We start from the raw sequence: 230,686 nt of genomic DNA, 5'->3' as shown, positions 1-230,686 counted from the left end.
TCGCCGTTGGAGAAAATCGGATACAGCTCCAGATAGTAAGCATCGTAATCATCTGCGATGTTTTCTAAGGCCTGATTCATGGCTCGAATCCGTTCGTTGGGTAGTTCGAGTAACAGATGACGGCTTTCCCAGGTGGCGGTTTCTGCGCCATGGGGCAATATGGACTGAACGACCACTTGGGTATCAGGATGATTGGTGGCCAGATAGTCCATGATGTCGCGATAGTTGTTCAGGACATCTTGATCGCTTTGGCCCCAGATCAGATCATTAATACCAATCATCAAAAAGATGGTGTCGACATTGGCAACATCAAGCAGGTGTAGACGTGACAGTAGGGTGTAGGTTTTTTCGCCGGAAATCCCCTGATTCATCCATATCCGACGCCCAGGCAACAATTCTGCTGGAAACCACAAACTCAGCGAGTCACCTAGCAAAATAGTCAGGTGATCTGGGTTTTTATCAGCCATGGTCTCAATTTCTTGCCCCAACAGGCTGACCCACTGTTGGTAACTCAGACGCCGTCGATTCGGTTGAGTCTCTAGTGCTGCTGGTTCAATGGCAGATGTCGGATCAGTGGCATAGGCGGCATTCGCCTGCGGCAGGACTGTTGGGTCACCGCCGCCAGATTTGTCCTGCCAAATGACTAGCAGCGCAATAAATAATACCCCGTTCATCATCAGTGAGAGGGCGGCCCAATAAGGGATTGTCAACGGAGATTTCAGAAACCGATTTGCCACAACAGTATTCGAGCCAACGTATAAGGCGTTGGACAGATTCTAATCGGATCTGCCATGGATGGACAGCCTTTGGGAATAGATTTTTTCTGATAAATTCGTGGGATCGTCGCCAGGGCAGTAGACCTAAGTTTCAGAGATCCGTTGCACTTCGTAAAGGACTAGTAAATGGCCATCAAAGTCACAAACGGCCTGTTCTGTAAATTTGAGGTCGGGAGGGGTGTTAAAGGAACTCGCTTTAATGGGTGTTAAACCCAAGGACTGGATCTGGGGCAAGGCGGCAGCCAAGGAGGGAATGCGAATGACGGTAGCGCCACGGTGAGGCACAGGAGCTGGTGGCAAACAGCTGCCTTTAACCTCCGTGAGTGCCAAGGCGCGGGGCTCTTCCTCTGTGCTCAGGGCTGCGAACCGCAGCTGTGCGGTTGCTGGCAGCTGAAATGCTGAGTATAGATAGGAATCAGCATCCGCCTTGCCTACATAGTCGAGTTGGAAGCCCAAACAGTCACGATATAGTCTGAGGGACTGTTCCAAATCTGCCACTAATAGGCATGGGCGCTTGAGATGCAATCTTGATGGCACAGTCTTCTCCGCATTCACCATGGCCTAAACATTAAATCTAAAGAGCATGACATCCCCTTCTTGCACCACGTAGTCCTTACCTTCACTGCGCAATAGGCCTTTCTCTTTGGCAGCGTTCATAGAGCCGTGTTCTACCAGGTCCTTGTAAGCAATCGTTTCAGCCCGAATAAAGCCCCGTTCGAAATCGCTGTGGATAACACCTGCTGCTTGAGGGGCAGACATGCCTGCGTTGATCGTCCAAGCACGGGACTCTTGGGGGCCAGTGGTGAAATATGTGCGTAACCCGAGCAAATCGTAGGTGGCTCGAATGAGGGATTTGAGTCCCCCTTCTTCCACTCCAAGTGCTTCTAGAAAGTCGATGCGTTCATCTTCTGGCAGCTCTAGGAGCTCTGCTTCGACTTGAGCGGAGATGGTGACTACCTGTGCATTTTCTTTTGCTGCCAGGGTTTTAATTTGCTCAACCCAGTCATTGCCCTCGGCAAGTTCATCTTCTGATACGTTCGCCCCATAGATAATGGGTTTGCGGGTTAAAAAACCTAAGGACTTAATGAGTAGTTCTTCGTCGTCTTCTAGCTCCACAAGGCGTGCTGATTTCCCTTCGGCTAGCACAGGCTGAATTTTTTCAAGCACAGCCAGTTCCGCTTGGGCTTCTGGATCTCTCCGTGCTTGTTTACGAACGCGCTCCATGCGGCGTTCAATTTGCTCTAGGTCAGCCAGGGCCAGTTCCAAGTTAATAATTTCGGCATCGCGCAGCGGGTCAATTGAGCCATCAACGTGAATAATGTCGTCATTTTCAAAACAACGCACTACATGGACAATGGCGTCTACTTCACGGATGTTAGCCAAAAACTGGTTGCCGAGGCCTTCACCTTTACTTGCGCCTTTGACAAGGCCAGCAATGTCTACAAATTCTATGCGTGCTGGAATCGTGTTTTCTGATTTGGAAATTTCGGTCAAGACAGCTAAACGAGCATCGGGCACTGCCACCACGCCAACATTGGGTTCAATGGTGCAGAACGGGAAGTTCGCTGCTTGGGCTTTTGCGTTTTCAACTAGTGCGTTGAAAAGGGTTGATTTACCTACATTGGGGAGCCCGACGATTCCAGCTCTAAGCATGGTCTCTAATTTTTATGAAGAAATTTCCATAGTCCAGCATAGGTCAAAGCGATAACCTTGGGGTTTGGGAAACTGTAATTCACGGGTGCTCTGAGTTAATCACTGTGGTTTTTGGTGTTAGAAACTCAAGATTTTAGCCAGATGTGGTCTATGCTTTGGCTAATGGGTATCTAGCACGTTAAGTCAAGATATTCCTAGTAAGTGTCTTGATGCTTGGCCTTCATTTTGTTTCTCCTGTTGTGAGCATGGAGATAGTTATAAGCCTCTGTTCTAATGATGGGACGGACGCTGTAAAATGCCAAAAATGCTGCGAAACTGGTGTAAATCAATGGTTTTTAGATTTGATCTTCAGGGACGTCAGGGTAGAGTGAAATCATTTTCAGCACTCGTGCTTTCAACATGTTTATTGCTCGGTCTCACCAGCTGTAACCGCGTGGGTGAGCGCACTAAAGATGTCATCAATGCGATTTCGATGCAAAACTTGTCCAATGGTCAGACGCTATTGAAAAACGAAGAGAGTGATGTGCAGCTAACGCTTCCTGCGGGATGGGTTGATGTCCAGACGTTGCGCCCTGATGCTGACTTATATGTTGCCCACGAAGATCGGACGATGTATGTCATGGTCTTGGCCGATCCTAAAAAGTCTGAATTGGATGGGTTTCCCTTGGGTAATCATGCCCTCCAGTATCTAAGTTTTTTTGATAGAGGGTTGAGCCAGAAACAGCCTGATAAAGCGACAAATGTTACCTCGCTGAATGGCCTTAATGCTGTGCAGTATGAAATCCAAGGGAATGTGGACAATCAAGCTGTGACGTACTTACACACAACAGTTGAGGGGGAAAACAGCTATTTTCAGGTGGTTGGTTGGACAACTGCGCAAGCGTACTCTGAAGCCAAGGGTGAATTGCTGACTGTAATTGAAAGTTTTCGAGGTAGTTAGTGGTGTTCTTCCTATAGCTGCTGTGGGAGATAGTGTCCGTTCTGTGGCGTAATGGTAATAGTGTAGGCATTAAAACCAGGATGTTATGGGCAGTTTTGTGATTAGACAGTTGAGAGCAGTTGTCAATCATTCTTTAATAAAGCGTTGGGTGGTGTTTGGTATTGCGATCGCAACTTTCCTCATCCCCACCTTGTGCAATCCTGGTCACGCTTGGGCGAGCCTCACTGACGATAGATATGACGGCAATATTTTTGCCCTCTATGCGGGAAATGGAGCCATTGTGCCCCCCCGTGTCAACTTGGCGCAGTCCCTCAAGCAAGAAAAGCCAACGCTGCTGTTTTTCTATGTCGATGACAGCAGCGACTGCAAAGAATATTCGTTTGTCATTTCACAGCTACAGGCTCCCTATGGCAGGGTCGCTAATTTTGTACCTGTGATGGCTGATGCTGTGCCGTTAAAAGATTCATTTTCGCCTAATGAGTCAGGGTATTACTTCAAAGGTTCAGTTCCTCAAACTCTGGTGCTAGATGGTAGTGGTAAAGTGCGCTTTGACCAGACTGGTGCCGTTACCTATGAAGAGGTCGATGATGTTTTTAGGGAGGTGTTTGATCTGATGCCTCGTGAAGAATCTAAAGAGCTACGCCGCCGTGTTGTCAATGAATTAAACGTGGAGCTTGTGCCAGGGGATTAGGCATTCGTCCCTAACTATGCCCCTAACTATGGGGTTTAGCGGAGAGTGCCCATGACCCACAAGCATAGGGGGCATGTACCTAAATCAGTTCTGGACTTGGTTGTATGTGCATCACTGATCGAGAACACTACGAATCAGGCTGCCTTATGTCGTACCTGCGAAGTGTTAGGGGTGAACCGGCTGATTCTGCCTGCCCCTGATGTTTCCTGGGAGTTTCGTAAAATTTCGGCATCTGCACAGCGTTGGCAACCATTAGAGTATTGTCCACCAGAACAGCTGGACCAATGGTTAGCTCAGCAGAATGGCTATGTCCGTGTTGCTCTGACGGTAGGCGGTTCAGTCCAAACGTTGACAGACTACATGTTTCCGGCAAAAACCTTGTTAATATTGGGCCGTGAATTAACGGGTATTCCAGCTGATATTGCTGCTATGTGTGATGTGACTCTAACCATCCCCCAATATGGACGAGTGGAATCATTAAATGTACAGACGGCGGGTGCGATCGCAATCTACGAATACAATCGTCAATGGCGATCATCCAATTAATCCAAGGGAATGTCAGCCGTTTCTGAGGCCTCCTCAACCACCTGATCTAGATCAATGGCAGTATCTTCGAGTTCAAGATTAGGCTCCTTGGTTGCCTCTACCGGACTATCGGGCTCTAGTGGATTAGGCCGTATGCGTCGGATTGGTAAATTGGCCATCAATGCCGTTACCCGCTGGTCTGACTCTAGAGAGAATTCCAGACCATCAAAATCGATCTCTACATAACGCGAAACGACCTCTAAGATTTCTTTGCGCAGCTTTTCTAAGTTTTGGGGTGAGATGTCAGATCTGTCATGGGCCAAAACAAGCCGAAGGCGCTGTTTAGCCGTGTCACGGCTAACCGGTTCAGGGGTTCCAAAGAGTCTTTCTAGGAATTCACTAATCATGATCGTTTCCGATGAGGCGGATGGCAAAATCAACGGTCGCTGTCCATCAACCGTTTGAATAAAAAACTAGTTAAATAACTGACGTAATTTTTTTAAAAAGCTATCCTTTGGCACACTCAGATCCATGAGTGGGACTTTTTCTCCTTGTAGACGACGAGCAATGTTGGAAACAGCAGTACCTGCTTGAGAAAGATCCTTACTTAGGATGAGGGGTTCCCCATTATTAGTTGAGACTACCACCTGCTCATCATCGGGAATGACCCCTAGCAGTGGCACTGCCAAAATATCTTGCACATCCTTCACCGACATCATTTGCTCAGCTTCCACCATGGACGGCTTTAGTCGATTGATAATCAGTCGCATTGCCTTAACGTCATTGGCTTCTAAAAGACCAATTACCCGGTCAGCATCACGGACGGCAGAGATTTCAGGCGTGGTGACAATAATGGCTTCGCGGGCTGCTGCGATCGCATTGCGAAAACCCATCTCAATTCCAGCGGGGCTATCGATTAATACAAAGTTGTAGGCCTTGGTCAGGGCTCTGACCAGTTTTTTCATCTGCTCTGGGGTAATGGATTCCTTAGAGCGATTCTGAGCAGCAGGTAGCAGGGCTAAATTCGGCTGACGTTTATCTTTGACCAGTGCCTGATCGAGGCGGCATTCACCAGCCAGTACGTCTAGGGCTGTATAAACGATGCGATTTTCTAGGCCCAGCAGTAGATCTAGGTTACGTAACCCAAAGTCAGCATCAATTACTACGACGCGTTTACCTGACTTGGCTAGGGCCATTCCCAGGTTGGCCGTGCAGGTGGTTTTCCCAACGCCTCCCTTACCGGAGGTAATGACAATAATGCGGTTCATAGCCATGAATTAAATGGGCGATTGAGGACGGTGTGCGCGAAGGGTAGGGCTCAAGTAGGGCAATAATCGCACGTTGTGGCAAATTTTATGGGAAATTCTCCAGGGAATTTTTGTGGATCGCCCTATGCAAGTGCTTGAGTCTGTGCTGGAACCCTCTTTTCAAGGGACATTGAGGTGAATCTGGGCAAATTCGGATGCGATCGCAATCCGAATTTCTTCATTGCTAATATAAGCAACTTCTGGCTGATATAAGGCCGGTGGTTTTTCCGGTGCCCGAGCCACCTTATCGGCAATGCGTAGCTGTGTTGGTTGCATGTGCAATGCCATAATTCGGCAATCTGAATTACCATCTGAACCGGCATGGGCTATACCCCGCAGACGACCCCAAACAAAAATATCGCCTGCGGCGATCAAGGATCCCCCCGGATTCACATCACCTAAAACGACAATGGAACCTGGATGTCGAATTTCAGTTCCAGAGCGCACGGTCAACTGTATGTAGAGAGGCGTTTCCAGCGCTTTCCCTGGATCCCGGGAATCAGTCAGATGTTCTAAGGTTTGCTGATCTACGGAATAGCCTGCTGTGGCCGCCGCAACCGCCGTCTGTCGCCGCTGCGTATAAATACGCTTCATCCTTAGCTGAGCCGTTTGCAATAGCTCATCAAGTTCTTGCAGCTGACGATTATCGAGCAGTCGATCACGGGCAATTAGATGCACCGTTGTATTGGGTTGAAAGAAACGATTTTCAGAGTTAAGACGGCGAGAAAGCTGTTGACATAACTCGTCCCACTCCACCGGGGTGAACTTTTTCTCCGCTGCGGGAGACAGCATCAGTAGTAGTCGCCCTTGCTCGCTCTTAAAGGTAACCTGCTGTTTAGAGACGCTTTCTGACTGGTCTACCTCTAGGTCTAAAGACGATACGTCGACCAAGGCGTCACCCTCGTCATTATTTTCCTCTTCAAATACATAGAGTTCTACATTTTGCGTTCTCTTTAACCGTGCAGACAGCGCGGAGCGGCTAGTTTGATCAGCCTCATGATCAGCCGTGACTGACGTTGCAGGGTCTAGCTGCGATGTCTGCTCAGACATATTCGACTGCTCAGATGTATCAGTATTAGTAGGCTCGTCTGGCTGGAGAGGACTATCGAAAACCTCTTGATTGGTTATATTTTTGCCTGCGCCGTTATCCATATTCGAGTTGGCTAAGAGTGCTTCTAGGACGCCTTTAACTACAGATAAAAAATCGACCACTCAGTGGTCACCGAAGAGCATAAACCACTATAGAGCCCAAACCTCTTTCTAATCAGCGCATGTTTGGATTGCCCTCAGGGTTTTCGATATTGATTGTCACATTGCTATTGAATGGGTCATAAGGTTGAACTCGACACATATTATGTTTGATTCGTTCTCATCTATTCCTTTTCAGGTGTATTTAAGAGTGAAGCTTGCCTGGAATGGGGCAAATATAGGGCGTTACTTCTTGGAAAATTAGGATATCTAGATATTTGTTGTTTATTCAGTACATCTTAAGTCGTCTGAATTTTTGGGTGACGACAAGATTATTGGTGGTTTACTACTAATGTTTCTGTAACTGACGGTTACATCCTGTGGCTTTTCGGTGGGCACGGCTTTTATCAAAATGAGGTTTTTAGATATGTTTAAGCCCCGCTCTACCTTGACCCTGGCTGCTACGGTTGCGTTGCTAGCAGTGATTGCCCCTGGTCACCTTGCTTCTCGTGCCAATGTCTTGGCCGCCCCTATAGAGCTGTTTGTGATTTACAATTCACCGCTGACCTGCCATGCCTTGGACTGCCATTCACGCCAAGATTCATACTTTACTTAAGACAACGTCCCTGCTTCCTAAAGACACAGCCATTTTAATGGGAGTGTCTGGAGGGCAGGATTCTTTGTGTTTGGCGAAGCTATTGTTAGACCTACAGCCAAAATGGAATTGGCAGCTGGCAGTCGTGCACTGTGATCATGGCTGGCGATCTGACTCTGCTGATAACGCTGCCCATGTGGCAAAACTTGTTCGGCAGTGGCAACTCCCTTATTTTGTGGCGACAGCCCCAGAACTACCGAAAACAGAAGCTGCTGCCCGCAGTTGGCGCTACGGCATATTTGCAGAGTTGGCTAGCACCCATAGCTATTGCCATGTGGTTACAGGACATACGGCAACTGATCGAGCTGAAACTGTGCTTTATAACCTGTTGCGGGGCAGTGGTGCTGATGGGGTGCAGGCATTGAGCTGGCAGCGGCCTCTCAGTATTACCCACCAGGATGTTTATGTAACTCGACCGTTACTACAGCTGACTCGTCAAGAGACGGGGCTGTTCTGTCGAGAACTGGCGCTACCTGTCTGGCAAGATGCTTCTAACGAGAACCTGCACTATCGTCGCAATCGCATTCGTCAAGAGCTGATGCCTTATTTGCGATCGCACTTTAATCCCAATGTCGAAACCACCCTGGCCCAAACCGCCGAAATTTTTACTGCTGAGGTGACTTATCTAGAAGCGCAATCTCAGCAACTCTACAGCGAGGTGATTAATCGGATGGACCAGAATGGCTGGCGTATGCGTCGATTACTATTGCGAGCTGCCCCTTTAGCACTACAGCGTCGAGTCGTTCGTCGGTTGTTGCAAAGGGTGTTGCCTCAGCAGCCAACCTTTGACCATATTGAAAAACTCGTAGCCTTAGCCGATGCCCCTAACCGCACCCAGACCGATCCGTTTCCAGGTGGGTTAATTGCTCGGGTTGAGCACGACTGGATCACGTTGCAATAGTGCCACCACCGGGTACCCATGAACGGTTGGATCTACCTAGCAAGTGTCGAGCAATCCACCTAAGCTATAGAGAGAAACTTCTTGGCACACTATGCGTTGGTTAATTGCAGTTGTCCTGGGGCTATGTCTCAGCTTCACTCCTCTATCGTTATTACCAGCGTTGGCAGGGCCGGTAGGGGGCTCCCAGGCTGATATTAATGGTTTACGCCATCAGGCTTTTGATTTGACCCGTCAAGGTAAATTTGACCTAGCGGAAGTGGTATGGACGCAACTGGTTGAAGCATTACCTGATGAACCTGCTGTGTGGAGCAACCGTGGCAATGTGCGAGTCAGTCAAAACAAACTTCAGGATGCAATTCACGATTACGACCAGGCCATTGCCTTAGACCCATTGCAACCGGATCCGTATCTCAACCGAGGCGCGGCCTATGAAGCTGTGGGGAATTGGCAAGCAGCCATTGATGACTATAATCGGCTCCTCAAGCTCTCCCCTGACGATCCAGCGGCTTACAACAATCGTGGTAATGCTAAAGGCGCTCAGGGGGATTGGAAAGCTGCGCTTAAAGACTACGAAAAGTCGATTACGATTCAACCGAGTTTTTCGTTAGGGTATGCCAACTACGGAATTGCACTGTTTGAAGTAGGTGAACGGGCCAAGTCAGTGCAAGTACTCAAAAGCCTTGCGCGTAAATATCCCAACTATGCAGATGTGCGTGCTGCCTTGACAGCTGCATTGTGGGAAACGGGGAACTGGGGAGAAGCTGAGAGTCAGTGGGCCGCTGCAAGAGGCCTTGATCGTCGCTATGCCGATTTAAAGTGGGTCAAAAAAGTACGACGTTGGCCCCCCTCCTTAGTGGCTGGTCTCGACCATTTTTTAAAACTCTAACGATCTGTAATCGTTAGAGTGTGACACTTTTTTTGAAACAGGTTGCGTTGCCAAGCATGGGCATGCAGCAACATTCGGGCAAAAAATATTTTGGATGCAGTGTGTCCGGCTAAATTTACGATTCTTAATAACTGTAATTAACTTCTTTTTTTGTCTGTTGTATCAATGGTTTTTAGTGTGTAGGTTTAGCAATCTGTAGCGGCTATCACGATTGATTTCAGTCTTTCTACGATAGAAGTTCTTTGAATAGGGCTTGATACTTATAGATGAGTTGTGTTGTAAAGTGCAGCTAGCAAGGGTAGCTGTTGAGTCAGAAAGAGCAGTCCGAAAACTGGCGATTTCCTTCTGTAGCTAGCTTTTAGCAGTTGGTTTGTGTGTTGTATTTTGACAATTTCATCATTATCCTGATGTATCTACGCCTGTAGACTATGCGCTTTTGCATGTTCTCGAAAAACCTACGCATGTGCGGTTGAGAAATGCATTTGGGGGCTGGATGGCTATGTTACCTGGTGTTTTAACCCAATGACGACATTGCACGTCTTCTGGATGAAGTGCTCACCAAAGCGAGTGGCACATTAAGCCTAGTAAGCATTGACGGGTGTTGTCACTGATTGCACTTCCTTTATTCCTGGGCATCCTATGTACCACAGGTCTTTCAGTAAAAAATCATCTCAGCTACAGACACTGCTACCTGTGAAGTCTTCAGTGTGTGATGAGCCGGGATGGTGTTCATTTTGGCATACAGTTTCTGCCTCTATTGGGCAATTTCATCAATCCCTCGAACCTTCCTCAAGGATGGCTTGCTTCTCTGATCCTGAAGATGCTGTAGATCATGCTCAGCAGCTTCAACGGCAGATACAACAACAGATTGACTTACGGGAAACCATTCGGCGGATCCGACAAGTTTTATCAATCAATGATATCTATAAAACTGTTGTACAGTCGCTGATGGACTTTTTTCAGGCAGACAGCATATTTCTTCTTGAAAATGCTCCAGGCTGTTGGCAGTCTGTAGAGTCATCACTCTGTTCAACGAGTAATGCCCATCAAACGAATGCTTTGAATGATTATCTCGGGTTAGAGAGTGTGATTGCAAAGCTAGAGCAGCCGTTTCCCATCATGGTTAATGACCAATCTGTTCTCCAGTTGCCAGTACATCAGCAGTGGCTTAGTCAATTCCCTGGGTCTTGGCTATTAGGGCCAATACACTTGCCTCATAAGCGGCAGACACAAACACTGGATAAACCTTGGGGCATAGTTGCGATTGGTCGCAAAGATCAGGCGAATATTTGGACGAAGGATGAGTTAGAACACGCAAAAGTCCTAGTGGATGAGATTGCGATCGCACTGCATCACAGCCTTTCGTACGAACAGCTAAGGCGAGAAAACCAAGATTTACAATCCCTGGCATTAACCGATAGCCTTACAGGGCTGGCTAATCGGCGACGATTTGATCGCTATTTTGATGCCGAATGGCAGCGGCTAGCACGGGATCAAAAGCCGCTCACCCTGATTTTGTGTGATATTGACTATTTCAAGCGGTACAACGATTACTATGGCCACCCGACGGGAGATATTTGCTTAGCTAAAGTTAGTGATATTCTGACTCGTTGTATCCGTCGCCCTGCAGATTTGGTGGCTCGTTATGGGGGGGAAGAATTTGCCGTGATTTTGCCCAACACTGACACGGGTGGTGGCCATAGCGTTGCCCTTGCCATAAAGGGTCTGCTTGCTAAAGCAGCGATTCCCCACGCAACGTCTGGCATTGCTGAGGACGTGACGTTAACTATGGGAATTGCCACCGTTATCCCTGGACGTCACCTCGCGTCCCAAGACCTGCTCCAAGCTGCTGATTTAGCGCTCTATCATGCTAAGCAACAGGGTCGCGATCGCATCTACGTCCATGCCCATTACTGCATGCATGAAGATGATTATCCTATCAGCAATAATAAATTAGAGCCCATTACCCATGATTTAAGCTCACCAGATAGATAGCTGCGGTATGTGCGTTATTGATAATTGATAATGCGTGCAAAATTCTGAGGGTCTAGACTTGCTCCACCCACTAAGGCACCATCAATGTCAGGTTGGGCCATAATTTCATCCACATTTCCTGGTTTGACCGAGCCACCATACTGGATGGGCACGTCTTTATTTGCCAGTTGGGAGCGAATGAGCCAGCACACACGGTTAGCCTCCTCTGAGGCACAGGTATCTCCAGTTCCAATGGCCCAAATTGGCTCATAGGCAATAATCAATTTGCTTTGATCAACCCCCATCAACCCCTTTTCGATTTGGTTAACCACGTGGGTTTCTGTGTCACCTGCGTCGCGTTGCTGTTTGGTTTCACCAACACAGAGAATGGGGGTAAGTCCAGCAGCTTGAGCCGCTTTCAACCGTAAATTAACCGTTTCATCGGTGTCCCCAAAATACTCACGGCGCTCACTATGACCAACAACGACATAGCGCACACCGATTTCCGTCAGCATTTCCCCAGAAATTTCTCCGGTATAGGCACCAGAAGATTCCCAGTGGATATTCTGAGCCCCTATCATCACCCGTGAACCATGGAGTGTTTTCGAAAGTGTGGTCAGGGCCGTGAAAGGAGCACATAGAATAACTTCTCGCTCCTCAGGGGTGGCCTCTAGCTGAGGCAAAAAACCATTCAAAAACGCCAGACTATCTGCCTGGGTTTTATGCATCTTCCAATTACCAGCGATAACAATTCTTCGCACGGGTGTTTAATTTTGCTCTCAATATTGCATCCAGCATCCTACCGAGAAACCTGAACCCAGTGCAAATCAGGTCAATAGATTGCAAAAAAGATAGGGGACATCATCGATAAAAACATATGAGGCCTGGCAGATGCTTGCCAGGCCTCACGTGCATCAACTATTAGTCCATACGATGTTAGTCCATACGAAAGGGGGTTATTCCGGTGCTAAGCCAGCTGTTTCACGCGCTTTTGCCGCTTCATCTGGATGGATATTAAGACGTGTGAGATTGACACGGCCACGGCCATCAATTTCCCGAATTTTGATTAGCACTTCCTCACCGACGGTTACCTCATCTTCGACCTTATTGACGCGGTAGTCTGCCAATTGGGAGATGTGGATCATGCCCTCCTTGCCAGGTCGATATTCGACGAACGCGCCGATGGGAATGATGCGAGTGACCTTACCCACATATACATCGCCAGCCGAAGGCTTGAAGGTGATGCCTTCGATAATGGCCTGAGCCCGCTCTGCAGCTGCTCCATCCACTGAGGACACGGTAATGGTGCCATCATCTGCAATATCAACCTTGGCTCCGGTTTCATCGGTAATGCTCTTGATTTGCTTACCGCCAGGGCCAATGACCATGCCGATCATTTCGGGGTTAATCTTGAAGCTTAGAAGTCTAGGCGCATAGGGTGATAGCTCAGTGCGTGGGGCATTGATCGCCTCCAGCATCTTGGAGAGGATATGTAATCTAGCAGGCTTAGCCTGGTTGATTGCATCTGCAATGGTCTCTACGGATAGACCCGTAATCTTCATATCCATCTGCAATGCTGTAATGCCACTGTCAGTACCGGCAACCTTAAAGTCCATATCGCCGAGAAAATCTTCGATACCCTGAATATCGGTCAAAATGCGGACTTCATCGCCTTCTTTAATTAGACCCATTGCAGCACCGCTTACCGGCTTTGATAGCGGCACCCCAGCATCCATTAAGGATAGGGTGGAACCACATACCGAGCCCATGGAGGTTGAGCCGTTGGAGGACAAAACCTCAGACACAACCCGAATCACATAGGGGAAGTCGCCCATGGATGGTAGGACAGGCAGCAATGCGCGTTCGGCTAGTGCTCCGTGACCAACTTCTCGACGTCCTGGTGAACGCATGGGGCGAGTTTCACCAACGGAGTAAGGAGGGAAGTTGTAATGGTGCAGATAGCGTTTCTCTTCATCGGGATGCAGGTCATCCGTCATCTGGGCATCCCCTGGAGTGCCCAGAGTAACTACAGACATGACCTGGGTAAGGCCCCGTTTGAATAGTCCTGTACCGTGAACCCGACTGGGTAACACCTTTGTGCGGCAGCTAATGGGTCTCACTTCATCGAGTTTACGACCATCGACCCTAACCCTCTCTTCAAGGATTTGAGCGCGCATCAACTTTTTGGTTAAGCCTTTATAGGCATTGCCAAACGCTTTGCCATCTTCTGTGACAGCTACTTTAATGGGATCCTCGTCATCCAGTTCATCCAGCTGTTCGCTGATGTGAGCTTTTAGTGCATCCAGTTTTTCATCCCTTTCTGGCTTGGCAAGCTCAAATTCTTTCAGGATATCTTTGATGCCATCGGTTGCTTTCTCTGACAGAAAGTTTGTCAGAGTTGAATCTGTTTCTGGGCTAGGCAGAGTCACTTGCTCAACACCTAACTCCGCCAAGATGTCTTTCTGAGCCTGGATGATGTCACGAACAACCTCATAACCGAAGTCAATCGCTTCAATAACATCTTGCTCAGGCAGCTGGTTGGCTCCAGCTTCAACCATGATCACACCGTCAGGTGAACCGGCAACGACCAAGTCCAAGTCGCCGTTTTCAATTTCCTTATAGGTAGGATTGATAATGAAATCATCACCAATTAGACCTACCCGTACCGCTGCCATAGGGCCATGGAACGGAATTTGGGCTAGTAGAGTTGCGATAGATGCGCCTGTGGCTGCCAGAACATCAGGTGGAACATCATGATCCATCGAGACAGTGGTGGCAACGATTTGAATGTCATTCCGTAGCCATGATGGGAATAGGGGCCGCATGGGCCGGTCGATAAGACGACTGGTCAGAGTTGCTCTTTCTGGTGGACGTCCTTCTCGACGTAAAAAGCCACCTGGGATCCGCCCTGCTGCGTAGAGGCGTTCTTCGTAGTCAACTAGCAAGGGTAAAAAATCGATGCCATCCCTTGGGCTAGCGGACTGGGTTGCGGTTACCAATACAGCAGTTTCTCCAGACTCAATCAGTACTGAACCGCCTGCTTGGGGGGCAAAAAGACCCACCTTAAGTCGAATATCCCGTCCATCAAAAGATATTGACTTGTCAATTTCTTGCATTTACAACTACGTCCTTCTTACTTCTTTCACATTTGTTCTCTGGCAATCCTAGCACTGATGTAGAACAGTTGTTTCCTCTTCAAAATTAAAGATATGGCTGCTGCCAGCACATACTTTTAAATAAGATTGAATTCGTTTGAATACTTGTTCCCTAAGAGGCCTCACCTTTATGGGAGACCCTTCTCTAAAAAATATTTCAAGCTATATGCCCAGTTGAAAATATGTGGTGAATAAGGACAAAGTTAAGGCCAAACTAATCAGAAATAGTTTGTTTTGCTCAAGTATTTTTCAAAAACGAACTCTAAACCTTTGGCACGGTTTTTGAAGTGATCATAAATTTTGTCTCGGAAGTTGAGAGGCTGCCTCATGCGTTTTTTCTAATCTTGTTTAGCATCACTGGGTGAAGCCTAGATTTGTTTCAGCTTTTGGTGTTGCCGAGGGCAGGATACTTTATAGTAAGCGCGATTAATGGAATTTATTGCATTATGACTGTATTGGTGACAGGGGTAGCTGGTTTTATTGGCTATTTTCTAGCGTAGCTGCTGTTAGCTGAGGGCGAAACTGTTTATGGCATTGATAACCTCTTACCACAGAGGATAATGTGGACCATCCGGTATCGCTTTATGCTGCAACTAAGAAGGCAAATGAGTTGATGGCTCATTCCTACAGTCATTTGTATAATCTGCCGACGACAGGGCTGCGCTTTTTTACGGTCTATGGTCCATGGGGACGGCCAGATATGGCTTATTTTAAGTTTGTAGATGCGATCGCAAACGACCGTCCCATTCAAGTTTACAACCACGGCAAAATGCAACGGGACTTCACCTACATTGATGATGTTGTCGAAGGTGTAGTACGGGTGCTACGGCACTTGCCTCAACCGATCACAGATGATGCCTTTAATACGGCTGCTCCCTACAAGCTCTACAACATCGGTAATCATAGCCCAGTAGAGCTAATGCGCTTTATCGAGATTATTGAGCAAGCGTTAGGAAAAACGGCTGTCAAGGAAATGATGTCCATGCAACCAGGCGATGTGCCAGTAACCTATGCGGATGTTGTTGATTTGACCGCGGATGTAGGGTTTGCTCCAAGCACTCCTTTAGAGGAGGGCATTGCGAAAATTGTTGCCTGGTACCAAGACTATTATGGACGTTAGCCCTAGCTAGGCCGACGGCGAATGGTGCGATAACCCAGCACGCTAGCAATCACCACTATTAATAGATAGGGACTATAGGCCACTAACCATAACCCTAGCTGCATAAGCCCTACCGTCAGGTCGCCGACTGACTGGGTGGCATCTCGCCATGTGGTACTAATCGTTTCGCCGAGGGGACGCCCAATGGGTTGTGGTGCAACAGCTGCTGCCAATGACAAATCAACTGTGGAGTAACGTACCTGGGTCTGTAAATTTTGCACACGGGCATCAATTTGCTCAATTTGCTCCCGTACACGACTTAGTTCGCGAGACACCTCTAACACATGGGAGATTTCACCGGAACGTTCCATGATTTTGAGCAAAGATTCCTCTGATTTTCGGAGATTACGTAGCCGAGCCTGAGCATCAATAATTTGTGTGGACACATCTTCAGCACTTAAGCCCTGCTGTTGAATAGTGCCAAGGTTACTCAATGCTTCTAAGAGAGGATCTAAATTCGCTTGGGGCACTCGAATACGTAAGTAGGCCGTGCGTTGACTTGCCTCTATTTGATTGTCTTGGAGGTCTAGAATATCGCCCTGGTGAGTGCGAATAATTTGTGAGGCGCTCTTTAAGCCATCATCGACCGAATCGACGATTAAGTTAAGCTGGGCGCGTTTAATCAGCTGAGGTTGGCCAGAGGTTACAGCGGCATCATTGGGGGGCTCGACAGGTCTGCTTGCATCGGCTTCCATTGCTTCTTGAGCTGTCAAGATGTTGGCTGATTCAGCAACTGCTGCTGTTTCGGCTGGAGCCTGGGCTTTGGAGCGAAACTCATCACCACTGATACTCATTTCAGTGGCCGCCCCACAGCTCACTAAGCTAGCGACTGCCACAAGGATTGCTAGGCCTGCTCTCATTGACTTTGCCATGGCTTTTCTTACGTCTCATACGAGTTGCTTGTCATCAGTATGAAAGGGAATTCTGGCTAAATTCGCCAGGTTACCAATTTTGCAACAACGCCACACCGCATATCTCTTTGGCTGTGAGCCTCACCTCAAATTTTCAGTACTGAAAATTTATGACTGCAAAAACCGTACTCCAGAGTACTTCGAAGATGGAACGATTGTAGCTAGTGCTGTAACTAGAAAAATAAAAGTCTGAACGTAAATTTGCCATACTAAAACTACTGATACATCAGCTGTTGTCCCAGCATGAGGCCAGGTCCCTATGACCGTCACCACCTACAAATGGACCATAGACCGCTACCACCAGGCCATCCAAGCTGGCGTATTCGACGACCAGCCCGTCGAACTACTACGCGGAGAAATCATCGTCATGCCACCGGAGGGTGAACCCCACGCTTATTACAACCGTGAAGCAGGCGATTACCTGCGCAGCCTGCTCGGCAGCCGGGCTAAAGTCAGCGAAGCCCATCCCATCACCCTCAGCGACGACTCAGAACCCATCCCCGATCTGGCCATCATCAAACCCCTGGGCACTGTCTATCTAAAGCATCACCCCTACCCCAGCGATATCCACTGGCTGATCGAATTTTCCAACGCTACCCTCACCAAGGACCTGACCACCAAAAAAAACACCTATGCTGTATCCGGGATTCAAGAATATTGGGTCGTCAATTTAACGGATAAACAGCTCCATGTCTTCAAAAATCTACAGAATGGGCAATATACCTCGGAAGATGTCCTGAAAACTGGCATCGTATCGCCTATGGCCTTTCAGAATATAAAAATCCAGGTGTCTCGTCTGATGACTCCATAGCTAACGATCCAACCAAAAATTAGGCCATACTCTGAAGTCAGGAGCAAGTTGAAATACAAAACCTATATTTGGAAGGGATTACAGGCTAATTAGTTTATTTTGACTAACTGCGTTTCGCCACTCACCCATCAAGCAAATCAGCCTTAATGCATACGTATTTATAAAGTCGCAAAGCCTGTATGAGCGGTGAAAGTAGTGTCAGTCCAAAAATTCTATCGTGGATTCATCAGTTGCCGATTTTGCAACCATCCGCTAGCATCCCAGTTTCTCTGAGTATTCATACAATAAGCCTCGGTTTCTCACAGAAACCGAGGCTCTAATGCGGATGAAAGGACTTGAACCTTCACGTCACGAAGACACTAGAACCTAAACCTAGCGCGTCTACCAATTCCGCCACATCCGCTTGCGAACTCCATACTATCAGAGAATTTGAACAAGTTAGTAGCTAGTTTTCTGGAATAGATATTTTCCCTCCATCAAATCATGACTCCTCAAAATAATCACACTAGTTTAGTGCGTGTCGGATTATCAAAAGAATTCGAACAAGTGATAGTCGGTTCTCTGGAATGGACAATGTTGTCCTAGCCGGACCATTATAGGGATGTGTACATGTGGTTAAGCCGCAGCACAATAGTGGCTTAGACTACTAAGTGACTACTATATATATGATTAATTGTGTAGACGACTGTTGTCGTTACACGCGCAGTGGGAGAAACCTAGCGGATGGGAAAGGTCGTCGGTATTGACCTCGGTACTACCAACTCAGTTGTCTCAGTCATCGAAGGTGGCAAACCGGTGGTCATCGCCAATACGGAGGGGATGCGTACGACCCCTTCGGTGGTTGCATTTAGCAAAGAGGGTGAGCGTTTGGTGGGGCAAATGGCCCGGCGTCAAACGGTACTCAATCCTCAGAACACCTTCTACAACGTTAAGCGCTATTTGGGGCGTAAGTATACAGAGTTAACCTCTGAGTCAAAACGTGTTCCCTACACCGTGCGTAAAGATGATGCTGGCAATGTTAAAATTCGCTGCCCGCGTCTAGATAAGGATTTTGCCCCTGAAGAAATATCATCCATGGTGCTGCGTAAGCTAGCTGAAGAGGCTAGCCGTTACATGGGGCAGCCGGTGACTGGCGCAGTTATTACGGTGCCTGCTTACTTTAATGATGCGCAACGTCAGGCTACCCGCGATGCAGGCCGCATTGCAGGTCTAGAGGTAAAACGGATCATCAATGAGCCCACAGCAGCAGCATTAGCCTACGGACTGGATCAGCAATTTAATCAGACTATTCTGGTCTTTGATCTGGGGGGTGGCACGTTTGATGTGTCCATCTTGGATGTTCGTAATAACGTCTTTGAGGTGAGAGCTACCAGCGGCGATACTCAGCTCGGTGGTGTCAACTTTGACAAGAAAATTGTTGACTGGTTAGCAGACGAGTTTTTAGAAACTGAAGGTGTTGACCTACGACGAGATCGCCAGGCATTGCAGCGTCTGACTGAAGCCGCTGAGAAGGCCAAAATTGAGCTATCGGGGCTGCCCACAGTTGAAATCAATTTGCCTTTCATTACGGCTACTGCTGATGGGCCAAAGCACATTGAGAAAAAGCTGTCGCGATCGCACTTCGAATCCCTGTGTGCTGATTTAGTGGGTCGCCTCCGTGCTCCTCTACAACAGGCGATGAATGATGCGCATCTGTCTCCCTCACAAATCGATGAAGTGGTTCTTGTGGGCGGTTCTAGCCGTATGCCCATGGTTCAGCAGCTAGTGCGCTCTATTTTGAGTAAAGAACCTAACCAAAATGTAAACCCTGACGAAGCCGTTGCCGTTGGTGCGGCTATTCAGGCCGGTATCCTCACCGAAGAAGTGAAGGACATCATGTTGCTGGATGTCACGCCGCTGTCTCTAGGGTTAGAGACTATTGGTGGTGTGATGAAAAAGGTGATTCCGCGTAACACTACGATCCCTGTCCGACGCTCCGATATTTTCTCCACGTCTGAAAATAATCAGACCGTTGTGGAAGTGCATGTGATCCAGGGTGAGCGGGAAATGGGGATAGATAATAAATCTCTGGGGCGGTTCAAGCTTATGGGAATCCCCCCAGCACCAAGGGGAATTCCACAGATTCAGGTGTCTTTTGATATTGATGCCAACGGTATTTTGCAGGTATCGGCCATGGATAAAACCACGGGCCGTGAGCAAAGTATTACCGTGCAAGAAGCGTCCAATCTTTCTGACGATGATGTGCAGCGCATGCTGCGGGAAGCGGAGGAATTTGCTGACGTTGACCGGGGCCAGCGAGAACGTATTGAGAAGCGCAATCGAGCTGAGACGCTAACGTTCCAAGCGGAGCGAGCGATGCGCAGTGTTTCCATTGATTTTGGATTACAGTTTGCTCGCGATCGCAAACGCCGCATTGATAACCTGATTCAAGACCTGCGTGATGCCCTCAAACGAGAGGATGAGCGCATGATAGACATGATTCAATCTGAGTTACAGGATGAACTGTACGAGTTGAATCGCGAGGCCTATCTGTACGATGCCGATAATGACGACGGCAATATCTTTAACCAGATTGGCGACACCATTAAAAAAGCCTTTGAGGATGACGACGATTACTATCGTCGTGACTATGACTGGAATGGTCAAGGCCAGTGGGATACCCCCAGCTGGACTGCTGGTCGTCGTGATAATCGCAGTGGTTGGGACGATTGGGATGATAGCTGGAATCAGCCAGCATCACGTCCAGGTAGCGCACGTCAATCCTATGATGCTGCCCCTCCTCGTAGTTACGATAATCGCAGTGGTTACGACAATCGGGATTACGATAACCAGGGGCGTCGGGCAGACAGTTACGATCAAGCATCCTACGGGCAAGGGGCTTATGATCAAGGAGCTTATGGTCAAGAATCCTATGGTCAAGATGCTTATGGGCCTGATGCGTATCGTCAAGAGCGCTTTAATCAAGACAGGTCTAACCAGGGGCGTTATGATCAGCGTCGTTATGACCAAAATACCCAGGGTGGCTATGGGGGCAATTCCTATGAGTCTCAGCCGCAAGATCGCTATGAGCAGCGTTCTTCTCAAGATCGATATGTTCAAGGCGGCTATGGCCAAGAGACCTATGGCCAAGAGGCTTATGGCCAAGGATATGACCAAGGAAGTCATGGTCAACGTAACCAAGACCGGTATGAGCGTAGTCCCGACCGTAATCGCGAGGAGAATTTTGATCGCAGCAATGCCTACAGAGATGTAAGGGATAACTACGACCAACAGGGCTATAACCAAGATCGCTACGGTCAGCGTGACGTGGGTGATGGTCAAGATGCTGGAGCCGCTCGCCGCTCGGCTTATGGCCAAGATAATAATGCAGAGCAAGATCGCTATAGACCAAGCTCCACGGATAGAAATTCGGTGAGACCGCAGACTGGTTCTGGTCGCTATGCGCCCTCTAATGCTGGATATCCATCTCAGCCAGCCGATGGCTATGCCAATGGAGGTAAATCTACAGCTAGCAGCTGGAATTCTAATGCGTCTTTGGATGAAGATCCTTGGGCTGATAAGGCTGGTGAACCAGCCAGTAAGCCCGCCAAAGGTTACTCTGATAATTCTGGTCGGCCCAGCAACAGCTCACAAAGCTATAACGAGGATGAATGGGGCGACCAGGACGAACTCTGGTAAGCCGGTCGGGACCTCACTATGCAAAATTTTCGAGACTACTATGAGATTCTCGGCATCGTTGAGAGTGCTGACTCATCAACGATCAAACAGGCCTATCGTCGTCTTGCACGCCAGTTTCATCCCGATCTAAACCCTGGAGATCAAGAGGCTGAAGAGCGTTTTAAATCCCTGGGTGAAGCCTATGAGATACTTTCCGATGCTGATCGGAAGGCTCAGTACGATGACTACCGACGGTATTGGCTACAGCAAAAGTCTGAGGCCGACTATCGGGATTTAGAAGACTTTAACCGGTTTGTTGATCAGCTGCTTAATCGCCAAGTGATTCCCAAATCGCCAGTTCAACCTAAGAAAAAACAAACGCAAGCAAAGACAACGGGTGATCCTCGACGGCGGGATGCAGAAGCATCTCTTCAGGTTCCCTTAGAACGAGCGTTTCAAGGAGGAGCTGAACGGGTACGCCTCGAAGATGGACGTGCCTTAGAAGTGGATATGCCACCTGGCATGCTCACGGGGCAACGTATTCGTCTACGGGGTCAGGGTATTAATGGTGGTGATCTTTATCTAAATATAGTTGTGGAGCCCCATCCCTTTTTAAGGGTGCAAGGACGAGATGTCGTCTGTCATTTACCGATTACACCCAGTGAAGCAGTTTTGGGTGGACAAATTACTGTGCCCACCCTTGATGGGCCTGTCCAAATGACCATTCCGGCAGGTATTCAATCGGGGCGAAAGCTACGGTTGGCTGGTAAGGGGTATGGTCGCATAACTGAAGAACGCGGCGATCAAATTGTGGAGATCGAAGTGGCAGTCCCCAAGCTTCTCAGTGACCAAGAAGCCGAGCTCTATGAAAAGCTACGAACAATTGAAGCGTTTAATCCTAGGGCTCACTTAACGTACTAAATTAAGCCCCAAAATAGGCAGGAGCCTGACCTGGAGTCCATTTGATATTGCACCCAACGCTGGGTATCTGGTCGTCAGATAAGCCCTGTCCGGCCAGGAGCGTATCAATTGCCTGGCGTAGGTCTTTGCCTGTGACTGGTTTGCCATTACTAGGGCGGCTATCATCTAGCTGTCCTCTATAGGCTAACTTCAGCGCGCCATCAAATAGGAAGAAATCGGGGGTGCAGGCAGCGGTATAGGACTTGGCTACGCCTTGAGTTTCGTCATAACAATAGGGAAAGTTGAACCCCTGGGTTGTCGCTTGAGTTTTCATATGCTCGGGAGCATCTTGGGGGTGCGTCTGAATGCTATTGGCACTAATGGCGATAATGCTTAAGCCTTGCTCGGCATAGTCATGCCCAATTTGGGCTAGTTCTTGTTCCACATGTTTGACAAATGGGCAATGGACGCAAATAAACATGACTAACAGCGCTTTGCTGCCTGAAAAATTCTCTAGGGTGACAGTGTCACCCGACACAACATCGATTAATGAAAATTCTGGAGCTTGGGTTCCCAATGCCAACATTGTGGACTCAACCATCACCATGGCAGATACCTCGAAGTACGTCCTTTATTGCTGATTCAATCAAGTTTGTGAGCGATTTAGTGGAGCTAATCGCCAGCTAAAACCCGGCTCATTAGCCACCAAATGCCATGGCTGACATAACAACCGCAGATAGCAGAAGACCAGGGCTTAATAGCAAAATTAGCGTTAACAGCTCATGCATTTCCATAGACTTAGATGTTTCCTTTCAAAAGACTGCGGATATTTAATCGGGTGTTGCTGACCTCGTGATGATTCCATCTGTCAAATTGAGGCTGTTGGCAAGCTATACAGATGGATTTATCGTCTCAATCAGCAACGGTTTAATGGTTTCTGACTGCACTTATCATGGCCGATAAATCTATGAGGCGTGGGGAATTTTTATCAAAAATATGGGTCGTATTTGACAAAGTACCGTATCCTTTTACTTTTAATTGTGTCTGTTGGCGTTCTGTGGGGTAGTTTTATGGCATTCAAGCACTGTTTGCATCAGTCGTTAGGAGGTAGCCTGATTGCTCTTGCTTTATCAATGGCACCAGCATTCGCAGAAAATCTACAGAATTGGTCGTTTGATACGAGTAGCAATGAACTAACATTTTCCTTGTCTGACGAGGTTTTTCCAGAGTTTTTTCTACTTTCAGAACCCCCACGCTTAGTCCTCGATATCCCCAACACAGACATTGGCGATATTGACCCAGAGCAGATTTATGATGGAGCTGTCAAAAATATTCGGGTAGCCCAGTACACCCCAGAGAATGTCAGGGTTGTCATTGAATTAGCTCCGGAAATAGTTCTATCCCCTGAGCAGGCTGACATTCAATTTGATGATAGTGATGATGGTCAACGACATTGGCGTTTTCGCCCGTTAATTGCTGAAAACAATACAGTTGCCCAGAGTACGTCCCTAACCCCAGCCCAGAACTCTGACGGTCATAATGTCAGTCTTACCGCAGCGAATCTACGCATTCCTCAAAGCTCGACAACCACAACAGCACTGCCCATTGATCCCTATGATTCTGAGGCTTCTAGCGGTGTAGTGAGTGTTCCACCCTTAGAAGAGAATGATGGGGTCAGTGTTCCACCTCTAGCAGACGTTAACGTTCTATCCATAGAAGATAATAATGCTTCTGACGATGCTGCTCCAGTGGCTGTCGTTGATGCAGAGGTGCCAGAATTGCCACCTATGAAGGTTCCAGAGCTTGAAGATACTAGTACAGAAGATGTCTTGACGCCAACAGTAGTTTTAGAAGCGGAATCACGGCAATCGACCCTACCAGATCTCGCTGCCAGTACGAGTGAGCAACCTGTCGCTGCCGCTGAGCCGATTAGTTCGGAGGTAACGCAGAACGCAGATGTGGCTGTCGCTGGTGATGAGACTGTAGCAGCGGAAGAGCCGACTCCTGCTGTTAAGATGCCAGGGGAGTCATCTGCCGCTGTGCCAGACGTCGAGATGCCTGCTCCTGCAAGGCCGGCGTCAACTGCACTGGCTCCGGTTGAATTATCGTCTTTATCTGAAGAAGACCAGACAGTTGCGGAAGATCGTGACCCACCTGATTTTCAGACTATTCAACAACCTGCCGCTGAGCGCACGATTGTGCAAACGGACTTACCTGTGCCGCTACAGTTTGGGCAACCCTTACCTGAAGGGATCTAGGCTAAAAGATCTGAAATGCATTGAAGTTTCGGGGAACAGCAGTGTGCTGCCCCCTATGGCTGTAATGCCCTAAATTCGAAATATTTACTCTCCATGGAGCCATGGGCTTTATGAGACTGAAATCTTTTTAGGATGGGATGATTTGATACCTGAGCGCTTTTTTGTCCTGTGGTTTGATTGCTGAGCTGCAATGGGCAATGTGAAGTGAATTTGTGTGCCCTGATCTTTGCCTTTAGATGTGGCCCAAATTTTGCCGCCCTGCGCTTCTACAATTTGACGGCAAATGGCAAGTCCCAAACCTGTTCCACCCACTGATCTGCGGAGTGCCCCTTCTTCTTGGTAAAAACGTTCGAAGACCGTTTCTAATCGCTCTGGCTCAATGCCTCGGCCACTGTCATTGACTGAGACTTCTACAAACGCATTGTCTTTGATGTGGGCTTGGATGGAGATATTTCCGTTGGCCGCCGTAAATTTACAAGCGTTGTCCAGTAGCTTGGTAAGTACCTCAACGATCCATTCACCGTCGCCCCGAATCAAAGGCAGGGACTCTGGTAAGTCAACCATAATTGTCGAGGAACTGGTCATTGTTCGTCGACTGCTTAAGGCAAGGGCAACACATTCGCTTAGAGCAAGGGACTCCAGGTTCCATTCAATACGACCACTTTCAAGGCGCGATAGGGTTAAGAAATCTTGGACGAGCCGTTGCATGCGTTCAGAGTCATCCATGGCAGTTTGCAACATCGCTTGCCGCATATCCATGGGCATGTCAGGCTCTGTAAAAATACTTTCTAGGCAGACTCGAATAGTCGATAGGGGGGTGCGTAGCTCGTGGCCAGTAATGGCAATGAGATTGCTGCGTGTTCGATCGAGGGCTTCTAGCTGTTGGTTGAGACTTTCTAGATTTGCATAGGCTTCAGCTTGAATTACAGCTACACTGAGTTGAGCAGCAACGGCTTCCACCAGACTGATATCGTTTTTGCTCCAGGGTTGTGGGGTATCGCTGCACTGGTGAAGCTCAATCATTCCTAGTAACCGCTCTTGGTAAATTAGAGGTACTAGTAAGCAGCTATGAATATCCCATTGGTTTAATAAACCATCAATGGCAGAGATATCGTCGATTTGATTCTTCTGTTGGCTACCAACTGGGGTTTGTGAGTAGGCCAGGGATTCCCGTTGTCGGTTGACAGTTTGGAACAGAGGATTTTCGATAAGAGGCCAGACTTCGCCTTTGAGAGAGGTGATATTTGGCTGCCGGAATTCATGTTGAATTTCAATACTGTCGTAACGGTCACTACGATAAATAATGCAGCGACAAGCAGAAATTTCTTGCCCGAGTTCGTGGGTTGCGATCGCAAACACCTCAGTTGGGTTCAATGACTGACGAATAGCCGCTGTAATTGAATTGATCAACCGCTCACGATTTTCTTGAGCGGCCATCGTTTTATAGGCTTTAAGTAGCTTGTACTGACTAGCCTGCACATACGTAACTAATCGCTGAGCAAAGGGATAGGACTCAGTAACCTCAGCGTTATAAGGTTTACCCCCAAGTAGGTCTGCTGGCAAAAAATCAGTCTGAGCTTGGGTGATTTTATCGGATAAATCTGGTCGATAGTGAGCAATACGCTTCAACAAAATATAAGCTGCCTGTTCACAGACACGCCGATCAAGCGTCCAAATACCTTCAAAACGACGGCTTTGATCAAACGCAGGTGCACCGTTTAAAACCCTAGGTTTTTGCGAACCATGATGCTCACGGCAAACCAAACAGGCCGTGTACTGTTGGCCCAAAACTACGAGGTGCCATTCATGCACCAGCGCATCTTCAGGATCAAAGGCAATGGTTTCATGCCTGACAGTGCCATCAGCATTGGCAAACTTGGTATTGGTGGCTGCTAACACATAAATTTGAGGCGTAATGTCAGCGAGTCGTAAGTAACGATGAGCTTCTTGACGATAAAAGCGTTCCTGCTGAAAGCTGGCAATCATCAAAGGACGATCGTCCCCCGCCAATACCTGATCTTCCATCGCATGGGAAAGGGCCGTCAGCGATGTTTTGAAATACATTTGTGGCCTTAGTGCCGGTAAGACCGCAAGCAGCTCGTCTAAAACTGAAGCCGGATTGCCCATTAACTGTAGGATTTAATTGATGTCGAGACTCTTCGCCCAACTGCCCCAACCTTATCAGTGCCTATCCAGGCTGCGGAGGAATTGTAACTAAGCTTAGAGGAGAGGTGTAAGGCGTCAGAAGAGCAGCTTGCCATCCTTCCAAGGATGGCAAGCTGCTAAGGGGCCACGGAAAAAGCTCTGTAAAGTTCGAAGGCTTTAATTCTCCGAAAAATAAAGGTGGGCGGTTTCCTGAATGAAACCACCCACCTCTAAAACGCTATTCCTTATAGGTTCTAAGTATTTATAAAGAACCGGAACGACTTAACAAGCTTAGGCAACACCGCCCATATCGCTAGTGTCCTTCAGGAAACCGCTGTAAGCTTCCATGCCGTGCTCGCCAATATCCAAGCCCTTCAGCTCTTCCTCAGCAGAGACACGTAGACCAAACGCAGACTTCAGGATGGTCCAAACAATGGCACTGAATACAACAGTAAACAGACCAATGGCAACGATACCGATCACCTGAGAGATGAGCTGATTGATGCTACCGCTGTAGAACAGGCCAGTTGTGGTATCAAACAAACCTACTGCGAGAGTCCCCCACATACCGCACACAAGGTGTACGGAAATAGCACCCACGGGGTCATCAATTTTGATGCTGTCAAAGAAGCTAACGGAGAAGACAACGATTACGCCTGCGATCAGACCAATGATAACTGCACCAAAGAAACTAGCACCAGCACAGCCAGCCGTGATACCAACCAAACCGGCCAAAATACCGTTGATAATCATGGATAGGTCAGGCTTGCCACTCATGATCCAAGCGGTTACAGTTGCGGCTACACCACCAGCAGCAGCAGCTAGGTTAGTGGTGACAGCAATGTAAGGAACAGCTCCGTCAGCTGCTAGCTGAGAACCAGGGTTGAAACCAAACCAACCGATCCAAAGAATAAGACAACCAAGAGTTGCAATACTCATGTTGTGACCGGGGATGGCATTGATTTGACCATCTTGATACTTGCCGAGCCGAGGACCCAGAATTGCTGCACCTACTAAAGCTGCCCAACCACCGACAGAGTGCACAACAGTAGAACCAGCAAAGTCGGAAAAACCGCCTGTGGGTAGAGCACCTAACCAGCCATTGCCAGACCAGACCCAGTGACCAGTGATGGGGTACGAAATGGCTGTCAGCAGAATGCTAAAGAGAATGAAGTCAATGAATTTGATCCGCTCTGCAACGGCACCAGACACGATAGTTGCTGCAGTACCTGCAAAAGCTGCCTGGAATAGGAAGAACACAGGGGCCGTTAAGTTACCTGCATAGGGCTCGTCTACAGACAAACCGGACAGGAAGAAATTACCCATGCCAAAAACAGGGTTGGCCTCGTTAAACATAAGACCGAAACCAATTGCCCAGAAAGACAATGTGGCAAGGGCAAACACGATCAAATTCTTGGAAAGAATATTGACAGCATTCTTCTGGCGACAGAAACCGGTTTCTAACATCCCGAAACCAGCGTTCATAAAGATCACCAGAATGGCTGCGATCAGCACCCAGATGTTATCCAAAACAAACTGAACATCGCCAGCAGCAATTGCATCTTCTTGAGCATGGGCTGCAGTACTCCACGTGGCAACGATTACTAATGCCAGGGGGATACAAACTAACCAAGCCCATGAAAAGCTTCTGCCAAAAAAGCGCTTAGCCATCTGATCAAATGGCGGCGCATAAGAATCCCAGACAGACGATTTACGCCGTCTCGCCTTGCGGCTCAAATTTAGACTAGACATCTCAACAGACGTTCCTACAACACAATCCAATCAACTAAAACTCACTCTCAAAGGATCCAGCCCTAGACAGTGATGTCTTTGTGTGAGGGGACCTTGACAGTTCAAGATACTCAATGACCGACAAGAGATTTAGGACCGTGATATGGCTCTGCCAAAAATTGGAGAAAATCTTAGTTAAGAATTTTCACCATCATGAATGGCAGATCTGCCACATTCTGCACCCTAAACACCTAGCCTTAAGCGTCTGGTTTCTCTTTGGTGCATTGTGCATATCTATTAGATAGATTCCACCAATTTCAGCCAAGTCATTCTGTATCAAGTAATACACTTGGTTTGTGTGACTGGAATATTCGGGGTTTGAGACCTCATTATTTTGGCTTATTTTCAAAAATTAATATTATTGACAGCCTAGAACCCTTGCTGCTATGTGTTCTCTTTTGTGTCCTTTGAAGGGAACATCGTTTTTAGGTAGGGATGGTGACCCAGTTCGTTGAGTCGAGTTTGTTTTTCCAGGACGCTATCTTCAAGGGATTTCCGATAAGCTTGGACGCGTTCGAGGAGCTTGCGATCGCATGTTGCCAATATTTGCACCGCTAACAGACCCGCATTTTTTGCATTGCCAATTGCTACCGTTGCCACTGGGATGCCACCGGGCATTTGGACGATGGAATAAAGTGAGTCTATGCCTTGCATGGCGCGGCTTTTTACAGGGACGCCAATCACAGGAAGTGGCGTCAGGGCGGCCACCATGCCGGGCAGATGAGCAGCTCCACCAGCCCCAGCAATAATGACTTTTAGGCCTCGTTCGACAGCGGTTTGAGCGTAACTCACCATGCGTTTTGGGGTGCGATGAGCCGATACAATGGCCACTTCGTGAGGAATACCAAAGTCTTCGCAAACGGTAATGGCTGCTTCCATAGTGGGCAGATCAGAGTCGCTGCCCATAATGATGCCAACAAGAGGAGAAGTCATGGGATGAAAGGTGAAACGTTATATCTGGCTGTGCCAGAGTTGCTGTTGTTAGCCTACCGGGTTCCTATGGGATGATTCGTACAAAGATTTGAATTGCAACTGCCCATGTCAATTTTGCTAAGTGCACGATTACCTCATCTGTCGGGACTCTATTGTCTTGAGGTAGTCGGCCATCAGCTGCGCTCTATGTTACCCATGGCTAAAGTGTCGGCTAATGCAGTACAGGCAATTGACCTCAACGGCGATTGGGTTTCCCTAGGGGGTGTGGATTTACAGATCAATGGCGTTTTAGGGTTGGCATTTCCTGATTTGACTGATCCTGTAGAACTGCAGAAAGCAGCTAGTTTTTTGTGGAGTCAGGGGATTGATGCGTTTACCCCCACTCTGGTGACAGCCCATCCAGATAAAATTCAACGCAGTCTCTCTGTAATTCAGGATTACCAGACTCAAGGTTTTAACAGGCAGCCACGGCATGCTGTGGTTTTGGGGGCACATCTAGAGGGTCCATTTTTGAATCCGGCTAAGCGAGGAGCGCATCCTCAGGACTATTTGCAGTCGCTTTCACTGGATCGCGTTCAAGGGTTATTGGGGGGCTGTATTGACGTAGTTAAGATCGTTACCCTGGCTCCAGAAATAGAAACCGATGCTGCGGTGATTCCCTGGTTGCGATCGCAAAACATCATTGTCAGTCTTGGCCACTCCCTGGCGACATCAACCCAAGCTCAGCAAGCCTTTGCCCAAGGAGCCTCAATGGTGACCCATGCATTCAATGCCATGCCAGGATTGCATCACCGTGCACCTGGGTTACTAGGGGCTGCGTTAACCCAGCCCAATGTGTATGCAGGTCTGATTGCCGATGGCCAGCATGTGTGTCCTACGATGCTCGACCTGTTGCTACGAGCCGGACGGGGTACATCTGAAGGTGTCAAGGGCGGTCTGTTTCTGGTGAGTGATGCATTGGCTCCCCTGGGTTTACCGGATGGTACCTATCCCTGGGATAGTCGTGAGATTGAGGTGGTAGACGGTACGGCTCGACTGCCGGACGGGACATTGTCAGGCACTACCCAGCCCTTACTGAAGGGGGTAACCAATTTGGTCCAATGGGGGTTATGTGATGTCAATGAAGCCATCGTCTTGGCTACCGAAAGACCACGCCAGGCTGTAGGGCTGCCAGGATTAGCTCCCAGACAAACTGCCAACTTACTCCGTTGGCACTACGATGGCACGACTCTCAGCTGGCAGAGAATTTTAGACGAATAAGGTATTGCCCATATTTTCACTACACTTCAGATTGCCAAAACGTAATAGGATCTGACGGTAGAGAAATCCTAATGATCACTTCTGGCCAATCCTATGACGAGTGCAACTGACGATAAAACCATCGTTCGTAATTATTTTAATGCCCAAGGTTTCGATCGTTGGAGCCGTATCTATGGAGACGGTCAGGTCAATAAAGTCCAGCGAGACATTCGAGAAGGGCATCAGCAAACTGTTGATCACGTTCTTTACTGGTTTAAGCAGGATGGTAATGCTCAGGGGCTGACGGTCTGTGATGCTGGCTGTGGTGTCGGTAGTCTCAGTATTCCTTTAGCGGAGATGGGGGCAGTGGTGTCCGCTAGTGATATCTCCGAGAAAATGGTAGAAGAAGCTAGTTTTCGTGCCAAGGAACTGTTGCCGCCAGAGTCTGTACCTACCTTTGATGCGCAGGATTTAGAAACCCTAGACGGTAGCTATCACACGGTTATTTGTTTGGATGTACTGATTCACTATCCTCAAGAAAAGGCTGGTGACATGATTGCCCATTTAAGTTCTTTGGCTGAAGACAGGCTGATCCTTAGCTTTGCTCCGAAAACCCCCTTTTATACTGTACTCAAGCGTATTGGCGAGTTTTTCCCAGGTCCAAGTAAAGCAACTCGTGCTTATCTCCACCGTGAGGCCGATATTCGTGCTGCTTTGAAGGCAAACGGCTGGCAGATTAAGCGTAAGGAATTTACAGCAACACAGTTTTACTTTTCTCGCTTGTTTGAAGCTGTGAAAGTCACAGACTAGAGGTTGCCTTCAGGGCTGATGCGTTAGCCGTCAAGGCTTGGTTCCTGTCACAGTGGCAGACGCTATTTTTGCAGGTGTTGATTGGGAAGCTGGTCGAGGGTGTTGGGCTGATGTAGACAAACGCAATTGCGTCCTGACTTTTTAGCGGTATATAAGCCCAGGTCAGCCATCTCCACTAGGGCACTCGGTGGAATTTCTAATGTTGGCACAAAGCTGGTTACACCTAAGCTCATGGTGACGTAGTCGGCTGTTTCAGAGGCGGTATGGGGCAAGTTGTAGGCTGCTAGCTTCGATAAAATGGCATGTGCGATCGCAGTCCCTTGTTCCGCTGAGGTATTGGGTAGCAGCACAACAAATTCTTCACCCCCATAGCGAGCATTTAACGCACCACTCGCTTTAACAGTGGTGCGGATGGCCTGAGCCACCTGTTTGAGGCATTCATCCCCCTGGGGGTGACCGTAGGTATCATTATATTTTTTGAAATGGTCTACGTCACCAACAATCAGGGCCAAGGGGTGTTGCGCTCTCAAGGCCCTAAACCACGCTTGTTGCAGACTCTCATCAAATGTGCGGCGATTGGCTAGCCCAGTTAATTTATCGTTGGTGGAAAGGACCTGTAATTGTGTGGTGCGATGTGCCCCTGAGAGCCCGGCGGCGATCCATAATCCCAAAAGCATAGGGACAACGGGTAGCCAGAGTCCTGTAAAGCTCAATGTTCCATAGCTGATACCAAACACGAGCAAGCTGATGCCTGGAATCAGCGTCAGTCGCTGCCATAGTTTGGTTGCTTGTTGAGTAAGATAGCTGCCATAGATAGAAATACCTATGATCAGCAGGCTTTCTAGCCACTGGGGCCATGCCTGAATGAGGGGACGATCGTCGAGGGTCGTACTGATAAGCTGGCTAGCAATTTCTCCATGTAGCTGTACACCAAATTGAATTGTGGGTTGTCCATTTGGCTGTTGACCTCCGGTGTAGAAAATATCAGCTTTACTAAATGCCATGCTGCCGATTAAGACGATGCGATCGCGCATCAAATCTGGTGGAATTTCGTTACGTAATACTTGTTTGAACGAAACAACATTAAATGGGGTTTTATGTCGACGAAAATTAAGGAGAAGCTGATATCCTTGCGCATCTGTTTCAGCGTATCCTCCTGTATGGGTCTCTATCGGAGGAAATTGAACATTCTTAAGCGTTAGTATCGAAGACTCTAAATCTGGCTCGATTTGATCAGGTTCACCAGCTAAATATTCAAGGGCTAGACGCAAACCAAGAGACTCAATAACATTGTGTCCACTGGCCGCAGGAAATAATATGCCGCGTCTAACGCGGCCATCGGCATCGACCACAACATCACTGGCGGCGATTTGATCGGCAATCTTCAAAATGGCGTTGCCAGGTATGGCATTGCCTTTCTGATTACCAATTACTTTTTCGATCCCGATAAGATTAGGGGTATGGGTAAATACTGTCGCTAAATTCTTGCTTCCAGGTTCGTTGGGTAAATGACGATAAAAATCTAGACCGATAATGCGAGGCTGTTGCATCTGAATTTGGTGGATTAGATCCACCATAGTCTGATCACTGACATGGTTAGTACCTAGGTAGTTATCCAAATCAGCATCAGTAAGACCAACGATGACGACCCGTGGATCAGTGGATTCAGGCACTCGCAGCGCCAACATTTTGTCAAAAGCACGTAGTTCTAGTATTTGTAAACTGCCCAGCGATCGCAAGCCTATGATGCTGCTGGCTGTGATCACGCTGGCCATGGCTCCAAAACCATATGCTTTCCTGACGCTATGCCAGAGCGTTCTTGCAACGTCTCCAATCTTGTCTGTTTTTACCAAGGGTTACCATCCGTGCATGATGTAATCGCCAGTACTTTAGCCACACGGTGGTTACCTAAATGAGATTAGAGATGTACCACCGCTGATAACGGTATTTCTGCTGGACTTTGCCCTTGTTCCAAAAGAGTCTGCACCATGGTTTCAGCATCTGTTACCCCCTGACTCCTAGCCGCAAGCAGCACAGCGATAGCGTCGTACCAAATACCTTGGTTTGCGTAAGTACTTGCTCGTTCCAGGCTAGATAGATTACTTACATCTAAGGATTCCCGGTTTATATGTTCAACGAAGCTGCGGGCAGAAATTTCAGCGTGGTGATCTCCTGGGCATGAGACAAAGACTGTCCAACGATATTTCTTATGAAGAGCTAATCTGTTGTCTTCAGGTAAAGTCACACTGACTGTGGCAGTTTTCTCTAGCTCAATCGTTTGACTATAAATGGGAGTCGCCAAAGCAGGATCCGACACATGCAATGTCATTGAGACTGGCATAGTGGTTGCTACATGCCATGCCAATGTAGGATTTGACTTAGTTGTCAGTAAGTTGGATCGATCTCCTGGAACCATCAGGGCTAAGCGAGTTGCGCCATCATCAATGCTACAACTAACGGCTTCTTGCCCTCTGCGTCCACCTGATAAGGTTGATTCGACGTTACCTCGATCTGTATCAGGAGTCCAGCGAATCCGTTCTCCAGCATAGCTAGGTGCTATCAAGCTTAACCCAAGGCAACTAGCTAGTATGGCCGATGATAGCCGATGACTTTTTTGCAGTACAGCTATTATTTGCTGCGAAGTGAATACGGTGAACTGGATCATGACAGGATGTACATGTCTTATCAGGATGAGCTAATGGGACATTTAGAAAATCCCTTAGTGATTTCAATGTATCCTTTTTGACTTAAAGAAGTGTAAAAAACACTTAAAAAGCCTTAGAGGATATGTTCAGAGTCAGTAAAGTTTTGAGGTGTAACGTACGTGTTTGTACTGAAGGATGTGTCTGTGTGTCAACACTAGTACCAGGGATTGCCTACCATCGTGAACCCTGCCCAGTAGAACGGATGCGAAAACTCTGTTGTGGGTAGCCTTAACTCAACGGGCAGGGTTATATCTCCCTGAGATGTGTATAGTATATTGTTATTGATATGGGCCGCCCCAGTAATCAAAGAGATTTGTGCTCTTTGTAGAGAATGGTGACGGAGCGTTGTATGGGGTAATTGGTGATAAAACTCTGTCATTAATGCCAGGGTCCCTATGTCCGAAACATTCCATAGACTCCCAATGGAGGTTTCAATACCTGCTGCTGCTGCTAGCCCGATAAAGCCTAGTTCTGCTTCAGGGCTGCTTAAAGCTGTCCCACAAGCACTCAGGATTAAGAGCTCTAAATCTGGCCAACTTAGCGTTTTCATTTGATGAAAGTTAAGTGGCGTATCCCAAAATTGAATGAATGACTGCTCTAAGTTGCCTGCATTGAATTCAGCATGGGTGGCTAAATGTAATAACTCTGGTTGTTGTGATGTTTTTAGCTTTAGAAAGTTGTCGAGTGTAAACGTTTCATTAAGAAGAATTTCTCTGGTTTGGAGGCTTTGGGCAACAACATCGAGTTCAAGGGGAACGGCTGGTAGAGTATCGAGAGCCTCGAATTGGTTCGCACCAGCAACGAGTGAGCGAGGAACAGAAATAGTGTTGTCAAACTGGTGCTGTATTAACCCCATGCTAGGAATGAGAGATACTCCATATTCTTCAATGATGAAGGTGTCCTCTTGCATCATTGCCGCTAGGGGAATGGTTCTCAGTCCTTGGTCCAGAGAATACATCACATGATCAATTTGCTTTGCCTCCAAGTCTTGTGTGAGCGGTGCTAATAACCAGTCATACATTTGGCGAGCTAAGGCTTTATAGCTAAGTGGGTCTTCAGGGTCTGAAACAGCCAGTCGAAATAGCTTTGCCTGTTGAGTTAGCTCAGCCCGTGACACATCGACCAATTGTTGGACGGGTTCTCCAGTAGCGGATACCAAAATTAACAGTAGTTGATCCTCTGGGCTGGCATTTTGCTGAGTCCGAGGTAATGTAAATCTGTCGAGACCGGCCTCAGTGTTAGAGGCTGGAGGCACAAAGACAGCATAAATAACTGCTGATTTACTTTTATAGTCGTGATTAGCTTGATTTAGGATGTTTTGTACTGACTGTAAGGTGACGGGTTGAGTTTGAGGCAATTGCCAATAATTTACATAGTCGTTACTCAAGGCATCTTCTAAGTGCTGAAAAGCTGATTCGTCAAAGTACTGTAAACGACCGTTTGTAGTTGTTGTATGGGTTGGCCTTATACGTGGGTTTAGGGGACGGCGGAACGGCTTTTCTGCTTGAATTAATGCTTCCCTATTGCTAAATCGAATTGATTGTACGGCGGGTGTATGAGGAGGCTGGAGCTGTTCTAAAACAGGGGAAGGCTGAGGCTTGCCTGAGATAGGTCGTGATGAATTTTGAGGTTGAGATCCATTTGTTTCAAGACCTTCAGTTTCTGTTAGTAGGGGAGAAACTGCATTAACAATATTGCTCTCGACAGCACCGATGTCGATGATACCACCGATAATTCTAGGGTTTCCGTGTTGATCGCCCATGGTGGCTGCTGAATTATGGCCAGTATTAGCGGCTGGGCTATCATTGTGCAACTGATGTGATGGGAGATTGCCCAAAGTGTTGTTAAGGGGTGTCAATCTTGGCTGTAGTGGAGTATTGATTGTGCCTACCAGATTACTAAAGATAAAACCTGTGCTGCCTTGATCGATGCCAATCAGGTTGTTTCCCAGATCGCTAAACTCTCCCTCTATGTCAGGATTAGTTGGGGCAAGGTTGTTGGCCACAATGGTGTTAATTAGCTCTGGAGTAGATAAAGTTGTGAGGTTTTCGGATATGCCACCTCCAGAGGTTGTGGCGATATTGGCTGCTACCGTGACGTTTGTGAGTGTTGTGGGGCCAACGGTACGGAGTCCGCCGCCCACGATAGCTTGATTACCGGAGATAGTGCTGTTGGTAATGGTTACCTGTGACAGGTTCGAAAATCCGAAGTCGCTAGCAATTTCAATGCCGCCTCCAAGGGTAGCTGCTTGGTTGCCAACAATGGCGCTGTTTGCGATCGCAATTTCAGTTTCACTATCAGTAGCCAGATTGAGAATGCCGCCACCACTCTTAGCCGATAGATTATTACTGATCAGTGTCGCATCAATCGTGATCTCTCCTCCAGCAGTATTTAAGATTCCGCCGCCGCCATCATAGGTGCCTATTCCTGTTGCCTGATTGTTGGCAACAGTGCTGTTCACTAAGGTGAGTTCACCTTGGTTATAAAGCCCGCCACCTCTTTCAGCCATATTATTCATGAAGTGGCTGGCCCTAATCTCTCCATCATCGTCTAAGAAGATGGCTCCACCAGCATCGCTAGCACGGTTTTCAGTAAAGTAGGCCGTGTCGATGCTCAATGCACCTTCACTAAAAATTGCGCCACCGTTGGTTCCTGCTCTGTTGTCAGAAAAATCTGTATTGGAGATGCTAACTATGCCATTGGGATCAACATCGATGGCCCCAGCATGTTCTCCAGCTTGGTTGTTATTAAAGGTGCTATCAACCACTGTAACTGAACCTTGAGCAATATCAATCGCTCCACCATCAGAGGCACTACGATTATTGTCGAAAATCGTGTTAGACAGGATAAGCGAGCCTCTATTTTGAATGGCTCCACCATCTTGTGAACTACTTGTGACCTCATTGTTGGTAAACGTTACATGACTAATTGCAACGTTGTTGCCAGATGTCCTGAGACCAGCACCATCTGACGTACTAGAGCCATCCTGTATGGTGAGATTATTAATATTGATATTGTCTCCATTGCTGGTGATATCAAAGACTCGTTGATCTCCAATCCCGTTATTGTCAACATCACCACTGATAAAAGTGCTGGCTTGACCTTGCCCGACAAGATTAAGGGAGTGGTTAAGGGTGATGGTGTGAGGCTCACGATAGGTGGTGGCCGCTAGATTTACCGTGCCACCGTAAGCGACAGCATCCACAGCATTTTGAATACTGCCGTTAGCGCCTACATTCACTGTATTGGCCGAACCCGATAGTTCTCCAATGCCCTTAAGAGTAATTTTCCCATTGAGATTTAAGGTGTTTGTATCAATAAATAAATCTCTGCTAGAACTGTTGCCACTAGCATTAATAGCTGCATCAAGAGTAATGGAATTACTGGCTTGTAAAGTGACATTAGTGCTATTTAATGAACTGACGATTGTAGACGCATTAATGGAGCTGTTAATGACATCGTTAGTGCCTGCCACAATGCCTCCAGTACCACCTGTTTCGATGACTGTGAGATCGATGGGGTCGATGAGCCATATGCCTGCGTCTCCGTAAGGAGCAGTGGTTGTGACATTGGCATTGTCTCCGATGGTGAGTTGATGCAGTCCAGAGGTTTCTACCAGACCGCCATGACCCGTTGCAGATTGAGCTGAAATGCTACCATCAAAGACTGTTGTGCCATCTGACCAAACAATTACTTGGCCCCCATGCCCCTGGGTGGCATCGGCAACTAGGCTAGTGGTTGCCGTAATTTCTGTTTGAGAGGCATGGGGTAAATTTCCTTGCCCTTGATAGTCTCCTCCAATACGAATCGAGCCTCCGCTGGTGTGACCAGAAGCATTCAAGGTACTCTCAAGTACCTGAATAGTGTTTCCTAAAAGATTGATTTCACCACCTGTGATGCCTTGGGTAGAGATGTTGCCAGCATTCTGGAGACTAAAGGGAGTTGGAATGTTGTTGGCAATATCACGATGTATGAGAGTAGCTGTACCATCATTGCCAATGACCAACTCATTGCTGTGGTTGAAGTCACCACCAGTGATCAAGGCTGGTAGAGTCTCTGAGATGTCAGGCTCGGTGGAGATCTCTAAGCTTAATAGGCCGCCCATTTGTGCCAGTCGAATGGACTGACCCGGTTCTGTAGCCAAGAGGGTGATTTCGCCATCAGGGGCACTTAACGTGCCAGTATTTGTTACTTGAGAGGCTAACAGTCTGAGGCTATGTCCCTCACGCACAGTGAGCTGGCCTTGGTTGATGATGGTACTTGGGTAACTAAAGCCAAAATGGCTGGGGGGAGTCACCAAGGTGCTGTAGTCCGGATCGCCCATGATCTCGAACCATTGATCGTCAGTACCAAGGTGGGTGGCGGTTGTAGCTGTGAATGAACCTCCAAGGTCAAGACGAGCATTGGGGCCAAAGAGCAGCCCAGCAGGGTTCACTAGGTACAGATCCGCATTACTACCGGTTACTTGCAGCAATCCATCAATATTGGAGGCAGTGCCACCGATGACTTGTCCGATGACTGTATGGGTGTTTGAGGTGGTCAGGAAGTTTGCCGTTTGGTGCTGGTCCAGGTTGAATTGCTCAAAGCTATGGAAGAGATTGCTTCCTGCTTGATTGCCACCACTAATATCAATAATGCCTGGTTCGGAAACAGTGGCTTGGGTTGCGTTGCTTGTGGGCACAATTGTTTGTGCTTGTAGTGGAAAGGGCGTTGAGATAATAATTCCACTGCCAACGACGGGGATTAGCGCAAAAGCGGCGGTTACTTTAGTCAAGACTTCCATAGATCAAGGTCAGCCTAAATCTCGGCGATTCAGGAGTCAAACGAGAGTTGTGACGATGATTGAGGGGTGTCATCGTCACCGATAAACCAAGAAAATTAATGTTCGGGCTTCAAAGAAATAGAGCGGTCTCTTTGGTCTCTTTTCAACTATAAGACTCGTAAGTCAGGTCTTACTTCCTACGTAAAACTAACCAAATTTGCATTAAGTTTTTCTGAAGGCAATCAATTGATGTCAATTTAATCAGCAACCTCTAAGACAGAACGACGGGCATTGTTTACTCTGGAGAGGTTCGTTTGTTGACCACACTATGACTGCTCGGCTGTGTATTGCGATCGCATCTATTTTAGGAGGCTTATCTGTAGCAGGCGGTGCCTTTGGGGCCCATGCACTCAAAGCCCAGCTGACAGAAAAATCCCTGGCGACATTTGAGATAGGCACACGCTACCAGATGTATCATTCCCTGGCGTTGCTGTTGGTGGGACTTCTGTGGTTACAATTTCCGAAGAATAGCTGGCTCAGCTACGCCAGTTGGGCATTCATCATCGGCATTGTGATTTTCTCAGGCAGTCTCTATGGCTTGAGTCTATCAGGCATCAAAGTTCTGGGTGCTGTGGCCCCCATTGGTGGTTTTGCCCTCATTATTGGTTGGGCATTTTTAGCCACAGCTGCATTCTCTCTGACAAACTAAAGAGCTAGGGGATGAGTTTTGCATTTTTAGCAATAGGTTTGATTGCCCTTACCGATAAGCTAAAGCTCAAGGCAAAAAATCTTGAACTCAGCTTTTTCTGTTCACTAGTACTATGTGTCGTTTACTTGCCTATTTAGGAAAGCCCATCCTCCTTGAAGAGCTCATCCTCAAACCTGAGCATTCCTTAATGGTTCAAAGCTATCAGCCAAAAGAGTTAGAAGTGGCCTTGCTCAACGCAGATGGGTTTGGTGTTGGCTGGCATCATCCCGATGACATTGCGGCTGAGCCCTTTATCTATCGCAATGTGCTACCCATTTGGAATGACGCTAACCTGCCTCACCTGTGTCGTTACATTCAGGCGCAGTCATTCGTTTCCAATATTCGCAGTGCCACACCAGGCTTGCCCCTCGACTTTAGTAACTGTCAGCCGTTTCGCCACGGCCAGCTCTTATTTGTTCACAACGGCTATATCGATAAATTTCGACAGACACTGTATCGCCCCATGCGTGATCTAATTGGCGATGTCGCTTATCAAAATATCTATGGTCTGACAGACTCTGAACATATTTTTGCCCTGATTACCCACCTGCTAGAGCTGGATCCCCAGTTGGCGTTATTGGGAGCTTTGGAACAGGCCATTGACATAATTCAATCCTTGGCCAATGAATACGACGTCCGAGTCTCGGGTGTGATCGTTCTGAGCGATGGTCAACAACTTGTTGCAGCTCGTTTTGATAATCAAGCCAAGGCCCCATCATTTTATCTATTGCGTCAGCCAGAGAGCATTATTCTGGCTTCCGAACCTTTATTTTCAGGTGATTGGGAACCCATTGCTCAGGCCCATAGTTTGACTGTTGCTGCTAACGATCTTCAACCCCAAATTCATGGTTTTTCTCTCGCTACCTGACACTGGATCTACTGATGCGTCAAAACTTCGCACCTACTTTCAAACCACTCTCCAAACCTGTCGCAATGGCACGTTAGCCCTAGTGGATGGCATTAGTCAGACTGTATTGCAACAGCAGGCACATCCTGACTTTAGCCCTGTGGGTTGGCACTTGGGACATATTGCATTTACTGAGTCTCTATGGATTTTGGAGCATTTAGCTGGGCAACCATGTCCGTTCCCCAGTTATCGAACGCTGTTTGCTGCCGATGGACTGCCTAAGTCTCAACGCCAGATGTTACCTAGTTTGGACGAGCTACTAATTTTCTTGGCAGATGTGCGACGGCGGACATTGGCGTATTTGAGCACTGCCCCTGTGGTCGAGCAGGCACGTCTATGGCATTGGCTGATTCAACACGAATGTCAGCACAGTGAAACCATGTCCCTGGTGATGGCTCTACATCAAAATCAGGGTCAGGTCACGCCTCTAAGAAATCCTGTTGCTGGGCCCATACATGAGACTCCTACAGGTATGGTCCATATCCCTGCTGGAGAGGTTTGTCTGGGCTTAGTAGCTGACCGTGATGGTCTGGATGGTGATGTGGCCATTGATAATGAGCGACCAGCCCATTGGGTGGATGTAGCAGCTTACTCCATTGACCGCACACCAGTCACCTGTGAACAGTATCAGCGTTTTATGGATGCTGGTGGATATCAGGAGCGGCAATGGTGGTGTGATACGGGCTGGTGTTGGTTACAGACGGCCCAGGTGAACCAGCCCCTGTATTGGCCTGCCCAAGATGTAACCGCATTTAGACACCATCCAGTCTCTGGTGTGAACTGGTATGAGGCAACTGCCTATGCCCGCTTTGTAGGTAAGCGCTTGCCGACTGAGGCAGAGTGGGCCTTGGCAGCGCAGGGATTAACGCCCAAGCTGCAAACATTGCTAACAACCGATCAAATTAATTGCAATCATCACTTGGGCTGCACCAGCCCTGTTGGGAGATCTGATCAAGCCGTTAGCGATTACGGTTGTTATGATCTTTTGGGGAATGTGTGGGAATGGACCCATAGTTGGTTTCGTCCCTATCCAGGATTTGAAGCCTATCCTTATCAAGGCTATTCAGCAGTTTACTTTGATGATGGCCATCGAGTGCTCCGAGGGGGCAGCTGGGCGACTCGTCCTTGGGGGCTACGGTCCAGCTTTCGCAACTGGTACGAGCCCTATGTGAGAGAGCTATTTATGGGCTTTCGCTGTGTGCGCTAGAGAAGTTTGCAATCTTCCCACGAAAAATACAGTCCCACGCTACACTGGCCCTGGTTATTACGGTTTTCTATGACTTTTTCCACAGCTGATTGCGATTCTCCGATGGAGAAGCATGGCCAACGCACCAATGCTAACTTGGCAGATCGCAACGTTATCGATCCAGCTCGCCTTCAGATCCAAACTCTGCTCAGTAATGAGCCTGAGGTCAGGGTAATGGATGGGCAGGATGTGATTGAAGGATTAACCCAAATACCAAAATCTTTGCCACCAAAATATTTTTATGATCACTTAGGATCAGAGCTATTTGAGAAAATTTGTACGCTCCCAGAGTACTATCCCACCCGCACTGAATCGGCTATTTTTTATCGCTATGCCCATGCCATTACTCAGCTGACTGGCCCTTGCGAGCTGGTGGAGCTGGGCAGCGGTAGTGCGACAAAAACACGCATTCTTTTAGATGCCTATCGGGCTGCTAATTTGCCGTTACGCTATATCCCTGTCGATGTCAGTGGCAGCATGTTGAAAGATAGTTCTGATCAACTACTATATGATTATCCTGAACTCAGGATTCACGGGATGATCGGTACCTACGAACCTGCCCTCAATGCTTTGCCAGCTGCCAACTTGGCTACCCGAATGGTGATGTTTATTGGTAGTACCCTGGGTAATTTGTCTCCTAATGACTGTGAACAATTCTTGCAGTTGGTAAGTGGGGCCCTGGAGCCAGGACAATTCTTTTTGCTGGGCTTAGATTTGCAAAAGGATATTGGCACTGTTGAGGCGGCTTATAACGATGCTCAAGGGATAACGGCCATGTTCAATCTCAATATGTTGCAGCATCTCAACCATCGCTATCGAGGAGATTTTTGCCTTGATAATTTCTATCATCAAGCGATGTATAACTCGCAAAAACATCAGATAGAGATGTATTTGGTGAGTAAGCAAGAGCAGACGGTGACGCTCCAAGATCTAGATTTGACGGTGAAATTTGCTGAGGGAGAGCGACTGTTAAGTGAGATTTCTCGCAAGTTTGATGTGGTTCAGATGGGTGCTCAGCTGGCTAATCATGGGTTAAAAGTATTGCAAACCTTTACCGATGAACGGCAGTGGTTTGGTTTGATTTTGGCTCAAAAGGGTTGAGGGGGAGATTTTATTGGGGGTAAGCATTGCTGCCCTCTAACAAAACATTTAAAACATTGCAAATTGTGCGATCGCAACCGATTTAATCTCTCAACGAGATAAAATACCTCGGTAGAAAATTGACACGATGTTTTGCAATCACTACTCTCCGTTGCTCGCAAGATTGACGCATTTACCTGTCAAATCGGCAAGTTCGCCTATTGGTTAGTGCTGGCCATGATTGGGGTTGGCACATGGAATGTCATTGGCCGCTATTTAGGTAATGTGGTCGGTCAAAATTTAAGCTCCAATGCTCTGATCGAAACTCAATGGTATCTATTTGATATTGTCTTTTTGCTTGGGGCTGCCTACACCCTACAAAAGGGGGGCCATGTGCGAGTGGATGTGTTTTATGATCGCTGGTCCCGTCGCCGCAAAGCGTTGGCTGATTTCATTGGGACGGTGTTCTTTCTTATTCCGTTTTCTGCACTGGTGATCTACTTCTCTTGGGGAGCCGTGCTGAAGTCTTGGGCAGTGTGGGAGAACTCTCCGGACCCTGGTGGGCTCTTACGGTTCCCAATCAAGACGATGATCTTGGTTAGCTTTGGGCTGTTGATACTACAGGGCATCTCAGAAGCCATTAAAAACTGGGCAATTTTTTCAGGATATCTACCCGCAGACGAGGCCCCAAAGACATTAGATGGGGAGACGGATGATGTTAGTTGATTGGTTGGGGCCACTGATGTTTGCTGGGGCCTTGGTGCTGCTGTCCTTAGGTTACCCTGTGGCGTTTTCCTTGGGTGGGGTGGCCATCTTGTTTGGTCTAATTGGGATTGCCTTTGGTGTATTTGATCCCATCTTTTTAACGGCGATGCCGCAGCGAATCTTCGGCATCATGAATAACTTCACCTTGTTGGCTATTCCCTATTTCATTTTTATGGGGGCAATGCTAGAAAAGTCAGGCATTGCGGAAAACCTGTTGGAAACCATGGGCAGCCTGTTTGGTCGACTGCGGGGTGGATTAGCGATCGCAGTTGTTGTGGTCGGTGCACTGTTAGCGGCAACGACGGGGGTAGTGGCAGCAACTGTGGTGACCATGGGGCTGATTTCCCTGCCGACAATGCTGCGCTATGGCTACAACAAAGATGTTGCCACTGGGGTGATTGCTGCATCAGGTACTCTGGGCCAGATTATTCCACCGAGTATTGTCCTGGTGGTATTGGCCGATCAGCTAGGCGTATCCGTGGGTGACCTATTTCTAGGGTCATTTATTCCTGGTTTGCTAATGGCTGGAGTCTTTGTAGTACACGTGGTCATCATGGCCTTCGTTCGACCAGATTTGCTACCGGCGCTGCCATCGGAGCTATTAAAGATTCGCGGTCAGGCCTTGTTCCTCAAAGTCTTGAAGGTGATGGTGCCGCCACTCGTGTTGATTTTGCTAGTGTTAGGCAGCATTTTCTTTGGCATTGCCACACCGACAGAAGCGGGTGCCCTGGGAGCTGTAGGCGCGATGGTATTAGCTGCCTTTAACCGACAGCTGACCATTAGGAGTTTGCAGGAAGTGTGTGACAGCACCCTGCGAACCACCACCATGGTGATTTTTATTCTCCTAGGCTCCACAGCATTTAGTCTGGTATTTCGCGGGTTGCGTGGGGATAGCTTTATTTTTGATGTGCTGACCAATTTGCCAGGGGGCGATGTTGGCTTTTTGATTGTCAGCATGCTGACAGTCTTTATCCTCGGATTCTTTATCGATTTCTTTGAAATTGCCTTTATTGTGATTCCCCTATTTGCGCCAGTGGCTCAGCAGTTGGGGATGGATCTGGTGTGGTACGGCGTCATCATTGGGGCCAATATGCAAACCTCCTTTTTGACACCACCGTTTGGATTTGCCTTGTTTTATTTACGGGGTGTGGCTCCCAAAGATGTTTCTACAGGTAATCTCTATCGAGGGGTTATTCCTTTCATTGCGCTGCAATTACTAGTCCTGGTCTCGATTATTGCCTTTCCAGGTTTGGTGAACTGGTTGCCGTCGATTAGTAGCTAGATCCTGTTGTCGGGGCGTTACATGTAATGCCTTGATGATAGTCAATGTTGTTAATGTTGAGAACATCTAAAACTATGCGTGTTGGTGACTGCACCCGCAGTATGACTAATAGATAGCCAGTATTGTGATTTAGTGGGTTCCCATGGGTAATTCGGTGGTTGGTCGGCGAGTTCTTTGGCTACAGGTGTTAGGGCTGGCAGCCGTTCAGGGGGCGATTTCCCTGACTTGGGTTATTTACAATCTCTATTTGGATGATTTGTTGCTGACTTTAGGATTTTCGGCCAGTTTAGCCACACTGCTGCTGGTGATTGAAAATGCCATGGGGGCGGTGATGGAGCCGCTGATGGGAACGTTTTCAGATCAGCGACAGCACTGGGTAGGGAGTCGTTTTCCTCAGATTGCTTTCGGTATGATTGTGTCTGCCCTTTGCTTTCTAGGCATTCCGTTAGTGGTATTGGTCGGTGGTATATCCTTGAAGGCCCTGTTGCCGATTGCTTTGGTGGCTTGGGCGTTAGCCATGACGATTTTCCGGAGTCCGGCGCTATCCCTTCTCGGACGCTATGCCTTTGATGTGGATTTACCCCAGGCTGCTAGTGTCTTGACCATGGTGGGTGGTGTCACGGGAGCCATGGCTCCTGTTGCCAGTGACTTTATTTTGGGTCTAGGGCCTTTGGTCGCATTTTCCATTGGTACGGCGGTTTTGCTTTTAGCCGCGTTAGTGCTACGGCAGGTTGACCCTAATCAAGTGATTTCCACCTCTCCATCATCTGCTGGGGCCAATGCCCAAATGCAATGGGCTAATTTACCTTGGATCTTTGGGACTGGGGCGTCGGTGGCTCTTGGCTTCAGGCTTTTACTGGGTAGTTTTCCCCAGGCAGTATCGAGAACTGGTTTTAGTCAGCCAAAATTGATCATGGTGGCCTTATTTGTCACGGTGGCCTTGAGCGCATTGCCCTGTGGGCAACTGGCGACGAAGGTGGGTAATCGTGTGGCGATGATATCGGGTTTGGGGGGTCTGATTGTGATGGCAGGTGTGGCGACGATTATGGGCACGGCAGGTGTGGCGGTTTTAGTTGCGATCGCGATCGGTATTTTCTTCAGTCTCGTCGCCAATGGCACCCTGCCCTATGCCCTCTCAATGGTGCCACCCACCAAAGCAGGCCTTGGCACAGGCCTTTACTTCAGCGGCGGCGCTTTAGCCATCAGTGTATTGCTCAGCATAGGTCCCTTGAATTTGACGATCTCATTAATAGTTGCAGCGATTAGTTTTGCAGCAGCAGCAGGCTGTGTTTTAGCCAAGCAACCCTAACGTTACCGTTAAGGATGCAGGCTTATTTAGGCGTCTTTATTGGCAAATCCTGCAAACCCTAGTTCATTCAGGCGATTCCAACCATAAACTGATGCGCGGAATTCTTTCCACTGATCGTAGATTTCCTTGAAGTCAGCATCCTCGCTAGCACTCTCTTCGTAGATTTCAAAGGCGGCTTGTTCAGCAGCAGCTAGGATTTCATCGCTGAATGGTTTCAGTTCTACATCTGCACCCAGCAAACTTTGAAGGGCCGCTCCATTGACGGCGTCATACTTGGCTAGGGTACTGGTGTTGGACTCGACACAGGCAGTTTTGATCACTTCTTGATAGACCGGTGGCAGAGATGTCCATGCCTCCATATTGATCATCATGTCAAAGGCCGGGCCGGGTTCCCACCAGCCGGGATAGTAGTAAAACTGAGCTGCTTTTTGCAGCCCTAGTTTTTCGTCATCGTAGGGACCCACCCACTCGGCTGCGTCAATGGCACCCCGTTCTAGGGCTAGGAAAATTTCGCTACCAGGCAGGTTCTGAACATTAACACCCAGCTTGGCCATCACCTTGCCACCAAGACCGGGAATCCGCATTTTCAGACCCTTCAGATCATTGGCAGTGTTGATTTCTTTATTGAACCAGCCCCCCATTTGAACACCGGTATTCCCAGCGGGGAAGTTGATGGTATTAAATTTCGCGTAGAGTTTTTGCATGGCTTCTAACCCACCGCCGTGGTACAGCCAAGCATTTTGCTGCTGAGCATTAAGACCAAAGGGAACGGTGGTGCCAAACGCTAGCGCTGGACTTTTACCCACATAGTAATAGGAGGCGCTGTGGCCACATTCCACGGTGCCATCCTGGACAGCATCTAAGACTTGCAATCCTGGAACGATCTCGCCCCCTGCATAGGGTTCGATGGTGAAGCGACCATCGGTCATGGCAGCGATGCGATCGCACACAATCTCAGCAGCCCCAAACAATGTATCCAGCGACTTTGGCCAGCTGGTGGCCATTTTCCATCTCACCGTCGGCAGGGCTTCCCCATCACCCGCAGCGGTTGGCGTGGTGGATTGAGCGCAGGCGGTTAATCCAGCAGTGCTCGCCGCGCCAGTCAAGCCATAACCAATTAACTGTCTACGTTTCATAGCGAAGTAAAGCCCTACAAGTGTGATACAAGCCAGCGGGTATAGACTGATACACGCAGCACAGAAATTATTAAATCACTCTGTCCAAAGAATTAAGCGGATTGGCAACAGTTGGTAATAAAGGGAATGGGGAATGGGGAGTGGGCTTTGCCCACCCCCAAATGCGATAATGCCTAAGCTGTCTTGGTTTTGCGAATGACGCTAAAGCGGGTTGTTTTATCGATTCTGACGGGGCTGGTGGCGCTGGTGGTGGTCTCGTCCCTATATGAAAGTTTTTCCCAGCCTCAGGTAACGGGGCAGCTACAGCTTTATCAGAGTGATTTACTCTTGCAGGCGTCTGAGTGGGACGAGTTAGAAAGTGCTGAGTTTAAGCAGCTGAGTAATGCGTTGCTGGGGGCTAAACCGCTGGAGACAGTGACCAAGCAATATCAGTCGGTGCGCAAGGAAGCCGTGGCGGGTGTGGAGCGATCGCAAAAGCAGCTGGCTACTCAAAACAATACTCTAGATCCTCAGCTCGCTAAGTACGAGGTGGCTATTCGTCAGCAGCAACAACTTATTGATGAAATTGACCTCAAGGTTGGGATTATTGCTACCCAGCAACAAAACATCAGCGCCGCTCGCCAGCGTTGGCAATCATTGTCTGAGGGCGATAGCTCAGTGGCAGATATGGCGAGTGTTTTGTTGGGATTATGGCAGACGCCACCGAGCATTACCCCAATGGCTGAAACCACCATTACAAATCAGCTGAACGGCTGGTTTCAATATCGGGTGCTGGAACAGCTCTATACCCTGGATGATCGGTCTGTAGACCTGACACAACTGCGATCGCAAGAACAAACAGCGGCTGAATCCAAGCTTGTTAAGCTCGCTGCCGTAGGCACGATGCCTGTCCTGGGCTGCATTGTCGGCATAGGGTTACTCATTTTCTTGGCCGTGCAGTGGGGGATCCGTCGCCGTGATTCACTGCTAGCTAAACCCCTTTCTCCTTGGGATGTGCCTTGGGATGGAGAAATTATTTGGCAGGTGCTAATTGTTGGTTTTTTCTTTGTTGGGCAGTTGCTGATTCCATTTTTATTGCAGTTGTCAGGACTGAGTTTTGCAACGGCGGGCAGTCGTGGCAGAGCCCTATATTCCATGATCTTTTATCTGCTGATGTCTGCGAGTGGTATTGCCGTGTTAGCCGGTTCCATTTGGACCTATCGACCGTTACCTACGGACTGGTTTCAAATCAAGGTATTGGGTCGCTGGCCTCTGTGGGGCGTTGGGGGCTATGTGGTGGCACTGCCCTTAATGATTGCAATCTCCGCCTTAAATCAGCAAATTTGGCGGGGGCAAGGGGGCAATAATCCTTTGCTGCAGACGGTATTGCAAGAAAGCGATGGCATTGCGCTCCTGCTGTTTTTCCTGACGGCAGCTGTCGCGGCTCCGCTATTTGAAGAGGTGCTCTTTCGAGGGTTTTTGTTGCCTTCTCTGACGCGCTATATGCCGGTCTGGGGAGCAATTTTGCTAAGTAGTTTTATCTTTGCTTCGGCCCATCTGAGTCTGTCAGAGGTGCTACCCCTGACAATGTTGGGGACCATTTTGGCTTGGGTATATTCGCGATCGCGAAACCTACTCGCCCCGATGCTCATCCACAGTCTTTGGAATAGTGCCACTCTAATCGGGCTATTTTTGCTAGGGGGGCAATAACTATCCGCACAACACCTCAGCGTGATGTTTGATGTGGTCTTCCATAAAGGTAGAAATAAAATAATAGCCGTGGTCGTAACCCGTTTGCATTCTTAGGGTCAATGGTTGTCCTACAGCCTCACAGGCAGCCTTAAATGCTTCAGGTTTTAGTTGTTGCTGTTCCAAAAATGGATCGGCTAGGCCTTGGTCAATGAGAATATGCCGGTCTGACTGAGCATGTTGTTTGACCAACTCACTAGCATCGTAGGCAGCCCAGCTAGTTTGATCAGCGCCTAAATATTTGCCCAATGCCTTTTGCCCCCAAGCACATTGCATAGGATTAGCAATCGGGGCCAATGCTGAGATTGACTGGTACTTTGCTGGATTACGCAGACCGCAAACCAAGGCCCCATGTCCGCCCATGGAATGGCCGAATATGCCCTGTTTATCACTGACTGAGAAGTGAGTTTGGATGAGGGCTGGTAACTCCTCTGTGATGTAGCTGTACATGCGATAGTTGCTAGCCCACGGTGCTTCAGTAGCATCTACATAAAAGCCAGCACCGCTACCAAAATCCCACCCCTCTTCATCGGGCACATCGTCGCCACGGGGGCTTGTGTCTGGTGCAACCAGCATTAAGCCATGTTGGGCGGCATAGCGCTGGGCTCCGGCTTTTGTGATGAAGTTTTGCTCAGTGCAGGTCAGACCTGCCAAATAATAGAGCACCGGCACCGTCTGGGTGATTGCCTGAGGGGGGATGTAAACGGCAAACGTCATGGTGCATTGACATTGCTCAGACGGGTGGCTGTAAATGTTTACGTTGCCCCCAAAGCAACCATGCTGACTCATTAATGTCAGGGTTCCAGTTTGTTCGTTTGCCATGAAAAATTCTCAGTTTCTTTTGGTATCGCTGTTGGTATTACTATCGCATTCAGAATTTTCTTTTCAGCCTGGGTTACGAAATTCTGCGTGCTACAGAACCCCTTGATAGGGGCAGGCATCCAAAAGGGAATGCCCCTATATGAGTGGCGTAATGTGTTTAATTGCTCAGGGGGTTCTCAGGAACTCCTTATTTTCGTTACACACTTCTCAGTAGTTTTTCAAAACGTCTTCAGCTGAAAATTATGCCCTACACCAAGAATTCTTGTCAGGGGGATTACTTCTCCGTGTCGGATGTCTCTGGTTGTGCAGGAAAAAGCATCTGTACGGAAAGTGATTGTATTTCCACTGAAGTTTTATCACTCTAGTTATGAATAAGTTTGCTCTGGGTTCCCACCGCGTAGCATTAGCTGCGGCAATGGCTTTGGGAACTGTGACAACGATGGCGACAGCCGCATCTGCCGCCACGCTCCGAGTAACTATCGAGAATCTTGCTCCGATCAACGGTGGATTTTTGACTCCGGCCTGGGTTGGTTTTCACGATGGTACATTTGATCTTTACGACCGTGGTGAATCTCTGGATGACTTCACTGGATTGGAGTCTTTAGTGGAAGACGGTGATACGTCTCAGCTAACGGATGCCTTTGCTGCTGATAATCCTGATGGTGTCCAAGCCACGTTGCTGAGCGATGGCCCACCGCCTTTAGAGCCTGGTGAGCTGACCAGTTTTACCTTGGATGTAGATCCAGCAACCAATCAGTATTTCAGCTACGCATCCATGGTGATTCCTAGTAATGATGCTTTCATTGCTAATGGCAATCCTCTGGCCCATGAAATCTTTGACGATGCTGGCAACTTCCTAGGGGCTGACTTTATTGTCTTAGGTAGTGAGGTGTTGGATGGCGGCACCGAGGTGAATGATGAATTGCCATTCAGTACTGCTTTCTTAGGACAACAGGCACCTGATACAGGTATTGATGAAAATGGTGTTGTGACTGAGCACCCTGGTCTGACAGTGGGCACGATTCTTGGCACAACAGACTCCAGTGCCCTCAATGGTCTACCGCTGAATTTCACGGGGGCTGATTTTACAGCTCCTGGTTATCAGGTGGCTCGTTTCCGTGTCGAACTAGTAGATAATCAGGTGGAGGATGTGCCTGAGCCTGGCATTATTTTGGGTCTAGTCGCTGCTGGTGGCTTGGTAGCCGCTAATCGTAAGCGTAAACAGACGGCCTAAAACAAGGCTATACAATACCTCGCACACAATACCTACGACAGATATTGAGCCAACTGGGGAGGGCGGATGCTCTCCCTTTCTTTTACTGATAATGCATCCGATGAGATTTGGTAGCCGTATACCTTACGGACTCCCTATCTTCAGGGCTGTGATGCAGGTAGGGGAGAACATGTCGTCTCCCTTATCTTTTCTAAATTTGCATCCAATCAGATTTGGTGGCCGTATATCTTTTGGAACCTGGCTAGTAAGACGGTGACTCAGGCGGTAGATGAGATAAATCAAGTTGTGCAATCTGTGATGGAGCATGAAACTGACGGCGCTCTAGTCGTCCGCATGTGGGAAGGAGATGTGTCTGCTTTGGGCAGTCTTTATGATCGCTATGGCAGTTTGGTGTACAGCATTGCGCTAAAGGGATTACGTCGAGTTTCAGAAGCAGAAGATTTGACCCAAGAAGTCTTTCTAAAGCTGATGCGTACTCGGTCTTATAACCCCCGTCGTGGTTCCCTGGCTAGCTATTTGACCACATTGACCCGCTCACGAGTGATTGATCGGCTGAGGGCTCAATCAACTCAGCAAAAATATTTAAGCCAATGGCATCAAAATCAGTTCAGTGTTGATTCGGCTACACCCATGAAGCACATTACTCAGCAGGAACGGCGTGCCCTAGTGCGAGAGGCGTTGACAACATTAAAGGCCCAGCAACGGGAAGTATTGGAACTGAGTTACTACGAGGGGCAGTCCCAACGGGATATTGCTGAACGGTTGGGGGTGCCTCTTGGTACGGTCAAAAGCTGGGCCCGACGAGGGTTGTTGCAGCTACGTAAACAACTAGATGTGTTAAGGGAGGATCTGTAATGGCTACACCCCTTTCACCCCAGGAAATTCAAGAACTGGCTGCTGGGTATGTACTGGGAGATTTGAGTTCGTCAGAGGCTGAATACTTTCAGGCTTTGTTAGCTGAAGTTCCAGAATTGCAGGCCGAAGTGAGGGCTTTGCAAGAGGCGTTAGCGATGATGCCCTATGGCTTGGATGAGGTGGAGCCAGAGGGGGGATTGCGATCTCAAATTCTCGCTGCTGCCCAAAGTGAACTCTCTCAGCCGCTACCTGTTCCTCAAAAAGTAAGACGATTTCCATCACGATTACCCTGGGCCATGAGTACCGTAGCGGCTGGTCTGGCCATTGTGTGTGGTCTGGCCACGCTGCGTCTCAGCGGTCAGGTTCGTCTACTACAGGCTCAATATCCTCAACCTGATCTGGTGACGACTGATCAAGCTGGTATGTACCAAACTTGGTCAGGATTGAGTAAACTCCTGCAAGACCATCAAAAGTCTTTGGCAAACCCCAATGGCCCAGTGGATTTTGTGGTGCATCAACCGAACGAGATTCCGGCTTTGTTGAAAGAGTTTCCAACCACGGTGGCGGCCTTACCCCTATTGCCTGCCAAACAGGGAATGTTACTGGGGGGCAGTAGCTGTCAACTAGGCGAAACCCAGGGGGTTCGTCTCACCTATCAGCTAGAGACAGAGAAAACGGTCTCTGCCTACCAGTTGGCTGTGACTGAGGAGGAAGAATTTCCTGAATTTCAGTCAGCCCACCTAACGTTGCAACAACCTGATGGTACCGGCATTGTGCTTTGGCGCGATGACGATTATCTCTATGCCCTGGTGGCAGAGTTACCAACAACGGAGTTGCAGAGTTTGGCCTATGCGATTGAAGGTACCTGACATTTGCAGGGATGGTTATAGAGGCATTCCATGGAACGCCTCTACAACGGTCAATCGGCCCATAGCACACAGTTTAGATCTATAGAGTTAGAAACATGCCACGTAAACGTAAACAACCAACTACCTGGATTCATCGTAATTCTCGCTATTTGATGGCTGGTGCATCTGCTGCTGGACTGCTATTGGCTATTGGCTGTATGGCAAAGGGCAGTAGCTCGCTGGCGGGTAGTGCCTATGTGCAATTGGGGGGGCTGTCGCTGCCATTGCTGGGTGCGATCGCATACTTCTTAATGGGCGCATTGGCCATTGGCCCTGTAGCTACCAAAAACAAGTCGCTAGAAAACCCCACCTGGTTGGGGTTATTTATTGGTAGCACTGCCATGACTATTTTCAGTGGCTATCTGCTGTACGTCATGTTTGCTGTATTGCAAGAGCCCTGTGTTCCTTGTATGTTGTCGGCGTTTCTCTCAGTGGGTTTGTGGGTGCTCACTCTCATTGGTAATCGTTGGGAGAGTTTGGGGCAGCTGTTGTTACCAGGGATCTCAGTGGCTTTGGTGGCTGCGATCGCAACCACAGGTCTATATGCCTATGCCCAAAATCCTGACAGTTTTATTGCCGGCAATCCCCCCCCAGCAGTCGAAACCAATTCCGGCACATCAGAAATTGAGTTAGCCAAGCATTTGACCGCGATTGGTGCTACAAAATATGGTGCTTGGTGGTGTCCCCACTGTCATGCTCAACAAACACTTTTTGGTAAGGATGCCTTTAAGTATGTGACCTATGTCGAGTGCGATGAAGAAGGCATAGATCCTCAGCCCAATGCATGTCGAGCTGCTGGCGTGCAGAGCTATCCCACATGGGAAATCAATGGCCAAACTTATGCGGGTGTTCAGTCACTGCAATCTTTAGCATCAGTTTCTGGCTACACTGGGCCGCAAGAGTTTATTAATCAGAATGCTCAGCATTGATAAACGGATATCACCAGTAGCCGTGATCTAAGCTGCAACTACCCTGACTTTCTCAGGTCTAATATGTATTTATTCAAAGGTGCTCATTCCCTTGGGGTGGGCACCTTTGTTCACAAATTCCTTTGTCACATCTATGCGTTGCCCTAAGTGCAAACATCGCTCAGTGCAAAAGCATGGAGCACAGTTTAAATTTGTCCAAAGCTATCAATGCAAAGACTGCCAGCATATTTTTTATCCATCGGTGCGTCACGCGATTAGATGGCTCATTGGCATTTTGCTGATTACAGGGCTATCACCCTGGTGGATTAATAGGGGATTGCGCCTGCTTGTGGCTCGGCCAGATACTGGTGAACCCGTAGATGCCATTGTTGTTGTTGGACGCGGAACCGATTATAACGATCGTCGTGCAGAGGCCGCTGTAGCACTGTGGAAGGAAGGCCGAGCTCCCCATATATTTATGAGCGGTGCCAATGATGCCCCTATTCTGGTTAACCTTGCTAAGGAAATGGGTGTACCGGATGCCAATGTGAGCGGTGAAGCCTGTGCTGCCACCACTTGGGAAAATGCGTTTTATACCAAGCGACATATGCCCTTTGATCGGGCGTCTAAGCCTAAAATTTTGCTGGTCACCGATGGTTTGCACATTGGTCGCACCACATTGCTCTATCGCAACTTCGGGTTTGATGTTGTTTCCCATCCTGTCAGTCTAGATTTTCCAAAATGGCGAAAGCATATCATCCGTGAGTTTTTGGCAATCATATACTACGTGAAAACCAAAAAACTGTTGCCTCCCAAACCAGCTGATTATCAACGAGCTGAGTCTGTCGCTGAGAAGAGAACTGTAGATTGGCAATGTCTTGATATGGAGAAAGCATTTATACCTAAAAACAGATGGTAGCTTTGGCTGCTGTTAATGCTAGTTACCAGACGGGCAAGGTTTAGAGGGTAGGGGAAGCTAATGGTTGACTCTTAAATCTCATCTGGATCAACGCCCATTTCCCGTAACCGCTCCGCCAATCGTTTAGCCTTTGCCTCTGCGACCTCAGCCCGTTGGCTTTCTGCCTCAGCCCGTTGGCTTTCAGTTTCTGCCCGCTGAGCAATTTCCGCATAACTCAAAAATCGTTGTCCATCTGGACGCAAAATCTGAAGTTCTTCACCCGAGGTATCAAATCGAATATTTAACCGGGGACTCACCCAATTCTCAATAGGCTCAATTACATCCAAAAAGCCCTCTAGCCGTACCCAGCCCTTGAAATCATCTTTGTCTGGATCATAGAGATAATATTCATCCACCCCAAACTGATGGTAGAACAACAATTTGCGGTTCATCTCAGCGGTTGTATTGCCAGGGGAGAGAATTTCAAACACTACATGGGGCGGCACATTATCTTCTTCCCATTGTTTATATGAACCGCGGTCTCCTTTTGGACGCCCAAAGACCACCATCACATCAGGTGCCACCCGTTTTTTATTATCGCCTTCCACCGCGTACCACAGCAGGTCTCCTGCAACAAAAACTTGCGGATCATTGGCAAAGAGCCAATCCAAATTCTGTTGAATGATGACAATCCATCGAAATTGCTTAGTATTATCCGCCATGGGTTGACCGTCACTATCGGGGTAGAGAACCTCTGGTCTAGATGATGGCTGAAGTTGAACCATGGCCATTATGGAATTAGGGCTTTATCCCTTAGCCTAGCATGTTCGCAAATGGGGCAAACTTAAGCCAGTAACCCAGCTCGGTCAAAAATGCTTTGAGCAGAAATCTTGAAAGCAGGCAACTGTGGTTCATTAATCACTGTGTTGCCACGATAGGTGATGGGCACTGCCTGGGGGTGAAATAGAGTTACGGTTTTAGCTCTAGGGTCTATGATCCATGGTTCTCAATCTCCTGTAAATACCGTCATCCATCAGCTTTATTGCCACCGATTTGCTGAACCGATTGAGTGGACAAAACTTCTCTTGGTTGAGTAACCTATGCAGATTCAGCTTGGTCAATCAATGAAAACTCTGATTAAACATTTGCCCTATCAATGATTTGGGGGTATCTCTATGTTCGCTTATGTAAGTTCTGTCTTGATCTGGTCGATAGCATTACGAAGTTCCTGAGCATGAGCCCAAACAAAACCACCATAGAGCATTCCTCCATTAGGATCTGCCAAAAAGACATGATCTCCACCAACTGCCCGATTAGTCCAAGTTCTAAGTTGACTTCCATCTTGTAACAAAAACCTTAAGGAGGAGTGTTTGAAGAGGCTTGTTCTGCAAGGCGTCATTCCTGGGACATCGTCCAATATGGCAATTGCTACTTCCACAGTTGAAGATCTATATGTTGAAGTGGTTTCATAGGCTGTCACATCTACAAAACCTTCTGTAGCTTTACCGAGTGCGTTAATGAGACTCAACATATCTCAACATATCAATTACACCTTAAATACCAGACGTGAACCTTGAACCTTTAGAAATCGTGGAATCTCATTGTCTACTCTCTGACAAAAGATAGATGTTCTGTCACTAGAGACAATTCTGTAGGGGTATCCCCGTGTGAGTGCCCTGCGGTATCGAATGCTATCAGTCAAGATGTCATATAAAACCCTATGCCAGGTTTCCCAGCATAGGGCCAAAACTTTGGTTATTGAAATCGTACAGTCAATTTATTTGACCTTAAGCAGTCACCAACTTAGGTTGTTCTGTTGCAGACTCCTGCAAGCGACCCAAAATCGCATTGGTATTTGCTTTCGCATCACCAAACAACATTTGGGTATTCTCCTTAAAGAACAGCGGATTTGCCACACCAGCATAGCCAGCCGACATGCCCCGCTTCATGACAACAACATTGCGTGCTTTCCATACTTCCAACACTGGCATCCCAGCAATTGGACTTTCAGGATCCTCCATGGCGCTAGGATTGACCGTATCGTTGGCACCAATAACCAACACCACATCAGTTTCAGAGAAATCTTCGTTGATTTCATCCATTTCCAACACAATGTCGTAGGGCACATTGGCTTCTGCCAATAACACATTCATATGGCCTGGCAAACGACCCGCTACAGGGTGAATACCAAAACGCACATTCACACCCCGCTGAGTCAAAAGCCGAGTAATATCAGACACCGCGTGCTGAGCCTGAGCCACTGCCATACCATAACCAGGCGTGATAATTACACTCTGTGCATCCGCTAGCAGGTCAATGGTTTCATTCACATCAGTCTCAGTGACTGTACCCTCAACGGCTTTACCGCTGCCTTTGCCAGATCCTTGGCCAAAACCACCCAAGATCACACTAAAGAAAGAGCGGTTCATCGCCTCACACATGACGTAGCTCAGGATGGCACCACTACTACCCACCAATGCACCCGTCACAATCAACAAATCATTGGAAAGCATAAAGCCCGCTGCCGCTGCTGCCCAGCCAGAGTAGCTGTTGAGCATGGAGATCACCACAGGCATGTCGGCACCACCGATGGCAGCCACTAAATGGATGCCTAGCAGGGAGGCAATCGCCACCATGCCCAACACATAGTTAAACCCATCAGTCCCCTCGGCAGCCATAAAGCCAACGCCGAGGATAACAGTGCCCACCAGCATGGCAACATTCAGCAAATGTCGAGCGGGCAACATCAATGGCTTGCTGCTAATAATGGTCCGTAGCTTGCCAAAGGCGACCACAGAACCCGTAAAGGTCAGCGCCCCAATAAAGATACCGATGTAGATTTCCAGTTTGTGGATAGTTTCCTCCGCCCCCACCAATGTGGGATCTGGTCCCAAATAACTGGCTAAACCAACCAGCACAGCAGCTAAACCCACAAAGCTATGGAGAATGGCAACCAGCTCCGGCATTTCAGTCATTTCCACACGGGAAGCCACTAAGCCACCAATGGCAACAGCGGGCAAAATCGCTGCCACTAAAAGACCGTAAGCTGTCAGTTGTGAACTCAGGGCAGTGGCTACCAGCGCAATCACCATGCCGATGATGCCATAGACGTTACCACGCTTTGCGGACTCTTGATTAGAGAGACCACCCAAGCTCAAAATGAAAAGAACAATAGCGACCAAATAGGCCACCGCAACAAGATTGTTAGACATGGCAGAGAAGTTGTAGAGAAATGTCTAAAGGGCAAAGACTTCAAGTCTCTCTCCCCGGCGAGAGAGATGTAGGGAGAGGGCTCTTACTTCCGAAACATTTTCAACATCCGCTGAGTCACTAAGAACCCACCCGCAATGTTGATCGTGCCGATAAAGATAGCAATGGCACCCAAAATCACTGTGGGTGACATTGGCTTACCCGAAATCTGCAACATGCCACCAATGATGATGATGCCGCTGATGGCATTGGTCACACTCATCAAGGGGGTATGCAGCGATGGGGAGACATTCCAAATCACCTGCCAGCCAACAAAACAGGCCAGGATAAATACGGTGAAGTGGGAAAGGAATGAAGAAGGCGCGCCAATACCAATACCGATAAGGGCGAGGGCTGCAAAGGCAACCCCAATCCATTGCCAAGGCAGAGAAAACTTGGGTGCAGCGGCTACTTCCTCTACTTCCGTCGATTCTTCCCCTTTTGCCTCAACCTTTGGAGGAGCTGGTTTCTCAGGTTTAGGCGCAGGCCAAGTAACCTGACCTTCATGGCTAACCAAGGCACCTCGAACTACCTCATCGTCAACGTTAACGGTGTAGCCGTCAGAACCACCCATGTCGTTGAGCAGGTGGTACAGATTCATGCCATACAGCTGGCTGGACTGTCCGGCCATACGGCTAGCTAAATCAGTCAAACCAACGATTGTCACACCCTGGTGACGATAAACTTCGCCAGCACGGCTGACTTCGCAGTTGCCTCCTTGTTCAGCAGCCATATCTACGATGACCGAGCCAGGCTTCATCAGTTCTACGGTGTCTTTAGTCACCAATAACGGTGCTTTTTTGCCAGGAATTAAGGCTGTGGTAACAATAATGTCTACTTCTTTCGCTTGCTCGGCAAACAGGGCCATCTCTGCTTCGATGAACTCTTTACTCATCACCTTGGCATAGCCGCCAGTGCCAGTACCATCTTCTGCAAAGTTCAGTTCTAAGAACTCGGCACCCATACTTTCCACTTGCTCTTTGACTACGGGACGGGTGTCAAAGGCACGAACAATAGCCCCCAGACTTTTTGCTGCACCAATGGCGGCAAGGCCTGCGACACCTGCGCCAATGACTAACACTTTGGCAGGGGGCACTTTCCCCGCCGCCGTAATCTGACCTGTAAAAAAGCGACCAAAATTATTGGCCGCTTCAATCACGGCACGGTATCCAGCCACATTTGCCATGGAACTCAGGGCATCCATTTTCTGAGCTCGGCTAATGCGAGGTACTGAATCCATCGCTAGGGCCGTTACTTGCTTGGCTGCTAGTTGATTGATTAAATCAGCATTCTGAGCAGGCCATAGAAAACTAATCAGGGTTTGACCATCATGGGCGAGTTCAGTTTCGTGACAGTTTAGTTCGTGGTTATGACTAGGAGGCTGCACTTTGAGAACAATATCAGCCTGTTGCCAGAGCTCAATGGCGTTGGCAATAACCTCGCATCCTGCCTCGCGATAGGCATGGTCAGAAAACTCGGCTCGTTCACCAGCACCCTGCTCTATCAATACGTCGAATCCAAGGGACTGGAGTTTTTTGACAGTTTTAGGAGTGGCTGCAATGCGGCACTCTCCTGGGGTAACTTCTTTGGGGATGCCAACGCGCTTTGGGCGTTCGAGATGGGATGCCTGTTGGTCAACAGCACCTTGATCGAGTGCGATGGTCATAGTGATCCTTATTGATTAACTAGCTGGGCTAACGACTGTTGTAAAAACACTATGGAATTGGGATCGCATTTAATTTCAATCCAACAGGAATAACTTTAGATTTAGTGGTTTTACTTAACTTAAAAATGGACAATTACTCTGACGCATGAAACGCCATTTCAATGCACAAGCTGAATGATTTTAAGACTCTTCTAAAAGAGGTTTAGAGGTCTTCTATCTAGTCGAACTGAAGCAGATAATATTGCCTGTTTCAATGCACTAAACACTTTGACAATAGTTGATGCACCCTTATCCAAGGCTCCAGAAATAATTATTAAGCCCTTGAGAAGCTCACTGTTAAGCCTCAAGGTGTAAATTGGCCTTGCTTTGATTGTGTCAACTTAAGTATTGAAAGGTGTGGAATTCGTCATGAAGATTTATCTTTTTTGACAGAAATCCAACATAAATAATCTTTGATGAAGTGTTTGCTAGTTGGTTGGCGTTCTAGTGGAGTCGAGAATGATGACTTTTTGCGACTTGAAAAAGATTGTGGGCAGCCAGTGATTTGTTCTATTTCTCGTTTATTTGTAGTGAACTACCCACGAATTTGAATTTAATTAGTATGCTAATCTTAAGAAAAATTGCGTTCCGTAAATTTACAGATCTTGATTGAAGTGGCAGCAGCTTTTCAAGCGTTCCCGCTGAATGGGGATGATGGCTAAGCATGCTTGCTGTAACATCTGCATCTGTTCTGGCTAACGGGACCAATCATGCAAACCGTCCCTTGTCTTGAAGCATTGGGCTCATCTGCATGATAGTTCTAGGTCAGTTCTGCTGTAATAATATGAGCTTGAGGAGTTGAAAAATGGCACTGAAACAGTTGATCCGCTTGGGCTTAGTCGGCTTAGCGATGTCGGCAGCCGCTGTAGTAGGGGTGAATGTGCCTACCTTGGCCCAGCAAGATATTTACGACTCCGATGGACTTAATATCATTGGTGGTGTTGAGTCACGCTATCGCCTTAACTATAGTCTGAATAATAATACTCGCCGTAATACTCGTGCTAGTTACCGGTTAGAGGTGAAGGGCGATAAAATTGATTCTGCTGTTTCTGCATTGGTTGTGACCGTCCCGGAGGCATTTTCTCGCCATAGAGGTCGTATTGATTTAGATAGAATTAAAGTCCGATATGGTCGCATTGATGACGTTGGTGAGGACATTGCGGTTGATGAGGTGCTCTGGGACGATCGTGTTTTCAGTGGAGCCAATGATTTGTCTGACGATCTAGACAAAATTGAGATTTACCTTGCTGAGGATATTCCTGCTAATACGTCTTTCGTGATCGATTTTGAAAAGGTTCGCAATCCTAACCGTGCATTGATGCAACGTGTCAATCTGCAGGTAATTCCTCGGGGTAATGATCTGGCCACCTATATTGGTACCTGGGAAATGTTGATCGCTTATCAAGACTAGATCGCTTTTCAGGGTTGGCTCTAACGTGTTACTATCAGGAACCGCGCTGGATGGCGCAAGTAGTATTTTGTTTGAGCAGACTTAGGAGCAATCGCCATGACTAAGCGCACCCTCGGCGGTACATCTCGCAAGCGTAAGCGCGTTTCTGGTTTTCGTACTCGCATGCGGACAACTAATGGCCGTCGAGTTATTCAGGCACGTCGTAAGAAAGGGCGTGCTCGTTTGGCCGTTTAGACTGGCTAGCTGAGTGCGATCGCATCTGTGGCGTTACCTAAGCAACATCGACTGCGAGCTTCGCGTTCTTTTTCTAAGGTTTATCGTCAAGGGCGTCGAGCTAGCGGTCATTGTCTAGCCATTAAAGCCCTTAAAAATCCTTTGCCCGTTGAAAGCTCATCAAGTGAGCTTTCAACGGGCATCTGTTTTGGAGTGTCCATTAGTCGAAAAGTACATAAGCGAGCCGTTGTACGTAACCGCATCAAACGACAAATTCATTCGGCTCTAAGGCTCCTGCTGCCCAGGGTCGAAGGAACTTGGTGGGTTGTGATCAATGTCAGATCTGCTGCAACAATCTGCCAATATTACGATTTTTTGCGAGAATTAGAGAATCTATTGGTAGAGCTAGAGGTGCTGCATGGCAATTAAAGAGGAAGTGTATTACGAGGGCGGCCCCCACATTGGTGATTTAATTTTGCACTGCGTGCTGGCGCTGACATTGGTCTTCATTCCCCTTACAGTTGGCTCCATTATTCGTGCTCTGTGGGTTCGCTATCGCATCACCAATCGTCGCATTTCGGTTACAGGGGGCTGGATGGGACGTAACCGAACTGATTTGATTTATTCAGAAGTAACTCGTGTGGCCGTTGTGCCTCGCGGTTTGGGACTTTGGGGTGATATGGCGGTGCAACTCAAGGATGGTAGTCGCTTAGAGTTGCGGTCTCTGCCTAATTTTCGCGATCTCTACGACAAAATCACTGAACATATTTCTGCTAAAGCTAGAAAAGCTAGTGGTTTGCCCACTTAGAGAAACTTCCTGGGTAACGTTTTAAGCTCATAACAGTTTTTCTCTGGTAAATCCATAAATAAAAACTACAGGCTCATAACTTTCTGCCCTGACCCCAAGTAGGGATAACCGTCAATTTATAGGTCAAACACCGTCTCAAATAGTTTTGTGTGGGTGAAATAACTAACCCTTTTTGCAGCGGATCGACCTAACGCCTGCAATATTCAGATACATTAGAGTTCGGTATGCAATTTGCTCGGTAAGCGCGCATGGATTTCGGTATTGGATTTCTAACGAACAATATAATGCTGCCAATCCTAGATTTTTTCTATGGGATTGTGCCCAGCTACGGTTTAGCCATTGTGGCTTTGACTCTTCTTATTCGCTTTGCGCTCTATCCGCTTAATGCCGGATCGATTCGCAATATGAGGCGCATGAAGATTACCCAGCCTCTTATGCAGAAAAAGGTCAAGGAAATCCAAGAGCGCTACAAAGACGATCCTGCCAAGCTCCAAGAGGAGATGGGCGGGGTTTACAAGGAATTTGGTAATCCATTGGCAGGCTGCTTTCCAGTGGTCTTGCAGATGCCTATTTTGTTTGCATTATTTGCAACACTTCGAGGATCACCGTTTGCTGATATTACCTATCCTGTAAATCTCCAAATCCTTCCTCAAGATTCGATCGAGCAAGTTCAGCCCCAAGCATTTTCCGCCAAGCAATCTAACCTTTATATTGCCGACGGTAAGCATTTCTCCATCGCTCCAGTTCTGCCCGGTGGTAACCGTATTGGTGTTGGCGATAGTGCCGTGATTCGTTTACAGACCCCTGAAGGTGAGTCTGTGAGTCAGTTAGCTGACAAGTATGCCGAAAATCCAGCTGTCTTTACTCCCATTTGGGAGGTCACTAAGGGGCAAGACCTGGTCAAGGTTGATGAAAATGGCCAAATTACGGCGCTAGCTCTGGGTGACGTCACTATTCAGGCAAAAGTCAAAGGGTTGGCTGCCAATAAAGGTTTCTTGTTTATCAAAGAGCTAGGGCGTATTGGTGCCCTCGGTGACGAAGGGGAAATCCACTGGGACATTCTCGGCATGATTTTGTTCTTTGGTGTAAGCCTTTATGTCAACCAGCTTTTGTCCGGTCAGTCTTCCAGTGATAATCCTCAGCAAGAGACTATTACTAAGCTGACACCTGTATTATTCTCGGGTATGTTCTTGTTCTTCCCCCTGCCCGCAGGTGTATTGCTCTACATGGTACTGGCGAATGTTTTCCAGACAGCTCAATCATTTATCCTGTCTAGAGAGCCCCTACCTGATAATATTCAGGCTTTAGTTGATGCCGAGGAAGTTAAGACAGCAAGTGCTGATCGTGGGCCACTAGCATTTGAGCCTGGAGCAAAGAAAGCGGCAGATAAGGGCAAGTCTAGTTCTGCTCGGTCTAAGTCAACTAGTAAAACATCTGCCAAGAACAATAAGTCCACCAACAAGGCCACATCTTCCCGCTCTAAAGGGAATAAGAAATCTGGTGGTAGTTCTAAAAAAAAGGTCTCTAACCGATAGCTAAAGGTACACTTGTGGTTGGCATAAAATTCGCTGAAGCGGGTGTGAGTGATTTATGGGCGAACAGCAAGATAAAGGCGGTATCCAATGGCTATCGCAATTGCTAGATCATCAAGGCGTTAAGACGGATGTAACTGGTGAGCATATAGACGATGCTCTAGGGGATAGTAGCTTCTGGCTCACTATCGATGATTCCTCTTTGACCCAGGCTCAAATTGACGGCCTTGTAGGAGATCGAGGTCGTGTTCTAGATGCGATTCAGTATTTAGCAAATACAGTGCTGAATATTGGGCAAGACGCTGACAATCAGCAGTCTTATACGATTGAGCTGCATGGCTACCGTCAGCAGCGTCGCGATGAACTTAAGTCAATTGCAGAAAGGGCCGCAGAAGATGTGCTGTCCAGTGGTGGTGAGCATGAAGTTTCTGATTTATCGTCTGCTGAACGTAGGCAAGTTCATACGTTCTTAAAGGCCCATGGTGGCTTGGAAACCTTTAGCCGTGGCCGAGAACCTGACCGTCGGTTGGTGGTTCGTGCTTTGTCGAATGCTGACTTTGCCAATGCAGAGGATGAGTAGGTCTTGAGGGTATCTTGCTGCACCTGAGCCTTGGACTAATTGATTCTTTCTTGGCCCTTCAAAGTGATTAGATAGCGGCCCATGCAACGGATATATATTCCCCATTTGATTAAAGATCCGAGCAAGACTCGGATAATAGAGGTCGATGACTATCTCAGCGATCTAGAAACTCTAACGCCGGTTAAGGGGCGCATACAAATTCAGCATCGTGGCAATTTTTTAGAGGTCTCAGCCCAGGCTGAGACCATTGCTACGTTGACATGTCACCGTTGTTTGCAAAACTATAATGCACGCATCCAGGTTGATACTTCAGAGTTTATTTGGCTACAGGAGCTGCAGCCTGAATCCTATGCCGAAGAGGTAGAAGTTAGCTTGGACGATTTAGTGGAAACCTTGCCGCCCCAAGGCCATTTTGAGCCCGCTAAGTGGCTCTATGAGCAGTTATGTTTAGCCATGCCTCAGCGGCAGCTCTGTGACCAAAGTTGTGAGGGAATTCCCAATCCGGTGGCCAGTAGCGACGATGCTTCAGCTGAAACAGATCAACGCTGGGCAGCTTTATCTGCTTTGAAGCAACAACTTTCTGATTAGTCACCCAGTTTTTATGGCATTTAACGATGAGTTAGGACTACTTATTCGAGCCCGCTACCCGTTGGTGTACGTTCCCACCCGAGAAGAGGAGCGGGCTGAAGAGTCGATTGCTAAGGTTGCTGCTACTACGGGTAATCGAGCTGTTTATGTGTGGGATTTTGTTGATGGCTATCGAGGTAATCCCAATGATGAAGGGGTTGGTCGTCGAAATCCACTCCAAGCCTTAGAGTTTGCTGACAAGTTATCGTCTTCTGCTCCAGCTATATTAGTCCTTCGTGATTTTCATCGTTTTCTAGACGATATTGCTATCTCACGAAAGCTGCGGAACCTGGCGCGGATACTAAAGGCTCAGCCTAAAAATATAATTATTCTGTCAGCTCAGTTGACTATTCCGGATGAGTTAAGTGAGCTACTGACGGTTTTGGAGTTTCCACTCCCTACGGTTGATGAAATTCGTAGGGAAATAGAGTCCTTGCTAGGGGCTATGGGAAGTTTGCCGGGGCCTAAAGCATTAGATGCTCTCGTGCGTTCTTGTCAGGGGCTGTCAATGGAGCGCATTCGTCGGGTATTAGCACGGGGGATAGCGGCCAATGGGGCCTTTAGCCCTGATGATATTGATTTAATTCTGGAAGAAAAGCGTCAAACGATTCGCCAGACGCAGATTTTGGACTTCTATCCTGCTACCGAAAAAATTTCTGATATTGGTGGTTTGGATAATCTGAAAGACTGGCTAATTAAGCGCGGTGGTTCATTCTCTGAGCGAGCAAGGCAGTATGGGTTGCCTCATCCCAGGGGATTGATGCTAGTGGGCATTCAGGGGACAGGTAAATCTCTGACAGCAAAGGCAATTGCCCATCATTGGCATCTGCCTTTGTTGCGTTTGGATGTAGGGCGTTTATTTGCTGGTCTTGTGGGCGAATCAGAGTCTCGTACCCGGCAAATGATTCAGCTGGCAGAGGCGTTGGCTCCTTGTGTGCTTTGGATCGATGAGATTGATAAAGCATTTGCTGGATTTGAGGGTCGTGGTGATTCTGGCACTACAAGCCGTGTTTTTGGCACCTTTATTACCTGGCTATCCGAGAAAACATCTCCGGTGTTTGTGGTAGCGACAGCTAATAATATTGGTGCGTTACCGCCAGAACTATTACGACGTGGCCGATTTGATGAAATCTTTTTTGTGGGTTTGCCGAGTCAGGCTGAGCGAGATGCCATTTTCAATGTGCATCTAAGTCGGCTGCGTCCCCATAATGTGAAAAGTTACGATACCCGTCGCCTTGCTTACGAAACTCCTGACTTTTCTGGAGCGGAAATTGAGCAAGCCATTATTGAAGCGATGCATATTGGCTTTAGTCAAAATCGTGATTTTACCGTAGATGACATTCTGGAAGCGGCTAGTCAGTTAGTGCCGTTAGCCCGTACCGCTAAAGACCAGGTAGATGCTCTGCAAGCTTGGGCTGCATCAGGTAAAGCTAGACTGGCGTCGCGGCAGTCTATGTTGAGCGATCGCATGAAGGATTTGGACGGTTAGAGCCTCATCAGAAAAGGTCTTAGTGTCAGATATCTGAATAAGAGATAACTTTCTACAGAAAATAGGGTATAACCGTAGGACATTCTGTGAGTGTCCCTGATTGTCTACAGTAGCTATGGCGTCCAACCGATTTAATATCCAGGCGTTTTTGGTGAGTCTGCTCAAGTTTATTGGCGGAGTCGCGATCGCGCTATTCGTTATCTCTCTTGCTGGAGTTGCGACCGCCCGCTATTTCTTGACCCAACTTTCCAGCTTGCCAGAGCGTCCGGTTTACGAAAATGAGTTGCCAGCGCAGCCTCAACAGGCGAGCGATACCAATACGGAACCTGCGCCTCAGGCTGCTGTCGAACAACCTTCTGAGCCTCAGCCAACAACAGCTCCGACCCCCGCTAATGAAGCCAAAGCACTCTATAAGGTTGTCGTTACCTACGGGACCGGTTTGTTGGTGCGTGCGGGTGCAGGTGTGGATTATGAAACGATTGATGGCATCGACTATGACGAAACTGTCGAGGTTTTAGAAGAGTCTGGCCGCTGGTTTAAAGTTCGCACTGGTAGCGGTGTTGAGGGTTGGATTAAGGGCCAAGGGAATACTCAAAAACTTTAGTTTGACTAGTTTTATATCAAATCCAAATTCAGTAACCCCGATTAATAATAGACAATCCTGTAGGGGCACTCCCTTGTGGATGCCCCTCTCTATCGGGCGTTTATCGTGATTACCCTGAATGCCGATGGTTATTGGTGTAATTTATCCGTGCTCCGGCCCACTGGAGCTTGCTTCTCAACGTTTGATAATAAGACTGGTTCTGCCGCAACAGCACAAATTTTGCCATGTGTTCCGCCATCCAAATATCTACCCGTTGCCCTGGCCAAATAGAAGTAGCCATGACGCCATCCATCCACAGTTTGGTGGTCATGGCAGGATCGACAAGGGGCCAAACACTAACAACACTGCCAGATGGGATCACCACCGGACGACTGGATAAACTCAGGGGACAAATCGGGGTGACCACAATGGCATCCATCCCAGGATGCACAATGGGTCCATTCGCGGCAACTGTATAGCCTGTTGTACCAGTAGGTGTGCTGATTAAAAGGCCGTCTCCTTGGTATTGGTCAACCACCTCTCCATCAATTTCCATTTCTAAAATTGAGGTAATCATGCGGTCAGGTGAAGCGGGCTTGACACACATTTCATTGAGGGCCCAATATACCTCGCTGAGGGGTTCACGATTACTGCGATTCCCTTCGTGGATGCAGGCGCGGAGCATCATACGCTGTTGCACTGCATAACGATCGTTCTGTAGCCGATCAAGAATCTTTTCGAAATCATCAATTTCATCTGATGATTCTGTTAGAAAGCCTAAGTGGCCACCAATGTTGACGGCCAAAATTGGGATTTTTTCGGGTGCTAAGTGGCGTGCTGCCGCAAGGGCTGTACCATCACCACCCAGCACAATTGCTAAGTCAATGGGCTGCTGGGCAGAGGCTAAAAAAACAGGATAGGGATTATCTTTGGGGCCGCTGGGGCCAAGCAGTACACTGGCACCACGTTTTTCTAAGAGCTGGGCACATTTCTCGGCCCAGCTTTTACTTTGCTGATTACCTGCTTTGTGAACAATGATGACTTGGTTGAGCTGCACGGTAGTGGAGGGGATGAGGAGTTACTTGACTGATTTCCAGTTGACGGCAGCTTGTTCCAAGACGTAGTTCGCTAGGCTAGTGATTTCATCTTTGCTGAGCTGATCGCTATAGGCGCTCATCAGGCCTTTGCCATTGGTAATCAGGGTTGCGATCGCATCCATAGACTCATAACCATGACGTTTTAAAGCCCGTTGCTTTAAGTTTTTGCCTCGGCGAATGATATTAGCTCCATTGGGATGACATCCGGCACAGTGAGTCTCAAATAATTTTCTGGAGTCTATTGTGTCTGCCCACGCCATGGCTGAAGTGCTAAACCATAGGCTGGCGGCAAGTAAGCAGCAAGCCAAATAACCAGGCATGAGACGTTTAAGCCTGGTTAGATATAAGCGCCAAGGCGTGAGTAAACATGAGAATGTTGAACTGAATATGGAGCTAAAGACAGAAGCCGACATTAAAATCAAAGGGGCGAGCAATTCGCTTCCTATGGTAATGGTTTACGACCTTAGGAAAATGAGCCTGGTACAACTTAAGATCAGTTTTCTCCGCTGACAGAGGCGCTAAACTGTGGATGATTTGAGTGTAGGTTACAAGTTTGCCGTGTTATGAGAAAAGCAGCACTATTGATGAGCCTAATGGTGGTATCGGCAGTTGCTGGCGGCAGCTTTGCCTATGGATGGTACAGTGTGACGAATGTGTCACCCCACAATAATCCAACAGCAGCACCAGTAACACCATCCACACCAGAGACTGATATAGCTGCGACTCAGTATTCTGAGTCGGTAATACGCCGTAAATCATCAGGTGTAACTGCCCATCAGCCATCAATGCGTCAGCAACTGTCTCACATATCTAACAAAAATGGTGAAATTAGCCTGACTCTAGATGAGCCTCAGCTGACGCAGCTAGTCAACGATGCTATTCTCAGTCAACCTGTGGCGGCTCAACTTTTAGCGAATGCCCAATTGTTGCAGACAACTCTCCAGGGCGAATTCATTGAAACGGGTGCGGTGCTGAATTTGTCAGAACTGCCACGAGAAGCATTGTCTACCGAGCTACAGACCAGTCTGGATCAGTTGACCAGTGCTGTGCCTATGCTAACCAATCGCGATATTTACATTGGGATTGTTGCCCGTCCTCAAATACAAGACGGCAAAATTACTCTGAATCAGGACCTTAGCTTCAAAATAGGCCAGTTTACCCTGCCCCTGGCGGATGTTGCTGAGCAGATGGGGTTTTCTACCAGCGAAATCGAGCAACGCCTTAATGGATTGCTCGATCAACAAGGGGTCATTTTAGAAACCATTGAAATTCTAGATGAGCAGCTGGTGATCACAGGAATTAAATCCTAATGACTATGACCAGCAACGAGATCACCAGGATTCAAAATCATTGATTTTTGGGTTCTAGTCTGAATCACTGGGCCGTACACCTTTCATAATGCGTGATAGCTCACTCTTCTCGTCCACAGAAACCCGAGTGGGTGAACCGCTGATAATGCGCTCTAGGTTACGGAAGGAGTCCTTGATTTCCGGGCCATTGGCACTGATGGTGTATTCACGGATAGCCTTGTCATGCCAAGATCCCCGCATCTTGAATACATTCAATGCCCGAGACATTTGACCACGTATTTCCACATATTGCAGCATTAAGATGGTGTCTGTGATAGTGGAAATATGCGAGTCAGTAATGGAATGGGAGCCCATAAACTGCTCCGTAGTGTTTGTAAAGAAACCAGTGATTTCTTCCTGTTTTGCATAACCCGTTACACCAATGACAAACTGACGGAACGAATTATTGCTGACTCCGCGATCCAAAGCTGACAGAGAATCGATGGCAATACGTGAGGGCTTAAACTGTGCAATCTCAGACTTAATAATCTGCAAGTGGTCTTCGAGTCCAGCAGATTCGGGATATGCGCAGATGATTTTGAGTAGTCCCGCGCGCTCTAACTCCTCAAAGTCAATGCCCCAGGAGTAAGCATTTCTAGATAGCTGTGCGCGAGATTCTTCGTAGGCAAAAAGAATGGAACGCTCTTTTGCCTGACAGCCATTTTCAATGAACTTACTAACCAGCAACGTTTTACCTGTCCCTGTTGCCCCGGTGGCCAAGATAATTGAGTCCTTAAAGAATCCACCGCCACACATTTCATCCAGGGCTTTGACTCCAGAGGAGACCCGTACATTCGATGAACGTTGAGTCAGGCGCATTGCCCCCAACGGAAAGATATTGATACCGTTTTGGGTAATGGTGAAAGGGTATTCCCCTTTCATATGGGTCGTGCCCCGCAGCTTGAGAATTTCGATGGTACGGCGACGACGCTCCCCTTCGAGGACATTGCGAACAATAACGACGTTATCTGACACAAATTCCTCGACTCCAAAGCGGGCAACGGGACCATACTCGTCCACGCGCTCTGTTGACATTAGAGTCGTCACGCCCATTTGTTTAAGACGCGCAACTAATCGAAAAATTTCACGCCGGACTACACCAGCTGCATCGTATTGCTGAAAAACGGCTGTAACCGAGTCGATGGATACCCGTCGTGCCTTGTACTTACGAATAGCGTATTGAATCCGCTCAATTAATGCTGAGAGGTCGAAATTACCTACGATTTCTTGACCTTCGGGATCGGGGGATGCATCCAGAATGAATAGCTTGCCATCATCAATGAGCTTCTGTAGATCCCAGCCAAAGCTGCAAGCATTTTGAATGATGTCGGCAGGTGACTCTTCGAAGGTGACAAATACACCGGGTTCATCAAAATCTGTGATGCCGTTATATAGAAACTGTACGGCAATCAAGGTTTTACCAGTACCTGAAGTTCCACTGACGAGGGTCGAACGCCCGGCAGGCAGACCACCATGACTGATGTCATCAAAGCCTTCCATCATGGTGCGAATTTTTCTTACGCCCGCCAAGGTATTATTCGAGGGGATTTCACCTTGAGAAGACTGAGTCATAACTTAGTAAATTGACCTGTTAAAAAAATAGTGAGTTGGCCTGTAAAAAAATACAGTGGGAGAAAAGAACATTACTAATATTTCAACAGGTTAAGTTATCAAGAGCAAGCACTATAGATGATTCTGCTCCAAGAACATCGTGCGTACTGGCATATATTGCCAAAAACTCTATATTTCATGCTTGTGAACTGTATGCAAAGGAGCTTGTGTTATGAGCGTTGCCCAATTGGTGCATTACACTTCTATCCTTTGCCACATTCCAGTCTGGAATGCATAAGCAACGCTTCTCAAAAATCGAAACATTACTTTAAGACTGATAAGTTACTTTGGTAAAATAGGCTAATCATCCTCCCTGAGCTCATCATAAAGCAAGTCTAGACCGATCAGGACGCGCTCACGGTCAGACAGGTCGCCAATGATTTTACGAACAGGAGGCGGTAGGATTTTTGCCAAGGTTGGAGTCGCTAATATTTTGTCTTCTTCAGCGAGCTGTGGATTTTGTAAGACATCAATGACCTTTAATGCATAAACGCCCTGAAACTCTTCTTCCAAGATCGTGTTGAGCATTTTGAGTGCCCGAGTAGAGTTTGGGGTATTGCCAGCAACGTAGAGTTTTAATATGTAGGTCTTTTTATAGGCCATTGAAGGGTTCCCGAATGTGTGGCAGATGTGGAGTACAAGAGTCCATAAATAAAATTGGGACGTGCGTAAATCAGATTCTATGATTCACGTGGAATAGAGCGACGGTACATTTCACATAGATGGGCCAGCACATCAATTAGGGTTAAGCGATAGTCCAATAAAATTTCCTCACTACGTCCTTCCATGTGGAGCTGCTTTGAAAAATTGTCCATCAGTTCCATATGGATTTCGACAACCTTAGAAATGGATACGTCAGCAAAGAACGCTAAGTTAACGTAGTCATCAATACGTTGATTTAGGCTTTTGTCATCCGATGAAAAATAACTCAGGATGATTTGACGATAGTCTTGACGCAATTGATCTAAAAACTCATGACGCTCCTCCACGGTCATGTTGCGTACAAAATTTTGAGAATTACGCTTGTAATACACACCCAAATAGCCTAAGCGTTCTTGGAGTTTTTCAGTCAGTCGCTGCTGCTGAAGGCTCAACAGAAATATGCGATTATCCCGGTTTTCTGTTGGAGAACCTTCATTATCAACGACAGTGCTAGAGTTGGCTGGCAGTTTTAAAAATTGGCTGATGGCTTTGTGAACCTGGTCTTCAATGGTATCTAATTGACCTGGACTGATCTGGATAACAGCATCGTGATACTGGGTGCGTTGCTCTAAAGCATCCTGTGCTGAGATCACTAAAGTAGGCAGCAAAATATCACGCTCCCACAGCTCATGTAGTAAATCCCAACCATCTTGATTAGGTTGGACAACCAAACAATCAATCCGATGACGATTACTGATGGTCCACTGCACAAACTCTGTGTGCGTCTGGCTCCAACTAATAGCAAAAGGACTGTGGGTGAGCGTTTTCTTGAGAGACTCCGCCATAGAGGCCTGAGCCGTATAAATTCCAACCAGGAAGCGTGCAGCCAAAATTGAGATGAATGTTACGCAATGTTAATTGATTTATTGCACTATTTAACAGCTTATTGTTTATCTATGGAGACGATATTTTATATTTTTATGCGAATTGGGAGATGAGTAGCCAATGAGTACAAAAGTTTGCAGTCAAAGGAAAATTTAATAGGTACTTTTTATCAAAACTAAGCATATAGGCTACGAGTGGTAGCTATGGCAAACTTAAGTATTTTTATCTGGGAGTTATTTTTGGCGTCCTCAGATGTCTGTACTTAAGGGCGCTTAGGGGAGACATATTGCCTCAGAAGAATAATTACGGACAAGTGTTCCATTGTTATTGTGATCTGAGCACTGCATAATCAACGAGCATGGAGGGATTCGAACCCCCGACCGCCAGAACCGGAATCTGGTGCTCTATCCAGCTGAGCTACATGCCCTCGTTTCTAGCTTAGTTTATCCAGGAACCGTGCTTAATATTAGCACTTGTGTTCGTATCTGTCTTTGCCTTTACGTTAAACGTGTTGATGGCATACGCTCATGGGGGTGTGCAAGATGCGTGCTGCGTGCTGGATATTCAGAATTTATCAAAAGCTTTTGGTCAGCGTCAGGCACTATCGGCTTTGACCCTGAGGTTGGAGTCAGGTGAAGTGTATGGTCTGTTAGGGCCTAATGGAGCTGGAAAAACCACAACCATTAATTTGCTCAGTGGTTTATTACGACCCGATCACGGACAGGTGTTGATTGCTGGGCAGCCTGCTGCTGAATCAACCAAGCCATATTTGGGGATTATGCCGCAGCAAAACCTGCTGTACCAAAGTCTTACCTGTGGGGAGAACCTGGCATTCTTTGCCAAAATCTATGGCCTGGAATCTACAGCGCGATCGCAACGTATCCAAACCTGCTTGACCGCTGTCAATCTTCAAGATCGGGTTAACAGCGTTGTTGGTTCCTTAAGCGGTGGTATGCAGCGACGGTTGAGTTTAGCCATTGCCATTGTGCATCAGCCAAAGTTAGTGGTCCTGGATGAACCTACTACCGGATTAGATATTGAAGCGCGCTACGAGGTCTGGGATTTAATTCGGCAGCTTAAGCAACAGGGGGTAACGGTGCTGCTAACTACTCATCTACTTGATGAAGCAGAACGACTGTGCGATCGCATCGGTTTTCTTAAGCAGGGTTGCTTACTGGCTCAAGGGAGTCTCCCGGAACTGCGAAGCCATATTCCAGCTGAGGAGGTGGTGATTCTACAGACGGCAGATGAAGAGGCCGCCATTGCCCAAGCCGCCAACCATGGATTTACAATGCGCCGCTATGACACTCACCTGGCGTTTTGGATACCTGAGCGATTAGAACTCAGAGAGCTAATTGCAAAATTTGATGGCATTCCGATAGATTCCATTGCCCGCAGTCCAGTCACCTTAGAGCATATTTACTTAGAAGTGACCCGTTCAGTCTGAAGGCCCTGACGATGTCTGTAGTAAATACCCTAAACCCTTGTGAGTAGTCTGATTAAACCCTTTCTTCAAAGTAGGTTTATTGACGTTCACCAGGTGTTCATGGGCATGCTTAGGGGACTGGGGTAGTCTATATTTAGTTCGAGAGAACGCTTATGACTACTGCGTTTGCAGCTTAAATTTAACTTCTATTCTGACTGACTTTTTAGCAGTTTCCTTTATACAGACCTATTTATTGCAGGACGGGCCTCAGCGTAATGTTGAGGCCCGTCTTCTATTTATTAAACGTAGTTCAGCCTCCATACCAGGGCAGAGGGTGAACTACTTTAAAGCGCTGGCTAACCCGGTTAATATAGCGTTGGGTTTGCTCTGTAGCGTTGGCATGATTGTCCAACAAACGTATGGTTAAATTTCTGCTTGTGGTGATTCCAGCGTTTTTAGTAATTGCGATCGCAATCCTGTCGGTACAGAACGCCACCCCGATTTCCCTACAATTTTTGGCGTTTCGTTCGGTGGCCCTACCGTTTGGCTTGTGGTTAGGGATTGGCCTGGCAGCTGGCCTGGTCGGCACAGCGGGTTTACTCACCGTGTTTTCAAGCAAACGCCGGTAGGGAAATTGTCAGGTGTCAATTGTGAGTTGTTGGTCCCAATCCATTGCTAATTGAGCAGTTATAACACTCATAAAGTTCAAGACTCAGAACTATGTAAAGATCGCTCCGCCCATCAACTTTGTATAACGACGGTTCAACTCTTTTTTAATTAATGGCCACTGCTCCAAAGTCGAGTCTTGCTGGATGAGCTGCTCTGCTGCTGTCCGGGCTAGCTCCAAAACCTCTTGATCATTCACCAGGCTGGCCAAAGCAAAGTCAGGCAGTCCTGATTGACGGGTGCCTAACACCTCACCAGGACCCCGGAATCGCAGATCCATCTCAGCAATGAAGAACCCATCTTGCGACTGTTCTAGAACCCGCAGTCGCTGCAAAGCCGTTTCGCTTTTACTACTGCTCATCAATAGGCAATAGGATTGGTCAGCCCCTCGTCCTACACGTCCCCGTAGCTGATGCAGTTGTGAGAGACCAAAGCGCTCAGCATGTTCAATGAGCATGACACTGGCGTTGGGCACATCCACCCCAACTTCTACCACTGTGGTGGATACCAAGATCTGGGTATGGCGTTCCCGAAATTGCGTAATGGCCGCATCTTTATCAGCAGAGCTCATGCGCCCATGGAGCAGACCGACGTTGAACTCAGGAAAAACAACCTCGCTCAGACGCTGATGTTCTTCAATGGCGGAACGCAAGTCCAGCTTTTCAGATTCATCAACCAGGGGTAGCACGATGTAAATCTGTCGGCTTTGGGTGATCTCACGTCGAATCAAATCGTAGGCATGGTTGCGATCTCGACCAGCTAATAATGTGGTTTGAATGGGCTTACGCCCGGGCGGGAGTTCGTCAATTTGGCTAACGTCCAGATCTCCATGCAATGTCAGGGCTAGAGTTCGCGGTATAGGCGTAGCCGTGAGGGTGAGCACGTGGGGATTGTCACCTTTTTGCTGGAGCTTAGCCCGCTGAGCCACCCCAAACCGATGTTGCTCATCGATGGTGACGAGACCTAAACGACTAAATTTCACAGGATCTTCGATCAAGGCATGGGTTCCTACCAGGATGGGGAGTTCTCCCGTTTCGAGTTGGGAATGAATTTCCCGGCGCTTGGCGGTTTTGGTGGAACCAGTTAGCAGTTCCACGGGTAAGTGCAATAGGTTAAACCATTCCACTAACTTGCGGTAGTGCTGCTCTGCTAACACTTCTGTGGGGGCCATCAGGGCTGCCTGATATCCTGCCTGAATGGTTGCGAGGATTGCCACCACTGCCACTACGGTTTTCCCGGAGCCCACATCTCCCTGCACTAGTCGATTCATCGGTGTGGACTGCTGCAAGTCCACCAGAATTTCCTGCACTACCCGAGCTTGAGCCTCTGTCAGGCTAAAGGGCAGTACCCCATAGAACTGATCGATCAGCTCACCAGTAGGGGCCATGTGAATTTGAGTGTGAGCCTGTTGCTGTTTGCGACGGGACAGCAGACCTAATTGCAAATAGAAGAATTCATCAAACACCAGACGGCGGCGGGCAATTGCCAGAGCCTCACTATCGGGTGGAAAGTGAATGTGCGCAATTGCCACCGTTAGTTGAATCAAACCATGTTGCTCCCGCAGCGCAGTGGGAAACGGCTCTCGAATTTCTATAGCGGCGGGCAAGGCAGCGACCACTGCCTTACGGACCAGTGGGGCAGGCACACCTTCTGTCAGGGGATATACAGGGACCACGCGACCTACCGTGTCGGAGTCAATGGCTTCCTGGGTATCTCCGAGTACCTCCAGGTCTGGATCGTCTAAGGTGATGCCATATTTTCCTTTTTTTACCAAGCCCGAGGCAGCTAATGTAGAGCCGACTGGGTAGAGACGCTTTTGACGTTCTTGCCAAGCTCGGTTACGAAAGCGCGCTCCGGCCAAGAATCGATTGAGTTTGAGGGTGCCAGTGCCGTCGTAGAGACTGAGTTCAAAAATCGTCAGTTTTGCATTGCGAGGACTATTGAAGCAATTGCAACGCCGCACGGTGCCCACAATCGTCACGGTGTCACCCGCTTTAAGATCTCGAATTTTGACCTGGCGGGCATAGTCTAGATGGTCGCGAGGATAGTAATAGAGCACATCCCGGACGGTATAAAGCCCTAACTTTGCGAGTCGTTCGCTATTCTTGGGGCCGATGCCTTTGAGATAAGTGATGGGCTGATCTAGGGGATGGCCTGAGCGAGGTAAGCTCGGTCTCTGAGTAATTAAGGATTTGGTTTTAGGGCGTTGGTTGGATCTTGAGGATGGACGACCGACCGCTTCACTAGCCTTAGGGCTGGGCTTTTCTAATAGTTGACGACTCTGCTGTAAAAACCGTCGAGTGTTGGCCACCAGATGCTGCCGTTGGGCAAAGCTGAGGGCGCTATATTTATCGAAGTCTTCCGAGAGATTACGCCAGCGTTCTTGGTCAATGGCAGGCAGACTGCTGGGGACCTTGCGTAAGCTATCTCGCAAAAATTCGCTAAATCGTTTTTGATGGCCTTGCAGGTCATTGAACCCCGCTTCAGCTTCGACACTCAGTGCCTTTTGCAGACGGATCCAGTCGGGCTGATCAGCCATTAGTCGTTGGTCCAGCTAGCTCTCCAGGCGTCTTCGGCTTGTGCGATCGCAAGCTGTCGTTCAGCATCCTTATAGGCATGGCCAACACGTTTCAGATGCGCCATTTTCTTCCGAATATGGCTTCGCCAAAGTGCGACGTTCGTCTCCGCAAATTCAATTTCCGAGAGCCGTAAATGAATCATGACAAAATCGGGCAGAGACTCTAACTGGAGAAATTGAGGCATCGATATAGATGCTTCAGAACGATTTTCGTCCCCATCTGAATCTTGGTCTGATGTGTCTTCGCCAGTAATAATAGCGGCGGCAATCTCAGCGTCAGCCCACTGCTCATCGAGCTTATGATCTTCACCTTCGTCAGGCTCGCCATCACTCTTTGAAAATCTACTTTTCTCGGGTTCGTGCAGGATCTTGATCGATAGTCTGACCAAATTAGGTGTTTTCATGGGGATATGGCCTAGACGTTCTGACTCTGACGTCGCCGCTAACAATGCATGGGGGATCTCTGGCATTACATTTGCTGTTCGCAAAAGCTCATTTGCCTTCTCGGAGACTGCCTTGAGCACATCTCGAATAGCTTTCTCAATTAAAATTTGCCGCCGCATGATTTGTGCAGGTTGTAGTGGTCCTGACGGTTCGGTTTCTGGCTGTGACTCCTCTAAACGCTCACTATCCATGAGTGAACGAATATCGGCTAAGAGTTTTGCTTGAGATCGCTGTGTTTGGGGTGACTTGCCAGGGTGTGTGTGATGTTCTTGGTCCTCAACTGTATCAGCTGCTGAGGGGCTGGTTTTAGGCGTTGATTCTGATTGCTCTCTGGCAGAAGCTGCTTCTAAAAATAATTGCCGAATGACGGCGAGGCCATCTTCCTCTGCTGGTTGTAAGCTCAGGCGCTTTGCTGTAGCCCATTTGTCCTGTAGGTGAGTGTGAATGCGATTGCCCAACTCGCGCAGCTTGTGCTGTAAACGATCACGTTGGGACAAGCTCAGTTCTAAAAAACTCTCAGGATAAACCTGCGTACAAATATGATAAGCCGCTAATATTAGCTGGCGTTTGCTTGCCTGACTTAAAACTTGTAAATATTTATCGATTAAGCCTTCAAGCTCAGTGGCAATATCAGCAGTTTGCGTCTGAAGCTTGGAAAGCTGCTGTTCAATATGACCACTTGCGTTACCCATTAGCGCAGATATTAGACAAAAAACGTGATGTAGAACGGCATTACAATGCCGTAAATCCCAGTATAGGCGCTATGACAAATGTTCTAATATTTCAGAGTCATTTGCCTAATTCATAAATATTGACATCTGAGGTGCTATAAGTACTTGCCCCTAGCCAATGGAAAGATATAAAAAAGGCAGGCAAGCACTTGGGCTTGCCATACCGATTTAGAAAAAAATTATCCACACAGAAGAGGACTATTTCTTTTTCTTTTTGCCTTTCTTCTTTGCTGTTTTAGGAGCAGTTTCAGTAGGCTTCTCGTCTTTAGCTTCCGCTTTAGGAGCTGCTGCTTCAGCAGGCTTCTCCTCTTTCTTTTGACCTGTTTGAGCAGCGACTTCTGCTGCAAAGTTTTCCTCTTTCTTCTCAATACCTTCACCTAGAGTGAATCGTGAGAAACGTCGAACCTGGATATTTTCACCTAGAGTGGCCACTAACTGTTTGATCAACTCTTCAATAGTGATGTTTTGATCCTTAATGAAGGGTTGGTCTAATAAAGATTGTTCTTTGAGACGCTTTTCAATACGACCATCTACGATCTTGGCGCGGATATTTTCAGGTTTCTTAGCAAGATCCTCGCGACCCATTTCAATTTCCCGCTCGCGGTCAATGGAATCTTGAGGAATATCGCTGGTTCTCACAACTTCAACGTTAGGGCATGCTGCTATCTGCATAGCAATGTCGCGTGCTAGAGTCTTGAACTCTTCCCGACGGGCAACGAAGTCTGTTTCGCAGTTGATTTCCACAAGGACACCCACACGACCACCGGTGTGGATGTAACTTTCCACTAGACCTTCTGCCGCAACTCGGCCTTCCTTCTTAGCCGCTGAAGTAATACCTTTCTGACGGAGCCACTCAATGGCCTTCTGTAGATCACCGTCCGATGCTTGGAGGGCTTTTTTACAGTCCATCATGCCTGCGCCGGTAGTATCGCGCAGCTCTTTTACTTGCTTTGCAGAAATGCCTGCCATTATCTCCTCCTACACTAATGCTCTACTTTGAAAAAATATTTTGACAGAACAAGCTTTTTGCCAATGTTAAGACCTGCGCCTAAAGCATCAACAGCTGAACCTATGGTGGGGATCAGCTGCTATATGTAATGCAAAAGCCTACAGCGTGTTATTCGCTCTCTGCTTCATCTGCGGCATGTGCTGCTAGCACTTCATCTGCCGCAGGTGCTGCTGGTACTTCATCTGCTGTAGGAGCGTCTCCAGCATTGGGAATATCGGCTGCATCATAATCATAGTCTTCTTCGGCACTTGGATAGTCGGCGTAAATGTCGCCTTCATCACTATTGTCCTGCGGTGCCTGACCATGGGAACCCTCATAGATGGCATTCGCTAAGCTACCTAGAATTAACTTGATTGAACGAATGGCATCATCGTTGCCGGGAATTGGAATATCAACCACATCGGGATCACAGTTGGTATCCAATAGTGACACAATTGGAATCCCTAATTTCTGACACTCTTGCACTGCGTTATATTCACGCTTGATGTCAACCATGATGACTACGTCTGGCAGACGCCGCATCAGCTTAATACCACCCAGATATTTTTGAAGCTTCTCGAGTTCACGACGCAAAACAGCAGCTTCTTTTTTCGGGCGTAGAGCTAGAGCTCCTGTCTCTTGCATGCGCTCTAGCTCTTTGAGACGCTCTACACGTGTTTTAATGGTGGTCCAGTTGGTTAGCATTCCACCTAACCAACGCTGGTTGATGTAGTAAGACCCACAACGTCTGGCTTCTTCAGCGACAATTCCGGCAGCTTGGCGCTTAGTGCCCACAAACAAAAACTTCTGACCTTTCTCTGCTGAAGTCCGTACGAAGGAATAAGCGTTATCGAGCAGCTGAGCCGTCTGGACTAGGTCAATAATATGTACACCGTTACGTGCGGTAAAAATATACCGATCCATTTTAGGGTTCCAACGGCGGGTCTGATGACCAAAATGAACCCCTGACTCAAGCAGTTGAGCCAATGTTACAACAGGCATTTAATTCTCTCCTTTCGGGTTAAACCTCCACCTGGTGCGCATTTCAGTCGTTAAGTGTAGGTTTTACTTCACCTGACTTTGACTGAAACACCCGAAATATCCAAGTGTGTGAATTTTTTGACAGCTAAACTAGGGTAACACAGCAAGTTGCTGACTTCTTGAATCATGTCAGTCTCTTTGCCTGCTATTGGAAGTTGCAATTTTGGGTAGTCTGTGGATGATGGGTAAGTGTGTCTGCAACGTAAAGTGGCACAGACATGTTGCTTTGATGTTGCCCGTCGTTAACTGAAGGCTTTTGGTGCTTTATGACTGATCAACAACGCTCTGCTTCAATGCCGTCTGTTCCGCCGCCTCCACCTAAGCGGGTTGCACCACCCCCACCGCCGGGAATGGGTAGAGCTGGTGGTGCACGTTCAGCGGCACCGCCCCCAATGCCAAAGTCTGCTGGTGGCGTCAGAGTCGGCGGTGGCGTAACCCTAGAGCGTATCGTTCGTGAGGCCTTTGATAAAGGTTTTTCTGATGTGCATCTGGGTGTGGGGGAAGTGCCTCGTTTTCGGAACCGGGGCGAAATTGAAACCACGGACTATCCTGCTACTGACGAAGCCACATTCTACGCATGGCTATCTGAGGTCCTAAAGCCCGATCAAATCCAAGACTTTAAACAAACGATGGATTTTGACGGGGCAGCTCATTTTGACTTCACGCGTGTACGCATCAACATATTCAATACACTGCGTGGGCCTTCCTTGGTGATGCGTCTGATTCCGGTGAAGATTCTCACGCTTGATCAGCTGAGCTTGCCAGTAGTCTTAAAGGATATTTGCCACTATCACAAAGGTCTGGTTTTGGTGACTGGTCCCACTGGGTCGGGTAAGTCAACATCGCTGGCTGCGATGATTGACTACATCAATACGGATATGCCGAAGAACATTATCACCATTGAGGACCCGGTGGAATTTGTCCATGCGAGTCGTATGTCCTTAATCAAGCAGCGAGAAGTGGGGATTCACACGCTGGAGTTTAAGAATGCTCTTAAGGCATCGCTTCGGGAAGATCCAGATGTCATTCTGATTGGTGAGATTCGCGATCGCGAAACTGTAGATATTGCGTTGAAAGCAGCTCAAACAGGTCACCTTGTATTTGGTACCCTGCATACCAACAGTGCGGTAAAGACGGTTGAGCGTATTTTAGGCATGTACGAACCGGAACAGCAGAGTGCGGTGCGCATCTCAATTGCTGAATCTTTGGTGGCGGTTGTGGCTCAAGGGCTATGTCGTACGACCGATGGTAAGCGAGCGGCTTTCCATGAAATTCTGATCAACACCGATGCCATTAAAGATTATATTCAGCGAGGTCAGCTGGATGAGGTAGAGGCTCTGCTACCAAAATGTAGTTTTGATGGTATGTGCACCATGAATCAATCCCTTTACTCTCTATATGAGTCGGGACGTATTACTGAGGAGACTGCTTTAGAGATGTCACCTCGTCAAAATGAGATGGCGCAGATGTTGCGTGGTCGGATTTAGAGTCGACAGGATACTCATTCATCTTTATTTGATGTGAGTAGCTTTGGTTCAGCTCACGCTTCACAATTTCGTTGGATATTTAGAGTCTTCCGTGAGTCCAGTCGTGTTCGCCATGACTGGACTTTTTGTTGAAGGTTCGCAGGAAGCCAGCTGTCATATTGTGAGTAGACGGGCAAACGTGGCGTCAAGCTGTAGTTTTGGGTCTGTAGCTGGGCTGTGAGTGTCGACAGAGTTTTGTGATGATAGGTGGGGTTGACTTCATCTAGTGGTCCAATGCCGCCTAAATCTCTTGCTCCAGCCTTTAGGCACGCTAAGAGCGTTTGAGTTGACTGCACTAGATTCGGTGGGATCTGAATCGTAATGTCCTCTGGCAAAATCTGACGAGTGATATGGACAGCACGGATTAACATGTTGTCGTCACAGGGAAGAGCGAGTTGGGTCTGGCGTTCGCCAGGCTGATGGGGTTGAAGAATAACTTCTTGGATATGACCGTACTGGTTGTGTAGGGTTGCGATCGCAACCAGTGTTTCTTCCCAATCTGTTTCCGTTTCACCGATGCCTAAAAGAAGTCCAGTCGTAAAGGGAATTTGCAACTGTCCTGCCCACATTAGTTGCTCTAGCCTGACTGCTGGTCGTTTACTTGGGGCATGATGGTGAACGTTATCCAACAAAGTAGGTGTGAGCTGCTCCAGCATCAGCCCCATTGAAACATTCACCTGCTTGAGCCTTTTCATTTCTTCAAAGCTAAGGGGGCCGACATTGGTATGGGGTAAGAATCCTTCTGCAATGGCTAAGTGGCAAAGATCATATATGCGGTCTAACCAGGTTCGACGACGTGAACTTTTGGGATGAACTTCTCCGCTCAGAATTAATATTTCAATGGCATCTAATTCTTGGAGCATAGCCCGTGCCCTAGGAAGACTCAACCATATATCAGAGCCTGGCTGGACTCGAAAATTACAGTAACTACATTGATTGAAGCACTCATATGTCGGGACTAGAGTGTATGCCGGACTATAGGTGATGGTCAGGCTCAACGTGACTATCCTCTTTGCTAATCGTTACAAAAAATGAGCAATTACTTCAAGCCTTAGAATCTAAAAGTAGACTGTCTTACCCGCCGTACAGGCTAACTTACATACTCTGTTAGAACCGGGGGCGTAAGGAGTGAAATGTTTGTAGATCCTTCTGTCTCAGCGACCTTGGTGAATTGACTTTCAATATGCAAGCCCATCAATAAGGCATTCAGACGCCGACTTTTAAAATTCTCTCACGATTAGAAAGTTTACAAAAATAGGTATTTCTTTTAGCATGTATATGTGGGCTAATTGCCTACTGTCGTACCTCGACAATATTTATAGGATTCATAAAATCATGACAACTACTCTACAGCAGCGCTCTAGCGCTAATCTGTGGGATCAGTTTTGTGAGTGGGTTACTAGCACTGAGAACCGCCTCTATGTAGGTTGGTTTGGTGTGCTGATGATCCCCACACTACTCGCTGCCACGACTTGTTTCGTCATCGCCTTCATCGCGGCTCCTCCCGTTGACATCGACGGTATCCGTGAGCCCGTTGCTGGGTCTTTGATTCTGGGTAACAACATCGTTTCCGGTGCGGTTATTCCTTCTTCCAACGCTATCGGTCTACACTTCTACCCCATCTGGGAAGCTGCTTCTCTAGATGAGTGGTTGTATAACGGTGGCCCTTACCAGCTGGTTATTTTCCACTTCCTCATTGGCGTCTTCTGCTACATGGGTCGTGAGTGGGAACTGTCCTACCGCTTGGGAATGCGTCCTTGGATCTGTGTTGCTTACTCTGCTCCTGTAGCAGCCGCATCTGCAGTGTTCTTGATCTACCCCATCGGTCAGGGTTCTTTCTCGGATGGTATGCCTCTGGGTATTTCCGGTACCTTCAACTTCATGCTGGTGTTCCAAGCTGAGCACAACATCCTGATGCACCCCTTCCACATGCTCGGTGTGGCGGGTGTCTTCGGCGGGTCTTTGTTCTCCGCAATGCATGGTTCTCTGGTAACGTCCTCCTTGGTTCGTGAGACCACTGAGACTGAGTCCCAGAACTATGGATACAAGTTTGGTCAGGAAGAAGAGACGTACAACATCGTTGCAGCCCACGGCTATTTCGGTCGTTTGATCTTCCAGTACGCATCCTTCAACAACAGCCGTTCTTTGCACTTCTTCTTGGGTGCTTGGCCCGTCATCGGTATCTGGTTCACTGCTCTAGGTATCTCCACGATGGCGTTCAACCTGAACGGATTCAACTTCAACCAGTCCATCATCGACTCTCAGGGTCGTGTCGTCAGCACTTGGGCTGATGTGATCAACCGTGCCAACCTAGGTATGGAAGTAATGCACGAGCGTAATGCTCACAACTTCCCTCTAGACTTGGCGGCTGGTGAAGCGGCTCCTGTTGCTATGGTTGCTCCTTCCATCAACGCGTAGTCGTCGTGATCTAGTTGCAACTTGCTAATTTGATTTAGCCTGTAAAGCGCTCCTCAATTGAGGAGCGCTTTATGCTTTTAAAGGGAATTTCAAAACTATAGGGCCCCCCTGTCTGATGGTCCTCGCTATATTAGGAGTAGCGCAAGGCATGATTGTCCAGAGAGTATCCTGCTGTCTATCGACCCGGTATTTCCAGGCTGCGATCGCTTTTATTTAATATTGGTGGTGTCTAATACCTGGATAACGTCTCAACCTGAATAAAGTCCCATGGTGAGTCCTGAGGAGGGTCCTAACTTTAGTAAGAAGTAGCGGCAGCAATGACAAAAATGTTCTATTGTTAGAACACTGACTATCAAAAGTGTTTTCTTGCCATCATACGTTGCTTGTCTAGTTGCGGCATACTCAAGGCAGATAGCGTTATAGGCCATGTTAGATATCGAATTTTTTAGTGACGATAAGCAGCCGATGTGTCGGGTAGAGGTGGCCGATACGTTTTTACTATGGCTTGCACGCACTGATTTTGCTCGTATTGGTGAGGAAACTGCTACGGATCTATCTATCAATGGTGAACAACTTACGTTGCCACTTGTGCAGCTAGCTCCATCAACACGAAAAACCTTTGTAGAGTTTTTCACAGAGTCTGTTGTCCTTCATAGTAAGCAGGTTCTGCTGCAGTTAGAGGAAGGAAGTTTGCAATCAGAGTTGGTTTATCGCCTGAAGAAGCTGATTGAGCTATTAGACTGCTTAAAAAATGAAGATTATCAATATTTGCAGCGAGTTTAAGCGTTCAGCTTGGCTATAGCGTGGCAGGAATAATAATAGGTGGGTCAAGCAGATCTGCCCATAAGGCTAAATGAATGCTGACAATGGAGTATTACGAGTACTCTGGCTATAGCGTATCGGTAACTGCGATCTCAATTATCCCAACTTTCCACCCTATACAGATCATTACGCTCTGATGCTTCATCCGGAGAAGGGGGTGATGCCTGTGGAGATCCGCGTAGAATCAGCGTGAGCATTCAGGAGATTGCCTAATGTATGTAGTGACCAATCGAAATCTACAGCCAGATGCCAACCCAGAAGAACGATTTGGGCCTAGATTTAACCAGAAGGGGCCTAATGAACTACGGCTGGCGGAGGCGCAAAAGGTTGGTGGTAGTTGGCAGGTCAATATTTTGGATGACCGTACTACGTATAACGGTGAAGACATGTGGGCTAGCGAAGCTGCCTTTTTAAAGGCACAGCAGCGGATGCGCCAAAATCATACCAGTGCACTCTTTTTTGTCCATGGATTCAATACAGACTTTGGTGATGCATTAGAGAGTGCCTATGCCATTGAGCAACGGTATAACCTTGAGGTCATCATGTTTACCTGGCCGTCTAACGGGGGGGGAACCCTTGAGGGGCTATCTAGCTATCAGGATGATAAGCGCGATGCAGCCTTGTCCATTGGAGCATTGGACCGATGCTTTGAGAAGCTGGCAGATTACTTCAAGAAATATGCAGAGCAGGCTTGTAAACGCAAGTTTAGCCTGGCTCTGCACAGCATGGGTAATTATCTGTTTAAGCGGTTGTTGTCATCATCGATTTATCAGGGAGAGACTCTGTTATTTGACAACATTGTGATGCTGGCTGCTGATGTGAACAATGAAGGCCATGCCGACTGGGTTAATCGGGTGCGTTTTCGCAATAGATTGTTTATCACCATTAATGAAGATGATGCGGCTCTGTTGGCGTCTAAGGCGTTGGCTGGGGATGAACAAAAAGCACGTTTGGGTCATTGGCCCCGAAATTTGACAGCACGCAATGCAACGTATTTAGATTTTACCGATGCGGCGAATATTGTTGCGCACCATAATTATTTTACGGATGATAGCGCGCTACAGAATGAGAGAATTAAAGAGATTTTTGCGCGGGCATTTACGGGTCAAAAAGCAGAACGTGGCTTGACGTTTGATGCGGGGACTGGAGCATATCGGGTGTTATAAATCTCGTCCTGGTGCTTTACCAGCAATAAATCTTGGCCCTAAAAGACTTTTACTACAGCAGGGAGCCGACGGAACCCGCTAATTTTATGTTTGGACCGTATTAGACATGACCCTGTAGGGATGCACTGCTATCCCTACAGGTACTGATAATTTGCCGATATCTTGAAGGGCGCATCCCATTAGAGTTAAAGGGTGCTGTATATTGATGCAGCCCTAACGAGGAACTGGCAAGGCTTGTGCAATCTTCGTCTCTAAGAGATACCTCAGATTACCATTCGGCAACAACTCCATCAAAGGCTCTTCTCCTAGCTCTCCGGCTAACACAGTCTTAATGCCTTGGGCTAATGCCTCAGAAGTCTCCTGACCATTGAGTTCAATCACCCAGCGATGGACCCTATCACCCTCGCTGTTCGTAAGCACTCCCAGCGTGTCTGTCACATAGCTGTTGTCCATACTGTCTACCAGATGACGTGTTTCAGGCCGTTGGGCCAGCATGAGACGTATGGCATATTCACCACGGATAGTCTTGCTATCTAGAGTTTCACCTGTTTCCAGAGGAATTTCCGTTGGTTCAACCGTCCGCTCTCCGGCCAAATAGCGTTGTGGATTCAAAATCAGCGTAGTCGCCTGGGGGGGATCAGCAAAGACTGCATCTACTGCTTCCCAGCCCCCTTGATCGCGCACAGCCTTAATAAATTTGAGACCAGCGCCATAAAGAAAAATATTCTCAAAGAGCCGGTCATTAATGGGACCTTCGGGGGGCAGTTTAGCGTGGGCAAGGAAGTCATAGTTCAGCAGCTCGCTGACGGCCAGCATCGCTTCGCCTTCAATGACGGCAGTGACAGCCTGATCGTAGTCAGAGTTGTCCTGGCTTTGGAGATGTAGATTGTAGAGGTCAAAGTGCTGATCCTGCAGGGCATGAAACATCTCGTGGAGCATGACGCCACGCCCCAGCTCATCAGAGCCTGATGTGGTGACAACGAGCTGTTTGGTTTCGGAGTTATACCAGCCATTGAGCCCCGGATCGTTCTGGGGCTGAAAGGTAACGACTAAATTTTCCTTAAAGCTGAGGCCACGCCACTGTTCTAGTTCTGTCATCACAGAGCTGGCGGAATCGGCCCAGGCTGGTGTATCGCCTTCGAAGGTAATGCGGGACTCAGTTGCTTCAATGGCTGTGGTGGTGCAGCTGACGGTGCTGAAGCCACAGGTGAGGGCAAGTATTCCGGAAATGACCATCTGCCAACCGCGCATAAGGAGAAGTCCTTTAGATTTGTCGTTGCTGATTTGTGGGATTTATTGATCGTATAGGCCCTGTCGGCGATCAGCAACGATCAGGCTATCTGACCGTAAGATTAGCCCTCATCCCCCAACCCCTTACTCCCTGGGGGGAGAAGGGGGGACTGACCTTAAATGGATCTTTCCCTTAACCGCCGGCTACAAAGATGTAGCGGAGAATAAAGATTGCGGCTAGGATCCACATGCCGATGGTGGTTTCTCTTGCTTTGCCCTGGAATGCTTTGACTAAGGGATAGGCGATTAGGCCCATGGCCAGACCTTCGGCAATGGAGTAAGCCAGGGGCATCATAATGATGGTTAGGAATGCCGCGATCGCAGCCGCTGGATCCTCCCAATCAATTGCCCTTGCCCCAGACATCATCATCACACCCACCATAATCAATGCAGGCGCTGTGGCAAAGGCGGGGATGCCGGAAAAGAGAGGTATAAACAATAGGGCCACTAAGAAGAAAGCTGCCGCAACAACAGCAGTAAAGCCACTGCGTCCCCCTTCAGAAATGCCTGATGCAGACTCAATGTAGGTCGTCACAGTAGAGGTACCCAAAATAGAACCAGCGGTGGTGCCCACAGCATCAGCCATAAAGGCTTTTTCAACGCCGGGAAATGCACCTTCATTGTTGATGTAACCTGCTTTTGAGCCCAAGCCGGTTAGGGTACCAATGGTGTCAAATAGGTCAACAAACAAAAAGACAAAGACAATGCTGACCATTTCTAAAAAGTTGAGCCTAAACAGCTCACCGATACCCACAAAGGCTTGACCAAAGAGATGGGTAGGGGCAGCAGGAATGGCAACAACGCCTTCGGGCCAGGGGGCAACGCCAAACAACCAGGCCAATAAAGCAGTGCCAATGATTCCCCACAACAAGGCACCCGTCACTCGGCGAGAGAACAGAAATGCGGTGATGCCCAACCCCAGCAGTGTCATGGCTGCTTGGGGTGATCTGAGGTTTCCAAGGGTGGTCAATGTGGCTTCAGAGGGGGCAACAATGCCTGCCCCCTTAAGGGCAATGTAGGCAATAAACAAACCAATACCGGCTGTTGTTGCATGCTTCACCGCATCGGGAATAGCGGCAACAATCTTGTTGCGCACATTGGTGAGGGTGAGAATAATAAAGATAATCCCCTCAATAAAGACAGCAGCCAGGGCCACACGCCAGTCCACACCCATGCCTAGCACAACACTGAAGGCAAAGAAAGCATTGATGCCCATGCCAGGAGCCAGAGCAAAGGGAAGTTTGGCGTAAAGACCCATGATCAGGGTTGCGATCGCAGCTGATATCCCCGTTGCCATGACCAGCTCCCCAAATAAGTCTCCTGACCCATTGAGAAAAACAGCCTCCGACAAAATTGCCGGGTTGACGATGAGAATGTAGGCCATGGTGACAAACGTCGTTGCCCCAGCCAAAATTTCCGTAGGTAGATCGGTGCCCAGGGCATCGAAGTTAAAAAAGTTAGCGATGGCCCCTGCCAGGCCAGACGATTGTTGAATATTGCCCGATTGATTAGACATAGCGGTTAAGTGCGTAGCTATTTCCAGTGAAGTGCCTAAGGTTTCTATCGTCTGTCTAGGTGGTTACGGATACGATGGATGTAACATTTATTTTTTATTTGGAAAAGAATTGAAAACTCATTGGTTGCTTCTCAGACGCGCAGGTGCTATGGCTGACCTCGACTACGCTCAGTCAGTTAGGTGGAAAAGCTTGAAGATAGGGTTTTATGGTGCTGATAAGATAACTAACAAACCTTCAAGCCCTGAGAATAGCCATGCGTGTTTATGTGGTTCTGTTTAATGCTCGTACTGAAAATGAGGGAATTCACTCTCTGAAGGTGGGCGATCGCAACATCGTGCTGATGTTTGAAGCCGAAGACGATGCTGTACGCTTTGGTGGTTTGCTAGAGGCACAAGACTTTCCGCCCTGCAGTGTGGAAGGGTTTGAGTCGGAAGAAATCGAAGAGTTTTGTCGCGGTGCAAACTACGAAGCGAAGCATGTGGAAACTGGCACGCTGGTCATGCCCCCAGAGCAAAACCTGGAAACAAAGGACTGGGACCCAGACACCCGCCCCGAAGAGCGAGTGCAGCCAGCTGATTCAGGCACATCAGCTCAGGATATGTCCCAGAAGGAGTTGGATCGGATTCGACAGCAGTTGGAGAAGTTGCTTTGAGGAGGGAGTAGGGAATGGGGGACGTGCTTGAGCTAGGGGTTGATTGGTGGAAGGTGGGTGTTATCACTTGGGCGAAATCCTTGTAATCTATCGAAGTTAAGTTCTGAGCTTTAGTCCGGGGCCAGGCAGTTAAACTGCCTGGCCCCACTGCCCATTCCCCATTCCCCTCTGCCCCATGCCTGACACCATTAACGATCGCAGCTACCTTCTCACCGAGCAGATTAACCCCAATAGTCAGAACCTGGACCAGCTGTCAACGCTGGAAATGGTGCAGGTGTTTAATCAGGAAGATCAGCGGACAGTGGATGCGATCGCAGAAGCAGCGCCCATGCTAGCGATGGCCATTGACCGCACGGCAGAGTCGCTACGGGACGGCGGTCGTCTGTTCTATATAGGTGCTGGCACCAGCGGGCGTTTGGGCGTGTTGGATGCGGCTGAATGTCCACCAACATTTTGCACACCGCCCAAGATGGTGCAGGGAATTTTGGCCGGGGGACCACCAGCTTTGCTGCGCAGCTCAGAAGCCCTAGAAGACTTGCCTGCTGATGGGGCAGCAGCGATGGCGACCCACCAAATTTCTGCCCTTGATGTAGTGGTAGGGATTACGGCTGGTGGAACCACACCCTATGTACATGGTGCGCTTGAAGAAGCCAAGCTCAGGGGAGCTACCACAATTTTTATGGCCTGTGTACCAGCGGAGCAGGTGGATATTGATGTGGATATCGATTTGCGGTTACCGGTAGGGCCTGAAGTATTGGCAGGCTCCACCCGCCTAAAGTCGGGCACCGTCACCAAAATGGCCCTAAATATTTTGTCGACCGGGGTGATGGTGAAACTGGGCAAAGTCTACGGCAATCGCATGGTCGATGTATCGGTTACGAATACCAAGCTCCATGACCGGGCTCTGCGCATTATTTCTGCTCTGACAGATCTATCCCGTGACGAAGCCGATACCCTTTTGGGCAAAAGTGATCAAAAGGTAAAACTTGCTTTGTTGATGCACTGGGCTGATTTGGATAAAGACGCGGCTCAAGCGGCGTTAGATCAAAATAATGGCAATCTACGACAGGCACTTATGGCACGTCCAGAGTAACAATGAAATTAATTTATATTCCTCAGGGCGTACTGCCGTCCGCCCCTACAAAGACACCAGACACCTTATAAAATTCTTCCGTCTAAATCGATTAAGGCGCTTGTGCTTAAATAATCACCCCATTACCCCGTCACTCATCCAACCATCTATAACTCCAAACTGGACTTTATTGTTGTGCAGTCCCCTCAGTTCCTATTTTGGAGAGAAGAGTTTAATGAGTGACCTAGAAGATCCGTATTTTCCCCGTTGTCTTCTCTACCCACCCTCTCAACTTGTTATACCAATTCCTGAAAATCTATCTAAAGTTCAAAGACTGCCATCCTCCTCTGTGCTAGAGAACTACCATTCAGAACTAAGAACTAAGAACTAAGAACCGGTGTCACCTATGCCCTATACCCCCTTACAAGATTATGTTGCAGCAGCTCGATCCGGCAGTATTGTAGCCTTACCTACCGATACCGTGTGGGGTTTAGCCGTAACACCTGACCATAGTGACAAACTCTATGAGCTCAAGCAGCGCAGTCTAGAGAAGTCTCTAATACTTATGGGGGCCAGCGCAGCTGATTTGTGGCCCTATGTCACTATGGAGGTGGCTCAGTGGCAGACTATGACTGAGCGCTATTGGCCAGGACAACTCACCCTGGTGGTCCCTTCCACATCGAAGGTCCCGTTGGTGATGCATCCCAAAACGCCAGATACCATTGGTGTCCGTGTGCCCGACCATCCCATCGCTCGCCAAATACTGGCCCTGACAGGGCCTTTGGCAACTACCAGTGCAAATCTATCTGGGCAAACGACCCTGGCGAGCTTGGATGAAGTGCTGGCCCAGTTCCCTCACGTTTATGGTCTAAACGACCAAGCGTTACAGACCTTGGTGGAACCTTTGGGACCTGACATCGTCATTCCCGCTCCGTCTGGATTACCCTCCACCGTTGCTTTCTGGCAATCTGACCATTGGCAGACTATACGTCAGGGAACCGTATATTTGTAGAGTATAAGTAATGGGGATGCGCTCTGACCTTATTTCTAATTACCAAAGTATTTCTACATAAAGATTCCTATGGATTGGCAAACAGCAGTACTCATTGGCATTGGCTTTTTCGGTGGAACCATTACCACCAGCCTTCGCCGAACGCGTCAGTCTGACAGTATTGCCCCTGCCCCTACCACCTTTACTGCTTCTCGGTCCTCTACGGGTTCTCCAGCTGCGACCGATCTTGCTCCTCAGGAGCCGCCTGCTGTTGAGGCCCCCACTAACCCTACTAATGAGTTAGCTCCCGTAGAGCCTACCCCCCCAGACGATCCCCCCTCTCCGCAGCCTTCGGCTATTCAGGGAACGCCTACCGATGATCCCCAAGCCCTCGCCTATGAGCGTCTCAGCCAGTTAGAACGGTTTAAAAGTGGCTTTTTGGCACGGACTGCCCATGAGTTGCGATCGCCCATTAATAGTGTCATTGGTTTGCACCAGTTGATTCTAGAAGGGCTGTGTGAAACTCCTGAAGAGGAAAAACAATTTACGGCTGAGGCCAAAGAAGCTGCCTATAAGGTTTTACAGCTGTTTGATACGATCATCGCAGCATCCAAACTCGATATTGGGCGTGAAGTTCCAACCCTGGAACCCTTACCCCTAAAAACCCTATTTAAAACATTAGAAGAGTTAACCCATCTGCAAGCAGCGAATAGTAATCTTCGTCTTGCCTTCAAACCTACCGATCTTTCCGTATTGAGTGATTTAAAGTGGCTACAGATGATGCTCATTAGCTTGCTGGATGATGCTATTACATCCACAAAACTCGGCCATATCACCCTGGATGCAGTGGCTGAAGGGGAGTCTATCTTGATCAGGTTAGAGGCCGAGCGCCCAGCCAATGAGTTATGTGTCAGGCTAGATACCTCTCTCTACGGTCGTGAAGTTGATTTGAGTAATCTCTCATCGGTTTATCTTTCCACAGGGCTAACCCTGGCCATTGCCCAAGAAATGGTCAAAGCTCTCCATGGGGAACTGATTTTACCGGCAGCAGAAGAAGCTCCTATAATTACTGTAAAGCTACCGGCAAGTATCTAGGTTTGGAACAACACTTAAGGCTAGTATAGAGTTATGAGCGTTAGCTATGGGTTATGCAGAGTTACTGTTGTAACCTGAGATTATCTTCATAGCTATAGAAGGGCAGGCTGGGTTTTTACAAAGAACAACTATACGACAACAACGGTGTAAGTCTTTTGCCCCCTATTCAAAACTCTGATATTCCTAAGATGGCTGTGCCTCAAAAAGAGCACCGTGCATCCAAGATTTTGATTGTTGATGATCTTCCCAGCAATCTACGACTGCTGTCTTCAGCGCTGTCTGAGGCTGGATACAGTGTTCGTAATGCTGTAAGCGGGGCTATGGCAATTATGGATATTGCCACTGAGCTACCCGATCTTATTTTGCTTGATATCCGGATGCCTGACCTGGATGGGTTTGCCGTTTGCCGCCATCTCCACAGTGATGCCATAACAGCTGATATTCCCATCATTTTTATGAGTGCTATGGATAATGTGCTGGAAAAGTTAAAGGCATTTTCCGTAGGCGGCGTAGACTACATTACAAAGCCGTTTCAAATCGCTGAAGTGCTTGTACGCATTGAGCATCAGTTAGAACTACGGCATCTTAGACAAACGCTTAAAACTCAAAATCAAAAGCTACGCATTATTCTTCAGCAATATGAAATTGCTGAAATGCAGATTCATAAAAATAATCAGGAGTTGGAACAGCGGGTTTTAGAGCGTACCCAAGAGTTACACACTACCAATCAAGCCTTGCAGGCAGAAATCCAACAGCGGCGGCAAGCTCAGGAAAAATTAATGCACCTGGCATTGTATGACTCGTTAACGGGATTGCCAAATCGCACGCTGCTACTGAAACGTTTGGAAGAGACGGTGCAGGCCAGACAGCCTTATGAATGGTCGATACTGCTGATGTTGGCTTGCGATCGCTTTAAAGCCATTAACGACACCCTGGGTCACTTACAGGGCGATCGGCTGTTGATTGAAATCGCTAATCGGATCACAGAAATTGTTTCTGACAGCAGTTTTACCGTACGTCTAGCGGATGATCAATTTGCGATTCTGTTGCCAACGTTAGCGGATAAAAACGAGATTATTCCATTGGTCCAGCGTCTACAAAGGCGGTTAGCGACCCCCATTGAGCTGGGTAATTATGAAGTCACGGTGAATGCCAATGTGGGTATTGTGCTGGTGGATTCCAGCTATGGCAATGGTGAACACATGTTACGGGATGGCTCCCTAGCCTTGCTGCAGGCCAAGCAAAAGCCCCAAGGCTGGCGTGTTTTTCAACCTGAAATGCATACGCAGGCGCTCCATCGTTTGACTCTAGAAGGTAAGCTTCGCCAGGCGTTGAGGCAACAGCAGCTACAGATTTACTATCAGCCCATTGTGGCTTTGACCTCAGCCTCGGCAGCGGCTCCTGTGGAAGGGTATGAGGCCTTAGTCCGCTGGCAGCCTGAGGGCACATCTGACTTTATGTCACCTGCCGATTTTATTCCACTGGCGGAGGAAAGCGATCTAATTTCCCAGCTGGGCAACTGGACGTTTTACAAAGTATGTGAGCAGCTGAGCCAATGGCATCAGGAGAATCCCTCCAAACCTGTTCCTTTTGTCAGTGTGAACTTTTCAGTGCGTCATTTACAGGGTGAGCAGTTCGCCCAACAGATTTATGATGTTCTGCAACAGACGCAGGCTCAACCTGCTTGGTTTAAATTTGAAATTACAGAAAACCTCCTCATCGGTGATCCGCAGCCAGTGCTAGCAACCCTGGCTCGGCTTAGACATTGGGGAATTCAAATTAGTATTGATGATTTTGGGACGGGGTATTCATCCCTGAGCTATCTTAAGCAGTTACCGGTTGACACCTTGAAGATTGACCGGGCATTTATTAAGGATATGGAGTCTGATTCTGATAATCTCAAGATTGTCGAGGCCATTGTGCAACTGGCTCAAGTGTTGAAGCTGGATGTTGTCGCTGAAGGCATCGAGACAGAATGGCAAGCTCAACAGCTCGTTAACCTGGGTTGTACCCATGGGCAGGGGTATTGGTTTTCACCTCCCTTACCTTATCTGCCACCACGAATACTTAAATAGCGATTGTGTCGAATGGCCTCCATTGTACTCTGAATATCCATAGGGGCATTGCCTAAAATTTTAAGTAGGTGAGAGCCTAGTTCAAGGGCCGCTTCAAACTCAGGTTGTACGACTTCTCGGGCTCCTGCCTGGGTCAAGCTATCGATTTCAGCGGTGACGTGGGCGCGGGCGATCACGTCAAGATTAGGATTAATGGATAAGGAACGCTTCAACAATAGCCGGGTGCTCGCCGGGTCTGGCAGAGTAATGGCCAGGGCAATGGCTTTATCCAAATGCGCCTTTTCTAAAATCTGTTCCGAGTCGGCATCGCCAAGGATATAGTGCATCTTGTGGTGCCGCAGGGTTTGGATGGCCGCTTCGTTGTTCTCAATGATTAAAACCGGGTAGTGCCCCTGCTGCTGCAAAATGTTGACAACGACCTGTCCGACCCGACCATAACCAGCTACCACAATATGGTTGGTAAGATCTTCCTCAACCCACATCTCCTGGGGAGATTCCCAAATGCTTAGAAACGGTCTGATGCGTGGGGATTTAAGTAGAGTTTCAGCAATGGGTGTCGCCGATTTAAACAAAATAGGTGTAAATACCAGGGTGATAGCGGTTGTTCCTAACAATAGCAGATAGGTTTGTTCTGAAATCAGATTGTTCTCTAGACCCACAAGGACTAATACAAATGAGAATTCTCCAATTTGATTGATGCCCAGGCTGCTCCGTAGCGCTGTTTTAAATGAATAGCCGAAGGATAGGACCACAGGGAGCACAATTAAGGCTTTACCTACCATCACCAGGGCCACGAGTCCTAATATCACCCCGGCATTTTGGATCAAAATCTGCGGGTCGATCAGCATGCCGATGGAGGTAAAAAACAGGCAGGCAAAGGTATCTCGCAGGGGCAAAAATCGGCTGAGGGCGTGGTCGGCGTAGTCGATTTCCGCGATCATCAATCCGGCAGCAAATGCGCCAATTTCAATGGAGAGGCCCAGACGCGCGGTGACGAGTGCCACGCTCAGGCACAGGGCCAGCAGGGTGAGCAGGAACAATTCTGCACTTTCGGTACGGGCAACGGCACGGATCATACGGGGCACAAGCCCATAGCCAGCTGCGATCGCAACTCCAATAAAAATACCCACCTTGAGCAAAGCTAGACCGAGTACCAGCAGTATTGATCCCTGAGAATTAAGGGAGGGCACAATGGCTAGCATGACCCCAAGCGCCAAATCCTGAGCAATCAAAATTGCCAGCATAATTTGACCGTGGCGAGTGTTGGTTTCTCCTCGCTCCGTGAGGGTTTTAAGAACAACGGCTGTGGAGGATAGAGAGAGGACTGTGCCCAGAAAAATGCCCTGCACCCAAGAATTTGCCCAACCCAGTAAGCTGCTAATGGTGGCTACCGCAGCTGTTGTCAGACCAATTTGTAACAAACTGCCCTGGAGCGCGACATTGCGAACACGATTAAGTTCCGCTAGAGAGAACTGTACACCCAAGGAAAATAATAAAAAAGCAACCCCCAGTTCAGCCAGACTCTGAATAGCATCTGCATCGCTGATCAGTTGCAGCCCCAAGGGACCAATCACTAGACCTGAGAGTAAATAGCCCAACAGTACTGGCTGGCGCATGCGACTAGCAATGTACCCCCCAGAGGCAGAGGCTCCTAAGGTTACTGTTAAATCTAAGATAAATCCGCTGTTTACTGCCATTATGCATCCTTAATATCTGGTCGAATCTCCCAGATTTACTGTATTGAAGTGTAATTGATTAGGCCTTGATAAATATCGGATATGGGCAAGCTCATGCTTGAGAAAATTTGATGAAGATGCGGAAATCAAGACACTTGGCCTGAATAACTCTCTGGTGCCCATCTGCCAATCGTCTTAATTTTGTAACTCTAATTTTTAGAAAAACTCACAATCTTCACCCTATGGAGAATGTTGGCGTTGCTGATCTTCAGGAGGATTTAATCTGAACTGGATATAGAGTAATTCTAGTGATCAATTCACCCTCTGAATCAGTAATTCAGTTGTCAACCTTTTCAGGATTAGGAACAACAAAAAATTACAAGAATTGAATAAACTTGATTTTTTTGCTGAATAAATCTGAATTCTTGAGGATTTCTGCGGGCGAAGACGACTGACATCATAGAAGCATTCACAACAGTTTGCGTGCATTGTCTACGGACAACTGAATGAATTCTGTATCTGAATTGTTAATGGTTTCAACAATTCGGGACTAAAGTCCTACCTGGCCCATAATCAGCTGACAGCTAACCAAGAAGCTAACCAAGAATAAGATAGTGGCTCTAAGGAGAGCTTGAGACGTGAATAATGTCTACAGGCGCTACGGAAATCATTTGAGACAGCGATCAAAACTCACACCCTAGGCGCATTTTTCTAGCTAGCGAACATTTCAAATGGCCCCATTTAATCGCCTTCAAAGAAACAGTGTCCTCCATAAAACCCTGTGGCTTTGGGGGGGGTATGCATTCTTTTTGATTGCGGCCTTATCATCAGCCGTTTACTACGTTGCCAATAGCGTTGAAAGCATTCATCGTTCCACCCTGGAGTTTGATGAACTGAACCGTGAAGTTGAGATCATCAATGATTATTTCAATCGCCAGGCGAAAGATCGAAAAAATTTATTTCTGCGTGGCCATAATTCAGAAGACTTGGCCAAGTATTTAGACCGTGTCAACGACATGACGGTCAAGATTGAGCAGCAGACGAATAACGTGTTGCAGTATCCATTGGCAGAGCCCTACCGTAAAGATTTAGAGCAGTTATTGAAAAACCATGCATTGCTCATGGATACCTATGCAGAAGGTGTCCAAATCTTTAAGCAAACGCAAGACCCGCGGGCAGGTGATCAGTACGTGCGGGGCGAAGGGGGAGAGGTGGGCGAAGAACTCACCCATGTATTGAAGCAGATTGACCTCGACCGACAAACACTCACAGCAAATAATCAAAGCCACATCAGAACGGTATTGTTGATTAGCACCGGGGGACTGATCGTATTTATTCTGGTGTGCTCTGGAGTCTTAGCATTTGCTGTCACCGATCCTATGCGTCGCATTAGTCGGTTCACCACGTTTCTCGATGAAAGTCGTCAAGCCCGTTTGAGTACCGATACCCGAGAGCATACCGAGTTTGGTACCACCACAACGATCTATCAACCGCTTGAGGGCAAGCGATACGATGAGATTGGCTACATGGTGGATACCTATGAAAAACTGTCTAGCCTGATTGGGGACTATAGCCGCACGCTGGAGAAGAGAGTTCAAGAACGGACGGCGCAGCTAGCGTCTGCAAATACTCAGATTATGCATTTGAATCAGAAGCTGGCCGCTGAAAATGTAAGAATGTCAGCGGAGCTGGAGGTTAGCCGACAGCTGCAAGCGCTGATCCTGCCTAAGGAGAAAGAACTTAAACAAATTCATCAGCTGGATATTGCCACATTTATGGAGCCTGCGGAAGAATTTGGCGGTGACTACTTCGATGTGTTGCAATTTAATGGTCGGACACAAATTGGTATTGGCGATGTTACCGGCCATGGTCTTGAAAGTGGCATGCTGATGCTCATGGCTCAAACAGCAGTGCGCACACTGTTACTCCACGGTGAGTCAGATTCTGCAAAAGTGCTAAAGACCCTGAATCAAACGATCTATGCCAATGTGCAACGGATGAACTCCGAACGCAATATGACGTTGTCACTGTTGGATTACAGTGGCGGTAAGGTCAGTCTAACGGGGCAGCATGAAGAGGTGATCATTGTTCGTAAAGATGGTGGTTTAGAGCGTATTGACACCATTGATTTAGGGTTTCCATTGGGGTTAGAGTCCGACATTTCTGAGTTTATTGATCAAACTCACATCAACCTTGACCCTGGTGACGGTATTGTTCTTTACACCGATGGGATTACCGAAGCTGAGAATAGTGACGGAACTCATTATGGATTGCCACGGCTATGTGAGTTGGTCCAACTCCATTGGCACTTACCTGCGGAAGAGATTCGCAGACGGGTGATTCAGGATGTGCAAACCCACATTGGCACCCACAAAGTTTTTGACGATATCACCCTGCTGGTGTTGAAACGGCCAACCATGGCGACGGTGAATCTGGCCTAATGTTTAAGTTTTGGCTGAGTTGTAGAAATAGTCACTCTACGTCAGCGATCCACGGTGTGAACGAATGAATCTCTTCCTTTAATTTAAAGAATATCCTATGTCTTCAGCGTCATTCAATAAGCGGGTTGCCCGGTGGCATCGTTTATCTCATCGGTGGATTGCGATCGCAATTTCTATTCCCATGATCTTTATTATTGCCACCGGTATCTTTTTACAAGATCATGGCGAATTAAAAACCCAGGTAGCTGCAGCTACAGGTGACGTTTTGCAAGTGGCCGTGCGCCGAACAGATTGGCTCGAAGATGTACACGAGGGTAAATGGCATGAGCTGAACCTCTGGCTATTTTTACCCGTCCACGTGTTGTCCTTATTACTATGGCTGACAGGAACTGTGGTGGCCTATAACCGGTAATCGCAAAAATGGCTAGTTCTGCTGAATACAATGAGTGGAATATGCCCTCTATCTAAAAGACGACATTTAATGAAACTAGAGCTTAACTATGATGACCAAAATCTTTGGTGAGTTTAAGGACAATATACCGAAAACTCACCATGAGTATTTAGAATTAGGCTTTTCTCCGACATCGCTGACTGTGCAACAACGGTGGCGTAACAATGGTATTTCCGCTGATTTTGTTGCTGATTATTTGACTACATTTTTGCCTATCTATGACGCTAATAGTCAACATAAACGGCGACAAACAGAAATCAAAGCAGCCATCAACTACATTGCCAATGAGCTTCTGGAAAATGCGATGAAATTCAACTATGAACCCTCAGAAGAGCCGATTAAATTTAGCTTGCACTTATTGCAAGGGATACCTTCAACCATTGTTCTATCCGTTAGCAATGGTCTTTCATTTGATGGCGCAACCAGACTACAACGCTTTATTCAAGATTTTCTTGGTTCAGATCCTGATGACTTTTATCTGCGTCAGCTTGAGCGCAGTGCCACTGACACCTCCATCCCTGGTTCTGGCATGGGGTTTATCACAATTCAAAATGACTACCAGGCCCATTTAGGTTGGAAATTTAGGCCATCTGAATACCAATCAGCAAATTTTACAGTGACGACGATGGCGCAGCTCACAGTTTGATAGCGCTCTCTAACTATAAAAAGTATCTGATATCAATGATTACCTATGACGGACAACAAGGAATAAATACTATGGGGATTCACACGATTGAAGGGGAAAGCTACAAAGTCCAGTGCGACAACCAAACGGCGACTATTAAATTTCACGGTTCTCTAAGACTGAGTGGCCCAGATGCCTATGCCCCCATTGATGAACTGATGGGAGAATTGCTCCAACGAGAACCTGAGCTAATTACCCTCGAACTCAGGGACTTAAAATTCCTCAATAGCTCTGGTATCAGTATGATTTCCAAATTTGTTATTCGTGTTCGCTCAGCTAAAACAGTGAATATGATGGTTGTGGGCAGTGAAGACACTCCCTGGCAGGGAAAGTCTCTCAAGAACTTAAAGCGACTGTTGCCTAGTTTAGAAATTGTTTTGGAGTGATCTTATTTCTCGGTAAATGCCCAGACACCATTCCAGTGCTTGGGCATTGGTTGCTGAGCCATCTGCTGAATACGTTCTAGATAAAACTGAACTGTTTTATCAATGGGATTGATCTTTAGAACAGCTTCAAAGCAGGCCATGGCTTTTGCCCAGTCACCTTCTTGATAGAAGTGTCGTCCCTGTTGATACATTGGCAGGGTTTCTAGCTTCAATTTACGGACCGAATTTATGTCTGCATTGAGCACCTCATAGATGGTGATGGGCTCTTGGCGACCTTTGACAACGATGCGGTCTATCAGTCGCACCGAATACTTATTGGGTTGCTCTAGCTTGAGCATCACATCTTCTGAAATTAACAGCGATACTCCGTAGTATTTGGTCAAACCTTCTAAACGAGCTGTTAGATTAACATTGTCAGACACGGCATCGGCCTGCATGCGATTTGTCTCCCCCACCATACCGACCATCATGTGGCCAGCATGTAAACCAATACCCACCGTCAGTGGTGGATAGCCTTCAGTAAGGCGATGCTGATTATAGGTTCTGATCTGATTGACTTTGGCAATGCCTGCCTGCAATGCATCATCAACGCCATCGGGAAAAACGGCCATCATGCCGTCACCTAGATATTTAACAATGAAGCCATTGTGCTTGCGAATTTCTGGACTAATGCGGCGCAAATAGGCATTAACAAAATCAAAATTCTCTTGGGGCGTCATTTGCTCAGAGAGGGTGGTAAAGGCACGAATGTCAGAGAACATAATCGCCATCTCTTTACTCACATGATCTCCCAGCTTGATGTCGAGAATACTATCTCGCTGAAGAAACGTTAAATATTCTGGAGGGATAAAGCGACTATAAGACTCCAAAAGATCTGAGAGATGGGCATTCGTTTCAATAAGTTTTTGTTCTTGGCGTTTCACAGACTGTACCGTTTCTGAAAATACCCGAGCCAGGTTACCGAGTTCATCACCGCGCAGGGCCGTTGCTGTAAGACTGTGGGGAGTGAAGGTATTATTTTGGACCGTAATGGCCGCTGCCGTAATCTGTTTGACCTGCTCAATGTAATCCGCCATTTCTTGGTTCTGCGTTTCTAACGCGTTCTCTAAAATGGTCGAATGCTCTGTGACAATATCTATCATTGATTGCAGATCGCTATTGTCTGCCCTGAGCTTTTCATTATGTATACGTAGTTCAATGAGCTCGGCGTCCTTTGAGCTGTGAGTACAGGTGTTGGCTATGGATGACTCGAGTTTCATGTCGGACGGACGATGGATTGAATGACTGGCAAGGTAAAGACACCACAGGAGCTTTCAGCAACCATCTCAAATGAAGGGCCAATGTGAACTGTAATCTCCACGACCATTATGGTTCTGATTGGAGATAAGATATAGAAATATCTCCGTAACTTTGCGGACTCTACATCTAGATGTTCCTAGCTCTCAGAATCAGATCCGGTATCATCAGGCAACAACGTGGTTAGTTGATGTTGTCAGCCCTTAGCCAAGCATGGACATCTTCAGCAATTTATGATTTTTTTGGGCGTTGATTTGGGTTGGCAAACGGGACCGAGTGGTGTTTGCTGCCTGCACTGGGAAAATGATTGCCTCTCTTTAAGTATTCTTGATCGAATGACTACCCATGGCGATGTCTTGGCCTGGCTGCATCAACATGCGCCAACACCGGTCCCCGCGATGGTGGCTGTGGATGCGCCGACAATTATTCCGAACCCAACGGGAATGCGTGAACCGGATCGTCTAGCTCACAAACACTTTGGTAAATATCATGCCGGTTGTTACCCAGCGAATCAGGCGTCTGCATTTGCCACTCAACTCGTGGCCTTTGGTGAGGCGTTAACTGAGCAAGGCTTCCTCCATGCACCAACTCTAAAACCCAGACAATCTGGTCGTTATCAGATCGAGTTTTTTCCTCACCCAGCCATGGTGCATCTTTTTGGGCTGTCGCATATTCTTAAATATAAAAAAGGTCGTGTTGCTCAGCGACGTCAACAACTTTACCGACTCCGGTCCTTAATTTTGCAGCATTTGCCTCACCATACACCGCGCTTAATGGTGGATACGCTCCCTGCCATACCTAAGGGAGGGTTGGCCTTGAAAGCGGTGGAAGATCAGCTTGACAGTATTGTCTGTGCCTATGGAGCCGCCCACTGGTGGTATTGGGGCCATGCTCGTAACCAGGTGCTGGGCAGTTTAGCCTCAGGCTATATCGTTGTGCCGATGGCCTACGATGTACGTAATTACAAACTTACTACAGCTCCAATTGGTGGCAGTTAAATGGATCCGCCGCCCGATCATAGCAATAATGCTCTGCCAGGGCACAGCGGTTGACGCGATTGTAGTTGTAGATGTCCCAAATCTGTACCTCCTGTTCGTGACTCAGATTTTCCCGAATCATTTGTTTAGAACTCGCTGGGATGGTGGCAAAAAATGATGCCCAATGATGGCCGCGTTCCGGAGTGAAGCAAAACTTTCGGACATGACATAGCCATAGAAGTACATCAGATGAATTAGGCGAATGATGGGGAACTGTCATGGGAGGTTGGCGGATTAGGGAGTTCTTATTCAATTGTGGGCAATCTAGATTCATCAAGGAACCTAGATTGCAGCAGATTGAGGGGTTTACGCCCAGCAAGTCGCGGGACCCATTTTATTTATCGAATCTCTTAAAGGTCACTTTATAGTGGCCTTTTTTTTGCCAATGTCAGGCATGGATGCCCCTTGATACAACGAAGTGAACTAATGCCGGGTGGCAGATCGGTTATCCCTATGCGCATGCATACCATTGCACTGGTTAAGTTGATAACATGGTTCTATCTATCTATCAGCAGCTATACGTTATTCACATTCTCTGGATTCTTAGACTTCTCTGTCCTAAGAATTCAGGGAATGTGAATAATTTTGAAGTAATATATCTATTGCTTGGGGCGTCTGTGCCCCCTGCTTGGCAAGTCTGCTTTAGCTCTGAATGGTCCTGAAACGGTCCTAAAGGTGGTCAAAAACTGTTTGGAGACGTAGTTAAACCCTAGATAATACCCATGAAAGATCTCAGCACTTATCGAAATATTGGCATTTTTGCCCACGTAGACGCGGGTAAGACCACCACCACTGAGCGGATCTTGAATTTGACCGGTAAGGTACACAAGATCGGTGAGGTACATGACGGTGCAGCGACCACCGACTTTATGGACCAGGAAAAAGAGCGAGGCATTACGATTCAGTCTGCCGCCACCTCCTGTTTCTGGAACGAACATCAGCTCAATATTATTGACACCCCTGGTCACGTTGACTTCACTATTGAGGTATATCGTTCCCTGAAGGTACTAGATGGCGGTATCGGTGTATTTTGCGGCTCAGGTGGTGTAGAACCTCAGTCTGAAACGAACTGGCGCTATGCTAACGACTCTGAGGTAGCCCGTATTATCTACGTCAACAAGCTAGACCGGACCGGTGCTGATTTTTACCGCGTAGTAGACCAGGTTAAGAACGTGCTGGCGGCGAATCCTTTGGTGATGGTGCTGCCCATCGGCATTGAGAATGACTTCGTTGGTGTGGTTGATTTGCTCACTGAGAAAGCCTGGATTTGGGATGATTCTGGTGAGCCGATGAACTATGAGGTCAAGGATATCCCTGCTGATATGGTCGATGACGTCGCCGAGTGGCGCGAGAAGCTAGTCGAGGCGGCTGTTGAGCAGGACGACGACATCATGGAGAAGTATCTCGAAGGTGAAGATATCTCCATTAATGAGATTAAAGCCTGTATTCGCAAGGGAACCCGTGAGTTAGCTTTCTTCCCCACTTACTGTGGTTCTTCCTTTAAGAACAAGGGTGTACAGCTGGTGCTGGATGCGGTTGTTGATTACCTGCCGGCCCCAACTGAAGTTAAGCCTCAGCCTGAGGTTGATCTCGAAGGTAATGAGACTGGCGAGCTGGCTTACGTTGATCCTGAAAAGCCTTTGCGCGCGCTGGCGTTTAAGATTATGGACGACCGCTTTGGCGCTCTGACATTTGCCCGGATTTACTCCGGTACCGTCAAGAAGGGTGACACTATCTTGAATACAGCTACTGGCAAGAACGAGCGCGTTAGCCGCATTGTTGAAATGCATGCTGATGACCGACAGGAGATGGCTGCAGCTCAAGCGGGTGACATTGTGGCGCTACTGGGTATGAAGACCGTACAAACTGGTCATACCCTGTGCGACCCCAAGAATCCAGCTACGCTAGAACCTATGGTCTTCCCCGACCCTGTGATTTCTATCGCAGTTGAAGCTAAGAAGAAGGGTGAATCTGAGAAGATGGGTATTGCCCTGAGCAAAATGGTTCAAGAAGATCCCTCTTTCCAGGTGGAGACTGATCAAGAAAGCGGCGAAATCATTCTGAAGGGTATGGGTGAGCTGCACCTGGACATTAAGGTGGATATTCTGAAGCGTACCCACGGTATCGAAGTGGAAGTTGGTAAGCCTCAGGTAGCCTACCGCGAGTCCATCACTAAGGTGCTACAAGACAGCTATACCCACAAGAAGCAGTCCGGTGGTTCAGGTCAATACGGCAAGATTGACTACATCATTGAACCCAATGAGGCTGGTGCTGGCTTTGAGTTTGAGTCTAAGGTAACCGGTGGTAATGTGCCTCGTGAATTCTGGCCTGCTGTGGAGAAAGGCTTTGCGGCCAGTATGGATAAGGGGATGCTAGCCGGGTTCCCTGTGGTGGATCTGAAGGTGACCCTGACGGATGGTGGTTTCCATCCGGTTGACTCCAGTGCGATCGCATTCGAAATTGCTGCTAAGGCAGGCTATCGTCAGTCCTTCATTAAAGCCGGTCCTCAGATTCTAGAGCCGATCATGAAGGTGGACGTATTTGCCCCTGAGGATTATGTCGGTGATGTAATCGGTGACCTCAACCGTCGTCGCGGCATGATCCTCGGCCAAGACGTCGGTGCCACTGGTGTGCGTATCAAGGCCGATGTGCCCCTAAGTGAGATGTTTGGCTACATCGGCGACCTGCGTACGATGACGTCTGGTCGTGGCCAGTTTTCCATGTCCTTCGAAAAGTATGCGCCTTGTCCTAAGAACGTTGCTGAAGAGGTGATCAAGGAAGCTAAAGAGCGTCAGGGTGTAGCGGCTTAGGTTTAGAGACTCAAAGCCCTCTTGTTGAACAATGAATGAGTCAACCTCGGCTAGTTGCTAGCCGAGGTTTTTTATTGTCTAGTTCCGATGGCAGAAATTTAGCAGCGATTGTATCCACCCATCGCCCCATCGACTCATCCACCTTTGATAGTGGATAAACTTACGCCACAGAGTACTAATACGGCTGGGCATCCACCAGACAGTTTTGGCTTGTTAAACCACGGTTTTCTCCAAAACGCGATTTAATTTCCCGCTTTTATACCCTTCTAAATCTAGGGTGACATAGGTGAAGCCATACTCTTGAAAAGCAGTCACCAGGGTGTTTAGATCCACTGTGGCAACAAAGTCTTTGATGCCGTCAGGCGGCAATTCAATGCGTGCTGTCTCCCCATCAGACCGAACCCGCAGATTACGTATACCCAGTTGGCGCAGATAGCGTTCGCACTGACCGACGCGGTGTAGTTTTTCAGTGGTGATCAGCTCACCATAGGGAAATCGTGAGCTTAAGCAGGGCTGCGATGGTTTATCCCACCAAGGCAGGCCCAGATACTTTGACATTTCCCGAACGTCTAATTTACTGATCCCGACCTCTGCCAAGGGAGAGCGTACGCCCCGTTCTTTAGCAGCCTGGATACCAGGGCGATAGTCTTGCAGGTCATCGGCGTTGAGACCATCCACAACATAAGGATAGTCTTCAGCCATCGCCAGTGGTTTCAGAGTGTCGTGCAGCTCGCTTTTGCAGAAGTAGCAGCGATTGGTGGGGTTACTGGTGTAGTTGGGGTTGTCCATTTCATGGGTTTGGACAATGCGATGATTAAGCCCCATAAAGACTGCCTGACTTTTTGCCGCTTCCAGGTCTTCGAACATGAGTGACGGAGAATCAGCCGTGACGGCGAGGGCTTGGGATCCGAGAACATCGTGGGCGATCCTGGCTACCAGTGTGCTGTCAATACCGCCGGAGTAAGCAATCAGGGCTCGATCCATTGCATAAAATATCGACTGGAGCTGATAGAGTTTTTGGGTAATCGTCATAGTCTGCAATCTGAAGTTAGGCTCGTCCATAGGGGGCACTATGCCTAGCCTAACGAAATCACTAAGATTTAATAAGCGATAATGGACTGATTTTCCACAACAAGTGCAGATTCCATTACATACCTTTTTATGATTACCATTGAAATCTTGATGTTCTAATATTAGAGCATTGGACTGATACGCTATTTTAAGTGCTCACCTGGGTTACCATTAGCCTGGCTGAATCAGTACCTGTAGCTCCCCATGGCCGAAAAAAAAGAACTTACCCATCCCCAGTACAAGGCAGATCGCGAGATTGTGACTAATCTGCTCAATGGTGAAGCGACAGACTTTAACTTAATTGAGCTAGCCCGATTGCGCATTCGCTATGACGGATTTCCAGGGGCACGGGATATTCAGCAGGATTTAGATACCGTGTTGGCAAACTGGTCGCTAACGGAAGATGACCTAATGGCCAAAACCCGTGAGATTCATCAGACTGAAATGCTGTATAAAGCGCAGCGGACAAAAAAGGAGGATTGGAGCTAAGGCCACATCAGTATCGATTATGTAATAAAACTCTGAGCGCTCTCTCAATTGGGAAACTGAAAGAACGCTCAGGGCAGCCTATTGATAATGATTATTTGTCTTGTCTTTAGGCTCGTGTGAATACGACAATCTTAAGTGTGATCACGTTCTCTATACACCAAACGTATCAATTTGTTGTTTCAGATAGGTCTCTGCTTGGCCTGGGTCAAAATCGCCGAATTTCATCTTTTCAATTCGAGATAATTCCTCTGGTGCATCCACTCCTAACTCTTGTGCAAGTTCTCTTGCTAAATCAGTTAAGAAGAAATCTTCTACACCTCTGGTGGGTTTATCAGTCGGTACATAATTCCAACGTACGAGTTGGGTCGTAATCCAACTTGCAAAACTCTTCCAAGGATAGGGATCAAAATAAATGCGATCTGGAATATCAAAGGAGTTTCCTTGCCCATCTTCAAACTGCCCAGTCATGACGGCTTCTAGTACCGGTAATGGTTGATTGAGATATTCTTGTGGAGCAATGGTCGCTGCAATTTCTTTACGATTGACAGGGTCATTGGCATAGTTGGCCCCGTCAATAATGGCCTTGTTCAAGGCCCGAAACGTTTTGGGATGATCATTAATCCAGTTTTGGGTAGCAACAAAGGCACAGCAGGGATGGCCTTCCCACAAATCTTTGCTAAGCAGGTGAATAAAGCCGATGTCGTCTTGAACAACCCGCTGGGTAAAGTTGTCGGGCATAATAAAGGCGTCGATTTGGCCGGAAGCCATTTTTGCGATCGCATCCGGCGGTGGTAGGACCAACACATTGGCATCTTTGTCAGGATCCAACCCTCCAGATGCAAGATAGTAACGTATCAGCAGATTGTGATTGGAATAATCATAGGGCACCCCAATACTCATGCCCCTAAAGTCTTCCGGGCCGTTAATTTTACCTAGATGTTTTTTGGCAACGGCAATGCCTTGACCATTATTGTTCTCGATACTAGCTAGCCTCACCGGGAAGGGTGCTGACCCTAGACCAAGAGACATGGCAATGGGCATAGGAGCTAGCATATGGTAAGCATCCAGGTCACCTGTGATAGCCGCGTCTCTCACCACTGACCAACTGTAATACTTAATTAAGTCTACATTGAGACCGTGCTTCTTATAGAAGCCCAATGGCTTCGACATAATAATGGGTGTGGAGCAGGTGATCGGTAGAAAGGCTACCTTCAGATCAGTCTTTTCTAGATCTCCCACGGCTGGAGCATCTGCAGGTTCTTCAGCCACTTCCGTGGCTGAGCCACAGTTAGCTAAGCTGACAAGGGCAGCCCCCACGGCAATGTTCTGTAGAAATTTGCGTCGAGTCACCTGACTCATGCGTTTAGCATCAGTAAAAAACTCACCAGCTTTGGGGCCAAACGCGGCACTAAATGCCTGGTCGAGACCGCCAGCTAATTTGATCAAATCTCTCACCACCCGCTCTCGTTTTGGTTTACCTTGGCCCACCATGCTAATAAACAAAGCTGTCCGCAGCTCTGCCTGGGTGATGGAATCAGCTGCCTCAATGGCAGATGGCTGATAAATCCGCATCTTTACCAAGTCATCGATCAAGTCAGCTGGATTCTGTGGCATTTCTATGTCTGCCATTAAATTCCAGTGATCTTGAGTGGAATGAAAACGGCCACAAACAGTACAGGGTGACGAAAAACTGTTGCGCATTCCCTGTGGAGAAGAGAGACTATTTAAATAGTGAGACTGACTAGACAGTGATATCATAGCGTTTTTTTGTTGGTGGGGGGTTAGCACCTTTTACTATGAATGTTATTCCAATTCTTCTGTGAGTATCAGGACCAATTACAAGAACTTTATTTTTTGTTTTATGCTTAATCTTTAGACATTACAAGTATCGAAAATGCCTAGTGTTTATACAAAGTTAATCTTAATACCCGTACGCTTAATTTCAAAAATATGTGGGGTAGCGTCACGGATGCTTACAATAAGAGCGGAGATACAAAGATATGTTATTGGCATACGACTTTCCTGACTTAAAACGGTTGAATCTATTGATTTAGAGTCGAGGATAAATCTTTTAGCTTCTCTATACATGGGTGCTTGGTTCTCTATAGTAAGGTGTTGAATTTGACATCAAAGTTGTTTGCCTTGAGAAGTTAGCTGACTCTTTCTTGACAGAACTTCAATGTAATTGGCTATAACATCCATCAATAGACAAAAATAATTATTGATAAAATATTAAAACTAGAAAATGCTAAATCCCAGTATTTTCTGATATCTATTTCGTCAGGACATCAAATAAATAAAATATTCTCTTAAAACCAGAAAGAAATTTTGTTTGATTTACTTAGACCTGTTTTCTATGTGACATTGAGAATTTATGATTTGTGGTTAGGTTTACAAAAGTAATTTTTGAGCGCTATGCACGATCATTTTGAGGTAATACCTTTCTTGACGAAGACACTTGAATCTGGTCAAACCGGACGAGTGTATATCACGGGTGACAATGTTGAATGGTGTCTAGATATTACTGACGGCAGGGTGATATTTGCAGCGCACTCGCTACAGTATCTCAATACGTTAGAGACAACATTGCCGAGGTTAGGCTATGAAGCCTTACTGCCTATTTATTGGCGATTGACCCAGTTGGAGGTGTATAAGCGCCAAATTGGCCAGACTGGTTTGGAAGCCCTTAATTGGACGAGCAAGATTGTTGGTGCGCTTGTCCAATATAATTTGCTTGAGACAAAACAGGCTGGGGAAATTCTGGCTCAATTAGCTGAAGATGCCGTTGAAGCCCTCTTAGGATTGGAAAAAGCAACTGTTGTTTGGTATCCCTTTCCCAAGGAGCTATGGTATACAACAATCTACGGAACAGAAATTACTGCCTTAGTTAACCATCTTTCTGGAAGATTGAAAGCATGGCAGCCCCTTGGAGATCTCATTTGCTCCCCCTACCAGCGTCCCTACTGCGAAAGTCCGGACGATCTTTATAAACTGGCACGCCAGGGTGGACTCCCACAGCGAATGCTGGAGTCCTTAGTACGCCTGATGCAGGGAGCCAGTATCCGTCAGCTAGCCCAAACTGTTAAACAGGACGAAACCAAGCTGGCCCAGCTACTATATCCCTACATAAAACAGCGTGCGATCAAGCTATGGCCCCCATTACCACCGCTTAACCGCTTGCCCTGGTTACCAATCAAGCAACAACAACAACCTGAATCGGTCACAGATGCAGTTAGCAAACCCGCAGATATCACAGTCATCAATAAGCCGTCTGAGACCCTTACCACTGGCAACACCACTTACCCTGAGAATAAGACCAGTTCTGACAATAACACTGTATCTGAGAAGCAATCTACTACTGACACGTGGAGGTCAAATGAGAACGAGTCAGAATCTAGTGCATCAGGTAATAACAATCTCCAAAGCAAGGGTTCAGGGAACTTAAGATCCAAGCATTTAATCATATGCATTGATGATAGTAAGGCCATGCTAGAAAAGATAGAAAGCTATCTTGATCCAGATTATTTTGAACTTAAAACGATTATGGATCCAGTCAAGGCCATCTCTAAAATATGTGTTAGAAAACCTAGTTTGATACTGATGGATATCTCAATGCCAAGCATAAGTGGCAACTCTCTATGTTCAATTTTAAAGCGGAGCTATATGTTCAAAGATGTCCCCATCATTATGATCAGCAGCAACTCAGGTGCCCTAAATAAGGCAAAAGCCGAGGTCTCAGGGGCAGCTGGATATCTAGAAAAACCATTTTCAAAGGAACAGCTAATGCAGCTATTAGACACCTACTTGAAGCTTAACCCGATTGAGTGATATGGACATCAGAACAAAAAACATAATTATCTCAAAACTAACAAGTGTCGATAAAATCACGATGAATCTCTTTCTCAATAAAGGGATATAGCTCAATATCCTATATAAAAATTGTAGTTGTAACAATAAGGTAGTGGAGACATGGTAAAAAAGATATTGGTCATTGATGATGTTAAATCTGAGCTGGATTTGATCAGCCATTATTTGGAAGAGGCTGGTTACAAAGTGATAACAGCTGAAAATGGTTCAGAAGCGATGGAAAAGATAGCATTTGATCGGCCCGATGCAATTGTTACGGATTTGGTAATGCCGGAGGTTACCGGTTTAGAACTCTGCCGAAAGCTTAAAAAAGATCCGGCTACAGCTAGTATTCCGATCATCGCCTGTACAACAAAAGGCCGCAAAATGGATCAAAGCTGGGCTAAAAAGCAGGGAGTTGCTGGGTATGTAGTCAAGCCCTGTACCGCTCAGCAATTGACTGACGCTGTACGCTTTGCAGTTTTGTAGTTTATGTAAGACAGCGCATTATCTCCTATGCAAATCTCGCCTACCCCTTCGACTCAGACACTTAAAACGGCAGATCGCCTTCAGCAGCTTCTGCCTGATGTATTTAATCCAAAAACTGTTGCAGGCGAACAATTTTTGAGGGTACAACTAACTCCAGACTTAACGATTGCCTTAGCGCTAAGTTGGGTTGAAGAAAGTCTGTTGCTGCCAACTCAGTTAGTTACACCCATGCCCAATATGTCTCCATCAATGATGGGACTAATGAGTTCAAAAGATCAGGTTTTTTGGGCGATTAACCTGGCCCAACTATTAGAGTTACCTATGGTTCTAGAGCCTTCTCAATACTATGAAGTAGTGGTCATTCGTGCTTTGCCATCCAACGTTGATCAGTCTTCTACTAAAGAGAATATTAACGCAGATGAAGAACTCTATTTAGGGCTGGTTGTACCCAAAATCCGAAGTTCTGTTCGCTTATCACCAGACGATATTGTCTCTCCTGTCGATGAAGTGGATGCTAGCTTACATCCCTACTTAAGCGGTCAGGTTGTGATTGATGACGAGGTGATTCTCGTTTTAAGTGCTGAAGCGATTGGAGCGGCTCGATCATTAACATCAGCTGAGTTTTAGGGTTATACATTTTCTTTGATTAACATAGCGAACTAGGACACCACCATGACTGCGCAGGACTATACATTAAAAAACGATAAGCTTCAGCGACTCAGCTTTCTTAGGAGAGGAATACCCCGGATTTCTAAGGTAGACAAAAAGGGTGGACGTCCCCTTGGTAGACAGTTACTACAAACACTGTTGCCCGTTACCTTGTTACCTCTGGCAGTTGCGAGTGGTTTGGGGATTGTTATCACCAAGCGCGCTGAAAATGAAGATGTGGTATTCGCCCTGAAACAGGAAGCGTTCCTGGCCAGTGAAGTGGCTGGTTTCTTTGTAGCGGATAGCTTTCAAGTTGTAGAAAACTTGGTGATTAGCCCCTCCATTCAGCAGGCACTAAATCAAGCAAATGCCAAGGTTGAGGAAGATAAACTCAGCGAACAGTCTGTTGAGGCGCTAGAGCAACAGTTTGCCCAGACTAAGTTATTAGCGCCCAATGCGGCCATTAACCAATATTTAGCCGATATTGTGGCTGCTGAAGGACTCGGTGAAATATTTTTTACTGAACAAGCTGGTTTCACTGTTGGCATCAGCAACCCTATTGATGACTTTGTTCAAAGTGATGAGGATTGGTGGCTGCAAGCTAAGCAATTTGGTCAATATGTGGAACCGGTAAAATTTGATAACTCTGCCAATGTCGTCAGTGTATCGATTTCCAGTGCAATTACTCCTACTGGGTCCGAGGACGTTATTGGAGTTGTTAAGTCAGTTCTGCCCCAGCAGGTCTTGAGTACTCAAATTGCTACCTATCTGAGTAATTCAATTGGTGAAACTCAGGCAGTGCAGGTGGTCGATGTCCGTAATGGCTTGGCACTGGCGACTGTACCCCTAACAGAAAATACTGACACTGATAATGCAACCGTGGTTGGTGGAGAGGTAATTGCGCAGTTTGCCCAGGCACTATCATCAAAATTAGGCCGCGAGGCCGATGGTCCCCAAATATTTAAACAGGAATTACAGCAGGAAACGGGCGCTAAAATTATTGAAGTTAGCCGGGCAACATTACTTGGCAAAGAAGTATTACAGGCTGTAGTTTCCTATGAAGGTCGGAACTATAGTCTGGCGACCGTAACCAATCTTCCCTGGGTTGCAATCTCGTCTGAGGATGCAGTTGCACTTGACCAAGCGGGAATGACTTTGTTGGTTGTCTTTATTGTGACTGCCATAATTTTGGGTACCGCCTCAGGTGGTTTGCTACTGTCGCTGGCACGCAGGCTTTCTCAACCATTGCAGACACTAACTGAGGTGGCTCAGAAAGCGGCTGGAGGTGAACTAGATGCCCGTGCCATTATCGAGGGAACCTTTGAAACTCAAATTCTAGGACGTGGTTTTAATAATCTTTTAGACCAGCTACAGTCATCGCTTAAACAGCAAAAAGATTTTGCAGAAGAACAGCGACAAGAAAGAGAAAAACTAGAAAATGATATCACCCAGCTAATGGAAGAAGTGGGGGATGCAGCAAATGGCGATCTCTCGGTGCGGGCAAAGCTTTCAGCTGGAGACGTGGGTATTGTCGCTGACCTTTTTAACGCCATCATTGAAAACCTGCGAGACATTGCCGTCAATGTGAAACAATCAACCGGCCAAGTGAGTGGTTCATTGCTGACGAACGAGCAGCAAATTCTTAGCGTGGTTGAGCAGGCCGTTGAAGAAGCGCGCTCGATGCAGAATACCATGGTGGCTGTTAGAGAGATGAGTCAATCTATTCAGACGGTTGCTCAAAACGCTAGTGAAGCCTCTAATTTGACCAATGACACCTATGCGACGGTACAAGCAGGGTCTCAGTCAATGGAAAAAACGGCAGACAGTATTCTAGAACTGCGCTCAACGGTGGGTGAAACCTCTAAAAAGATTAAACGATTGGGAGAATCTGCCCAGAAGATTGCTCAGTCGGTGAGTTTGATTGACGAAATTGCTCTGAAAACAAACCTGTTGGCTGTAAATGCTAGTGTTGAGGCATCCCGTGCTGGAGAATTAGGACAGGGCTTTACTGCCGTAGCGGAACAGGTTGGCTCCCTGGCGGAACAATCGGCCAATGCCACTAAGACCATTGCTCAAATTGTGGCTGACATTCAAACGGAGACTCAGGAAGTAGTCGCAGCCATCGAAACGGGTACAGCCCAGGTGGTTGATAGTAGCAGCCTGGTGAAAATGACCCAACAACAGTTGAACGAGGTACTGACTAAATCTGATCAAATCAACCAACTGATGCAAAACATTTCAGATTCTACAGTTAATCAAACTCAAGCATCTGCAGCTGTTACTGAGCTCATCCAAAAATCTGCTCAGTCTTCCGAAGAGCGATCCCATGCATCAGCTCAGATGGCCCAAGCGATTCAAGATACTGCAAAAGTAGCCCAATCTCTACAGGCGTCTGTCAAGCAATTTAAAGTTGAAGACTAACCATGGAACTAGACAAAGAGCAACAGGCTCGATTGACCTTTTTGGCAGAGGCGGAAACCTATTTCGAGGAAATTGAAACTGTCCTGTTAGGTCTGAAAACGGCAGATGATCGCCTGGGTGAGATTAATATTGCCATGCGTGCTGCTCACTCTGTTAAAGGTACAGCTGGCATGATGGGCTTTGTCGAGCTTAGTCAGGTTGCTCACCAGCTAGAAGATGCATTTAAAATTCTGCGTGCCCGACGGCTATCGGTAGATACCTCCCTGGAAACTCTGCTACTGCAGGGGGTGGATTGTTTGCGAACAGTTCGTCAGCACTATCAGCAGCAGCTACCCATAGACTCCCAGTGGTTAGCCACTGATATTGAGCCTATATTTAAAAAGCTAAATCAACATCTGGGTGATCTCACCCCTGAAGATGAGGCTCGTCTGTTGTCAGAAGACAATGATGAAAATCTTGATGTCATGATTTTCACAACAAGTGTTGAAGATTGTCTAGAAGAGTTTCATCAAGACCTATCTCAACTGCGGGGCGATGATCTCAGACAAGCTGTAGTTGCTATGGCTCAACGGATGTCTGAGTTTGGCATGATGGCTCAGTTGGAGGCATTTGTATCCCTATGCGATTCTGTGCAACAACAGTGCCTGTCTGCTCAGCCTGAATCTATTGATGCGATCGCACATCAGGCGCTGAAAACCTGGCAGCGAAGTCATTCACTGGTTCTTTTAGGACGTACAGAAGGGTTGCCCTCTCAGTTAAAACCACTTACCGACATCTCGGGTACACAGCATCACGACCTGAGCGATCTGTCTTTACCAGAGCTTTTAGATGAGCGACCTAATAGTGCCGATGATATTGATTTTCTGCAAGACCCGCTAACCTCCTTAGAGGCCATTGATGCCTTCCCCACCGCTGAGCTGATAGAAGGGGAGCCAACCAACGATCAGACGGTTGATCTAGAGGCTTTGCAGGCACAGTTTGCGAAGCTACCGCTAGAACCAGAGCTAGAACCGGCTGATGCGACTACCATAGTTCCCGAGTTAGTCCAGCCGAGTCTTCATCAGGCAGAGAAACCGACTGGTGAAGAGATAGCTAGTCAAGAGATAGCTAGTGAAGAACTCTCTGGCGAAGCGATTAAATCAACGTCTAGCCTAGAGGCTATTCCGTTGATCCCTTTGAATATGCCGCCGCCGGTCGCTGTCCCCAGTACACAAAAAACAACAACGGTGCGGGTATCGGTTGATCAGCTCAAGCAAATTAACAGTAATTTCGAGGCTCTGATTCTTAATCGCAATGCAGTCAACCTTAAACTAGAACAGCTACAGACATTTAGTGAGTTGATGCAGGAGCGTATGGCCGCCCTGACATTATTTAATACCGAGCTACGTCAGTGGTATGACCGGGCGTCAACGGAAGGACCCATGGGGGCTGTGGCTGAAAATGTTGCCGTGGCCGGTGTTGCCAATAGCATCAACGGATCGAGTCAGAATGGACGTGGCCGAGCTGTTGAAGTTGCTGCCCCCGAAGAACTAGATGCTCTAGAATTTGACCGTTACTCTCAGCTCCATTTGTTAGCCCAGGAACATATGGAGACCATTGTTAAACTTGAAGAGGTAAGCCGTGACATTGAGTTAGGCCTGAATGAGATGGATCAGGCCATCGGCGGGCTTAACTACACCAGTCGTCTGCTTAAAAACCGCATCACCCAGACCCAGATGCGTCCGTTTGAAGAGATTGTCGGACGTTTCCCTCGGGCGCTACGGGACTGGTCAGTACAGTATGGCAAACCTGTAGAACTTAAGATTGAGGGAGCCAGTACCCTGATCGAACAGTTTGCCTTAGATCAGCTGAGCGATCCGCTGATGCACCTTTTGCGCAACTCGTTTGACCACGGTATTGAAAGCCCTGAAAGCCGTCGAATACAGCAAAAGCCTGCCGTAGGCACCATTGCCCTGCGGGCGGTGAATCGTGGTAACCGAGTGGTGATTACCCTGAGCGATGACGGTGGTGGGATTAACTTGGAGGGCGTTCGCGATCGCATCCGTAAATACAACCTCCCAGATGAACAGGTGGATGCCATGGAGCGTCAAGAGCTATTGTCCTTTATCTTTGAACCGGGCTTTAGCACCAGTAGTCAGGTTACTGAACTATCGGGGCGGGGCTATGGGATGGATGTGGTTCGCACCAACCTGAGAGAATTACAAGGTGATATTCAGGTGGATACGGAGCCCGGTCAAGGCACCACATTTACCATGAGTATTCCGCTATCGTTGTCGATTTTGCGGGTCATGCTATTAGAACGCAATGGCTCTGTCTTTGCCTTACCCGTTGATGCGGTGCAAGAAGTAATCAGAACTCCAGCCGCAGAGATTACTGAACCATCCATGACCTGGAGAGACACCTCTATTCCCCTCGTGCGTGTAGAAGATCATTGGACAATGCTGGCCAGACCGCTAGACATGAGTGGTCAACCCTTGATCAACTGCCCGATGATCGTGGTAGTGGGCGAAGACGATGGTTACTATGGTCTGAATATCGACCGCTTCTGGCAAGAACAAGAAGTCGCTATCCGTCCAGTGGCGAGTCCCATACCGCTACCTCCTGGATTTAGCGGTGTTACGGTGCTGGGTGATGGTCGCGTCATTCCTCTGATTGAACCGATCCAGCTGATGACATGGATTGTGGCAGGCGCTAAACGAGAGGCTGCTCAGCCAGTGGATCCCGTATTGTCCTTACCCTCTCAATCGGCCAAAATTTTGGTGGTTGACGATTCGATTCATGCGCGTCGTTATATGGCAACGACGCTAGAGCGATCAGGATATCTGGTGGAGCAGGCTAAGGATGGTCGAGAGGCCGTAGATAAATTGATCGCCGGTCTAACTGTGGAGGCGATAATTTGTGATATCGAAATGCCTCGACTAGATGGCTACGGCGTTCTAGAAGAGCTTAGGGAAAAGCCGGAATATGAAGAGTTGCCGATTCTGATGCTGACGTCTCGAAGCAGTGAGAAGCATCGTAAGCTGGCCATGAATTTAGGGGCGACGGCTTATTTTTCAAAACCGTATAACGAGCAGGAACTGCTGAAGGAATTGAAGGTACTCACTAAGGTTTAGGTGCTCTAGAAGCCGCCGTGCTTTATCAAGCATCGTGCACAAAAAAGAAGAAACGATCAAACGAGATGGTTGCTAATGGCAAGGGCAATAGGTCTTCGTTGCAAGACTTGATTGAACAAAATTTGACTGAGGTCACTTATTTGACTGAGGTCACTTCATAGAAATCATCCTGACTGGTTCACCCCAAAGCCCCGACCGTCATCTGACAATAGTCAATACTTCTTCCCCTCCAGGAAGAGGCAATGGTGTATATTGAGCTCTAGCTCCATAGCTACAGTCATTAGAGCCTTTTAGGAAAAGTTGGGTTCACTGATGTAGGTAACAGTGATTAAAACAGTGATCCTTCTTTATGAAAAAGCTAGCAATTGCCGGAATTGGTGCAGGTGTTCTTGCTGTTGGCCTATACTTCGGTGCAAATCTCTACGGCACTAAAGTCGCCGAAGCCAAGGTAAACAAATTAATTGACAGCATGGAAGAGGAGAACCTGGCTGTTGAGTACAAGGATATTAGCTTCAAACCCCTGGCCCAGGATGTCCATGTCAAAGATATTACGATCACGTCTAAGGATGATCCCTCTGAGGTCACTATCAAGAAAGTTATCATCCGTGATATTGATGAAAAATCAGATGTGCCCACGGTGTTTGATGCATCAATTCAGGGGATAGTGGTGGACTTAAACCAGCCGGAACAGTTAGAAATGGCTGACTTTTTGCAGAGGGCTGGTTATGACACTGCGCTAAGTTTCGATATTGATACAAAGTATCGGTACAACCAGGCCAAGCGTGAGATGAGTGTCGAAACGTTTAAGGTTAGTGCCGATCAGGTGGGAGATTTGGTTGTCAATATGAAGCTGGGCAATGTCGACATGGAAGACGTTGAGTCAAAAGATGCGGCCCCTACTAACATGGATACGATTTTCCACAGTTTTGAAATTACCTATCGGGATAATTCGTTTGCGGAGAAGCTGTTAGCATCGATGGCGGCTGAGGATGGTAAAAGTGTGGATGAGTTTAAGGCTCAGTTAACCAGTCAGCTTATGGGTGCCAGTCAGTTTTTGGTGTCGCCTGATAATGAGGTGGCAGCTGATGCGGTGAATGAGGTGGTTGCGTTTATTGAAAATCCGAAGGGGTTTAGTATTTCGGCTAAGCCGGAGCAGCCAATGCAGTTGATGAATCTGATGACTGAGAATCCTGATGATTGGATGGATAAGCTTAATATTGAGGTTAAATCTTTTTAGGCAATTGGTGGTGGACAGATGCCGCTGGACATACTCCGGAACGCATTGTTCGCCGATTAGGAAGAGGTAGGTTAGGATTGCAATCAACCATTTCGTGTTCCTGTAGACAGCGGCAGCTCAAGGCTTGGGGCTATGTTAGTTGCGCTCCAGATATAGTCGTCTCAAATTCCTATGGCGTTGAGTCACCTCATCTCCTATAATTGGGGACTGGAATATTCCTACAAAGGAGCTAAACGCTACATGGCGCGATATAGAGGTCCTCGCCTTCGCATTACTCGCCGCTTGGGTGAACTACCCGGTTTAACCCGGAAAGTTGCCCGTAAGGCCTATCCCCCTGGTCAACATGGTCAGGCGCGGAAGAAAAAGTCCGAATATTGTATTCGTCTAGAAGAGAAGCAAAAGCTTCGTTATAACTATGGTGTGACTGAGCGTCAGCTACTGCGCTATGTGAAAAAAGCACGTCGTGCCAGTGGTTCTACTGGGCAGGTAATTCTGCAGCAGCTAGAAATGCGCTTGGATAACACTATTTTTCGATTGGGTATGGGACCTACGATCCCCGCTGCTCGCCAAGTCGTTAACCACGGTCACATCACCGTCAACGGTCGCGTTGTTAGCATCCCTAGCTACCAGTGCCGTCCTGGTGATGTCATTGGCGTTCGTCCAAAAGACGTTTCGAAGAAGCTAGTGGAAGCAAACCTTGAATTTCCTGGTTTGGCGAATATCCCCACTCACCTTGAGTTTGATAAAGCCAAGCTCGAAGCTAAGGTGAACAGCATCATCGAACGTGAATGGATAGCCCTCAACGTCAACGAACTACTCGTAGTTGAGTACTACTCCCGTAAAGCGTAGACCTACTGTCGCTCTACTTGAATACTTTAGGCATACCCTGCTGTATTCTTACCGCGCTAGTTTAGTAATTTCCATTAGCCCCTGAGGTCCGTCAGCCCTAGGGGTTTTATTTATGGTTAATAGCCCCGCCAATAGCCAATAGCTCTTTGTCTACACTGGCATCCACGACAAGACAATCAGCTCGCCCTGGACCACGCCAATGCGTAGCTCATAAATAAACTCATAGCGGTCTTCGTTTCTATCCCAGGCTGTAATCCATAGCTCGTAGGCCCGAGTATCGCGCTCATGACAGGGGAGCTGTCGCAGAACATCAATTTGATAACCTCGGTAGCTCTGTAGAAGATCGGCAACAGCAGTGGTCACGGCTGACGAATAGTGTTGCTCTGAGTAAATTCTCGGAAATGCCATGAATGGACGCCTAGATGCGAGAGTGATTCTATTCTTAGCCTACGTGACGTTACGGATGGGGGTCAGGGTTTCGGGTAGTGTGTGAAGTTTTTGAGAAGAAAATCATAGTTTGGATTAGCAATGCCAAGTAAAATATTGACTTACAACCGCATGGATTCTTAGCTTGATGAGCATAGATACAGAAAGACTCCAAACCTTACTCAGCCGTGCTCAGCAGTTAACCGAAGCAGAAGCACTGGCGGATTTGCCAGCTGCGATCGCTGAGCGCCTAAAGACAGAAACTGCTACACCTTTGGTGGCAGCCCTGAATTTGAGCGATGCCCTATGGATTGATAATTCCTATAAAGCGGAAAAGGGTGCTTCACGGGCAGTGCGGGTGATCCAGCGCGACCAAGCCGTAATCCGTGCGCTGGCATTTTATCGCCTAAAAGGTGGCACTGATTTAGAAAAAACAGCAACATTTTTTGAAGAGACGTTTGCGGCTGCCACCAAACATGACGGACAGGTGAGCCATTCCGAATAGAAAACCTGTAGGGGCGCACCGCCGTGCGCCCTCTAGCAACAACCGCCGTACGCCCCTACGAAAAATCTCTTATGTGTGGTGGTCAATCACGTGGGGAATCAGCGAGTGAGGTTTTTCTAAATCATAGGTGTGCATTAAGTCATTGTCTCCCATAATCTCTCTGGGAGGACCATCGGCAACAATTCTACCTTGGTACATGATCAGGGTGCGATCGCAAACCTCCAACAAAAACTCTAAGTCGTGGGAAGCAATTACCATAGTTTGTTGCAAGCCTTGCATAAAGGTGATCAAACGTCGTCGACTACGGATATCAAGGCTGGCGGTAGGCTCATCGTATAAAACAATCTGGGGATTCATGGCCAAGAGACCAGCAATGGCCACCATTTGTTTCTCTCCACCCGATAGGTGATGGGGAGGGCGCTCGGCTAAAGGCTGTAACCCCGTCAAAGCAATCGCTGCATCTACTCGCTCATCTACCTGTTGGGGCTGTAGATCCATATTTGCTGGGCCAAAACGAATATCGTCTCGTACCGATGCAGAAAATAACTGGTTGTCGGGGTTTTGAAACAACAATCCAATTTGAGGATTAAACCCACCAGTCACAACAGGTTTATCCATCAGTCGCACAGCGCCAGACATGGGGGTAAGCGCTCCACAGAGAATCATAAACAAGGTGGTTTTCCCACAGCCATTATGACCGATAATCCCTACCCGTTCGCCAGGAGCAACCTGTATGCAAATATTATCAAGTACCTGGGGCCGATCAGGATAGGAAAAACAAAGATGCTCAATGGCAATCGCTGCTGTTATAGCTGGAAAAACAGCAGGTGCTACTGGCTTCTTGGGTAGCAGAGACGTCATAGATACTACTCAGAGAGTGGGCGTTTGTGCTTTGAAGAGAGATTGAAATGAATGTCAAGTTTTTAATGTTGAATTTTAAGTTGGAGAATCTGTTTAGAGAATTAAGATTTATAAAAATGAGGAAGAATAGACTTCAACGGAGATCTTGGATGTGATCAAAATTGAGTGGGCCATTCAGAACTCAAAACTTAGAACTCAAAACTAACCTATCCCCCAGGAACTACTGGCCAAATTTGCAGACTCATTAAAATCAGAGCAATGGTAGCGCATAATCCAATGGCTGCAATGTCAGGGGCACGCCCCCAGCCTTGAATCTGAGAGGACATGTTGCTACGACCATTACTATAACCTCGCAGTCGCATGGCTTTGTACACCCGCTCAGATTGTTCATAGCTGCGCACCAATAACGTGCCAGTTACGGCTGCCAATTGTTGCCAACTTTGACGATTACCCCCTGGTTGAAAGCCTCGCAGCCGCATGGCCTGACGTAAAATGGCGAGCTGGTCGGCAATGTCAAATAGATATCGATAGGCCAGCAGTGCCATTTCTGCCATTAATGTTGGCAACCCCAGGGAGACTAATGTATCAATCAGTTTTAACAGTGGGGTAGTGCCCAATAACAGCATGCCAATGGTGACGATAGAGAGAAATCGCCCTGCAATTAACCCCATGGCCATCAGACCTTCTTGTCGGATGGCGAGGGGGCCCCACTGCCAGAGAATGGTGCTGCCTGATAACAGGGGTAACGCGATTACCATGCCCAGGACAAAGAGCCCAGGATAGCGGAGGCGCGATCGCAAAAATGACCAGGGCAACCCGGAGAGCATATACAGCACAGCGGTCACCAACAAGCAAATTGGCACCAGCTGCACCTGTTGCACACTGGTAAAGCCCAGCATTAACAGCCCTAAGCCGACTAATTTGCTACGGGGCCACCAGCGATGCAGGGGAGATTGCAATGCTGTATAAGAGTCAAGGGTTAGTCGCATAGTTGTTCTCCCGATGAGGGCATGGGCTCAACGGGTCTGATATCTAAGCCGGTCAACAATTCTGGTTTTGTCCGCTGTAAAAATGTCACCAGCAGTGCAGTAAAAATGCCCTCAACAATCACCAAGGGTCCATGGGCGATCGCCAGGGTGAACAGGGCTGCCCGTTCAGTGGCGACATCAAAGCCAGCAGGCACCGTGAAAGTCAGCAGACTGATAAAAATGATCACCGCCAGTGCCATGCCAACAGCTCCCGCTAAAAATCCGCTCAGACCATAGCGCATTGATGGTTTTATAGAGCGGGGCAACCAATGCCGCAATTGAAAAATGCCATGGCCCACTAAGGCCGGTACACCAATGATGATGGCGTTTAATCCGAGGGTGGACAACCCGCCGTGGCCTAAAAATAAGGCCTGAAAAAATAAACCAATCAAGATCGCTAAAAAAGCGTAATAGCCCAAAATTGCTCCTAGTAGTCCACTGAGCACCAGATGCAGGGTCATGGGCGGGAGGGGGATCTGAATGGATGAGGCAACAAAAAAGGCCGCTGTCAGCATAGCCGCTTTGGGCATTTGGGCCGTCGGGTTGGGTTGCCGGTTAATTTTTCGCAGACATTGCCAGGTAACAAACCCGCTGACACCATACCCAATGATGCACAGTTGGGGGGGGACAAAACCATCTGGAATATGCACTAAGACTGTTTACCTCGCGAAAAAAATAAAACTGTCCCGATCAGGCCCCACAGTGCGGCTCCAGCACTGGCCCAGCGTTGTAGGGGATTAGTCAATGGTTCCGATGACGATACCAGAGCCGTTGTGCTCCTGGCGACAGCTTGAGGATTTTCTACCTGTGCCACCGCCTGATTAGTGACGGGAACGTTGACGGTGGTACCATGGCCCGCTTGCCGAATAACAACTTCCCAATCGCCTTCTGTGTCAGGACTAAATTCAAAATTCCCTTGTTCATCGGTTTGTCCCGTTAACCAAGGTTCATCGGGGTTGTCAGGCCTGTAAACCACCACCTGGGCTGAAGCCATGGGTTCTCCAGAAGAATAGCTGGCTTCGACAGAAAAGGTTTGGGTAACGGTTGCGATCGCACCGTGGGTCCAGCCCGGTTGCCCCCATAACAATACGAACCCCACACCATTGAGCCACCATAACCACAATAGCCATCGCCCATTCAAACTAAAGGAAGATTCCCTTGAGTATTGTTTAGCTGAACCCACCATAGATGCACATAAGGAATTTCCCCAATTAGTTAAGCGTCTTATCTTTTATTGGTTCAATGCCCCAGGGGGGGACATGGGCTAACTAAAGTCCCAAAATCGTAAAGTCGCTGGTGCCCAATGGAGAACACCAGCGACTTTAAAGGAAATTGGAAGACTCAATTAACCCTGAGCAAGGGATAAAGAAGTTAACCGTAGAGGGTCGAGCCAGGCAACATTTCTTACCTATCGAATGCTTGTGTTCGACAACCGACTTGCCAACAGTTCAGGTGCAGTTAGAACCTGGGCATAAAAAGGACCGTGGTCTGCATCTTGAGCAAGCCGAATATTCTGCACACGGCTAGCAATTTCAGTGCTTTTCACATCGTAGGTTTGAGTCGCCAACTTAGGGTACAAACCGATGCCAATGATGGGCACTAGCAAAGAGACAGCCACAAATGCTTCGCGAGGCTTGATATCCCAGGAGGTGTTGTTGGGAATTTCCAGCTCACCAGGAGTACCAAAGAAGATGCGACGCAGCATGGACAGCAGATAAATCGGAGACAAAATCACACCGATAGCAGCCAAAATTACGATGATTGCCTTAAATAAGGTGCTATAGGCATCACTGGTGGAGAACCCAAGGAAGACAGCTAGCTCAGCCACAAAACCACTCATACCGGGCAGCGCCAAAGACGCCATGGCACCGGCAGTAAACATCCCGAAGGCCACGGGCATGGCTTTGCCCATGCCACCCATTTTGTCCATCGCCAGGGTGTGAGTACGCTCGTAAGCCACCCCAGAGAGGAAGAACAGAACTGCCGCAATCAGACCATGGGAAATCATCTGTAGCAGAGCACCGCTTATACCCAAGGTAGTAAATGCTGCCAAACCGATGAGGACAAATCCCATATGGGCCACAGATGAATAAGCCATGCGGCGCTTGAGATTGTCCTGACCAAAGGCTGCTAAAGAAGCGTAGACAATGTTAATTACGCCAAGGATTGCCAGGATGGGTGCGAAGTAAACATGGGCATCCGGCAACATCTCGATGTTCATACGAATGAGGCCATAGCCTGCCATTTTCAGCAGCACACCTGCCAAAATCATGGACACAGGCGCAGGGGCTTCGCTATGGGCATCCGGTAGCCAGGTATGAAATGGAAAGACCGGTAGCTTGACGCCAAAGGCAATCAAAAAGCCCGTGTAGGTCAGCAGCTGCATCGGTAACGAATATTCCTTAGCAGCCAGCTCGCTGAAGTTAAAGGTGAGATTGTCACCGTAGAAGGCCATTGCCAGAGCTGCCAACAAAATAAAGATGGAGCCGATAGCCGTGTAGAGAATAAATTTAGTCGCCGCATAGAGACGCTTCTGACCGCCCCAGATAGAGATCAGCAGATAGACCGGTACGAGTTCTAGCTCCCACATGATGAAGAACATCAACATGTCTTGGGTCAAGAAAACGCCGACCTGGGCGCTGTACATCAGCAGCAGCAGTGAAAAATAAAGCCTGGGCTTCATGGTGATATTCCAGGAAGCAACCACTGCCAGCGTTGTGACTAGTCCGCTCAAAATCACTAAAGGCATGGACAGACCGTCAGCCGCCAGTGACCAGTTAAGACCGATTTGAGGAACCCAAGCAAAGTTATCAACTAGCTGTAAGCCGGTCTGATTGAGATCGTAGTAGTTAGCAAATGTATAAAAAATGAGGCTCAGTTCGGCCAAGCAAGCGCCAAGGGTATACCAGCGGATAGTTTTACCCTCGCTATCTGGTAGCAAAGGAATAGGGATAGCCGCTAGGAGGGGGAAAATAACTAGCGCTGTTAACCACGGAAAGTGTTCAACAATCATGCCAACTCATGCGTACAACTCGTAGAGGCGCATTTTGCCGAGAGGCAGTTGGTCTAGCTTGAAGCGAAAAGGCTTGTTGTTTACAACGTACCCCCTGTCAGGGGAGCTACTGTCTTCGCGGCGGCCTTGGTCGAAGAGGTCGGAGGAATTCAGGAGCACGATGTACTAAAGAAAAACTAGGCTAACTAACCGGACGGCAATGAGGAAAAATACCTATTGAAATACGCCCAGTCACAGTATATGTAATTTGGTTAACTTTTGATAAGGTCTAAAGTCTTAAAAATCATTTGTTTTCTTAATCGGCCAGATATATAAAGCTCTTGGCAAGATGTTAGAGCATCACACATAAAAAAAAGATATAGAGGTAATCAATCACATTTATGTAAATTTGTGTTTATAAAAATGTGAATAAATAAAAATATGTAATGTGGCTAAACCTGTCTGTGGGGGCACTTGCGATGCGGCTTAGCTAATGAGGTTAGCTTGGGTGCCCTGGTGATCAATGGCGAGTTGATGAATGGTATAGGGGATATTGACTGATTGCCAGGATTTACCCAGGGTTTGCTGGATAGTGGGTGCGGTTTCTGGACTGGCTAGGGTCAATAGTGTGGGGCCAGCGCCGCTGATGACAAGGCCCCAGGCTCCGGCATTAAGGGCGTCTTGATGGATGTCGTCGTAATTTGGAATGAGGGTTTTGCGGTAGGGCTGGTGGATGCGATCGCACAGTGCTGTTCTCAACCAGTCGCCATGGCCAGTGGCTAGGGCTTGAGTTAGTAGACCCAGGTGCGCCGTATTAAAGATGGCATCAGCGCGGCTATAGCTTTCGGGTAGAACTCTACGGGCTGCAGATGTCGATAGCTCAAAGTCTGGAATGGCGACAATGGGAATGATGGATTCATGCCAGGGCAGTTGGCAGATGGCGAGGGGTGTGTTTTCGCTATGGACGGCGAGTTGACAGCCGCCAAGCAGGGCGGGGACAACGTTGTCGGGGTGACCTTCTAATTCGGTGGCGAGGCTAGCGAGCTGACTGTGAGTTAGGGGGCTGCCTGCTAATAGGTTTGCGCCGACGATGCCGCCAACAATGGCGGTAGATGAGCTGCCTAGTCCACGGGATAGGGGAACGTGGAGGTCAATCGCAATGTGGACGGATGGGGCGTTTTTTTGTAAGTGGTTATAAAAGGCTTCGTAGGATTTGTAGACGAGATTGTCGGGGCCGATGCTGAGGCGATCGGCTTCTTTGCCGGTGATGGTGATGGTGAGGGTGTCGGCAGGGGTAAATGTGAAGTGGTTGTGGAGGGTGAGAGCTGCACCAAGGCAGTCGAAGCCGGGACCAATGTTGGCGGTGGTTGCGGGGACTGTTACTTGGGCGGTTTGAGGCATTGTGATTTGGTTAAAAGTGTCTTATTTGAAAGGAAGCTGCAAGGGGCCTCCCCGTTTGGGAGGGGAGCCAACGGGCGGGGTGGGTTACCGCGACAAACACAGCCGATACCCCGTAGGGTGGGTTGAGCCCATGGAAACCCACCAGGTCAAACCCCATAGAATTACCCCAAGTAACCCCAAAAACGTTCCCCCGTAGGGGCTCCCCTTGTGGGTGCCCTAAAGGCGAGGGCCAAGCAATTCAGGCACCCCGTAGGGGCTCCCCTTGTGGGTGCCCTAAAGGCGAGGGCCAAGCAATTCAGGCACTCCGTAGGGGCTCCCCTTGTGGGTGTCCTAAAATCAAGGTTCCAAGCAATCAGTATTCCAGATTAGAAGTACCCGTGGCTATCCAACGCCGCTTTTAATCGGGCAATCACATCCGGCACCGAAATCGCCCCCAAATCCCCTTCCTGCCGTGTACGAATGCTGAGGCTATTGTTCTCAACCTCTTTAGCACCAATCACCGCCATCACCGGGATTTTCGCCTTTTCAGCATTACGCACCATCTTGCCTAGGCGCTCGCCACTGCGGTCAACCACAACGCGCATACCTAGCTGTTGCATTTGCTCAGCTACTTGCTCAGCAAAGGGCAGCTGCTCAGCAGTTACAGGCATTAGCCGTGCTTGCTCGGGGGCGAGCCATAGGGGGAAGAGGCCAGCATATTCTTCGATCAAAATACCGATCAGACGCTCTAACGACCCAAAGGGAGCTCGGTGGATCATCACCGGACGCTGACGGGTGCCATCCGCAGCGACATATTCCAAATCAAACCGTTCTGGCAGGTTGTAATCTACCTGGGTGGTGCCCAACTGCCACTCACGACCCAGGACGTCGGTAAAGATAAAGTCGAGCTTCGGTCCATAGAAGGCGGCTTCGCCAATGCCTTCAAAGTGCTCCATGCCTAAGGTTTCAACGGCACGGCGGATGGCGTTTTGGGATTTTTCCCACACGTCATCGGAACCAATGTATTTGTCAGAGTCGGGATCTCGGAAGCTTAGGCGAGCTTTAAAGTTGTCTAGCTGCAGGCTCTTGAAGACCGCCAGAATCAGATCGACCACCTTGAGGAATTCGTCGTCTAACTGGTCTGGGGTGACAAATAAATGGGCGTCATCAACGGTAAAGCCGCGTACCCGTGTAAGACCACCCAGCTCACCGGACTGCTCATAGCGATAAACTGTGCCAAATTCGGCCAGGCGCATAGGCAGCTCTTTGTAAGAGCGCAGTTCATCTTTGTAAATCTGAATGTGGAAGGGACAGTTCATGGGTTTCATGACGAAGCCCATTTCATTGGCTTTGTCCTCTTCTGTTTCCGCCATCATCGGAAACATGTCTTCGCTGTACTTTTGCCAGTGGCCTGATGTTTTGAACAGGTCTACCTTGGCAATATGGGGGGTGACAACGGAGAGATAACCGCGCTTAACCTGCTCCTGCTTAAGGAAGTCTTCTAGGGTAGAGCGCAGCAGGGTACCTTTGGGTGTCCAAAGCGGTAGGCCAGGGCCAACATCCTCAGAGAATAAAAATAATCCCAGCTCTTTGCCTAACTTGCGGTGATCCCGCTTTTTGGCTTCTTCACGACGGCGTTTGTATTCTTGCAGTTGCTCAGGGGTTTCCCAGGCAGTTCCGTAGATGCGTTGGAGCTGTGCTTTAGTTTCGTCACCACGCCAGTAGGCTCCAGCAACGCTTTCTAGATCAAAGGCTTTGGGATGTAATTTGCGCGTGCTTTCTACATGGGGACCAGCGCACAGGTCCCACCACTGATCGCCCAGATGGTAAAGGGTTATGGGCTCTTCGATACTATCTAAAATTTCGAGCTTGTAGGGTTCTCCTAAAGCTTCAATGCGTTTTTTCGCTTCTTCTCTAGATACTTCTTCCCGTTCAACCGGATAATCCTTTTTGATAATCTTGATCATCTCCTTCTTGATCGTTTTTAGATCTTTATCAGAGAAGGGATCGGGATTATCAAAATCGTAGTAAAACCCGTATTCGGTCCAAGGACCAATGGTGACCTGAGCTTTAGGGAATAAACGCTGTACAGCCATTGCCATCACGTGGGAAAACGTATGGCGAATGCGCTTAAGGTCTTCGGACTCGTCCGTTTTGGGAAGGTATATGTTTTCAGACTCAGCCATAGGAACTGTTCGGGTTCGATAACATCTGTCAGATTAGCTAAGACACTGGGTATCCCTATAAGCTTATAAATTAAAACGCTAATCTGATTCGCAATCAACGAATGTATCCGTTGATTGGGACACGTGCCGCATCCTAGCTTAGACAGGCGCTATGGCTTTGGCAATATGCATGCAAATTCAGTAAACATCGTGTGGGGTGATGTAGGTTTATCAGGGTATCAGAGTTCAATAACATCGATCTCTGAGTTGCAATCTTTCTAAAGAGTTGTGCCAAACGGAAATCGGTGTGGTATCGTTGATGCTTGTGAAATTCAGCGCGTGTATTAGTTAGCGTTGCCCCCCGATTGAGGGCCTGAATTTTTAATGTACGACACAGTTTTTTCGGAAAACTAAATCCTTTCGTTTATGGCTAAAACCACAACAGCTGCCCCATTGGTATTGCATCCAATGGCTAAGTTTCAGCGTCAAGTGAAGTCCCTTGTAGAATCTGACGTCATCAAGTCCACCGATAAGCTCTGGAAAATAGCGTTCTTGTTTAGAAATAACTGGGAGCACTGGAAGCATGAGCTTGAAGAGTTTGAGTTTTCTATGCAAGATCCCATTAGCGATTTACTGGCTGTGGAGAGTTGGGAAGAAGAGCAGTAAGGCTGCCCATGGCGTCTGTCATTCTGTTGATCTGCTCTCAGGCAAACAGCATTGAGGATAGCCATAGCGCCAGAAATGGCAACAGGAAGAATAGTCCCATGACATAGCCAATGGCAACGATACGATAGTTGCGTGTAGCAGTGGCTAGCTGCTGTGCTAAGGCTAAAGGCACACTGCGTAAAGCTGGGATGCCATAAATCAAAATTACAGCTGCCAAATTAAAGCTTAAGTGCACTATCGCTAGCTGCAATGCCACTGGGCTGTCAACGGCCAAAGTGGCGATGAGGGCTGTAATACATGTGCCGATGTTTGCCCCTAAAACAAATGGGTAAATACTTTCCAATGTGGTAATTTCAGCGGCTGCTAGGGGCACCACTAGACTGGTGGTCATGGAGGATGACTGTAGCACTGCTGTCAACCCTGTACCTGTGAGTAAAGCACCCAACTTTGAGCCATGGCCCAGTGCCCAATACATGGTCTCCTTGGCAAAGGTGCTTAACCAATTTTTCATTAGCCAGCCTAAGGCGGTAACACAGATCATTAGGCCGCCAACGCTAGTCCCAAATAGCAGCAAAGCATCCCATGGTCCGGACAATGTATTAATGCCATAGGCTGCTACCCAATGGACGGGTTGCAATAGCCAGTCTATGGGAGATACAACGCTGGTGGGAAAAATAGCGAGCTGATTGCTTTGCTCTAAGAGTATTTGGCTTAGTCGCTCTAGGGGGTGCAGCCATAGTTCTATGGGAAAGAAAATAACCAGGGCAAGTAGATTAAAGCAGTCGTGAATGGTGGCAGCGGCGAACCCCCGTTCAAATTCGTCATCGCTGCCAAGGTAGCCCAGGCTGACTAGGGTATTTGTAATGGTGGTGCCAACATTTGCCCCCATCACCATGGGAATGGCCGTGGCTAAGGGGAGACCACCAGCAACCAGGCCCACCAATAGGGTGGTAATAATGCTGGATGACTGCACTAAAGCAGTGGCTAGAATGCCCAGTAACAGGCCTAACCAGGGGGTGGCGGCTAAGTTCAACCAGCTTTCTATCTGGGGACCAAAAATCGATTGAAACCCAAGATTTAGTAGATCAATAGAGGCAAAAAGGCCATAGATGGCTGTTAGGATACCGCCTGCGTAGAGCCAGGATTGACCTAAACTAGGTGTCTGAGACTCTAATGGGCTATTTTCTACTGAGGATAGTGTTTCAGCGGCTGCATTAGCCGTTGACGATAGATCAGTTGCTGCTGCCGTTGTTTTGTCGGTTTCAGCAAGAGCATTGGAGTCACTTTGAGAAGAAGAAGTTGCCATGAACGTTGATGCGCTAATTAACTGGGTTGAAGCCTGGGCTCCACCTGCGTGGCAGGAGGCTTGGGATAATTGTGGCTGGCAAATTCAGCCTGGTATTCTGTCTCAACCGGCGGGGGTCTTAGTCTGTCTGACGCCAACGCTGGCGGTCATGGCCGAGGCGATTCGGCTTAAAGAGGAGGGTGCCCCAGTTAACCTTATCTTTGCGCACCATCCCTTAATTTTTAGTCCGCTCAAATCTGTGGCAGCGGGGGATGCGGTTGGGGATATGGTTCGTCTCAGCATTACCCATGGCATTGGGGTGTACAGTGCCCATACTAATTTTGATCAGGTCGCTGATGGTACGGCTGATGTTTTGGCCCAGTTGCTACAGCTACAAAATTCGGTACCGGTGGTGCCCACCCAAGATGGTTTAGGCTATGGTCGAGTGGGTGATTTGCCAAGTGCTCAGTCTTTGGATGAGCTGCTGGCGTTGATTCAGGCTAAGCTCAACCCGCCGAATTTAATTCATTCACCGACGGCGGATTTACAGCAAGTGATTGACCGGGTTGCTGTGTTGGGTGGTTCCGGTGCCAGCTTTATGTCGGCGGTTGCGACAACGGGAGCCCAGGCCTATCTGACGTCCGATTGTAAGTTTCACCAGTTTCAGGAAGGACGCGATCGCAACCTGATCCTGATCGATGCAGGCCACTATGCTACCGAACGCCCCGCCTGTGCCAAACTTGTGGAGAAATTTCAGCAACAGGGCGTTACCTGGACCCAACTTAGCACCACCGACGAAGACTTCCGTCAATTTTGGTGAGACATTTAGAGTCTAGACACTCTTCTTTACTCGCTTTAGTCCTTCTGCACCACCGACCCTGCTCACATCCTGTTCCAGCTTGGTCACTTTAATATCCTTAATCTCATCCTCCATGGCTTGGTCCAGGTTGCTGATGTAGTAAGACATACTGTGATCAGCAATCAAGTCAAGGCCTGACTCGAATGCGCTTTTAACTAAACCCATAAACCCATCAAAGGCTCGGTAAATAGCCTTGTAGTTATCGACTAAGAATCCCTTTGAGTTAAAGTACTTTTCGGTTCCCAAGTGACCATAGAGATGCATTGGGTTGCGCAATGAAAACGGCGGTGGCACATGGGGAACAACATCATTGTTGTTAACAAAGCGAAAAGCCCGACCTGACAAGTTTTTATTGAGTTGTCGGCTAAAGGTAAGATCGCCTACACGAGGTTGTCCAAAGGTGTATAAGCCTGCAACGTTGAAACCATTTTCTTGCAGTGATGCTGCAGCCATGGTGGCTAATGCACCTCCCAAACTATGCCCAGTAATGATTAATGGTGGTAGTTTTGCGGCAGTACCACTGACCTTTTGCCAACGTTCAATTTGTTTGAGAACGTCTCGTTCAATATCTGCCCAACCAAGAAAGAATCCTGTGTGAACTTTACCCTTGTAGGACGATACGGTGGTTTTGCCAGCCCGCCGAATTGTAAAGTTACGCAGTTTCATATCTAAATTGGTGGTCCAATCACGGATCTCTTGAGTACCGCGAAATACTAACACCATGCATTCGTTAGTTCGAAAGATAAAAGCCTGGGTATCACGTTTCTTAGCGTTGAAATATCGAAAGTTATTACGAATGTCGATTTTCCATAGCTCTGCGATTTTAGCCACATATCTCACATCTTCGTATACTAGCCGAGATGCTTTTGCCAAACTGAGGGCAAGCTTAGTGCTGTAATGGCTAACATCTCCTAGTTTCTCAAAATCACCTTCTTTATAGGGAGATCGCAGAATGCGATAACCAAACTTTTCAAACAGCTGTCTGACACCGTCAAAACCGTGGTCATAAATGTAGTTATAAAGCTGATCGTAAACTCTCGAATCACAGTTATGACGATAGGTCTCGTCTGCAATTAGCCTGATCCAATAGTTGAGCCAGGGTTTTACTTCCTTTACACTAAATGCCTTAGATTCAACCATGTAGCCAAAATGCTCTAGACCGTTGAGCATTTGGTTAAACCAATCCCGCATCGATGTTTCTGCGTAATACTCTTCTATGTCAGATATCTGCTTTTCATGGTCAGATGTCGATTGATCAAGTTTTTCCTTACGATTTTTTCGCTCTTTAGCACTGCCCAAAGCTTCGTTCAAGAGCTGATTTGTTACCCTAAATGTCTTGCTTTTTGCTGCTGTTGTCTCAGGTATGTTGAGCGGATAGTCTCGATATTCCTCAAAGGCCAAAATACTTAACGCGCTGGAAATACCAGGATCATTTTCAAACTCCCGTGTGGCTCGCCGTAGAAAATCAATGCGTTGCCATTGGTGGTACTTACTATAACTACGGACGCCATAGGCCAAGGCGATGGCACTAAGGCCTACTGCGGCGGCAAATGCCCCCTGAATCCGTAAAAACCATTGCCGTTGAGTGGCTTCAATGGTTTCAAGGCTATCGCCATTTGGGGTTTGCGGTGTCTGAGCTTCATGGTCAAGCAGTGGCGAAATGCTGTCTTCAACCTGATTGATGGCAATGTTGCTTTCTGCCTTAGGTTCTGGAGTTGCTGGAGCGGCTCCCATCAACAGTACACTACCCATAAGTGCTGCTGTTCTGACTGAAAGAATACTCACTGAAAAACGCACCATAGTCTACTAATGAACCAAATTGCTTCGATGCTACCGAAGCCTGAACTCGTTTGTTGTAAAGGATAATGAAAATTGATGTATCTGATACCTGGCCGCAGGATACTGGGGGTGCGATCGCAATTCAAAACCGTCTGCGCAGCCAGGTAATCACCACCGACCAATTTGCAGCAATCACCACTGTGGCAGGCATTGATGCAGGCTTTGAGCAGGATGGCACCATCACCCGTGCTGCGGTTGTGGTTTTACAGCTGCCGGAACTAACACTGCTAGAACAGGCAATCGCCTATCGCCCCACGACATTTCCCTATGTGCCTAGCCTGCTATCGTTTCGCGAAATGCCGACGGTATTAGATGCCCTGAGGCGGCTAACCCTGGAGCCCGATTTAATCCTCTGTGATGGTGCAGGCATTGCGCATCCCCGCCGATTAGGCATTGCCAGCCATCTGGGGGTGCTGATGGATAAACCCACAATTGGTGTCGCCAAATCTCGTTTGCTAGGGACCCATGGAGAGTTACCTGCTGACAAAGGAGCCTGGGTGCCGCTAATGGATCGTGGTGAGCGGATTGGAGCTGTGCTGAGAAGCCGCACCGGGACTAAGCCGCTGTTTGTTTCCGCAGGACACCGCATTAGCTTGGAAACTGCCGTTGACTATGTGCTGCAATGTACGCCTAAGTATCGTTTGCCAGAAACCACACGGTTGGCCGATCGGTTAGCATCAAATCGAGGTCCCATGCCCTCGGTTGGCACCTCTGCAACGGATGGCACAGAGCAAATGGAATTATTTTGAGAAGGTCTTGAAATTGGATTTGCGCCCCCGTGTAGAGGCGTTCCCTGGAACGCCTCTACACGGGGGCATTTTGCAAGGCTAAATATGTTGAACCTTATCCTTTACAGGAAAACGTACCTTGGGTAAATGGGCATATTTATCCTCGTCCAAACGGTATCCGGCAGCGCACACCACCACCGAGCGATAGCCCATCTCTGGCAACCCCAGAATTTCGTCGTACTGATCCGGCATAAATCCTTCAATGGGGCAGGTGTCGATACCCAGTAGGGCTGCACTGACCATCAGCTGCCCCAGGGCAATATACACCTGACGGGTGGACCAGCTATCAACATCGGGTATCCCCTTCATAAAGCCCTTGACCACATTACTGAAGCCTTGAAGGGACTCCAGGTCCACACCCCGGACTTCTGATATACGAGCCATCGAGCGATCTACATCTGTTTCGTCTAGCCCAGTTTTGATGGCGAGCACCACCAGATGAGACGCATCCAGGACCTGAGACTGCTTCCAGGTAAATTCCAGTAGCTTTTGTCGAATGGCTACGTCATCCACCACAAAGAATTTCCAGGGTTCTAGACCAAATGAGGAGGGGGCTAAAACTAAACTTTGCTCCAGGGCTGACCAGGTCTCTGCTGGAATTTTTTTACTTGCATCAAACATCTTGGTGGCATAACGCCAGTTAAGGGCTTCGAGGACAGATTCACTTGAAAAATTTGGGGCAGCCATGAAAAATACCGGTTCAACATGGCTTTTATAGCAGTTATGGGGGGATTTCAACACACAACTAAGATACTCAACCAGAATTAACGCTATGGGCATGCTGATGAGATACCGAACGCTATCAGTCAGGATTGCGTTCGGTATCGAAGGGCATCCACAAGGGAATGCCCCTACAGGGTTGTCCATTTTTAATTGGATTGAATGAATTCGGATTTGGTATCAGTTGCTCCTAATGGCCATAGCAGTTGTATGGCAGAGTTTGTTCTATGGTTGTTTCTTTATGGGATTGCGATCGCGTTTGCAACGCTTAGGATCTTTTAGAATGTCTTAAATTTTTGAGTGCCGCTAACGCAAACTGCTCTTCAGCTTCCCCTTGCAGTAGGTGAACCATGAATTTTCCCAGTTCGGTTTTAGGACTAATACCTGTTTCCTTTTCAAAAATAACGGCTAAATTCTTCACAGCCTCTGCTCTGCTAAAACAATAGTGCATTTCCTTGTCAAGCGTATCCTTGCTAGTCTGTAGCTTCTCATTGAGTTGGCTTTGGATGGATGCTTGCAGCTGAGCCCATTCCTGGGTCTGTTTAGTTGGATGACCTAAGACATGCATGCTCCACTCGTGCTCAATTTCACAGAGCCAAAAATTTAGGGGGGCATGATAAGTGGCTTTTACAAGAATCCGCAGTAATGTATATCGATCTTTAGCCTGAGTCAGTGGCGATGTCCATAACAATTGGCAATACTTAGTGGCGTCTGATGGAATCTCAACAGATTCTATGGGGGTTTCTATCTTAGAGGGCTTATTGCGGTGGTTACGAAATTGAGTCCAGCCCTTATGCACAAGACGGCGAATCTCTTCAATTGAGAAATCCATGCCCTGAAGCTCATAGATTTGTTGAATTTGAGCTTCAGTAAAACCGCTAATGTATTTGAGTCTTAGCGCTGTGAACTGTGGCGAAAAGCTGGCTGTAGAGAGATGATTCATCGCTCTACCGATTTTTGCTAAGCAGTCACGGGCACGGCTATCTGGTAATGAATCTTTTGCAAGAGAGGGTCCGTCTGTGTGTAACTGCCATTCATTTTCTAAATTAGCCTGGTTTAGCAAAAGACAATAATTGATCAAACGGCTCAAGGCGCTGAGGCTATTAACATAGCGATCAGGACGAATATAACAGTGTTGAAAAACCACCGACATAGACGCTATTAGATCCTTAACCATCAACGCCTGCAGTGGCTGAGTCCGTAAGCTATCGATTTTTTGATAAATAGCGTAATTGAAGGCGAATAATGAATGTAAAACATCACTACGGGGAGAAAATAATCCCTGTAATCTTCGATATATCAATATGTCAGACAGGGTAGAAGAAATACTTTGAGTAGAGGGTTTTATGATCTCCAGTTCTTCTTTGCCAATTCGCTCTAAAAGATCGCTTCTTGAGGAATACCCAAGTTTTGTAGCTAACTTTTCTAAACGTTCCCAAGCATTGTCAGAGAGAGAAATATTACGGCGTTTGCGTCGCTGACTTTCATCGGTCAAGGTTGGTGGACGACCACGCTTGGGTTTGGAGATAGGGACAGGTGATACGCTCTCGGGTGAGTTAAAGGATTCAGCATCAGGTTTTGCTGACAAGGGCATGTGCTTTTACCTTGAATCTGCAGCTAAGCACCTATTGAATTAGGTTACGTAATAAACAGGTATAACATTAATCTATACAAATAATGTGGTCAGACTGGCCCTTGTATTAATCATTCATGACTATTTATCACGGCTAACCAAAGCCGACTGCTTTAAAGTTACGTAATTAATAGGCATATTGCCATCAGTGGATGGCTCCATAGGACTTCATTCTCAATTATTTGATGTTTAGAGACTATTTAAAGCTGAATTATATTTACACGTAGGTAATTTTGAAGTGACCTTATTTGTAAGGATTGCTCACACTTCTAATGCACAAATGAGTAGAAAAACCTATAAAGAGTAGTATTACTTATATGAAACCATGATAAATTTAATTGCGTAACTTACGTAGCTTAATTATGCTTGCCTGCCAGTTAAGTATTTGTGTTTGGTGAAAGGCAAGTTTCAGGATATAGAAAGGTGGTTTTCTTGAATGTCTGTTTTAGCGATCGCATGCCAGTTTTTCGCTTGGCTGTGATGCTTGGGCAGCATCGTTTAAGAATGGTGTATGAGAGTTTCTGTAGATGTTGCTTTTGAATAGTCTTTGGTTATTGGGCCGATGGATCGAAAACAGCTGGAATGTATGGCGGTTAGTGAAGTTGTTGTTGAATTGCTGAATGGATCACGATTAGTGATGCCAGAAGGCGTCGCTATCATCTTTATTCACTGGCTTAAATGTTTGACTGCTAATGGTTTTAGCGATGTGACTATTACCAGTAAAAAGCAGAAACATGAAATTGTGATGCAACTGGGCGCAGGAAGTGTTATCCAAACTAAGGTTCCCTTTCATCAAGCTGAAGATATCCGAAAGCGCCTGGCGAGCTGATCTTGTAAGGGTTCCTGATTTCTGTTGGAGGTGAGTAAGTTAGCTTAGACAGTAACAATAAATATGGTTGTTGATTGCAGAGAATGCAACAGGCCGGGCTCTGATGACTATGAGCTCGGCCTGTCCTTTAAGTAAAGGCTTTTAGAATATAGTTTGGAGATGATCTCGATGAGCTTTAAAAAAGAGTATCGTCAACTACCTACAGAAGGAATAGTGGTTGAGATTGTTCGTAAAAGTGAAGAGTGGCGTGTTCAGGTATATGGTGTGTATTGGTTTGCCAAGGCAAACAGGCATCTAGACTTTAATCCTGGAGATATTGTTCGAGTTGTTGGCCGTAGGGGGAATAAACTGATTATTGACAAGCAAAAATGCGAATCACTTTACACTATTGACGATCACTGATGTAGCAGGTGTTATATGGGTCCCAATAATTACTCAAATTCAGACGCCAGAAACCAGTAAGGTTCTGCATTCTGGCGTCTGACTTGTGGCATCTGACTCGTGGCATCTGTAGCGCTTTGCTCTTCATCGTTCGCCCTTAGCGTTCTCGAAGAGTAGAGTATTCTACCCTTGGGAAAAAAGTCCCGTTTTGAGTTGATACCCGTGATTAGAGCTATGAATCACCCAATAAACATCCGATTATGCTGTCGGTCATAGTGCAATTCGCCACAGGTGATCATGTTGTGTAAACTGCTACCTAATGAAGGCATAATTTCACAAATGGGGGAATGTAGCTGCTGAGAACATTCCTGGGCTAGTTCATAAAGACCATAAGAATGTGCTTTGAGTAATTTAGGTACTAACTGGCTAATGTTCGACACTAGACTTTTATCAGAGGTGAATTTCATGAGCACATATACCTAACGCTTCCCCTTAATTACGCCATAGGAATCGTTAATCTAGTGTGAGCTTGTACAGTCTGTTGAGAAAACTTCAAGATCCCACACCAGATGTTATTTTTCTTTGAATTTCCCTCAGAGACAAATTTGTTTTGAGGATCTGATACCCAATCCGAATAAAGAAAAAACAGCCCTTGACAAGATTGTCAGAGACTGTTTGATGTGTTGTATTAACGTTGTGTTCGGTCTCAAATAAGAAGCCCTCTATGGACGCTAAGGCTCACAGAGGACTTCGGTTTAGATATAAAGTTTAGGCGATAAGGCCATATGTTTGTATAGACATATGGTCAGAGATAGAGCGTTATGCAATAAATCGTTTCATCTATGAATCCACCCTATGACAGCATGAACCATGCGACACATGTGAGCGGTGAACCCCACTGACCCTTAATATAATCGTCAATTTTCCTTGGATTGTGCTTGGGCTCACAGCCAGATAAGAGCGTTGCCTCTGTGATTCATGCATAAATTGCATGAATCTAATTATGACCTATCCCTACCTGCCATAATCGGAATGTCATCCAGCCCCCACGGTTATGAAACTAGTGCTCAAAGCACTCATTCGCAGCTATCAGATTTTAATTTCCCCCCTGTTGCCCGCGACCTGCCGCTACACACCCAGTTGTTCAAGCTATGCCCTGGTTGCTATCGAGCGCTTTGGCCCGTTGCGTGGTAGTTGGATGGCTATTAAACGCATTGTCCGCTGCAATCCTTGGCATGAAGGGGGCTACGATCCGGTCCCTTTGATGCCGATGGTGGGCAAAACTGACCTCAGCGATTTAGTGCTCACTAACGAAGTGTCCGCCAAAGTGTCCGCTAAACCCCTGGATGACGCTCAAGAAACATCCACACCCAATCAAGACTAGTCGTTTCTACCAACTCAGCTCTAGACCAGGTAGAGCCTTTCTAACCCACCCCCAGCCCCAGTATGAAACGAGTCAACCTCAATGAGTTAAAAGACCAGGGAGTTTCCCACAATACCGCCATTCGTAAAAAAGTCATGTTACGGCCAGGAGATATTCCTCACCTGACTAACTTTTCCCAGGCGACATTTGCTCCGGGGCAGGTGGCTAGCGCCCATGCCCACTCGGATATGTATGAGGTGTTTTTTGTGTCAGCGGGTAGTGGCACAATGGCTGTGAATGGCATGGACCAAGCCCTGTTGCCAGGGGTGTGCATTCTGGTGGAGCCCGGCGATGTTCATGAGGTGACGAATACGGGGGCAGAGCCCCTGGTGCTGACTTATTTTGGGATCACATAATGCCCTATGATGTGCCGCCGCCGCCGTTGGATAATCCTGTTTACCTAAACCATCGGCGTTGGATGCTGCGGGCCTTGGCACTGGCAGAAGTGGCTGGGGAGGCAGGCGAAGTGCCGGTGGGTGCTGTGCTGGTGGGTCCTAATGATGACGTCATTGCTGAAGCCGTTAACCGTCGAGAGCGGGATCATGACCCCACCGCCCATGCCGAAATTTTAGTGCTGCGTCAGGCGGGACAATCGTTACAGAATTGGCATCTCAATGACTGTCGTTTATACGTCACGTTAGAACCCTGTCCGATGTGTGCTGGTGCAATTGTGAATGCGCGGTTGGGTTTACTAGTGTATGGCGCAGACGACCCCAAAACCGGGGCCGTACGCTCTGTTATCAATGTGCCAGATGGACCAGCGTCTAATCATCGATTAGCCGTACAGGGGGGAATTCTCGCATCTTCCTGCCAGCAGCAGTTAAAAAACTGGTTTCGGCAGAGACGGCGGTAAAACTGTCCTGTCCACTGACAGAGCTAACCTAAAGATAGGTATATGGTATGTATACAAATGTGGAGTTGAGTATCGTCGGGCACATGGCTCACAATACCTATATCCCCTTTGGGTGTTTTCTTCATTGTCCTGAGTATCGCTAATGGCCTTTAGTCCACAATTTTTGCTTCCTAGACAGCCAGCACCCCAATCACGGACTATCCTCTGTCAATCGAAGCTATCCCCCTGGCTTACTCCGTTAGCCTACAAAATTGGTGAGAAGGTTCTTCTGCCGAACTTTTTTAAGACTATTCGCATCACTGGTCAGGAAAATATCCCCACCAGCGGTCCGGTTGTGTATGCGCCGACCCATCGTTCCCGGTGGGATCCTTTGTTGATAGGGTTGGTGGGCCATCAGTCAACGGGGCGTTACTTGCGGTTTATGGTGACGGCAGATGAATGCTTGGGTCTACAGGGCTGGGCTATTAAGCAACTGGGTGGGTTTCCGGTGAATGTGAGGAGACCTGCGATCGCAACTCTACGCCATGGCATGCAGCTCCTGAAAAACCAAGAAACCCTGGTTATTTTTCCAGAGGGTAATATTTTTCGGGAAGAGCAGGTCCAGCGTCTTAAGCCTGGCCTAGCCAGATTAGCCCTACAGGCTGAGCAGTCTACACCCAATCTGGGGGTTAAGGTTTTACCCATTTCTCTAGCCTACGACAGCCTTCATCCCAGCTTTGGTAGCAGTACCGAGATCCGCATTGGTCAGCCATTAACTGTTAGCAACTACCTGCACACAGGGTCAGCTAAGCGACAGGCAACCCTCCTGACAGCAGACCTAAAGCAATCGTTAGAAACGTTATCTCGATGTGAGCAACCGTTAGCATTGGCGGCGTAATCGCCCCTGAAAAATTTACGGCTCTCAGCGGCTACAAACGGCCTCAATTATCTGTTGTTGCATGGCAGCCAGTTCTGCCGAGGGCGTGTTGACGTTAAATAACGCTTGAATAGCATCTAAACGCAGTCCCTGGTCAACAAAATAGTCAGCGTGCTGGATGGCCACCCAATCTTCAGTGGGGCTCCAATCTTCAGTGAGTAAATCAGGATCTTTGGGAATGGTATTTAATGCCAGCTCGTTACTAATCTGTTGACGGAAATCTTCAGGTAACAGGCGAAAATCGGGAAACTTGGCTGGATTCTCGGCACCAGCATCTAAATAAACCTCTAACCGATAAATGGTATCAGATTGTAGTGGCTCACCACCGTACATCACATGACTGGTGGTCGATGCAGGAATATACTCCCAGAAGACTTCATTCGTGGCCTCATCCCGTAGAGCTAGCTTTTTAATGCTGCCGGGTTTGAAAACAATCACAGGCTGCTCGTGCCAAATTGCCGGCGTCCCTTCACCCGCCGTAGCCGGTGCGATAATGCACAGGTCGCCACGGGAAATTAGCGGTGGATCTTCATCGTCATTATCCAACAGACGTCTGACGATACTGTTTAACTGTGAGGCTGCCTGTGCCTCAGCAGTGGGCACCGTGGTAGGCACGATTGATGCCAATAGAACCCCTAAGGATGAACATAGTAATTTGGTATATACAGATGCTCTAATCATTGTTATTTCCTCTTGAATTGTGCAAGTTTTTGTCAGGAAAATTGTGTTTTAGAGTTTCTCTAGCATTGAACTATTGCTGTTTAGGACGAATGCGTTGAAAACCTGGCAAATGGTAAAGCCAGACTGTTGCCGTTGGTAATAACCATGGCATCAGAACAGATGCTGTAATATGCATTTGCAAACCAACTAAACCAGAGGCGGCGCTAAGGAGAATAATGCTGAGCCAGCGCTGTCGCTGCGATAGGTCATGTCGCCTCGCGACAATGGCTGAGCCCGCACCCAGAAAAGACGCCACACCCACCATCCACAGGGTGGGAATGGGAACAACCTGATGACGTTCTAAGAAATGATGTATGGCATAGGCATGGGCTTCAGTGCCTGTAAATCGTCCGGGTGGATAGGTCGATTGTGCAGGATAACGTTGGTGATGCCAGTAAACGACCGCAGGGGGTGGTTCTGTGTAATCTTTGGTATCTCCTAATCCAGCACCACCATAACCACCGGCCCCAATTAAAACAATCTGATTTTTCCAGGTCAGTGATGCAGATGGCTCCAATAGCTCAGACGATGAAATGGCTTGGTAAACCTGGTCGGCTGGGATAGAGAAATCTAAAATTGGCTGTAACCAACGCTGTTTAAGTAGTCGTGATAGAGCAGAGAGATGTTGCTGAGAGAGATTCTGTAATAGTGGATTGTTAGTTGGGCGAGAACTGACGTTAAGAAGTTGTGTCCTTAGATCTGTTGTACTTAAGATCGAGGGCGACAATGAACTGCCGCCTACCTGTGCCAGGGCGGCTAAATAAGCAAATGGGCAGCGGGTTTGGCAGTCGGTGAGGGGGGGCCTCAGGTAGTGCCACGGGGCGTTGGCATATCCCTGCATGCTCCAGGCCAGATCGGTGACGCCTGACCGGGGACCAATTTCTTCCCCTCGGCTCAGAACCGAGCCTAGCACCAGCCAGATGCCTTGTTCGGCAGCATTTTGCAAGGATTGTCTTAAGATAGGCTCGTTTTCGTCCTGGCGTCGATCAAACAGATAATCAATGCCAATGACCGAACTTTGACCGGATGAAAGAATATCAACCAGTTGAGCAATATAGCGCCAATTCATCTGATATGGGGTAAAGCCATCAATTTCTGAGACAGCTTTGTCGTCGATTTGCACCAGTAGTATGGGAGGAGTAGATGATGTGGGAATCTGTTGGGTGACCTGGCGATAAACTGACTGACTGTAGAGACGCTGGGATAGGAGCCAATCTCGTATGGAGGGTGTGATGGAAAGAAGTGCGATCGCACCCAACACCACACCCTGTCGCACACTGGGTAGCCAAGGGTCTAACCGTGCTTTCCAACCAAGCGGTTGTAGTTGAAAGAATGCTGCCCCACGATGACTAAATAAAGAGGGAATTAGGTGTGCCGATGGATAGGTTAACGTACTTTCTGAGCGAAGCGATTGGCTAGCTTTCTGTAAGGCTCTGTGGACATCGTCAAATTGAACTAACCGTCGTAGAAACTGGTTTAAAAAGGCCTGAGCTACCTGATTATGTATCGGTTCTCGCATTACCACAACCTGGTTTAAACCTAAATCCACCAGGGTGTCGGCAATATCAAGACCTTTGCAAGAGTTAAACAGGGCAAACTGTAAGCCATTTTGTTGGGCCTGTTTTAAGTAGGGACCCAGCTCGCGCATCGAGATATTGGCATTGGGGGCAATGGCAATTTCACCCCCAACGCTATCGGCTTCATTACTGTGGCCAAAAAAGAACAACATGTCCCAGCCGTTAGAATCGCTGATTTCACGACAAATCGCCTGGCCCAGATCTGCTACATTCATCCCCGGTCGCCAGCCCACCTGATGGATTTCGGCCAACGTACTCAACGTCTCGATAGCTTGTAAATCTCCAGAGAGATCGAGACCAGTTTCGTCACCAATGATCACCAATACTCGGGCTTTACGTCGATGTTTTTTGGGGGGTGTTGCTGCTGTGCGAATGTTGGCCGGTAAGCGGGCAATACAAATAGACTGATGCTGACTAAACTCAGCACTGACCTCCCAACTCTCCCAAGGCAGCCGAGAAAGATGTATGGGATTACAGGTGATAAATAGAGTAATGGTTTCAGGGCTGGTTGGATCGATTGTGGCCGCTTTACCCAACTGACGACGAATGGGAAACAGCGGTTCACTGCGGAGCCAACGATGAAATTCCGAAAGAAATTTGGCTTCTGCCTGCACCAACTGGCTATGCCAATCAGTGCGCTTAGAAGAGATTTGGCCAGTAACCCCGGCTCGCCCTCGCATAGGTTGCTCATTATTACCAAAGGCTGACTGGTAATAGCCTAAATAAGCCCGTTGCCAACGCTGGTAGAGTACCGTCAGCTGTTCTGGATAAGGCAGTTGTGCCATGAGCTGTTGCCCCTGTCCCCAAGTCAGCTCAAAGAAGCAGGTCTGGCTTATTTGATTAACGGCTAGGCGATAGGTTTGGGCCATTACGTTCCGGATTGACTAAATCGCAGTATTGCCAATTGTTTGAAAGTTATTCAAGTCGTGAATAAGTTCTAAGTAACCAGAAATATGATGATTTGACACAGTCAATAAATAGACTTATCTGTATTTTCACTGTTTAGATAATAATAAGTATACATAGCTCTATGGATTGAGAAATAAGCGTGAAAACCACTGATGTAGGTGAATGTTCATAAACATGAACATTTTTATCTATTGGAATATTTATTACTTCTTAATACCTAGCCCCTGTCCTGCTCAAAACTCCTTTTTTGGTTGTAGAGATGATGCATGTCTCCGTCTATCTCAAGTGTTTTCTGGCTAGTGTGGTGTGGTTAGTGTCGACTGTAGTATCCCCTGTGGTGATAGCCCAGGGGGTAGAACCGTTGCCCCCTGAGCCTGTGACTCCACTGCCTGAACCGGAGCCATTGCCTGCCCCAGAGGATTTGTTGCCTCAACCATCGGTGCCGTCAGATTTGCCTGAACAGGGGATAGCTGTGCCAGGTACCTTTGTGGTCAGTGCTTTTCGAGTGGTGGGTAGTACTGTCTTTAGTGAGTCGGAGCTAGGGGCGGTAACGGCTGACTATGTCGATCGACCCATTACGTTTTCTGAGCTATTTGAGGCGCGCGCAGCGATTACGCAACTCTATGTCGATGCCGGGTATATCTCTTCAGGGGCATTTATTCCATCCGACCAATTGATTGGGGATGGTGTGGTCACGATTCAGGTAGTGGAAGGTGGTTTAGAAGATATTCAGATTACTGGCCTCAAGCATTTGGACCCTGGCTATATTAGTTCTCGCATTGAGGTGAGAAATGACGCTCCACTAAATGTCAATCGTTTAGTGGAATCGTTACAGTTGTTACAGATTAATCCACTGATTGAGAATTTGTCGGCGGAGCTAGCCGCTGGCACCCAAACTGGCAGTAGTATTCTTAACCTGCAAGTGAAGGAAGCGCCGAGATGGGGCGGCACGATCTCTTTAGATAATTTTCGCTCGACAAGTGTGGGGAGTTTTCAGCGGCGGGCGACTCTCTCCAATATCAACCTGCTGGGTAAAGGGGATAGTTTTGTAGCGAGCTATGGCTACACCAATGGCAGTGATACCTGGGATTTGGGATACACCATCCCCCTGGGGCCTCACAACACGTCGTTGGCCATTGACTACAGCACGACCGACAGTCGCATCATACAAGATGCATTTGAGGTGCTAGATATTGAGTCGGACTCGACAAATTTGGTATTGAGCCTGCGCCAGCCAGTGATTGAAACCCCTACCGAAGAACTGGCTCTGGAATTGGCGTTTGACTACAGACGGTCTGAAAGTACGTTCCAGTTTGGGGATATTCGGTTGCCATTACAGACGAGTGGCAGTGACGATGGAGTTACCCGTATATCGGCAATTCGGTTTAATCAGGAATGGACGCAGCGCAGTGCACGGGAAGTGTTGGCACTGCGATCGCAATTTAGTCTGGGTACTGACTGGTTCGATGCCACCCGTAATTCTGGCGATCGCCCCGATGGTCAATTTTTGAGCTGGCAAGGGCAGGCCCAGTGGGTGAAAGCGTTTGATAACGATCAGCTCTTTCTCGCCAGGCTGACGGGGCAGCTATCTGACGGGCCGTTGCTGTCGCTAGAACAGTTTCGTTTAGGGGGGCAGGGCAGTGTGCGGGGTTATCGTCAGGACCAGGCCACCACTGACAATGGGGTGTTTGCCTCAGTGGAAATGCGTTTCCCACTGTTTGAGGTGCCTAGTATTGATAGCGCCATGCAGATCGCCCCGTTTATTGACTATGGCGTCGGTTGGAACAACGGCGAACAGGTGGATCCCGATCCCAATAACCTGCTGAGTATGGGCACGGGGTTGCTATGGCAAACGGGCGATCGCATCAGTGCTCGTCTAGATTTTGGCATGCCTCTGATTGATCCAGGAGAAGAAGGAAACTCCTTTCAAGAGAGTGGTTTTTTGTTTAGCATCACAGGTCGCCTTTTTTAAGGGGCAGTCTCGTAAATTTACTGAAACTTTATTTCCCCACTAAATCGAGAAATGCTACCATTCTGCCTAAATTATCTGGACACAAAATACGCGCGCATCTCAGGCGCATCTGGTTTATCTAAGTTGAGTTTCGTCGGTTTCCGTAGGTCTGTCATGGCTGGGAGGTTTTGCGTGGAAAATATGCGATCGCAATGGTATTTTGCTACTAAGCTAGCTGCTGTAGCTTTATTGGGTGGTTTACTCACACCGACGACAGCTAACGCCCAAATTGTGCCCGACAATACCCTCAGTGATGAAGCCAGTGTTGTCACTCCCGATACGCTTATTCGGGGAGAAAACGGAGACTTGATTGAAGGGGGAGCCGCCCGAGGTGACGATCTCTTCCACAGCTTTGAAGACTTTAATGTCAATGACCTCCAGCGGGTGTACTTTGCTAATCCAGCGGGGATTGACTCTATTTTTAGTCGGGTCACTGGCAACAGTATTTCGGAGATTTTAGGCACCCTGGGTGTGGATGGTGATGCCGATCTATTTTTCCTCAATCCCAACGGCATTGTTTTTGGCGAAGATGCGCAGTTAGACATTAGCGGATCATTTTTTGCCACCACTGCCGACGGTTTTGAATGGGGTGAAGGGCTAGTGTACAGCGCCACTAATCCCACTGCGCCACCTTTGTTGGCCGTAACGCTGACGCCAGGGCTACAAATCAGTGCCGCACAGCGGGCCATTGAAAATCGCGGCAGTCTTTCAGTGGGTCAAGACTTAACGTTAGCTACAGGAGATTTGACCCTGACCGGTGCACTATTGGCTGGAGAAAATCTGAGGTTATTAGCGACCGACACGCTGGAGATACGGGATAGCCAGACTCAGTCTTTTATTGCATCCGCTGATGATACCTTGTTACTACAAGGCGATAGCTTAGTAGATATTTTTGCCCTTGCGCACCCCGATAGTGGACTGTTTTCAGGGGCAGATATGATACTACGCTCAGATAATACGGTCATTGGAGATACCCATTATTTTTCCGGTGGTTCATTCAGAATTGAACGACTAGATGGGACTGTGGGTGATCTAACGAGCCCTAACGATCCCGTGATTCTGGCTGTGGGTGATATTGCTATTGGTGACTATCAAGACGGCGCATCTTTACATGTTTTAGCCGGTGGCAGTGTGATTTTGGGGAATGTGGTCATCAATCAACCCGGCTCCGTTGATGACACCATTGGTCCTAACAGTACTAATCCTCTTTTTCGAGCTCTGTCCAACATCACGTTGAGCAATGGCAATACAATTGTTATCGATGGATCAGCAAAACCGACCCTAGATGTTCGGGCTGGAATTGATTGGAGTCAAGTGCCAGGGTTCCCAGGAGGGTCTGTCGAGACTCCACCGGGTTCTATTGGTCCCACATTAAATCCCACACCCAATGGCAGTCTGATTTTAATTGGCAATGTGGATGCCAGCCGAGAGAATGCAGCTGTCTTTGAAAATTCTAGTGTCTTTATTACCAATCAATTCAATCGTAACGATGCCCTACCTAGGGACGCTGTCACAAGTAGTATCTCCATCGGTAATATTGATACATCTACTAGCCAAAATCAAACGACCGAAATTGTTCAGGCTGGTGATGTTGCTATTGATGCCTTTGGCAATGTTAGTACCCGCAACATAAATGCATTTGTTGCTGAAGGTAGCGAAGGCATTGCAGGGGCGATCTCTATTCGTAGTGGAACTGGTTCGATCGATACAACGGCCAATGGAGATCCGAACGAAGGAACACTTTTGAGCTCAGCTGGGCGAGGATTTGCTAACTTTATCAGTTTAGAAGCGGCTGGTGATATTGATGTAGGTAACTTGCAAACGTTCACTAATGGCCTATTTGAAAATGGCACATTTAGGGGAATTCCTGTCGTAGATATTCTCAATGACCCTTCATCTGATATTCCCTCAGGGCTGGCTGGCAGTATTGCCGTACAGAGTGGCGGTAGAGTACGGATAGGGGATAATAATGCCATTAACACCCGTGGCATTGATGGTGCAGATGGTGGTAGCGTCAGCATCCGTAGCAATGAGATTCTATTAGATAATGGATTGATTATTTCAGATACGTCTCCATTTCCTCAAGAAAATAACAATATCGGCGCATTGGGGACATCGCAGGCAGGTAATATCTTGTTGGAAACGCAGGCCCTCAGGCTAATTAATGGCGCAGAAGTTTTGACCCGTTCTTTCAATGGTGGTGCTGCGGGTGATGTTGTAGTCCGCCCCATTAATCCGAACCAACCATCGTTTGTGTTTATTGATGGTACTGTTGACATTGAAACAGACCCCACTACGGGAGCCTTTGTGAATGGAGGATTTTCGAGTGGATTATTTTCAACAGCAGAAGAAATCTCCAGGGCAACTGAACGGGGGGAAGTTAGAATAACCACTGATGTTTTAACCATTCAAAATGGTGGCGTGATTAATGCCCGTACCCGCAGTGACAATGATGCACCTGGCAGTAATGTATTGATTGATGTCAACAACTTGAACCTGTTGCGTGGTGGTCAAGTCCTTGCCGTAACCTTTGGTAATGGTGCTGCGGGGGATATTGATGTTGATGCTAACAATAGGGTCAATATTTCTGGTTTTGACAGGACCTTTAATCAACGGCAGGCGGACATGTTTAGGGCTCAATTTATCCGAGCTGCCGCTGCTGGCTTAGGGGCTGAAGAAGCCTATCGCGAAGCTCTGGATGCTACCGACTTCACCATTGATCCAGTAGCCGCATCCAGTGGCATATATGCTAATAACCGCCTAAATTTTGGTGTTCAGGCAGTGGGTAATGCCATTGTTCTTGAACCTACCACCCTGGGTCCTGGTTTACCAGGGGATGTGAATATCACAGCTCCGAATATTACCCTGGCTGATAGTGGACAGATTTCAACCAGTACTGCCCGCTCAGCCCGTAGCGGTGATGTCAACTTAACAACTCAAGTATTGCAACTGATAGACGGTGGTCGTGTAGCTGCCCAGACCTTTGGTCGTGGCATTGGCGGCAATATCCGAGTGAGGCCACTAAATGTGAATCAACCGTCTCGCATCGTAGTGGATGGTGTAGCACCGGTTCAAACTGAAAATTTTACGGTGAATGGTGCGACTTTTGTACGACCCTTTGGTGGTTCTTCCAGTGGGCTAGTGGCATCAACAGAAGATCAGGATATCTTCTACCTAGAAAATCCGTTTGTGCAAATACGAAACAATCTGTCATCTGAGATTGATGGCATTAACTCCACAACAGGTGACGGTGGCAGCATTTTAATTGAAGCCATTGATACCGTTGAAATTCTCAATGGAGGCGTTTTAACGGCTCGTTCCCGTAGTCGGGCTGATGGTGGGGATATTATCATCCGTGGTGCTGAAACCGTAAGTCTAAGAGACGGAGGGCAGATCATTGTTGGTGCTTTAGATTATCGTCGAGGTGCTGCTGGGGATCTGATCATTGATGCGACATCTGACATTGAAATTGTCGGTGAGGATGAGGACTTTCTTTCTCGTAAAATAGCATTTGAAACCGGCTACCAGGCCTATCTTGAGGTTTTATTTAATAACACTCTTTTGATCACGGGACAGACTGGTAATGCTGCTCTGATTGCTCAGGAAAGGGCACCGATTGCGGCTGCATTTAATGCGGATCCCATTAGGGCCAATAGTGCCCTAATTGCTCAGGCAGGTATCAACAGTAGGGAGAGTGGTGATATTCGATTAACAACGGAAGGGTCTTTACGCTTAAGAGATTCTGGGCAGATTGCTTCAGATACCTTTGGCCTCGGAGCTGCTGGTGATATTTTGCTAAATATTTCTGGTGATGTAGAGCTTTCTGAATTAAGTCGAATTTCTAGTCAAGTGCAGTCTAGGGGCGGGACAGAGGCATTTTTACTGATAAACGGAGATGAAGCTCAACGTCCTGTGCCGCTTACTGAGCAAAATCAAATTGTTATTAATAACGCTCGTAATATATCTCTTCAATCTGGCAGTGTGATTGCAGCAGGTACCTTTGGTCGAGGGGATGTCGGCACAATTCAGATCGCGACCACGGACAGTGTCGAACTAGATGGTGGCAGCACCATTCGAGGTAGTGTAGAAACCGGTGGGATTGGAGATGGTGGTGATATTAATGTGAATAGTCGCCGCCTTAGTTTAACTAATGGTGGTCAAATTCAATCGGGTGTTTTTAGGGAGCAAGAAATTAATGGGGTGTTGACCCCTGGTGGGCGAGGTGAGGGGGGAAGCATTAATATCAATGCTACAGATGTCACTATTGATGGCTTTGGTGAAAATCGTAGTGGATTGTTTGTAAGTACAGAACGTGGTGCTGTCGGTTCTGCTGGTACGATTCGAATCGGATCTACGGAAAACCCAACTGAAAATCTGAGGGTCACCAACTTTGGGATTATTAATGCAGCTACTAGTAATGGCAGCGACGCGGGAGGTATAGAACTAAATGTTGGTACACTTCGATTAGAAAACAGTGGACTTGTATCAGTCGATGGTACTCCTCTTGGTTCAGCAACTAATAGCCCTGGCAATCCAGGCAACATCGATATCTTTGCCGATAATGTTGGTTTATTTCAAGGTGGAAAGATTCAGGCGACAACGGCATCCATTGAAGACAGCGGTAATATTAACTTAACCATTGAAGGAGCTTTGGTGTTAGATGGTACCCAAACTTCTAGTAATCCGTCGGGTAGCTGTCTCACCTGTAACCTAATTTCTACTGAAGCCTTTGGTATCGGGGCTACAGGAGGCAATATTAGGATTCTTACCAATTCAGTGGCGGGTAATCTTTTTGAAAACAGCGATATTGTTGCTAATGCCCAGGGGCCTGGTGGTTCAGTTGATTTGTTAGCCAACAACTCCCTGGGCATATTTATCGGCTCAAGACCCCTGAGGGAAATATTCACCTTGCGCAGTGGCCGATCTTTGCAAAGTGATTTAGATGCGAGTTCTGAACTAACGGTCGATGACGGTACTGTGGCGACCGGCGAACAGCAAGATCTGCCTGAAGTGACTATTCCAGACATTGTTGATCCGACTGATCTGGTTGATCGTCGATGTGATCTGCTGGCCAGACAACAAAGTAATACCAGTGAGTTTACGGTGACAGGCAGGGGTGGCCTGCCCTTTACCCCCGATGAACAGCTTGAGGGCAGTGACCTGCTAGAAGACTTGGGTCCTTTGGGCAGCCCCCTAGATGAAATACCCGATGGCTCTGAAGGTGATGATGTGTCGGCCATACCGCCCGTGCCGGAGATTATTGCTGAGCCCCAAGGTTGGACCATGACTGAAGATGGTCAGCTCCTCCTATACGGTAGCGCCGAGAATGCTCAATCTCTTTTGAGTGCTAGCTGTCAAGCATCGACGTCTTAGGGATATGGGGTGACCACAAGGGGTATCCCTACGAGTTTTCTGCTTTGTCTGACTTCCTTGCTCTTTTCTCCAACTGTCTCCATGTTTTCCCGTTCCCTTCGTTTTTGCATAACGCTTTGTCTCACGGTGCTGCTCTGTGTTACCGTCATCCCTGCCAGGGCAAATTTGACGACGGCAGAGCTGATCAAGCGGGGCCAAACTGCCTATGGCCTGGGGCAATATCAGTCTGCAGTAGACCTTTGGCAACAGGTAACTCAGCAAGGAACAGCGCTAGAGCAGGCTAGTGGTTTGAGTAATTTGGGGCTGGCCTACCTGCAGTTGGGGGACTATGACGGAGCAGCGGCAGTAATTGCTGAGGCGCTAGATTATCTGGAGTCAGACCCCCAATCTAACCAACAGCAGCGTATCTTAGCTCAGGTGTTGAGTGCCCAAGGCAAGCTATATATGGCCCAGGGACAACTCAATGATGCGTTGGCGGTGCAGAGACAGGCAACGACTGCCTATGAAGCCGTTGGGGATGAAGCTGGGGTGTTGCGATCGCAACTCAACCAAGCCCAAATTCTCAGAGTGCAGGGCTACTATCACCAAACCCTAATTCAGCTAGAATCGATTGCCACCGATGTTGAGGCCCTCCCCGATTCATCGCTAAAAGCAGCAGGGCTAAGACAGCTGGGCAATGCCTTGCTGCTTAACGGTGACACCCAAGGGGCCGTTGCCCGTTTGCAGCAGAGTCTGGAAGTCTCTAAAGCCATTGACTCGGCCACCGAGACAACGGGGGCATTGTTAAGTTTGGGCAATGCTGATCAGGCTAAGTCAGCCAACTATTATCAGCAGGCTGCTGCGGTTGCACCAACAACGTCCCTGCGTCTACAGGCTCAAGTGAACTTAATAGGTCTTTGGATTAAGGCCGGTAATTTTCAGGCAGCGCGAGACCTGTTGCCAGTAGTTGCCTCAGATTTAAAAGAGCTACCCCAAGGGCGTAACGCCATTACCATTCGACTCAATCTGGCCAACAGTTTGGTTAAGGCCAATGGCGCGGTTTGGGAAAACCGGAAGACCGCTCAGCTATTGGCCGAGACGCTGCAACAGGCACACCATCTCAACGACCAGCAAGGCCAATCCTATGGTTTGGGCTATTTAGGGCAGTTGTATGAATCTCAACAACAGTGGAAAAATGCCGCTAAGGTGACCCAACAGGCGCTGGCCTTAGCCCAGGGCAGTGGGGCCGACATTGCCCTATATCAGTGGCAGTGGCAGCTGGGACGGATTCTCGAAGCCCAGGGGAATATTGACGGTGCGATCGCGGCTTACACCCAAGCGTTGGAAAGTTTACAAAAACTCAGGGTGGATTTGATTGCCGCCAGCCCAGATGTGCGCTTTTCATTTCGAGAGGAGATTGAACCTGTTTATCGACAGCTGGTCGATCTGTTGCTTAAAGCAGATACCGCCAGCACCCAAGATAAAGAGAATAAGCTCCAGCAGGCTCGTAATGTACTTGAATCTTTGCAGGTGGCAGAACTGGTGAACTTTTTTCGGGCTGATTGTGTTGTGACCCAGACCGTAGATATTGAGCAGGTGAGCAGCAAGGCGGCTGTCATCTATCCCATTGTGCTAGACGATCGGGTCGAAGTGGTTTTTCGATTGCCAGGGCAGTCCTTAAACCATCGCTCTGCCATGGTTGCAAAAGAGCGGGTCCTTAATACCTTGTCTCGGTTACAACGCTCGATTTCCTATCCGGGGGTGGATTTGCGATCGCGATCGCGCAATGCCCGTTTTGAAGTAGTGGCAGATCAGCCACTCACATTTATAACACCGGCCCAGCAGCTGTATGACTGGTTGATTCGCCCCATTGAAGCCGATTTAGCTACCGCCGATATAGACGTACTGGTCTTTGTGCTAGATAGTGCTCTGCGCAATGTGCCCATGTCGGTGCTGCACGATGGCAATCAATACCTGATCGAACGCTATCCCATTGCCCTCACACCGGGGCTGCAATTAATTGACCCTGAACCCCTGGCCAATCGAAATATTCGAGCGTTAGTGGCAGGACTGTCTGATTCTGTCGGAGAGTTTCCCCCCTTGCCCAACGTGGATGCTGAGATTGAAGCCATTCAGGCTCAAGTGCCCAGTGAAGTATTGCTGAATCAATCCTTTGTTGAGCCAAATTTTGCCAGCAAATTGACCACGGGTAGAGGTTCGGTGGTGCATTTGGCCACCCACGGTGAGTTTAGTTCAGAACTAGAAGACACCTTTGTTTTAGCCTGGGATGGCCCCTTAAATGCCAATCAGTTAAGTGCGCTGTTGCAATCGGGGGAAATTAGCCGAGACGAAACCATTGAGCTGTTGATCCTGAGCGCTTGTGAAACCGCCACAGGGGACGATCGTGCCGCCCTGGGGTTGGCGGGGGTAGCGATTCGCTCAGGGGCAAGAAGTACCCTGGCCACCCTATGGCTCGTAGATGACCGTGGGACGTCGGAGTTAATGGGTAGTCTGTATGGTGAATTAACCTCCACCAATCTTTCCAAAGCTGAAATTCTTCAGAGAGCACAGCTTAAATTGTTAAATAACGAAGACTATCAGCATCCATATTTTTGGGCCCCCTTTGTGCTCATCGGCAACTGGTTGTAGGCTCATGTATAAGCTCTATTCACCTGCTTACGTCCTGTTCTTACGTCCTGTATAGAGACTGGCATCATGGGCTCCGCTCCTTCCCTTAAGCGTCGTCATTTTCTTCAGTTTGCTGGGGCTACCTTAGCCACCATGGGGTTAAGTCAGCTGGACTTTCTGACCCAGGCAGAGGGGTATGGTCAAGCGCTGGGGCAGAGCACCCCCCGCAAGCTGGCAATGTTGGTGGGCATCAATGACTATCCGTTTGCGTCGGGTAATTTACGGGGCTGTTTGACCGATGTTGAGCTGCAGTATGAGCTACTGGTCAATCGCTTTGGCTTTAATCCCAGGGATATTGTGCGGGTAACGTCTGGGGGGGCATTATTGCCCACCCGTGAGACTATTTTACGGGTCTTTAAAGAACATTTAATCGATCAGGCTCAACCGGGCGATATAGTGGTTTTCCATTATTCTGGCCATGGTTCACGGGTTAGCGATCGCAATCCGCTTGATCCTGATAACCCCTTAATTGGCACCCTGGTACCGATGGATGCCAGCCAAGATGGCCAGATGGTAAATCACATCACCAGTCGCACGTTATTTTTGTTAATGGAGGCCATCCGCACCGACAATTTAACAATGGTTTTAGATAGTTGTTATTCCGGTGGTGGCTTTCGGGGAAATACCTTGGTGCGTGCGGCTCCCATGGGTGCCAATTTAGATGGGAAAGACCTGATAGCTAATGACGCGGAATATGCTTATCAGCAAGCGTTAATGGCAGAATTGGAGCTGTCATTTGATGAGTTTCAACAACGGCGTCATCAAGGCATTGCCAAGGGCATTGCCCTCGGTTCAGCCAGTCGTAATGAAACGGCGTTGGACATGGCCTTTAATGGCTTTTATGCTGGGGCATTTACCTATCTGCTGACCCGATATCTGTGGCAATTGCCCAGCAGCACTCCGGCGTCGGTGGTACAGGCCAATCTGATTCGCAGTACCGCCGCTGCTGCCCGTCAGCAAGACCATGGTCAGGTGCCTCAATTTGAAGCCGCCCCTGGCAGTGGTAATGAACACCAACCTCTATACTTTGTAGGTCCCGTATCTCCAACCGCAGAAGCCGTTATCACTAACATTACCCGCACGTCTGCAGGCAATCAGGTGGAGTTCTGGCTGGGGGGGGTCTCACCGCAATACTTGGAGACACCGGGAGATAACGCCATATTTACGGTGCTTGACAATGGTGTACCCGTTGGAGAGATTGTTCAGGCATCACGCACGGGGCTGCTGGCTAACGGCAACCCCATGGGGGATATGGCCTTGCAACCGGGGATGTTGCTGCGTGAAAAATTAGTGGGCTTACCCTCTAACCCGGTGCTTAAAATTGGTGTAGATCGGTCTTTAGGGAATGAAGTCAGTGCCACTGTCTCTGCTTTAAACCAGGCGCTACTCTCCCAAACCAATATCAGCCGCATCAAGGCACAGGCGGTAAATGAGGCAACGGCCTTTGATTTTTTAATTGGCCGCATGACAGATGCTGATGCTCAACAACTGCGGCAGGAGTTGGGTAGTGGAGTTGAGATTCCGCCTGTGGGTGCGATCGCTCTATTGCGCCCATCTAATTTAGAACCGGTGCCAGCCTCCTATGGTCGGGTGAACGAGACGGCAACAGCAGCGGTGAGCCGATTAAAACCCATGCTCAAGCGATTGCTGGCTAACATTATTCTGAAGTCCCTGGCATCCACATCCCCAGAGCTAGACGTCAGCGGAGAGATTTTTACAGTCAGTAGCAATGGTCCCTCTTTACCGATTGTTGCGCGAAGCGGTTCGCGTAATGCCTTGACCCGTATTCAGCCGTTTAGGGCTAACGAAGAACTAAAAATTCGGATGGAGAACCGACATTATAGCCAGGCGTTGTTTCTTAGCTGTATTGCCATTAGCAGCGCAGGTGAAATGACAGTTGTGTATCCGGTTGACTGGAATGCACCAGATGATGCAGCCCGCATTGATCCCAACAGTGCGTTAGAGATTCCCCGCCCTGAGGATCGCGTTCGGTTTCAAGTGAGTGGGGCAGGCTATGTGGAATTGTTGACATTGGTCAGCACGCGCTCGCTGCGCAATGCCTTAAGGGGGTTACAATCCATCGCTCGGGGGCGGGGCACAAGCCGTGGCTATTTATCGATGGATGCGGATGAGAGTTTAGGGGTGATCACCGAACTGCTCGGGGATATTAACAGCATGTCTCGTGGCGGTGACGCCAGACTGTTTGCAGAGAGTTTAGATGAAGAAACAACAGCGGTAGACAATGGGACAATTGCTGTTTTTTCAACAATTATTGAGGTAACTGATGATATTAGTTAATAATATGGACCAGTGCGCCAGCATAAACACCCAAAGATGAAGGAATATTATGCGAAATCCTGATGGGATAGTGCCCGTTATTGAAGGGCATCCACAAGGGAGTGCCCCTACGGGATTGTCCATTTTTAATTGGGCTTAATGAATTTGGATTTGGTATTATTCACTATCCGAAGTAATGACTTTAATGGTCAGCTTACGTGGAGATTCTTCATTCTCTTCAGATTGTTGTTGGGGTGGAGACAACATCATCCGGCTCCACATCACTAGCACAGTACTAAACACGAAGATTGGTAACATGGGAAGTATGGTGGTTGAAGGACTATTGGGCTTTCCAAAAACTTTTCGACGGACGACCTATGACCTGTTATAGAAAATGCCGCCCTGCATGGCTGATGCCAGTTTTGAGTTTTGTTATTGTCAACTGACTTTCATGCCAGCTATGTGTGGCACATCGTATAGTTTGTTGAGTTGCTCTATGACTTGTTTTGCCTGAGGTTGTTGGCCCGTCGCATTTAAATACCACAGTGCATCCAGGTAATATTCGATGGCGATATCTGGATGATGGGTCATTTCGGCAATATTAGCGATTTCACAGAGAATCGTTGCCATGCGACCCTGAGTAGCACTATCCGGTGCTTCCAAAGACCCATAGGCTTCTAATGATGCCCTAAAGGATGCCAGGGCAAAGAGATAATACCGTTGAGCGTGATAGATTTTACCCATCATCCCCAGAACAATTGCAGCGCAATACTGCCCCTGCTGATGGTCAATATCCGCAAGAATGTCGCTGAGTTGTAAACCCCGATCAAGCACGTGAAGCGCTATTTGGTGCTTATATTGATGGCTGTGGCGCAGGCCTAAACGACAGAGTCGTAGAATTTCGATCTTTAAGCGCACAGGCAGTGACGGATTGGATGTTGCTGTTGGAGAGGCGTCTAGTTCGGCGTCTAGTTCACAGTTAAGTTGGTTGAGGCGCTCAGTTACCTGGGTCACTGCCATCTCGTCATGATCCCGTTGAAAGGCTTCGATTGCATTGAGGTAATCGAGGCAGGCCTGATCCAAATTCCCGAACTGAATATGCAAATAACCCAGGGTTTGATGGTAGCGACCGTCTAAATACATGGGGTAGATGTCCTATCGAGAGTCACATCTATGTATTATTCTGGTGCGCCCCAGGTTATACAGATCTCGCAGATCCCATTTAGGCTTTGTCAGCATTACATTACAATGCTCCGGCAAAATCCATGGCTAGTTGTCTTTCAAAATCAGCAAAGTTAGCTGATGGCTGTCTATTTTTGGAATAGTATCCAGGAAAAATGCGCATACAGTAGATGGTTCAAGCACATTTAAGGTCAAGCTATCGTTGTAGCCATTGAGGGTACTCCAGGTTGAAGCCGCTTCCACGTTAGTTTTTTGATTGATAAAACGTCCGCCATAGATCCAGAGAATAACGCTAGGTTCTCCAACCCTAGGGCTATTGTTTATGTTTTGCGGATCAAGGGTGAGAATGTAACAACCCGGTGTTAGGGGAATACGATTGGCTGTAGATTGAAGCGCTGATATTTGGTTTTCGTCAAACGTATAGGTATGCTCCTGGCTATCAACGGTTAAGCGTTGGTGACAGGTTTTAGTCTTACTAAAAGGAGCAATGGGGACTTCAGCATTATGGCCTCCGTTTGTCTGATTTGGGCTAGACGAAAAGACGGGGGCAACGGGGGGAATAGCTTGGGAGATCGGGGGTTCCGCTAACGCTTCTGGCTGGGGTGTGGCCACTGGTGAGCGAGCGACATGGATATCGACATCGGGTTCACTGGCATCCGGTTCACTGACATCGGGTTCACTGGCATCGGGTTCACTGACATCCGGTTCGCTGGCATCGGGTTCACTGGCATCCGGTTCACTGGCATCCGGTTCACTGTCCTGATCTGAGGCATCTTGCATTATTGCCCCGGCGACTAAGCCAGCAGCGGCAGCTCCAGCCCCGAGACCTGCTAAGGGTAAGGGGCTGGCATCGGCACTGATATCATCGTGCTCAGGTGTTAACGTTGGTTCTTCTGGTGCTGGTGCAATCACCTCCGGGACTGGCTCAGGGAATGGCTCAGGGACTGGGTCGGGCTGGGGGGGACAGGGAACGCGGGTATGGAGTGAGCGACCCAGGGAAATCCATTGATTGTTAGCGTCTTCGTAGCCGAGTTCTGCCAGGTAGTCGCGATCGCACTTCTCCACTGGCAGCAGCATTGAGGCTCCATCACCGTCAAAAACACCCTCAGTGACCGAATGACTATCAACACTGTGGGGGGCTTGATGATCTAGGTCAATACCCGTAGCGTCGTAGATTTTCACTTGAGGAGAATAGGCCTCATTAGTCAATAATGCCCTCTGTTGCTCTTCTGCCATGGGCCAACGAACAGAGACCGCTTCGGAGGACTCTGGCTCAATGGACAACCACTCAATTGGAGCAATACCAGGCACTTCAGGCGCTGACTCTTCTTGTTCAGCATTGGTATCTTGCACTAAGGCAGCAGCTCCAAGGCCAGCCAAAGCTGCTGCCCCCAGACCTGCCGTCGTCAGAGAACTGAGGTCTGCGCCATCATCCATTGCCTTTGTTGTTTCCGACGCATCAGGCATTGCAGATGATGCTTCATCGGTTTGATTAAGTGCATGAGGAGCAACAGATTCCCCTACACCTTCAGCATTGACAACAGAATCCGATGCTATGGTTGGGACTTCAGCATCAGGCACTGCGTTGATGCTGCCGGGTATTTCCGTCTCTTGATCCGGCAGATCTGCCAAATGGGTCAGTTCAGGAGTTACGTCAGGAGCCTCAATGGCTTCATTATGGATATTCGATTCTGAATCATCAGGAACTACGATATCGGTATCGTCTATTTCTGAGTCAGGATCTGTTGCTCGATCTTCAATTGGATGAGCAAGAGCCGCTGCTCCCAAGCCTGCACCTGCTAGGCCAGCCAGGTTAATGTCTGACTCAACAGGTTCATTGCCCGGCTCTGTGGCTGGCTCTGGTGTTGGTGATTTAGCGAAGGCAGGATCGGATGATGAGGGCAGTGGCTCTTGAAAAACTGGTGCTTCATCTGTTACGTCAGGGGGTGGGAGCGGTGTTTCTGAAGGTAATGGATCTGGCAGCGAGGGTTCAGCATTGTCCCAGTCTCGCAGGGCGTGGTCAGATACTTCAGGTTGTTGCTGATCTCGACGTAGCCAAAATAGAAGAGGTAATCCTAAAAGGGGCAGAGCCAACCACCCCCAAGAGAAAGGCCTGATGGCTCTCTCAGGCGTGACGTCACTATCTGGGGAAGGAATCAAAGCAATGTCGTCGGATGAGCTATCTGTCGCAGGCCCTTGTACTGTGTCTTGTACTGTGGGTTCTTCTGCCTCCGCTGGTTCTTCTAGATCTTCTGGTTTGGCCGTTTCCGTAGGCTCTCCTGACTCTGGGGTCGATGTTTCGGTAACACGACCCTCAAATGCACGATTCTCTGGTGCACGATTCTCTGGAAGTGAGCTGGGCTCAACTAACGTAACTGCCTCCTCAACAGTGTCTTGATTAGCCGGGTCTTCAACAAAATCCAGGAAGGGTCTCGCTGCATCAGAGGGTGTAGGGCCATCGTATACATAGGCTAGATCACCGTCCCCAATAGGAACGGACACCAATCCTTTTTCGATTTCTTCTTCCGTTAGAGGCCGATCAACAATGGCCAAGTCAATATCACCAGATTGCACGGCCTCTAACGCGTCCTGAGTCTCACGGGAGGAAATCTCGACATTAGAGCCAGGTACCTGTGCCAAAAATTCTGTTCCCAAAGCCGTATTTAACGGATCGATGTTTCTGGCACTACTGATGTGAACTAAAGGAAGCTCAGGAACATCTGAGGCCCTAGCTGTTTTCGATGGCTTATCGGGAATATAAGCTCCCCAGTCCGATGCCCATGCAGGCCTGCCCATCTCCATTGGCAACCCCATTGACAACGCTGACATTGAGACAACAGTCAGCGTCATTAGAACAGGGCGTCTGAAGTTCACAGCCCTATGGGCATCATCGCTATGGCGATACGGTATATGCCGGGATTTTTGGGGAGCAACCATGGGCCTAATAGGAGAATATGATGCGGATTTTATTATTTGAGACTTTAAATTTCGTAGCAGTTTTAGCTCTATCTATCTTTCAGAATGGAGAGTGTGATCTCACCAGAATTATCTTGTTTATAAGTGTCAAAGAAAAGCCCACATAGGGTTGCTGTCTCTAACACATCTAAAGTGAGCGTATCATCGTAGCCATTGAGACTGCTCCAGGTGGCACCCACTTTCTTCCCAGTCTTTTTGTTGATCACGGTGCCCCCATAAACCCATAACATCACCCAAGGTTCAGGGGCAAACTGTTTCTGCTCAGCCCAATAGCTAAAAGCCCCCCGCTCAATCCGGATGACATAGGTGCCAGGCTCTAACTGAGTCGAGTTAGCCGTAGATTGAAGCGCATTTAAACGCTCTTGATCGAGTACATAACAATGTTCTTGACTATCAACAACTACGCGCATTTTTAAAGCATCCCTTGTGTAATAAAGAAGAGTGTAATGACTGGTTCGCTATCGCTAATTGGCCTCTAATATCGATAAGATAACTTGTCCAGAATTGTCATCTTTGTAGGTGTCCAAGAATAATGCACAGAGGTTTGTTCCTTCTAGTACCTCTAACTTTAGAGCATCGTCATAACCATTCAATGTGACCCAGGTTGCTCCTACCTCAACATTGGTTTTCCGATTGATAACTCGACCACCATAAATCCAGAGTATCACCCAGGGTTCGGGGTCAAAATCTGGGGCATTGGTCCAATAGCTGAAATTGCCTGACTTAATCCGAACAATGTAGCTGCCTGGAGCCAAGGGTGTGGTATTGCCCAATGATTGGAGCCGACTCATTTGGGCATGATCGAGGACATAGCAATCGCTCTGACTATCAATGGTTAGGCGGCGATAGATGCATTCTCGACAGCTTTGGTCAATGGTTTGAGTCAGAACATCATAGAAAGATCGATTAGATTGGTGATCAGTGAATGCTAATCCTCCGGTTGCTGTTGCGACTTGGTGATATTCGGCTATGGCAGCTGCGGTATTGCCTGGAGACTTTTGGGTGGACAAGTAGGTGTGAATGGTCGTGCCTGTATCCTTAGCGGTTTCAATAACAGGCTGAACCGTTGGTAACCCATCAGCCTGATTATCTGGACTCAGGCTTTCATGGCCCATGTAGAAAAGGGATTGGGCAGCTCCCGGTCGCCAGTCAAGGTACCGGGTGAGGGTCGAAATAATATGGGCTGGAGATGGCTGACTATCTGTAACGCCTTGATTTTCTAAAGATATCCCTAAGTGATTCAAATAGTCAGAGGCACTTTGCTGAACAGGGGTTTCCTCCCATGGTTTATGGGTTCCCAGCCACGTAAGGCGTACATCAGCAGGACGGGCATTGGTTGTTGTTTCTATTGCCTCGTCCATTACCTGTCCCATGGCCATTACCTCTGCTTTCAGGGGTCCCTGAGTGTTGACCAAAATCACCATGTCTAGCAGCTGTGGGGGTGTAATAGGAGCCTGAATCTCTTCAGATAGCACATCTGGCTTGACAGGGCGAGGTGAGGGTCTAGCTGGTGTATCTGTGGGGGGAAACGTTAGGGGTATGTCAGATAGCGCCTGACCATAGGCATAATGCTGTTTTCCTTCTTCAGACCGACCTAGCAACATCAGCGCATCCCCTTTGCCAATCCAGGCCTGTGGTCGTGTTGGCTCATTTTCAAGGGCTTGATTAAAGTAGGCTAAAGCCGTTTCTAATTGGCCTTGCTTTACGTAAATTTGGCCTAAACCAATCAATGCCAACGCATTATTGGGAGAGAGTTCTAAGACTCTTCGAAAGTACGGCACTGCATCATTTAGCTGTCCTGAGTCTAGACAGGTGAGGCCTTTGTAGTAGACTGCGATGGGACTTTGCCAATTAACCGTATATTCAATGGGAATAACAGCCGGGATAGCAGGTGCTGTTGGTTCTTCTGGTGCGATCGCTTGAACTGGAACGGCGGGTTGTTCCTCGATAGTCTCTTCAGCATCTGGTGTTGTCGATTTCCAGACTGGGATGGGCGTACCTTGCAGCGCATTGGCTTGATCGTAGCAGCGGTTGGCTTCTCCCTGTCGCCCTAGCGCTAGGAATGCATCCCCTTTAGCTTTGAGAGCGTTTACCAATGAACTATTTAACTGTAGCGCTCTATCAAACTCTTCTAGAGCGGCTTCCGGTTGCTGCAGTTTTAGTAAAGCATTTCCTTTGCCGAGCCATGCTTCGCTTTCATTTGGGTCTACGGCAGTCGCTTGGGTAAACTGCTCCAGAGCATTGCTCCCCTGGCCCAGTTTCAAAAATACTTGACCGAGGCCCAGTAGCCCCAAGATGTTTCTAGCAGAGAGTTCTAGTAGCCGTTGAAAGTAAGCTTTAGCCTTGTCCAGTTGACCTGACTTTAGACAACTCACCCCTTTTTGGTAAACAGCATCGGCGTTTTTCCAGTCAACGGTTTCTTCAATGGGAAGAACGACTGGAGGAGTAGGTGGTACGGGTTTAACAACTAATTGGATGGGAACAGCGAGTATCACCGGAGCCTGGGGCGGTGAAGCGGGTATAGATTCTGCCGGAGTTGTTTCTGTAGGCGTTATTTCGGGAGTAACAGTTGGTGTTTCATGGTATGTTTCGACAGGTACAAATGTAATATCCCCAGCGGTTTCAGTGGCAGTTTCAATTGTCTCTGGTACTTCTGGTTCCTTTAGTTGTGTTGATGCTGGCGGTGTTGGAATAACAGGAGGTGGCTGTATAGGGCTGGGAGGCCGTGCAGGTACTTGAGACTCTGGGACAAAGACTTCCTGGGTAGCAGTCTCTTCTTCTGCAATCTCCTCTGTTTGTCTACGTCGGCTAAAGCCAAATAAAAATAATAAGGGCAGTGGTAGGAGCCCCCATAGCCAGACGGGGATACCAACACCATTTGTATTGGTCGCCGTTCTAGTCAGCGCAGGAGGATTGAGGGCGGTAGCTACAGCCGCGGCCTCAGCTGTTTTTGCAGCTCCTACAGCAGCCTTGCCAGATTCTCCTGTCACCCAATTGATAAAGGGTAGAACGGTGTTAGCATTGTCCTTTCTATAGACATAGCCGCGCACTTGAGAATAGGGATAATATTTGTCGCTGGGCAGGGTGTCTAGCAGTACGGCTATTTTTACGGTCTTTACTTGTCGTTGGCCCTGGATTTGACTTGCGATCGCATAGCTAATACCATCATTTCCCAGCCGCCGAATCACCGCAGCAGTATCATCGGTGTCCAGACGCACCACCTGGGCACCTTGGGCTTGCTCAGAGTCCGTCAAAATGCCGTATTTACTGAGAACAAGACGGGTATCGCTGGTGAGGGGACGATCGATAAAACGAATGGGGCCAGGTGTGCCACCGATTTCAGCCCAGTTAGTAATTTTACCGCGAAAGATTTGAGCAAATTGATCCAGTGTCAATGTGCCATTAAATCGATTGTTACGGCCAATGATGATAGAAATTGCATCCTGACTAACGGGAATTTCGATCAGTCCTTGAGCTTTCTCCTTAGCCGATAGAGAACGACCAATAGCGGCAAGATCAATATCATCCTTTAGCAATGACTCTAGTGCTGGGTCGGTACCATTCGCCCGCAGCGTCACGTCCGTTCCTGGATACTCTTGCTCAAAGCGTTGTTTTAAGGCCTGATTGATGGGCTGCATCAAGCTAGTCCCGTCAATTCTCAACGCTTGTTCTTGCTCACCCCCCTCTAACACTGCCTCAGTTTGAACCACCTTATTAACAACAGCGGGGGGTCTATTCGATGTTGCAGCAACTGTCGGATTTATGCCATCAACTAGAGTGACAGCCATCGCTGGATAAGGAAATACAGTCAGAGCCAGAACTAAAACAAGACCTAGAAAGACCAAACGCCGGGAGGTGGGAGCTGACCTGCGGTGCGGTAGAGCCATAGAATTTGCCGTGTAGAGGTAGAGGTAGGCAAGTGATGGGTGGGGACACCTAAATGTAAGCTATTTGATTTTCGCAGGGATGCTGTGTCGGAAACAAATCATCTTTACGTTAGCCATGGCTGTAAGTCACGTTTCTCAAAACAGTAGGGCATCTGTTTCAGATAAAATTGCCCCCATAAAGGTTCTCTATGGAGCCAATAACCCTCTAAAAGTCAGGCTTAGTAGTCTCTAAAGCACTGGGCAAATTGCTTTAATGACTTAGTGTACGAACACTTAACCTAATTTATTGTGGTTAAAATTTGTAACACTAAGGAGTTGTTAAGAAACAAGTTCATAATTTCGATGCAGTAACGTTTACCTTGACCTCACCGTATCTCTTTCCACACCTGAACTTTGGCCATGAACGACACCGTCCTTTCATATATGCTAAGGGCAGTGATTGCCCATACAAAAATGGCTATTGAAAGAACCCCAGTTACTGTCCTACTTACGGCTGAAATATTAGAAAAGCTGCGCCCTTACCAACAAGAACGTGATATTACCTCTGTGACTGAAGCAATTTTGACAATTTTGCATGAACAGTTAGAAATGACTGACAAACCGACACCGCCGTTCTCCCCCAGCCCTTCGATTTATGATGGTGTTGAAGATGGAGCCTGTGAGGTATTGTCCGAGTATTTAGGAGCCTAAGGGCATTAGCCAAAGATATCTAACAACAGTTTGGATGCCATCAGAAAACAAACCGTGGCAACAACTGGGCGAATTAAGGCTGCACCTTTGGCTAAAACGATCCTGGCTCCTATGGAGGAGCCAATCACCTGACCTGCCAGCATGACTAAACCGACTCCCCAATACACCTCCCCAAAAGCAAGAAAGTAAAGCAGTGATGACACGTTGCTGGTGTAATTCAAAATCTTTGTATGGGCGGTTGCTTTAGTCAGGTTATAGCCTCGCAGACTGACGAGTGATAAGGCCATGAACATACCCGTCCCTGGTCCAAAAAAGCCATCGTAAAACCCAAGGAACGGAGCAATCAATACAGAAAACGGGTTATGTGCTAAGCGTTGTTTCTGGTCAGTGGCTCCGAGCCGGGGTGATAGAGCAAAATAGGCACCCATGCCAATCAGTAAGAAAGGGATAATCGCTTTGAGAACAGTGCTTTCGATCTGTAGCACCAGCCAGACGCCAATCACAGCTCCAACAAAAGTCATAAATACGGTGAGCTGAATGTCCTTTAGGCGCACAATTTGTTTACGCAGGAAATAAAGAGATGCGACCAATGTGCCGCCGCTGCCTTGGAGTTTATTTGTGGCTAAGGCAGCGGCGGGCGGTATGCCCACCATCAGCATTGTGGGTAAGACAATGAGCCCGCCACCACCGGCGATGGTGTCTACACAGCCTGCTGCCATTGCCACTACGAATAGCAGCGTCACCATTTCAATGGTAAATTCCATTTGTGTGTCCCCTGAATAGTCATGACCGGTAATCAATGCTCAGGCAACTTATCACGTCATGCATAGGGGCTGGTTTGGGAGATAGCGCAATTTTCTACCAAAACAGAGCAATTATATTCAAGCAGCGTTTTAAAGATTGGCCCATGGTAGGGACTGTAGGTTGAACTGCAAAATTAGGTCGCTGAGGACAGCCATATGGATTACTACACGCTAGGAAATACTGGATTGAAGGTTAGCCGTTTGGCCCTGGGCACGATGACCTTTGGTGATGACTGGGGTTGGGGGGCTGATGAAGCCAATGCCCGCCAGTTGTTTGATGCCTATGTGGAAGCAGGGGGCAACTTTGTTGACACGGCAGACCTGTATACCAACGGCAATAGTGAGCAGATGTTGGGCCGGTTTATTAAGGATAGTAAGACTCGCGATCGCATCATCATCACCACCAAATTTAGCTATAACTCTGAGCCCGGCAACCCCAATGCAGGCGGCAACGGGCGCAAAAATATCCTGCGTGCCGTCGAAGGTTCCCTGGAGCGCCTTGGCACCGACTACATCGACGTCTATATGCTGCATACCTGGGATCAGGTCACTCCGGCTGCCGAGGTGATGCGTACCCTGGATGATTTAGTTCGCTCAGGCAAAGTCCGACATGTCGCCCTATCGGATGCCCCCGCCTGGTATGTCGCTCAAGCCCAAACCCTGGCCCAAGAACGCCACTGGGAACCCATCAGCACTGTGCAGCTGGAATACTCCCTAGCCGAGCGCAACATCGAGTTTGAGTACTCAGCACTGGCTAAAAACTTGGGCACCAGTTTGATGGTGTGGTCTCCCCTGGCCAGTGGTCTGCTTTCTGGAAAATATAAACCTTCTGAGCAAGGTGGCGAAGGTTCAGGTCGGCTGGCAATGCTCGCCAACAGCGGTAATCCAGCTTTTGACAAATTTACTGAGAAAAACTGGGCCATCGTTGCAGAATTGGAGCAAGTGGCCAAAGAGTTGGACCGTTCTATGGCACAGGTCGCCCTTAACTGGGTTGTCAACCGTCCCGCCGTTGCCTCAGTAATTATCGGAGCCACTAAGCTACACCAACTGCAAGATAACTTAGGTGCTTTAGACTTCGAGATTCCCGCTGAGCTACAGCAGCGATTAGATCAGGTGAGCCGTCCCGATTCTCGTTTCCCCTACACCTTCTTTGAGCCTAGCCTCCAGGGCATGATCAATGGCGGTGCCACCGTTGGTGATCAGCCTAATTCGTTTAATCAACCCATTTTAGTCAAAGGCTCAGGGGCAGGAGTTGTCACAGAATAGAGTTAACCTTTACCTCCGCTGACATAGGCTGCAGTCAGCTCATGATTGGGTGCTTCAAAAATCTGCTGGGCGGTACCAAATTCAATCAACCGCCCTACGCCGTGTTGCACCCAAAACATGCCCACCTGATCAGCAATGCGACTAGCCTGAGCCAAATTATGAGTAATCACCACCTGGGTATAACGAGGCCGTAATCGCGTAATCAAGTCCTCAACAATGCCGCTGGCAATCGGGTCCAGAGCACTACAGGGTTCATCCAATAATAAAACCTCTGGCTGTAGCACCAAGGCTCGGGCAATGCACAACCGCTGCTGTTGCCCACCCGATAGAGCTAGCGCCGACTTACGCAGACGGTCTTTTACCTCTGACCATAACCCCACATCCCTAAGCACGACTTCAATCGTTTCTGCCAGTCGATGGCGCTCGGTCATCCCATGTTCTCGCAAAGGCAGAGCAAGATTCTCCCAAATACTCAACGGAAACGGATTAGGCCGCTGAAAAATCATCCCCACCCGGCGACGCAGCGACAGGGTATCCGTATTCGGATTCAGAATCTCCATCCCAGCCAGCCGAATTCGCCCCTCCACATGACAATCAGGCACCAAATCACTCATCCGATTTAAGCAGCTCAAGAAACTACTCTTCCCACAACCCGAGGGACCCACAATCGCCGTAATTTGCCCCACATAAATCGGCAGAGAAACCCCCTCAAAAGCGATGTGACGACCATAGCGCAGACTCAGCTCTTGAACTTCTATTAAAGGCGCAGACTCAGCAACATGAGAAGCAGCCTGTGAGTGATAAGAAAGCATAGTCGAGAAAATAACTAAGGTGGGAATCAAATTGAAAGGAGACTTAAAGAATTAAGAAGATAAAAAAGAACCTGGAGAATTTAGATAACCTTTCCCATAAGGCGCTTGTGCTTAAATAATCATCCTATGAGCCCATCTCATTCTATGAGCCCATCTCATTCTATGAGCCCATCTACAGCCCCAACCTGGGCCTTTATTTTTGTGCAGTCCATAACCTTACCTCACCGACCAACGCCACGTAATCAACGCCATCAACCCATTCAAACCCAACAACACCCCCAACAACACCAACGCCGATGCTGCCGCATTCCCATCCCCACCCGGCACATTCATCGACAAATCAAAAATATGAATTGACAACGCCCGTCCCGAATCCAACAGCGATTCTGGAAACCGATCCACATAACCGCTTGTGAAAATTAAAGCAGCTGTTTCCGCCAAAGCCCGCCCCATCGATAACACCAGACCCACCATGAGCCCCGGTAGCGCAGCAGGCAAGAGAATCTTGAATAATGTAGTGGTTTTAGAAAGACCCAGAGCAGCAGCCCCTTGTCGGTAACTGGCAGGTTGCGATCGCAACCCCTCCTCCGTCGCCCGAATCAGCAACGGTAACACCATACAAGCCAGAGTCAACCCTCCAGAGAGAATCGAAAACCCCAACCCCAACACCTTAGAGAAAAACACACTGCCAAATAACCCAAATACAATCGACGGCACCCCAGCCAAAAAATCCAGACTACGCCGTACCCACATCCCCAACCGCTTATCACTCACCGTAAACTCCGCAAGCAACAGTGCCGTGGCTAAGCCTAAAGGCAGCGCAATCGCTAAGCACACGCCTAATATCAACAGAGTAGACACCAGGATAGGGGCAATTCCCCCTTCCCGCCCCGCATTCATCGGCTCAGACAAGAGAAAATCTAGGGATAATTGCCCTAATCCCTGCCCAACAATCGATAACACAATCCAGAGAAAAACGGCAGTAATACTGGCTGCTGTGGCCCAAGTCGCCAATGTCAACAAGTAATCGAGCCATTTTGTAGCGTTAACTTGAGAGACTATTCTAGACACCATGACGTCTGCCTTGCTCCTCTGCACCTAGAGCAGATGCAATCATCACCAGTAACCCCACCAGACCCAATAGCACCAACCCACTGACAAATAGCACTGAGCGATGATCCATCGTCGCATAGGCCATTTCCAACGCAATGTTGGCAGCCAAAGAACGCACCGGCGCAAAGACAGAATTTGGAATCTGCACCACATTACCGCAGACCATAAGCACCGCCATCGTTTCTCCTAAAGCACGGCCTGTTGCTAGAACAATTGCTGTGATTAGACCGGAACGCGCAGTCGGTAAAACAATCCGGCTGAGTATCGTCCACCGTGACAAACTAAGCGCCTCAGCACCCTTTAAATAATCGCCAGGCACATCTCCTAGACTGGTTTTTGAAAGGAGTGCCACCGTCGGCAATATCATCAGACTCAAGATCAAAATCCCGGCCAACAAACTTTGCCCCGGTGGATGAATCTGATTAATCTTGGGTACTAGAACGACTAATCCCCAGAAGCCATAGACCACGGAGGGAATCCCGGCCAACAATTCCAAAAGTCGCTGATAGATAGAGGCCAGAAGTTTGGGAGCATAAAACTGACAGAACAGAGCTGAGAGCAAACCGAGGGGAGTTGCGATCGCAATCCCGCCCAACGCTATTAACACCGTTCCCAATAAAATTGGCACCAGGTTAAACTGTCCCTCCAACGGATACCAAGCCTCATCCCCGAAGAATCGCAGTATGCCGATAGACTGCAAAGCAGGTAGCGATTCCTTGAGGACAAACACCGTAATCAATACGCCGATGGCTGCGGTGATCCCTGCCAATAACCGGAGGCCATTTAGCAACAGCCAATCATGGCGCTTAGCCCGTCTAAGAGACGCAGATGAGTCCACCTGATGCGATAAATTACCTTTACTGGGAGAAATCAATGGGTACAAAGTTCTGTTGCTCCACAATGTCGTGGACTTCAGGGGACTGGGCAAAATCAATAAATGCTTTCGTGAGTGTTTCTGGCTCACCCTTGGTCACAAAGTTCAGGGTACGCGACAGGGGAAATGAACCATCCTGCACCGACGCTGTACTCGGGTTGATACCCTCCAACGGCAACAGCTTTAGCGGCGCGCCCCGAGCAATACTGTTTTCCGCTGCGCCAATGGACACATAGCCAATGGCATCTGGATTGCCAGTGATCGTCTTAATTCCCTGCTCATTGTCACCAATGATGACCTGGGCGGCGATATCACTATTTTCTAACTTAAAGTGTTTGAGAAACACCTCTAACGTGGAACGCCCTTCCGCCTTATTCACTACACTGACAGGTGTATCATCCCCGTCCACCGCTGACCACTGAGTAATGCCACCGGTGTAGATATCTATAACTTGCTCAGGGCTCAACTCCGTCACCGGATTATCAGCGTGGATAATCATCGCCACACCATCGCGGGCCACCGCATAGGCCGTGACATCCGTTTCATCTGCGGCTAAATCCCGCGACATCATGCCAATATCCGCCTGACCGCTGCGGGCATCAGCTAATCCCCGTGAGGAACCCCCTGTCTGCACATCCACCCGTACTTCGGGATGTTCTTGCTCAAAGCGTTTGCCTAGCTCTGAGGCGAGGGGTGCCACTGTACTAGAGCCCGTCAAAATAACTTTTCCCTGTAGTTCACCATCCGCTGATTCCGTTGGTGGTGAACAGGCTGATAAACCAGCCAAGGTTAAGGCAATTAACCCTAATCTTTTCAAGTCAAGCGTTTGTACCATAGACCGACGTCCTTTAAAGAGACAACGTTCAGGGCACTGTGGTCGAACATGATTGCTAGAGGATGATCCCCAAAGACCTTACCGAAACGATAGGACGCAACAGTCCAGGTTTAGGCTATTTCGCTCAATCAATACGTCGGGAGACAGCCGATAGAGTACCTGCTTACCATTCCTTTCTGCGATTACAAACTTAGCCTGTCGTAATACACGTAAATGATGGGATAAAAGCGTTTGCTCTACATCCAAAGCAGTCATTAGAGCGCCCACTGATTGAGGCCCAAACTGCAATTTCTGTAATACGCCTAACCGCGTGGTATCCGCCAAAATCTTGAGCTTGTCGACGCACGTGACCTGATCCATAACCTTGAGATTGACAGGGGCAGCTTAGAATGAACTGAGATTCATATGAAATATGATTCATATAGGTTAACAAAGAGTTATGGGCGGTAGGGGCTCCCCTTGTGGGAGCCCTTGGAGCAACGCCTCTGCCGGTAACAGAGTTCCTCTAGGTAACGCTCCCCTCAACGACTAAACAATAGCCACACACCAACCAACGCCACGATCGCCCCGCAGACAGCTCGCACCGTAACCCGCTCGCCAATGACCAGAGCCATGGGGATCACCATGATCGGACTCGTTGCCAGCAGTGACTGGGCGATGCCAGCCGGGGAATATTTCAAGGCCACTTGCTGTAGCCAGATGGCTAAATAGGTGCCAAAAAAGGCTGCGATCGCCACACCCCCCAACAACCGGCCAGATGGACGCATAAATACCTGCTCTTGCCGACGCCACAGCAATAATCCACCAATACACACCAACCCTGCCGACAGCCTGAGTAAGCTACTCCATAGCGGATCGACAGCCGTGTCGGCCAACGCCGCCCGTGACAGCACACTACCAATCGACTGCCCAAGCGCAGCCATGATCCCCAACAAGATCCCCCGAGTAATGGCCGCTTTTGAGCGGGTGCTTTGAACCTGAGGACTCCGCTCACTCACCACCCAGATGATGCCTGCCAACGTCAGCCCCATGCCCAGGCAGGCCAAAGCCGACAGCTGCTCCTGCAAAAACACCAGTGACATCAAAGCAGCCATAGGCGGAGCCAGCATTTCCAGTAATAAAGCCTGCCGCGCTCCCAAGGTATTCACCGTGGCAAAGTAAGCCGTATCCCCCAGTCCAATGCCCACCACACCACTAATTAACAGCAGTACCACTGACCCCATCGGCAACGATGCCAGCAACTGCTGCCGTACCGCCAGGGTGAGCACGATAAACCCAATCGCCATTGATCCCTTAATCAGGTTCAACACCAGGGGCGATAGCTGCTTCCCCAATCGGCCGAACATCAGCGTCGCAAATGCCCACAGCCCCGCCGCACTCAGCGCCGCAATTTCCCCTTGAAACATCCTTAGTTAGTTCTCAATTGTGAGTTGTGAATTATGAGTTAAAGGCATCGTACAGGAGTTCTAAATTGTGGGTGGTCGGTTAGTTAATGGCATCCTAGAGAAGCGTAAGCTGTGTAAGAAAGTCTCAACCCCTTGCGGCGTTTAGCCAATCTCCCATGTCAGTTGCTCTCAACCTCCATCAAACACCCCACACCCCACACCCCATTCCCCACTCCCTGTCCCCCGCTCTTAAATCCCGCCTCGCCACTCCCCTAAACATTGGCACTGTTGAAGTTCACAGTCGGGTTTTACAGTCGCCGCTGTCTGGGGTAACCGATCTTGTCTTCCGCCGACTCGTGCGCCGCTACGCTCCACAGTCGATGATGTATACCGAAATGGTGAGCGCTGCCGAACTGCACCACATGCGCAAGCTACCCAAGGTGATGGAGGTGGATCCTGGTGAACGGCCCATCAGCATTCAGCTATTTGACCGTAGACCCGATTTTCTAGCAGAAGCAGCTAAGAAAGCCGTTGACCAGGGTGCAGACACCATTGATATCAACATGGGCTGCCCCGTTAACAAAATCACGAAGAATGGCGGTGGTTCATCACTGTTGCGGGACCCTGATACAGCCGCCCGCATCATTGAAACCGTTAGCGCTGCCGTATCGATACCGGTGACGGCTAAGACGCGCATTGGCTGGTCTGAAGACGACATCAATGCTGTGGATTTTGCCCGTCGTCTTGAAGTAGCTGGGGCGCAAATGTTGACACTTCACGGTCGTACCCGCTCCCAAGGCTATAACGGCACTGCCGACTGGAGTTGGATTGCCAAAGTGAAACAGGCTTTGGCGATCCCCGTGATTGCCAATGGGGATATTTTTTCAGTGGATGCGGCAATTGATTGTTTAGAGCAAACCCAGGCCGATGGCGTTATGTGCTCCCGTGGCACCCTAGGTTATCCCTTTTTAGTCGGGGAAATTGATCACTTCCTCAAGACTGGCGAGCGTCGCCTGCCGCCCACAGTCATCGAGCGTCTACGTTGCGCCCAGGAACACTTGAGAATGCTGGCGGATTACAAGGGTAAAAGCGGTATTCGCCAGGCTCGTAAACATATGGCCTGGTACGCTAAGGGCTTTGATGGGGCCGCTGAACTGCGGGATCAACTATGCCGCATCGAGTCTGTGGAAGAAGGGTGTGGCTTATTAGACGAGGCGATTACGGTAATCTCCCCAGAACTTTACCGCCATAGCCTCCTAAAGCCCGCTATAGTATAAGCATTTTTAGAAGCGTTTTCGGGCCAGTATCAGCATGTCTTACGCCACCTACAGTTCCAGAGCAGATATGGGCGAACTTCGCCGTTTACGTAGTCTGCTACCCCCAGAACTGCAAAGCTGGGTTACGGTTGAGCCCGCTATGGATGTAGGCCCACCGCTGATTACCTCTGAAGAGCTAGGCAAAGATCAGGTCGAAGTTCAAATTGACTTGCCTAAGTGGGAACAGCTGGCCATTGACCAGCGTAATTTACTGTTTTGGCACGAAGTTGCCCGCGTTCAGAACGATACAATTCCCCGTGACGGTTGGGAGATGGCTGCTTTAGCTATTGGTCTTGGGGGTGCTGTCGGGGAGCTGTGGGTTCAAGATGGCCTCTTGCTGATGTTGGCTTTAGGGCTGTGTGGTATTTCTGGCTGGCGTTTATACAAGCGCAATAACGCAGAAAAGACCCTTAAAGAAGCCATGGACGCGGACGAAAAAGCCATTGCTTTAGCCACTCGTTTTGGCTACTCCCTACCCAATGCCTACAAGAGTTTGGGCAGTGCTTTGAAAACTCTAATTGAGCAGACACCCAAGAAAAAGCAGCGCGATCGCTATGTGAAGCGGTTAGAAGCATTAAAGCGCAGTGCTAATCGAGCTAAGGATCGAATTCGAGCTGATCGTGATGCTTCTCGAGCCTACTAGTTCATTAAAATTTTAGAAAAAATTGAAAAGTTGTCTGTATTTTTACAGACGTAATCTCCCTGCTTACATGTTTCAATCAAGGAAAGTTGTTATATCATTCAGCTGGGTTGATTGATCCTGTAGTATCCGTATAATCATGTAAAGAATTGCCACTTTGGCTATGGACTTTCACTTGGATACTATAAAGATTACGTCAAACCTTTTATCTAAGACCTTGAAGGTCCTACCATAATGGTGGTCGTTGCTCTGGCGTAGCTGTGCCACATGAGAAAGTCTGAGGATGAGCTATCTAGCCAGAAGAGTTTCCTGAAGAATAAAGAAGTAACGGTTAGGACACCATACTGACCGCTACGGGGTAGTTGAGTCGCTTGTCCAAATTAACAGTTTCACTTTTTGGTCAGTGTTTTTGATCTGTATAAGTTGTTTTGAGTGAGTTTGATGAATGTAGTAGTAAAGTAGTCAGTTTCTTTTAGGTGATTGATCCTTCAATTGCGAACTTTAAAGCTGCTCTTTTTACATAAACTTCAAAAACTCTAGTGCATTGCAGCCTGGTTACTACATTTGTTTTAAGACCAAGTTAGCCTTTGTTTAAGGATGTTTTTCTTTAAACAGATCGCGGCCAAAACTTAATGTCCTCAATGACAGGTGTTGCCCCAGGTAGTGTGTTTATCCTTTCTGAAAGCTGTTAAGGGAACCCTTTGGTTACTTGTTCATATCTTCAGAAAAGTGCCATGTAACTTGGCACATTTGCGAAAGACATACTGGGCATAATGTAGGACCGTATTATTGAAGCCTAGACGTATTTCTATAGCCTCAAAAGTTGGTCTTCTTAGCTTTCTAGCCCTGCTTGCGCTTGTTGCTTATCTGTTGACCACGACATCAGTAGTCAGAGCGATTTCCATGCGTATACTCATATATTCTTACAATTATCACCCCGAGCCCATCGGTATTGCCCCCTTAATGACCGAGTTGGCAGAAGGATTAGTTACCAAAGGGCATGAGGTGCGGGTGGTTACGGCTATGCCTAACTACCCCCAGCGTAAGATTTATCCCCAGTATCGTGGTCAACTTTTCTGTGAAGAGGAGCGCAACGGTGTTAAGATTCAGCGTTGCTATGTTGCTATTCATCCCAACCCCGGTGTTGTCACTCGTGTACTGCTAGACGGCAGTTTTTCGCTATTAAGTTTTTTACAGGCCCTCAAAGGGTGGCGGCCAGACGTTATTTTGTCGACTAGTCCGTCGTTGCCAGCCTGTATCCCCGTAGCGGTATTAAAACTTATCTATGGGTGTCCGACAGTGCTTAGCCTCCAGGATATTTTGCCAGAGGCGGCTGTTAGGACAGGGCTGATTAGTAATCAACTGGCTATCCGGATTTTTGAAGTATTAGAGAAGTTTGCCTACGCCAGTGCGACTCGCGTTGCTGTAATTACTGATAGTTTCTCGAAAAATTTGGTCAGTAAAGGTGTACCTGTCAGTAAGATTAAGCGCATCTGCAACTGGGTTGATACTAACTTTATTCGTCCTTTACCGAAATATGATAATCAGTTTCGGCAAAAGTATGGATTACAAGATAAGTTTATTGTTCTCTACTCCGGTAATATTGCTCGTACCCAGGGGGTTAGAACGATTATTCATGCAGCAGAAGCACTACAGCATTTTCAAAATATTGAATTTGTCATTGTGGGCGAAGAGCGTCAGCTTGGTGATTTGAGAAACCTGCGTAAAGAGCTGGGGGTTAACAATGTGACGTTGCTACCCTTCGCGCCTCGGGCTGAACTACCAACAATGTTGGCAGCAGCAGATGTGTCGCTAATTATGCAGAAAGCCAGCGTGGTCGGGTTTAATATGCCATCCAAAACGATGGTGCTGTTGGCCAGTGGTCGACCCATTGTGGCGTCTGTGCCTGATGGCGGGGCCGCTGCCCAAGCTGTGAGAGATAGCGGTGGTGGTTTGGTCGTAGAGCCTGAGAAGCCAAAAGCCTTAGCTAAGGCGATTCAAGATCTATACCATGACCCTGAGCGGATCGAACAGTTGGGTAAACGAGGACGGGGGTATGCGATCGCAAACTACTCCTTTGAACAATCCCTTGAGGGGTATGAGACCTTACTCGATAGCGTCGTTGATAAAATGACGGCTACTACATCCATGTCCTCGACACTGCGGCCCAAGAAGATTACCCTTAAGCCGTAGTCACAGCTGCCAACTCAGTCTGAACACTGGAGACAACCTGGGGTAACAGAATAATAAAGGTGGAGCCTTTGTCCACTTCACTTTGAGCTGAAATTGTACCGTTTAACATGCGCACAAATTCGCGGGTGATGGTGAGGCCTAAGCCAGTGCCACCATACCGTCGAGTAGAGGACAGATCTGCTTGGGTAAACGCCTCAAAGATTTTGTCCAGCTGATCTTTTTCCATGCCAATCCCCGTATCGGCAACGGTCAATTCAAGATAGTCTTCTGTTTGATAATGGATGGTCTTAACCGTTAGAGTCAGCTGACCGTTTTCAGTAAACTTGTTAGCGTTGCTAAGGAGGTTGAGCAAACACTGACGTAGCTTGTCAGCATCGCTTTCCACGGACTCGACTTCACTTAGATTCTCGATCACGACCTTGTTGCGTTTAGCATCAGCGACTGGATGAATTGTGTCCATGACATCCCGTATCAGCTCAGCAATATGGACAGGTTCTAAATGAAGTTCCATGCGGCCAGCTTCAATTTTGGATAAATCCAAAATGCTGTTGATCAGATTTAATAGATGCTTACTAGAACCCTGAATTTTGCGAAGGTCAGGGACCATACTCTCATCACCATTGATCTCAGCTTCTTCTTGCAGAATCTCACTGTAACCAATGATGCTATTGAGCGGTGTGCGCAGCTCATGGCTCATATTGGCTAAAAACGTACTTTTTGTCCTGGTTGCTGATTCAGCCGCTTCCTTGGCTTCGACTAATTCAGCTGTACGCTCTTTGACCCGAGATTCTAGTGCTTGATTATTAGTTTCTAGGGCCGCTATCGACTCCTGCAGTTGCGACGCCATCCGATTAAATGTGTGGGCAAGAAAGCCGATTTCATCATCGCTAACAATGGGAATCGACTGCTCTAGCTCTCCCTTTTCCAGCTGAGTGGCCGCTGCTGTAATGGCCGCAATCGGATTAGTAATACGCCGCGATAGTAAATAAATACCCGACAACAGTAAGCCCGTTGCCACAGACCCGATCAGCAGAATATTTCTGGCCAGGCCACGGGCAGGGGCAAAGGCCTCTGTCTGATTGATTTCAGCAATCAGCGCCAAACTTTGACCATCTAGCCAACGATAGACGCCGATGACGGGTTGGCCCGCGTAGTTTTGATAAAGACCCGACCCACGCTGACCAGCAGTGGCTGCATCGATCGCAAAGCTGGTTAAATTGTCCGGTGCCCCATTGTCTTTGCCTGATGCGATGAATGTGTTTCTGCGTTCTAATTGTCCGACAAGATAAGTGGTTCCGCTTTCCCCTAGTCCTGTGCGATCTCGAATCAGTGAATCAACATCCTGCAAATCTAAGGTGACCGAAAGCACACCAACGCGATTTTTACTACTGTCTAAAATAGGTGTGGCAAAGGTAATAGCCGTTGCCCCGGTAACGGGGGATATGTACAACGTTGGAACAATCTTGTCTGCAGCATTGGAAAAGTAGGTGGTGGTGGCCCCCAAGGGCTGATATGTTTTCTCTAATGCTTTATTAGTTGAAAATAAAACAATTCCACCCTCGGTGAGAATGGAAACTTCAGCTAGATTGGTCTTGGCTGAAATAATATCCTTTAAATATAAGGAAAGTTTGTCATAAGCGTCCTGCTTAGAATCATCATTAGCAAGCGCTTTGGTCTGTGTCTTGACCTCTGGCAAACGGGCTAAGAGTAAGATATCGCTACGCTGAACTTTAAACCACTGCGCGATTTCTTCTTCTTTAAGGGTAACGGCGACGCTGAGCCGATCAAACAATGACTGTTTAATAGTCTCTCGTGCTGAAAAGTATGTGCTAACTGAAATTGTCAGTACAGTGGCTGCTGACAATAATGATAATGGTGTAATTAACTTTAACAGCAGGCGTTTCTTTTTATTGTTCACGTTTGCCCTTTATGTTTGGTAGAGTTTGATCGCAGAGAGAGAGCACCCTGGCAATAGCTATTGCCAATCGTCAAATATTTGTTGAATCAGTTGAATGGCCTCATCTGCAGCTGATTCATTATCGAGTTCACCGAGGGCAATTTTATTCATAATCTGCCCCCAAATATTTTGCTCAGCGACCTCACCATAAGCGGGGTTTAATACTTGGTATGCAGGCCGTGTATTTTGTAGCTGTTGAACAGCGACAGAAATGTGAGTATCTCGCTGCTCTTGCCAGAATGGGTCTTTAAAGAGTTCGGGCATAACGGGTAAATACCGACCCTGGGCACCTTTGGTATAGGCCGATAGATTATTAGGCTGGGCTAGAAAGGCCAGAAAGTCTTTGGCCGCTGTCTGTTGCTTGGAGTTAGCTAAGATAACGGCCTGTTTAATTTCAATGACATAGCGCATGGGACTACCATCTGGCTTGCTGGGCCATTCGACCGTCGCTAGATTTTTATAGTAAGTCTCATCATCACTGCGCTGGGAACCTGGAGCCGAAAGGGTATGATTGACGGTCATCAGGCTTTTTCGACTTAGAAGCGAGACATTATTGCCTGTGTTATCCCAATCAACGGCATCTGGGGGAACCGTATTATTCTCGAAAAATCGGGCATAGTCTGCGATCGCAGTCACAAAGGCTTCTCGATTTTCTGGTGTTATGGCAAAACTACCCGATTCATTTAGAACTTGAACATTATGGGCTTCTAAAAATTGTTCAAAGTTATTGTAGGTATCGAGGCTAAGGGACATTGGCATACCCACACTGTAAATGTCACTGCCTTGATTCGCCTGAAGTGTGGAATGAATATTCTGCCAAAAATCCCAGAAACTTTGCCAGTCTTTAGGAATAGTTACCCGACGTTCCCCGACGGCATTGATTAATAAATCTTCCCAATAGTGAATATGAATGGCTGACTGCATCAGTGGCACAGCATAGTAGCTACGGCTGCCTCCAGTCTTATTCTGATAGTTAACGCCGTCCAGCACATTATCTGTGTAGTACTGTTTAATCGGTTGAATTACATCAGAGACATCGGCAAGTTCTCCATTCCACGCTAAACGAGGAATACTCGTTAAGTCAGCTGAGCCAGAATAGAAAATATCAGGAATATCGTCGGTACCGGTGCTCAATGCCCGATCAAGTGCTGCCAGAATGTCTTTCTGGGGAATAACGTTGAGTTCAACCTCTATCTGGCTTTGGGTTTTCCAAACTTCAATAATCTGTTTCAGTGCATCAATTTCCTCTGGATAAAACCCCTCTTGCCACCATATCTTAAGTTTGTTCTCAGATGGTATGTCATTAGGGGTGGAGACTTGTTGTCCGCGGGTACAGCTCGCAATCAAACCACCTAACCCAAACAGTGATAACTGTGCAAATTTGCGCCGTTGCATAAATACAATATCTCCAATAAAAATAGCTACTACCTCAGAGGTAAAACTATTCAAACAATCATGAAAAATCTGTATTCAGAAATGGAGAGATCAGCCTTAAAAATTCCACGTATTCTGACGATAGAGCGACCTACGGGAGCATCTAATAATTGGCCAAAAAAATTGCTTGAACGATTGTTATCGATATACAAACACCCTTCATCCTGATTTTTCGATATGCACCCAGATACTTTTAATAAAAGGTATTAACTTGCTAAACAGATTGATTTTTGCCTCTGCCTAGACTCGTTAACATCACATCAAGCCTGAAACAATTCTCATCGTTTTATTACTGAAGCTTGAAATAAGAATATCACTCTGTATCACATATATAGTCTATGGGATATTACTGCAAGTCTAATCAATAAAATAGGAAAAATGATACTTACTGCCCATATCTTAATGTTTTTCATGAGGTCTTTCTAATGAAAACAATGATTTTTTAAATAATTTATTCTAAACACAACACAGCTACTTTTGTTACCATCAATGGAGTGATAATCAATACATGAGTTTGTGTAAATTCACCGGGTTTATCTAAATGTTCAAGTCCATTAGATGTGCTCAGGAAAGTAAGGTAAAGAAATCGTGTTAGATACAAGCTTTATCTTAAAAATAAGACGAAGAATTACCTTGTATTTTTAATAGAAACTACCCATCGAATGAGCATTTACTCGATGGGTAATCTGTCTTTATTAAGACTACGGTTTATATAAAAGGCCTTTCTATACCAATTTTTCGAACGTCAGCTACACAGTCTTAGGAAATAAAATCCATTAACGCCAAATTTTGGATGTACAGACGTTCCATGGAACGTCTCTTCAACACTCACTGTTGGAAGTTAGTTATGGCTTGCTCTTTAGCACGGGTACTTTAAACCTCAGCAGTGGCTAACTGGTGCTTAACGCGGGGAATTATCTGAGGAATCCGAATTTTGAACATAGCCCCCTTATTCGGTCTGTTTTGGGCTGTGACAACACCTCCAAGCATATACACAAATTCGCGAGTGATGGTTAACCCTAAGCCAGTACCATCAAATGGGCGAGTTGATGAATCATCAGCTTGAGTAAATGCTTCAAAAACATGTTCTAGCTGGTCTGGAGCTATGCCAATACCCGTATCTTCAACTGTAAATTCAAGGTAGCTTTCATCTTGATGCTGTGATGTTTGCACAGTGAGAATAATCTGACCGCGCTCAGTAAACTTATTGGCATTACTGAGTAAATGTAAAAGGCACTGGCGTAGTTTACCAAAGTCGGTTTCAATCGAACCCATGGTATTAGCCGTATTGAGAGTGATGTGATTGAGTTTCTTTTCTGCGTTTGGTCGGATAGTTTCCAGGACATCTTCTACAAGAGCCATGACATTTACGGATTGTAGCTGTAGCTCCATGCGACCCGCCTCAATTTTGGACAGCTCAAGTACACTGTTAATTAAATTGAGTAAATGTTTACTAGAGCCCTGAATTTTACGTAAGTCAGGAATGAGACTGGCCTCACCAATAATTTCCACATCTTCTTCGATCATTTCGCTATAGCCAATGATACTATTGAGCGGTGTTCGAAGTTCGTGGCTCATATTAGCCAAAAAAGCACTCTTGGTACGAGTGGCAGCTTCTGCCACTTCTTTTGCTGCTTCTAACTCAACTGTTCGCTCCTTAACCCGTATTTCCAGTTCTTGGTTAGTACTTTCTAGGGTATCAAAAGACTGTTTGAGCTGCTGACTCATATGATTGAATGCCTGAGCCAGGACACCGATTTCATCTTTACTATTGACTGACAGTGACTGCTCGAGTTGACCGCTTTGGAGCTGAATCGCAGCTTTAGTAATTTCTGTAATGGGTCGAGTAATACGACGAGATAATAAATAAATACCTGATAACAATAACCCCGTTGCCACAAAACCGATTAATAAGATATTCCTGGCGAGGGCACGGGCTGGAGCAAACGCTTCCCGTTGGTTCATTTCCGCTAGGAGAGCTAGATTTTGGCTATCTAACCAACGGTAGACACCAATGACCGGTTTGCCTGCATAGTTTTGATAAAGGCCAGCCCCACTTTCGCCTGAGGTGGCGGCATCAATGGCAAAGCTGCTGATATTACCTGCTGATTCTTCATCTTTATCAGAGACAATAAATGTATTTTGTTCCTCGATCTGGCCAACCAGGTATGTGGTTCCCGTTTTACCTAGTCCGGTTCGTTCCTGAATTAAGGCATCCACTTCTCTTAAATCTAGAGTGACCCTCAGCACTCCAATCCGATTTTTAGCTGCATCTAGGATCGGTGTTGCTAAGGTAATAGCTGTTGTACCGGTGGTGGGAGAACTGTAGGGAATGGGGATAATATCGCCTGAGCCATCAGCAAAGTAGGTTGTATTGGCGTCTAGGGATTGAGACGTATTTTCTAGTTTTTTATTGGTTGAAAACACAACCATGCCATCGTCTGCCACAATTGACACCTCTGCGAAGTCGGGCTTCAGCGTGATGATGTTTCGCAGATAAGATGCGAGTTTTGTGCGGGCATTTTTTTTGAGTTCTAGAGCAGATGGCGGTTCAGCTTGGGGGATATCTTCCGGAGGTGGAGCCATGTCAGATACCAGGCGCTCAGTCTGGGTCTGAATTTCTGGCAAACGGGCCAGCAGCAGAATATCGTTACGATGGGTTTGAAACCACTGAGTGAGTTCTTCTTCCTTGAGGGTGGCTGCTACGCTCAAGCGGTCGTATAGCGATCTTTTCAGGGTTTCCCGTGCCGAGAAATATGTGCTCACTGAAATTGTCAATATGGTAGCGACAGACAATAACGACAGGGGAGTAATGAGCCGAAGCAGTAGGCTTTTAGATTTGATTTTCACGCTGAGCTTCCCTTACAGGCTGGATGGATGTCGTAGGCTGGGAACCCATAGTATCCAGACGAGCAAAGCAATTCCGGATCGCTATGACTGTCAGTTGTTCCCTTCTACACTTCCAGACGCGATCAGGGGTCGTCAGGAGCCCATACTCAGAAACAGTCTAAAAAATTAGGTGTTTCTAAACACAGCTATGTGATGACTGATACCGATAGGTCATGGGCACCATGGCTTTACTCTTCTGCTTTAGTTAATTGCTCAAGTAGTTTTCCTAAGCGTGTTTGAGCAGCCCCATAGGCTGGCCAGTCTCCCCGTTGTAGTGCTTGCTGACCTTGGGTATAAGCTTCTAGAGCAGATTGAATCAGGGCCTGTTGATCGGCTGTGGGAGATGCCGGTGTAGGTGGTGGCGTCGATGTTTCTGGAGTGGTTTCTGCCACTGAAGGTGTAGGACGAAGCGGCCCAAACAGTCTAGTTAAACTGTCTTCCAATGTTTGTTCCATCACAATTGTGTCTTTGTAGGCCACAATCACCCGTTTGAGTTCTGGAATAGCGTTGCTATTGTTATTTTGTCCCCGCGCTTGTAGATAGACAGGTTCTACATACAGCAGTGACTCCTCAATAGGGATAACCAGTAAATCCCCACGAAAGACTTCTGAGCCTTCTTGATTCCAAAGCGTTAATTGTTGAGAAATTTCAGTATCTTGATCGATACGGGAATCAATTTGGCGAGGGCCATAGATTAAGGCCTGTCTAGAGAATTCATAGGTTAACAGTTTGCCATAGTTATTCCCATCACAGCGTGCTGTCATCCACGCCACCATATTATTTTTCTGTACCGGGGTAAAAGGCACGATCAACATAAATTCTTCTGCTTCACCTTCGGGCAGTTTCATGATGACGTAGTACGGTTCCAGGGTTTCTGAGCTTTCTTCTCGTGTGATCTGAGTTGGGAAATCCCAGAGGTCTTCCTGGTTGTAAAACACATCTGGACGATCCATATGATAGGCTCGATAGACTTGAGCCTGAATCTTAAACAGCATTTGAGGATAGCGAAAATGCTGTTGGAGTGTAGGTGGTGCGCTTTCTAAATTGTCAAATAATGTGGGAAAGCTCTGTTGAAAAGAAGCCAGAATGGGGTCCTCTGTGTCAACAATGTAAAGCTTGATGGTGCCGTCATAGGCGTCGACCACAGCTTTAACAGGATTACGGATGTAGTTAGTGCCACTGCTGACAATACGCTGCATAGCGCGCCCCTGTAATACGTCTTCAATGCCCTCACTGCGCCATAGAGGTTCAGAATAGGGATAGCGATCGCTGAGGGTATAGGCATCAACAATCCATTGGAGTCGCCCGTCAATGATGGCTAAATAGGGATCGCTATCGAGGGAAAGAAAGGGAGCTAACTGTTGAATGCGCTGCTGAATTAATCGATGGTAGTGAATCCGAGAATTCTCTCCGAGAGAGTTGGACAGTAGCAGTTGCCAGTCGCCTAGGTTGTAAGCATAGGCTAGTCTTCGTAGCATGGAACCAATGGGAACACCCCCAGGACCTGTGTAGTTATATTGGGCGTTATCATTGCCTAGGGGATAGTCAAATTCAGCCTGGTCAGTGCCAGTTAAGATGTAGCGATCTGTTGCTTCTCCATAATAAATTCGAGGTTGCTCGATGGTGAGATCGACAGTGCTTGTTGGGGGTAAGTCCTTGATAAATAATTCCGGTAGACCATCTTCGGTAACCTTATTCACTGGACTCATGGCCAGACCATAGCCATGGGTATAAATTATGTGTTGGTTGACCCATGTTTGGGCTTGGGCAGGTAGGGCATCATCCACTAGCTCCCGAGGCGATAACATTACCTGACGGTAGTCGTTATCTAAGGTGTAGCGATCAATGTCAACGTCTTGAAATTTGTAATAGGGACGTAGGGTTTGCAAACTACCGTAGGTACTTTGCAGAGGGCGATAGTCCCATAGGCGAATGTTGTCGATAGTGCCGCTATTACTTGCTAGAGTAGTGGCATCTAGCTGATTTTTAACGTCAAAAGATTCTTGCTGAACATCATCTAGACCATAGGCTAGGCGGGTAAGTTCAATGTTATCGGCGATGTAGGGAGCTTCTTTTTGCAGTTCGTTAGGTTCTACAACAAACTTTTGTTGTCCCCAGGGATATACCCCAGTCACCAGAACAAAAACGGCTACATAGAGACTAATGGCTGTAAGCGGTAGCAGAAAACCGCTACGCCACAGGGAAAGTAAGAATAAAATACCGACGGCAATGGTGATGAATCCCATGATGCCGTAGGCTTGCATACGAGCATTGACATCGGTATAGCCGGCACCAAAGACAACGCCTGTTGAAGAATAGAGGAGTTCGTAGCGAGCGAGCCAAAATCCTAAGGCAACGACAGCAGCTAATCCAGCTAACAATACACAGAAGTGGGTTTTGACTTCTCCGGTGAGAAAGTATTTCCAACCGCGTTCTGGGCGAATTTCTCCTTTAACCCCATAAATGCTGGCTGCAAGTGCTAGACTCCATACCAATATTTCGATGATAGCCCTATGTAAACTCTCGAAGAGGGGGAGTTGGAAAATATAAAAGCTCATTTCGCGCCCATACAGAGGGTCTTGGGCACCAAAGTCTACCGGGTGAAGAAACTTGAGGACATCCTGCCAGGCTTCAATACCATTGATGGCAGCGGTTAAAGCTAGCAACGTAATCAGACCAAAGCTAACGTAGCGGATTAAGCTTGGTAAATAGGGATCCCACTGGGGATTTTGCACAACCCGTAGGGGACGTTCGCGAGTAATGCGTTGAGCAATTGCATAGTTTATGAATAAAATTAACCACCAGCTGGCAAAGGCTAGGATTGCGATCGCACCCTGCCAGCGCAATCGAGTCCATAGAATATCTGCAAACCCAACCGAGTCGAACCACCACACTTCTGTGATCAAGTGCACGAAGGATCCAGAGAAGGTAAGCGCAAGCAACCCTCCGAGAATTAGCCACAACCACTTTGCACTCATGCTCTAACCTGTCAGATAACGCCCAAGTATCGGGGATTAAAGATGGTTTACACCATTTGTTCCTCGAACCTACAAAGCTTAGCGCAAGCTTATGAATCCCAGAGTTTTTTTTAAGTAGTCAAAAGAAACTAGTGCATAGTAGGCCATGATCACCGAGCAAGTTTTAACTTTTATGGCGTTGCTCTAGTGTTATGTAAATCTGAGAATTTAGGCTAAGTGGCGATGTCTAACCGCAGGTTTAAGGTCGATGCGCTTAATGTGCGAGTCTATCCAGATCCAGACTCGTTAGCTCAGGCGGCGGCACAGCAAGTTATTGTCCAGCTACAGCAGACACTTCAGCATCAGCCACAGGCCACCATCGTGTTTGCTACCGGGCGATCGCAACTGGGTCTATTAGGGTACCTTCGCCGTGATACCACTGTAGATTGGTCACGGGTGATCGGCTTTCACCTGGATGAGTTTTTAGGTTTGAGTCGCGAGCATCCGGCTAGCTTTGGCGCTTACTTGCACCATCACATTGTCCGATGGTTACCGTTTCAAGTATTTAATTATCTCAATGGTGATGCATTAGAGCCGATTGAAGAGTGCGATCGCTACACCCAGTTGCTCACCCAAAAACCAATTGATATCTGTTTACTGGGTATTGGCGATAACGGCCACCTAGCCTTTAATGATCCAGCCGTAGCAGATTTCCATGATTCTCGATGGGTAAAACTTGTACGCTTGGACAACATCAACCGCCAACAACAATTGACCTCTGGATATTTCCCACAGCTTTCAGCTGTTCCTGCCTATGCGATTACCCTCAGCCTGAGTGCCATCCGCAGTGCTCGATATAATCTCTGCTGTGTCTTTGGAGATTATAAAGCTGATGTTCTTAAAACGGTACTAACAGTCTCTCCATCTGAAGCTTGTCCTGCTTCTATTCTAAGACTTGATGGCAAAGGAAAAAACACTCTCTTTATAGATGAACCAGCCTGCCGACTCTTCTCAAATATGACATAAAGGTACAAGAGTCAACAGAGGCGAAATAAACGCCTACCATGCTAACGCTTGTACCCCATATCGCTCTCACAATTCCTACAGATTTGCCGGTAGCGCAACGCCTGTCACTGTTTCTTTTGTTAGATTTCCTGTATCAGAAATTTATGAATCAGCACTCAACACTGAGAACTGATCGTCCTCATTAGGCAGGGCACCACAAACTATTATTCTGTAACCCAACGGTCCAAATAGGTTCTTGTGAGATTTTTGTATTAGCTGGGTTAGCACGACTGAGCCAGACAACAGGCTCATCTAAATCCAATACTGTCTCACCTTCATCGGTGGTGATAGTCACTAGCTGTTGGTGAATGGTCATACCGTGGATAGGTAACCAACCAGACTGACCTTGCAAAAGCAAATCACGACTGTGATCGCGACGAATGAATAATCGTCGTAATACCCGCCAATCTTGCCACAGCCGTTTAGCACTATCACTGTTGAGATAGTAATCAGGCAGCACTTCTAGGGGCATGTAATCGTGTGTAGGGGATTGCCCAACCATGGCAAACTGCTGCCCCCAACTTACTCCAAAGATTATATTTAAAGCGTTATATATTAACTGAATCAGTCGTTCCCATAGCTTTGGCTGACGATGGGGTTGGGATGACCAAACCCCATCGCAGGGAATGGGGTTGTTAATTAAAAACATCGGATTGAACCATTTTTTAACGGGGTACAACTTGGAACTCCTATGGCCTATTGACCTTGACATAGTTCAGCATTCTGCCAAAGGATCTATGGACAGGAAAAAAATACAGAAATACATAGCTAATTCCGTATTTCTACGGATTCCAATGGTCAGACATCCATGGACGGTACCTACCTTAACTCCTATTCTTTGTTTAATTAAAGTTCTCTCATAAATCCTTGAAACCTTTATTTCTAAGGGTGTCTGTCTTTCATAGATGATCTTTATGTGCCCCTTATGCCCTGAATGTTGTCATGTCATGGCAGCCTCGTAGGTCACAATTTTACAACCGAACGTCCAACTTAATTGGCGATGCGATTCCTGACTACGTCGAGAGTAAGGCTGTATTTGATAGCCCAGTTGAAACTGCATGCTGAAACCTGGCTACATCATCCTGGGTCCCAATACTGAGTGCCGCTGCGCCAAAAGCTCAGGATCAAGGATGCTGAACGGCACTCAAAATAAGCGTATGTTATTTGATATTGAGATGTAGCATAGCTTGAAAAATACAAAAGGTTTGATGTGGTCTATCTGATGAATTGAGAGATTGTTGTGTGGTTTACCTAAAAATAGGGCCAGCCACAATATGAGGCCGAAGATCGTTCTCACATTGTGGCTGATTTCTCGACCTTATGGCCTCAACTTTAAGACTTCAGTCTTGTGGCCAGGAAAAGAACAGCTATTTTGTTGTTTTGGGTATGAGGCTGTAAAAGTTTGCGTTTCGGAAGATTATTTCAGTGAGCACACCATAATCTGACACAAGACATTTATCAGAATCAATGTATAGTCTGCTTGATCTTAATCACTTCGCTTGAGTCTAAACTAAACCATCTAAGTCAACAGAATTTTCATAAAGACAGCTAGAGTGGCCATGCAATATAGAAGGCAAAGACCATTAAAAAGCCATAGCAAACTGATCATTGAAAAATGAAGCCATGGATTAGTGTTGATTTGAGATGCAAAATTCATAGATGAGTATCTTTGCCGTCACAGATAATCTTAGTGACATAAAAATCTTTGATCGCAAGACTCTTAAAAAATTCAGGTTTGTTTAAATTTGTTTAAAGTCCATCGATCAAGTACATGGCTTGATTGTTTGTATGTAGGCTAGGTCTAGCAAACAATTTCTGACCTTTTGCGATCGCAAGCCCCGCCCGCCCCAGCATTAAAGCATCCCATTCTCCTTCCCGTAATAGACATAGCCTCAGGCGACCCTCGACAGTCACCGTGCCCGAGACAACTGGCACAAAACGAATATAGTCGCTAACGTTGCTGCATGGGGTTCCCTGGGTGAATGGGTAATCGGGATTATCCGCTACTTTAGTAGCCTTTCCATCTTCCACCGTCACTAACATTGAACAGGTGTCAAGACAATCGTGGGGAGAAGCACTATTCACATTTTTACAGATTTACTGTTAACTAGATTACTTTTTAAGTTGAATGTTGTTATGCCCTGACAATGGGATTATCTGCCAAGATTAGACAAAAACCCACCCTTATTTATGTTGACTCAGTAAGCAGGGTAACAACGTCCATGGCCACGAACGTTTAGAGGTTTCTGGTTAAGCTTGAAAGGTTACTAGCGGCGGACGACAGGCATCATTAGCTCAATTTTATCCCAATACTAGTCTGAAGATGTGCCTATATTTATCAAATAATGAGAGAGCAAAGGCTCCATGAAATTAGCGGAATTAAGTCAGCAGCAAAAACAGTTATTGCAGCAGTATAAAGAACGAGGCGGAGTCATCGATTGGGTAGCGATGGAGTTGGAGGAGCAACCCTACGATGATTATGATACTCATTGGCAAGCCGCAATATTAGCCTTAGACGCAATAGCCCAAGATATTGATGAGGACTTTCACACTATTCTCGAAAGCCCTGAAAATCAGCATCACAATCGAGATGATTTTTTTCAGTTGACATATGATGTCAGCAAATTTGTTGGGAATATCATCAGCTTGGAGCAATTCCTAGGTTCGTCCTTTAACGTGTCGTCTCGGAAACTGTTAGTCAGGGGTCAAAGCAAGCGACACGTCAATGACTTATTTTGGGTTGGCGACGCGGAAATTCCAGAGAATATCGTTGGAGAGTGCGGTTTTTATGAACCTGACAGTTTTGGGCTTGCTGATGCGTTTCTATCTCCTCCATACGGTATTACTGGATCGTCCTTAGAACTCAACACGCTATTTTTAGAGATCGCAGAACACTTCTTTGCATCATTCACTGATGCAGGGCAGATCTATAGCTGGAGCGACGATTGTTCCAATTACTTTGACGCAGGAAAAGAATGGTGGGGTACGTTGTTTTGCACTTACTTTTGCCGACCAGACTCAACGCTTGTAGTAGTAATGGCATCGACTACTGATTAGTGTGATCAAGTCGTCTGATAGGTTAATAGTAATTGTGGGATTGCTTATGGGGCAAAATTTTCAGCAAAACTCTAATCACTATTTTAGCTGTGTCAAACCAAATTGTTGTCCAGTGACGACACCATTATTAAATTTTCCTGATAGTAGCGGAACCTCTTACCTGTTCAATTCATCTGATAGCTCGAAGCTATTTTCCATCAGTATCTCCTGGAGCTATCTATTCGACGAAGTATTTATTATAAGTATCTTCCCTCAATACTCTTTTTATATAGTTTTTTCGTAATAAGGAGCATCCCCATACATCACCCATGCCAGGCATGATATAGCTTATTTTTAGGTGTGAAAATTTCATTGCACACTGAACCAATACAGGTTAAATGGTGTCCCCCCGCCCTTAAGTTATTTTTATTTAAAAAAATGAAGGACTTTATGAAGTCTACAAAACTAAAATCTTTTGTATGGTTACTGACTGTTGGAATGCTGGCTGTAACCACACTAACGACAACTGTGCATGAAACTGCATATGCAAAACTCCATGTTGACAATCCGTTTGTTGGGGCAACTGCCTACCTGAACCTGGACTATGGGGAAAACGTGAAAAAACAGGCCACCCAAACCGCTGGCAGATTAGGCGAAAAAATGGCCCAGGTCGCCACCTACCCGACCGCAGTCTGGATGGATCGCATTGGCGCAATTACAGGAACAGCGACCGATGGCACCAAAATTGCCATGAGCTTACGTGAGCATTTGGATACCGCGCTAGCGCAAAAGCTCCCCGGTAAACCGATCACCTTTTTGATGGTGGTCTACAATCTACCGAACCGGGATTGTCATGCGTTGGCTTCAAATGGCGAAATTCCCCATGGGGGCATTGAACGCTATAAAACTGACTACATCGATCCGATCGCAAAGATTGTTAGCGATCCGAAATATGCCCATATCCGGATTGTCGCCACGATCGAACCGGATTCATTACCTAACCTTGTCACCAACCTTTCAACGCCTGCCTGTGCAAAGGCAAAATCGAGTGGCGAATATGTCGAAGGTGTGAAATATGCTTTAAATAAGCTGTATCCAATCCCTAACGTCTATACCTATGTTGATCTTGGTCATTCTGGTTGGTTAGGCTGGGATAGTGCGTTTAGTCCGACGGTGACGTTGATCGCTGATACGATTAAGGGCACACAAGCTGGCGTAAACGCAGTGGATGGTTTTATTTCAAATACCTCCGGCAGCACCCCGATAATTGAGCCGTTTATTAAAGAATATACTGGTGGCCAGCCGAGCCGCTCCTCTGATTTCTATGACTGGAACCCCTATATTGACGAAATCAGCTATATGGGCGCGATGTACGATGCTTTTGTGGCTGAAGGTCTACCGACGACGATTGGTATGTTAGTGGATACCAGCCGTAACGGATGGGGCGGCCCAAATCGTCCGACTGTTGCCAGCACCGCTACAGATGTGAATACCTTTGTAGATGAGTCTCGCATTGATAGACGACCTCATCGCGGTGGCTGGTGTAACCAGATCGGCATGGGTATCGGTGAACGCCCGGTCGTAGAACCTTATGAACATTTTGATGCCTTTGTATGGGTGAAACCTCCGGGAGAATCTGATGGTGTTAGCGAAGCTGGCATTATTGATCCCAATGATCCGGCCAAAGGATTTGATGGGATGTGCGATCCGAACGCGACCAATAGAGACAAACCACAATACTCGACTAATGCCATGGCTGGGGCCCCCCATGCCGGGTGGTGGTTCGCGGAACAGTTTGAAATGTTGGTCGAAAATGCTTATCCCCCACTTCCATGACTGCCAATAGTAGACTCAGGACAAACTTAGACAAATATTGCAATTGAGGGGATAGGCAAAACATGGTGTAAAGATCACCATCAGAAAATTGTCCTGACATTCTCTTCGATTGCTATATCGTTAGTCTGGTCATGAAACACCTTCAAGACATCCAAATCGTTTCAAGACCAGCAGTGTTTCAACCGTAATCACACCGCTCCAATCCTGACGCGCCTGTTGCCATGCATCAGGGAACATATCTCCCCAAGACCAGGTGGGTAACCAAGCACCCTCTTCACCTTGAGTAGAAATCTCGTAGGCTAAATTTGCCGTTACGGCTTCTTCCATTCCAGCCATAAAAGGAGAATCAGGCGCATCTATCACTTGCAATGGCCGTAGACAATAGCCTTCCCAAGCCGCTGAATTCTTTTCAATGGTCCCATCAATCTGCTGGGCCACAACTTGACGAATCTGTTCCCGGAATTCATCGGGTAGTGTTTTTGTCTTCATCAAACGTAGACAACACAACAGGTCATGCATGCCCATCTGCTCTGTATTTGATAATGCACCCATGACCCGCTCCGACACCTGAGAGATAATAGTCTCTGGGACAAGATGTTGATAGTCATACAGATATCCCAGTATCTCAGCGGTCGGGTTAAGAGAGAATAACTCCGATGTTTCTTCATCGTCTGACTGTTCCCACCAAGGAGCATGGGGACTCTGCTGAGCGGATTTAGGGATAATCGGCCAGTGCCATTCTTTTTGGTCTAAGGTCTTTAGTAGATAGGCGATCGCAACTGAGACGACCTCATGATCTGAGGTACCGTTAATTGAGCGAAGTACTTGAAAGGCAATGGATGTGCAAAGTGCCGAGCTATCATTTGTGCGCAAGTCAGGTTCTAGTCCATGACCAAAACCGCCATCTGGATTCTGGAATTCCTTCAGTGCGGCAACTACTGAGTCGGCTGATGCTCCGTTAAAGGCATGGTGGAATCTGGCAATTTCTAATGGCCGTCCTTTTTGTTCAATAAACTGTTGTGAGGCCTCTAAGGCTGTCCTGGTCAGAATTGGTTGGATCATTAGTCAGCTCTCTTGGTGAATAGTTTATTTGTACTATTCTAGAAGCTTTCAGTAATATTGGTTAAAAGATCGTATCAGTCGTTGCAGATATCGGGGGATAGATTCAGGCGGAAGCGATCGCAAAAATAGGCATTAGGGTTTAATGCAGGGCCATCGGTTAGGCTCTCGGGTAATGGCTGAATAACACCTGTGTTTTCTAAACTTGTATTAGATAGATAAATGACAGAAAAGGAGATAAGCGTGATGCTTATCTCCCGGTGAGTGAGTAAACTTTTGGGTGAAAATTTCCTAATGGAACGATGGGTTGTGACGAATCAGGTCCATAAACTCCTGACGTGTGCGAGCATCATCCGCAAACACCCCTTGCATCGAACTGGTAACAGTCCAGGAACCTGGCTTTTGCACCCCGCGCATTACCATACACATGTGAGACGCCTCGACAACAACTGCCACACCCTGGGGTTGTAAAAGACCCTGGAGGGCATTGGCAATTTGCTGAGTCAGTCGTTCTTGCACCTGCAACCGTCGTGCATACATTTCACAAATGCGGGCAATTTTCGACAGGCCAATTACCTTGCCATTGGGAATATAGGCAACATGGGCACGGCCTAAAATCGGCAAGATATGATGCTCACAAGAACTGAACAAATCAATATCGCGTATCAGTACCATTTCATTGGTGTCTTCATGGAAAACGGCTCCATTGAGCAGTTCATCCAGGGACTGATGATAACCCGAGGTTAAAAATTTGAGGGCTTTGACCACACGTTTTGGTGTGTCTCGCAATCCTTCACGGTCGGGGTCTTCTCCTAAGCCTAGAAGCAATGTTCTTACGGCTTGTCGCATGTCTTCGTCTGAAACAGGAGCTTTAGCTTCGGTGTTGATTAACTGGCTACGAATATCGTCGGGTGAAATGGATAAGGTCATAAATAACGAGTGGGTGAATTGTTGGATGGATTTATCAAAATGTCGAGCGATCGCGAACCGATCAGCCCCCTTCAGAAAACGACTGAAAGACTGGATGTAGCAATTGCCGAATAGGCAACTACACGTCAGGTTAGCGGTGTACTACCCTGACAAATGATGTATCAGGCGAGGCAAGCCGTCAGCTGCTGCTGGATGTCATCACCATTGAGATGCCGCCCGATAAAAACAAGCTGGTTTCGAGGTGGGGTGGACCATTCTTCACCGTCAATAGAGAAGCGAGGACCACTTAGCTGAAAAATATTGCGCAGGTCACTTTCCTCAAACCAGAGAATTCCTTTTGCCCGAAAAACATTCTTTGAAAGTTTGTTTTGCAAAAAGTGTTCAAATTTTTTGACATGGAAGGGCCGATCGCTCTCAAACGCAATGGACACAAATCCATCATTCTCAAGATGGGCAGAGTGGTGATGATGGTGTTCATGATGTTCATGCCCATGGTGATGGTGCTCGTGCCCGTGATGCTCGTGCCCGTGCCCATAGTGCCCGTGCCCGTGTCCGTGATGGTGCTCATGGGCCGTCTGCTCAATTTCTTCCTGCACCAGCGCAGCATAAGCTTCGGGGTTGTTATACCCTACATCTAAAACTAGCTGTAGCGGCACTTGGCCCTGCTGACTGTGCAAAATCCTTGCCCCCGCTTTAACGCTACTAAGGTACTCTTCTAACGTCTTTACCTGGTCCGATGAAGCCAGGTCAACTTTATTAATAATTGTAACATCAGCGTAGGTGATTTGTTTCAAGGCGGCTTCACTCTCAAAATGATCGGGCGTGAAGGTTTCGGCATCTACCATGGCGATGATGGAATCCAAACGGGTGAGGTCGCGTAGTTCAGTACCCAGAAATGTAAGAATAATAGGCAGCGGATCAGCCACACCTGTGGTCTCAATCACCATATAGTCAACACGGTCATCCCGCTCCATGACTCGATAGACAGCGTCTACCAGGTCATCGTTAATGGTGCAACAAATGCAGCCATTGCTAAGTTCAACCATATCTTCATCCATTGTCACTAACAGCTGACTATCGATGTTGATATCGCCAAATTCATTAACGAGGACGGCAACTTTTAAGTCTTTATTATTGCTTAGAATATGGTTCAAAAGCGTTGTTTTACCACTGCCAAGAAATCCGGTAATGATGGTGACGGGCATTCCTCTTTTAGTGGTTGAGGGGAGTGTGGAGGCTGTCATGGAATAAACTCCGGAAGCAACAAGATGGATTCCCTAACTCCTTTGGAGTTAGCCAACGATATCTCTGGCCTAATTATGTTCACAAGGCCAACTTGCGGGTGTTGGGGGCGAGCATCGCCAACAGAAAAATAGCGAGTTGAACGGTGACAATACTGGGGCCCGAGGGTAAGTCGAAAAAGGCAGAAACCATCATACCAATAGCGGCCCCTAAAGCACCTAAGCCTGCTGAGGTCAGGATGTACTGAACAAAGTTGCGGCTAAGGAGACGGGCCGCACAAGCGGGTATCACGACAAATGCACTAATCAACAAAACACCAATGGCCTTAATGGAAATACCCACCACCAGAGATAACAACACAATGAACGCTGTACGTTGGGCAGACACAGATACGCCCCGAGCAATGGCCATGGATTCATGGAGTGTTAGGAGAATTTGCGATCGCAACGTTAGCCCCATAAATATGACACATACCACCAACAGCACGCCGCTAAAGATTAAGTCAGTGGTTTGCATTGCCAGGATATCACCAAACAACAGGTGGGTGATACCGCCTTTGTAGTCCTCACGAAAACTCAGCAAGATAATGCCAATGGCCAAGGATGATGAGTAAACAATATTTAGCAGCGCATCGGTCCAGAGACGCGTGCGTTCCAGGAAATAGGTCACACCCAACGCAAAAAGAACAGCAAAGGGTAACAACACCCAACCAGGATCCAGACCCAGCAAAAACCCAATGCTAATACCCAACAGGGCTGAGTGCCCCAGGGTATCACTAAAAAAAGAAAGCTGTCGGAGAACGGTAAAGCTACCCATTAAGCCGCCCATAAAACCAGTGAGAACACTGCCCATCAGTGCCCGTTGCATAAAGGGCAGTTGAAACAGTTCTATCACACGGGTAAATTCAGCCTGGATCGACATGGCAGAAAAACTAGCAAGATTAACAAGAATGGTGATAGCGAACAAACTCAGAGCCATAGGCCAGGGAGAGATTCTCTGGGGTAAGAGAATGATCGGGTTTTCCCTGGCAGAGCAGGGTGCGATTTAGACAGAGGACGCGATCGCAACTGCGACGTACCATATCGAGATCATGGGAGATCTGCAAAATGGCCCAGCCCTGGTCTTGTTTAAGCTGGTGCAGCAACCGATAAAATTCCGATTCGTTACGCACATCTAAACCAGCGGGAGCCTCATCGAGAATCAGCAGACGGCGGGGACGCACTAAACAGTAGGCCAGCAGTACCCGCTTTAGCTCTCCCCCCGACAACGCACTCACAAGCTTGTAACGCAAATGCCAGGCGTCCACCTGGGTCAATGCCTGCTGCACTGCATGACGGCGCGCCCGTCCACCAGCCCAAGGCAGCTGTAAGCCCAGACGATCCCACCCGAGACCGATCAGTTCTTTGACTGTAATGGGAATGCGGCGATCAAACAGAAAGTTTTGAGGCAGATAGGCAACCTGTTGTCTCACCTCAGCTGGCAATTTGCCTTTAGGAGAGAGCGGCTGCCCCAGGACAAACACCTCTCCAGACCGACGTGGCAAGATTCCCAGTATGGCCTGAATTAGGGTGCTCTTTCCGGCTCCGTTGGGACCCACAATTGCGGTATCCATGCCAGCTGGCACTGTGAACGATACATTCTGAACCGCTGCATAGGTCTCTCGGTAAACCGTCAACTCGTTGACGACTAAGACTGGATCGCTCAACTGTTCTCTCCTGGCCCCATAAAATCATTCTCCATACTAAAGCCACCAACCGATTGCGGCTACCGGTTGAGGCGTCCAGAAAGGATACCAGGATTGTGTGGATGCCCCAAAGCTATCTGCCAGATTCTCAGCATTCTGACGCATGATTGTCAGATAGTAGTCTGGCTGTATCGCCTCGGTCGGACCTACTTCCAGAGGGTCAAACTCACTTACACCAATGGAGAGATCCTGTGCGATCGCCTTAAAGGAAGATTCTCCAGCCTGGGGCTCGGTCATAATGGTTTTTAACCCTTCCGCCTGCACTGTATCCACCACACGCTTGACATCGTCTGGAGATGGATTTTCTTCGGGAAGACCTACCAGAACTTCAGCTTCCAGTCCATAGCTGCTAGCAAAGTAAGCGGCGAAATCATGAAATACCACAAATGTTTGTCCAGCAAAGGGGGACAACATTTCCGTAATGTCAGCATCCAATGCCTGCAGCTCAGTAATAAATGCCGCCGCGTTAGCCGTGTATTCAGCCTCCCCTTCTGGATCGGCGGCAATCAAACCATCGCGAATATTTTCGACCTGTTCAATGGCTCGCTTGGGATCCAGCCAGACGTGGGGGTCAAATTCACCGTGGGCGTGAGCATGGCCATGGTCGTCATGGCTCGCTTCGGCATGATCATCATGGGCCTTCTCTTCACCGTGATCGTGGTCGTCGTGCCCTTCTTCACCATGGTCGTGATCATCATGGGCCTTTTCCTCACCATGATCGTGATCGTCGTGGCCTTCATGGCCATGGTCGTCATGGCCTTCTTCGCCACTAGCAAACGCAGCAATCTCTTCGCTAGAGTCGATGGTGACCAGATCGGAATTTTCCGCATTCTCGATCATGTCATCTAAAAAGAACTCCATTTCCAAACCGTTTTTCACCAACACGTCCGCACTGGCAACCGCCTGAATATCACTGGGTTTGGCCTGAAAATCATGGGGACCCACATTGGTGGGTAGCAACTGTACCACCTCGGCGCGATCGCCCGCTACCGCTTTAGTGAATTGGGTTATGGGCAAAAATGTTGTAACCACCTGCAATGAATCTTCGGGTGCCGCTGCCGAAGAGTCTGCTTCGCTGGTAGAGTCCGTAGGAGCAGTCGTGCAGCCACCTAGGGTAACGATTGCCCCCAGCGCCATAATCGATAACTGTTGTACCTGCCGTTGAAAACTCAGTCTAGACATTACTATTCTCTCTTCAAAAACAACATTAATTCTTTAAGCTTTATCTTGCTATGGACGTAAAGCTAGGGCAGCATCTTTGGCGAAATAGGTCAAAATCAAGTCGGCTCCCGCCCGTTTCATACTGGTCAAGGTTTCTAGCATGACGGCTTTTTCATCAATCCAGCCTTGCTGCGCCGCCGCTTTGACCATGGCGTATTCACCACTGACGTTGTAGGCAGCAATGGGTAAATTTGTGTTTTGTTTAATGCGGCAAATCACATCCAAATAGGCCAGAGCCGGTTTCACCATGACGATGTCCGCCCCTTCCTTAATATCAAGCTCTACCTCTTTCAGAGCTTCCCGCGCATTGGCGGCATCCATCTGATAGGTCTTTTTGTCGCCAAACTTAGGGGCAGAATCCAGGGCATCGCGAAATGGACCGTAATAGGCCGATGCATATTTAGCGGAATAGGCAAGAATGCCAACATTAATCCAACCGGCAGCATCCAGTGCCTGACGAATTTCGCGCACACGACCGTCCATCATGTCGGATGGGGCCACAAAATCAGCCCCCGCCTCAGCCTGTACCAGGGCCTGTTTGACGAGAACTGCCACGGTTTCATCGTTAAGAATTTGACCATTTTGCACAATGCCGTCATGGCCCTCGCTACTGTAGGGGTCAAGGGCTACATCGGTAATCACCAGCAGCTCCGGCAGCGCTTGCTTAAGGGCACGTACGGCGCGAGGGATCAAACCATCCGGGTTATAGCTTTCGGTACCCGCGTTATCTTTTTGATGATGGGGAATGAGCGGGAACAGGGCAATGGCTCCAATGCCTAACCCCCAAACAGTTTTTGCTTCCTCTAGCAATAGATCTAGGGAGTAGCGAAAACAGTTGGGCATCGACGGTACCGCCTCCTGCTGCCCCTCACCTTCCATGACAAACAGAGGATAAATTAGATCAGCGGCGGTTAGCACCGTTTCTCGTACCATACGGCGCAGCGCTCCGGTACGACGCAGACGCCGGGGACGATGCACTTGGCCAGTACTGCCACTATTATTATCAGCGGGTGCAGCTTCCTCTATCGCTTTAACAGCATCTGTGGCGGTGGGGAGGGGCGCTGACGTGGGTGACATAGATGTGGATGACATAAGATGGAAACCCGTTATGATAATGATTATCATTCCTAGGTATATTACATCAGTTTTTCGAAATTGACGCGATCATAATCCTTAAAAATTCCATGACTCAGGTTCACTGTACTCGGGCTCAAACAGCGGTACTCCAGTTACTGCGGCAACAGTCTGAACCGATCTCGGCTCAGGCGCTATATACGCTGATCAAGCAACATCAGCGGATTGGTTTGGCAACGGTATATCGAGCCCTTGATGCGCTAAAGCGCATGGGCAGGGTGCAGCATCGGGTAACGCTGACAGGGGAAACACTCTACAACGCGGTGGAGCAGGATCATCACTACATGACCTGTTTGCACTGTGGACAGTCGTTTCCTCTGAATACGTGCCCTTTGAAGGGTCTGGAGTTTTCTCTTCAGCATTCCAGCTCATTCACAATCTACTATCACACCCTGGAATTCTTTGGCCTTTGTGAGCCCTGTGCGGTGCAAGGTGGGTGAGGTTTTGGATTTAGCGGGCTAGAAAAAGGGGATAAGCATCACAATCATGTTAATAGTCTAAGATAGGTGCACACCCTAAAGGCTCTAAGTGGAAAGCCGATAAGAACGGTAGACTTGAGAGTCTTTGTCTTGAATTTGGACAGCATTTGGTGATGCAGTATGACCCAAGCAATTGATTTAATATCCTCGCCGCCATCACCATTGTCATTGCAAGATTTTCTTGTGTGGGATAGCGGTGATGATCGTCTATATGAATTAATTGAGGGTGAGCCGATGCCGATGAGCGATCCCACTGCTAATCATGAGGATGTGGCGGATAATCTTTGTGATTTGCTTAGGCTGCATTGTTTAGAGAAAAATTTGCCCCTCATACCTAAGCGTTCCAAGTTAATCTCTATTGGTTCTCGGAATGGACGAGACACTGCCAGACGTGGTGATATTGTTGTTTTTGCCAAGGCTGAATGGGAACGGATGAAGGGGCTGTCCAGCTCAGCGATGGCTTATATTGCTCCAACCTTAGTGATTGAGGTGGTGTCAACAAACTGGCGAGATGACTATTTGACTAAGCTGGCTGAGTATGAATCTATTGGTGTTGAGGAGTATTGGATCGTTGACTATGCCGCGTTAGGGGGGATGCGGTATATCGGTCATCCGAAGCAATCTACAGTGTCTGTTTACACGATGGACCCTGAGACAGGTGAATTTGGTATGCCACAACAGTTTCGCGGGGATAACAAAATTAGGTCTACTGTTGTCCCTGAACTTGTAGTAACGGCCAAGGCTTTATGGAAAGAAGATTAGAGAATATTGATAACTATTGCATTCATCTGCGCGGCAGAGGCAAAAAAGATCATCGCCGTCGGGGATGCAACGCGTCAGGTGCAATATGTGGTAAAAACACAGAACTAAACCGACACTTATGAAGTATAGCAGACTGACTAAAAGCAAGCACTAATCACATAACAATAGAAACCTAAAGATTTATCGTGGCTATACCGAATAATTCAACGATAGAAACGCAAGACTGAAAAGCGGAGCAGCCAAAAGCTTAGAAACGCAGTTGAGATGTAGATCTAGGTGCAGGAACTGTGCGGCTAACGGTGAACGGTCAGGGGTGTGAGAGATTTGTTTAAAGCTCAACCCGTGAGCGTGAGTCGAGCGTCCCTCTCCACAGGGTAGTTAGAAAGCAGACCCCTACATAATTACGAACCTACTGTACCATTTTACTTGCTGGCGACACCGATTATTTGCGTCCGTTTCTTAGGATTACGGCTCCCACAGTTCCACAACAGGCTTTTCGCAAGATACCACATCGATCACTTCATCTCCCGTCCAAACTCGATAATGCTTTGCAGAACCGATAATGTCTTTGTACCAACCATGATTAGCATTGACGTAGTCTAAATACTTGGATCGGGAAAGAGCCTGAATCACTCCTGTATCATCACGCTCTTCGTAGTCGTCCCAGGAGGTATAGGATTCATCAACAACTTGCCATGCTATTGACTGCGGAAATCTCACCAACATCATCCTGCTCTCATCTTTGACTTCTACCGGGCGACTACCTTGGAGAAGCTTCTGCACTGTCGGATTGGGATCGGTTTGTTCATCATCAGGTTCGCCAACGAACATCTCTGTGAGAATCAGACGAAGGTCATCCTGGTAAACCACGGCGTGGAGTTGCCACATTTCTGCTTCGTCTAGAACTGTAAGCATATGCAAAGGATAGCTAACGTTTCTGTTGAGCGGTTGTCAGTATTTGACAACGCAGTAATCTTTCAATAATCCGCTCCAACAGGCTTGTTAGGTGCAGTCTGGAACGGCTATTTTTCTAGTCTCGTTTGTAGAACGAGTCACCGCGTTGAAAATACCTCACAGCAATAGGGATATCAATGGCCGCACTCACCATAGTGAGTACACACACATACATGATAAACCAGTACAAACCTCTATCCAACATTTGTGTCGTGAGTAGATGAAATAAGTAAGGGAGTATTAGCAGCCAATGCGCATGCCCGATGGGACCGATAAGTTGTGAGAACGGTCGGCGACGATGAACTTGACTCCCAATAATAAAGGACAACACCCGACCGAGCAGAATCACCAGTCCAGGTGTTTCGCGAATGAAATACAAGCCGCCGAGAACTTGTGGCAATGGATAGAGGATTGCCCATATTCGGATTGTCCAAGGCAACGTGCCCATCGCTTTCCAAAACTGAATGAGATCTTTCAACAGATTCATAAGCTAATGAGAAAAATTTGATGACTTTTTACTGGGTATTCGAATATGACAGGATTAAAGCCTTGATTAGCAGGCTTTTGAACTCCTAGAAACGCAGATCAAGATCAAAGGATTGCTAGCTCGCAGCATTAGACTGGTTTAAGCGGCGAGATGTTCATCACCGCTTAAACCAGGTGGTCGAGTAGTTAGAGAGCATTTGGTGCTAACTTTGTTTGACGGACAACTAATTTGACGATGCTATCCATAGCACAGCAATCGACACTCTTTGAAGGTGATGGGATATAGCATCGAACAGGTTGTTGTCAGAAATCAGCCTGTAACTATAAGCTTGGTTGAGAACTGCTCACCATATCCTGGACCATCAACCATGTCCCTGTGACCTTTTGCCAAAGGACTTGATAATTACCGGTATCCGTTACGACACTGTTATCAATTTCGAGAGAATATGCTCCAAATTCCAACGCATAATCTCCAAAGTCATGGAAAGATTCTGTCGATAGAGTCAACTTTTTCAGACCATCCTCAAACATCCTGTTGAATGTCTTACCGATCGCAGCCTGTCCAGTTAACTTAGGAACATTCGAAAAGACCAACACGGCGTCCGATGCATACATCGCCTTTAATACTGAGATATCTTGCCGAGCAAACGCTTCCATCATTTCAGCATTGCGCTGCTCGATAACGGTTTTAACGCAACCACTCATCATGCCACCCTTTCCTTGCTATTGACGTGCTCCCAAAGATCAGAAGCAATTTCTGCCACTTTGCCGCGAACGGTATCTACGGCGAATTGAGGTGCCGTCTCTGGTCCACCAGAATTGAAAGGTGGAGCTGGACGGTACTCGAACAGTAACTGAATGACATGGGCAGCAGGCTCGCCAACGACATTGGCAATCACTGAAATAGCGAAATCGATTCCCGCTGTAATGCCGCCTCCAGTAATCCGGTTACCGGAGATGCATACCCGTTCATCCACTCGTGTGACGTTAGGGTAGCTGTCAAGCAGCTCTGCATAGGTCCAATGGGTTACTGCTCGGTGTCCATCAAGGAGCCCAGCTTCTGCCAAGATTAACCCTCCGGTACAGACAGAGGTGACATATTCTGCCTGTTCTCCTACTTCCCGAAGGAAATCGATTACCGCTTGGTCTTTCAACTGAGGCAATACATTACCACCACCGGCAACAACCAGAACATCTATTTTGGGACAATCCTCAAACCCATAGTGAGGGGTCAAGAGTGCACCGGCATCCGACATCACGGGTTCGGATGTCTTGGAAAACGTAAACGTCTCAAACTCATCAACCATTGCGAAAAACTGCAAGGGTCCATAAGCATCCATCATCGTCACGTGCGGGAAGATATAAATCCCGACCTTCTTTTTCTCAACCATAATCTTTTGCTCCAATGTTTTTGCTAAGAGCTAATATATACGGTATCGTACATAATTAAATCGAGGTTGTCAAAATTTTGTACGATACAGAATAAAATCATGAAAAAGTCACCCGGTCGACCCAGAAAATTTAACGAGGAGGAGGTGCTACAGCGTGCCGCCAAAGTGTTTCTGAATGAAGGATTTGAGGCGTCAAGCTATGAATCGATCTCAGAAGCTATGGGACTGTCAAAGCCGAGTCTGTACAATGCGTTCGGAGATAAACAAGCCTTGTTCACTCGCGTTGTTGCGGAGTATTCCCTTCAGGCTCATGAGTACATCGTCAAGGAATTTTCAGGTGCGGGAACCCTTCAAGCAGCCTGTCAGAAAATGTTGCTTGCCGCGGCTAAGTTTTATTCAACTCCAGACGGTCCGTCTGTAGGTTGCCTTCTTGTTGGCACTGCCCTACCTGCAAGTTCTCAATATGATGAGATTCGCGATACGTTGAGAGATTTCACCAAACGCATGGAGACATCCATAGAAAAAATCATTAACGCAGAATATAGCAAAGATGCAGCAGCTCTCGATCAACACCCCAAGAATATCGCCAGGCACATTAGCAGTTTGTTGTTCGCCTTGGCCGTCCGTGCAAGAATGGGGCTATCACGGAAAAAATTAAACCAAATAGCACTTGAGCTTGCAGAATTTATCTAGTGAAATGAGCATTTTCAGGTCAGAAGTATCCTCTCAGTGCCTTGATAACAGAGTGATATAGCCGATGTGGCGGATAATCTTTGTGATCTCCTCAGACTGCATTGCTTAGAAAAAACTTACCCTTTGCACCTAAGCTATCCAACAACTATTAGGAGAAAATGCCGCCGCTTCAAACTGAGATAACTCGTTAAAGATTGTGTTGTCGAGGTCTGATGCTCTTAAGGGCTATGGCTGTGATGCTGCCATAAAGCACGCCACCCACTGCGCCAAGACAGAGTCCCCTAATAACTAAGACCATTGAAGCCCAAGAAATATCCAAAAACGATCCTGCGATAGACCAGACACCATAAAAGGCAATTGCTCCACCTAGAGTGTAACCAAGTACCCCCATAGTCCACCATAGCCGCCAGTTCGGGGTATGCTGGCGTAAAACTAAAACTTGAGCAATCCCAACGGATATACCTACAGAAATTCCATGGCCGATAAGCAAGATCCCCCACATCAGTGAAGATGGCATTGAATCTACAGAGGAGGGAAAAAACTTCAACGCAATAAAGAGAATTCCCTGACCAGTCATGGCCTGCAAGAGATTACTAAAGGCCGCAAGGGCCGAGCCGACATAGGTCCCTAAACCTGTGGCGACTATCCAGTGCCAGATTTTTAACTGGGGTAAACGCTGCCTAAGGACAGATGCTTGTATCCCCCCTAAAAATAACCCCAATCCCCATCCAGCTGCGGACAGTCCGTTTCCTGTGGGGCCTAATAGCTTCATTGTAAAGATTGACAGCAACGACAGCACAAACCCTAGAACATTGCTCAGAATCCAACGTCTTAGATAGGTCATTTGCATCGTTTTAGCCTCTAACTGTCTGTCGTTGCTCTTATTGACGAGCGATTGGACACGACGACAACAGCAGTTGAGAAATTTGCTTAACTGCTGTTGTCGGCCTACTTGCTAGAGATCCAGACCGCAGTTACCTATTTCCTGATGTACCCAAATAATTTGGATTAGCTAGGGCAGCTCTCCTGTCAGAATCTTCCTACGAGAGGCGATTTTGACCAAAAAGGTGAAGATTAGCTAAGGCGATGCGATCGCACTGTCTGAGGAGGGTGCGATCGCTCGGTCCAAAAGTTATGTAGCTTACTGGCAACTACACATGTCTTATACCAGTAACCAACCCAACGACTCTTTAATCGTCAGCTGTAACTCACTAGCAAACGATGGTACAGCAACAATCTCATCAGAGACATGCTCTATGCTCTACTTGGAGGCGGGCCATGCCCACCCTTCGGAATATCCGTATCCAACGTTTGGAATTACGATGAAAAAGAGTTTCCAACAAAATCGTGCCAAACAACAATGCGATAATTTGATTAATAGTCCCCACCGTAACCCCTATTTATGCAATTGAGGACAACCCAGTAGGCTGGGTTCTAGGGCGGCCTCCCGGCCCTAGCCATGGAAACCCCAGTTTGCCTAGCTAGGATAGCTGTATTACTTCCGGGAAGGGGAACTCGGAGGGACCCCAAGCAACCGGTTTTGGTTCCCTCCGATCACATTATGAATGAAGTTATAAGCCTTACAGATTTTCTCTGATGAATACGAAAGACCCTGCCTCCTGGGAAGGGAGAAATCGACACATTCACATTATTAAATTCCTGCTCCTAACCAAGGATAAGAAGTAAGAAACCCCACCCATTGCCAAAGCACTCAATTCTTGATCGCTGTGATAGATTGAGAATGATAATCATTCCAATTTTGACTTTCCATGGTCAGTCAAGTCTCCCGTCCACAGTCCGCAACCAGCCCCGGTGATGTAGAGCAGCTAGCGCGGCTGCGCCACACCTGTGCCCATGTATTAGCCATGGCGGTGCAAACCCTGTTTCCAGAGACAAAAGTCACCATTGGCCCCTGCACAGATACGGGGTTTTACTACGACTTTGACCGGGCTGACCCATTTACGCCTGAGGATTTAAAGCAGATCACAAAAAAAATGCGGCGCATCATTGGGCAAAATCTACCGATCATTCGTGAAACGGTAGAACGGGATGACATCCGCACTGAGATTGAGCAACTAAACGAACCCTATAAGCTAGAGATTCTGGATGGCATCCCCGCCGATGAACCGATCACCCGATACTACATCGGTTGTCCTGACCCACTGCCAGCCACCGCAGAACCGTCCTTGTTCGATTCACCATCGACGAAAACCTCTGATGCTAATACTGCGACTTGTTGGTGGGATTTGTGCGCAGGCCCTCACCTGAGCCGCACTGGCGAACTACACCCTAAAGCCTTTGCCCTAGAAAGTGTAGCCGGAGCCTACTGGCGGGGCGACGAAACTCAACCGCAGCTCCAACGCATTTACGGCACCGCCTGGGAAACGCCAGAACAATTAAAGGCCTACCTGACGCAGAAAGAGGAAGCCAAACGCCGCGACCATCGCAAACTGGGACAGACATTAAATCTGTTTAGTATTCAAGAGGCGGCGGGAGGCGGACTGGTGTTCTGGCATCCCAAAGGAGCCCGCATGCGCCTGTTGATCGAAGACTACTGGCGTCAGGCTCACCTGCAGGGGGGATATGAATTGCTCTATACCCCCCACATTGCCAATCGCGACCTCTGGCAAACCTCCGGGCACCTGGACTTTTACCAGGAGAATATGTTTGAGCAGATGGCTGTGGAAGCGCAACAGTATCAGCTCAAACCCATGAACTGTCCCTTCCATGTGCTCACCTATCAGCATCAGCTCCATTCTTACCGGGAGTTGCCGATTCGCTGGGCCGAACTGGGTACGGTATACCGCTATGAGCGCTCTGGGGTGCTCCATGGTCTGATGCGCGTTCGCGGCTTTACCCAGGATGATGCGCACATTTTTTGTTTGCCAGAGCAGGTAACAGAGGAGATTTTAGGGGTGCTAAACCTAACAGAACAAATTCTGTCGGACTTTGGCTTTACCGACTATGAGGTGAATCTCTCCACCCGTCCGGCCAAGTCTGTGGGCAACGACGACATTTGGGAACTGGCCACTTCAGCATTGAAAAAAGCACTGGATATCAAAGAGTGGGCCTACGTGATTGATGAGGGGGGGGGTGCCTTCTACGGTCCCAAAATCGATATTAAGATCAAGGATGCTATTGGTCGGCTATGGCAGTGCTCCACAATCCAAGTAGACTTTAACCTGCCGGAGCGATTTGACTTACAGTACGTCGCGGCGGATGGCTCTCGACAGCGTCCGATTATGATTCACCGGGCTATTTTTGGCTCCCTGGAACGATTCTTCGGCATTTTGGTGGAGAACTATGCGGGGATGTTTCCCCTGTGGCTGGCTCCGGTGCAAGTACGACTGTTGCCGGTGAGCGATGCTCAGCGAGACTATGCCAATCAGGTGGCCCAGACATTGCAACAACAAGGTTTCCGAGTGGAGGTAGATACCAGCGGGGAGCGTCTGGGTAAACAAATTCGCACCGCAGAATTAGAGAAGATTCCGGTTATTTCTGTGATCGGTCAGCGAGAAGTGGATTCTCAGACATTGGGTGTTCGCACCCGTCAGAGTGGTGATTTGGGAGCCCTGACAGTGCCAGACGTGATCGAGAAATTACAAGATGCGATCGCGCAAAAGACTATCTGTTAGTCATTCTTTTCAGTTTCTCAAACGTCAAAGTGAACCGATGAGGTTTCACAAAGTTGTTCAAGTAATGAGGTAAACGTCCATGGCTATCGTTCAGCACTACGCAACCAATTGTCTAGAAAACGTCAAGGTGATGCTGATTTCTCCAAGCCAAACGCTAGCATCATCGACGGTGGAATATTGCATTGCCAGCGGATTTGTCAAAATCATGCCCGCTGATGGCCGCACCTTGATTACCCACATCAGCAACGTCGTTATTGAGGTGGAATCATGAATCTGTTTTCTCAGTCTCGCCCAAAACCTAATCTAGCCGCGTTGCAACAGATCAAGACCTGGGTTTACGACCTTCTGAAGCTCGACCCGGATATTGGCATCTCGGTGAGCCAACTTCAGTGCAAAGAACCCGACTGTCCGCCAATTGAAACCGTCATTACTATTTTGAGCCAGCCAGCCCAGCAGTACAAAATCCACAAAGCGTTAGATGATATTGAGCTAGATGATTTAATTCGTCTATTTCAAACTGAGTAGCCCGTCCGTAGTTTCTGACCGTAGCTACGGTCAGAGTGTGCCACGGGAGCACTCATCTACTTCTCTGAGCGCCCCGTGGACTCACGGTCACGCTCGTATTGTCTGGTGAATGCAAAAGGGGGTAACCAAGATTCGCGTCGGATTGTCCAAAGTTCGTAAGTGGGCCTAAGTTGATCAGGTGCGTCCAGGGATCCTAAGTTCACTTCGATTTCGTCTGCGGTGCATGAGTAAACAGACGATCCGCAGCGGGGGCAGAAAAACCGCCCGACGTAGTCGCGGGTTTCGCCCGTGATCGTCACCGCATTCTGCGGGAACACCGCAGAAGCGTGAAAAAGGGCACCATGATGCTTACGGCAGTCGAGGCAGTGACAAAGGCCAACCCGGTATGGGAGTCCCGTCGCCACAATTCGGACATTGCCGCACAAGCAACCGCCGGTGAATCGATCCATGCTGCATCTCCTCTAAAATCAAGCAGTCGGAATGGTTACAACGAGTAGCACTAATACGTTGCTCTTGGAAATTCCATGCTGAACAGATTCACCCAATCGGTGAACACTTCGATGTGATTGAACGGCGTACCTGTTCGGTCATTAGTCTCAGATCGAGAAGCAAGTTTTGATACCTTGCTGTAATCGTTGTGACAGAGCCGCAATTGCAAAGAATTGTTTAGGTGCTGCGATTGTAGTTCCATAAGGTCATCTAAATATAGCGCCCAGGAAAAATGATTATCATTATCATTGCCGTGTAAACTCTGAAAAGTTGTTTAGGTCTAGGATTTTTTCCTTGCACCTATAGAGGAGTCAGTCATTGACATGGTTTCAATCCTAAATTCCACCGTTTCTTCAGCAGGCACTGTTTCAGAGCCGCTTTCAATCAGCGCTCTCTTAACGGACACTGATGTTGTTTCCCTAGAAGAACTACCGCCAATCTGGCAGCGCATCGCCAACCGCGAGGTAGCGGTGGGTCACCCTGAGCCGGATTTTCTAGTAGTGCTAGCGCGGTTGTTTCTAACCAAGGCAACGGACCGCAGTCCCGAGGTCTTTCGGGAGGGGTTTGACTTCCAAGCCTTCTACCGGCAAGGGGCTATGTCAACCTTAGAGTTTTTCGGTCAGGACTTCAGGACTACGGCTTACCCTGACTTCAATCAGGTAATGCAAACAGCCAGAGCAACTGACGGGGCCGAAAGAGTCGTAGCTTTTGTGCGGGACGTTTTCTCTCGGTTAGGCTATGCTTTACCAGCTTGTTTCTACTGGATGCTGCTGTGTCCAATTGAGCGAGCGTCAATCCACGAGGCTCGTCCAATGTTTTTCGACCCTCATATGCAAGGAGTGAAGCGGGCCTATGACGCCTGCCTGCATAGTCTGAATGTAACGGCAGTGCAAATGCTAGTGCAATCGTGTGCTAGTCGTCAGGGGCTGTTGATTCAACACGGCTGTGGCTGCGACCATTCGCTGGCTCAGCTAATTCCAGGCTCAGCAGAAGTTACGTTTGCTTTTGAAAGCGAGCTGGGGCGTCGCAAGGCAATAACGGCTTATCTCTGGCGCTGTTGGAATGAATATTTGCTGTTTCCGTTAGGGGTTCACGCTAAAAGTTTGGCCTTGTAAACACCTTTGCCGTCAAGGTGGCTACGGCAAAGGTTTACGAAAACTTAGTTTCTACCCCCCCGACCTGTTTGGGCTACCGTGTATACATAAGTCAGAGAATATCGCTAGAACCATTGATTCTAAAGGGTTTTAAATATTTACTAAAGCTACTAATTGAGTCTCAATCATCAATTCTATTGAGAAAGCTTTAGGAGGTATCAAGCTATTTAGGACCATAACTCTCGGTTTAATTCAATAGTCTCGTAGATGTGTATAGGCAGTAGCCGTAGGGGGGCTGTTGTTTTTAACAATTTCCACCAATAAAGACAATTGCATTACTGGCTGGGTTGAGCCTTGGCGAATTGCGATCGCAGGTGCTGGTATCAGTGGGTTTGCCATTCTCGGTCACTTAGTCACTCAACTACGTGACCAAACAGAGAGGCCTATACAGATATCTCTCTTTCAGCCAGAGCGTACCTACCAAGAGGCTAATCTGACCAAGGCTCAGAAAACTCGGCTGGCTCATTTCAAGACACTAAATAAGCAAACATTCATCGGTGGCGGACAGGTTTACGACCCGATGCAGCCCGCCTTGTTCACCTTCAACGGCGGCAGTGCTGTCCGCGGGTTTGACTTTGCCCAACAGCGCTTCGACACAGCGAACTACTTCAACTGGATGCAGGCCAATCGTGACCTGCTAGCGGTGCTATACCCTGATTTTGCTCCAGAGCAGGGACAACAGCGTCATCCTGACCATAACCTGGACGATCTTCACGGAACCAGTCCCCGAGGAGCCTACGGCCTCTATCTAGACGAGCAGTTTCGGAGGCTGGTGGCCCACCTGCCTAGCCACATCATGGTGCAGACGATTCCTCAAGCGGTACAAAGCTTTGTCCCTTCCGAACAGAGGGTTCACGTGCAGACGGCAACCGCGTCTTATCAGGTCAATCAGCTCGTGTGTACCATCGGCCATCGGTTTGCACCAATTCGCCCTGAGTGGCAGGGACAGGTATTTGCGGCGTATCCGTGCGATCGCTACGGGGCGGAGTTGCCTGCCCATCTGACGATAGTAGGTGCAGGACCATCGGGTATAGAGGTGGCCTTGCATGCACTGCACAACCTGGGAGTAGAGCGAGTCAGTCTGGTGAGCCGCCGAGGCTATGCCCGACTGCCTCAGATAGAACCTGCTGTATCGTACACTTGCCCCTGGCTGACGCGGCAGCAGATGCAGCGCAATCCTACAGCTCGGTGGGCGCAATACTTGCTGAGACAGTCACTTCTCACGGCCTACCAAGTGAGTGATATCGCTTATCCGGGATGGGAGGCAATGCTACACATCGAGAATTATGGCTGTTTTCTCGCTGACTACCTACAACAGGCAACCCCAGCCCACCCCCTAGCCCGTTTAGCCCGTCCAGTAATGTCTTTCTACGGTCAGACGAAGGACCTGCTGCCAAGCGACGAGCGGGTAAAATTGCGGCAACTGTTAAGCAGTGTGAAACATCTGTTTGCAACCCAGTCGTGGGCTTGTGCTGAGCTGATGCTAGCGGCGATGCAGGCTGGGCGTTTGTCTTTGCAAGCTGGCACATTCTTGAACCATTGCGAAACGCCAACGATTGTATGGCCTGACAGCAAGCAGTGGCAGCCAAACTCCGTGATTTTAGCTACCGGCTTCGATAGCCAGATTGCACCGATTTATAGTCTGGCTGTTGCCCAGGGTGCAGCGGTAGTCGACGACAGTGGTAAGCTAGCGGTCAACTCGACCACGGGGGCACTGATCGACGCGTATGGGACGACTACAAACTGTTACCAAATCGTAGGAACATCGCTGAGTTCAGTTGATCGACAAGCCGCTCAGACTGCCAAGGCTCTGGTTCAGCAGATGGCTCTGTCGCAAGAAACATCAGTCTGACCTCCTCGAAGCCTTTCCCTTTGGTCGTTTCGATCCATACCCATTGAGACGTTATTGGTCTGCCCGTGTAACCGTAACCTGACAGCCCCTAGACAAAGAATTTGATAATGATTATCATTCTCGTATCTTCAGTAATTCGGGTAACCCAGTGTGAGCCATCCCCAAACGGATCAGTCCTATGACGTTGTGATTGTCGGCGCGGGAGCCGCCGGTATTGGTTGTGGCGTTGTGCTCAAAGAGCTGGGTCTAGAGCACTTCACAATTTTAGACCGACACCAGGTGGGCGCTTCCTTTAGCCGCTGGCCTGAGGAGATGAACTTCATCACCCCGTCATTTCCCAGCCATGGCTTTGGGCTGCTCGACCTGAATGCAGTCACATTGAAGACTTCGCCTGCGATCGCATTTCGCCGCGAACACATTAGCGGCAAACAGTATGCACTGTACTTGCAGACCGTTGCCGATCACTTTGAGCTGCCGATTCAGACCGAGGTAGATGTGCAGAGCGTTACACATTTGCCCCAGGGAGGGTTTACCCTGCACACCAGCAGCGGTGAAATATCCACACAGTTTGTCATTTGGGCCGCCGGAGAATATCAATATCCCCGTCTCAATACCTTCCCAGGGGCAGAGCACTGTGTCCACAATAGTCAAATTCAGTCGTGGACCGATTTAGAAGGGGATGAATTCATCATCATCGGCGGCTATGAAAGCGGTATGGATGCAGCGGCCAATTTAGTGGCCATAGGAAAGAAAGTTGGCGTGCTTGATCGCACCGGAGCCTGGGCAAATCCCGACACCGACCCCAGCGTATCCCTATCGCCTTACACCCTGCAGCGTCTGGAATTTGTCTATAACACCGGTCGCCTGGACCTAGTGGGTAACGCCCCCATTGAAGAGGTCAAACCCATTTCCGGTGGTTATGCGGTCTACAGCGAATACCAGAAGTGGGTAACGGCCCATCCCCCGATTCTCTGCACCGGTTTCGACACCAGTTTGAAACAGATTTCCCCACTGTTCGACTGGTCCAAAGGCTATGCAGCCCTCACGGAAAATGACGAATCTACCCTTACCCCAGGTCTGTTTGTGAGCGGTCCCTCCGTCCGCCATGGCGACCTGATTTTTTGTTTTATTTATAAATTTCGTCAGCGGTTTGCCGTCATCGCCAATGCGATCGCCCAGCGCCTCGGCATTGACCCCACCCCCCTCGATGCCTACCGCCAGGCCGGACTCTTTCTCGACGATCTCTCCTGCTGCGACAACGACTGCATTTGTTAGCAAGTTTTGAATTTTGAATTCTTCTCCTCAGCTACCAACTCAAAACTAAGGACTAAGGACTAAGAACTAAGAACTTGCACCTTTCTCCTCTCCCTTCTCCTCTTCTCTCCATGCCCAAGTCAGGTGTCAGGAAGTACCCCATCCCCCCATCTACTCACCCCTTCCCACTCCCCATGCCCAACACCTTGCCTGCCCAACGCACCATCGTCCTCATCGGCAAAGAAAGTACCGGCAAATCTGCCCTAGCGGCGGCCCTCACCGGCCAATGCCCCACCAGTACCAATATTCAGGGTTCAACCATTGCCTGCGATCGCTATCGGTTAGGCGATGCTCTCTTGATCGACACCCCAGGCATTCTCTTTCATGCCGACACCGACACCACCCGAACGGCCCTGGCCCAACTCCAGGCCCATGACACCATTGTGTTGTTGGTCAAAGCCACACATATCGATGATGACCTGGCGGACCTACTACCGTTAGTTGCCGGGAAGCAAGGGTTGGTAGTGGTCACCTTCTGGGATAAGGTCATGGCCTCTGAGTTTACCCAGCAGGTGGTGAAACGTTGGGAACAAGCTGCCCAGGTGAGATTTATTCCGGTGGATGCTCGCCATTTAAGTTCGGATCAGCGTCAACAGATTCTAGGGGCACTCCAGACACCGACCGTTTTTCCCCAACAGTGGCACCCGATCCCAGCGGGTTGGTACATTGAACCCCATCCTACCTGGCTAGAACATCGGCGCTGGGGCTGGTTGTTGGCTGTGCTCTTGTTGTTGTTGCCTGCCGTTCTCGCCGTTGGTGTGGCCAATGGGGTGGCGGGGGTGCTGGACTCCCTTGTACAGGCTGGATTAGATCCTCTGATTACGGTTCTGTCTCAAACACCATCACTGCTACAAGAGATTTTGATTGGCCGCTATGGCCTGGTCACCATGGGGCCGCTGTTATTTGTCTGGGCGGTGCCTACGGTGATTCTGTACGCTCTGTTTTTAGGCGCGTATAAAGCAAGTGGGTTAGTGGAACGCATTACCGTAGCGCTGCACCCACTCCTGCGACCGTTTGGCCTATCCGGGCGAGATTTGGTACGGGTGATTATGGGATTTGGCTGCAATGTGCCCGCCGTGATCAGTACTCGTGCCTGTTCCAGCTGTTCTCGGCAGACTTGTGTGAGTGCGATCGCATTTGGTGCGGCCTGTTCCTACCAGTTTGGAGCCACCCTGGGTGTGTTCAGCGCAGCCAATTTGCCCGGTTTAGTGGTGCCCTATCTGGGCTATTTAACCCTGACCACCCTGATCTATACCCGTCTGATTGCGCCCAAAGCCGCCCGCTCGGTCCACAATACACTGATGATCGAACAGCGCACCTTTTTAGAAATGCCCCGTTGGTCTGCCATCTGGCATGAAACCCAGGGCACCCTCCACCAGTTTTTCACCAATGCGATTCCCATCTTTTTGGTGATTACAGTGATCGCTTCGGTGCTGGACAGTCTGGGCCTGATCACCCTTCTGGCTGACTGGATTAATCCCCTAATGGGGTTGTTTAATCTGCCCCCAGAGGCGGCTGTACCCGTTATTTTGGCCTCAATTCGCAAAGACGGATTGTTACTTTTTGCCGAACCGGGCACCTTGGCCGTATTCACACCCCTGCAAATCTTGACGGGCGTGTACCTGGCTGGAGTGTTGCTGCCCTGCCTGGTCACCGCACTCACCATCGCCCGCGAACAGTCAGTACAGTTTGCGGTAAGGCTGATGGCTCGGCAGGCGATCGCCGCGATCTCGTTTTCAATGCTGCTGGCCTGGGTAGGCCGCTGGGGGTGACCAAAACCAATGCAGTGTTTAGACTGCGACAACAGCTTAATGTATTAGTAAAATGGCAAGTAGAGGAACGGTAGCGTAGTCCTCGTACTCCTCTTATGGGAATCTGAAAATGGTACAAACTCCTTCTAAAACGCTGACGCTCGAAGAATTTCTACAGTTACCAGAAACAGAACCGGCTAGCGAGTACATTGATGGACTGATCATCCAAAAACCAATGCCACAAGGAGAGCATAGCGTCATTCAAACTGAATTAGCGCCCGCCATTAATTTGGCCGTCAAACCCCAGCAAATTGCCCGCGCTTTCACAGAATTACGCTGTACTTTTGGTGGACGCTCCAGTGTACCCGATATTGCTGTATTCCTATGGGCTAGAATTCCACGCAAGGAAAATGGCGGGGTGGCCAACGTTTTTGCAATTGCTCCAGATTGGACAATCGAAATTCTTTCACCGAATCAGAGCCAAACTAAAGTCACTAAAAATATTCTGCACTGCCTGAACCATGGCACTCAGATGGGGTGGTTGATTGATTCAGATGAACAATCCGTTTTGGTTCATCGACCGGATCAGCCGACTGTGGTTTGTGACGAACCAGAAATGCAGTTGCCAGTACCGGAATTTGCTAGAAACTTTAACCTCACAGTAAAAGAGCTGTTTAACTGGTTAATAGAGTAAAACTGAGAACACTATCTGTCTGCCGATCATCTCAATAAAATGCCTGCTCGCTATCATCAGTCGTGATTCCGCGATCGCGTTTTCAATGCTGCTAGCTTGGATAGGCGGCTGGCTAGCCAGATAAGAGCTAATGCCAGCTAGCCATTAGCTCTACGTTTTAACCCTCTCAGCGCCGTCAATCGTTAATAATTCAGCGGTCTCCATACAGACTTGGCTTGCCCCCTAGAGCGCTGCAAACGGCGAGCCAGCAGTGCGATCGCACCCATTCCGACTAATGCACCTGGTTCAGGCACCTGGGTGGCAATCATCCGTTGACCGAGTTGTTCGCCTGCTCCCGGATCATCCAGAAGCTGTGCCCGCGTACGGGTAAAGAAAGCCACATCGAGGTGAGTGCCAAAGCCTATCGGCAGATCAGGAAATTCATCGCCAAAATCAGTCAGGTGAACATGGGGGACGGGTTCTCCATCCGGAGCCGGAGCCGCCGACCAGAAGTTTAGCCCCGTTGCCCCGATGGCCTCCCCTGCTTCATCAAATAGGACGGTGTATTCTCCAATATCAATGCCATTTGGCTCATTAAAAAAGCCATCTTGCAAAATTTCACCCGTTTGGGTATCGAAATTAAAGTTGAACCCCGAATAGGTGAGGTGATTATCCTCAAACGCTTGAATCAGATTGCCTTGGGGATCATAGAAGGCGATGTCAAATGCCTCTAAATCGTCACCTCGCACAATTCCGTCTTCATAGGTTTGGGCATCGTCGTAGCTAAATTGCCCCTCAGCGCCATAACCCAGAATTTGCCCCGTCCATGAAAGGCGAAAGGTGACCGCCTGAGCTGGAGCCAGGGTACCTAGACTAAGGGCCGTGCCGATTGCAATCGCACCACCTAGCTTGCCGGTAAGGGAAACGATTGACTTGCCAAAACTGGACATCGAGAAAACCTCAATCTCTAATTAGAATGATTATCATTCTCACAATATGCGAATATACAGAGGTGGATGTGAACTCTTTGTAAAGTTGGTGTCTACGAATGTAAAGCAGACCGAGAAAGAGGCTTCCGCAGTTCCTAAATCAACGGCCAATCAACGCCCTCAGGCTCAACTGAGGCAACCTATTTGCTCTAGACCCGATTTGTCATTGTTACTCTCTGTCCTATGTCATCTCCATTTGTTGCCCGTACCTCGGTTGAAGCTGTCGAAGAGGGGGGGCTCCTGGCTCCTAAGTTTGACGCCCATGGGCTTATCCCCGTTGTCACCACAGATGCTGACACCGGGGAGGTTTTGATGCACGCCTACATGAACGAAGCCGCATTGTTAAAAACCCTGGAAACAGGTGAAGCTCACTACTACAGCCGCAGCCGTCAGCGGCTCTGGCACAAGGGAGCCACCAGTGGTTTGGTGCAAAATGTGCAGCAATTGTTGATTGACGATGATCAAGATTGCCTATGGATGAAGGTCAAAGTGGCCGGTTCAGGGGCCAGTTGCCATGTGGGCTATCGCTCTTGCTTTTACCGCGAAATTTCTCTTGGCGAGGGCGATCTAGCGGCCAATGGTCCCGTTACTCTCACCTTTACAGAAACCTCCAAAACGTTTAACCCCGTCGCCGTCTATGGGGATGCGTCTAATCCCACTCAACTTTAAACTGAAGGACAGTAAACTGAGGACAGTACCATGCCGCTGCGTCACCAACCCGCTCCACCCACTCCCTGGGATAGCGATCTGGATCAACCTGATATTGCTGCATCTGCCTATGTCCATCCTCAGTGCAGTCTGATTGGAGATGTGCAACTGGGTGAAAATGTAATGGTCGCCCCCAATACCTCTATTCGTGCGGATGAAGGGGCTCCCTTTTACATTGGTGCGAATACCAATATTCAGGATGGGGTGGTTATCCATGGGTTAGAGCAGGGACGCATTTTAGGGGATGACCAGCAAGCCTACTCGGTATGGATTGGCCATGATACCTGCATTACCCACATGGCGTTGATCCATGGTCCCGCTTACGTTGGCAACGAGTGTTTTATTGGCTTTCGCTCGACGGTGTTTAATGCCCAGGTGGGCCACGGCTGCATTGTTATGATGCATGCCCTGATCCAGGATGTGGAGATTCCCGCCGGTAAGTATGTGCCTTCAGGAGCGGTGATTACCACACAGCAAGCTGCTGACCGGTTGCCGGATGCTAACGATAGCGATCGCAGCTTCTCTCACCATGTGGTCGAAATCAATCAAGCCTTACGGGCCGGATATCGCTGTGCAAACGATATCGCCTGCGTCACCCCTTTTCAGAATGCGGTCTCCGGTAATGGCTCTCGATCGATGCCGCAAAATGGCAAGGCGGCTCCGTTACAGACAGACATCATAGACATCATCCGGCAACAACTCCACCAAGGCCACCGCATTGGCCTGGAATTTGCCGATGCAAGACGATTCAACGTGGGTTCTTGGCAGAGTGGCCCGACAATTACCAGTGCCCATGAGGCTCAGGTGCGAACCCAGGTGGAACAGTTTTTGGCCAGTCATCCTGGTGACTATGTAAGATTGTTGAGCATTGACCCTAGGGCAAAACAGCGTCAGCTAGAGAAAATAATTCAAAAGCCAGAGTAAGCATCAAAGGTTAAATCATTGGCCAGTAAGGGATGCGAATTTTGAAATCCCGATGGATACGGATATTCCAACAATGTCGTGCCAAACAACAATGCGATAACCTGATTAATCGACCCCGCCGTAACCCCTACTTTAATGCAATTGAGGACAACCCAGTAGGATGGGTCCTAGGGCGGCCTCCTGGCCCTAGCCATAGGGGTTTGGGGAACTCGGAGGGACCCCAAGCAACCGGTTTTGGTTCCCTCCGATCATATCTCGATTAAGTATGAACGAAGTAATAAGCCTTACAGATTTTCTCATACTCGGATCAAGAAACTGGTAAATTTGTTATCCATCCCAATCACAACAGCTATGAAGCCGCCCAAAATTAGTCCTGTCATTACCTCCCGCCTGGGGCGTCGCGCTTTTCTCGCGATGACAGGGGTTATGATCGGCACAGCCGCCAGCGGTAGCCTTTGGAGTCCTGCGGCCCATGCTTACGATGTTACCCTCTCGCCAACGAACCCAAGGCTGGGCGATACTATCTCAGTAGTGATCTCCGGCGCTTCAGCGGCTAGTACTGCCCCGGTTGTTTCGGTCAATGGCACTGATTATCCCAGTTTTCTGGTATCCGGCAATCGCTACCGAGCCTTTATTCCCACCAGTCCGCTGGATACTCCCGGACGTCTGACGTTGGATGTTTCTGCGGCAGGCTCATCGCGCCGCCTAACGGTAAACCTGGCGGGTCGCTCCTTTGCCACCCAGCGCATTTGGCTTCCGGCGGGTAGCACCGACCTGGGGACCGATCACGAATTTGACCGCGTTGCCGAATTTAAGCGCATTGTCACGTCAGAGCGTCACTGGCAAGGGACTCTAGTTCGTCCTAGCCAGGGCTACGTCAGTACTGTATTTGGCGTCCGGCGATATTACAACGGCGAGTTCGCCGAAAACTATTACCACCGAGGTGTGGACTATGCTGCTGCTACCGGCTCACCAGTTGTTTCTCCAGCGGCGGGCACCATCCGGCTAGTGGGGCGAGTGGTTGATGGTTTTGAACTGCACGGCAACACCATCGGTATTGACCACGGTCAGGGTGTGTTGAGTATTATGATTCACCTGAGCCGCATAGACGTTGCTGAAGGAGACTTTGTCACCGCTGGACAGGTGATCGGCGGCGTGGGGTCAACGGGGGCATCAACTGGCCCGCACCTGCATTGGGGCCTTTATGTGAATGGGGTGGCCGTGGATCCGGTTCCCTGGCGTTTTGAAGGTGTTGAGTAGTCTTTATGAGCTTTACTCTGGCGTAATAATATTATCGAGACCAAGATGCTTCACAAAGGGGAGAAAGTCTCGATCTGAGAATAATAAAGAATGTTTCTCTTCAATACAGAACGTGGCAATAATCACGTCGATTGTTTTTCGAATGGTGATGCCTTGCTTTCTTAGGGTGCGAAAATTATCGGCACTTCTTATTGCTAAGTGGGTATTCGTGAGTTGAAATACGGTCAATGATAATAGGAGGTTTTTAGCTGTTGCATAGTCTTTATCCTGGCGAAAACCTTGCAAGACTTCTGTCAAAATAATGTCGCCAATGGCCAGCGGCTGTATGCCTAAAAGTTGATCTAGTCGTTCGACAGCAGGGGTATCTTGACCATTAAAGTAATCAATCCAAACGCTGGAATCGACTAGAATCATGTGTCTGTTCTCATCCGATTGAGGTCACCTTCCCAAGGTAACTTGCCTCGAAAGGCTTTGATTTTTTCTTGTTTTTTGAGTTGTATCAGCATTTTTAGGGCTAATTCGATGACTTGATCGGTAGCGGTTAGACCAGTAGTTTGTAATGCATCGGCGATTAAGGCTTCGTCTATTTCAACGCTGGTTTTCATGATTTTCTTAATAGATTAGCTTTAGGTTGTTTGAGTATTAGGCTATAAATCATTGCTACAAATAGCTATCAACTACAGTGATAGTTCATCTGCATTATAACCAAGTAACTATGATGATCAAGCGTAACCATCTATTCCGTTACAAGCACTTTTCAAGGAGAAAAATTAAGCAATACAAATCAAGATCAATCAAAATCGACTGAAAGATAGTATTTCTCTATATCATCTCTCGTAAAAGGCATATTTTGAGTGAACTTCATACCACCACCAACTGGTCTAATCGTTAAGTTCAAGTCAAATTCTTCTTGTTCAAGAAAGGTCCTGTAAACATTTTGATTCAATATCTCTGCCGAAAAAGTAGCTGTAGAATCAACTTTGATCAAATATTTTTCTGATTCGGGAAGATCTAGATTTATTGGAGAAAGCTTATATTTTCCTATCATATGTCTAGCGCCTGGACCAGGAAACCACAGAAAAAAATCACCTCGTGAGCCAATTGTAATATCGTCGTTGGTATGATTTGCAACTTTAACAGTTATTAATGGAATCTCTTGAACAACTTGCGATTCGACTTCGGAAGAGAAAGTACTGTTCCACCATTTCTTAAACTCGTCGGTGAAAGCACCACTTACAGCCATTCCTGCTGGAATACCAATTAGACCAACTAACGCAACGATAAGTGCAGCTATAGCAATTCGTCTATCCCAGTTAATGCCCTTCTTGGCATCAGAATCAGGAACGACGGTTACTTGGCTATTGGTTTCACCACTTGTTCCGATAGGAGCATTAATAGGTGAGTTTGGCGAATTTGAGATATTAATCTCGTTTTTGATTTTGGGTTCATCTTCCATTTTTTTTGCTATCCGATCTACCACTTCTGAGTTTGAGGGTTCTTGGCTAATTACAAACTGAAGAAACTCTTCTGGTTCAAGAGGCCTCCAAGTATTACGTCGAGCTAAACTCTCAGCTTCCAGTAGCCTTGGTTGCAATTTTTCTTTCTGCTCTGGGAGTTCGCGGATAATCTTTTCCAACGCATCACAAGCTTCTGGAGTGCCTCGCGATTGAAGGCGTTGTGGAATGTAGTTTTTCCACATTCTTATACCATCAAACTCTCCTAGCATTTGAGCTTCTACACCTCTAGTCTCCTGTGTTTCAGTTTTAGACTGCTGAACCTCTGGATATTGTTGGGTAAGAAAGATATATAGATCGGCTATATAATCTTCTTTGATTTTCTGTTCAATTTGACCATTACTGGCAGATTGGAATGCAATAGACTCTAATACTTCGCGTCCAAATTCATAATCTTTTTGCACAGCAGACCAAAAAACTTGCCAATTAGAATTGTCAGGGTAATTTAACAGCAAACCAGCAGCAACGATTGCTTTACTCCTCGTTTCGCCAGATTCAGCTACTTTTTCAGAAAGAAAAGACTCAGCAATTCTTTTGGCTTTACCAATATCATGATTAAATAGATCGGTTAGCAAGATCCCCAACATACCAGCATTTAGGTTTTTATCTGGAACTTTGTCAATAATTAAACTGGCTAAATTCTGATCTAACAACTCATTAGTTAATCGATAAACATCATCAGGGTAAGCGGTATGAGGCTGATAGTTTTTGAGCACCATTAAATTCACAAGAGCTTCAATGAATTTATCTGGAACATGTTGATAGGCAATTCTCACTATCTCCTGACAAACTTTATTCTCTTTACTTTCTGTAGTTCTGAAAGGAAAACTTATGGATTTCAGAATGATGGGTATCCATTTTGCCCAAGTATCAGTAGAAATCTTTGAGACGAACTCTGGTTCTTTTTTTGATAGAAGGTATAGGGCTTGATAGCCTGCAAACGGAGGGTGAGAGAAGTTATTTGTACTAAGCCATGTTCGAGTTGCTGGATCTCCAGCATCCAAATAGTTTTTGGCAGCTTCGATAATTCTTGCCTTAGTATTTGCTTCTGCTTCTTTCCACCCAGGTAGTCTTATTATATCTGACTCAAAAACATGGTCGTGGATATATTCTTCGCTGGCTGGTATCAGTGTCATTTCAACAACTATCTGCCACCACAGTTGGGGTTGCCCTGCTTCAACTTTTTCTAAGGCGGTAAGAACTCTTTGCTTGGGTAGCGGATCAAGTGTAGGTTCTGGGTCAGAGGATATTGACCAGTTCTGATACTGTAGATGGCTAGCTTTCGCTTGCTTTGCCTTATCAGAATCTAACTCAATTTCAGTCTCAAATGCTGTTCGTATTGCGGGACTGAGATTACGTGCTTCTAGAATTGCGTCAATATGCGTTGTACTTTTCCAATACAAGTTATGCCAACTTAGGACTTGGTTTAGAAGCTTGACCCAAACATCAACTATTCTGGGTGAATTTTCTGATGTGATCCGTTCGATTATCCACAACACATCTTCAGAACAAATAATGACTATAAGCCATGAGAAATTACTTTCTAATTCTGCAGTTAGTAAAACTATTTTTGCTATTAGTTGCCGACGTTTTTCATCAGACTCCTTTAGCAAAGGCTCCACATCATCATCACGAGTCTGCTCAAAGCTTTCACGAGTAACCCACCCTTGATTAGGTCGATCACCCAGAATTCCATCGTGTTGTTTTAATCTCAGAATAGCTATGCTTGCAAATGCTTCTAGTACACCAGGCTCATTTAGAGCTTGCCATGCTTTCAGCATCACTGAATCAGCCAGTTGTCTAAATGGATAACGTAGGTCATATCTCCGAGGCAATTTCTCAAGCCATTTAAGTACAATTGGCAAGTCAGACAGGCAAAGATGTTCTATAAAATCTCTTGAAATAAAATCTTGATATGCTCCACCAATAATGGAAAATGCGCCCTTCTGTTTGGGTTGTGAGAGATGCTCCAGCAGTTCTTTTACAGTAATGTGTTGTGACCAAATAGCCCGAAGAGCATAGCCTTTGAGATCATCATCTGGATCGTCTCCGGCTTCACCCACAACCAGAGGCTTGAGTTGTGCTTTTGTTTCTTCATCGCCCATAGCACAAACAGTGAAAGCTGCATGTGTCCGAACTATATACAGTTGGTCTGGATCAAGTGTAATATCAGCCAGGCTATCTTGCACTTCTTTTACGTTACAGTCTCGGGTGATATCGATCGCCACTAATCTTGACCACTGATTCTTGGAAGAATCACGAACATGAGATTCTAGTAGTGCTGCTAATCCTGAATAATTTAAATTGCTGTAACGTCGCCGATTATATTCAAGCTTTTCCTCATCATGTAACTTGAGCAATGATTCGACTAATTGTGCTTTATTTTCATCATCGATCGTCGATATATCACTTTTGAGCAACACATCAGGATCAGTTTTCATGATCTCTTGAAATACTTCAGGTATCATACTTGCCAACCAAGCCGTTGTCTCCTGTAACTGAAGAACAACTCTGCGATCGGGATGAATAATTAAATTCAGAATTTGGTTCAAGCTGAGATCGTGCTGTTTCAGATACCATGCGGCTAGGAATTCTGCATAGGTTTGATGTGCCCACCCCATTCGATTCGTACCACGCGAACAGAATAACCCTGTATCTAAAACTTCTCTAATTGCAAGCTCATTGATTGGTAGTTGTCCCTCACTCTGAGTGTTCTTTTTCTCTCCACAAAGTTCTCTAATTAGAATATCTTCATCAAGATTATTATCCCCTAAACCCTGTTCAGTCCAAACCGTAGATCGCAAACAAAAGGTACTAATGGCGGCAATACGGGCTGCTATGACTAGGCGTTTATCAACTGCGAGATTACTTAAGGGTTGTAATGGGTGATGAGTTTCATCTTTCGGCTCTCTGCAAAGTTCACTACACCCATCAAGGTATATGTCAGCTAGCTTCTGGTTATAAGAGAAAGGATTGCTATTATTTCGTTTATTTCGTTGAAGTTTTTTTAGGAGAAACTTCAACGAAATTGGCTTAATTGCCAGTGGCATAAGACCTTTTTGCTGAATTTCCTTCAAACATGCATTGATATCCAAGTTGCAAGCATCAAGTGCGACTTGGATGTCACATAAGTGAAGCGGCTCTAGATCATATATCCCTAAGCTATTTCCCCAAAGATTCTTGAACGTAGTTTCTACAGGTGAAAAGACGGCTGCTCTACAAGCTATTCGTAGATAAAGACGACTGAGATTAGGACGATTTTTAATCTTTAAAGTCTTTTGAAGGAAACCAGTTTTAAGAGCTAAAAGAAGAAGAAGGTTAGGCTTAATATCGCTCTTTTTTAGAAACTGAAACTCATCAAGGTTTCTAAATTCATCAGCCAGCAATGCTGGTAATCTTTGAACTTTTAACCACCCTTGATCTAGACTATCTAGAAATAGGTAGAGACGATGCGTGCCATTTTTCCAATCGGAAAAAATTTGAGAATTGAACAATGTAGCGTAGAGCTTTTCCTCATTACAGTCTTCAAGATCAAGTTGAAGAATTTTATCATCTTCGTCGATGTACGCCCTTTCCTCGTCGATCAGTCTTCTTGTGTAACTTTTCAGACTCTCCATCTCCTGCGATTTACCAATCCCCGGCTCACCCAGCAAGACTAAACAAGGAACGTCAGCGATCGCCTCCAGCTCAACCAGTTCAGAATTATGCCGATGTCCCCATTCTGACTCTGGATCGATCAAATAGTCCCGATCGCCAAGATTAATCTGAGCATTACGAGAACGCCAAAATCGTCTCCAGTTGTAGGTTTGTTTCGACATGCACGATCGCTCTGAAGAAAAACTCCTGCTCCAGGATAACTCCATTCGGAAATCTTGGTGACAAGGGCTACAGCAACTTACAGGAACCTTTTGCGCTCAACCAGGCAGATGTTTCACTCCCTAATCAGGTTATTCATTTTACTGAACTCAGCCATACCCCAAGGGATAACCTTCAATTTTCTGCCCTATCCAGTAGCTTGAGCAGACTAACTCTTATTAGACTGATAGTCTCAGTATATCTGACCAAAATAGGGTAGATATGTTGATTCTTCGCAGAATATATCGCAAATTTGAGCAGATATACTGCAATTTGTCCATATAGAACGCTCATATTGGGTAAATAAGTAGGTGTCCAAAATGGTTTACATAATGCTTTTTTCTAAAATGCTTAATCCACAGTAATTTTCAAGCTAGACATTGCATAAAACATTTGGCTTAGGCACTTATATTGTAAATTTCAGTATAGCTGCCGAGTTTTCTCAGTAACTTAAGTGTTGTACTCTGCCGAGATAAAAATCATCAGAGTAAGTCTATGGTAAAACGGTAGGCAGTTTCAGGGGTTTGCCCCATCAGGTTCATGCAATTGCCCATCGTTGCCCCCGCCCCACTTGTGAGTGAACATGCTCAAGCGTTTCGGCATTTGTTCTGTGACGAACGTCAGTACCAGCATTTTCAGAATTACTTGACGGGGTTGATGGTGTTGGAGAATAAAAGCCTCGCGAATATTAGTCGATGTACCTTAGAGAGTTCGGATAAGAGCAATATCTCTCGCTTTCTATCGTCGGCCCCCTGGCACCCCCCTGTGGTCAACGAGACTCGCATTCAGTACATGTTGAGCCAAACGACATCGTTACGCTTGAGTGCTGGTGGTTCTAACCTCATTCTGGACGATACGCTATGTGAGCATGTCGGCAGTTTGTTTGAGTATGTGGACCGTCATTACAACCATAGTCACCACACCTATCCGTTAGCGCATAATCTAGTTACGAGTCACTATTTAAGTGGGGCCGTTCGGTTCCCCGTGGATTTTGAGGTCTATCGTCGGTATGAGGAGGTGACGGAGTGGGAAACCTTTGTGACCCAGTATTTCCCAAACCAGGAGATACCGAAGACTCGTAAAGCACGGACAAAATTACACAAACAGGTGGACCCAACTCTCCTGCAAGATCCAGCCTTTGCCAAGCTCGATAAATTGTTTTGCACCAAAATCGACCTTGGGATGCTGTTGGTCGACCAAGCGATTGAGCGAGGGTTACCCTTCAAAACGGTACTGATGGATAGTTGGTACCTATCGCGTGAGGTGGTTGAACATCTTGAGGCCCATCATAAAGATTGGGTGAGTTTGCTCAAAGCGAATCGGAATCTAGAGGCTTACAGCATTCGCCTGAAGGACGATACGGGACAACGAATCGTCTTCAACAAACCGCATATCAAGGTTGAAGACCTGATACCGTTGATTCCAAAAACAGCCTTTAAGCCATGCCAGGTCGGGGCTCATGTCTATTGGTGTTTTACCTTATGTGCTCGCATTCCGGGGATGGGTAAAGTCCGTCTAGTGATTAGTTTTGAAACAGCCGACCTGAGTGACACCTATGCCGTCTTAGTCACCAATCGGAAAGACTGGTCGGCAAAACAAGTGCTGGCAAAATATTTGAACAGATGGCCGATAGAAACATTTTATCGAGATGGAAAGCAACATCTAGGGCTCGATGCGTATCGAGTACGAACATTTGAAGCCATTCAAACCCATTGGTGTTTAGTGTTTGTAGCTTATTCACTCTTGCCTCTAGCGTGTCTGCCTCCACCCCCGAAAAATGCAATGGGTAAACGCCCTACCAAGCCCATCAAAACCATTGGGCAGGTCTGTCGTCAACAAGGGCAAGCGCTGATTGAAAAACTCATTCTGTTTGCTCATGATTGCTTACAGCAGGGGGAAACGGCTGCCGAGGTGTTTCGCAAATTGTTTGCTAAACAAAATAAGGAGATACCTGCCTAATCTCACGATTAACATCACACCCTATTTTTCTACGAAGAGAGCGCAACACTCAAGTCAGTAAGTTTTTCTGGTTGCAGGTCAAGATAAACACATTTGTTCTGTGCCTGCTACCTATGGGAACTCAACCGCGAAAACTATTAGACCAAGTCAGAGACCAGATTCACTTAAAGCATTACCACTATCATGCTGATTCGCTGTCGATGCCAACGAACAGCTTCATTTGGTTGATCAACCACCGTAATCCCCATTGCAGTCAGCCGGTCGCGAATATCATCTGCCGTTCAAAATCGCGTTGCTAACGGACCGACGGTAGATATATCGAGGAGTAGATATATCGAGGAGCGAACTTACTCCTTTCCGACTGCTAGCTAGTGATTGTTAGCTCTATGTATCCGGTGAGTGGATCAATCTCCCGCTTAAAGATAGCGTCAGGCACAATTCCCAAGACTATCTCTGCTGTCGTGTAGATATTCGAGCCATCCATTAAATGACCACCGATGACCTGGCCTTCACTATCTGATACGACAATGTGTAAATGAGCACCATGTTGTGAGAGTGTACCTTCTAGCGACACTATCTCTAGCGGCTGTTTAAAAACTGTTCCTTCTGGTTGATTGGCAAATCGGATCGCTGCTTTGCGTAAACTACCCACACAACTCAGCATATAAGCGGCATCTATTTTTTGGTCAATACAGTATCTCAACAAAGATGGTTTGAGATCTTCTCCAGGCTTAAGACGAATAGCAATCACGTCCACATCTTTTTCCACGGGTATAGCGCTTACAAAGTCTACAGCTGAATGGATTACTCCAACCTGCATATCTAAGGACGGGTGAGATAGCAGTGGCAATCAGGTTTTTCTATCAGGGTTTCCACTAGTGCATTCAGGGTAACTGCCGCCAAAAGACCACCTCCCAAACTGCCTTGAATGGTGATGTAAGGCACTGGTAGCGACATCAGCTGGCGCTTGGCTGCAGGAGCATGACTAAAGCCAATGGGCATCCCAATCACAAGAGCAGGTTGAAGTTTTCCCTGGTCAATCCACTGGCAGGCAGCCAGCAAGACCGAAGGGGCATACCCCACCATCAGCACACAGCCTGCCGGAGCTTCCTGCAGCCGCTGCTGCCAGAGATTATCCTGCCAAAATGCTTGCTCGGCATCAGCGGCTCCGGCGATGTGGGGGTCATCAATCAGCGTTGTCACGGGATTTCCTAGATGGGCTAGCCGTGTCTGATCCAGGGTGGCAGCAACAGCGGGGACATCCACGACAACTGAACAGCCTGCTTTGAGGGCAGTACGGGCAGCAGCGACAGCCTTGTGACCGAGGCGCACAAAACTGACCAGACTGACATCGCCGCAGGCCAACACCAATTGATGCAACAGGTGAACCGTAATTTCAGAGTAGTGAGATAAATCGGGCAGTAACAGCTTCAACGACTCCTGAAATTGCTCCGGGTGTGTGGTGACTTCGGTATCAAAATAGCTCCAGATCTGATCCAGTTGCCCCAATCCGGCTTGGACATCGACATCTAATTGCTTCAGCTGCGATAGCGCTTCTGCCTGGGCGATCTGACAGTTGCGATCGCGCCCCAACAGACCTTCTAGTGCAGCTGCTGTTTGGCGGAGCTGGGTCATCTGTTGTATGACCGTATGGTATTGCTGCTGTAGCTGGATGATCAATGTAGTATCCAGGGTGGCTTCAGGGTGGCTGTCTAAAAGCTGGCGAATGTGAGACAACTGAAACCCCTGCTGCTTCAGTGCCATTACCCGCCGCAATCGTTGCACATCCTGCTGGGTATACAGCCGGTAGTTACCTTCAGACCGCTGGGGCTGAGGCAGTAAGCCAAGGGTATGGTAGTGCCGTACCATGCGCGGGGTGACGCCACTCCCCACGGCATCCGTCAGTTCTTTAATAGTCAGATGGTCTGTCTTCATTCACTGAGTTTACAGTAACCTTGACATTGACACTAATGTCAAGGTTTATGCTGGCGGATAGTTTTTATTGGACAGATCAGATTATGGCTGCCAGAGCCCTTGCATCACCCCGTCTCTCGGCTTTATTTAAGGATGTATTCAAGCACCATCCCGAGGCCGTCGCTGCGATCACCTGCGCCATCCTGGTATTGCTGGGCTGGCAGTCCCTCAATTTTGGCTGGGTGGGAGGAGGTCTTTTGATCCTGACGGTAGCTTACGTTATTGGCGGTTTGGACAGCGCCCGTGACGGTATTACAACTCTGTTACAAGAGAAAGAGCTGGATGTTGATTTGCTGATGATCGTGGCGGCGCTGGGCGCTGCCAGTTTGGGGCTATGGCAGCAGGAATACTACCTGATCGTCGATGGAGGCGTCCTGATCTTGATCTTTGCCATTAGTGGGGCTTTAGAAGGCTACGCCATGCAGCACACCGAGCGCAGTATCCAGGGGCTGATGAGCTTAACAACAGATACCGCCCGACTTCTGAACCACGGGCAGGAGCGCACTGTCCCCATTGCCCGTCTTAAGGTAGGCGATCTCATTTTGGTCAAGCCGGGAGAGCTGGTGCCCACCGATGGTGTAGTGGTAGACGGCGCGAGTATCCTCAACCAGGCTTCGATTACGGGAGAGTCTGTGCCCGTAGAGAAAACCATTGGGGATGAAGTCTTTGCGGGTACGCTGAATGGCCATGGGGCACTGCGGATCAAGCTGCATCAACCGCCGGAAAGCAGCTTAATTCAGCGGGTAATCCGGCTGGTGCAGCAGGCCCAGACAGAAGCACCTCCCTCTCAGCAATTTATCGAGCGGTTTGAGCGGGGCTACGCCAAAGTGATTGTTATTACCGGAATACTACTAGGCATACTACCCCCTTTCCTGCTGGGATGGACCTGGGAAGAAACGATTTATCGAGCGCTGATTTTTCTGGTGGTGGCCTCCCCCTGTGCCCTGATGGCCTCGATTATGCCCACATTGCTATCGGGCATTGCCAACGGAGCCCGTCGAGGCATTTTGTTCAAGAACGGGGCACAGTTAGAGCAGATTGGACGTGTGCGTGCGATCGCATTTGATAAAACCGGCACTCTAACCACAGGCCATCTGCAGGTTGTGAACATGGTAGCGGCTCAGCCCGACTCAAGCCAGCTCCTACAGGTAGCAGCCGCGCTGGAGAGTCTGTCGGAACATCCCATTGGGGACGCCATTGTTCAGGCAGCCCGCCAGCAAAACCTAACCTGGGCAACAGCCACCAACGCTCAGGCCCAGGCTGGACAGGGCCTCACCGCCAATCTGGAGGGTCAAAGAGCCGTAGTCGGTAAAGCGGTCTTTGTTCGCACACAGGTAAAGACCATTGCTCCCCATTGGCTGGAGCAAAGCCAGCAGTGGGAATCAGAGGGTAAAACAGTGGTCTGGGTCGCCCAGGCGGGAGAACTGTTGGGACTGATTGCCGTAGCTGATATCGTTCGACCTGCCGCTGCCCAGGCTGTGGCCCGCCTCAAACAGTTGGGTATAGAGCATATTGTCATGCTGACGGGGGACAATCCCCGCACCGCCAACAGCATCGCTGAGCATGTGGGTGTGGATCAGGTTTACGCAGAACTGTTACCCGAAAATAAAGTTGACGTGATTCGTCAACTTCAACAGCAGTATCAGACCGTTGCCATGGTTGGAGATGGCATCAATGATGCCCCAGCCCTGGCCCAGGCCACCGTTGGCATTGCCATGGGGGCGGCGGGTAGCGATGTGGCGCTGGAAACCGCTGATATTGTGTTGATGGGCGATCGCCTGGAGCGATTAGAACATGCGATTCATTTAGGTCGTCGCGCCCAGAGCATCGTGAAGCAAAATATTGTCTTTGCCCTGAGTTTTGTCGTGATTTTGTTAATCCTGAATTTTGCAGGCAATATCACGCTGCCGTTTGGGGTGTTAGGCCATGAAGGCTCCACAGTGCTTGTCACATTAAGTGGATTGCGATTGTTGATAAATAGATAAGGGATGCGCGGGAAAATAA

190 protein-coding genes, 2 tRNA genes and 2 pseudogenes (1 of these 194 only partly in view) are annotated in these 230,686 nt (G+C 47.9%); 101 read left to right on the top strand and 93 right to left on the bottom strand.

Annotated elements, in window-relative coordinates:
• The 3 genes from QGP82_RS27205 to ychF form a co-directional block, all read right to left on the bottom strand.
• On the bottom strand, positions 1 to 737 hold the 5' portion of the coding sequence (locus tag QGP82_RS27205; RefSeq protein WP_499061588.1) for a GDSL-type esterase/lipase family protein. The gene continues 109 nt to the left of window position 1, outside the view; the window shows 737 of its 846 coding nt (coding positions 1-737); it begins with the start codon at positions 735 to 737; its stop codon lies beyond the left edge, outside the window.
• 123 nt (positions 738 to 860) lie between these two features.
• Positions 861 to 1,334: a VOC family protein gene (locus QGP82_RS27200; protein WP_163665827.1), complete on the bottom strand. Its 474-nt coding sequence runs from the start codon at positions 1,332 to 1,334 to the stop codon at positions 861 to 863.
• 3 nt (positions 1,335 to 1,337) lie between these two features.
• Positions 1,338 to 2,429: a redox-regulated ATPase YchF gene (ychF, locus tag QGP82_RS27195; RefSeq protein ID WP_163701853.1), complete on the bottom strand. Its 1,092-nt coding sequence runs from the start codon at positions 2,427 to 2,429 to the stop codon at positions 1,338 to 1,340.
• Positions 2,430 to 2,757: 328 nt separating this feature from the next.
• Here ychF and QGP82_RS27190 point away from each other — a divergent pair, with 328 nt between their 5' ends.
• The 3 genes from QGP82_RS27190 (at position 2,758) to QGP82_RS27180 (ending at position 4,606) form a co-directional block, all read left to right on the top strand.
• Positions 2,758 to 3,369 carry a hypothetical protein gene (locus tag QGP82_RS27190; protein WP_163665823.1) on the top strand — a complete coding sequence of 204 codons (612 nt, stop codon included), beginning with the start codon at positions 2,758 to 2,760 and terminating at the stop codon, positions 3,367 to 3,369.
• Positions 3,370 to 3,454: 85 nt separating this feature from the next.
• Positions 3,455 to 4,060, top strand: a complete 606-nt coding sequence (locus QGP82_RS27185) for a thylakoid membrane photosystem I accumulation factor (protein WP_163665821.1) — start codon at positions 3,455 to 3,457, stop codon at positions 4,058 to 4,060.
• Between the two features lie 51 nt (positions 4,061 to 4,111).
• On the top strand, positions 4,112 to 4,606 hold the full coding sequence (locus QGP82_RS27180) for a TrmH family RNA methyltransferase (protein ID WP_499061587.1): 495 nt from the start codon (positions 4,112 to 4,114) through the stop codon (positions 4,604 to 4,606).
• A 113-nt stretch (positions 4,607 to 4,719) separates the two neighbouring features.
• Here QGP82_RS27180 and minE read toward each other — a convergent pair.
• The 3 genes and pseudogenes from minE to minC form a co-directional block, all read right to left on the bottom strand.
• A pseudogene (gene minE, locus QGP82_RS27175) lies at positions 4,720 to 4,992 on the bottom strand (cell division topological specificity factor MinE); the annotation flags it as partial.
• A gap of 66 nt (positions 4,993 to 5,058) precedes the next feature.
• The gene (minD, locus tag QGP82_RS27170; RefSeq protein WP_036018754.1) at positions 5,059 to 5,853 is read right to left on the bottom strand and encodes a septum site-determining protein MinD; all 795 of its coding nucleotides are present in this window, start codon (positions 5,851 to 5,853) and stop codon (positions 5,059 to 5,061) included.
• A 159-nt stretch (positions 5,854 to 6,012) separates the two neighbouring features.
• Entirely contained in the window at positions 6,013 to 7,104 is a 1,092-nt protein-coding gene (gene minC / locus QGP82_RS27165; RefSeq protein ID WP_348918023.1) for a septum site-determining protein MinC, read from the bottom strand.
• A gap of 403 nt (positions 7,105 to 7,507) precedes the next feature.
• Here minC and QGP82_RS27160 point away from each other — a divergent pair, with 403 nt between their 5' ends.
• The 4 genes from QGP82_RS27160 (at position 7,508) to QGP82_RS27145 (ending at position 11,517) form a co-directional block, all read left to right on the top strand.
• Positions 7,508 to 7,696, top strand: coding sequence for a hypothetical protein (locus QGP82_RS27160; RefSeq protein ID WP_163665815.1), 189 nt, complete (start codon positions 7,508 to 7,510; stop codon positions 7,694 to 7,696).
• The gene (tilS, locus tag QGP82_RS27155) at positions 7,653 to 8,636 is read left to right on the top strand and encodes a tRNA lysidine(34) synthetase TilS (protein WP_163701860.1); all 984 of its coding nucleotides are present in this window, start codon (positions 7,653 to 7,655) and stop codon (positions 8,634 to 8,636) included. Before QGP82_RS27160 ends, tilS begins: the two co-directional genes overlap by 44 nt.
• 91 nt (positions 8,637 to 8,727) lie before the next feature.
• On the top strand, positions 8,728 to 9,522 hold the full coding sequence (locus QGP82_RS27150; RefSeq protein ID WP_499061586.1) for a tetratricopeptide repeat protein: 795 nt from the start codon (positions 8,728 to 8,730) through the stop codon (positions 9,520 to 9,522).
• 795 nt (positions 9,523 to 10,317) lie between these two features.
• Positions 10,318 to 11,517 carry a sensor domain-containing diguanylate cyclase gene (locus tag QGP82_RS27145; protein ID WP_499061585.1) on the top strand — a complete coding sequence of 400 codons (1,200 nt, stop codon included), beginning with the start codon at positions 10,318 to 10,320 and terminating at the stop codon, positions 11,515 to 11,517.
• A gap of 14 nt (positions 11,518 to 11,531) precedes the next feature.
• Here the strand turns inward: QGP82_RS27145 and tpiA are convergent, their stop codons facing one another.
• Both tpiA and QGP82_RS27135 read right to left on the bottom strand, forming a co-directional pair.
• The gene (tpiA, locus tag QGP82_RS27140; protein ID WP_163665801.1) at positions 11,532 to 12,257 is read right to left on the bottom strand and encodes a triose-phosphate isomerase; all 726 of its coding nucleotides are present in this window, start codon (positions 12,255 to 12,257) and stop codon (positions 11,532 to 11,534) included.
• A 195-nt stretch (positions 12,258 to 12,452) separates the two neighbouring features.
• Positions 12,453 to 14,612 (bottom strand): polyribonucleotide nucleotidyltransferase, encoded by a 2,160-nt coding sequence (locus tag QGP82_RS27135; protein WP_490794581.1) that lies wholly within the window; start codon positions 14,610 to 14,612, stop codon positions 12,453 to 12,455.
• 580 nt (positions 14,613 to 15,192) lie between these two features.
• Between QGP82_RS27135 and QGP82_RS27130 the strand changes: the two are divergent.
• Positions 15,193 to 15,771: pseudogene (locus tag QGP82_RS27130) on the top strand (NAD-dependent epimerase/dehydratase family protein); the annotation flags it as partial.
• 2 nt (positions 15,772 to 15,773) lie between these two features.
• Here the strand turns inward: QGP82_RS27130 and QGP82_RS27125 are convergent.
• Complete coding sequence (locus QGP82_RS27125; RefSeq protein ID WP_499061584.1) at positions 15,774 to 16,682, bottom strand: DUF4349 domain-containing protein; 909 nt, start codon at positions 16,680 to 16,682, stop codon at positions 15,774 to 15,776.
• Positions 16,683 to 16,980: 298 nt separating this feature from the next.
• Between QGP82_RS27125 and QGP82_RS27120 the strand changes: the two genes are divergently transcribed.
• The gene (locus tag QGP82_RS27120) at positions 16,981 to 17,532 is read left to right on the top strand and encodes a Uma2 family endonuclease (protein ID WP_163701870.1); all 552 of its coding nucleotides are present in this window, start codon (positions 16,981 to 16,983) and stop codon (positions 17,530 to 17,532) included.
• 320 nt (positions 17,533 to 17,852) lie between these two features.
• Here QGP82_RS27120 and QGP82_RS27115 read toward each other — a convergent pair.
• Positions 17,853 to 17,935, bottom strand: a tRNA-Leu gene (locus QGP82_RS27115).
• A gap of 320 nt (positions 17,936 to 18,255) precedes the next feature.
• Between QGP82_RS27115 and dnaK the strand changes: the two genes are divergently transcribed.
• Together dnaK and QGP82_RS27105 are read left to right on the top strand one after the other, a co-directional pair.
• Positions 18,256 to 21,210 carry a molecular chaperone DnaK gene (gene dnaK, locus QGP82_RS27110; RefSeq protein ID WP_499061583.1) on the top strand — a complete coding sequence of 985 codons (2,955 nt, stop codon included), beginning with the start codon at positions 18,256 to 18,258 and terminating at the stop codon, positions 21,208 to 21,210.
• An 18-nt stretch (positions 21,211 to 21,228) separates the two neighbouring features.
• On the top strand, positions 21,229 to 22,110 hold the full coding sequence (locus QGP82_RS27105; protein WP_163665791.1) for a DnaJ C-terminal domain-containing protein: 882 nt from the start codon (positions 21,229 to 21,231) through the stop codon (positions 22,108 to 22,110).
• 1 nt (position 22,111) lies between these two features.
• Here QGP82_RS27105 and QGP82_RS27100 read toward each other — a convergent pair whose 3' ends face one another.
• Positions 22,112 to 22,696, bottom strand: a complete 585-nt coding sequence (locus QGP82_RS27100; RefSeq protein WP_163701876.1) for a thioredoxin family protein — start codon at positions 22,694 to 22,696, stop codon at positions 22,112 to 22,114.
• 463 nt (positions 22,697 to 23,159) lie between these two features.
• On the opposite strand from QGP82_RS27100, the gene QGP82_RS27095 reads away from it, so the two are divergent.
• A complete protein-coding gene (locus QGP82_RS27095; protein WP_499061582.1) occupies positions 23,160 to 24,347 on the top strand; it encodes an AMIN domain-containing protein in 1,188 nt (395 codons plus the stop codon).
• 108 nt (positions 24,348 to 24,455) lie between these two features.
• On the opposite strand, the gene QGP82_RS27090 is transcribed toward QGP82_RS27095, so the two are convergent.
• The 3 genes from QGP82_RS27090 to purE all read right to left on the bottom strand — a co-directional run bounded on the left by QGP82_RS27090 (position 24,456) and on the right by purE (position 29,216).
• Positions 24,456 to 26,474 carry a DICT sensory domain-containing protein gene (locus QGP82_RS27090; protein ID WP_499061581.1) on the bottom strand — a complete coding sequence of 673 codons (2,019 nt, stop codon included), beginning with the start codon at positions 26,472 to 26,474 and terminating at the stop codon, positions 24,456 to 24,458.
• Between the two features lie 309 nt (positions 26,475 to 26,783).
• The gene (locus tag QGP82_RS27085; protein WP_499061580.1) at positions 26,784 to 28,244 is read right to left on the bottom strand and encodes an ammonium transporter; all 1,461 of its coding nucleotides are present in this window, start codon (positions 28,242 to 28,244) and stop codon (positions 26,784 to 26,786) included.
• 423 nt (positions 28,245 to 28,667) lie between these two features.
• Positions 28,668 to 29,216, bottom strand: a complete 549-nt coding sequence (purE, locus tag QGP82_RS27080) for a 5-(carboxyamino)imidazole ribonucleotide mutase (RefSeq protein ID WP_163665784.1) — start codon at positions 29,214 to 29,216, stop codon at positions 28,668 to 28,670.
• Positions 29,217 to 29,321: 105 nt separating this feature from the next.
• On the opposite strand from purE, the gene nagA reads away from it, so the two are divergent.
• Both nagA and bchM read left to right on the top strand, forming a co-directional pair.
• Positions 29,322 to 30,476, top strand: a complete 1,155-nt coding sequence (gene nagA / locus QGP82_RS27075; RefSeq protein ID WP_499061579.1) for an N-acetylglucosamine-6-phosphate deacetylase — start codon at positions 29,322 to 29,324, stop codon at positions 30,474 to 30,476.
• A 93-nt stretch (positions 30,477 to 30,569) separates the two neighbouring features.
• A complete protein-coding gene (gene bchM / locus QGP82_RS27070; protein ID WP_490793795.1) occupies positions 30,570 to 31,265 on the top strand; it encodes a magnesium protoporphyrin IX methyltransferase in 696 nt (231 codons plus the stop codon).
• 62 nt (positions 31,266 to 31,327) lie between these two features.
• Here bchM and QGP82_RS27065 read toward each other — a convergent pair whose 3' ends face one another.
• From QGP82_RS27065 to QGP82_RS27055, 3 genes are all read right to left on the bottom strand, one after another.
• On the bottom strand, positions 31,328 to 33,040 hold the full coding sequence (locus QGP82_RS27065) for a CHASE2 domain-containing protein (RefSeq protein WP_499061578.1): 1,713 nt from the start codon (positions 33,038 to 33,040) through the stop codon (positions 31,328 to 31,330).
• A gap of 143 nt (positions 33,041 to 33,183) precedes the next feature.
• A complete protein-coding gene (locus QGP82_RS27060; RefSeq protein WP_499061577.1) occupies positions 33,184 to 33,828 on the bottom strand; it encodes a DUF928 domain-containing protein in 645 nt (214 codons plus the stop codon).
• A 296-nt stretch (positions 33,829 to 34,124) separates the two neighbouring features.
• A complete protein-coding gene (locus QGP82_RS27055; RefSeq protein ID WP_499061576.1) occupies positions 34,125 to 38,753 on the bottom strand; it encodes a CHAT domain-containing protein in 4,629 nt (1,542 codons plus the stop codon).
• Positions 38,754 to 39,060: 307 nt separating this feature from the next.
• On the opposite strand from QGP82_RS27055, the gene QGP82_RS27050 reads away from it, so the two are divergent.
• From QGP82_RS27050 to QGP82_RS27020, 7 genes are all read left to right on the top strand, one after another.
• A complete protein-coding gene (locus QGP82_RS27050) occupies positions 39,061 to 39,441 on the top strand; it encodes a DUF423 domain-containing protein (RefSeq protein ID WP_499061575.1) in 381 nt (126 codons plus the stop codon).
• A 112-nt stretch (positions 39,442 to 39,553) separates the two neighbouring features.
• A complete protein-coding gene (gene egtC / locus QGP82_RS27045; RefSeq protein ID WP_499061574.1) occupies positions 39,554 to 40,348 on the top strand; it encodes an ergothioneine biosynthesis protein EgtC in 795 nt (264 codons plus the stop codon).
• The gene (locus QGP82_RS27040; RefSeq protein ID WP_499061573.1) at positions 40,326 to 41,594 is read left to right on the top strand and encodes an SUMF1/EgtB/PvdO family nonheme iron enzyme; all 1,269 of its coding nucleotides are present in this window, start codon (positions 40,326 to 40,328) and stop codon (positions 41,592 to 41,594) included. Before egtC ends, QGP82_RS27040 begins: the two co-directional genes overlap by 23 nt.
• A gap of 69 nt (positions 41,595 to 41,663) precedes the next feature.
• Positions 41,664 to 42,734: an L-histidine N(alpha)-methyltransferase gene (gene egtD, locus QGP82_RS27035; protein WP_499061572.1), complete on the top strand. Its 1,071-nt coding sequence runs from the start codon at positions 41,664 to 41,666 to the stop codon at positions 42,732 to 42,734.
• Between the two features lie 132 nt (positions 42,735 to 42,866).
• Positions 42,867 to 43,439 (top strand): TRAP transporter small permease subunit, encoded by a 573-nt coding sequence (locus QGP82_RS27030; RefSeq protein WP_499061571.1) that lies wholly within the window; start codon positions 42,867 to 42,869, stop codon positions 43,437 to 43,439.
• On the top strand, positions 43,429 to 44,760 hold the full coding sequence (locus QGP82_RS27025) for a TRAP transporter large permease (protein WP_499061601.1): 1,332 nt from the start codon (positions 43,429 to 43,431) through the stop codon (positions 44,758 to 44,760). The genes QGP82_RS27030 and QGP82_RS27025 overlap by 11 nt, the downstream gene beginning before the upstream one ends.
• A gap of 142 nt (positions 44,761 to 44,902) precedes the next feature.
• Complete coding sequence (locus QGP82_RS27020; RefSeq protein WP_163665756.1) at positions 44,903 to 46,069, top strand: MFS transporter; 1,167 nt, start codon at positions 44,903 to 44,905, stop codon at positions 46,067 to 46,069.
• A 26-nt stretch (positions 46,070 to 46,095) separates the two neighbouring features.
• Here QGP82_RS27020 and QGP82_RS27015 read toward each other — a convergent pair whose 3' ends face one another.
• Positions 46,096 to 47,205 carry a TRAP transporter substrate-binding protein gene (locus QGP82_RS27015; protein ID WP_499061570.1) on the bottom strand — a complete coding sequence of 370 codons (1,110 nt, stop codon included), beginning with the start codon at positions 47,203 to 47,205 and terminating at the stop codon, positions 46,096 to 46,098.
• A gap of 195 nt (positions 47,206 to 47,400) precedes the next feature.
• Here QGP82_RS27015 and QGP82_RS27010 point away from each other — a divergent pair, with 195 nt between their 5' ends.
• Complete coding sequence (locus QGP82_RS27010) at positions 47,401 to 48,894, top strand: CPBP family intramembrane glutamic endopeptidase (RefSeq protein WP_499061569.1); 1,494 nt, start codon at positions 47,401 to 47,403, stop codon at positions 48,892 to 48,894.
• Here the strand turns inward: QGP82_RS27010 and fghA are convergent, their stop codons facing one another.
• Positions 48,895 to 49,755 (bottom strand): S-formylglutathione hydrolase, encoded by an 861-nt coding sequence (gene fghA / locus QGP82_RS27005; protein WP_006516834.1) that lies wholly within the window; start codon positions 49,753 to 49,755, stop codon positions 48,895 to 48,897.
• Between the two features lie 367 nt (positions 49,756 to 50,122).
• On the opposite strand from fghA, the gene QGP82_RS27000 reads away from it, so the two are divergent.
• The 5 genes from QGP82_RS27000 (at position 50,123) to QGP82_RS26980 (ending at position 54,579) form a co-directional block, all read left to right on the top strand.
• Positions 50,123 to 50,989 carry a spondin domain-containing protein gene (locus tag QGP82_RS27000; RefSeq protein WP_163696367.1) on the top strand — a complete coding sequence of 289 codons (867 nt, stop codon included), beginning with the start codon at positions 50,123 to 50,125 and terminating at the stop codon, positions 50,987 to 50,989.
• A 252-nt stretch (positions 50,990 to 51,241) separates the two neighbouring features.
• On the top strand, positions 51,242 to 51,844 hold the full coding sequence (locus tag QGP82_RS26995; protein WP_163665746.1) for a sigma-70 family RNA polymerase sigma factor: 603 nt from the start codon (positions 51,242 to 51,244) through the stop codon (positions 51,842 to 51,844).
• Positions 51,844 to 52,713, top strand: coding sequence for a hypothetical protein (locus QGP82_RS26990; protein ID WP_499061568.1), 870 nt, complete (start codon positions 51,844 to 51,846; stop codon positions 52,711 to 52,713). Before QGP82_RS26995 ends, QGP82_RS26990 begins: the two co-directional genes overlap by 1 nt.
• Before the next feature lie 95 nt (positions 52,714 to 52,808).
• A complete protein-coding gene (locus QGP82_RS26985; RefSeq protein WP_499061567.1) occupies positions 52,809 to 53,681 on the top strand; it encodes a vitamin K epoxide reductase family protein in 873 nt (290 codons plus the stop codon).
• Between the two features lie 133 nt (positions 53,682 to 53,814).
• Positions 53,815 to 54,579 carry a YdcF family protein gene (locus tag QGP82_RS26980; RefSeq protein ID WP_499061566.1) on the top strand — a complete coding sequence of 255 codons (765 nt, stop codon included), beginning with the start codon at positions 53,815 to 53,817 and terminating at the stop codon, positions 54,577 to 54,579.
• 71 nt (positions 54,580 to 54,650) lie between these two features.
• Here the strand turns inward: QGP82_RS26980 and QGP82_RS26975 are convergent, their stop codons facing one another.
• The 4 genes from QGP82_RS26975 to pntA all read right to left on the bottom strand — a co-directional run bounded on the left by QGP82_RS26975 (position 54,651) and on the right by pntA (position 59,473).
• Positions 54,651 to 55,343, bottom strand: a complete 693-nt coding sequence (locus QGP82_RS26975; RefSeq protein ID WP_163665738.1) for a Uma2 family endonuclease — start codon at positions 55,341 to 55,343, stop codon at positions 54,651 to 54,653.
• A gap of 398 nt (positions 55,344 to 55,741) precedes the next feature.
• Positions 55,742 to 56,089, bottom strand: a complete 348-nt coding sequence (locus QGP82_RS26970; protein WP_499061565.1) for a hypothetical protein — start codon at positions 56,087 to 56,089, stop codon at positions 55,742 to 55,744.
• A 256-nt stretch (positions 56,090 to 56,345) separates the two neighbouring features.
• Positions 56,346 to 57,770, bottom strand: a complete 1,425-nt coding sequence (gene pntB / locus QGP82_RS26965) for a Re/Si-specific NAD(P)(+) transhydrogenase subunit beta (protein ID WP_499061564.1) — start codon at positions 57,768 to 57,770, stop codon at positions 56,346 to 56,348.
• Between the two features lie 83 nt (positions 57,771 to 57,853).
• A complete protein-coding gene (gene pntA / locus QGP82_RS26960) occupies positions 57,854 to 59,473 on the bottom strand; it encodes a Re/Si-specific NAD(P)(+) transhydrogenase subunit alpha (RefSeq protein WP_499061563.1) in 1,620 nt (539 codons plus the stop codon).
• Between the two features lie 844 nt (positions 59,474 to 60,317).
• Between pntA and QGP82_RS26955 the strand changes: the two genes are divergently transcribed.
• From QGP82_RS26955 to QGP82_RS26915, 9 genes are all read left to right on the top strand, one after another.
• Positions 60,318 to 60,923, top strand: coding sequence for a DUF2808 domain-containing protein (locus QGP82_RS26955; RefSeq protein WP_499061562.1), 606 nt, complete (start codon positions 60,318 to 60,320; stop codon positions 60,921 to 60,923).
• Between the two features lie 96 nt (positions 60,924 to 61,019).
• Positions 61,020 to 61,157 (top strand): 50S ribosomal protein L34, encoded by a 138-nt coding sequence (gene rpmH / locus QGP82_RS26950; RefSeq protein ID WP_006516823.1) that lies wholly within the window; start codon positions 61,020 to 61,022, stop codon positions 61,155 to 61,157.
• Positions 61,158 to 61,184: 27 nt separating this feature from the next.
• Positions 61,185 to 61,565 carry a ribonuclease P protein component gene (gene rnpA, locus QGP82_RS26945; RefSeq protein ID WP_163665727.1) on the top strand — a complete coding sequence of 127 codons (381 nt, stop codon included), beginning with the start codon at positions 61,185 to 61,187 and terminating at the stop codon, positions 61,563 to 61,565.
• Positions 61,555 to 61,944: a PH domain-containing protein gene (locus tag QGP82_RS26940; RefSeq protein WP_006516821.1), complete on the top strand. Its 390-nt coding sequence runs from the start codon at positions 61,555 to 61,557 to the stop codon at positions 61,942 to 61,944. Before rnpA ends, QGP82_RS26940 begins: the two co-directional genes overlap by 11 nt.
• Before the next feature lie 248 nt (positions 61,945 to 62,192).
• Positions 62,193 to 63,479, top strand: a complete 1,287-nt coding sequence (gene yidC, locus QGP82_RS26935) for a membrane protein insertase YidC (protein ID WP_163665723.1) — start codon at positions 62,193 to 62,195, stop codon at positions 63,477 to 63,479.
• A 55-nt stretch (positions 63,480 to 63,534) separates the two neighbouring features.
• Positions 63,535 to 64,056 carry a Jag family protein gene (locus QGP82_RS26930; protein ID WP_163665721.1) on the top strand — a complete coding sequence of 174 codons (522 nt, stop codon included), beginning with the start codon at positions 63,535 to 63,537 and terminating at the stop codon, positions 64,054 to 64,056.
• A gap of 81 nt (positions 64,057 to 64,137) precedes the next feature.
• Positions 64,138 to 64,644 carry a YceD family protein gene (locus tag QGP82_RS26925; protein ID WP_163665719.1) on the top strand — a complete coding sequence of 169 codons (507 nt, stop codon included), beginning with the start codon at positions 64,138 to 64,140 and terminating at the stop codon, positions 64,642 to 64,644.
• 13 nt (positions 64,645 to 64,657) lie between these two features.
• The gene (locus QGP82_RS26920; RefSeq protein WP_163665717.1) at positions 64,658 to 66,172 is read left to right on the top strand and encodes a Ycf46 family AAA ATPase; all 1,515 of its coding nucleotides are present in this window, start codon (positions 64,658 to 64,660) and stop codon (positions 66,170 to 66,172) included.
• Between the two features lie 115 nt (positions 66,173 to 66,287).
• Positions 66,288 to 66,776, top strand: a complete 489-nt coding sequence (locus tag QGP82_RS26915) for an SH3 domain-containing protein (RefSeq protein WP_163665715.1) — start codon at positions 66,288 to 66,290, stop codon at positions 66,774 to 66,776.
• A gap of 109 nt (positions 66,777 to 66,885) precedes the next feature.
• On the opposite strand, the gene QGP82_RS26910 is transcribed toward QGP82_RS26915, so the two are convergent.
• Positions 66,886 to 67,812 (bottom strand): NAD(+) kinase, encoded by a 927-nt coding sequence (locus QGP82_RS26910; protein WP_163665713.1) that lies wholly within the window; start codon positions 67,810 to 67,812, stop codon positions 66,886 to 66,888.
• Positions 67,813 to 67,833: 21 nt separating this feature from the next.
• Positions 67,834 to 68,112 carry a c-type cytochrome gene (locus QGP82_RS26905; protein WP_250565006.1) on the bottom strand — a complete coding sequence of 93 codons (279 nt, stop codon included), beginning with the start codon at positions 68,110 to 68,112 and terminating at the stop codon, positions 67,834 to 67,836.
• A gap of 303 nt (positions 68,113 to 68,415) precedes the next feature.
• Between QGP82_RS26905 and QGP82_RS26900 the strand changes: the two genes are divergently transcribed.
• Positions 68,416 to 69,162, top strand: coding sequence for a hypothetical protein (locus QGP82_RS26900; protein WP_163665711.1), 747 nt, complete (start codon positions 68,416 to 68,418; stop codon positions 69,160 to 69,162).
• 54 nt (positions 69,163 to 69,216) lie between these two features.
• Here QGP82_RS26900 and kaiC read toward each other — a convergent pair whose 3' ends face one another.
• The 4 genes from kaiC to QGP82_RS26880 all read right to left on the bottom strand — a co-directional run bounded on the left by kaiC (position 69,217) and on the right by QGP82_RS26880 (position 72,766).
• Positions 69,217 to 70,773, bottom strand: a complete 1,557-nt coding sequence (gene kaiC, locus QGP82_RS26895; RefSeq protein WP_163665709.1) for a circadian clock protein KaiC — start codon at positions 70,771 to 70,773, stop codon at positions 69,217 to 69,219.
• A gap of 339 nt (positions 70,774 to 71,112) precedes the next feature.
• Positions 71,113 to 71,415 carry a circadian clock protein KaiB gene (kaiB, locus tag QGP82_RS26890; protein WP_006516811.1) on the bottom strand — a complete coding sequence of 101 codons (303 nt, stop codon included), beginning with the start codon at positions 71,413 to 71,415 and terminating at the stop codon, positions 71,113 to 71,115.
• Positions 71,416 to 71,492: 77 nt separating this feature from the next.
• On the bottom strand, positions 71,493 to 72,344 hold the full coding sequence (locus QGP82_RS26885) for a circadian clock protein KaiA (RefSeq protein ID WP_250565578.1): 852 nt from the start codon (positions 72,342 to 72,344) through the stop codon (positions 71,493 to 71,495).
• Positions 72,345 to 72,692: 348 nt separating this feature from the next.
• Positions 72,693 to 72,766: transfer RNA gene (locus tag QGP82_RS26880), tRNA-Arg, on the bottom strand.
• Between the two features lie 87 nt (positions 72,767 to 72,853).
• On the opposite strand from QGP82_RS26880, the gene QGP82_RS26875 reads away from it, so the two are divergent.
• Positions 72,854 to 73,786: an ABC transporter ATP-binding protein gene (locus QGP82_RS26875; protein ID WP_250565005.1), complete on the top strand. Its 933-nt coding sequence runs from the start codon at positions 72,854 to 72,856 to the stop codon at positions 73,784 to 73,786.
• A gap of 398 nt (positions 73,787 to 74,184) precedes the next feature.
• Positions 74,185 to 74,394, top strand: coding sequence for a DUF1049 domain-containing protein (locus QGP82_RS26870; protein ID WP_163665700.1), 210 nt, complete (start codon positions 74,185 to 74,187; stop codon positions 74,392 to 74,394).
• An 89-nt stretch (positions 74,395 to 74,483) separates the two neighbouring features.
• Here the strand turns inward: QGP82_RS26870 and recG are convergent, their stop codons facing one another.
• The 4 genes from recG to rpsB all read right to left on the bottom strand — a co-directional run bounded on the left by recG (position 74,484) and on the right by rpsB (position 80,174).
• Positions 74,484 to 76,970, bottom strand: coding sequence for an ATP-dependent DNA helicase RecG (recG, locus tag QGP82_RS26865; protein ID WP_499061561.1), 2,487 nt, complete (start codon positions 76,968 to 76,970; stop codon positions 74,484 to 74,486).
• Entirely contained in the window at positions 76,970 to 78,145 is a 1,176-nt protein-coding gene (locus tag QGP82_RS26860) for a hypothetical protein (RefSeq protein WP_163665696.1), read from the bottom strand. The genes recG and QGP82_RS26860 overlap by 1 nt, the downstream gene beginning before the upstream one ends.
• A gap of 237 nt (positions 78,146 to 78,382) precedes the next feature.
• Positions 78,383 to 79,153 (bottom strand): translation elongation factor Ts, encoded by a 771-nt coding sequence (tsf, locus tag QGP82_RS26855; RefSeq protein WP_163665694.1) that lies wholly within the window; start codon positions 79,151 to 79,153, stop codon positions 78,383 to 78,385.
• 148 nt (positions 79,154 to 79,301) lie between these two features.
• Positions 79,302 to 80,174 (bottom strand): 30S ribosomal protein S2, encoded by an 873-nt coding sequence (gene rpsB, locus QGP82_RS26850; RefSeq protein ID WP_163665692.1) that lies wholly within the window; start codon positions 80,172 to 80,174, stop codon positions 79,302 to 79,304.
• Positions 80,175 to 80,479: 305 nt separating this feature from the next.
• Here rpsB and QGP82_RS26845 point away from each other — a divergent pair, with 305 nt between their 5' ends.
• Positions 80,480 to 81,700 carry a type IV pilus twitching motility protein PilT gene (locus QGP82_RS26845; RefSeq protein WP_163665690.1) on the top strand — a complete coding sequence of 407 codons (1,221 nt, stop codon included), beginning with the start codon at positions 80,480 to 80,482 and terminating at the stop codon, positions 81,698 to 81,700.
• A gap of 53 nt (positions 81,701 to 81,753) precedes the next feature.
• On the opposite strand, the gene cofG is transcribed toward QGP82_RS26845, so the two are convergent.
• On the bottom strand, positions 81,754 to 82,737 hold the full coding sequence (gene cofG / locus QGP82_RS26840) for a 7,8-didemethyl-8-hydroxy-5-deazariboflavin synthase subunit CofG (RefSeq protein WP_499061560.1): 984 nt from the start codon (positions 82,735 to 82,737) through the stop codon (positions 81,754 to 81,756).
• 337 nt (positions 82,738 to 83,074) lie between these two features.
• Between cofG and psbA the strand changes: the two genes are divergently transcribed.
• The 3 genes from psbA to QGP82_RS26825 all read left to right on the top strand — a co-directional run bounded on the left by psbA (position 83,075) and on the right by QGP82_RS26825 (position 86,145).
• On the top strand, positions 83,075 to 84,157 hold the full coding sequence (gene psbA, locus QGP82_RS26835; RefSeq protein WP_499061559.1) for a photosystem II q(b) protein: 1,083 nt from the start codon (positions 83,075 to 83,077) through the stop codon (positions 84,155 to 84,157).
• A 426-nt stretch (positions 84,158 to 84,583) separates the two neighbouring features.
• Positions 84,584 to 84,940, top strand: a complete 357-nt coding sequence (locus tag QGP82_RS26830; protein ID WP_163659409.1) for a hypothetical protein — start codon at positions 84,584 to 84,586, stop codon at positions 84,938 to 84,940.
• Between the two features lie 251 nt (positions 84,941 to 85,191).
• On the top strand, positions 85,192 to 86,145 hold the full coding sequence (locus QGP82_RS26825; protein WP_163659410.1) for an alpha/beta hydrolase: 954 nt from the start codon (positions 85,192 to 85,194) through the stop codon (positions 86,143 to 86,145).
• Positions 86,146 to 86,358: 213 nt separating this feature from the next.
• Here QGP82_RS26825 and QGP82_RS26820 read toward each other — a convergent pair whose 3' ends face one another.
• Complete coding sequence (locus QGP82_RS26820; protein ID WP_163659411.1) at positions 86,359 to 87,396, bottom strand: hypothetical protein; 1,038 nt, start codon at positions 87,394 to 87,396, stop codon at positions 86,359 to 86,361.
• Positions 87,397 to 87,568: 172 nt separating this feature from the next.
• Positions 87,569 to 88,951 carry an NCS2 family permease gene (locus QGP82_RS26815; RefSeq protein WP_163659412.1) on the bottom strand — a complete coding sequence of 461 codons (1,383 nt, stop codon included), beginning with the start codon at positions 88,949 to 88,951 and terminating at the stop codon, positions 87,569 to 87,571.
• Positions 88,952 to 89,205: 254 nt separating this feature from the next.
• Here QGP82_RS26815 and QGP82_RS26810 point away from each other — a divergent pair, with 254 nt between their 5' ends.
• From QGP82_RS26810 to QGP82_RS26790, 5 genes are all read left to right on the top strand, one after another.
• Complete coding sequence (locus tag QGP82_RS26810; protein ID WP_163659413.1) at positions 89,206 to 89,604, top strand: DUF3110 domain-containing protein; 399 nt, start codon at positions 89,206 to 89,208, stop codon at positions 89,602 to 89,604.
• 175 nt (positions 89,605 to 89,779) lie between these two features.
• Positions 89,780 to 90,697, top strand: coding sequence for an N-acetylmuramic acid 6-phosphate etherase (murQ, locus tag QGP82_RS26805; RefSeq protein WP_163659414.1), 918 nt, complete (start codon positions 89,780 to 89,782; stop codon positions 90,695 to 90,697).
• A gap of 385 nt (positions 90,698 to 91,082) precedes the next feature.
• The gene (locus tag QGP82_RS26800) at positions 91,083 to 91,688 is read left to right on the top strand and encodes an L-threonylcarbamoyladenylate synthase (RefSeq protein ID WP_163659415.1); all 606 of its coding nucleotides are present in this window, start codon (positions 91,083 to 91,085) and stop codon (positions 91,686 to 91,688) included.
• 69 nt (positions 91,689 to 91,757) lie between these two features.
• A complete protein-coding gene (locus QGP82_RS26795) occupies positions 91,758 to 92,762 on the top strand; it encodes a sensor histidine kinase (protein WP_163659416.1) in 1,005 nt (334 codons plus the stop codon).
• A gap of 155 nt (positions 92,763 to 92,917) precedes the next feature.
• A complete protein-coding gene (locus tag QGP82_RS26790) occupies positions 92,918 to 94,837 on the top strand; it encodes a putative bifunctional diguanylate cyclase/phosphodiesterase (RefSeq protein ID WP_163700597.1) in 1,920 nt (639 codons plus the stop codon).
• Here QGP82_RS26790 and QGP82_RS26785 read toward each other — a convergent pair.
• Positions 94,810 to 96,534: a cation:proton antiporter gene (locus QGP82_RS26785; protein WP_499061558.1), complete on the bottom strand. Its 1,725-nt coding sequence runs from the start codon at positions 96,532 to 96,534 to the stop codon at positions 94,810 to 94,812. The genes QGP82_RS26790 and QGP82_RS26785 overlap by 28 nt on opposite strands.
• Before the next feature lie 710 nt (positions 96,535 to 97,244).
• Between QGP82_RS26785 and QGP82_RS26780 the strand changes: the two genes are divergently transcribed.
• The 4 genes from QGP82_RS26780 (at position 97,245) to QGP82_RS26765 (ending at position 100,476) form a co-directional block, all read left to right on the top strand.
• Entirely contained in the window at positions 97,245 to 98,954 is a 1,710-nt protein-coding gene (locus tag QGP82_RS26780; RefSeq protein ID WP_499061557.1) for a PP2C family protein-serine/threonine phosphatase, read from the top strand.
• 97 nt (positions 98,955 to 99,051) lie between these two features.
• On the top strand, positions 99,052 to 99,366 hold the full coding sequence (locus tag QGP82_RS26775; protein WP_250564655.1) for a hypothetical protein: 315 nt from the start codon (positions 99,052 to 99,054) through the stop codon (positions 99,364 to 99,366).
• An 88-nt stretch (positions 99,367 to 99,454) separates the two neighbouring features.
• The gene (locus QGP82_RS26770; protein WP_250564656.1) at positions 99,455 to 100,051 is read left to right on the top strand and encodes a slr1658 family protein; all 597 of its coding nucleotides are present in this window, start codon (positions 99,455 to 99,457) and stop codon (positions 100,049 to 100,051) included.
• A 71-nt stretch (positions 100,052 to 100,122) separates the two neighbouring features.
• On the top strand, positions 100,123 to 100,476 hold the full coding sequence (locus QGP82_RS26765) for a slr1659 superfamily regulator (protein WP_163659420.1): 354 nt from the start codon (positions 100,123 to 100,125) through the stop codon (positions 100,474 to 100,476).
• Positions 100,477 to 100,478: 2 nt separating this feature from the next.
• Here QGP82_RS26765 and QGP82_RS26760 read toward each other — a convergent pair whose 3' ends face one another.
• Positions 100,479 to 101,735: an adenylate/guanylate cyclase domain-containing protein gene (locus tag QGP82_RS26760; RefSeq protein ID WP_163659421.1), complete on the bottom strand. Its 1,257-nt coding sequence runs from the start codon at positions 101,733 to 101,735 to the stop codon at positions 100,479 to 100,481.
• A gap of 270 nt (positions 101,736 to 102,005) precedes the next feature.
• On the opposite strand from QGP82_RS26760, the gene QGP82_RS26755 reads away from it, so the two are divergent.
• Entirely contained in the window at positions 102,006 to 102,770 is a 765-nt protein-coding gene (locus QGP82_RS26755) for a DUF429 domain-containing protein (RefSeq protein ID WP_163700606.1), read from the top strand.
• Here the strand turns inward: QGP82_RS26755 and QGP82_RS26750 are convergent.
• Positions 102,745 to 103,029 (bottom strand): hypothetical protein, encoded by a 285-nt coding sequence (locus tag QGP82_RS26750; protein ID WP_006519020.1) that lies wholly within the window; start codon positions 103,027 to 103,029, stop codon positions 102,745 to 102,747. The two genes, QGP82_RS26755 and QGP82_RS26750, sit on opposite strands and share 26 nt — an antisense overlap.
• 502 nt (positions 103,030 to 103,531) lie before the next feature.
• On the opposite strand from QGP82_RS26750, the gene fusA reads away from it, so the two are divergent.
• Together fusA and QGP82_RS26740 are read left to right on the top strand one after the other, a co-directional pair.
• Positions 103,532 to 105,619, top strand: a complete 2,088-nt coding sequence (gene fusA, locus QGP82_RS26745; RefSeq protein ID WP_499061556.1) for an elongation factor G — start codon at positions 103,532 to 103,534, stop codon at positions 105,617 to 105,619.
• A gap of 35 nt (positions 105,620 to 105,654) precedes the next feature.
• A complete protein-coding gene (locus tag QGP82_RS26740) occupies positions 105,655 to 105,777 on the top strand; it encodes a hypothetical protein (protein WP_499061555.1) in 123 nt (40 codons plus the stop codon).
• A gap of 55 nt (positions 105,778 to 105,832) precedes the next feature.
• Here QGP82_RS26740 and larE read toward each other — a convergent pair whose 3' ends face one another.
• A complete protein-coding gene (gene larE / locus QGP82_RS26735) occupies positions 105,833 to 106,651 on the bottom strand; it encodes an ATP-dependent sacrificial sulfur transferase LarE (RefSeq protein ID WP_499061554.1) in 819 nt (272 codons plus the stop codon).
• 243 nt (positions 106,652 to 106,894) lie between these two features.
• Between larE and QGP82_RS26730 the strand changes: the two genes are divergently transcribed.
• Entirely contained in the window at positions 106,895 to 107,179 is a 285-nt protein-coding gene (locus tag QGP82_RS26730) for a DUF3288 family protein (protein ID WP_163659426.1), read from the top strand.
• 150 nt (positions 107,180 to 107,329) lie between these two features.
• On the opposite strand, the gene QGP82_RS26725 is transcribed toward QGP82_RS26730, so the two are convergent.
• Positions 107,330 to 108,937, bottom strand: coding sequence for an ABC transporter substrate-binding protein (locus QGP82_RS26725; protein WP_499061553.1), 1,608 nt, complete (start codon positions 108,935 to 108,937; stop codon positions 107,330 to 107,332).
• Positions 108,938 to 109,624: 687 nt separating this feature from the next.
• Here QGP82_RS26725 and QGP82_RS26720 point away from each other — a divergent pair.
• The 7 genes from QGP82_RS26720 to rpsD all read left to right on the top strand — a co-directional run bounded on the left by QGP82_RS26720 (position 109,625) and on the right by rpsD (position 119,782).
• Positions 109,625 to 111,007: a response regulator gene (locus QGP82_RS26720; RefSeq protein ID WP_499061552.1), complete on the top strand. Its 1,383-nt coding sequence runs from the start codon at positions 109,625 to 109,627 to the stop codon at positions 111,005 to 111,007.
• Between the two features lie 141 nt (positions 111,008 to 111,148).
• Positions 111,149 to 111,514: a response regulator gene (locus QGP82_RS26715; protein ID WP_499061551.1), complete on the top strand. Its 366-nt coding sequence runs from the start codon at positions 111,149 to 111,151 to the stop codon at positions 111,512 to 111,514.
• A gap of 27 nt (positions 111,515 to 111,541) precedes the next feature.
• Positions 111,542 to 112,141 carry a chemotaxis protein CheW gene (locus QGP82_RS26710; protein ID WP_163659430.1) on the top strand — a complete coding sequence of 200 codons (600 nt, stop codon included), beginning with the start codon at positions 111,542 to 111,544 and terminating at the stop codon, positions 112,139 to 112,141.
• Positions 112,142 to 112,186: 45 nt separating this feature from the next.
• Positions 112,187 to 114,583, top strand: coding sequence for a methyl-accepting chemotaxis protein (locus tag QGP82_RS26705; protein WP_499061550.1), 2,397 nt, complete (start codon positions 112,187 to 112,189; stop codon positions 114,581 to 114,583).
• Positions 114,584 to 114,585: 2 nt separating this feature from the next.
• A complete protein-coding gene (locus QGP82_RS26700) occupies positions 114,586 to 117,696 on the top strand; it encodes a hybrid sensor histidine kinase/response regulator (protein ID WP_499061549.1) in 3,111 nt (1,036 codons plus the stop codon).
• Positions 117,697 to 118,045: 349 nt separating this feature from the next.
• Positions 118,046 to 118,933 carry an aq_1923 C-terminal domain gene (locus tag QGP82_RS26695; RefSeq protein ID WP_163701305.1) on the top strand — a complete coding sequence of 296 codons (888 nt, stop codon included), beginning with the start codon at positions 118,046 to 118,048 and terminating at the stop codon, positions 118,931 to 118,933.
• Positions 118,934 to 119,173: 240 nt separating this feature from the next.
• Positions 119,174 to 119,782, top strand: coding sequence for a 30S ribosomal protein S4 (gene rpsD / locus QGP82_RS26690; RefSeq protein WP_163659434.1), 609 nt, complete (start codon positions 119,174 to 119,176; stop codon positions 119,780 to 119,782).
• 150 nt (positions 119,783 to 119,932) lie between these two features.
• On the opposite strand, the gene QGP82_RS26685 is transcribed toward rpsD, so the two are convergent.
• Positions 119,933 to 120,190 carry a hypothetical protein gene (locus QGP82_RS26685; protein WP_163659435.1) on the bottom strand — a complete coding sequence of 86 codons (258 nt, stop codon included), beginning with the start codon at positions 120,188 to 120,190 and terminating at the stop codon, positions 119,933 to 119,935.
• Between the two features lie 166 nt (positions 120,191 to 120,356).
• Between QGP82_RS26685 and QGP82_RS26680 the strand changes: the two genes are divergently transcribed.
• A complete protein-coding gene (locus tag QGP82_RS26680; RefSeq protein ID WP_499061548.1) occupies positions 120,357 to 120,713 on the top strand; it encodes a hypothetical protein in 357 nt (118 codons plus the stop codon).
• Between the two features lie 69 nt (positions 120,714 to 120,782).
• On the opposite strand, the gene QGP82_RS26675 is transcribed toward QGP82_RS26680, so the two are convergent.
• From QGP82_RS26675 to thrS (QGP82_RS26645), 7 genes are all read right to left on the bottom strand, one after another.
• Positions 120,783 to 121,574 (bottom strand): energy-coupling factor ABC transporter ATP-binding protein, encoded by a 792-nt coding sequence (locus tag QGP82_RS26675; protein ID WP_499061547.1) that lies wholly within the window; start codon positions 121,572 to 121,574, stop codon positions 120,783 to 120,785.
• A gap of 206 nt (positions 121,575 to 121,780) precedes the next feature.
• Positions 121,781 to 122,563 carry a cobalt ECF transporter T component CbiQ gene (gene cbiQ, locus QGP82_RS26670; RefSeq protein ID WP_499061546.1) on the bottom strand — a complete coding sequence of 261 codons (783 nt, stop codon included), beginning with the start codon at positions 122,561 to 122,563 and terminating at the stop codon, positions 121,781 to 121,783.
• Complete coding sequence (gene cbiM, locus QGP82_RS26665; RefSeq protein WP_163701314.1) at positions 122,554 to 123,252, bottom strand: cobalt transporter CbiM; 699 nt, start codon at positions 123,250 to 123,252, stop codon at positions 122,554 to 122,556. The genes cbiQ and cbiM overlap by 10 nt, the downstream gene beginning before the upstream one ends.
• Positions 123,252 to 123,788, bottom strand: a complete 537-nt coding sequence (locus tag QGP82_RS26660) for a carboxypeptidase-like regulatory domain-containing protein (RefSeq protein WP_499061545.1) — start codon at positions 123,786 to 123,788, stop codon at positions 123,252 to 123,254. Before QGP82_RS26660 ends, cbiM begins: the two co-directional genes overlap by 1 nt.
• A 222-nt stretch (positions 123,789 to 124,010) precedes the next feature.
• Entirely contained in the window at positions 124,011 to 125,615 is a 1,605-nt protein-coding gene (locus tag QGP82_RS26655) for an NAD(P)H-quinone oxidoreductase subunit 4 (RefSeq protein ID WP_163659441.1), read from the bottom strand.
• Between the two features lie 465 nt (positions 125,616 to 126,080).
• Positions 126,081 to 126,995 (bottom strand): homoserine kinase, encoded by a 915-nt coding sequence (gene thrB / locus QGP82_RS26650; protein ID WP_499061544.1) that lies wholly within the window; start codon positions 126,993 to 126,995, stop codon positions 126,081 to 126,083.
• Between the two features lie 365 nt (positions 126,996 to 127,360).
• Positions 127,361 to 129,160, bottom strand: coding sequence for a threonine--tRNA ligase (thrS, locus tag QGP82_RS26645; protein ID WP_163701320.1), 1,800 nt, complete (start codon positions 129,158 to 129,160; stop codon positions 127,361 to 127,363).
• A 405-nt stretch (positions 129,161 to 129,565) separates the two neighbouring features.
• Here thrS (QGP82_RS26645) and QGP82_RS26640 point away from each other — a divergent pair, with 405 nt between their 5' ends.
• Entirely contained in the window at positions 129,566 to 129,805 is a 240-nt protein-coding gene (locus QGP82_RS26640) for a DUF4327 family protein (protein ID WP_163659443.1), read from the top strand.
• Positions 129,806 to 129,842: 37 nt separating this feature from the next.
• On the opposite strand, the gene QGP82_RS26635 is transcribed toward QGP82_RS26640, so the two are convergent.
• A complete protein-coding gene (locus QGP82_RS26635) occupies positions 129,843 to 131,111 on the bottom strand; it encodes a Na/Pi symporter (RefSeq protein ID WP_499061543.1) in 1,269 nt (422 codons plus the stop codon).
• Here QGP82_RS26635 and QGP82_RS26630 point away from each other — a divergent pair.
• Complete coding sequence (locus tag QGP82_RS26630) at positions 131,110 to 131,910, top strand: Nif3-like dinuclear metal center hexameric protein (protein ID WP_499061542.1); 801 nt, start codon at positions 131,110 to 131,112, stop codon at positions 131,908 to 131,910. The genes QGP82_RS26635 and QGP82_RS26630 overlap by 2 nt on opposite strands.
• Positions 131,911 to 131,922: 12 nt before the next feature.
• On the opposite strand, the gene QGP82_RS26625 is transcribed toward QGP82_RS26630, so the two are convergent.
• A complete protein-coding gene (locus tag QGP82_RS26625; protein WP_499061541.1) occupies positions 131,923 to 133,749 on the bottom strand; it encodes a lipase family protein in 1,827 nt (608 codons plus the stop codon).
• 65 nt (positions 133,750 to 133,814) lie between these two features.
• Between QGP82_RS26625 and nfi the strand changes: the two genes are divergently transcribed.
• Positions 133,815 to 134,537, top strand: coding sequence for a deoxyribonuclease V (nfi, locus tag QGP82_RS26620; RefSeq protein ID WP_163659450.1), 723 nt, complete (start codon positions 133,815 to 133,817; stop codon positions 134,535 to 134,537).
• Between the two features lie 78 nt (positions 134,538 to 134,615).
• Here the strand turns inward: nfi and QGP82_RS26615 are convergent, their stop codons facing one another.
• Entirely contained in the window at positions 134,616 to 135,263 is a 648-nt protein-coding gene (locus QGP82_RS26615; protein WP_499061540.1) for an NAD(P)H-dependent oxidoreductase, read from the bottom strand.
• 301 nt (positions 135,264 to 135,564) lie between these two features.
• Positions 135,565 to 136,890, bottom strand: coding sequence for a CopG family transcriptional regulator (locus QGP82_RS26610; protein ID WP_499061539.1), 1,326 nt, complete (start codon positions 136,888 to 136,890; stop codon positions 135,565 to 135,567).
• Positions 136,891 to 137,491: 601 nt separating this feature from the next.
• On the opposite strand from QGP82_RS26610, the gene QGP82_RS26605 reads away from it, so the two are divergent.
• Together QGP82_RS26605 and QGP82_RS26600 are read left to right on the top strand one after the other, a co-directional pair.
• Positions 137,492 to 137,758 (top strand): hypothetical protein, encoded by a 267-nt coding sequence (locus tag QGP82_RS26605; RefSeq protein WP_163659455.1) that lies wholly within the window; start codon positions 137,492 to 137,494, stop codon positions 137,756 to 137,758.
• 168 nt (positions 137,759 to 137,926) lie between these two features.
• The gene (locus QGP82_RS26600) at positions 137,927 to 138,160 is read left to right on the top strand and encodes an NfeD family protein (protein ID WP_163659456.1); all 234 of its coding nucleotides are present in this window, start codon (positions 137,927 to 137,929) and stop codon (positions 138,158 to 138,160) included.
• 218 nt (positions 138,161 to 138,378) lie between these two features.
• Here the strand turns inward: QGP82_RS26600 and QGP82_RS26595 are convergent, their stop codons facing one another.
• Positions 138,379 to 138,606 (bottom strand): hypothetical protein, encoded by a 228-nt coding sequence (locus QGP82_RS26595; RefSeq protein ID WP_163659458.1) that lies wholly within the window; start codon positions 138,604 to 138,606, stop codon positions 138,379 to 138,381.
• Positions 138,607 to 139,193: 587 nt separating this feature from the next.
• Here QGP82_RS26595 and yidD point away from each other — a divergent pair.
• The 4 genes from yidD to QGP82_RS26575 all read left to right on the top strand — a co-directional run bounded on the left by yidD (position 139,194) and on the right by QGP82_RS26575 (position 141,292).
• Entirely contained in the window at positions 139,194 to 139,523 is a 330-nt protein-coding gene (gene yidD / locus QGP82_RS26590) for a membrane protein insertion efficiency factor YidD (RefSeq protein WP_499061538.1), read from the top strand.
• Between the two features lie 62 nt (positions 139,524 to 139,585).
• Positions 139,586 to 139,918, top strand: a complete 333-nt coding sequence (locus QGP82_RS26585; RefSeq protein WP_499061537.1) for a cupin domain-containing protein — start codon at positions 139,586 to 139,588, stop codon at positions 139,916 to 139,918.
• A complete protein-coding gene (gene tadA / locus QGP82_RS26580) occupies positions 139,918 to 140,415 on the top strand; it encodes a tRNA adenosine(34) deaminase TadA (protein WP_163659462.1) in 498 nt (165 codons plus the stop codon). Before QGP82_RS26585 ends, tadA begins: the two co-directional genes overlap by 1 nt.
• A 142-nt stretch (positions 140,416 to 140,557) precedes the next feature.
• Entirely contained in the window at positions 140,558 to 141,292 is a 735-nt protein-coding gene (locus tag QGP82_RS26575; protein WP_499061536.1) for a lysophospholipid acyltransferase family protein, read from the top strand.
• A gap of 24 nt (positions 141,293 to 141,316) precedes the next feature.
• Here the strand turns inward: QGP82_RS26575 and QGP82_RS26570 are convergent, their stop codons facing one another.
• Both QGP82_RS26570 and QGP82_RS26565 read right to left on the bottom strand, forming a co-directional pair.
• Entirely contained in the window at positions 141,317 to 142,012 is a 696-nt protein-coding gene (locus QGP82_RS26570) for a hypothetical protein (protein ID WP_163702442.1), read from the bottom strand.
• A gap of 70 nt (positions 142,013 to 142,082) precedes the next feature.
• A complete protein-coding gene (locus QGP82_RS26565) occupies positions 142,083 to 144,497 on the bottom strand; it encodes a CHASE2 domain-containing protein (protein ID WP_499061535.1) in 2,415 nt (804 codons plus the stop codon).
• Between the two features lie 299 nt (positions 144,498 to 144,796).
• Between QGP82_RS26565 and QGP82_RS26560 the strand changes: the two genes are divergently transcribed.
• The 4 genes from QGP82_RS26560 to QGP82_RS26545 all read left to right on the top strand — a co-directional run bounded on the left by QGP82_RS26560 (position 144,797) and on the right by QGP82_RS26545 (position 156,886).
• The gene (locus QGP82_RS26560; RefSeq protein ID WP_163659470.1) at positions 144,797 to 146,509 is read left to right on the top strand and encodes a ShlB/FhaC/HecB family hemolysin secretion/activation protein; all 1,713 of its coding nucleotides are present in this window, start codon (positions 144,797 to 144,799) and stop codon (positions 146,507 to 146,509) included.
• Positions 146,510 to 146,662: 153 nt separating this feature from the next.
• A complete protein-coding gene (locus tag QGP82_RS26555; protein ID WP_499061534.1) occupies positions 146,663 to 151,921 on the top strand; it encodes a two-partner secretion domain-containing protein in 5,259 nt (1,752 codons plus the stop codon).
• Between the two features lie 81 nt (positions 151,922 to 152,002).
• Complete coding sequence (locus tag QGP82_RS26550) at positions 152,003 to 154,549, top strand: CHAT domain-containing protein (protein ID WP_499061533.1); 2,547 nt, start codon at positions 152,003 to 152,005, stop codon at positions 154,547 to 154,549.
• Positions 154,550 to 154,615: 66 nt separating this feature from the next.
• Positions 154,616 to 156,886, top strand: a complete 2,271-nt coding sequence (locus QGP82_RS26545) for a caspase family protein (protein ID WP_499061532.1) — start codon at positions 154,616 to 154,618, stop codon at positions 156,884 to 156,886.
• A 156-nt stretch (positions 156,887 to 157,042) separates the two neighbouring features.
• Here the strand turns inward: QGP82_RS26545 and QGP82_RS26540 are convergent, their stop codons facing one another.
• From QGP82_RS26540 to QGP82_RS26520, 5 genes are all read right to left on the bottom strand, one after another.
• The gene (locus QGP82_RS26540; RefSeq protein ID WP_163659476.1) at positions 157,043 to 157,183 is read right to left on the bottom strand and encodes a hypothetical protein; all 141 of its coding nucleotides are present in this window, start codon (positions 157,181 to 157,183) and stop codon (positions 157,043 to 157,045) included.
• Positions 157,184 to 157,303: 120 nt separating this feature from the next.
• Positions 157,304 to 158,008 carry a hypothetical protein gene (locus QGP82_RS26535; protein ID WP_499061531.1) on the bottom strand — a complete coding sequence of 235 codons (705 nt, stop codon included), beginning with the start codon at positions 158,006 to 158,008 and terminating at the stop codon, positions 157,304 to 157,306.
• 126 nt (positions 158,009 to 158,134) lie between these two features.
• On the bottom strand, positions 158,135 to 160,984 hold the full coding sequence (locus QGP82_RS26530) for a DUF4912 domain-containing protein (RefSeq protein WP_499061530.1): 2,850 nt from the start codon (positions 160,982 to 160,984) through the stop codon (positions 158,135 to 158,137).
• A 68-nt stretch (positions 160,985 to 161,052) separates the two neighbouring features.
• Positions 161,053 to 161,433, bottom strand: coding sequence for a hypothetical protein (locus QGP82_RS26525; protein WP_163659483.1), 381 nt, complete (start codon positions 161,431 to 161,433; stop codon positions 161,053 to 161,055).
• 54 nt (positions 161,434 to 161,487) lie between these two features.
• Complete coding sequence (locus QGP82_RS26520; protein WP_499061529.1) at positions 161,488 to 164,910, bottom strand: substrate-binding domain-containing protein; 3,423 nt, start codon at positions 164,908 to 164,910, stop codon at positions 161,488 to 161,490.
• 399 nt (positions 164,911 to 165,309) lie between these two features.
• Here QGP82_RS26520 and QGP82_RS26515 point away from each other — a divergent pair, with 399 nt between their 5' ends.
• A complete protein-coding gene (locus QGP82_RS26515) occupies positions 165,310 to 165,600 on the top strand; it encodes a hypothetical protein (protein WP_499061528.1) in 291 nt (96 codons plus the stop codon).
• Positions 165,601 to 165,605: 5 nt separating this feature from the next.
• Here the strand turns inward: QGP82_RS26515 and QGP82_RS26510 are convergent, their stop codons facing one another.
• Positions 165,606 to 166,364 (bottom strand): TSUP family transporter, encoded by a 759-nt coding sequence (locus tag QGP82_RS26510; RefSeq protein WP_499061527.1) that lies wholly within the window; start codon positions 166,362 to 166,364, stop codon positions 165,606 to 165,608.
• Between the two features lie 195 nt (positions 166,365 to 166,559).
• Between QGP82_RS26510 and QGP82_RS26505 the strand changes: the two genes are divergently transcribed.
• Entirely contained in the window at positions 166,560 to 167,669 is a 1,110-nt protein-coding gene (locus QGP82_RS26505; RefSeq protein WP_499061526.1) for an aldo/keto reductase, read from the top strand.
• 2 nt (positions 167,670 to 167,671) lie between these two features.
• Here QGP82_RS26505 and QGP82_RS26500 read toward each other — a convergent pair whose 3' ends face one another.
• The 6 genes from QGP82_RS26500 to QGP82_RS26475 all read right to left on the bottom strand — a co-directional run bounded on the left by QGP82_RS26500 (position 167,672) and on the right by QGP82_RS26475 (position 172,709).
• Positions 167,672 to 168,481 carry a phosphate ABC transporter ATP-binding protein gene (locus QGP82_RS26500; RefSeq protein WP_499061525.1) on the bottom strand — a complete coding sequence of 270 codons (810 nt, stop codon included), beginning with the start codon at positions 168,479 to 168,481 and terminating at the stop codon, positions 167,672 to 167,674.
• A gap of 216 nt (positions 168,482 to 168,697) precedes the next feature.
• Entirely contained in the window at positions 168,698 to 169,555 is an 858-nt protein-coding gene (gene pstA, locus QGP82_RS26495) for a phosphate ABC transporter permease PstA (protein ID WP_499061524.1), read from the bottom strand.
• Entirely contained in the window at positions 169,545 to 170,477 is a 933-nt protein-coding gene (gene pstC / locus QGP82_RS26490; RefSeq protein WP_499061523.1) for a phosphate ABC transporter permease subunit PstC, read from the bottom strand. Before pstC ends, pstA begins: the two co-directional genes overlap by 11 nt.
• Complete coding sequence (locus QGP82_RS26485) at positions 170,452 to 171,303, bottom strand: phosphate ABC transporter substrate-binding protein (protein ID WP_163699142.1); 852 nt, start codon at positions 171,301 to 171,303, stop codon at positions 170,452 to 170,454. The genes pstC and QGP82_RS26485 overlap by 26 nt, the downstream gene beginning before the upstream one ends.
• A 78-nt stretch (positions 171,304 to 171,381) precedes the next feature.
• Positions 171,382 to 171,663, bottom strand: coding sequence for an ArsR/SmtB family transcription factor (locus tag QGP82_RS26480; RefSeq protein ID WP_163659498.1), 282 nt, complete (start codon positions 171,661 to 171,663; stop codon positions 171,382 to 171,384).
• Between the two features lie 161 nt (positions 171,664 to 171,824).
• Entirely contained in the window at positions 171,825 to 172,709 is an 885-nt protein-coding gene (locus QGP82_RS26475) for a DMT family transporter (RefSeq protein ID WP_163659499.1), read from the bottom strand.
• Between the two features lie 155 nt (positions 172,710 to 172,864).
• On the opposite strand from QGP82_RS26475, the gene dusB reads away from it, so the two are divergent.
• The 3 genes from dusB (at position 172,865) to QGP82_RS26460 (ending at position 176,837) form a co-directional block, all read left to right on the top strand.
• Positions 172,865 to 173,965: a tRNA dihydrouridine synthase DusB gene (gene dusB, locus QGP82_RS26470; protein WP_499061522.1), complete on the top strand. Its 1,101-nt coding sequence runs from the start codon at positions 172,865 to 172,867 to the stop codon at positions 173,963 to 173,965.
• A gap of 34 nt (positions 173,966 to 173,999) precedes the next feature.
• On the top strand, positions 174,000 to 174,647 hold the full coding sequence (locus QGP82_RS26465) for a DUF3318 domain-containing protein (RefSeq protein WP_006518962.1): 648 nt from the start codon (positions 174,000 to 174,002) through the stop codon (positions 174,645 to 174,647).
• A 900-nt stretch (positions 174,648 to 175,547) separates the two neighbouring features.
• Complete coding sequence (locus tag QGP82_RS26460; RefSeq protein ID WP_163659501.1) at positions 175,548 to 176,837, top strand: glycosyltransferase family 4 protein; 1,290 nt, start codon at positions 175,548 to 175,550, stop codon at positions 176,835 to 176,837.
• Here the strand turns inward: QGP82_RS26460 and QGP82_RS26455 are convergent.
• The 4 genes from QGP82_RS26455 to QGP82_RS26440 form a co-directional block, all read right to left on the bottom strand.
• The gene (locus QGP82_RS26455; protein WP_499061521.1) at positions 176,827 to 178,755 is read right to left on the bottom strand and encodes a sensor histidine kinase; all 1,929 of its coding nucleotides are present in this window, start codon (positions 178,753 to 178,755) and stop codon (positions 176,827 to 176,829) included. The genes QGP82_RS26460 and QGP82_RS26455 overlap by 11 nt on opposite strands.
• A gap of 57 nt (positions 178,756 to 178,812) precedes the next feature.
• Complete coding sequence (locus QGP82_RS26450) at positions 178,813 to 180,189, bottom strand: ABC transporter substrate-binding protein (protein ID WP_163659503.1); 1,377 nt, start codon at positions 180,187 to 180,189, stop codon at positions 178,813 to 178,815.
• Positions 180,190 to 181,101: 912 nt separating this feature from the next.
• Positions 181,102 to 183,078 carry a sensor histidine kinase gene (locus QGP82_RS26445; protein WP_499061520.1) on the bottom strand — a complete coding sequence of 659 codons (1,977 nt, stop codon included), beginning with the start codon at positions 183,076 to 183,078 and terminating at the stop codon, positions 181,102 to 181,104.
• A gap of 227 nt (positions 183,079 to 183,305) precedes the next feature.
• Positions 183,306 to 186,095 carry a UPF0182 family membrane protein gene (locus QGP82_RS26440; RefSeq protein WP_499061519.1) on the bottom strand — a complete coding sequence of 930 codons (2,790 nt, stop codon included), beginning with the start codon at positions 186,093 to 186,095 and terminating at the stop codon, positions 183,306 to 183,308.
• Between the two features lie 222 nt (positions 186,096 to 186,317).
• On the opposite strand from QGP82_RS26440, the gene QGP82_RS26435 reads away from it, so the two are divergent.
• Positions 186,318 to 187,100 (top strand): 6-phosphogluconolactonase, encoded by a 783-nt coding sequence (locus QGP82_RS26435; protein WP_499061518.1) that lies wholly within the window; start codon positions 186,318 to 186,320, stop codon positions 187,098 to 187,100.
• 181 nt (positions 187,101 to 187,281) lie between these two features.
• Here QGP82_RS26435 and QGP82_RS26430 read toward each other — a convergent pair whose 3' ends face one another.
• Positions 187,282 to 187,788: a hypothetical protein gene (locus QGP82_RS26430; RefSeq protein ID WP_163659509.1), complete on the bottom strand. Its 507-nt coding sequence runs from the start codon at positions 187,786 to 187,788 to the stop codon at positions 187,282 to 187,284.
• A 1,100-nt stretch (positions 187,789 to 188,888) separates the two neighbouring features.
• Positions 188,889 to 189,224: a hypothetical protein gene (locus QGP82_RS26425; protein WP_499061517.1), complete on the bottom strand. Its 336-nt coding sequence runs from the start codon at positions 189,222 to 189,224 to the stop codon at positions 188,889 to 188,891.
• A 279-nt stretch (positions 189,225 to 189,503) separates the two neighbouring features.
• Here QGP82_RS26425 and QGP82_RS26420 point away from each other — a divergent pair, with 279 nt between their 5' ends.
• Positions 189,504 to 190,196, top strand: coding sequence for a hypothetical protein (locus tag QGP82_RS26420; RefSeq protein ID WP_163659511.1), 693 nt, complete (start codon positions 189,504 to 189,506; stop codon positions 190,194 to 190,196).
• A gap of 429 nt (positions 190,197 to 190,625) precedes the next feature.
• Entirely contained in the window at positions 190,626 to 192,011 is a 1,386-nt protein-coding gene (locus QGP82_RS26415; RefSeq protein ID WP_163659513.1) for a glycoside hydrolase family 6 protein, read from the top strand.
• Positions 192,012 to 192,140: 129 nt separating this feature from the next.
• On the opposite strand, the gene QGP82_RS26410 is transcribed toward QGP82_RS26415, so the two are convergent.
• The 7 genes from QGP82_RS26410 to hemB all read right to left on the bottom strand — a co-directional run bounded on the left by QGP82_RS26410 (position 192,141) and on the right by hemB (position 199,299).
• Positions 192,141 to 193,073, bottom strand: a complete 933-nt coding sequence (locus QGP82_RS26410) for a hypothetical protein (protein ID WP_163659515.1) — start codon at positions 193,071 to 193,073, stop codon at positions 192,141 to 192,143.
• A 288-nt stretch (positions 193,074 to 193,361) separates the two neighbouring features.
• A complete protein-coding gene (gene folE / locus QGP82_RS26405) occupies positions 193,362 to 194,000 on the bottom strand; it encodes a GTP cyclohydrolase I FolE (RefSeq protein WP_163659517.1) in 639 nt (212 codons plus the stop codon).
• Positions 194,001 to 194,161: 161 nt separating this feature from the next.
• Positions 194,162 to 195,244 (bottom strand): CobW family GTP-binding protein, encoded by a 1,083-nt coding sequence (locus tag QGP82_RS26400; protein ID WP_499061516.1) that lies wholly within the window; start codon positions 195,242 to 195,244, stop codon positions 194,162 to 194,164.
• Between the two features lie 79 nt (positions 195,245 to 195,323).
• On the bottom strand, positions 195,324 to 196,163 hold the full coding sequence (locus QGP82_RS26395) for a metal ABC transporter permease (protein ID WP_163661633.1): 840 nt from the start codon (positions 196,161 to 196,163) through the stop codon (positions 195,324 to 195,326).
• A 19-nt stretch (positions 196,164 to 196,182) separates the two neighbouring features.
• A complete protein-coding gene (locus tag QGP82_RS26390; protein WP_163659521.1) occupies positions 196,183 to 196,947 on the bottom strand; it encodes a metal ABC transporter ATP-binding protein in 765 nt (254 codons plus the stop codon).
• Between the two features lie 36 nt (positions 196,948 to 196,983).
• Entirely contained in the window at positions 196,984 to 198,168 is a 1,185-nt protein-coding gene (locus tag QGP82_RS26385) for a metal ABC transporter solute-binding protein, Zn/Mn family (protein ID WP_163659523.1), read from the bottom strand.
• Between the two features lie 48 nt (positions 198,169 to 198,216).
• Positions 198,217 to 199,299 carry a porphobilinogen synthase gene (gene hemB, locus QGP82_RS26380; RefSeq protein WP_499061515.1) on the bottom strand — a complete coding sequence of 361 codons (1,083 nt, stop codon included), beginning with the start codon at positions 199,297 to 199,299 and terminating at the stop codon, positions 198,217 to 198,219.
• Between the two features lie 92 nt (positions 199,300 to 199,391).
• On the opposite strand from hemB, the gene QGP82_RS26375 reads away from it, so the two are divergent.
• Both QGP82_RS26375 and QGP82_RS26370 read left to right on the top strand, forming a co-directional pair.
• Entirely contained in the window at positions 199,392 to 199,781 is a 390-nt protein-coding gene (locus QGP82_RS26375; protein WP_163659525.1) for a Fur family transcriptional regulator, read from the top strand.
• Between the two features lie 159 nt (positions 199,782 to 199,940).
• Positions 199,941 to 200,582 carry a Uma2 family endonuclease gene (locus tag QGP82_RS26370; RefSeq protein ID WP_499061514.1) on the top strand — a complete coding sequence of 214 codons (642 nt, stop codon included), beginning with the start codon at positions 199,941 to 199,943 and terminating at the stop codon, positions 200,580 to 200,582.
• Between the two features lie 465 nt (positions 200,583 to 201,047).
• Here QGP82_RS26370 and QGP82_RS26365 read toward each other — a convergent pair whose 3' ends face one another.
• From QGP82_RS26365 to QGP82_RS26350, 4 genes are all read right to left on the bottom strand, one after another.
• Positions 201,048 to 201,497 carry a hypothetical protein gene (locus tag QGP82_RS26365; protein ID WP_499061513.1) on the bottom strand — a complete coding sequence of 150 codons (450 nt, stop codon included), beginning with the start codon at positions 201,495 to 201,497 and terminating at the stop codon, positions 201,048 to 201,050.
• A 115-nt stretch (positions 201,498 to 201,612) separates the two neighbouring features.
• Positions 201,613 to 201,936 carry a hypothetical protein gene (locus tag QGP82_RS26360; RefSeq protein WP_499061512.1) on the bottom strand — a complete coding sequence of 108 codons (324 nt, stop codon included), beginning with the start codon at positions 201,934 to 201,936 and terminating at the stop codon, positions 201,613 to 201,615.
• A gap of 407 nt (positions 201,937 to 202,343) precedes the next feature.
• A complete protein-coding gene (locus QGP82_RS26355) occupies positions 202,344 to 202,730 on the bottom strand; it encodes a YybH family protein (RefSeq protein ID WP_499061511.1) in 387 nt (128 codons plus the stop codon).
• Entirely contained in the window at positions 202,727 to 203,413 is a 687-nt protein-coding gene (locus QGP82_RS26350; protein ID WP_163659531.1) for a DJ-1/PfpI family protein, read from the bottom strand. The genes QGP82_RS26355 and QGP82_RS26350 overlap by 4 nt, the downstream gene beginning before the upstream one ends.
• A gap of 99 nt (positions 203,414 to 203,512) precedes the next feature.
• Between QGP82_RS26350 and QGP82_RS26345 the strand changes: the two genes are divergently transcribed.
• Complete coding sequence (locus QGP82_RS26345; protein WP_163699109.1) at positions 203,513 to 204,106, top strand: TetR/AcrR family transcriptional regulator; 594 nt, start codon at positions 203,513 to 203,515, stop codon at positions 204,104 to 204,106.
• 187 nt (positions 204,107 to 204,293) lie between these two features.
• Here the strand turns inward: QGP82_RS26345 and QGP82_RS26340 are convergent, their stop codons facing one another.
• Positions 204,294 to 204,956: a hypothetical protein gene (locus QGP82_RS26340; protein ID WP_163659535.1), complete on the bottom strand. Its 663-nt coding sequence runs from the start codon at positions 204,954 to 204,956 to the stop codon at positions 204,294 to 204,296.
• A gap of 919 nt (positions 204,957 to 205,875) precedes the next feature.
• Here QGP82_RS26340 and thrS (QGP82_RS26335) point away from each other — a divergent pair.
• The 3 genes from thrS (QGP82_RS26335) (at position 205,876) to QGP82_RS26325 (ending at position 208,266) form a co-directional block, all read left to right on the top strand.
• A complete protein-coding gene (gene thrS, locus QGP82_RS26335; RefSeq protein WP_499061510.1) occupies positions 205,876 to 207,741 on the top strand; it encodes a threonine--tRNA ligase in 1,866 nt (621 codons plus the stop codon).
• Positions 207,742 to 207,820: 79 nt separating this feature from the next.
• Complete coding sequence (locus QGP82_RS26330) at positions 207,821 to 208,012, top strand: hypothetical protein (RefSeq protein WP_499061509.1); 192 nt, start codon at positions 207,821 to 207,823, stop codon at positions 208,010 to 208,012.
• Positions 208,009 to 208,266 carry a hypothetical protein gene (locus tag QGP82_RS26325; RefSeq protein ID WP_163659541.1) on the top strand — a complete coding sequence of 86 codons (258 nt, stop codon included), beginning with the start codon at positions 208,009 to 208,011 and terminating at the stop codon, positions 208,264 to 208,266. Before QGP82_RS26330 ends, QGP82_RS26325 begins: the two co-directional genes overlap by 4 nt.
• A gap of 56 nt (positions 208,267 to 208,322) precedes the next feature.
• Here QGP82_RS26325 and QGP82_RS26320 read toward each other — a convergent pair whose 3' ends face one another.
• Positions 208,323 to 208,715 carry a GFA family protein gene (locus QGP82_RS26320; RefSeq protein ID WP_499061507.1) on the bottom strand — a complete coding sequence of 131 codons (393 nt, stop codon included), beginning with the start codon at positions 208,713 to 208,715 and terminating at the stop codon, positions 208,323 to 208,325.
• Between the two features lie 363 nt (positions 208,716 to 209,078).
• On the opposite strand from QGP82_RS26320, the gene QGP82_RS26315 reads away from it, so the two are divergent.
• The 5 genes from QGP82_RS26315 to QGP82_RS26295 all read left to right on the top strand — a co-directional run bounded on the left by QGP82_RS26315 (position 209,079) and on the right by QGP82_RS26295 (position 215,520).
• Positions 209,079 to 209,870 carry a hypothetical protein gene (locus tag QGP82_RS26315; protein ID WP_499061506.1) on the top strand — a complete coding sequence of 264 codons (792 nt, stop codon included), beginning with the start codon at positions 209,079 to 209,081 and terminating at the stop codon, positions 209,868 to 209,870.
• A 277-nt stretch (positions 209,871 to 210,147) separates the two neighbouring features.
• On the top strand, positions 210,148 to 211,761 hold the full coding sequence (locus tag QGP82_RS26310; RefSeq protein ID WP_499061505.1) for an FAD/NAD(P)-binding protein: 1,614 nt from the start codon (positions 210,148 to 210,150) through the stop codon (positions 211,759 to 211,761).
• A gap of 150 nt (positions 211,762 to 211,911) precedes the next feature.
• Positions 211,912 to 213,036 carry an NAD(P)/FAD-dependent oxidoreductase gene (locus QGP82_RS26305; protein ID WP_499061504.1) on the top strand — a complete coding sequence of 375 codons (1,125 nt, stop codon included), beginning with the start codon at positions 211,912 to 211,914 and terminating at the stop codon, positions 213,034 to 213,036.
• A gap of 173 nt (positions 213,037 to 213,209) precedes the next feature.
• Positions 213,210 to 214,847 carry a nucleoside recognition domain-containing protein gene (locus QGP82_RS26300; protein WP_499061503.1) on the top strand — a complete coding sequence of 546 codons (1,638 nt, stop codon included), beginning with the start codon at positions 213,210 to 213,212 and terminating at the stop codon, positions 214,845 to 214,847.
• A 109-nt stretch (positions 214,848 to 214,956) separates the two neighbouring features.
• Positions 214,957 to 215,520 carry a Uma2 family endonuclease gene (locus tag QGP82_RS26295; RefSeq protein ID WP_499061502.1) on the top strand — a complete coding sequence of 188 codons (564 nt, stop codon included), beginning with the start codon at positions 214,957 to 214,959 and terminating at the stop codon, positions 215,518 to 215,520.
• Positions 215,521 to 215,702: 182 nt separating this feature from the next.
• Here QGP82_RS26295 and QGP82_RS26290 read toward each other — a convergent pair whose 3' ends face one another.
• Positions 215,703 to 216,449 (bottom strand): PEP-CTERM sorting domain-containing protein, encoded by a 747-nt coding sequence (locus QGP82_RS26290; RefSeq protein ID WP_499061501.1) that lies wholly within the window; start codon positions 216,447 to 216,449, stop codon positions 215,703 to 215,705.
• 222 nt (positions 216,450 to 216,671) lie between these two features.
• Between QGP82_RS26290 and hisI the strand changes: the two genes are divergently transcribed.
• From hisI to QGP82_RS26275, 3 genes are all read left to right on the top strand, one after another.
• Complete coding sequence (gene hisI / locus QGP82_RS26285) at positions 216,672 to 217,157, top strand: phosphoribosyl-AMP cyclohydrolase (RefSeq protein ID WP_499061500.1); 486 nt, start codon at positions 216,672 to 216,674, stop codon at positions 217,155 to 217,157.
• A gap of 30 nt (positions 217,158 to 217,187) precedes the next feature.
• Positions 217,188 to 218,120: a RuBisCO small subunit-like domain-containing protein gene (locus tag QGP82_RS26280; protein ID WP_499061499.1), complete on the top strand. Its 933-nt coding sequence runs from the start codon at positions 217,188 to 217,190 to the stop codon at positions 218,118 to 218,120.
• 351 nt (positions 218,121 to 218,471) lie between these two features.
• Complete coding sequence (locus tag QGP82_RS26275) at positions 218,472 to 219,380, top strand: M23 family metallopeptidase (RefSeq protein WP_499061498.1); 909 nt, start codon at positions 218,472 to 218,474, stop codon at positions 219,378 to 219,380.
• Positions 219,381 to 219,392: 12 nt separating this feature from the next.
• On the opposite strand, the gene vapC is transcribed toward QGP82_RS26275, so the two are convergent.
• From vapC to QGP82_RS26260, 3 genes are all read right to left on the bottom strand, one after another.
• Positions 219,393 to 219,794, bottom strand: a complete 402-nt coding sequence (vapC, locus tag QGP82_RS26270) for a type II toxin-antitoxin system VapC family toxin (protein ID WP_499061497.1) — start codon at positions 219,792 to 219,794, stop codon at positions 219,393 to 219,395.
• Positions 219,791 to 219,985: a type II toxin-antitoxin system VapB family antitoxin gene (locus QGP82_RS26265; protein ID WP_499061496.1), complete on the bottom strand. Its 195-nt coding sequence runs from the start codon at positions 219,983 to 219,985 to the stop codon at positions 219,791 to 219,793. Before QGP82_RS26265 ends, vapC begins: the two co-directional genes overlap by 4 nt.
• Before the next feature lie 185 nt (positions 219,986 to 220,170).
• Positions 220,171 to 224,712 (bottom strand): NACHT domain-containing protein, encoded by a 4,542-nt coding sequence (locus QGP82_RS26260; RefSeq protein WP_499061495.1) that lies wholly within the window; start codon positions 224,710 to 224,712, stop codon positions 220,171 to 220,173.
• 577 nt (positions 224,713 to 225,289) lie between these two features.
• Here QGP82_RS26260 and QGP82_RS26255 point away from each other — a divergent pair.
• Positions 225,290 to 226,708 (top strand): IS701 family transposase, encoded by a 1,419-nt coding sequence (locus QGP82_RS26255; RefSeq protein WP_499061494.1) that lies wholly within the window; start codon positions 225,290 to 225,292, stop codon positions 226,706 to 226,708.
• 364 nt (positions 226,709 to 227,072) lie between these two features.
• On the opposite strand, the gene QGP82_RS26250 is transcribed toward QGP82_RS26255, so the two are convergent.
• Together QGP82_RS26250 and QGP82_RS26245 are read right to left on the bottom strand one after the other, a co-directional pair.
• A complete protein-coding gene (locus tag QGP82_RS26250; RefSeq protein WP_499061493.1) occupies positions 227,073 to 227,528 on the bottom strand; it encodes a PPC domain-containing DNA-binding protein in 456 nt (151 codons plus the stop codon).
• A 2-nt stretch (positions 227,529 to 227,530) separates the two neighbouring features.
• Positions 227,531 to 228,643: a precorrin-8X methylmutase gene (locus tag QGP82_RS26245; protein WP_499061492.1), complete on the bottom strand. Its 1,113-nt coding sequence runs from the start codon at positions 228,641 to 228,643 to the stop codon at positions 227,531 to 227,533.
• 83 nt (positions 228,644 to 228,726) lie between these two features.
• On the opposite strand from QGP82_RS26245, the gene QGP82_RS26240 reads away from it, so the two are divergent.
• Positions 228,727 to 230,667, top strand: a complete 1,941-nt coding sequence (locus QGP82_RS26240) for a heavy metal translocating P-type ATPase (protein WP_499061600.1) — start codon at positions 228,727 to 228,729, stop codon at positions 230,665 to 230,667.
• Positions 230,668 to 230,686: the final 19 nt, after the last annotated feature.

Source organism: Leptothoe sp. LEGE 181152 (assembly GCF_032906605.1).
GTDB lineage: Bacteria > Cyanobacteriota > Cyanobacteriia > Phormidesmidales > Phormidesmidaceae > Leptothoe > Leptothoe turfae.
The sequence above is the reverse complement of the archived record's forward strand: the minus strand, read 5'-3'. Positions and strand labels throughout refer to the sequence as shown.

Coding starts and splice junctions, on each gene's coding strand:
- QGP82_RS27200 (WP_163665827.1), bottom strand. CDS start 1,334: ATGGTGAATGCGGAGAAGACTGTGCCATCAAGATTGCATCTCAAGCGC.
- ychF (WP_163701853.1), bottom strand. CDS start 2,429: ATGCTTAGAGCTGGAATCGTCGGGCTCCCCAATGTAGGTAAATCAACC.
- QGP82_RS27190 (WP_163665823.1), top strand. CDS start 2,758: ATGGTTTTTAGATTTGATCTTCAGGGACGTCAGGGTAGAGTGAAATCA.
- QGP82_RS27185 (WP_163665821.1), top strand. CDS start 3,455: ATGGGCAGTTTTGTGATTAGACAGTTGAGAGCAGTTGTCAATCATTCT.
- QGP82_RS27180 (WP_499061587.1), top strand. CDS start 4,112: ATGACCCACAAGCATAGGGGGCATGTACCTAAATCAGTTCTGGACTTG.
- minD (WP_036018754.1), bottom strand. CDS start 5,853: ATGAACCGCATTATTGTCATTACCTCCGGTAAGGGAGGCGTTGGGAAA.
- QGP82_RS27160 (WP_163665815.1), top strand. CDS start 7,508: ATGTTTAAGCCCCGCTCTACCTTGACCCTGGCTGCTACGGTTGCGTTG.
- tilS (WP_163701860.1), top strand. CDS start 7,653: ATGCCTTGGACTGCCATTCACGCCAAGATTCATACTTTACTTAAGACA.
- QGP82_RS27150 (WP_499061586.1), top strand. CDS start 8,728: ATGCGTTGGTTAATTGCAGTTGTCCTGGGGCTATGTCTCAGCTTCACT.
- QGP82_RS27145 (WP_499061585.1), top strand. CDS start 10,318: ATGGCTTGCTTCTCTGATCCTGAAGATGCTGTAGATCATGCTCAGCAG.
- QGP82_RS27135 (WP_490794581.1), bottom strand. CDS start 14,612: ATGCAAGAAATTGACAAGTCAATATCTTTTGATGGACGGGATATTCGA.
- QGP82_RS27125 (WP_499061584.1), bottom strand. CDS start 16,682: ATGGCAAAGTCAATGAGAGCAGGCCTAGCAATCCTTGTGGCAGTCGCT.
- QGP82_RS27120 (WP_163701870.1), top strand. CDS start 16,981: ATGACCGTCACCACCTACAAATGGACCATAGACCGCTACCACCAGGCC.
- dnaK (WP_499061583.1), top strand. CDS start 18,256: ATGGGAAAGGTCGTCGGTATTGACCTCGGTACTACCAACTCAGTTGTC.
- QGP82_RS27105 (WP_163665791.1), top strand. CDS start 21,229: ATGCAAAATTTTCGAGACTACTATGAGATTCTCGGCATCGTTGAGAGT.
- QGP82_RS27100 (WP_163701876.1), bottom strand. CDS start 22,696: ATGGTGATGGTTGAGTCCACAATGTTGGCATTGGGAACCCAAGCTCCA.
- QGP82_RS27095 (WP_499061582.1), top strand. CDS start 23,160: ATGGCATTCAAGCACTGTTTGCATCAGTCGTTAGGAGGTAGCCTGATT.
- QGP82_RS27090 (WP_499061581.1), bottom strand. CDS start 26,474: ATGGGCAATCCGGCTTCAGTTTTAGACGAGCTGCTTGCGGTCTTACCG.
- QGP82_RS27085 (WP_499061580.1), bottom strand. CDS start 28,244: ATGTCTAGTCTAAATTTGAGCCGCAAGGCGAGACGGCGTAAATCGTCT.
- purE (WP_163665784.1), bottom strand. CDS start 29,216: ATGACTTCTCCTCTTGTTGGCATCATTATGGGCAGCGACTCTGATCTG.
- nagA (WP_499061579.1), top strand. CDS start 29,322: ATGTCAATTTTGCTAAGTGCACGATTACCTCATCTGTCGGGACTCTAT.
- bchM (WP_490793795.1), top strand. CDS start 30,570: ATGACGAGTGCAACTGACGATAAAACCATCGTTCGTAATTATTTTAAT.
- QGP82_RS27065 (WP_499061578.1), bottom strand. CDS start 33,040: ATGGCCAGCGTGATCACAGCCAGCAGCATCATAGGCTTGCGATCGCTG.
- QGP82_RS27055 (WP_499061576.1), bottom strand. CDS start 38,753: ATGGAAGTCTTGACTAAAGTAACCGCCGCTTTTGCGCTAATCCCCGTC.
- QGP82_RS27050 (WP_499061575.1), top strand. CDS start 39,061: ATGACTGCTCGGCTGTGTATTGCGATCGCATCTATTTTAGGAGGCTTA.
- egtC (WP_499061574.1), top strand. CDS start 39,554: ATGTGTCGTTTACTTGCCTATTTAGGAAAGCCCATCCTCCTTGAAGAG.
- QGP82_RS27040 (WP_499061573.1), top strand. CDS start 40,326: ATGGTTTTTCTCTCGCTACCTGACACTGGATCTACTGATGCGTCAAAA.
- egtD (WP_499061572.1), top strand. CDS start 41,664: ATGACTTTTTCCACAGCTGATTGCGATTCTCCGATGGAGAAGCATGGC.
- QGP82_RS27025 (WP_499061601.1), top strand. CDS start 43,429: ATGTTAGTTGATTGGTTGGGGCCACTGATGTTTGCTGGGGCCTTGGTG.
- QGP82_RS27020 (WP_163665756.1), top strand. CDS start 44,903: ATGGGTAATTCGGTGGTTGGTCGGCGAGTTCTTTGGCTACAGGTGTTA.
- QGP82_RS27015 (WP_499061570.1), bottom strand. CDS start 47,205: ATGAAACGTAGACAGTTAATTGGTTATGGCTTGACTGGCGCGGCGAGC.
- QGP82_RS27010 (WP_499061569.1), top strand. CDS start 47,401: ATGACGCTAAAGCGGGTTGTTTTATCGATTCTGACGGGGCTGGTGGCG.
- fghA (WP_006516834.1), bottom strand. CDS start 49,755: ATGGCAAACGAACAAACTGGAACCCTGACATTAATGAGTCAGCATGGT.
- QGP82_RS27000 (WP_163696367.1), top strand. CDS start 50,123: ATGAATAAGTTTGCTCTGGGTTCCCACCGCGTAGCATTAGCTGCGGCA.
- QGP82_RS26990 (WP_499061568.1), top strand. CDS start 51,844: ATGGCTACACCCCTTTCACCCCAGGAAATTCAAGAACTGGCTGCTGGG.
- QGP82_RS26985 (WP_499061567.1), top strand. CDS start 52,809: ATGCCACGTAAACGTAAACAACCAACTACCTGGATTCATCGTAATTCT.
- QGP82_RS26980 (WP_499061566.1), top strand. CDS start 53,815: ATGCGTTGCCCTAAGTGCAAACATCGCTCAGTGCAAAAGCATGGAGCA.
- QGP82_RS26975 (WP_163665738.1), bottom strand. CDS start 55,343: ATGGTTCAACTTCAGCCATCATCTAGACCAGAGGTTCTCTACCCCGAT.
- QGP82_RS26970 (WP_499061565.1), bottom strand. CDS start 56,089: ATGTTGAGTCTCATTAACGCACTCGGTAAAGCTACAGAAGGTTTTGTA.
- pntB (WP_499061564.1), bottom strand. CDS start 57,770: ATGTCTAACAATCTTGTTGCGGTGGCCTATTTGGTCGCTATTGTTCTT.
- pntA (WP_499061563.1), bottom strand. CDS start 59,473: ATGACCATCGCACTCGATCAAGGTGCTGTTGACCAACAGGCATCCCAT.
- QGP82_RS26955 (WP_499061562.1), top strand. CDS start 60,318: ATGGCACTGAAACAGTTGATCCGCTTGGGCTTAGTCGGCTTAGCGATG.
- rpmH (WP_006516823.1), top strand. CDS start 61,020: ATGACTAAGCGCACCCTCGGCGGTACATCTCGCAAGCGTAAGCGCGTT.
- QGP82_RS26940 (WP_006516821.1), top strand. CDS start 61,555: ATGGCAATTAAAGAGGAAGTGTATTACGAGGGCGGCCCCCACATTGGT.
- yidC (WP_163665723.1), top strand. CDS start 62,193: ATGGATTTCGGTATTGGATTTCTAACGAACAATATAATGCTGCCAATC.
- QGP82_RS26930 (WP_163665721.1), top strand. CDS start 63,535: ATGGGCGAACAGCAAGATAAAGGCGGTATCCAATGGCTATCGCAATTG.
- QGP82_RS26925 (WP_163665719.1), top strand. CDS start 64,138: ATGCAACGGATATATATTCCCCATTTGATTAAAGATCCGAGCAAGACT.
- QGP82_RS26920 (WP_163665717.1), top strand. CDS start 64,658: ATGGCATTTAACGATGAGTTAGGACTACTTATTCGAGCCCGCTACCCG.
- QGP82_RS26915 (WP_163665715.1), top strand. CDS start 66,288: ATGGCGTCCAACCGATTTAATATCCAGGCGTTTTTGGTGAGTCTGCTC.
- QGP82_RS26905 (WP_250565006.1), bottom strand. CDS start 68,112: ATGGCGTGGGCAGACACAATAGACTCCAGAAAATTATTTGAGACTCAC.
- QGP82_RS26900 (WP_163665711.1), top strand. CDS start 68,416: ATGAGAAAAGCAGCACTATTGATGAGCCTAATGGTGGTATCGGCAGTT.
- kaiC (WP_163665709.1), bottom strand. CDS start 70,773: ATGACTCAGTCTTCTCAAGGTGAAATCCCCTCGAATAATACCTTGGCG.
- kaiB (WP_006516811.1), bottom strand. CDS start 71,415: ATGGCCTATAAAAAGACCTACATATTAAAACTCTACGTTGCTGGCAAT.
- QGP82_RS26875 (WP_250565005.1), top strand. CDS start 72,854: ATGGCATACGCTCATGGGGGTGTGCAAGATGCGTGCTGCGTGCTGGAT.
- QGP82_RS26870 (WP_163665700.1), top strand. CDS start 74,185: ATGGTTAAATTTCTGCTTGTGGTGATTCCAGCGTTTTTAGTAATTGCG.
- recG (WP_499061561.1), bottom strand. CDS start 76,970: ATGGCTGATCAGCCCGACTGGATCCGTCTGCAAAAGGCACTGAGTGTC.
- QGP82_RS26860 (WP_163665696.1), bottom strand. CDS start 78,145: ATGGGTAACGCAAGTGGTCATATTGAACAGCAGCTTTCCAAGCTTCAG.
- tsf (WP_163665694.1), bottom strand. CDS start 79,153: ATGGCAGGCATTTCTGCAAAGCAAGTAAAAGAGCTGCGCGATACTACC.
- rpsB (WP_163665692.1), bottom strand. CDS start 80,174: ATGCCTGTTGTAACATTGGCTCAACTGCTTGAGTCAGGGGTTCATTTT.
- QGP82_RS26845 (WP_163665690.1), top strand. CDS start 80,480: ATGACTGATCAACAACGCTCTGCTTCAATGCCGTCTGTTCCGCCGCCT.
- psbA (WP_499061559.1), top strand. CDS start 83,075: ATGACAACTACTCTACAGCAGCGCTCTAGCGCTAATCTGTGGGATCAG.
- QGP82_RS26830 (WP_163659409.1), top strand. CDS start 84,584: ATGTTAGATATCGAATTTTTTAGTGACGATAAGCAGCCGATGTGTCGG.
- QGP82_RS26825 (WP_163659410.1), top strand. CDS start 85,192: ATGTATGTAGTGACCAATCGAAATCTACAGCCAGATGCCAACCCAGAA.
- QGP82_RS26820 (WP_163659411.1), bottom strand. CDS start 87,396: ATGCGCGGTTGGCAGATGGTCATTTCCGGAATACTTGCCCTCACCTGT.
- QGP82_RS26815 (WP_163659412.1), bottom strand. CDS start 88,951: ATGTCTAATCAATCGGGCAATATTCAACAATCGTCTGGCCTGGCAGGG.
- QGP82_RS26810 (WP_163659413.1), top strand. CDS start 89,206: ATGCGTGTTTATGTGGTTCTGTTTAATGCTCGTACTGAAAATGAGGGA.
- murQ (WP_163659414.1), top strand. CDS start 89,780: ATGCCTGACACCATTAACGATCGCAGCTACCTTCTCACCGAGCAGATT.
- QGP82_RS26800 (WP_163659415.1), top strand. CDS start 91,083: ATGCCCTATACCCCCTTACAAGATTATGTTGCAGCAGCTCGATCCGGC.
- QGP82_RS26795 (WP_163659416.1), top strand. CDS start 91,758: ATGGATTGGCAAACAGCAGTACTCATTGGCATTGGCTTTTTCGGTGGA.
- QGP82_RS26785 (WP_499061558.1), bottom strand. CDS start 96,534: ATGGCAGTAAACAGCGGATTTATCTTAGATTTAACAGTAACCTTAGGA.
- QGP82_RS26780 (WP_499061557.1), top strand. CDS start 97,245: ATGGCCCCATTTAATCGCCTTCAAAGAAACAGTGTCCTCCATAAAACC.
- QGP82_RS26775 (WP_250564655.1), top strand. CDS start 99,052: ATGTCTTCAGCGTCATTCAATAAGCGGGTTGCCCGGTGGCATCGTTTA.
- QGP82_RS26770 (WP_250564656.1), top strand. CDS start 99,455: ATGATGACCAAAATCTTTGGTGAGTTTAAGGACAATATACCGAAAACT.
- QGP82_RS26765 (WP_163659420.1), top strand. CDS start 100,123: ATGGGGATTCACACGATTGAAGGGGAAAGCTACAAAGTCCAGTGCGAC.
- QGP82_RS26760 (WP_163659421.1), bottom strand. CDS start 101,735: ATGAAACTCGAGTCATCCATAGCCAACACCTGTACTCACAGCTCAAAG.
- QGP82_RS26755 (WP_163700606.1), top strand. CDS start 102,006: ATGATTTTTTTGGGCGTTGATTTGGGTTGGCAAACGGGACCGAGTGGT.
- QGP82_RS26750 (WP_006519020.1), bottom strand. CDS start 103,029: ATGACAGTTCCCCATCATTCGCCTAATTCATCTGATGTACTTCTATGG.
- fusA (WP_499061556.1), top strand. CDS start 103,532: ATGAAAGATCTCAGCACTTATCGAAATATTGGCATTTTTGCCCACGTA.
- QGP82_RS26740 (WP_499061555.1), top strand. CDS start 105,655: ATGAGTCAACCTCGGCTAGTTGCTAGCCGAGGTTTTTTATTGTCTAGT.
- larE (WP_499061554.1), bottom strand. CDS start 106,651: ATGACGATTACCCAAAAACTCTATCAGCTCCAGTCGATATTTTATGCA.
- QGP82_RS26730 (WP_163659426.1), top strand. CDS start 106,895: ATGGCCGAAAAAAAAGAACTTACCCATCCCCAGTACAAGGCAGATCGC.
- QGP82_RS26725 (WP_499061553.1), bottom strand. CDS start 108,937: ATGATATCACTGTCTAGTCAGTCTCACTATTTAAATAGTCTCTCTTCT.
- QGP82_RS26715 (WP_499061551.1), top strand. CDS start 111,149: ATGGTAAAAAAGATATTGGTCATTGATGATGTTAAATCTGAGCTGGAT.
- QGP82_RS26710 (WP_163659430.1), top strand. CDS start 111,542: ATGCAAATCTCGCCTACCCCTTCGACTCAGACACTTAAAACGGCAGAT.
- QGP82_RS26705 (WP_499061550.1), top strand. CDS start 112,187: ATGACTGCGCAGGACTATACATTAAAAAACGATAAGCTTCAGCGACTC.
- QGP82_RS26700 (WP_499061549.1), top strand. CDS start 114,586: ATGGAACTAGACAAAGAGCAACAGGCTCGATTGACCTTTTTGGCAGAG.
- QGP82_RS26695 (WP_163701305.1), top strand. CDS start 118,046: ATGAAAAAGCTAGCAATTGCCGGAATTGGTGCAGGTGTTCTTGCTGTT.
- rpsD (WP_163659434.1), top strand. CDS start 119,174: ATGGCGCGATATAGAGGTCCTCGCCTTCGCATTACTCGCCGCTTGGGT.
- QGP82_RS26685 (WP_163659435.1), bottom strand. CDS start 120,190: ATGGCATTTCCGAGAATTTACTCAGAGCAACACTATTCGTCAGCCGTG.
- QGP82_RS26680 (WP_499061548.1), top strand. CDS start 120,357: ATGAGCATAGATACAGAAAGACTCCAAACCTTACTCAGCCGTGCTCAG.
- QGP82_RS26675 (WP_499061547.1), bottom strand. CDS start 121,574: ATGACGTCTCTGCTACCCAAGAAGCCAGTAGCACCTGCTGTTTTTCCA.
- cbiQ (WP_499061546.1), bottom strand. CDS start 122,563: ATGCGACTAACCCTTGACTCTTATACAGCATTGCAATCTCCCCTGCAT.
- QGP82_RS26660 (WP_499061545.1), bottom strand. CDS start 123,788: ATGGTGGGTTCAGCTAAACAATACTCAAGGGAATCTTCCTTTAGTTTG.
- QGP82_RS26655 (WP_163659441.1), bottom strand. CDS start 125,615: ATGATTGTTGAACACTTTCCGTGGTTAACAGCGCTAGTTATTTTCCCC.
- thrB (WP_499061544.1), bottom strand. CDS start 126,995: ATGCCTCAAACCGCCCAAGTAACAGTCCCCGCAACCACCGCCAACATT.
- thrS (WP_163701320.1), bottom strand. CDS start 129,160: ATGGCTGAGTCTGAAAACATATACCTTCCCAAAACGGACGAGTCCGAA.
- QGP82_RS26640 (WP_163659443.1), top strand. CDS start 129,566: ATGGCTAAAACCACAACAGCTGCCCCATTGGTATTGCATCCAATGGCT.
- QGP82_RS26630 (WP_499061542.1), top strand. CDS start 131,110: ATGAACGTTGATGCGCTAATTAACTGGGTTGAAGCCTGGGCTCCACCT.
- QGP82_RS26635 (WP_499061543.1), bottom strand. CDS start 131,111: ATGGCAACTTCTTCTTCTCAAAGTGACTCCAATGCTCTTGCTGAAACC.
- QGP82_RS26625 (WP_499061541.1), bottom strand. CDS start 133,749: ATGGTGCGTTTTTCAGTGAGTATTCTTTCAGTCAGAACAGCAGCACTT.
- nfi (WP_163659450.1), top strand. CDS start 133,815: ATGAAAATTGATGTATCTGATACCTGGCCGCAGGATACTGGGGGTGCG.
- QGP82_RS26615 (WP_499061540.1), bottom strand. CDS start 135,263: ATGGCTGCCCCAAATTTTTCAAGTGAATCTGTCCTCGAAGCCCTTAAC.
- QGP82_RS26610 (WP_499061539.1), bottom strand. CDS start 136,890: ATGCCCTTGTCAGCAAAACCTGATGCTGAATCCTTTAACTCACCCGAG.
- QGP82_RS26605 (WP_163659455.1), top strand. CDS start 137,492: ATGGATCGAAAACAGCTGGAATGTATGGCGGTTAGTGAAGTTGTTGTT.
- QGP82_RS26600 (WP_163659456.1), top strand. CDS start 137,927: ATGAGCTTTAAAAAAGAGTATCGTCAACTACCTACAGAAGGAATAGTG.
- QGP82_RS26595 (WP_163659458.1), bottom strand. CDS start 138,606: ATGAAATTCACCTCTGATAAAAGTCTAGTGTCGAACATTAGCCAGTTA.
- yidD (WP_499061538.1), top strand. CDS start 139,194: ATGAAACTAGTGCTCAAAGCACTCATTCGCAGCTATCAGATTTTAATT.
- QGP82_RS26585 (WP_499061537.1), top strand. CDS start 139,586: ATGAAACGAGTCAACCTCAATGAGTTAAAAGACCAGGGAGTTTCCCAC.
- tadA (WP_163659462.1), top strand. CDS start 139,918: ATGCCCTATGATGTGCCGCCGCCGCCGTTGGATAATCCTGTTTACCTA.
- QGP82_RS26575 (WP_499061536.1), top strand. CDS start 140,558: ATGGCCTTTAGTCCACAATTTTTGCTTCCTAGACAGCCAGCACCCCAA.
- QGP82_RS26570 (WP_163702442.1), bottom strand. CDS start 142,012: ATGATTAGAGCATCTGTATATACCAAATTACTATGTTCATCCTTAGGG.
- QGP82_RS26565 (WP_499061535.1), bottom strand. CDS start 144,497: ATGGCCCAAACCTATCGCCTAGCCGTTAATCAAATAAGCCAGACCTGC.
- QGP82_RS26560 (WP_163659470.1), top strand. CDS start 144,797: ATGATGCATGTCTCCGTCTATCTCAAGTGTTTTCTGGCTAGTGTGGTG.
- QGP82_RS26555 (WP_499061534.1), top strand. CDS start 146,663: ATGGCTGGGAGGTTTTGCGTGGAAAATATGCGATCGCAATGGTATTTT.
- QGP82_RS26550 (WP_499061533.1), top strand. CDS start 152,003: ATGTTTTCCCGTTCCCTTCGTTTTTGCATAACGCTTTGTCTCACGGTG.
- QGP82_RS26545 (WP_499061532.1), top strand. CDS start 154,616: ATGGGCTCCGCTCCTTCCCTTAAGCGTCGTCATTTTCTTCAGTTTGCT.
- QGP82_RS26540 (WP_163659476.1), bottom strand. CDS start 157,183: ATGTTACCAATCTTCGTGTTTAGTACTGTGCTAGTGATGTGGAGCCGG.
- QGP82_RS26535 (WP_499061531.1), bottom strand. CDS start 158,008: ATGTATTTAGACGGTCGCTACCATCAAACCCTGGGTTATTTGCATATT.
- QGP82_RS26530 (WP_499061530.1), bottom strand. CDS start 160,984: ATGGTTGCTCCCCAAAAATCCCGGCATATACCGTATCGCCATAGCGAT.
- QGP82_RS26525 (WP_163659483.1), bottom strand. CDS start 161,433: ATGCGCGTAGTTGTTGATAGTCAAGAACATTGTTATGTACTCGATCAA.
- QGP82_RS26520 (WP_499061529.1), bottom strand. CDS start 164,910: ATGGCTCTACCGCACCGCAGGTCAGCTCCCACCTCCCGGCGTTTGGTC.
- QGP82_RS26515 (WP_499061528.1), top strand. CDS start 165,310: ATGAACGACACCGTCCTTTCATATATGCTAAGGGCAGTGATTGCCCAT.
- QGP82_RS26510 (WP_499061527.1), bottom strand. CDS start 166,364: ATGGAATTTACCATTGAAATGGTGACGCTGCTATTCGTAGTGGCAATG.
- QGP82_RS26505 (WP_499061526.1), top strand. CDS start 166,560: ATGGATTACTACACGCTAGGAAATACTGGATTGAAGGTTAGCCGTTTG.
- QGP82_RS26500 (WP_499061525.1), bottom strand. CDS start 168,481: ATGCTTTCTTATCACTCACAGGCTGCTTCTCATGTTGCTGAGTCTGCG.
- pstA (WP_499061524.1), bottom strand. CDS start 169,555: ATGGTGTCTAGAATAGTCTCTCAAGTTAACGCTACAAAATGGCTCGAT.
- QGP82_RS26485 (WP_163699142.1), bottom strand. CDS start 171,303: ATGGTACAAACGCTTGACTTGAAAAGATTAGGGTTAATTGCCTTAACC.
- QGP82_RS26480 (WP_163659498.1), bottom strand. CDS start 171,663: ATGGATCAGGTCACGTGCGTCGACAAGCTCAAGATTTTGGCGGATACC.
- QGP82_RS26475 (WP_163659499.1), bottom strand. CDS start 172,709: ATGTTTCAAGGGGAAATTGCGGCGCTGAGTGCGGCGGGGCTGTGGGCA.
- dusB (WP_499061522.1), top strand. CDS start 172,865: ATGTCAGTTGCTCTCAACCTCCATCAAACACCCCACACCCCACACCCC.
- QGP82_RS26465 (WP_006518962.1), top strand. CDS start 174,000: ATGTCTTACGCCACCTACAGTTCCAGAGCAGATATGGGCGAACTTCGC.
- QGP82_RS26460 (WP_163659501.1), top strand. CDS start 175,548: ATGCGTATACTCATATATTCTTACAATTATCACCCCGAGCCCATCGGT.
- QGP82_RS26450 (WP_163659503.1), bottom strand. CDS start 180,189: ATGCAACGGCGCAAATTTGCACAGTTATCACTGTTTGGGTTAGGTGGT.
- QGP82_RS26440 (WP_499061519.1), bottom strand. CDS start 186,095: ATGAGTGCAAAGTGGTTGTGGCTAATTCTCGGAGGGTTGCTTGCGCTT.
- QGP82_RS26435 (WP_499061518.1), top strand. CDS start 186,318: ATGTCTAACCGCAGGTTTAAGGTCGATGCGCTTAATGTGCGAGTCTAT.
- QGP82_RS26430 (WP_163659509.1), bottom strand. CDS start 187,788: ATGTTTTTAATTAACAACCCCATTCCCTGCGATGGGGTTTGGTCATCC.
- QGP82_RS26420 (WP_163659511.1), top strand. CDS start 189,504: ATGAAATTAGCGGAATTAAGTCAGCAGCAAAAACAGTTATTGCAGCAG.
- QGP82_RS26415 (WP_163659513.1), top strand. CDS start 190,626: ATGAAGTCTACAAAACTAAAATCTTTTGTATGGTTACTGACTGTTGGA.
- QGP82_RS26410 (WP_163659515.1), bottom strand. CDS start 193,073: ATGATCCAACCAATTCTGACCAGGACAGCCTTAGAGGCCTCACAACAG.
- folE (WP_163659517.1), bottom strand. CDS start 194,000: ATGACCTTATCCATTTCACCCGACGATATTCGTAGCCAGTTAATCAAC.
- QGP82_RS26400 (WP_499061516.1), bottom strand. CDS start 195,244: ATGACAGCCTCCACACTCCCCTCAACCACTAAAAGAGGAATGCCCGTC.
- QGP82_RS26395 (WP_163661633.1), bottom strand. CDS start 196,163: ATGTCGATCCAGGCTGAATTTACCCGTGTGATAGAACTGTTTCAACTG.
- QGP82_RS26385 (WP_163659523.1), bottom strand. CDS start 198,168: ATGTCTAGACTGAGTTTTCAACGGCAGGTACAACAGTTATCGATTATG.
- hemB (WP_499061515.1), bottom strand. CDS start 199,299: ATGTCATCCACATCTATGTCACCCACGTCAGCGCCCCTCCCCACCGCC.
- QGP82_RS26375 (WP_163659525.1), top strand. CDS start 199,392: ATGACTCAGGTTCACTGTACTCGGGCTCAAACAGCGGTACTCCAGTTA.
- QGP82_RS26370 (WP_499061514.1), top strand. CDS start 199,941: ATGACCCAAGCAATTGATTTAATATCCTCGCCGCCATCACCATTGTCA.
- QGP82_RS26365 (WP_499061513.1), bottom strand. CDS start 201,497: ATGCTTACAGTTCTAGACGAAGCAGAAATGTGGCAACTCCACGCCGTG.
- QGP82_RS26355 (WP_499061511.1), bottom strand. CDS start 202,730: ATGATGAGTGGTTGCGTTAAAACCGTTATCGAGCAGCGCAATGCTGAA.
- QGP82_RS26350 (WP_163659531.1), bottom strand. CDS start 203,413: ATGGTTGAGAAAAAGAAGGTCGGGATTTATATCTTCCCGCACGTGACG.
- QGP82_RS26345 (WP_163699109.1), top strand. CDS start 203,513: ATGAAAAAGTCACCCGGTCGACCCAGAAAATTTAACGAGGAGGAGGTG.
- QGP82_RS26340 (WP_163659535.1), bottom strand. CDS start 204,956: ATGCAAATGACCTATCTAAGACGTTGGATTCTGAGCAATGTTCTAGGG.
- thrS (WP_499061510.1), top strand. CDS start 205,876: ATGGTCAGTCAAGTCTCCCGTCCACAGTCCGCAACCAGCCCCGGTGAT.
- QGP82_RS26330 (WP_499061509.1), top strand. CDS start 207,821: ATGGCTATCGTTCAGCACTACGCAACCAATTGTCTAGAAAACGTCAAG.
- QGP82_RS26325 (WP_163659541.1), top strand. CDS start 208,009: ATGAATCTGTTTTCTCAGTCTCGCCCAAAACCTAATCTAGCCGCGTTG.
- QGP82_RS26320 (WP_499061507.1), bottom strand. CDS start 208,715: ATGGATCGATTCACCGGCGGTTGCTTGTGCGGCAATGTCCGAATTGTG.
- QGP82_RS26315 (WP_499061506.1), top strand. CDS start 209,079: ATGGTTTCAATCCTAAATTCCACCGTTTCTTCAGCAGGCACTGTTTCA.
- QGP82_RS26300 (WP_499061503.1), top strand. CDS start 213,210: ATGCCCAACACCTTGCCTGCCCAACGCACCATCGTCCTCATCGGCAAA.
- QGP82_RS26295 (WP_499061502.1), top strand. CDS start 214,957: ATGGTACAAACTCCTTCTAAAACGCTGACGCTCGAAGAATTTCTACAG.
- QGP82_RS26290 (WP_499061501.1), bottom strand. CDS start 216,449: ATGTCCAGTTTTGGCAAGTCAATCGTTTCCCTTACCGGCAAGCTAGGT.
- hisI (WP_499061500.1), top strand. CDS start 216,672: ATGTCATCTCCATTTGTTGCCCGTACCTCGGTTGAAGCTGTCGAAGAG.
- QGP82_RS26280 (WP_499061499.1), top strand. CDS start 217,188: ATGCCGCTGCGTCACCAACCCGCTCCACCCACTCCCTGGGATAGCGAT.
- QGP82_RS26275 (WP_499061498.1), top strand. CDS start 218,472: ATGAAGCCGCCCAAAATTAGTCCTGTCATTACCTCCCGCCTGGGGCGT.
- vapC (WP_499061497.1), bottom strand. CDS start 219,794: ATGATTCTAGTCGATTCCAGCGTTTGGATTGATTACTTTAATGGTCAA.
- QGP82_RS26265 (WP_499061496.1), bottom strand. CDS start 219,985: ATGAAAACCAGCGTTGAAATAGACGAAGCCTTAATCGCCGATGCATTA.
- QGP82_RS26260 (WP_499061495.1), bottom strand. CDS start 224,712: ATGTCGAAACAAACCTACAACTGGAGACGATTTTGGCGTTCTCGTAAT.
- QGP82_RS26255 (WP_499061494.1), top strand. CDS start 225,290: ATGCAATTGCCCATCGTTGCCCCCGCCCCACTTGTGAGTGAACATGCT.
- QGP82_RS26250 (WP_499061493.1), bottom strand. CDS start 227,528: ATGCAGGTTGGAGTAATCCATTCAGCTGTAGACTTTGTAAGCGCTATA.
- QGP82_RS26245 (WP_499061492.1), bottom strand. CDS start 228,643: ATGAAGACAGACCATCTGACTATTAAAGAACTGACGGATGCCGTGGGG.
- QGP82_RS26240 (WP_499061600.1), top strand. CDS start 228,727: ATGGCTGCCAGAGCCCTTGCATCACCCCGTCTCTCGGCTTTATTTAAG.